The 230,686-nt window shown below is 44.2% G+C and carries 197 protein-coding genes and 2 pseudogenes (2 of these 199 running past the window's edge); 91 read left to right on the top strand and 108 right to left on the bottom strand.

The genetic code is table 11. From position 1 onward, the window contains the following. Both rny and RCO84_RS08885 read left to right on the top strand, forming a co-directional pair. Positions 1-534 carry the final stretch of a ribonuclease Y gene (gene rny / locus RCO84_RS08890; protein ID WP_144153998.1) on the top strand. The gene continues 1,002 nt to the left of window position 1, outside the view, so only the last 534 of its 1,536 coding nucleotides appear in the window; the start codon falls outside the window, past its left edge; its stop codon occupies positions 532-534. A gap of 117 nt (positions 535-651) precedes the next feature. Then, positions 652-1,350: a tRNA 2-thiocytidine biosynthesis TtcA family protein gene (locus RCO84_RS08885; protein ID WP_317584785.1), complete on the top strand. Its 699-nt coding sequence runs from the start codon at positions 652-654 to the stop codon at positions 1,348-1,350. Positions 1,351-1,474: 124 nt separating this feature from the next. Here RCO84_RS08885 and RCO84_RS08880 read toward each other — a convergent pair whose 3' ends face one another. The 6 genes and pseudogenes from RCO84_RS08880 to RCO84_RS08855 form a co-directional block, all read right to left on the bottom strand. Beyond that, a complete protein-coding gene (locus RCO84_RS08880) occupies positions 1,475-2,125 on the bottom strand; it encodes a transglutaminase domain-containing protein (RefSeq protein WP_317584784.1) in 651 nt (216 codons plus the stop codon). 167 nt (positions 2,126-2,292) lie between these two features. Continuing rightward, a complete protein-coding gene (locus RCO84_RS08875; protein ID WP_287854567.1) occupies positions 2,293-3,498 on the bottom strand; it encodes an IS256 family transposase in 1,206 nt (401 codons plus the stop codon). Positions 3,499-3,557: 59 nt separating this feature from the next. Continuing rightward, entirely contained in the window at positions 3,558-3,770 is a 213-nt protein-coding gene (locus RCO84_RS08870; protein WP_317584783.1) for a hypothetical protein, read from the bottom strand. A 15-nt stretch (positions 3,771-3,785) separates the two neighbouring features. Beyond that, a complete protein-coding gene (locus RCO84_RS08865) occupies positions 3,786-3,950 on the bottom strand; it encodes a hypothetical protein (RefSeq protein WP_153073933.1) in 165 nt (54 codons plus the stop codon). 10 nt (positions 3,951-3,960) lie between these two features. Continuing rightward, positions 3,961-4,128: pseudogene (locus tag RCO84_RS08860) on the bottom strand (PD-(D/E)XK nuclease family transposase); the annotation flags it as partial. Positions 4,129-4,236: 108 nt separating this feature from the next. Then, positions 4,237-4,905 carry a Crp/Fnr family transcriptional regulator gene (locus RCO84_RS08855; RefSeq protein ID WP_118313503.1) on the bottom strand — a complete coding sequence of 223 codons (669 nt, stop codon included), beginning with the start codon at positions 4,903-4,905 and terminating at the stop codon, positions 4,237-4,239. Between the two features lie 211 nt (positions 4,906-5,116). Between RCO84_RS08855 and RCO84_RS08850 the strand changes: the two genes are divergently transcribed. Further along, positions 5,117-6,133: a PD-(D/E)XK nuclease family transposase gene (locus RCO84_RS08850; protein ID WP_317584781.1), complete on the top strand. Its 1,017-nt coding sequence runs from the start codon at positions 5,117-5,119 to the stop codon at positions 6,131-6,133. A 98-nt stretch (positions 6,134-6,231) separates the two neighbouring features. Here the strand turns inward: RCO84_RS08850 and RCO84_RS08845 are convergent, their stop codons facing one another. The 6 genes from RCO84_RS08845 to RCO84_RS08820 all read right to left on the bottom strand — a co-directional run bounded on the left by RCO84_RS08845 (position 6,232) and on the right by RCO84_RS08820 (position 15,639). Next, a complete protein-coding gene (locus tag RCO84_RS08845; RefSeq protein WP_089542967.1) occupies positions 6,232-6,759 on the bottom strand; it encodes a hemerythrin domain-containing protein in 528 nt (175 codons plus the stop codon). Between the two features lie 33 nt (positions 6,760-6,792). Next, the gene (gene hcp / locus RCO84_RS08840; RefSeq protein WP_317584780.1) at positions 6,793-8,436 is read right to left on the bottom strand and encodes a hydroxylamine reductase; all 1,644 of its coding nucleotides are present in this window, start codon (positions 8,434-8,436) and stop codon (positions 6,793-6,795) included. 274 nt (positions 8,437-8,710) lie between these two features. After that, on the bottom strand, positions 8,711-10,975 hold the full coding sequence (gene ccsA / locus RCO84_RS08835; RefSeq protein ID WP_317584779.1) for a cytochrome c biogenesis protein CcsA: 2,265 nt from the start codon (positions 10,973-10,975) through the stop codon (positions 8,711-8,713). Between the two features lie 161 nt (positions 10,976-11,136). Continuing rightward, positions 11,137-12,906: a di-heme oxidoredictase family protein gene (locus RCO84_RS08830; protein ID WP_317584778.1), complete on the bottom strand. Its 1,770-nt coding sequence runs from the start codon at positions 12,904-12,906 to the stop codon at positions 11,137-11,139. 105 nt (positions 12,907-13,011) lie between these two features. Next, positions 13,012-14,265, bottom strand: a complete 1,254-nt coding sequence (locus tag RCO84_RS08825) for an imelysin family protein (protein ID WP_317584776.1) — start codon at positions 14,263-14,265, stop codon at positions 13,012-13,014. 72 nt (positions 14,266-14,337) lie between these two features. Beyond that, positions 14,338-15,639 carry a hypothetical protein gene (locus tag RCO84_RS08820; RefSeq protein ID WP_293492051.1) on the bottom strand — a complete coding sequence of 434 codons (1,302 nt, stop codon included), beginning with the start codon at positions 15,637-15,639 and terminating at the stop codon, positions 14,338-14,340. A 361-nt stretch (positions 15,640-16,000) separates the two neighbouring features. Between RCO84_RS08820 and RCO84_RS08815 the strand changes: the two genes are divergently transcribed. Further along, positions 16,001-16,957: a LuxR C-terminal-related transcriptional regulator gene (locus tag RCO84_RS08815; RefSeq protein WP_144153980.1), complete on the top strand. Its 957-nt coding sequence runs from the start codon at positions 16,001-16,003 to the stop codon at positions 16,955-16,957. Positions 16,958-17,089: 132 nt separating this feature from the next. Here RCO84_RS08815 and RCO84_RS08810 read toward each other — a convergent pair whose 3' ends face one another. From RCO84_RS08810 to RCO84_RS08790, 5 genes are all read right to left on the bottom strand, one after another. After that, on the bottom strand, positions 17,090-17,719 hold the full coding sequence (locus RCO84_RS08810; RefSeq protein WP_287870137.1) for a response regulator transcription factor: 630 nt from the start codon (positions 17,717-17,719) through the stop codon (positions 17,090-17,092). 53 nt (positions 17,720-17,772) lie between these two features. After that, positions 17,773-19,038: a cardiolipin synthase gene (gene cls, locus RCO84_RS08805; protein WP_317584775.1), complete on the bottom strand. Its 1,266-nt coding sequence runs from the start codon at positions 19,036-19,038 to the stop codon at positions 17,773-17,775. A gap of 51 nt (positions 19,039-19,089) precedes the next feature. After that, positions 19,090-20,070: a KpsF/GutQ family sugar-phosphate isomerase gene (locus RCO84_RS08800; RefSeq protein WP_144153974.1), complete on the bottom strand. Its 981-nt coding sequence runs from the start codon at positions 20,068-20,070 to the stop codon at positions 19,090-19,092. 61 nt (positions 20,071-20,131) lie between these two features. Next, on the bottom strand, positions 20,132-20,881 hold the full coding sequence (kdsA, locus tag RCO84_RS08795) for a 3-deoxy-8-phosphooctulonate synthase (RefSeq protein WP_287587535.1): 750 nt from the start codon (positions 20,879-20,881) through the stop codon (positions 20,132-20,134). A gap of 74 nt (positions 20,882-20,955) precedes the next feature. Beyond that, complete coding sequence (locus RCO84_RS08790; protein WP_144153970.1) at positions 20,956-23,316, bottom strand: mechanosensitive ion channel family protein; 2,361 nt, start codon at positions 23,314-23,316, stop codon at positions 20,956-20,958. A gap of 176 nt (positions 23,317-23,492) precedes the next feature. Here RCO84_RS08790 and RCO84_RS08785 point away from each other — a divergent pair, with 176 nt between their 5' ends. Further along, positions 23,493-24,443 carry an ATPase gene (locus RCO84_RS08785; protein ID WP_317584772.1) on the top strand — a complete coding sequence of 317 codons (951 nt, stop codon included), beginning with the start codon at positions 23,493-23,495 and terminating at the stop codon, positions 24,441-24,443. A gap of 61 nt (positions 24,444-24,504) precedes the next feature. Then, complete coding sequence (locus RCO84_RS08780) at positions 24,505-24,627, top strand: hypothetical protein (RefSeq protein WP_317576452.1); 123 nt, start codon at positions 24,505-24,507, stop codon at positions 24,625-24,627. A 327-nt stretch (positions 24,628-24,954) separates the two neighbouring features. Here the strand turns inward: RCO84_RS08780 and RCO84_RS08775 are convergent, their stop codons facing one another. Then, positions 24,955-26,106: an IS110 family transposase gene (locus RCO84_RS08775; protein WP_144155788.1), complete on the bottom strand. Its 1,152-nt coding sequence runs from the start codon at positions 26,104-26,106 to the stop codon at positions 24,955-24,957. Between the two features lie 250 nt (positions 26,107-26,356). Here RCO84_RS08775 and RCO84_RS08770 point away from each other — a divergent pair, with 250 nt between their 5' ends. The 28 genes from RCO84_RS08770 (at position 26,357) to RCO84_RS08635 (ending at position 63,243) form a co-directional block, all read left to right on the top strand. After that, positions 26,357-27,643: a glycoside hydrolase 5 family protein gene (locus RCO84_RS08770; protein WP_317584770.1), complete on the top strand. Its 1,287-nt coding sequence runs from the start codon at positions 26,357-26,359 to the stop codon at positions 27,641-27,643. Positions 27,644-28,069: 426 nt separating this feature from the next. Then, positions 28,070-29,437, top strand: a complete 1,368-nt coding sequence (locus RCO84_RS08765; RefSeq protein WP_117586118.1) for an ATP-binding protein — start codon at positions 28,070-28,072, stop codon at positions 29,435-29,437. Positions 29,438-30,659: 1,222 nt separating this feature from the next. Further along, entirely contained in the window at positions 30,660-31,634 is a 975-nt protein-coding gene (locus RCO84_RS08760; RefSeq protein ID WP_317584769.1) for a hypothetical protein, read from the top strand. Between the two features lie 303 nt (positions 31,635-31,937). Next, positions 31,938-35,138, top strand: coding sequence for a SusC/RagA family TonB-linked outer membrane protein (locus RCO84_RS08755; RefSeq protein ID WP_317584767.1), 3,201 nt, complete (start codon positions 31,938-31,940; stop codon positions 35,136-35,138). A 27-nt stretch (positions 35,139-35,165) separates the two neighbouring features. Further along, positions 35,166-36,926, top strand: coding sequence for a RagB/SusD family nutrient uptake outer membrane protein (locus RCO84_RS08750; protein WP_260849695.1), 1,761 nt, complete (start codon positions 35,166-35,168; stop codon positions 36,924-36,926). Between the two features lie 28 nt (positions 36,927-36,954). Continuing rightward, positions 36,955-38,196, top strand: a complete 1,242-nt coding sequence (locus RCO84_RS08745; RefSeq protein WP_144153949.1) for a glycan-binding surface protein — start codon at positions 36,955-36,957, stop codon at positions 38,194-38,196. Between the two features lie 13 nt (positions 38,197-38,209). Then, positions 38,210-39,703 carry a glycosyl hydrolase gene (locus RCO84_RS08740; protein ID WP_144153947.1) on the top strand — a complete coding sequence of 498 codons (1,494 nt, stop codon included), beginning with the start codon at positions 38,210-38,212 and terminating at the stop codon, positions 39,701-39,703. A 292-nt stretch (positions 39,704-39,995) separates the two neighbouring features. Further along, positions 39,996-41,285 carry an acetylxylan esterase gene (locus tag RCO84_RS08735; protein ID WP_317585510.1) on the top strand — a complete coding sequence of 430 codons (1,290 nt, stop codon included), beginning with the start codon at positions 39,996-39,998 and terminating at the stop codon, positions 41,283-41,285. Positions 41,286-41,289: 4 nt separating this feature from the next. After that, the gene (locus tag RCO84_RS08730; protein WP_317584764.1) at positions 41,290-42,450 is read left to right on the top strand and encodes a glycoside hydrolase family 26 protein; all 1,161 of its coding nucleotides are present in this window, start codon (positions 41,290-41,292) and stop codon (positions 42,448-42,450) included. A gap of 109 nt (positions 42,451-42,559) precedes the next feature. Beyond that, positions 42,560-43,732, top strand: coding sequence for a glycoside hydrolase family 130 protein (locus RCO84_RS08725; RefSeq protein WP_317584763.1), 1,173 nt, complete (start codon positions 42,560-42,562; stop codon positions 43,730-43,732). Positions 43,733-43,897: 165 nt separating this feature from the next. Then, the gene (locus tag RCO84_RS08720; protein ID WP_287853854.1) at positions 43,898-45,241 is read left to right on the top strand and encodes an MFS transporter; all 1,344 of its coding nucleotides are present in this window, start codon (positions 43,898-43,900) and stop codon (positions 45,239-45,241) included. 41 nt (positions 45,242-45,282) lie between these two features. After that, entirely contained in the window at positions 45,283-46,464 is a 1,182-nt protein-coding gene (locus tag RCO84_RS08715) for an AGE family epimerase/isomerase (protein WP_317584761.1), read from the top strand. Positions 46,465-46,642: 178 nt separating this feature from the next. Next, positions 46,643-47,260, top strand: a complete 618-nt coding sequence (locus tag RCO84_RS08710) for a deoxynucleoside kinase (protein ID WP_264899036.1) — start codon at positions 46,643-46,645, stop codon at positions 47,258-47,260. 26 nt (positions 47,261-47,286) lie between these two features. Next, positions 47,287-47,913, top strand: coding sequence for a deoxynucleoside kinase (locus tag RCO84_RS08705; protein ID WP_144153937.1), 627 nt, complete (start codon positions 47,287-47,289; stop codon positions 47,911-47,913). A 937-nt stretch (positions 47,914-48,850) separates the two neighbouring features. Beyond that, on the top strand, positions 48,851-49,201 hold the full coding sequence (locus RCO84_RS08700) for an NADH-quinone oxidoreductase subunit A (protein WP_022120133.1): 351 nt from the start codon (positions 48,851-48,853) through the stop codon (positions 49,199-49,201). After that, on the top strand, positions 49,192-49,917 hold the full coding sequence (locus tag RCO84_RS08695; RefSeq protein WP_006846361.1) for an NADH-quinone oxidoreductase subunit B: 726 nt from the start codon (positions 49,192-49,194) through the stop codon (positions 49,915-49,917). Before RCO84_RS08700 ends, RCO84_RS08695 begins: the two co-directional genes overlap by 10 nt. Positions 49,918-49,936: 19 nt before the next feature. After that, positions 49,937-51,508 carry an NADH-quinone oxidoreductase subunit C gene (locus RCO84_RS08690; RefSeq protein ID WP_287867944.1) on the top strand — a complete coding sequence of 524 codons (1,572 nt, stop codon included), beginning with the start codon at positions 49,937-49,939 and terminating at the stop codon, positions 51,506-51,508. 2 nt (positions 51,509-51,510) lie between these two features. Continuing rightward, entirely contained in the window at positions 51,511-52,596 is a 1,086-nt protein-coding gene (nuoH, locus tag RCO84_RS08685) for an NADH-quinone oxidoreductase subunit NuoH (RefSeq protein WP_006846359.1), read from the top strand. A gap of 34 nt (positions 52,597-52,630) precedes the next feature. Further along, positions 52,631-53,161: a NuoI/complex I 23 kDa subunit family protein gene (locus RCO84_RS08680; protein ID WP_317584758.1), complete on the top strand. Its 531-nt coding sequence runs from the start codon at positions 52,631-52,633 to the stop codon at positions 53,159-53,161. A gap of 15 nt (positions 53,162-53,176) precedes the next feature. Continuing rightward, complete coding sequence (locus RCO84_RS08675; RefSeq protein ID WP_118085634.1) at positions 53,177-53,704, top strand: NADH-quinone oxidoreductase subunit J family protein; 528 nt, start codon at positions 53,177-53,179, stop codon at positions 53,702-53,704. Further along, positions 53,701-54,009, top strand: coding sequence for an NADH-quinone oxidoreductase subunit NuoK (nuoK, locus tag RCO84_RS08670; protein WP_006846356.1), 309 nt, complete (start codon positions 53,701-53,703; stop codon positions 54,007-54,009). Before RCO84_RS08675 ends, nuoK begins: the two co-directional genes overlap by 4 nt. A 6-nt stretch (positions 54,010-54,015) precedes the next feature. Further along, positions 54,016-55,971: an NADH-quinone oxidoreductase subunit L gene (nuoL, locus tag RCO84_RS08665; RefSeq protein WP_118081956.1), complete on the top strand. Its 1,956-nt coding sequence runs from the start codon at positions 54,016-54,018 to the stop codon at positions 55,969-55,971. Positions 55,972-56,004: 33 nt separating this feature from the next. Next, positions 56,005-57,504, top strand: coding sequence for a complex I subunit 4 family protein (locus tag RCO84_RS08660; protein ID WP_264899052.1), 1,500 nt, complete (start codon positions 56,005-56,007; stop codon positions 57,502-57,504). Positions 57,505-57,519: 15 nt separating this feature from the next. After that, positions 57,520-58,971, top strand: a complete 1,452-nt coding sequence (locus RCO84_RS08655) for an NADH-quinone oxidoreductase subunit N (RefSeq protein WP_317584755.1) — start codon at positions 57,520-57,522, stop codon at positions 58,969-58,971. 152 nt (positions 58,972-59,123) lie between these two features. Further along, entirely contained in the window at positions 59,124-59,309 is a 186-nt protein-coding gene (locus RCO84_RS08650) for a DUF4250 domain-containing protein (RefSeq protein ID WP_144153929.1), read from the top strand. A gap of 98 nt (positions 59,310-59,407) precedes the next feature. Continuing rightward, positions 59,408-60,301, top strand: a complete 894-nt coding sequence (locus RCO84_RS08645; RefSeq protein WP_264899056.1) for a YitT family protein — start codon at positions 59,408-59,410, stop codon at positions 60,299-60,301. 210 nt (positions 60,302-60,511) lie between these two features. Continuing rightward, on the top strand, positions 60,512-62,269 hold the full coding sequence (locus tag RCO84_RS08640) for an ATP-binding protein (RefSeq protein WP_317584753.1): 1,758 nt from the start codon (positions 60,512-60,514) through the stop codon (positions 62,267-62,269). Positions 62,270-63,093: 824 nt separating this feature from the next. Beyond that, positions 63,094-63,243, top strand: coding sequence for a hypothetical protein (locus RCO84_RS08635; RefSeq protein ID WP_006847038.1), 150 nt, complete (start codon positions 63,094-63,096; stop codon positions 63,241-63,243). A 43-nt stretch (positions 63,244-63,286) separates the two neighbouring features. On the opposite strand, the gene RCO84_RS08630 is transcribed toward RCO84_RS08635, so the two are convergent. Continuing rightward, positions 63,287-63,430: a hypothetical protein gene (locus tag RCO84_RS08630; protein WP_287859600.1), complete on the bottom strand. Its 144-nt coding sequence runs from the start codon at positions 63,428-63,430 to the stop codon at positions 63,287-63,289. Between the two features lie 81 nt (positions 63,431-63,511). On the opposite strand from RCO84_RS08630, the gene RCO84_RS08625 reads away from it, so the two are divergent. From RCO84_RS08625 to RCO84_RS08615, 3 genes are all read left to right on the top strand, one after another. Then, entirely contained in the window at positions 63,512-63,676 is a 165-nt protein-coding gene (locus tag RCO84_RS08625; protein WP_317584751.1) for a hypothetical protein, read from the top strand. A 578-nt stretch (positions 63,677-64,254) separates the two neighbouring features. Then, positions 64,255-65,439: an adenine-specific methyltransferase EcoRI family protein gene (locus RCO84_RS08620; protein WP_317584750.1), complete on the top strand. Its 1,185-nt coding sequence runs from the start codon at positions 64,255-64,257 to the stop codon at positions 65,437-65,439. A gap of 1 nt (position 65,440) precedes the next feature. Then, positions 65,441-66,604, top strand: a complete 1,164-nt coding sequence (locus RCO84_RS08615; protein WP_287796952.1) for an HNH endonuclease family protein — start codon at positions 65,441-65,443, stop codon at positions 66,602-66,604. A 313-nt stretch (positions 66,605-66,917) separates the two neighbouring features. Here RCO84_RS08615 and RCO84_RS08610 read toward each other — a convergent pair whose 3' ends face one another. Next, the gene (locus RCO84_RS08610; RefSeq protein ID WP_317584557.1) at positions 66,918-68,123 is read right to left on the bottom strand and encodes an IS256 family transposase; all 1,206 of its coding nucleotides are present in this window, start codon (positions 68,121-68,123) and stop codon (positions 66,918-66,920) included. A gap of 299 nt (positions 68,124-68,422) precedes the next feature. On the opposite strand from RCO84_RS08610, the gene RCO84_RS08605 reads away from it, so the two are divergent. After that, positions 68,423-69,517, top strand: a complete 1,095-nt coding sequence (locus tag RCO84_RS08605; RefSeq protein WP_317584746.1) for an SHOCT domain-containing protein — start codon at positions 68,423-68,425, stop codon at positions 69,515-69,517. Between the two features lie 395 nt (positions 69,518-69,912). On the opposite strand, the gene uvrA is transcribed toward RCO84_RS08605, so the two are convergent. Together uvrA and RCO84_RS08595 are read right to left on the bottom strand one after the other, a co-directional pair. Continuing rightward, the gene (gene uvrA / locus RCO84_RS08600; protein ID WP_317584745.1) at positions 69,913-72,753 is read right to left on the bottom strand and encodes an excinuclease ABC subunit UvrA; all 2,841 of its coding nucleotides are present in this window, start codon (positions 72,751-72,753) and stop codon (positions 69,913-69,915) included. 27 nt (positions 72,754-72,780) lie between these two features. Then, a pseudogene (locus RCO84_RS08595) lies at positions 72,781-73,089 on the bottom strand (T9SS C-terminal target domain-containing protein); the annotation flags it as partial. Positions 73,090-73,328: 239 nt separating this feature from the next. Between RCO84_RS08595 and RCO84_RS08590 the strand changes: the two are divergent. The 4 genes from RCO84_RS08590 (at position 73,329) to RCO84_RS08575 (ending at position 77,747) form a co-directional block, all read left to right on the top strand. Continuing rightward, complete coding sequence (locus RCO84_RS08590) at positions 73,329-74,723, top strand: LysM peptidoglycan-binding domain-containing protein (RefSeq protein ID WP_317584744.1); 1,395 nt, start codon at positions 73,329-73,331, stop codon at positions 74,721-74,723. A gap of 27 nt (positions 74,724-74,750) precedes the next feature. After that, a complete protein-coding gene (locus RCO84_RS08585) occupies positions 74,751-75,512 on the top strand; it encodes a porin family protein (RefSeq protein WP_144153919.1) in 762 nt (253 codons plus the stop codon). A 62-nt stretch (positions 75,513-75,574) separates the two neighbouring features. Then, positions 75,575-76,951, top strand: a complete 1,377-nt coding sequence (locus tag RCO84_RS08580; RefSeq protein WP_287586581.1) for an MFS transporter — start codon at positions 75,575-75,577, stop codon at positions 76,949-76,951. A gap of 121 nt (positions 76,952-77,072) precedes the next feature. Continuing rightward, complete coding sequence (locus RCO84_RS08575) at positions 77,073-77,747, top strand: hypothetical protein (RefSeq protein ID WP_144153915.1); 675 nt, start codon at positions 77,073-77,075, stop codon at positions 77,745-77,747. A 208-nt stretch (positions 77,748-77,955) separates the two neighbouring features. Here the strand turns inward: RCO84_RS08575 and RCO84_RS08570 are convergent, their stop codons facing one another. Next, positions 77,956-78,831 (bottom strand): sigma-70 family RNA polymerase sigma factor, encoded by an 876-nt coding sequence (locus RCO84_RS08570; protein ID WP_006847025.1) that lies wholly within the window; start codon positions 78,829-78,831, stop codon positions 77,956-77,958. 303 nt (positions 78,832-79,134) lie between these two features. Between RCO84_RS08570 and RCO84_RS08565 the strand changes: the two genes are divergently transcribed. Beyond that, positions 79,135-80,661 carry a peptide MFS transporter gene (locus tag RCO84_RS08565; protein WP_264899085.1) on the top strand — a complete coding sequence of 509 codons (1,527 nt, stop codon included), beginning with the start codon at positions 79,135-79,137 and terminating at the stop codon, positions 80,659-80,661. Positions 80,662-80,825: 164 nt separating this feature from the next. Here the strand turns inward: RCO84_RS08565 and RCO84_RS08560 are convergent, their stop codons facing one another. Together RCO84_RS08560 and RCO84_RS08555 are read right to left on the bottom strand one after the other, a co-directional pair. Beyond that, positions 80,826-82,988: a S9 family peptidase gene (locus RCO84_RS08560; protein ID WP_117727057.1), complete on the bottom strand. Its 2,163-nt coding sequence runs from the start codon at positions 82,986-82,988 to the stop codon at positions 80,826-80,828. A 53-nt stretch (positions 82,989-83,041) separates the two neighbouring features. Beyond that, positions 83,042-84,325, bottom strand: coding sequence for an O-acetylhomoserine aminocarboxypropyltransferase/cysteine synthase family protein (locus tag RCO84_RS08555; protein ID WP_022120665.1), 1,284 nt, complete (start codon positions 84,323-84,325; stop codon positions 83,042-83,044). 198 nt (positions 84,326-84,523) lie between these two features. Between RCO84_RS08555 and RCO84_RS08550 the strand changes: the two genes are divergently transcribed. Then, positions 84,524-85,987, top strand: a complete 1,464-nt coding sequence (locus RCO84_RS08550; protein WP_287839306.1) for a DUF1846 domain-containing protein — start codon at positions 84,524-84,526, stop codon at positions 85,985-85,987. 130 nt (positions 85,988-86,117) lie between these two features. Here RCO84_RS08550 and RCO84_RS08545 read toward each other — a convergent pair whose 3' ends face one another. The 5 genes from RCO84_RS08545 to RCO84_RS08525 form a co-directional block, all read right to left on the bottom strand. Next, complete coding sequence (locus tag RCO84_RS08545) at positions 86,118-87,059, bottom strand: HipA domain-containing protein (protein ID WP_317584740.1); 942 nt, start codon at positions 87,057-87,059, stop codon at positions 86,118-86,120. Between the two features lie 15 nt (positions 87,060-87,074). After that, positions 87,075-87,431: a HipA N-terminal domain-containing protein gene (locus tag RCO84_RS08540; RefSeq protein ID WP_144154044.1), complete on the bottom strand. Its 357-nt coding sequence runs from the start codon at positions 87,429-87,431 to the stop codon at positions 87,075-87,077. A gap of 12 nt (positions 87,432-87,443) precedes the next feature. After that, positions 87,444-87,650 carry a helix-turn-helix transcriptional regulator gene (locus RCO84_RS08535; RefSeq protein WP_022111675.1) on the bottom strand — a complete coding sequence of 69 codons (207 nt, stop codon included), beginning with the start codon at positions 87,648-87,650 and terminating at the stop codon, positions 87,444-87,446. A 218-nt stretch (positions 87,651-87,868) separates the two neighbouring features. Continuing rightward, a complete protein-coding gene (gene yidC / locus RCO84_RS08530) occupies positions 87,869-89,806 on the bottom strand; it encodes a membrane protein insertase YidC (protein WP_317584738.1) in 1,938 nt (645 codons plus the stop codon). Between the two features lie 55 nt (positions 89,807-89,861). Continuing rightward, positions 89,862-91,466: a CTP synthase gene (locus RCO84_RS08525; protein WP_317584736.1), complete on the bottom strand. Its 1,605-nt coding sequence runs from the start codon at positions 91,464-91,466 to the stop codon at positions 89,862-89,864. A gap of 138 nt (positions 91,467-91,604) precedes the next feature. Between RCO84_RS08525 and RCO84_RS08520 the strand changes: the two genes are divergently transcribed. Then, positions 91,605-92,888 (top strand): DUF3078 domain-containing protein, encoded by a 1,284-nt coding sequence (locus RCO84_RS08520; RefSeq protein ID WP_317584735.1) that lies wholly within the window; start codon positions 91,605-91,607, stop codon positions 92,886-92,888. Positions 92,889-93,036: 148 nt separating this feature from the next. Here RCO84_RS08520 and RCO84_RS08515 read toward each other — a convergent pair whose 3' ends face one another. Next, the gene (locus tag RCO84_RS08515; RefSeq protein WP_317572425.1) at positions 93,037-94,254 is read right to left on the bottom strand and encodes a porin; all 1,218 of its coding nucleotides are present in this window, start codon (positions 94,252-94,254) and stop codon (positions 93,037-93,039) included. A gap of 25 nt (positions 94,255-94,279) precedes the next feature. Continuing rightward, positions 94,280-95,731 (bottom strand): 23S rRNA (uracil(1939)-C(5))-methyltransferase RlmD, encoded by a 1,452-nt coding sequence (gene rlmD / locus RCO84_RS08510; RefSeq protein WP_317584734.1) that lies wholly within the window; start codon positions 95,729-95,731, stop codon positions 94,280-94,282. A 797-nt stretch (positions 95,732-96,528) separates the two neighbouring features. On the opposite strand from rlmD, the gene ppdK reads away from it, so the two are divergent. From ppdK to RCO84_RS08440, 14 genes are all read left to right on the top strand, one after another. Continuing rightward, complete coding sequence (gene ppdK / locus RCO84_RS08505; RefSeq protein WP_287819030.1) at positions 96,529-99,249, top strand: pyruvate, phosphate dikinase; 2,721 nt, start codon at positions 96,529-96,531, stop codon at positions 99,247-99,249. A 169-nt stretch (positions 99,250-99,418) separates the two neighbouring features. Continuing rightward, entirely contained in the window at positions 99,419-100,900 is a 1,482-nt protein-coding gene (locus RCO84_RS08500; protein WP_144153893.1) for a phage integrase SAM-like domain-containing protein, read from the top strand. Between the two features lie 60 nt (positions 100,901-100,960). Continuing rightward, complete coding sequence (locus RCO84_RS08495) at positions 100,961-101,182, top strand: hypothetical protein (protein ID WP_317584732.1); 222 nt, start codon at positions 100,961-100,963, stop codon at positions 101,180-101,182. 1,190 nt (positions 101,183-102,372) lie between these two features. After that, complete coding sequence (locus RCO84_RS08490; RefSeq protein WP_217756656.1) at positions 102,373-102,954, top strand: phosphoribosyltransferase; 582 nt, start codon at positions 102,373-102,375, stop codon at positions 102,952-102,954. Further along, a complete protein-coding gene (locus RCO84_RS08485) occupies positions 102,951-103,436 on the top strand; it encodes an SLOG family protein (RefSeq protein WP_317584730.1) in 486 nt (161 codons plus the stop codon). Before RCO84_RS08490 ends, RCO84_RS08485 begins: the two co-directional genes overlap by 4 nt. A 311-nt stretch (positions 103,437-103,747) precedes the next feature. Continuing rightward, positions 103,748-104,764 (top strand): hypothetical protein, encoded by a 1,017-nt coding sequence (locus RCO84_RS08480; RefSeq protein WP_317584728.1) that lies wholly within the window; start codon positions 103,748-103,750, stop codon positions 104,762-104,764. 10 nt (positions 104,765-104,774) lie between these two features. Then, the gene (locus RCO84_RS08475; protein ID WP_153085759.1) at positions 104,775-105,254 is read left to right on the top strand and encodes a hypothetical protein; all 480 of its coding nucleotides are present in this window, start codon (positions 104,775-104,777) and stop codon (positions 105,252-105,254) included. Positions 105,255-105,269: 15 nt separating this feature from the next. Then, complete coding sequence (locus RCO84_RS08470) at positions 105,270-105,962, top strand: hypothetical protein (protein ID WP_317584727.1); 693 nt, start codon at positions 105,270-105,272, stop codon at positions 105,960-105,962. A gap of 78 nt (positions 105,963-106,040) precedes the next feature. After that, the gene (locus tag RCO84_RS08465) at positions 106,041-106,508 is read left to right on the top strand and encodes a hypothetical protein (protein ID WP_153085755.1); all 468 of its coding nucleotides are present in this window, start codon (positions 106,041-106,043) and stop codon (positions 106,506-106,508) included. 213 nt (positions 106,509-106,721) lie between these two features. Next, complete coding sequence (gene mobV, locus RCO84_RS08460; protein WP_153083329.1) at positions 106,722-108,323, top strand: MobV family relaxase; 1,602 nt, start codon at positions 106,722-106,724, stop codon at positions 108,321-108,323. A gap of 573 nt (positions 108,324-108,896) precedes the next feature. Then, entirely contained in the window at positions 108,897-109,091 is a 195-nt protein-coding gene (locus tag RCO84_RS08455) for a hypothetical protein (protein ID WP_144150410.1), read from the top strand. Between the two features lie 87 nt (positions 109,092-109,178). Beyond that, on the top strand, positions 109,179-109,547 hold the full coding sequence (locus RCO84_RS08450) for a hypothetical protein (RefSeq protein ID WP_117586797.1): 369 nt from the start codon (positions 109,179-109,181) through the stop codon (positions 109,545-109,547). Positions 109,548-109,640: 93 nt separating this feature from the next. Next, positions 109,641-109,958: a helix-turn-helix domain-containing protein gene (locus RCO84_RS08445; RefSeq protein WP_117586804.1), complete on the top strand. Its 318-nt coding sequence runs from the start codon at positions 109,641-109,643 to the stop codon at positions 109,956-109,958. A 2-nt stretch (positions 109,959-109,960) separates the two neighbouring features. After that, the gene (locus RCO84_RS08440) at positions 109,961-111,244 is read left to right on the top strand and encodes a type II toxin-antitoxin system HipA family toxin (protein WP_317584725.1); all 1,284 of its coding nucleotides are present in this window, start codon (positions 109,961-109,963) and stop codon (positions 111,242-111,244) included. 101 nt (positions 111,245-111,345) lie between these two features. Here RCO84_RS08440 and RCO84_RS08435 read toward each other — a convergent pair whose 3' ends face one another. The 13 genes from RCO84_RS08435 to RCO84_RS08375 all read right to left on the bottom strand — a co-directional run bounded on the left by RCO84_RS08435 (position 111,346) and on the right by RCO84_RS08375 (position 124,240). Further along, a complete protein-coding gene (locus RCO84_RS08435; RefSeq protein ID WP_144150415.1) occupies positions 111,346-111,621 on the bottom strand; it encodes a hypothetical protein in 276 nt (91 codons plus the stop codon). An 89-nt stretch (positions 111,622-111,710) separates the two neighbouring features. Then, positions 111,711-112,208: a hypothetical protein gene (locus tag RCO84_RS08430; RefSeq protein WP_118085899.1), complete on the bottom strand. Its 498-nt coding sequence runs from the start codon at positions 112,206-112,208 to the stop codon at positions 111,711-111,713. Continuing rightward, complete coding sequence (locus RCO84_RS08425; RefSeq protein ID WP_317584724.1) at positions 112,202-112,765, bottom strand: Panacea domain-containing protein; 564 nt, start codon at positions 112,763-112,765, stop codon at positions 112,202-112,204. The genes RCO84_RS08430 and RCO84_RS08425 overlap by 7 nt, the downstream gene beginning before the upstream one ends. Positions 112,766-112,894: 129 nt before the next feature. Beyond that, the gene (locus RCO84_RS08420) at positions 112,895-113,173 is read right to left on the bottom strand and encodes a hypothetical protein (protein ID WP_117586809.1); all 279 of its coding nucleotides are present in this window, start codon (positions 113,171-113,173) and stop codon (positions 112,895-112,897) included. 21 nt (positions 113,174-113,194) lie between these two features. Further along, on the bottom strand, positions 113,195-113,575 hold the full coding sequence (locus RCO84_RS08415; protein WP_118085898.1) for a hypothetical protein: 381 nt from the start codon (positions 113,573-113,575) through the stop codon (positions 113,195-113,197). 7 nt (positions 113,576-113,582) lie between these two features. Then, a complete protein-coding gene (locus tag RCO84_RS08410; RefSeq protein ID WP_317584722.1) occupies positions 113,583-115,790 on the bottom strand; it encodes a type IV secretory system conjugative DNA transfer family protein in 2,208 nt (735 codons plus the stop codon). A 16-nt stretch (positions 115,791-115,806) separates the two neighbouring features. Next, positions 115,807-116,520: a hypothetical protein gene (locus RCO84_RS08405; protein ID WP_317584720.1), complete on the bottom strand. Its 714-nt coding sequence runs from the start codon at positions 116,518-116,520 to the stop codon at positions 115,807-115,809. A gap of 19 nt (positions 116,521-116,539) precedes the next feature. Continuing rightward, entirely contained in the window at positions 116,540-117,283 is a 744-nt protein-coding gene (locus tag RCO84_RS08400) for a hypothetical protein (protein WP_294828309.1), read from the bottom strand. Then, positions 117,261-117,548: a PH domain-containing protein gene (locus RCO84_RS08395; protein ID WP_228113328.1), complete on the bottom strand. Its 288-nt coding sequence runs from the start codon at positions 117,546-117,548 to the stop codon at positions 117,261-117,263. The genes RCO84_RS08400 and RCO84_RS08395 overlap by 23 nt, the downstream gene beginning before the upstream one ends. 248 nt (positions 117,549-117,796) lie before the next feature. Next, on the bottom strand, positions 117,797-120,418 hold the full coding sequence (locus tag RCO84_RS08390) for a hypothetical protein (RefSeq protein WP_317584718.1): 2,622 nt from the start codon (positions 120,416-120,418) through the stop codon (positions 117,797-117,799). Positions 120,419-120,603: 185 nt separating this feature from the next. Further along, positions 120,604-121,890, bottom strand: a complete 1,287-nt coding sequence (locus RCO84_RS08385) for an IS1380 family transposase (protein ID WP_200756500.1) — start codon at positions 121,888-121,890, stop codon at positions 120,604-120,606. Positions 121,891-122,081: 191 nt separating this feature from the next. After that, positions 122,082-123,266, bottom strand: coding sequence for an OmpA family protein (locus RCO84_RS08380; protein ID WP_117586817.1), 1,185 nt, complete (start codon positions 123,264-123,266; stop codon positions 122,082-122,084). A gap of 29 nt (positions 123,267-123,295) precedes the next feature. Continuing rightward, on the bottom strand, positions 123,296-124,240 hold the full coding sequence (locus RCO84_RS08375; RefSeq protein WP_317584717.1) for a glucosaminidase domain-containing protein: 945 nt from the start codon (positions 124,238-124,240) through the stop codon (positions 123,296-123,298). A 386-nt stretch (positions 124,241-124,626) separates the two neighbouring features. On the opposite strand from RCO84_RS08375, the gene RCO84_RS08370 reads away from it, so the two are divergent. After that, the gene (locus RCO84_RS08370; protein ID WP_317584716.1) at positions 124,627-125,382 is read left to right on the top strand and encodes a DUF4099 domain-containing protein; all 756 of its coding nucleotides are present in this window, start codon (positions 124,627-124,629) and stop codon (positions 125,380-125,382) included. Between the two features lie 15 nt (positions 125,383-125,397). Then, complete coding sequence (locus RCO84_RS08365) at positions 125,398-125,943, top strand: hypothetical protein (protein WP_119229282.1); 546 nt, start codon at positions 125,398-125,400, stop codon at positions 125,941-125,943. A gap of 88 nt (positions 125,944-126,031) precedes the next feature. Here RCO84_RS08365 and RCO84_RS08360 read toward each other — a convergent pair whose 3' ends face one another. The 25 genes from RCO84_RS08360 to RCO84_RS08240 all read right to left on the bottom strand — a co-directional run bounded on the left by RCO84_RS08360 (position 126,032) and on the right by RCO84_RS08240 (position 158,237). Next, complete coding sequence (locus RCO84_RS08360) at positions 126,032-130,036, bottom strand: ArdC-like ssDNA-binding domain-containing protein (RefSeq protein ID WP_317584715.1); 4,005 nt, start codon at positions 130,034-130,036, stop codon at positions 126,032-126,034. A gap of 158 nt (positions 130,037-130,194) precedes the next feature. Then, positions 130,195-130,827, bottom strand: a complete 633-nt coding sequence (locus tag RCO84_RS08355) for a hypothetical protein (RefSeq protein ID WP_317584714.1) — start codon at positions 130,825-130,827, stop codon at positions 130,195-130,197. Positions 130,828-130,874: 47 nt separating this feature from the next. Continuing rightward, on the bottom strand, positions 130,875-132,302 hold the full coding sequence (locus RCO84_RS08350) for a glucosaminidase domain-containing protein (RefSeq protein WP_317584712.1): 1,428 nt from the start codon (positions 132,300-132,302) through the stop codon (positions 130,875-130,877). Positions 132,303-132,348: 46 nt separating this feature from the next. Beyond that, positions 132,349-137,388 carry an ArdC family protein gene (locus RCO84_RS08345; protein ID WP_317584710.1) on the bottom strand — a complete coding sequence of 1,680 codons (5,040 nt, stop codon included), beginning with the start codon at positions 137,386-137,388 and terminating at the stop codon, positions 132,349-132,351. A 323-nt stretch (positions 137,389-137,711) separates the two neighbouring features. Next, positions 137,712-139,769 (bottom strand): hypothetical protein, encoded by a 2,058-nt coding sequence (locus RCO84_RS08340; RefSeq protein WP_317584708.1) that lies wholly within the window; start codon positions 139,767-139,769, stop codon positions 137,712-137,714. A gap of 12 nt (positions 139,770-139,781) precedes the next feature. Next, entirely contained in the window at positions 139,782-140,069 is a 288-nt protein-coding gene (locus RCO84_RS08335) for a hypothetical protein (protein WP_373690120.1), read from the bottom strand. After that, complete coding sequence (locus tag RCO84_RS08330) at positions 140,066-140,893, bottom strand: M23 family metallopeptidase (RefSeq protein WP_317584707.1); 828 nt, start codon at positions 140,891-140,893, stop codon at positions 140,066-140,068. The genes RCO84_RS08335 and RCO84_RS08330 overlap by 4 nt, the downstream gene beginning before the upstream one ends. 64 nt (positions 140,894-140,957) lie before the next feature. Next, positions 140,958-141,911, bottom strand: a complete 954-nt coding sequence (locus tag RCO84_RS08325) for a hypothetical protein (RefSeq protein ID WP_317584705.1) — start codon at positions 141,909-141,911, stop codon at positions 140,958-140,960. 17 nt (positions 141,912-141,928) lie between these two features. Further along, the gene (locus tag RCO84_RS08320; protein ID WP_147487236.1) at positions 141,929-142,597 is read right to left on the bottom strand and encodes a DUF1566 domain-containing protein; all 669 of its coding nucleotides are present in this window, start codon (positions 142,595-142,597) and stop codon (positions 141,929-141,931) included. A gap of 16 nt (positions 142,598-142,613) precedes the next feature. Continuing rightward, the gene (locus RCO84_RS08315) at positions 142,614-143,114 is read right to left on the bottom strand and encodes a hypothetical protein (protein ID WP_118312258.1); all 501 of its coding nucleotides are present in this window, start codon (positions 143,112-143,114) and stop codon (positions 142,614-142,616) included. A 10-nt stretch (positions 143,115-143,124) separates the two neighbouring features. Beyond that, positions 143,125-143,976, bottom strand: coding sequence for a conjugative transposon protein TraN (traN, locus tag RCO84_RS08310; RefSeq protein WP_117586835.1), 852 nt, complete (start codon positions 143,974-143,976; stop codon positions 143,125-143,127). A 10-nt stretch (positions 143,977-143,986) separates the two neighbouring features. Then, on the bottom strand, positions 143,987-145,285 hold the full coding sequence (traM, locus tag RCO84_RS08305; RefSeq protein WP_317584703.1) for a conjugative transposon protein TraM: 1,299 nt from the start codon (positions 145,283-145,285) through the stop codon (positions 143,987-143,989). 2 nt (positions 145,286-145,287) lie between these two features. Then, complete coding sequence (locus RCO84_RS08300; protein WP_117586836.1) at positions 145,288-145,620, bottom strand: hypothetical protein; 333 nt, start codon at positions 145,618-145,620, stop codon at positions 145,288-145,290. Positions 145,621-145,631: 11 nt separating this feature from the next. Next, positions 145,632-146,249, bottom strand: a complete 618-nt coding sequence (gene traK / locus RCO84_RS08295) for a conjugative transposon protein TraK (protein WP_153118396.1) — start codon at positions 146,247-146,249, stop codon at positions 145,632-145,634. A 23-nt stretch (positions 146,250-146,272) separates the two neighbouring features. Beyond that, the gene (locus RCO84_RS08290; RefSeq protein WP_373690149.1) at positions 146,273-147,391 is read right to left on the bottom strand and encodes a hypothetical protein; all 1,119 of its coding nucleotides are present in this window, start codon (positions 147,389-147,391) and stop codon (positions 146,273-146,275) included. A 295-nt stretch (positions 147,392-147,686) separates the two neighbouring features. After that, complete coding sequence (locus RCO84_RS08285; protein WP_151202036.1) at positions 147,687-148,451, bottom strand: hypothetical protein; 765 nt, start codon at positions 148,449-148,451, stop codon at positions 147,687-147,689. A gap of 278 nt (positions 148,452-148,729) precedes the next feature. Beyond that, positions 148,730-149,434 (bottom strand): DUF5045 domain-containing protein, encoded by a 705-nt coding sequence (locus RCO84_RS08280; RefSeq protein ID WP_153085719.1) that lies wholly within the window; start codon positions 149,432-149,434, stop codon positions 148,730-148,732. Positions 149,435-149,571: 137 nt separating this feature from the next. Next, positions 149,572-150,402, bottom strand: coding sequence for a hypothetical protein (locus RCO84_RS08275; protein ID WP_317584700.1), 831 nt, complete (start codon positions 150,400-150,402; stop codon positions 149,572-149,574). An 11-nt stretch (positions 150,403-150,413) separates the two neighbouring features. Then, on the bottom strand, positions 150,414-150,998 hold the full coding sequence (locus RCO84_RS08270; RefSeq protein WP_153083294.1) for an ORF6N domain-containing protein: 585 nt from the start codon (positions 150,996-150,998) through the stop codon (positions 150,414-150,416). A gap of 35 nt (positions 150,999-151,033) precedes the next feature. Then, complete coding sequence (locus RCO84_RS08265; RefSeq protein WP_317584698.1) at positions 151,034-153,700, bottom strand: PspA/IM30 family protein; 2,667 nt, start codon at positions 153,698-153,700, stop codon at positions 151,034-151,036. A gap of 5 nt (positions 153,701-153,705) precedes the next feature. Then, positions 153,706-156,630 carry a TraG/VirB4 family ATPase gene (locus RCO84_RS08260; RefSeq protein WP_317584696.1) on the bottom strand — a complete coding sequence of 975 codons (2,925 nt, stop codon included), beginning with the start codon at positions 156,628-156,630 and terminating at the stop codon, positions 153,706-153,708. A gap of 30 nt (positions 156,631-156,660) precedes the next feature. Further along, positions 156,661-156,969: a DUF4133 domain-containing protein gene (locus RCO84_RS08255; protein ID WP_117588088.1), complete on the bottom strand. Its 309-nt coding sequence runs from the start codon at positions 156,967-156,969 to the stop codon at positions 156,661-156,663. 16 nt (positions 156,970-156,985) lie between these two features. Continuing rightward, entirely contained in the window at positions 156,986-157,294 is a 309-nt protein-coding gene (locus RCO84_RS08250; protein ID WP_117588093.1) for a DUF4134 domain-containing protein, read from the bottom strand. 140 nt (positions 157,295-157,434) lie between these two features. Continuing rightward, positions 157,435-157,761, bottom strand: coding sequence for a DUF4134 family protein (locus RCO84_RS08245; RefSeq protein ID WP_144150458.1), 327 nt, complete (start codon positions 157,759-157,761; stop codon positions 157,435-157,437). A gap of 8 nt (positions 157,762-157,769) precedes the next feature. Continuing rightward, positions 157,770-158,237, bottom strand: coding sequence for a hypothetical protein (locus RCO84_RS08240; protein ID WP_144150460.1), 468 nt, complete (start codon positions 158,235-158,237; stop codon positions 157,770-157,772). A gap of 573 nt (positions 158,238-158,810) precedes the next feature. Here RCO84_RS08240 and RCO84_RS08235 point away from each other — a divergent pair. From RCO84_RS08235 to RCO84_RS08220, 4 genes are all read left to right on the top strand, one after another. Beyond that, the gene (locus RCO84_RS08235; RefSeq protein ID WP_119230058.1) at positions 158,811-159,380 is read left to right on the top strand and encodes a hypothetical protein; all 570 of its coding nucleotides are present in this window, start codon (positions 158,811-158,813) and stop codon (positions 159,378-159,380) included. A gap of 49 nt (positions 159,381-159,429) precedes the next feature. Beyond that, a complete protein-coding gene (locus RCO84_RS08230; RefSeq protein ID WP_147487277.1) occupies positions 159,430-159,774 on the top strand; it encodes a hypothetical protein in 345 nt (114 codons plus the stop codon). 129 nt (positions 159,775-159,903) lie between these two features. Next, positions 159,904-160,242, top strand: a complete 339-nt coding sequence (locus RCO84_RS08225; RefSeq protein WP_118255884.1) for a type II toxin-antitoxin system RelE/ParE family toxin — start codon at positions 159,904-159,906, stop codon at positions 160,240-160,242. A gap of 2 nt (positions 160,243-160,244) precedes the next feature. Continuing rightward, complete coding sequence (locus tag RCO84_RS08220) at positions 160,245-160,559, top strand: helix-turn-helix domain-containing protein (protein ID WP_118255885.1); 315 nt, start codon at positions 160,245-160,247, stop codon at positions 160,557-160,559. A 46-nt stretch (positions 160,560-160,605) separates the two neighbouring features. Here RCO84_RS08220 and RCO84_RS08215 read toward each other — a convergent pair whose 3' ends face one another. The 8 genes from RCO84_RS08215 to RCO84_RS08180 all read right to left on the bottom strand — a co-directional run bounded on the left by RCO84_RS08215 (position 160,606) and on the right by RCO84_RS08180 (position 168,016). Next, on the bottom strand, positions 160,606-160,815 hold the full coding sequence (locus tag RCO84_RS08215) for a hypothetical protein (protein WP_118255845.1): 210 nt from the start codon (positions 160,813-160,815) through the stop codon (positions 160,606-160,608). Positions 160,816-160,981: 166 nt separating this feature from the next. Continuing rightward, positions 160,982-161,836 carry a DUF5106 domain-containing protein gene (locus tag RCO84_RS08210; RefSeq protein ID WP_119230051.1) on the bottom strand — a complete coding sequence of 285 codons (855 nt, stop codon included), beginning with the start codon at positions 161,834-161,836 and terminating at the stop codon, positions 160,982-160,984. Positions 161,837-161,850: 14 nt separating this feature from the next. Beyond that, positions 161,851-163,014 carry an RNA-directed DNA polymerase gene (locus RCO84_RS08205; RefSeq protein ID WP_293480717.1) on the bottom strand — a complete coding sequence of 388 codons (1,164 nt, stop codon included), beginning with the start codon at positions 163,012-163,014 and terminating at the stop codon, positions 161,851-161,853. 230 nt (positions 163,015-163,244) lie between these two features. After that, the gene (locus tag RCO84_RS08200; RefSeq protein ID WP_119230053.1) at positions 163,245-163,640 is read right to left on the bottom strand and encodes a four helix bundle protein; all 396 of its coding nucleotides are present in this window, start codon (positions 163,638-163,640) and stop codon (positions 163,245-163,247) included. After that, positions 163,627-164,112: a hypothetical protein gene (locus RCO84_RS08195; protein ID WP_119230054.1), complete on the bottom strand. Its 486-nt coding sequence runs from the start codon at positions 164,110-164,112 to the stop codon at positions 163,627-163,629. Before RCO84_RS08195 ends, RCO84_RS08200 begins: the two co-directional genes overlap by 14 nt. Positions 164,113-164,242: 130 nt before the next feature. Then, positions 164,243-166,306 (bottom strand): fimbrillin family protein, encoded by a 2,064-nt coding sequence (locus RCO84_RS08190; protein ID WP_317584689.1) that lies wholly within the window; start codon positions 166,304-166,306, stop codon positions 164,243-164,245. A 46-nt stretch (positions 166,307-166,352) separates the two neighbouring features. Next, positions 166,353-167,357 carry a DUF5119 domain-containing protein gene (locus RCO84_RS08185; RefSeq protein ID WP_317584687.1) on the bottom strand — a complete coding sequence of 335 codons (1,005 nt, stop codon included), beginning with the start codon at positions 167,355-167,357 and terminating at the stop codon, positions 166,353-166,355. Further along, positions 167,354-168,016, bottom strand: a complete 663-nt coding sequence (locus tag RCO84_RS08180) for a DUF3575 domain-containing protein (protein WP_144150472.1) — start codon at positions 168,014-168,016, stop codon at positions 167,354-167,356. The genes RCO84_RS08185 and RCO84_RS08180 overlap by 4 nt, the downstream gene beginning before the upstream one ends. 610 nt (positions 168,017-168,626) lie before the next feature. On the opposite strand from RCO84_RS08180, the gene RCO84_RS08175 reads away from it, so the two are divergent. From RCO84_RS08175 to RCO84_RS08145, 7 genes are all read left to right on the top strand, one after another. Continuing rightward, on the top strand, positions 168,627-168,968 hold the full coding sequence (locus RCO84_RS08175) for a hypothetical protein (RefSeq protein WP_118313567.1): 342 nt from the start codon (positions 168,627-168,629) through the stop codon (positions 168,966-168,968). Between the two features lie 47 nt (positions 168,969-169,015). Then, positions 169,016-169,261: a hypothetical protein gene (locus RCO84_RS08170; protein ID WP_147382000.1), complete on the top strand. Its 246-nt coding sequence runs from the start codon at positions 169,016-169,018 to the stop codon at positions 169,259-169,261. Between the two features lie 142 nt (positions 169,262-169,403). Further along, positions 169,404-169,634, top strand: a complete 231-nt coding sequence (locus tag RCO84_RS08165) for a hypothetical protein (RefSeq protein ID WP_117588092.1) — start codon at positions 169,404-169,406, stop codon at positions 169,632-169,634. A 1,297-nt stretch (positions 169,635-170,931) separates the two neighbouring features. After that, positions 170,932-171,168, top strand: a complete 237-nt coding sequence (locus RCO84_RS08160; protein ID WP_118313377.1) for a hypothetical protein — start codon at positions 170,932-170,934, stop codon at positions 171,166-171,168. A 157-nt stretch (positions 171,169-171,325) separates the two neighbouring features. Beyond that, the gene (locus RCO84_RS08155; RefSeq protein ID WP_147337063.1) at positions 171,326-171,637 is read left to right on the top strand and encodes a hypothetical protein; all 312 of its coding nucleotides are present in this window, start codon (positions 171,326-171,328) and stop codon (positions 171,635-171,637) included. A gap of 11 nt (positions 171,638-171,648) precedes the next feature. Beyond that, positions 171,649-172,191, top strand: a complete 543-nt coding sequence (locus RCO84_RS08150) for a hypothetical protein (protein ID WP_118313379.1) — start codon at positions 171,649-171,651, stop codon at positions 172,189-172,191. Positions 172,192-172,341: 150 nt separating this feature from the next. Next, complete coding sequence (locus tag RCO84_RS08145; RefSeq protein WP_317584557.1) at positions 172,342-173,547, top strand: IS256 family transposase; 1,206 nt, start codon at positions 172,342-172,344, stop codon at positions 173,545-173,547. A 205-nt stretch (positions 173,548-173,752) separates the two neighbouring features. Here the strand turns inward: RCO84_RS08145 and RCO84_RS08140 are convergent, their stop codons facing one another. From RCO84_RS08140 to RCO84_RS08115, 6 genes are all read right to left on the bottom strand, one after another. Beyond that, complete coding sequence (locus RCO84_RS08140) at positions 173,753-174,196, bottom strand: hypothetical protein (RefSeq protein WP_217746231.1); 444 nt, start codon at positions 174,194-174,196, stop codon at positions 173,753-173,755. Positions 174,197-174,214: 18 nt separating this feature from the next. Beyond that, positions 174,215-174,490, bottom strand: coding sequence for a hypothetical protein (locus RCO84_RS08135; protein ID WP_287824786.1), 276 nt, complete (start codon positions 174,488-174,490; stop codon positions 174,215-174,217). Positions 174,491-174,498: 8 nt separating this feature from the next. Beyond that, positions 174,499-174,744: a hypothetical protein gene (locus RCO84_RS08130; protein WP_118313382.1), complete on the bottom strand. Its 246-nt coding sequence runs from the start codon at positions 174,742-174,744 to the stop codon at positions 174,499-174,501. Between the two features lie 12 nt (positions 174,745-174,756). Continuing rightward, complete coding sequence (locus RCO84_RS08125; RefSeq protein ID WP_233547169.1) at positions 174,757-175,650, bottom strand: DNA cytosine methyltransferase; 894 nt, start codon at positions 175,648-175,650, stop codon at positions 174,757-174,759. Between the two features lie 175 nt (positions 175,651-175,825). Further along, on the bottom strand, positions 175,826-176,137 hold the full coding sequence (locus RCO84_RS08120; RefSeq protein ID WP_144150486.1) for a hypothetical protein: 312 nt from the start codon (positions 176,135-176,137) through the stop codon (positions 175,826-175,828). A gap of 45 nt (positions 176,138-176,182) precedes the next feature. Beyond that, the gene (locus tag RCO84_RS08115) at positions 176,183-176,974 is read right to left on the bottom strand and encodes a ParA family protein (RefSeq protein ID WP_119229919.1); all 792 of its coding nucleotides are present in this window, start codon (positions 176,972-176,974) and stop codon (positions 176,183-176,185) included. Between the two features lie 161 nt (positions 176,975-177,135). Here RCO84_RS08115 and RCO84_RS08110 point away from each other — a divergent pair, with 161 nt between their 5' ends. Both RCO84_RS08110 and RCO84_RS08105 read left to right on the top strand, forming a co-directional pair. Continuing rightward, the gene (locus RCO84_RS08110) at positions 177,136-177,855 is read left to right on the top strand and encodes a hypothetical protein (protein WP_293487597.1); all 720 of its coding nucleotides are present in this window, start codon (positions 177,136-177,138) and stop codon (positions 177,853-177,855) included. A gap of 12 nt (positions 177,856-177,867) precedes the next feature. Beyond that, on the top strand, positions 177,868-178,029 hold the full coding sequence (locus RCO84_RS08105; protein ID WP_153082140.1) for a hypothetical protein: 162 nt from the start codon (positions 177,868-177,870) through the stop codon (positions 178,027-178,029). A gap of 560 nt (positions 178,030-178,589) precedes the next feature. Here the strand turns inward: RCO84_RS08105 and RCO84_RS08100 are convergent. From RCO84_RS08100 to RCO84_RS08065, 8 genes are all read right to left on the bottom strand, one after another. Next, the gene (locus RCO84_RS08100; protein WP_294815638.1) at positions 178,590-179,171 is read right to left on the bottom strand and encodes a hypothetical protein; all 582 of its coding nucleotides are present in this window, start codon (positions 179,169-179,171) and stop codon (positions 178,590-178,592) included. A gap of 125 nt (positions 179,172-179,296) precedes the next feature. Beyond that, positions 179,297-179,728 carry a hypothetical protein gene (locus tag RCO84_RS08095; protein WP_144150493.1) on the bottom strand — a complete coding sequence of 144 codons (432 nt, stop codon included), beginning with the start codon at positions 179,726-179,728 and terminating at the stop codon, positions 179,297-179,299. 239 nt (positions 179,729-179,967) lie between these two features. After that, complete coding sequence (locus tag RCO84_RS08090) at positions 179,968-181,008, bottom strand: toprim domain-containing protein (RefSeq protein WP_317584678.1); 1,041 nt, start codon at positions 181,006-181,008, stop codon at positions 179,968-179,970. A gap of 113 nt (positions 181,009-181,121) precedes the next feature. Beyond that, positions 181,122-181,745 (bottom strand): hypothetical protein, encoded by a 624-nt coding sequence (locus RCO84_RS08085; RefSeq protein WP_118253402.1) that lies wholly within the window; start codon positions 181,743-181,745, stop codon positions 181,122-181,124. Continuing rightward, positions 181,729-183,066, bottom strand: coding sequence for a DUF7833 domain-containing protein (locus RCO84_RS08080; RefSeq protein WP_317584676.1), 1,338 nt, complete (start codon positions 183,064-183,066; stop codon positions 181,729-181,731). Before RCO84_RS08080 ends, RCO84_RS08085 begins: the two co-directional genes overlap by 17 nt. 5 nt (positions 183,067-183,071) lie before the next feature. After that, positions 183,072-183,362 carry a hypothetical protein gene (locus RCO84_RS08075; RefSeq protein ID WP_153085694.1) on the bottom strand — a complete coding sequence of 97 codons (291 nt, stop codon included), beginning with the start codon at positions 183,360-183,362 and terminating at the stop codon, positions 183,072-183,074. An 11-nt stretch (positions 183,363-183,373) separates the two neighbouring features. Beyond that, entirely contained in the window at positions 183,374-183,652 is a 279-nt protein-coding gene (locus RCO84_RS08070) for a hypothetical protein (protein ID WP_117586506.1), read from the bottom strand. Further along, a complete protein-coding gene (locus RCO84_RS08065; protein ID WP_117586505.1) occupies positions 183,630-183,935 on the bottom strand; it encodes a hypothetical protein in 306 nt (101 codons plus the stop codon). Before RCO84_RS08065 ends, RCO84_RS08070 begins: the two co-directional genes overlap by 23 nt. 148 nt (positions 183,936-184,083) lie before the next feature. Between RCO84_RS08065 and RCO84_RS08060 the strand changes: the two genes are divergently transcribed. Further along, positions 184,084-184,512, top strand: coding sequence for a helix-turn-helix domain-containing protein (locus RCO84_RS08060; RefSeq protein WP_153085692.1), 429 nt, complete (start codon positions 184,084-184,086; stop codon positions 184,510-184,512). An 872-nt stretch (positions 184,513-185,384) separates the two neighbouring features. Next, positions 185,385-186,032, top strand: coding sequence for a DUF3256 family protein (locus tag RCO84_RS08055; protein WP_317584674.1), 648 nt, complete (start codon positions 185,385-185,387; stop codon positions 186,030-186,032). 206 nt (positions 186,033-186,238) lie between these two features. On the opposite strand, the gene RCO84_RS08050 is transcribed toward RCO84_RS08055, so the two are convergent. After that, positions 186,239-186,811: a chromate transporter gene (locus RCO84_RS08050; protein WP_235304128.1), complete on the bottom strand. Its 573-nt coding sequence runs from the start codon at positions 186,809-186,811 to the stop codon at positions 186,239-186,241. 22 nt (positions 186,812-186,833) lie between these two features. Then, positions 186,834-187,361, bottom strand: a complete 528-nt coding sequence (locus RCO84_RS08045; protein ID WP_287796976.1) for a chromate transporter — start codon at positions 187,359-187,361, stop codon at positions 186,834-186,836. Between the two features lie 173 nt (positions 187,362-187,534). On the opposite strand from RCO84_RS08045, the gene RCO84_RS08040 reads away from it, so the two are divergent. The 9 genes from RCO84_RS08040 (at position 187,535) to RCO84_RS08000 (ending at position 201,791) form a co-directional block, all read left to right on the top strand. Continuing rightward, on the top strand, positions 187,535-188,836 hold the full coding sequence (locus RCO84_RS08040; RefSeq protein WP_317584672.1) for an MFS transporter: 1,302 nt from the start codon (positions 187,535-187,537) through the stop codon (positions 188,834-188,836). A gap of 88 nt (positions 188,837-188,924) precedes the next feature. After that, the gene (locus RCO84_RS08035; RefSeq protein WP_317584671.1) at positions 188,925-189,488 is read left to right on the top strand and encodes a UvrB/UvrC motif-containing protein; all 564 of its coding nucleotides are present in this window, start codon (positions 188,925-188,927) and stop codon (positions 189,486-189,488) included. Positions 189,489-189,548: 60 nt separating this feature from the next. Continuing rightward, positions 189,549-190,304: a 16S rRNA (uracil(1498)-N(3))-methyltransferase gene (locus tag RCO84_RS08030; protein WP_317584669.1), complete on the top strand. Its 756-nt coding sequence runs from the start codon at positions 189,549-189,551 to the stop codon at positions 190,302-190,304. 14 nt (positions 190,305-190,318) lie between these two features. Continuing rightward, entirely contained in the window at positions 190,319-191,716 is a 1,398-nt protein-coding gene (locus RCO84_RS08025; protein WP_317584667.1) for a DUF4836 family protein, read from the top strand. Between the two features lie 18 nt (positions 191,717-191,734). Beyond that, entirely contained in the window at positions 191,735-192,379 is a 645-nt protein-coding gene (locus RCO84_RS08020) for an ATP-binding cassette domain-containing protein (RefSeq protein WP_117692599.1), read from the top strand. After that, positions 192,376-193,575 (top strand): ABC transporter permease, encoded by a 1,200-nt coding sequence (locus tag RCO84_RS08015; RefSeq protein WP_317584665.1) that lies wholly within the window; start codon positions 192,376-192,378, stop codon positions 193,573-193,575. The genes RCO84_RS08020 and RCO84_RS08015 overlap by 4 nt, the downstream gene beginning before the upstream one ends. Before the next feature lie 217 nt (positions 193,576-193,792). Then, a complete protein-coding gene (locus RCO84_RS08010; protein WP_317584663.1) occupies positions 193,793-197,056 on the top strand; it encodes a TonB-dependent receptor in 3,264 nt (1,087 codons plus the stop codon). A gap of 89 nt (positions 197,057-197,145) precedes the next feature. After that, complete coding sequence (locus RCO84_RS08005; protein ID WP_287819020.1) at positions 197,146-198,336, top strand: alkaline phosphatase family protein; 1,191 nt, start codon at positions 197,146-197,148, stop codon at positions 198,334-198,336. Positions 198,337-198,584: 248 nt separating this feature from the next. Next, on the top strand, positions 198,585-201,791 hold the full coding sequence (locus RCO84_RS08000) for a TonB-dependent receptor (protein ID WP_317584662.1): 3,207 nt from the start codon (positions 198,585-198,587) through the stop codon (positions 201,789-201,791). A 243-nt stretch (positions 201,792-202,034) separates the two neighbouring features. Here RCO84_RS08000 and RCO84_RS07995 read toward each other — a convergent pair whose 3' ends face one another. Both RCO84_RS07995 and RCO84_RS07990 read right to left on the bottom strand, forming a co-directional pair. Further along, positions 202,035-203,591 carry an IS1182 family transposase gene (locus tag RCO84_RS07995; protein WP_317584660.1) on the bottom strand — a complete coding sequence of 519 codons (1,557 nt, stop codon included), beginning with the start codon at positions 203,589-203,591 and terminating at the stop codon, positions 202,035-202,037. A gap of 173 nt (positions 203,592-203,764) precedes the next feature. Continuing rightward, positions 203,765-205,078 carry a serine hydrolase domain-containing protein gene (locus RCO84_RS07990; RefSeq protein WP_317584659.1) on the bottom strand — a complete coding sequence of 438 codons (1,314 nt, stop codon included), beginning with the start codon at positions 205,076-205,078 and terminating at the stop codon, positions 203,765-203,767. A gap of 195 nt (positions 205,079-205,273) precedes the next feature. Here RCO84_RS07990 and RCO84_RS07985 point away from each other — a divergent pair, with 195 nt between their 5' ends. Both RCO84_RS07985 and RCO84_RS07980 read left to right on the top strand, forming a co-directional pair. After that, on the top strand, positions 205,274-206,407 hold the full coding sequence (locus RCO84_RS07985; protein WP_287870610.1) for a metallophosphoesterase: 1,134 nt from the start codon (positions 205,274-205,276) through the stop codon (positions 206,405-206,407). Between the two features lie 261 nt (positions 206,408-206,668). Next, complete coding sequence (locus tag RCO84_RS07980; RefSeq protein ID WP_144150528.1) at positions 206,669-207,274, top strand: epoxyqueuosine reductase QueH; 606 nt, start codon at positions 206,669-206,671, stop codon at positions 207,272-207,274. A 64-nt stretch (positions 207,275-207,338) separates the two neighbouring features. Here the strand turns inward: RCO84_RS07980 and RCO84_RS07975 are convergent, their stop codons facing one another. Both RCO84_RS07975 and RCO84_RS07970 read right to left on the bottom strand, forming a co-directional pair. Beyond that, a complete protein-coding gene (locus RCO84_RS07975) occupies positions 207,339-209,003 on the bottom strand; it encodes a formate--tetrahydrofolate ligase (RefSeq protein WP_317584656.1) in 1,665 nt (554 codons plus the stop codon). Positions 209,004-209,115: 112 nt separating this feature from the next. After that, a complete protein-coding gene (locus tag RCO84_RS07970) occupies positions 209,116-211,482 on the bottom strand; it encodes a beta-galactosidase (RefSeq protein WP_317584654.1) in 2,367 nt (788 codons plus the stop codon). 235 nt (positions 211,483-211,717) lie between these two features. Between RCO84_RS07970 and RCO84_RS07965 the strand changes: the two genes are divergently transcribed. From RCO84_RS07965 to pflA, 4 genes are all read left to right on the top strand, one after another. Further along, positions 211,718-212,407 carry a thiamine phosphate synthase gene (locus RCO84_RS07965; protein WP_317584652.1) on the top strand — a complete coding sequence of 230 codons (690 nt, stop codon included), beginning with the start codon at positions 211,718-211,720 and terminating at the stop codon, positions 212,405-212,407. 374 nt (positions 212,408-212,781) lie between these two features. Next, on the top strand, positions 212,782-215,028 hold the full coding sequence (gene pflB / locus RCO84_RS07960; protein WP_317585508.1) for a formate C-acetyltransferase: 2,247 nt from the start codon (positions 212,782-212,784) through the stop codon (positions 215,026-215,028). 160 nt (positions 215,029-215,188) lie between these two features. After that, complete coding sequence (locus RCO84_RS07955; protein ID WP_118062908.1) at positions 215,189-215,407, top strand: DUF6722 family protein; 219 nt, start codon at positions 215,189-215,191, stop codon at positions 215,405-215,407. A gap of 103 nt (positions 215,408-215,510) precedes the next feature. Further along, positions 215,511-216,239, top strand: a complete 729-nt coding sequence (gene pflA / locus RCO84_RS07950) for a pyruvate formate-lyase-activating protein (protein WP_317584650.1) — start codon at positions 215,511-215,513, stop codon at positions 216,237-216,239. On the opposite strand, the gene RCO84_RS07945 is transcribed toward pflA, so the two are convergent. The 10 genes from RCO84_RS07945 to RCO84_RS07900 all read right to left on the bottom strand — a co-directional run. Continuing rightward, positions 216,236-216,619 carry a response regulator gene (locus RCO84_RS07945; protein WP_264899142.1) on the bottom strand — a complete coding sequence of 128 codons (384 nt, stop codon included), beginning with the start codon at positions 216,617-216,619 and terminating at the stop codon, positions 216,236-216,238. The genes pflA and RCO84_RS07945 overlap by 4 nt on opposite strands. Positions 216,620-216,662: 43 nt before the next feature. Further along, on the bottom strand, positions 216,663-217,919 hold the full coding sequence (locus RCO84_RS07940; protein WP_317584649.1) for a nucleotide sugar dehydrogenase: 1,257 nt from the start codon (positions 217,917-217,919) through the stop codon (positions 216,663-216,665). A gap of 91 nt (positions 217,920-218,010) precedes the next feature. Beyond that, on the bottom strand, positions 218,011-219,327 hold the full coding sequence (locus RCO84_RS07935; RefSeq protein WP_144150542.1) for a glycosyltransferase family 2 protein: 1,317 nt from the start codon (positions 219,325-219,327) through the stop codon (positions 218,011-218,013). A 26-nt stretch (positions 219,328-219,353) separates the two neighbouring features. Further along, the gene (locus RCO84_RS07930) at positions 219,354-220,973 is read right to left on the bottom strand and encodes a TackOD1 domain-containing metal-binding protein (RefSeq protein WP_317584648.1); all 1,620 of its coding nucleotides are present in this window, start codon (positions 220,971-220,973) and stop codon (positions 219,354-219,356) included. Positions 220,974-220,976: 3 nt separating this feature from the next. After that, the gene (locus tag RCO84_RS07925; protein WP_144150547.1) at positions 220,977-222,158 is read right to left on the bottom strand and encodes a multidrug transporter; all 1,182 of its coding nucleotides are present in this window, start codon (positions 222,156-222,158) and stop codon (positions 220,977-220,979) included. Positions 222,159-222,176: 18 nt separating this feature from the next. Next, positions 222,177-223,514, bottom strand: a complete 1,338-nt coding sequence (locus RCO84_RS07920; RefSeq protein WP_317584646.1) for a hypothetical protein — start codon at positions 223,512-223,514, stop codon at positions 222,177-222,179. A gap of 171 nt (positions 223,515-223,685) precedes the next feature. After that, complete coding sequence (locus RCO84_RS07915) at positions 223,686-226,181, bottom strand: DUF5074 domain-containing protein (protein WP_317584645.1); 2,496 nt, start codon at positions 226,179-226,181, stop codon at positions 223,686-223,688. A 153-nt stretch (positions 226,182-226,334) separates the two neighbouring features. Beyond that, on the bottom strand, positions 226,335-228,734 hold the full coding sequence (locus tag RCO84_RS07910; RefSeq protein WP_287894305.1) for a hypothetical protein: 2,400 nt from the start codon (positions 228,732-228,734) through the stop codon (positions 226,335-226,337). Positions 228,735-230,017: 1,283 nt separating this feature from the next. Then, complete coding sequence (locus RCO84_RS07905; RefSeq protein ID WP_118201272.1) at positions 230,018-230,626, bottom strand: zeta toxin family protein; 609 nt, start codon at positions 230,624-230,626, stop codon at positions 230,018-230,020. Further along, positions 230,626-230,686 carry the 3' portion of a hypothetical protein gene (locus RCO84_RS07900; RefSeq protein ID WP_022121808.1) on the bottom strand. The gene runs 131 nt beyond the window's last position, so only the last 61 of its 192 coding nucleotides appear in the window; the start codon falls outside the window, past its right edge; its stop codon occupies positions 230,626-230,628. Before RCO84_RS07900 ends, RCO84_RS07905 begins: the two co-directional genes overlap by 1 nt.

Raw genomic sequence — 230,686 nt, 5'->3', positions numbered from 1 at the left:
GCTAACCTCTGTGCGGTTATGGCTTCTGAATTGGGATTGAATCCTAAGAAGGCTAAGCGTGCCGGTCTTTTGCACGATATTGGTAAGGTGCCTGATGAGGAGAGTGAATTGCCACACGCATTGTATGGTGCCAAGATTGCAGAGAAGTATAAGGAAAAACCTGATATCTGCAATGCCATCGGTGCTCACCATGATGAGATGGAGATGAACACATTATTGGCTCCTATCGTACAGGTTTGTGATGCTATCTCTGGTGCTCGTCCTGGTGCCCGTCGTGAGATTGTAGAGGCTTATATCAAGCGTTTGAACGATCTTGAAGCTATCGCCATGAGTTATCCTGGCGTTACCAAGACCTATGCCATCCAGGCAGGTCGTGAGCTTCGTGTCATTGTGGGTGCTGACAAGATGAGCGATGAGCAGAGTATCAAGCTCTCTGACGAGATTGCAACCAAGATTCAGAACGAGATGACCTATCCGGGTCAGGTAAAGATTACCGTGATTCGTGAGACTCGCAGTGTAGCTTACGCTAAGTAAAATAGAATTATATTTGAAGTTTAAATTGTCGTTTCTCTTCTGCAAGGTAGAGAGATGTATCTTGATAAAGCCGTACTCTGTTTATAGGGTGCGGCTTTTCTTTTCCCTTTTCAGAATATGATGAAAGCAGAACAGAAAGTATTAAAGCGATTCAATAAAGGATGTGTTGACTATCATCTTTTGGAGGATGGGGACCGTATTCTTATTGCCTTGAGTGGAGGCAAGGATTCATTGGAACTTGTCCGTTTGCTGGCTCAGCGTGCCCGTATCTATAAACCGCATATCGAAGTGGAGGCGGCTCATATCATCATGGATAACATTCCTTACGAGACCGACCGTTCTTATCTGCAGGATTTCTGTGCAGAGAATGGCATCAAGCTCCATATCCTTCATAGTTCGTTTGATGAATCCACCGATCCCCATAAGACCCGTTGCTTCCTCTGTGCCTGGAACCGACGTAAGACGCTCTTCGAGTTTGCGGTAAATAATGGTTTTAACAAGATAGCCTTGGGCCATCATATGGATGATATCCTCGTTACCCTGCTGATGAATATCACCTTCGAGGGTTCTCATTCCACCATGCAGCCCAGTCTTCCTTTAAAACATTATCCGCTCACCATTATCCGCCCCCTTTGTCTGGTGCATGAGGCGGATATCCGTAAGGTGGCAGAAGAGTCGCATTTCACTAAGCAGAAGGCGTTGTGTCCTTACGAAGAGACTACCCGCCGTTCGGATATGCAAGCCGTCTTCCAGCATTTGGAGCAGTTGAACCCCGAAGCGCGCTACAGTCTTTGGCGCTCCGTTTTTATGGTATAAAATATAGTAGAAAAAGCAATAAAAAACGAAAGTAGTTTCATGGGCGCATGAAACTACTTTCGTTAGCCAATGAAATAGGCTTCATTTGCCATCGAAGCCTATTGTATTTGTTCCTTGGGTAGATCTAGTAAATGGCAGTTACTAATTTTGGGGAGCTGCCCAGAAACGTGAAGCATCTGTTGTCAGTACTGAATGGTCGGGAAGTTTCAAAACCTTTGAATCCTGAAGGAACAAGCACGATATGGCGATTATTGTTTCGATAAGCAGGATTATTATCTTCGCGACCATAGCCTGTTGTCTCCCAAGTATCAAACCAATATAAGTTTTTTGCCCAATATGCCCTGTAATAAACAAAATCATTATCTGAATTCAAGAGAGGACGGTAAACGATTTCTCTGCCGTCAATATATCGCTCACGCATTTCTGTAAGAGAAAGTGGAGTGCCTTTTTCATCTTCTGCCCATGCTTTCATATCCGAGTCTAGCATAGCCCATTTCTGTAATTCTGGTAGCCACACCAGGTTAACAACATGGCAGTCGGAATCCTCGGAATCTGCGGGATGACAAGTTACAAAGCGGTTTACAATACCCTCAGACAGCAATAGTTCGTGTAAGAGGATGGAGTGTAATCGACAGTTGAATGCAGGCTCTATCGTTCGAGTGTATTTCCAGAGATCTATAGCATTACGTCTCTTAGGATTAATCTTTTGATTGGCATGAGGAATGTTTTCCGCTACAAAACGTGCCAGTGAAATGGCCTTGTCCCATGTTGGCATTGTGGAAGATACAACTGTATCGAGTTTGAAATATTCACGGATTTTTTGTGATTGGACAGAATCTTTCGGGGGTGTAATTTAAACTGTGTCAAGGCTTGTTCTTAACTTTCATTCCCACTCCCTGCTGGGGGCATGCCCCCAGCAGGGAAGCCTTTTCGGCTGCAAAGTTACATAATTTTAAATCTATCTCCAAATTTTATTGCCAATTGTTGAGAAATTTGTCCCCAATTTGCCAGTGACATAGTCCATTTCTTACGGATGTTGCGATAAGCTAAGTACACAAGCTTCTCCAAAGAATTATCCGTAGGAAAGACCCCTTTAGTCTTTGTGACCTTTCTTACCTGTCTGTGATACCCCTCAACCGTATTGGTCGTATAAATGAGTTTACGGATGGCTGGAGTATATTGGAAATATTCTGTCAGACGTTCCCAATTGTCACGCCATGACTTGATGACAATTGGGTACATCTCTCCCCACTTAGACTCTAACAGGTCTAAATTAGCAGCAGCGGAGTCTTTGTTTACTGCACCATATACTGTTCTTAAATCCTTGATAAACTCCTTTTGATGCTTACTGCCAACATACTTGATAGAATTGCGTATCTGATGGACAATACAGAGCTGCACAGAACTCTCAGGAAATACGCTTTGGATGGCATCCGGGAAGCCTTTGAGACCATCAATACAACAAATCAAGATGTCTCGAACACCACGGTTCTGAAGATCCGTAAGAACTTCTAGCCAGAAGTTAGCTCCTTCACTCTTAGACACATACATACCTAACAGTTCTTTTTGGCCTTCCTTGTTGATGCCAAGAATGTTGTAAATGGCTCGTGTGACAGCTCTGCCATTCTCATCCTTTACCTTATAATGGATAGCATCAAGCCAGCAAATGGCATATACAGGATCGAGCATGCGAGACTTCCAGGCGGTGATTTCGGGTAATACACGGTCTGTTATAGAGCTGATAGTATCGGCTGATAGAGTTGTGTTGAACTCACGCTCAAAGTAGCTGCTGATGTCACGTGTGCTGGTGCCCATGGCGTACATCTCAATAATCTGGTCTGCCATGCCATTGGCAAGAATAGTCTCACGCTTCTTTACGGTCTCAGGTTGGAAAGTTCCGTCTCGGTCACGAGGAGTCTCTATAGTGACCTCACCATATTTTGTTTGAACCTTCTTACTCATCTTACCATTACGACGATTGCCGGAAGAGCGTTCCTCGTCACTTAAATGAGCGTCCATCTCACCTTCGAGAGCTGAGTTGAGAATACGCTCTAACAATGGAGCTAATGCTCCGTCCTTGCCAAATAAGGCTTCACCACTACGCAACTGCTGAGCTGCTTTCTTGTAATCAATTTCTAAGTTGTCCATAATATAAAAACTGTGTTAAACTACTTTTATTGTAGCTTGACACAGTTTAGTTTACACTCTCAATCTTTCTGATATGCAAAATGATAGGACGTAGTATCTGGTACATATTTGCCAGCGTCTTTTAATTTTTCTACCATTTCATTCTTCAGCGAATTGCAAAGATAAGCTTCCACTTGTTTATTGAAAACAAAGCGTGCCAACAGTAATGTTGCTACCGCTATGAGCAGGATTCCCAAGATGCTCCAGCCTACCAACTTGATTTTTTTCTTCATTTTTTATTCTATTAGTTATTTCATTTTTTCTATCTGTTCCTGGGTTAGTCCGGAATACTTCTTGATTAGATTGATGTCAACACCATCGGCAAGCATGTTCTTGGCAATTTCCAAGGCTTTCTCATTCTTACCTTCTTGCTTTGCCGTATCAATAGAGTTTTTGATATCACGATATGCCATCTTACTTGCCTCCTACGTGCTCTGGATTCAGATACGACACGTCCTTCACAACCTGTCTGCCATTAAACAAGCTGTTGAGGAAGCAGATGAGCAAATCCTTGTTCATTGCCGTTCCGAATATTCGCTTGAAGCCGAAGTCGGTCAGCAAGCTGATGTATCTTTCTTCTACCTGTTTCATACGCCATTCGTTTAGTTCAACATCTAGTTTCACTGCAAAATTACGCTTTTTTTTCCAAAAAACTCTTAATAAACTGTTAAAAAATGATTGAATATTCATTCCTGCTTCTTATTTCATTTCATCCGAGTTGAGTATGGTGATGGTCTTGCCCTCAATCCTGATGGCACCCTTCTCCTCGAATTCGGAGAGGCAGCGGAGGAGCGAGAACTTCTGGATACCGAAGATATCCGCCATTTCCTGTCGGCTGACATCCAGTCGGATGGTTCTGCTCTGCTGTTCGGTGGCCATCTTGATGAGGTATTGCGCCACCTTCTCCTTGACGGAGAAAAGGGAGAGCATGCGCATTTTCTGCGAAAGGAAGATATCTATCCTTGACAGGTGCTGGATGAAGTTCCAGCGTATGCGCTCATCAGTATCTATCAGCAGTTTCAGTTCAGAAGGCCTCATGCGCAGGAGGGTAGTCTTCCTACTTGTCTCCACGCTTACGGGCATCTCGTTATTATGTGCGAATATATAGGCAGGGGCAATCAGCATCGATTCTCCCAGCCTATCTATCTGAGCCTGCTTGCCCGACAATCCCGACATGCGGGCTATCATCTCCCCCTCGACAATGATGTCGGCATATCTGCAGGGCATTCCTGCCAGCACATAGGTTTCCCTGGCAGCAAGCTCCACCATCCGGTAGCTTACCATCGACAGTGCCTCTCTGATTTCCTCTGGAGTAAACCCCTCAAACACCGTGCATTTCTGCAAGGTAACGAATATTGATTCTTTCATACATTTAAGTTTTATATTCAATAACGCATTTTCCCCCGATTTATTGTTTGCTCCATTTAGAATCTTGAAGGCAGAATCTCCACACGCCCTATAAGAGTGGAATCTTACTAGCTAAAGTTCTGGTAATAAGCAAGAAAAATACGAAAAAACTTTGGTGTCTTAAAATAAAGTCGTAACTTTGCAGCTGAATATTAATAAATGGAGGAAGAATATGGCAAATTATATCAGATTTGACTGGGCGATGAAGCGCCTGCTTCGCAACAAGGCAAACTATGCCGTGCTGGAAGGCTTTATGTGTTCGCTGCTGAACGAGAAATTCAAGATCAACCGATTCCTGGATAGTGAGAGCAATCAGCAGACCGAGAATGATAAATTCAACAGAGTGGATATCCTGGCAGAAAATGAGAAGGGAGAATTCATCATCTTCGAAATACAGAATACCCGTGAACATACCTATTTCCACCGTATGCTCTATGGAGTTTCCAAGGTCATCACAGACAATATCAGTCTGGGCGATGATTACGACAAAGTGCGCAAGGTATATTCTATCAATATCGTGTATTTCACATTGGGACAGGCTAAGGATTATGTATATCATGGCAAGACGATGTTCCAGGGACTGCATCAGCCGAATGATATCCTGAAACTCTCCAACCGACAGAGTGAACTCTTCTTCGGTGATGAAATCCCTCAGGGGCGCAAGACTAATCGCGAAGCCGGAGACATATTCCCGGAGTATTATCTGCTCTGCGTGAACAACTTTGACAAGCTGGCGGTGAACAATCTGGATGAATGGATCGAGTTTCTCAAGACCGGCGAGATCAGCGAGGCAGCCCAGGCCCCAGGTTTGGCAGATGCCCGCAAATGCCTGGATATAGATAAGTTGACCGTAGCGGAAAAGAATGATTATGTCCGTCACATGGAGAATCTGCGCTATCAGCGCAGCGTTATCAAGACGGGGTATGATGATGGCTGGCAGAAAGGTCTTGCCGATGGTCGAGAAGAAGGACGAGAAGAAGGTCGTGCTGAAGGACGAGCTGAAGGACGTGCTGAAGGACGAGCTGAAGGACGAGCTGAAGGACGAGAAGAAGGACGAGAAGAAGGTCGTGCCGAAGGAGCCCAAGATGAGAAGAAGGCCACAGCCCGTCGTCTTCTTGCAATGGGCTTGTCTGCCGAGCAAGTGGCAGCAGCAACCCAGTTGTCATTAGATGAAATCAAGAAATTATAGCTGCTTTTTGCAATAGATAAAGGGAGATTTCGCCAAGAAATCTCCCTTTATTGTTGTATGCTCGGCATGGACGTTGTCTAACGGCTGCAAATTCTCCCTTAACTTAGTAGCTGCTGTTCCAGCAGCTGACTGCGAGGGAAGATGATCTCATTCTCTATATAGACATGCTCGTTCAGATCTTCTGCGAAATTCTTCAGCAGACTCAGTAGCAACTTATAATCTCCGCTGGCATCAGCTGCCGGGGTGTAGTTGTTTGTGAGCTTTCTGAGGCGCTGCTGGCGCTTGGTCTCATTATCATGTTCCAGTATCATCACGTGAATAGGCATGGCTACAGAGCCGCAATGTATCGGCGCTGCAGGTTGACCCGTAAGCTGCGATTCCATCAGTTGATAGGTGAACGGAAAGAGAACCTGCTCTTCCTTCTGCAGATGGTTCTCCAGGTCAAGCATGCACTCGCTGAAGAGACTCTCTATTTCTGCCATTAACTGATTCTCACCCATCATCGAGTGGATGAGACTGAGGATTTCCGGACCCTTCTCACGGATTCCACGGTGATGAATCTTGAGGGCATAATCGATCAGCAGATCGGTTGGCCACTCCTCGAATTGATATTTTGATGCTCTCATATCCTATTGTAATATAAAATTATTAAATTCCTTTTATCCTATATATTTTTTGATGTCCTCTTCTACCGTTCCGTTTCCGGCAATGCCAAAGGTATCTACCAGAACCTTCAGTACGGCTGGTGAACAGAAGGCTGGGAGCGTAGGACCCAGATGGATGTTCTTTACGCCCAGATGCAGCAGGGCAAGAAGTACGATGACTGCCTTCTGCTCGTACCAGGCAATATTGAAGAAGATAGGAAGGTCATTGATGTCGCTGGCTCCAAAGATCTCCTTCAGCTTCAATGCCACAACCGCCCAGGAATAGGAGTCGTTGCACTGACCGGCATCCAGCACACGGGGAATGCCGTTAATGTCACCCAGATTGAGCTTGTTGTACTTGAACTTGGCACAGCCGCTGGTGAGTATCACTACATCCTGAGGCAGCGCCTTGGCAAACTCCTCGTAGTAGTTGCGGCTCTTCATTCTGCCATCGCAGCCACTCATCACCACAAACTTGCGGATGGCTCCGCTCTTCACAGCCTCTACTATCTTGTCTGCCAGGGCAAAGACCTGGGCATGCGCAAAACCGCCGATGATCTCGCCTGTCTCTATCTCCCTAGGTGGCTGGCAGGTCTTGGCAAGCGCAATCACCTCGGAGAAGTCCTTGTGGCCGTCGGCACCCGCCTGGATATGCTTCCAGCCAGGGAAACCGGTAGAGTTGGTGGTGAAGACGCGGTTCCTGTAGCCTGCCGATGGCGATGGCGGCACGATGCAGTTGGTGGTGAAGACTACAGGACCGTTGAAGCTCTCGAATTCCTCCTTCTGTTTCCACCACGCATTGCCGTAGTTGCCCACCAGATGCTTGTACTTCTTGAGCTGCGGATAGTAGTGGGCAGGAAGCATCTCGCCATGGGTATAGACGTCGATGCCCGTGCCTTCGGTCTGGATGAGGAGATCTTCGATATCCTTCAGGTCGTGACCGGAGATGAGGATGCCCGGATTGCTGCCTGTGCCGATGTTCACCCGGGTGAGTTCCGGATTACCGTATGCCTGGGTGTTGGCCTTGTCGAGGAGTGCCATCACATCCACGCCGTACTTTCCAGTTTCGAGCACCACGCCCAGCAGCGTGTTCATATCAGCATCAGGGTTGCTGATGGTGGCGAGAGCACGGCAGATGAAGCTGATAATCTCGCTGTTCTCTTCTCCCAGATGGGCTGCGTGCTCGTAGTATGCTGCCATACCCTTCAGACCGAGCATGGTGAGTTCCTTGAGCGAGCGGATATCTGCATTCTCGTGGCGGAGCACGGATTCACGGGCGCCCTCTGCCTCATAGTCTGTCTTCTCGCCACCCCAGGTTACCTCCTGATAGGCAGGGAGGTGGATATTCATGCTTGCTGCCTTTTGCAGCAGCTGTTTCTTCAGTACGATGCCCTTATCTACCTTTTGCAGGATATCCTGGTCGTTGAAGTTGGCGTTGGTAATGGTGGTGAAGAGTGCATCCGTGAGGAAACGAGTTACCTCTGGTGTCGGCTCTTCGCCTATGCTATGCTGTATGGTTCCTATGCCACGAACCACGCTGAGCAGCAGATCCTGCCACTTGGAAGTTGTAGCCTCCTTACCGCAAACACCCTTGATGGTACAGCCTGTACCCTTAGCTGTTTCCTGACACTGGAAACAGAACATCTTGTTTTCTGCCATATTGCTATCAATTAATGAGTTATTTTAATGTTTTCTTCCAGGCGGCAATCTGCCATTCCTGGTTTCCGGCTGCAAAATTACGGCTTTAAAAATAATCCTACGGTAACAATTGTGACCGTAGGATATTAAAAAAACATAAAAAGAGTGTGGGGGAATGGATTTCTCCCTTCTTGAAGAGCATGATGATTAGATTGATGTCAACACCATCATATATTTATCCTTAAGGGAAAATAAATTTTGCCTTAAGACTAAATATATTCTGTCTTCTGATGGGTTATGCATACGAGTGCATGCCCGTGAGGAAATAGTTCACACCGAAGTAGGTCATGGCGATACTCAGGAAGGCAAGGGTGATGTAGATGTGATACACCAGCGGCTTGCGGAAGACCGGCAGACTCTGCGTATGCACTACTACTGCATAAATCATAAAGGTGATGAGCGCCCACGTCTCCTTGCTATCCCAACTCCAGTAATTACCCCAGCTCACGTTAGCCCAGATGGCTCCGATGAAGATGCCGAACCCCATCGTGGTGAGGGCAGGGTAGAGGAAGAGACGGCTTAAATCCCGCAGTTCGTCGCCATGAGAGCGCATGCAGATGCCCATGATGCCGCAGATGAAAGTCAAGGATAGCAGTGCATAGCTCATCATAATGATGCTGACATGGATGCTGAGTAACGGACTGTTCAATACCGGCATCATCTGTCCGATAGCTGGATCCATCTGGTTGATATGGCTTACCAGAAGGAAGAATCCTGAAATCAGGAAGCCGAATACCATGACGATGCGGATGCGCAACTGCATCAGAATACTGATAAGCATCACGAACCAGGCTACAGTCAGCATACTTTCATATCCGTTAGACATAGGTATGTTGCCGCTGATAATCCATCTCAATGCCAATCCGAAGGTTAAGGCAAGGAAGGATACGCCAAGCAGGATAGGCAAAGCGATGTTCAATGCCTTGATTTCTCTCTTCTTCGTCATGCGATAGATGGTGTAGAAGAGGGCAATGAAGCCCAGTGTGAGGTTTGCCATGAAGAGAATGGTTGCAAAAGGAAAGGCATTATTGATGCGTTCTGCCTTATACTGTGTAGCTGTTGGCAGCGAATTACCGCTACTAACCTCCTGATATTTCTTCATCTTGACGAAGAACTCGTTTACACGGCTTGTATTGCCTGCCTTTACATCACCATTCAGCAGAGAGAATACATTCCTGATATAGAGCGCATGCTGGTGCTCCACGGCCTGTGGCAACTTATCTACAGGTGAAAACCACGTGGTAGTGCCAGCCTTGATGAATGAATGATCCTTGGTAGCCTTCACATTCCTGGTGAAGGTGTAAGGAAGAACTTTCAATGAGATACCTTCTCGCAACTCCATGATGATTTGTATCTTGCCATCGATATCAGCGGCTTGCTGATGGAACTTGTCCTGCTGACCATTGTAGTATTCCTGAACATACTGTCCGATGGTATAGCCACCCATCTCACGATTGAAGAAAGTATTGAGCGAAGCATAGTCAGGCAGATTCATCGCAGTTTTCATTTCTCCGCTCTTGATCTTGATGAAAGGCTCGTTTGCCCAAGTATTTCCATAGAATACCCAACCAGAGAGCACCTGTTCTGCAGTCAATCCCTGATAGCTCCTGGCTCCATATATCTTCTTGCAGAAATCGAGGGCAAAGGTCTGTACCGGACAGATGCGGTCGTTGTAGAGAATATGAAGCTCGCCAAACTTCTCTGCAGTTTCCTTTGTCAATACAGCATTTTGGAGATTGCCTGTTGCAGGTTCTGCATGCAGTGTCTGTATATTGCCCATGCTGAGGATGAGGGCTGTTATCAAGGCTCCCTTCTTGAGCAAAGGACTCTTCAGTAGTTTGCGATAACCACCCTTAGGGTCGAAGAGCATCCATACGAGGGAGATGAAGAGCAGTGCATAGCCAGTATAGGTGACTGGTATGCCGTATGGATCGGCATTGATAGCGAGCACGCTTCCCTTGCCGTCTTCATCGTAAGATGACTGATAAAGACGGTAAGACCGGTGGGAATAGATGTTGTTCATCGAAACTTCGCCTTCGCTCTTATCATCTCCGTCTATTACGGTGAATTTTGAAGAATAGTCAGCCACGGCGTTGGTACCATCGTGCATTTTCGCTTCAAACTTCTTCAGGCAGAGCGAGAAAGGCAGTTTCTCTTCCTTCATGCCCTGCTCTTCATCTTGAGCCATATAAGTATCTGTAGGCTGACCGATGCGCAGATGAATCATGCCCCGTTTAGCCGATATATGTGTGAGCAATGCCCCGGCAAGGATGATGATGAAGGAGAGATGGAGTGCCAATGTAGAAGCGCACTTCACTTTTCTTTTGATGATGTAGAAAGCACCGAGGGCAGCAAGTACTGCCCAGATAAGAATGAACCACCATGCCCCATAGTAGTGGGCATGGGCATAATCCGTGCCCTGGCTTTTCTCCACGATGGTGGCGGCTGCCATGCATACGAGCACAAGGATGTAAAGAATGAATATAATCTTTTTAACCATACTTAGTTGGAATCTTGATAGAATTTCCGTTGCAAAAATACGATATTATTCGGAAACGAGCAAGAGATAATCCGTATATTTGTAGATTCTTATAAAAAAAGCTGCCAAATGCTTTTGATAGCCTGGCAGCTTTTCTTATTTTTGTTTCTTCATATAAAGACTTAGATAGCATTGATGAATGCTACTACAGCATCACGCTCTTCCTTGGTTGCATTGTAGAAGTTGAGTGCTGGTTTGTATGCATCGCTGCGCTTATCATAGCAGTGCCACATGATAGCCTCTACTACGTTGCGGGCACGGCAGTCGTGCAAACGGTCGCTTCGACCAGTCAGCATGCTTGACAAACCACGTCCCCAGAGTGGAGTAGTGCGGCACCATCCTGTGCGGATGTCGTTAGCCATGTACAGACGGTGCTGTACCAAGTCGGTGTATGGATAAATAGTCTGGTTTGGATACTTTGGCAACATGGTGTTAGGATCCTGACCTATGCTCTTGGCGTAAGCCTTGATAGCATTATCTACCCAATAGTTGTCAGCACCTGTTTTCCATGATGGCTTGTGGCAATGAGTGCATCCCCACTGAGTGAAGAGCTTCTTACCTTCCTGAACCTGTGCGTTGTCGAGGTTACGGGCAGCAGGAACAGCTAGACCACGGTGCCATACCATGAAGTCATAGTAATCCTTGTTGTTCATCTCTTCCTCGCCATTGTAAGGAGCTCCCTTGAGGAGGTACTTCTCAAAGGCATTTTCTTTGCCATCTTTAGGTCCTTTGTTACAGCTCAGAATCTCGTTTACTCTCTCCTTGATACCTTCGTCAGTTCCATCTGCATAGTATGGGTGGAGTACAGAAGACTCGTCAGCACCATGCTTCTTGATATAACTGATTACTTCTGGGTCTTCGCTCTGATACTTTGCCCAGGCTGGAGTGGTATAGAGGTAATGACGATCGGAACGTGTTACGTTGGTAATGTTCCAGATGGCGTTAGCACCTGGACCATCCTGCAGGGAGGCACGGGTCATGGCATAGGTAAACTTCTTCACCTTCTTGGTTCCATCTGCCAACGTGTACCAGGCACTTGAAGCCCAATCGTTAGCAGTCTTGTCCCACATGGCAGGGTTCAGCTTTACCCCGTATTTCGCCTCATCCTGATAAACCTTCTTCATATCATCCTGGTCGATGGCATCAAGCAAGCCTGTACCATAGATACCGATGGTTGATTCCAAACGTACTTCATAGTTGTTTGGCTTAGGATTGGTATTGAATGCAGACTGAGGGATGGTAACCTCTGGATACTGCAAAGCAAAAGCCTCGCCATCCTTAGGGAACTTCATAGCCAAACCGCTAGGCATGGTTGTAACCTCATTCCACTGGATGTTAATCTGCTTCTCGTCGATAGGAGCAGAGAATGGAGTCATTGCCTTGGTCTGTGGCATACCTGTAACCTCAGATATGTAGCTGTTTGCTGCGTAAGGCTTTCCGTCAGCGGTAGTACCTGCTGTAGGGTGATAAACTACGAGCAGATAGCCGTTACCAAACTGGTCTGCCTGATACTGGTTCTGGAATTTACCATGACCATAGTTAGGATGGCAGTGGATACAACTGCTGCGAACCCATGCTGGGCCAAGACCCTTACGTGGAGCCTCTGTGATAGTGTAAAGGTGCTCGAAGAAATCCTCACCTTTGTTGAAACTGTTTGACAATCCCTGGTTGGTGGTAGCTGGAGTTTCTGCCGAATAGCTCATGCCTTCGTCTGTACCAAGTTCACCACCTGGATACCATTCTGAGGCCTCAAAAACATCGTTTGCCTTACCAAACTGAGAGTCACCATTTAACTTGTCATTGTTTACAACACTGTTATCGTCAGAGCAGGATGCCAATGGCAATACGAGCAAGCCGAGCAATAACATTTTGCTAATTCTTTGATAAACCATAATGTTATTCTGTTTTATAATGTTTTATATTCTTGTTTTACGCAGAATAGCATCTCACCAAAAAGCGTATGGTGAGATGCTTCCTGTATGTTTGTTTACCCAAGATTATTTTGGGTTTACTTCGTCAAATTTCTTGCCCCAAACGGTACTTACATACTTAACGAATGGGTAAGGCATACCACCAATCTTGCTGATAGCATTAGCGATAGCTGTCTCTACACGCTGACCTTCTGCAGATGCATTATCCTTGAAGAACTGATGGAAGCTATACTTAGCATTAGAGCTTGTACCATTAGTTCCACCATACCACAAGTTCTCGATAGAACGGATGTTGTTCTGGAAGTCGGTGATAGAGTTGTAGCTATATGGAGACTCTACGTAGCTGATATCACCATTCTGGAATGGGTTGGCAATCTTGGTTGTACCTACCTCGTTAGAGATAGCAAAGCAAGAACCTTCCTCCATAGAGAGAAGCTGCTGGACGGCTGCCTTCAAAGAAGTGTACTTACTGATAGATTTGTTGCCTGCATACTTCATGTTGGCAGCGTATGACTGACCTTTGTCTGTCTGGTACTCAAGACCTGCTGCCTTCACTGCTGCGAGGCGGGTAGCGTTAGGATTCTCAGACCATGCAACCTCCAACTCATATACGCGGTTTACTAAGTCCTCGATCACTGCCTCGGCATACTTCAATTCCTCAGAACCCTTTACGTCTGTGAAGCCTTTGTAGGTATCGTTACCCTTGAACTCAGCAACCTTACGTGGCTGTCCATCACGGAAGAGGATGAACTCAAGTGCGTGGAAACCAAGGATAGAAGCATCCTCAATCGCAGCATCACTAAACTTACCTGTAGCAAAGTAGCTGTGGAGGAGTGTACGGTTCAATGGCCATGAGTCGATGTGTGGGTCAATATCAAAGTCTGATGCTGCACCACCGAGGAAAGCCTCGCTCTTCTCCCACAATGCACGTGCGTCCTTGAAAGCTGCGCAGGCATTGTTGATGTTCTCCTGAGTCAGGTTGTTGGTATCTACACTCTTAGGAAGAGCTGTGTGCAACTTCTCTACTGCATCAGCCAATGACTTGTAGGTTGGCTGGATGGTATTGTCTACAGCGTTAGCACATACATTCTTCAGGTATGTTTCCTGATCTGCGCTCAAATGTGCGTCGTTTACTTTGCTGTAAGCTGCACGGAGCGCATTGCAAAGTTCATCGCAGGCATCCATAGCATCCTGGCCATATGCCTTGTTTGTAAAGTCGTTGTTCGCTACAGGATCATCATCGCTGCTGCATGATGTGAAACCTAATGGCAACATGAAGGCTGCCATGAGCATTACTGCACTTTTAAAAACCTTTTTCATTTTTAATATAAGTATTTTGTTATTTATATGTTTGTTTCAATCACTTTATATTAAGTTCTTCTGTGAGAATCTTTAGAGAAACCATCCTTCATAAGCCACACCGATGTTGATGGCTGGCTCATTGTTGTACTGGCTCTTCAGGAAGCGATGTGAATATTCTGCCTTTACTACAATCTGTTTCACAGGATAGTAATTGATACCAAATGCCATGCGCTGTACGTTGGTGTAATCGTATGAAGTATTCTTGGTCTTGGAAGCGTATGGATTATAGTGCTCATAACGGCCAAAGAGATACAATTTCTGGTTGTCCTGACGGAGTTTCTCAATTTGTGAGAAGATATTATATCCTGCCTCGATTCCGTATGCAAAAGCATTCTTGCTGACAAATGCAGAGTGATGGAATGGAGAGAGACCATTCAGACGGTTGGTGAAGTACTTCAGCTGTTTTGCATCACTCAGGTAACCATAGTCTGCCTGACCGCGTACAATCCAGTTATAATTATTGTATGTGAAGTCGATGGCTCCGATAGCTACCACACCTTTGTACTTAGATTCTGCTCCATCCTTGTTGTTTGGATAAGAGTTGCCGATGGCATGACCATAGTATCCGCTTAGACCGATGCGTAAGCCCTTTATGCAGTAGTTGTCGATACGGAGGGCTGTACCATATTTTGTTGCAATTTCACCTTCGGTAGGAGTGCCTGGTCCCTTTTTGATCCAACCTGTATTGGTAAAGTTGTCTGAGTTCAGGCCTGCCAGGAATTGCAATTCATATCTCCAACCCTTGGTACGTCCCCAAAAACTGACACCTGTCTGATGCCAGGTGCTTGGAAGAATCGTATTCTCACCTTCAGGACGATAAACAGTGAAGAAATTCAATGGCTCATGGTAAGCGTTGTTCAAACCTACAGGCACTACAATGTGACCAGCCTTGATGTTTGCCCAATGACCGAATGACTTCTGAATCCAGAACTGTTCGAGTTCGACTTCACCGCCTTTTTCAACTTCCTGTTCCCATTCGCCACCTTCTTCGTCTTCTTTCTCATAGGCCATTCCTACGCCACCATGCTCAAACTCAATCTCGGTACCCATAGTCCAACCCTTTCCGAAGTCGTAACCCAGGTAAATTACTGCATGAGGAATGTCGAAACGACCATGGCTAGGGTCATTCTTGTGCTCGTCAGCCAAACTGTAACGGCTTACGTGGTCGCTATAGAAGTTGCGACTCATGGCAACCTCGCCATAACCACCCACGCTGAGGCGCTTGCCATTCACGTGCTGCATCACGCTGTCAGCAGCCACAGTTTGTGCACTTGCCGTTGCCAAACCGGCAACGAGGGCAGCTGACATCAATCCAATTCTTAAACTGTTCATCTTTAATATTTTGAAATTATTGTTATCGTACTATCCTTAGTATAATAAAGAAAAGAGCGCAGATGTCTGTTTGCGGTCTCGACACTTTAGAGGCCTAGTATCTCCTTAAAGCCATGAGGCATGATAAGGAATTACGCAGCTCTGCCGCTCGGGAATGGCAATCATCACCGCGCTCTTTCTCGATTTCGGGTGCAAAGGTACGGAGTTTTAAAATATCTTGCAATACCTAAAAATCGGTAAACTACGGCATCCCCATTTTTAGGTATTGTGAGTTTCGAAACTTTTTTGTATATTTGCAGCCGAAATAGAAACATTATGAATGTTCTTGATACAAGGATGTTTTCATTTAAGATAAAGAAAGATGAAAAATCAGAAGATGTATGAAGCTGATGACAAGATGATCAGCATCATTAGAGACAATTATAACATTTTACAGAGCCTCGGCAGCTTCGGCATAAACCTGGGCTTTGGCGACAAGACTGTGTGTGAGGTTTGCGACGAGCAGAAGGTGGATACTTATACTTTCCTGTCCGTGGTAAACTTGACGATTAATGGTTACAAGGAGTATGACAATGCTGACCGCCTGTCGCTGCCGACCCTATTGCACTATCTCAAGGCTTCGCATGCCTATTACATAGATTTCCAGTTGCCGTTTATCCGTAAGGAACTGGTTGAAGCGCTGGATGAAAAGGATAATCTGGCTCGTCTTATCCTCAAACTTTATGATGATTATGCCCATAGTATAACCAATCATATGCGGTATGAAGAAAAGATGGTATTCCCTTATGTTCAGGCACTTATAGATGGTAATGCCAATGCTAGCTTTGATATAGAAACCTTCTCGAAGCACCATGCTCAGGTAGATCTGAAGTTAAAGGAACTCAAGAGTATCATTATCAAGTATTTACCTTCTGATGGCTTGCATAACAATCAGCTCAGCGCCACTCTTTATGATATATATAATAATGAGGAATGGCTGAAACATCATTCTGAGGTTGAGGAAGAAATCTTTATTCCTGCAGTAAGAAATGCAGAGCGTAAACTGAAACAGAACGATGTGAGTGCCAAGATTTCGAGCATGATTAATCAGACTCCTATGAGCGATGAACAGTTGAGCGACCGTGAGAAAGATGTGATTGTTGCTTTGGTTCAGGGAATGACCAATAAGGAGATTGCTGACCACCTGTTTATCTCTATCAATACGGTCATTACGCATCGCAGAAACATAGCCCGAAAGCTTCAGATTCACTCTCCTGCAGGTCTTACAATTTATGCCATCGTGAACAATTTGGTTGATATTTCTTCTGTAAAGCTGTAGTTTATCTGTGGAATATCAGTTTAAATAATGTTATTTTTTCTAAAATGATAGCGCCTTCCTCTCACATGAGGGGAAGGCGCTATCATTATATTTAGGTATGTGATGATTCTGCATCACTATTTATGGTGAAGGCTAGATCATATTGATGTCAACAAAACCATGCATCACAGCATAAATGGTGAGTGAAGACACACTTTTTAATCCCAGTTTTTCCTGTATATTCTTGCGATGGGTAATTACGGTAGTAAGTCCGATACAGAGTTGGTCGGCTATCTCTTTGTTGATTTTCCCTTGTGCTACCATAGATAATACCTCTATTTCTCTATCCGACAGAACTTTTTCCTGAGTGACAGGAGGCATGGCAGGGATATGTTCGCCATGAGGATGACCGGAATGCTGCAGGTTGAGAAGCTCTTTTATCAGGTATCCTTCTGGTACATTGACGCAGAGACAATGAAATTCGGCAAGTTGCGAATTGGGATCGTTGCTGGGTGTCAGAACGATGACGTGGCGGTTCCTGTTGCCCTGTGTGAAGAAGTAACGGTGTTCCAATACAATGTGCATAGATACAAAGCTATGAACAAAGTGGTCTGGATTGTTTGCCTCGTACTGACGGAACGAACCGAAGGTCGAGATTTTCATCATGGGCATCACCGACTCAAGCAGTTGTCTGAGTCCCATTGCGGCGAGTGTATTGCTCTCTACTATTGCCATTTCCGGCATCTGTTTGCCAGTCATGGCTTTCATCATTTCTTCATTCATCTCTGTTTATTTTACTTCTGCTAGTGAAAGTTGGGTTATACTTATATCTTGTTTTATAAGAATGGAGTGAGTACCTTTGCCGCAAACCATCCTTTGAATCTTTGCCAGCCCGTACGCCACTCTCTCCAGTTCTTCTCATTGAGTAAGAAACTGTCTTTCTTTTCCCTATCAAAGAGCTGTACCAGTTGTTGTGTAGTACAGGAATCCACAATCACTGCATTCTCTTCATAGTCCCAGCGCAGGCTTCGGGCATTGAGATTGGCACTGCCAACGGTACAGAACTTGCCGTCTATCATGATAATCTTGGTATGGTGGAAACCCGGCGTATACATCCAAACATTGCATCCTGCCTTCATCAGTTTGTGCGCATTATAGAAACCGCAGTCAGGAGTCAGAGGAATGTCGCTCTTGGTTGAGAGCATGATTTCTACCTTTACTCCTCTTTTCACAGCATTCTTCAATGCCTTTTTGAGTTTATGACTCAAGGTAAAGTAGGGGCTGATAATCTTGATGCTGTCCTGTGCATCATTGATGGCATTCACATAAAAATATCGGATGATATCCTTTGTAATATGCGGTTCGCGGTTGATGATGCCGACCATCTTTCTGTAGGCAGTTGCTGTTGTGTCTGGCTTGAGATTCTCTACCAGATAGTCTTCTTTTTCCTTGCGGTAGTACTCTTCGCCAGCAACATGCTGTCCGCTCACCTTGTTCCACATCTTGAGGAATATCTTCTGCAGGGTATTTACCTCACTGCCATCGATGCGGCAGTGCATATCGTGCCATTCTCCAACAACCTTCGTACCTTTTATATAGTAATCGGCTACGTTCATACCGCCCGTATAGGCTATCTGCCCGTCGATGACAACGATTTTACGGTGATCACGGTTGAAGATTGCATGTACCCATGGAAACTTCAGGGGCTTATATTCATAAATCTCTATGCCGTTGGCACGGATTTTCTTGAGATGTTTCTTTCGCAGAGGCTTATTGTTGGAAGAGTTTCCGAAACCATCATATAAGGCTCTCACCTTTACACCCTCCTTTGCCTTCTGTGCAAGAATATCAAAGAGAAGGGAGGCAATGCTGTCGTTGCGAAAGTTGAAGTATTCCAGGTGTACACTATGTTTAGCCTGTCGGATTGCCTGGAACATATCATCAAACTTTTCCTGACCGTTCATCAGTAGGGTTACTGAATTATCGTGAGAAAAACTCACCCCTTTCCCACGAAGCTGATTTACGATCAGTGAATCGCTGGTCTGTGCGCTACACAGCGAACAAGACAGCCATAATGTCGCTATTAATAAAAAAAATCTCATCTTATCTATAACCGTGTTATCTATAAATCCGTGTAATCCGTGCCTAAAAAATTATACCATGCAGGCATAGTGATCTACGATGCCCTTCAGATGGTTATCCTTGTCTACAACCAGTACCGTATGCACCTTATACTTGTGCATGATGCGCTGAATCTCCGAAATCTTCGTCTTCGGAGTCACCGTTTTCGGAGTGGTGGTCATGATGTCGCTTACAGTCTTGTTGAAGAATTCTGCCTGCCATTTCTCCATGGCGCGTCGGATATCACCATCAGTAATAAGTCCGATAACGTGGTTGTCTTCATCTAATGAGATACCCAATCCCAGTTTGCCCTTGCTTACGTGGATGATAGCCTCGCCCAGATGCATTTCCTTAGGAATGATAGGCATATCATCGGTGCGCATCACATCTTCTGCTGTGGTCAGCAGTCGTTTGCCTAATTCTCCACCAGGATGGAACTGTGCAAAGTCACGAGGCTTGAAGTGGCGTACCTGCATCAGGGCGATAGCCAGTGCATCACCCATAGCCAATGCTGCAGTAGTACTGCTGGTAGGGGCGAGGTTCAGCGGGCAAGCCTCCTTCTTAACCTTTACGGTGATATGATGGTTGGAGTATTTTGCCAGCAGGGAATCTGGATTTCCGGTGATGGAAATGATAGGAACATTCATGTGGAGTACCATCGGGATGAAACGAAGCAGTTCATCGGTCTGACCGCTGTTACTCAGTGCCAGAACCACATCCTTGTCGGTCATTACACCTAAGTCGCCGTGATAGACATCCAGTGGATTGATATAGAAGGCTGGTGTGCCTGTAGAGGCAAGTGTAGCGGCAATCTTGGCACCTACGTGTCCACTCTTGCCCACACCTGTAACGATAATCTTGCCTTGGCAATGATACATCATGTCTACAGCTTTCTCAAAGTTGTCGTCCAGATAAGGTATCTGGTCGAGGATGGCTTGCGCCTCGTCTCTAAGAGCCTGTTCGCCATAACCGCGAACAATCTTATCATCTATATTGTTATTTTTATCGGTCATTTCTAAATCATTTGAATTGGCTTTCCCTTCGGACGCCGAACGTTGTTTCTTCGTTCTTCACTTACAGGAGTTCTTCTATAAGTGATTCCAACTTGTTTAATTCCAGCATATTGGCAGCATCGCTCTTGCCCTGGTCTGGGTCTGGATGTACTTCAAAGAAGTAGCCGGTAGCTCCGAAAGCTTTAGCCGCCTTTGCCATTGCTGGAACGAACTTACGGTCGCCTACCGTCTTGCCGTCACCTGCACTCGGTCGCTGAACGCTATGGGTACAGTCCATAATGACATTTTGCACAATCTCCTTCATGTCAGGGATGTTTCTGAAATCTACTACGAGATTGTTATAGCCGAAACAGTTGCCGCGTTCTGTGAGCCAAACTTCCTTGGCACCGCTCTCCAAAGCTTTTTCTACAGGATATTTCATATCTCTACCGCTCAGGAACTGTGCCTTCTTGATGTTGACAGTTTTACCAGTCTTGGCTGCAGAAACCAGAAGGTCGGTCTGTCGGCAGAGGAAGGCTGGAATCTGGAGAATATCACAAACTTCGCCTGCTGCTGAAGCCTGATAACTCTCATGAATATCTGTTGTAACCTGAAGGTTGTACTTCTCCCTGATATCTCCCAGCATCTGGAGTCCTTTCTCCAGTCCTGGACCACGGAAAGAGTGGATGCTGGTGCGGTTGGCTTTGTCGAATGAAGCCTTGAATATGATTTGGGTTCCTAACTTTTCGTTGATGCGGACGAGTTCCTGAGCTACTGTTTCCAATAGTTCCATTGACTCGATGACGCAAGGACCTGCTATGAATGTTGCCATATTTTTATAGTTTATAGTTTATAGTTTACAGTTAATAGGGAGTAAACCTGCTATTAACTGTAAACTATAAATTGTTAATTATTAACTTGTTTAATTGTAATTTCACGCTGTGGGAATGGAATCTCGATGTTGTGATCGTTGAGCGTATCGTAGATGCACTCCATGATGGTGGCATCGTCGATGGCTTGGGTAAGCACGTTGACCCATACAACAATCTTGAGGGTGATGCAGCTGTCATCGAAACTCTTCAGTAACACCTTCACCCCTTTGTCCTGATAGATACAGTCCAGTTTCATGAGGGCATCAATCAGAATCTGTTTCACTTCCTTCACATTACTGCCATAAGCAATACCTACCTCCAGAATATCCAGCTCATAACCATGATTCTTGGTCATGTTCTTGTAGTTCTTCGAGAAGAGTTGCGAGTTCTGGAAGGCTATGACCGAACCGTCGGTAGCCTCCAGCATCGTAGAGGTATAACTGATACTGCTCACCTTACCACGGGTGCCGTCACAGATGATATAATCACCCACCTTCACACGGCCCATCATCAGAGAGATGCCGTAGTAGATGTTCTCGAGAATATCCTTTGATGCAAAACCCAGACCGGTTGATAAGCCGGCAAAGATAGCAAGCAGCCATGATTTTCCTACCTGGAACACGTTCAGGGCTATCATCAGCCAGATACCCCAGATAATCACCTGCATCACGTTCTTGAACATCACAATCTTTGAAGCAGCCGACCTCGGGTCTGCCTTCTCAAAGTGATGACGCATGAAATCTACAGAAGTAATGTTGATGTAGTTGAACAGGAAGTACAGACAAGCTACCACTGAAATACTGAAAAGCGATGCAGTGAAGTTGCTGGTCTTGATGTAATCCTTGTTGAATATCTCCCATGTCGTATCACTCATGTTGAATACATCTGCAGCCCAATAGATAGAGATGATGAACGAGAGCACGCCTGAAATAGGGAGCAATACCTTATAGATAAAGCGATACAGCCATTTGTCGGTAATCGCCTTGTCTGCCAACTTCTTACGCTTGGCATATACGCTGAGCCATCCCTCGCAGCAGGTAATGGTAAGCACGCAGGTAAGCTGCATGGTCCACCAGATGATAAGCTGGACGGCAAGCAGTGTGAAACCTGTCCAGGCAAAAATGGTACTTACTCCGAATACGGCAAGCGATATGAATGCGTATGTCTTGTCGGTACGCAATACCTGATTGTGCTTTCTGCCAATCACATTCCACTGCCAGAGAGCGCAGAGCAGGAGGACTGGTGGAAAGATAAGGTTTACCAGGTCGTTTGGTATCAGGATGATACGGAACACGATAACGATGAAACCTACCAGCATCAATGGCGAATAGATACGGAAGGTATTCTTGATCTTATCGTTGTCTACACGTAGCAGGATAGATACCAGGATGACGCCAACCAGCCAGGAATATTCTACCAGCAGCTGGCTTGCCATAATCACGAAGTTCTGGGTAACCGCCATTCTTACGATACCCAGGATGAATGCGAAGGTTACTACCGTCATCGCCATGATAAGGCATGGTCGTTTTGCCATAAAACTTTCCTTTCTGTTCTCGAACATACCATGCTTCATGAGTTGGGTAATCACGATGCGGATGGTAAAGAGATTGAGGAAGATGGAGATGAGTCCCCAGAAGATGATGATACCGAAGAGGATGAAGATGATACGAACATCCCATTGCGACATCATGCCTGGTACGGGCTTGTATTTCTCGGTTACAGACGTCTTCGCCTCCTTATAGTTCATGCTGATATTGCGGAGTATACGCAGATAGTTGTCGCCTCCATTATTGAAGATGCTGTTCTGGATATCTTCATATCTGCGGTTGGCATAGTCGTTGAGTGCCTGTAGCTTACGGTCGGTTCTGTCGTAAGCCTGTACATAGGCTTGCAACTGTTTCTGTTTCTCTACCAGCTGGCGGCGGATATTGACAGCCAGAGTCAGGTCTACGTTTCGGTTCACCTGTGCTTCTTCGCTGAGAAACATGGTGTTCATGCCGTAGAGATAGTTGATGAGTGAATCGAAACGCGCCACCTCAACATTGTTCTTCTTGATCATCTGGCGGAAAGGAACAGCCTTCGACTTAAACTTCTTAAACTGCTCTGTAGCTTCATGACAGGCATACGTCATGTCGAAAATATACCCATTGCGCTGCGAATAGAGCATGATGGAGTTCTGGTCAGCCTGTTTCACAATACTGATGAGTTCCTGAATCACAGCCAACTGTTGAGCCTTGGCAGCTTGGTTCTGTTTCTCCAAGTCTATGTGATAGTTGGTCAATTCTGTACGCAGCATATAGAGTGTTGTGTCCAGGTTGGCTTCCTTGAGCACTGCGTTGCTTGGCAGTACGAATGCCACCATCAGCAGAATTATGATGTATAGTCTCTTCTTCATATTTGGTAAATTTGACTGCAAAGTTATTAATAATTCGTGAAAAAGCAAAGAGAAAATCGCCTTTTTTGATATATTAGCACCTTTACGTTCGATTTTTAGGGTTATCTTTTGCATTTTTCATATAAATTGATTACATTTGCAACGTCAAAGGATACGTTAATTAATCAGATAAGAATATGAAGATACTCATAGCAGATAGTGGCAGTACCAAGACCGATTGGGCTCTGGTTGATGAACAGGGTAACGTGATGGTTACCTGTAAGACGCAGGGCATCAGTCCGATTCATCAGAGTGATGCCGAGATATTGGATGTATTGTGTAAGGAACTTGTTCTGTCAGAGCAGCCTCAGGAGGTTTTCTTTTATGGCAGTGGAGTAACCGAGGCGATGAAGTCTCGCATGAAATCACTCTTGCAGCAGTCTTTTCCCGAAGCCAAGGTTGAGGCAGAAGGTGATATGCTGGGAGCAGCCCGTGCCCTCTTTGGCAAGAAACCGGGTATTGCCTGTATTTTGGGTACCGGTGCCAACAGTTGTCTTTACGATGGAGAGAAGATTGTGATGAACACGCCTCCGTTGGGATATATCCTGGGCGATGAGGGTAGTGGGGCAGTAATCGGAAAACTTTTCCTCAATGGTATCTTCAAGGGCACATTGCCTGTATCGCTAAAGAATAAATATCTTGCCTGGTCGGGTTTGGATTATCCTACTATTATTAATAAGGTGTACAGACAGCCGCTTGCCAATCGCTTTCTGGCTTCCATCTGTCCTTTTATCTCAGAACAGATAGCAGAAGGTGAGAAACATGAGAACGGGACTGATGAACTGAATGAAGCGATGGCTCTCTATCGTATGATATTGGAGAGTTTCAATCAGTTCTACGCAAAGAATCTCACACCTTATATTAAATATGTCAAGGCGAGCACCGAGGATATAAGCCAGTTGGAGCCAGGCATGAAGGCATGGCATTCATCCTTGGAAGAAGAAATCCCGATGCTTGGTTTTGTTGGAAGCATAGCTCATTACTTTGAATCACCTTTGAGAAATGTGATGGAGGATGAGTTTCATCTCAAGATTTCCCAGATATTGAAAGCTCCGATGCCGGGGTTGATAAAATATCATGTTAATTAAACTATTTTTGCAAGTCTGCTAGGCGTTATGGAGATACGCAAGTCCGCAGGTTCAAGGCGACATGCTGGCTCCTGATAGCAAGGAGTTTGCCGACCGGCTCCTGGCATACGAACAGGTGTTTATCGATGCCGTCCGTGCTACCGGTGGTAATCGAAACCTTAGAAAAAAGCAGAAAAAGCAATAATAAATAAGCATAGTTTAGATTTATATGTAGAAAGGGCAAAAAAGTATCATGCTTTTTTGCCCTTATTTAGTATCTTTCCTCTATAAAACGAAAATGATTTCCCTCGCACAAGGTAACTAAAACAAGAGAGTTTGCCTTTTCTTCGTAAATAAAGGCGCATGTCTCCCTTGCACTTGCTTATATAGCAAATGCGATTATCAGTATACTTTCCTCTTCGAGTTTTACTCATACTGACTTCCATAGCCTCCCATGACATTAAGTTAATTTGCAAACGAGGTCTAAACCCATCACAAAGATAATAGCTTTATCATGGAAGGTATATCATGGTCATCCGTTGTTGGCGGATTCTTCACGATCTGGTTTGAAGTCGACATAGTCTGTCTTGTCATGTAAGACATGCCATACGGCGACAAGTAACTTTCTCGCCACAGCAACAATCACCTTCATTTTGTTCTTTCTTCTCACAATTGTTTGGTGATACGAGAATCTACTGAAGAAACAGTCTTTCTGACGACTGGCAGCCCAGGCACATTGAATGATGGTGTTGCGGAGGTAGACATTGCCATGGGTAATTTTACGAGACTTGATTTTCTTGTTGGACTCGTCATTTCTTGGTCTCAGTCCACTCCAGGAAGCAAGGTGGTTTGCCGTTTCGAACTTACTCATATCCGTTCCGATCTCTGCGATCAATGATGTTGCGGCACGTTCCTTGATTCCGGGAATTTTCTGCAAGCGTTCGAGTTCCTCTGGAAAATGCTTCTCGCATATCTCCAACATTCTCTGCTGACATTCGTTTCTGTGGCTCTCGGCGATGCCAATCTCCTCATGGAGTTGGCGCAGTACATCTATTTCTGCCTGGGAGACAACGCCTGTCAATGAGGCTAATATCGTCTCCGCACCATGACGATTGATAATGCGACCATGAACAAGCTTCATCAGCTCGTTTGGATTTGTGACACCTTCCGAGAGCCTGCGCACGACATCGCGGTAACTCTTACACTCGATGTTGGATACATAATTGCTCAAGCGGATATTGCAACGTTGGAGTACGCCGTCCACCTTGGAAACCTTACGGACAATCTCCGCATTGAGGTCAAAGATTCGGCGATCGTACTGGCGAAGCTGTTGAATAATCTCTGGAGGAACGAAACTTCCCCTAACCAATTCCTTCAATGTACATTCTGCTATCCACTGGGCATCCTTGATATCACTCTTATGACCTGGAAGTTGCTTGATGAAATAAGGATTTACCAGACGCAGAGTAAAATGAGGAGAAAGCACACGCCATATTGGTATCCAATAGATACTGGTACTCTCCATACAAACCTCAAAAACATGATGCTTTTGGAGCAATTTCCGCATTTCTTCCAGCTGAAATGTTAAAACACCGAAAACTTGCTCAAATAATTCACCATCACTGTGCAAAATACAAAGAAAAATACTATCTTTGTGCACGTCAAGACCACATACTGCTTTCATAAGCCTACATTTTTGAAGTTAAAAAATCAGTTAACGAACACTGCTTCAAAGATAATAAATATTTTTGTGACTCAGAGCACGTTAGTAGGATTTTTTGCAGTTGTGGTCTTGATTTCTCGAAAAACAAGGCTAATTTCGCACAATTCGAGGGAAATCATTGAAGTTTTTTATTATACTGGCTTATAATTCAGAAATTTTATCTAAATTTGCAACCGAAAATGAATCTTTAAACTGTAAACTTAAATAATAAATGAAGAAGATATTTGTTTTTTTGATGATGGCATTGGCTACATGCAATATCTCAGCGAAGTCGAACTTTGTGCAGGTGAAGGACGGACATTTTGTTCGTGATGGTAAACCTTATTATTATGTAGGTACCAATTTCTGGTATGGAGCAATCCTCGGTTCAGAAGGACAGGGCGGCAACCGTGAGCGTCTCTGTAGGGAACTCGATAAGATGAAGGAGATGGGCATTGATAATCTCCGCATCCTGGTGGGCTCTGATGGAAAGCGAGGAGTGAAGACCAAGGTTGAGCCGACGCTGCAGGAAGCTCCGGGCATTTATAACGATACAATTCTTGCCGGTCTCGACTATCTGCTGATGGAGATGGGCAAACGCAAGATGCTGGCCGTGCTTTATCTGAACAATTCCTGGGAATGGAGTGGTGGTTATGGCTATTACCTGGAGCAGGCTGGTTTGGGCCAGGCTCCCCGTCCTAACGAAGATGGATATCCTGCCTTCATGAACTTCGTCGCCAAATATGCATCCTGCGAAAAGGCGCATCAGATATTCTATGATTATGTGAAATTCATACTTACGAGAACCAACAGATATACAAAGAAGAAGTATAAGGACGACCCGGCCATCATGTCATGGCAGATAGGTAACGAGCCTCGTGCTTTCAGCAAAGAGCAGTTGCCTGCTTTCGAAAAATGGCTGGGTGAAGCGAGCAAGCTGATTCGTTCGCTCGATAAGAATCATCTGATTTCTATCGGTAGCGAAGGTAAATGGGGATGTGAAGGTGAACTGAACTGTTGGGAACGGATCTGTGCCGACAAGAATGTGGATTATTGCAACATTCATCTTTGGCCATACAACTGGAATTGGGCGAGAAAAGACCATTTGCAGGAAGATTTGGGAATCTCCTGCAAGAACACAAAGGAGTATATTGATGAACATCTTGAGGTATGCGGACGTATCAGGAAGCCATTGGTGATGGAGGAGTTCGGCTATCCTCGTGATGGTTTCTCTTTTTCAACTTCTTCTACAACAGAAGCACGTGATGGATATTATAAGTATGTGTTCAGTCTTGTTGGCGACAATGCTGCATCTGGCGGTTACTTTGCCGGTTGCAACTTCTGGGGATGGGGCGGCTTTGCCAATCCTAAGCATGAGCAGTGGCAGGTAGGTGATGACTACACCGGTGATCCTGCTCAGGAAGCGCAAGGTCTGAACTCCGTTTTCTCTACCGATAAATCTACATTGGATGTAGTAAAGACGCAGGTAGACAGAATGAAGAAGATTGGTAAGTTATAAGTTTAGTGAAATTGTTAGTTGTTTTAGGAGGGTGTACCATCAGTTCATGGTGCACCCTCTTTTTTCTGGCTTTTTCGTGTCCACTTTGGGGAACTGCTACAGCTAAAGGTGACAACTTTTTCACGTATAAGACAAAAACCTCTGACTTTTTTATAATTTAACATCAAAAAACCTCTGACTTTTTTGTAATTTAGCTTCAAATAACCTCTGACTTTTTTATAAAAAAGCTTAATTGATTGGCTTTTATTCAGATAAAAGTGCTATCTTTGCATAAAATAAGCTGCACTCGGCAATCAGAAAGCAAGCTTTCATTGCGCTCGTTTGCATTATCTTTGCATAAGATAAGCTGCACTCGGCAATCAGAAAGCAAGCTTTCATTGCACTCGTTTGCATTATCTTTGCATTGAAAATCAATAATATAGAGATATGAAGTATCTGAAAAGACAAATAGATAAAGAGTTTGAAGCGTGGAAAAGTTCTGTAGAGCATAAACCATTGCTTGTGAGAGGAGCAAGGCAGGTAGGTAAGTCAAGTGCCATTAGACACTTGGGAGAGTCCTTTCCTTATTTCTTGGAAGTGAACTTTGAGCGTGATAAGACTGTCAAGGAATTCTTTGATGGCGATTTAAACGTGAAGTTTATTTCGGAGCAATTGTCGGCATATTTCAAAGTTCCCGTTATTCCTGGCAAAACCTTGTTGTTCTTAGATGAGATACAGGCATGCCCTAATGCCATCCATAGCTTGTGGTTTTTCAAGGAAGATTATCCTGAACTTCATGTAGTGGCGGCTGGATCGCTATTGGAATTTGCATTGAAGGATTTAGGTGCTTATGGAGTAGGGCGTATCCGTTCGATGTTTGTATATCCGATGTCTTTTGATGAATTCCTTTATGCTTTAGGTGATGATGGATTGGTAAGTATGAAACGGAATGCAACCTCTCAAAAGCCATTGATGAATGTCTTCTATGAGCGATTAGTGGAGAGGTTTCGTTCATTCTTGCTTATAGGTGGTATGCCTGCTGCTGTGGCTAAGTACGTTGATACGAATAGTTATTTGGAAGTAGACTCTGTGCTTAGTGAGTTGAAGCAAACTTATATAGATGATTTCGTGAAATATAAAGCCAAGGTCAATCCTGTTTTGCTGCGTCAAACATTGTTTAGTGTGGCTCATCAAGTGGGGAGTAAATTCGTGTTTAGCCAAGTGGAAGGGGGATATACGACTGCGCAAGTCAAGAATGCTTTGGAGATGCTTAGAGATGCTGGTATCATTATACCTGTATGGCATACTGCGGCAAATGGCATTCCGCTTGGTGCAGAGATTAATCCGAAGTTTGTGAAGTATAATCTGATAGATCATGGCTTTCTCCTCAATCTGTTAGGAATAGGAGACTCTACTAATTCTATAGTGAAAGAACTATTGGTTGACAATGCTGCAGACTTAGTTGATAAGGGTAGTTTGACGGAGATGGTGGCAGGATTGGAATTACTAAAGTATATGTCGCCTAATGAGCGCCATGACTTATACTATTGGCAAAACTTGACTCGTGGAACCGTTTCGGAGGTCGATTATGTCTTGTCTCGTGGCATTGACATTGTTCCGATGGAAGTGAAGTCTGGTTTACGAGGTTCGATGGCGAGTCTTTATGTTTTTATGGAAAAAGAGCATATTAAGTATGCCATTCGCTGTTCTTTGGAGAACTTTGGGGAGTTTGTCAGCCCAAAAGGGAAGAAGATATTAGTCAATCCTCTTTATGCTATTTCTAACTTGTTTTCTTGTGGTGAAAGACTTCTGTAGGATTTTTTTTCGTAAAAGAATTGCCATATTGCCATATAAGCTGGTAACAGCCTGATTGTTAGTTGATACCGATATTGCAATAGCTTTTTAATTGCCATAATCTGCCATATATTGCCATAAAAATAGCGATACTTAGGTGTTTTTGGTGATTTTTAGCGGTGTTTTTGAGGCAAAAGGCAGGAGGCATTGAGCAAAAAGGCGTTTTTTCGGTTCAATGCCTATTGTTTTTGATGCTGTTTTTCCCGTATAATCTCCAATGCTGTTCCCGAAATTGCGTCCCGACGTAGCATCTGGTACGTCCCGACGTGATAACAGACGCGTCACGACGCAGCGCCAGATACGTCGCGATGTAATTTCGGATACATCCTGTCCAGATTCAAGTGAGCCTCATTTGAACTATCGCAAGTGTTTCAACAATGATATGCAGTATCTGGTAATGTGTAGTGAGAATATTGTGAGGGATAACCCCAAATCGTGATGGATAGCGTGATGGATATTTCCGTTTTTGAAGTATCCATCACGCTATTTAAACGTCTGTATATTAGTATGTTAAGAAACTTAGGAGCACAAATCGTGATGGATGATAGATGATTACATAAAACTTATTCACGAATACGGCTGCATCGGGTTATAAATACGGCTGCGTAGGGTTACGAATATGGCTGCGTAGGGTTACGAATATGGCAGCGTCGGGTTACGGATATGGCAGCATTGGGTTACGAATATGGCAGCATCGGGTTACGAATATGGCTGCGTAGGCTAACGGAGACGTATCTGTAAGCTTATCGAGACGTCTGCATCAGCTAACAGAGACGTCTGAACTCGCTAACTGAACTACTTGAGTTGCTTGATTGAACCACTTGAGTTAGCTGACTGAACCACTTGAGTATTCTTCTTCATGTGCTTGCATGCAACCATAAAACTTTTTCAGCAACTTTTCCCGGAAGTATGGAAGAAGGCAGAGTTGAAGGCAAACATGAGGCCAACACAGAAACGGCCTTCAGCCCGTACTTAAATCACATGCGAAAGTTTAGTTTAGATAAATTGCATCAAATTCTAAAAAAAATGGCATGTAGAAAGAATAGTATTGATAATGAGCAAGATAATATCATGTATTCTCGGCGTTTTGTTGTAACTTTGCGACTGTGAATATGAGAGATCAATTCATGCAATAGTATAAACAATAATATTATAAATTTTAAACCTATTAAAAATGAAGCTTATGAAAAAGTTTTTTACTTTAGTATGTGGCTTGGCAATGGCGCTCTGCGCTAACGCTTCTGAGCAGATTTCAACAGCCTTTGGCTCTTGGGGTGATGGATGTACTGTAGAGGGTAATACTCTTACCTTTACTGAAGCATGGAAGGGTGCTGGAGTAAATTTCACTACAGGCGATGGTAAGACAGAACCAAAGAAGTGTACAGACTTCTCTGACTATGATTATCTTTGGGTAACATTCAGCGAGACTACATGTGATTTTGTATTGTGTACTCAATATACTACAAATTATAATCAGCCTGTTCAAATTGACGCTGTTGCAGGAACTTTGGTTTTGGGTGTTAAGTTGAATGAAGATTATAGCGATCAGTTTGCACAGTATTACCTTCAGAGTAAGACTACAGGTAAACTTGTTGTAACTGGTGCGTATGTGGGTACAGAAGAGGAGTACAAGGCTATGCTGGCTGCCAACAAGCCTCAGAAGTCAGATTTGAATCTTGGTGATTTACCAACAGGTTGGGGTAACTCTACCTATGATGCAGCCACAAAGACAGTGACAATTGGTGATGACTGGTCTGGTAAGGGTTGGTGGCTTGAAAAGGCTGATTATAGTGATTTCGATAAGGTAGTTATCAATTTTGCTACACCTACCGCTACCAATGGTAAGGTTGTTGTTGAGTATAATGAAGCTTCTAACGGTGAGGCAGAATTCGCTGAGGGTGCTACATCTGTAGAGGTACCTCTTGATGCTGCAGCAAAGAATTCAGTAAAGCAGATTTATATTCAGGGTCCTGCTGATGCTCAGTATGTATTGGAAAGCGCTTACGTTTGTGTGAAGGATTATGTTGCAACAGGTATCTCTCAGGCTATTGCTGTTCCTGTAGTTAAGTCTTCAAAGGTCTTCAACCTCGCGGGTCAGCAGGTAGGCAAGTCATTCAAGGGTGTTGTTATCAAGAACGGTAAGAAGTACGTTCAGTAATCTGCGTGAAAAGAAAACAAAAAATGCATTGCGTTTAAAGCGCAATGATAAACAATTAATAAATATACATATATATATAGGGTGATAAGTTCATTTAAGGTGGATTTATCACCTTTTTTTTATTAAAAGCAAATAAATGTTAGTAATCGGCAAAATAATATCATATAGTATTGAATATTAGTATTAACTTTGCAACCGAAAATGATAAATAAAGACAATCGGCTAAATGATAAAACTTCTGTATGATTTTGATGAATAAACAATATGATAATGACAACGATTACAATTAACAACAATTATAATATGAAAAGAATAGTTTTTGCTTTCTTGGCGCTCGTTATGAGCTGCCAGCTTTTCGCCCAGAGTAAATTGACTGGTACCATCCTTGATGGTAGCATGAACAATGAGCCTCTGATTGGCGCAAGCGTTATCGTGGAAGGCACTGGTACTGGAGGCGTTTCCGACATGGATGGTAACTTCAGTATTACTTTGCCTAAGGGTAAGACACGTATCAAGGTGTCGAGTGTGGGTATGAAAACTCAGGTTATCAATGTGGCCGATAAGTCGAATATAATCATTACGATGCAGGAAGATTCCAAGGTGATGGATGAAGTCGTTGTCGTAGGTTATGGTACGATGAAAAAGAGCGACTTGAGTGGTGCCTTGAGTTCTCTGAAGGGTGAAGACCTGATGAAGGGTGGTGCTCTTGACCTGGCTCATGGTATGCAGGGTAAGGTTGCCGGTGTACAGATTAACCAGAGCGATGGTGCCCCTGGTGGTGGTATGAGTATCGTGGTACGTGGTGCTAACTCATTCTCAACTTCTTCTCAGCCTCTTTATATCGTAGATGGTATTCCTTTTGAAACCGGTTCTACTCCTAGTAATGGTGCTACTCAGAATGAGCAGGGTAGTAACCCTCTGAGCATGATTAACCCTCATGATATCGAGAACATCGAAATCCTGAAGGATGCTTCTGCTACGGCTATTTATGGATCACGTGGTGCCAATGGTGTCGTTATCATCACTACCAAGCGTGGTAAGGCGGGTAAGCCTAAGGTTGAGTTCTCAGGCAACTGGGGCTTCTCTCATATCTCTAAGAAGATTGATATGCTGGATCCTGTAACCTATGCCCGTTATCAGAATGAGCAGGTTACTAACGACCAGTATTATTTGGGCTCTCGTACTACTAATATGCCATATCCTGGTACATGGGGCTATCAGTATTATAATGATAATCACATTAATTATAATACAGGTAAGTATACTGGTAAGCCTGAGGACTATGCTCACCCAGGCTGGTACTATGATGAGTATGGAAACGCTACCCAGATTGACGTGGCTGACTGGCAGGATGAAATCTTCCAGACAGCTTTCCAGCATGATTATAACCTCAGCGTGAGCGGTGGTGATGACAAGGGTTACTACTCATTCTCTGGCAACTATGCCAAGCAGGATGGTACCATCAAGAATTCCGGATATGAGCGTTATGCACTTCGTGCCAATATCGCACGCCATATCTACAGTTGGTTGGAAATAGGTACAAACCAGAGCTTTACCAACAGTACTACCAATTTTGCCAACACGTTGAGCTACAACACCGGTGTTGTACGTTCTGCGTTGCTCTTCCCTCCAACCTATGGTCCTAACACGGATACAACCCAGATGGACGATCTCAACTGGTTGGCAGCCAATCCTACAGCTTATGTAAACAGTGCAAAGGATGAGTTGCATAGCATCAACTATTTCAGCAGTTCCTTTGTTGAAATCAAGCTGTTCCCATTCCTGAAGTTCCGCCAGAACCTGGGTCTTTCTTATAATGACTCACATCGTGGAAGCTATTACGACCGTCATACCCAGGAGGGTAAGGCTCCTACAAATGGTAAGGCTAGCCGTGCTACCAATATCTGGAAGAGTCTGACTGCCGAGTCGCTCCTCACATTCGACTATACATTGGCTAAGGTCCACAAGTTTAACGCTGTAGCAGGTTTCACTGTAGAGAATGCGTCTTGGGACAATACTTCTATCCTGGCATCCAACTTCCCGGATGACTTGACAAAGGATAATGACTTGAGCCGTGCGCTCGACAAGGCAACTCTCAGCAGTGACAAGGGTAATCAGCGTCTGGCATCTTTCCTGGGTCGTATCAATTACACCCTGATGGACAAGTATCTGTTCACAGCCAGTGTTCGTACTGATGGTTCTTCTAAGTTTACTGACAAGAACAAGTGGGCTACCTTCCTTTCTGGTGCCTTCGCTTGGCGTGCTTCTGAGGAGAAGTTTATCAAGGACTTGAATATCTTCTCTAACTTGAAGTTCCGTCTCTCTTATGGTGAGACCGGTAACCAAGGTATTGGTTCTTATCGCACCTTGCCTCAGCTCGGTGTTGCCAACTATCCATTCAGCGGCAGCATTCAGAGCGGTTCTGCTATGGTTTCATGGCGCGGTCCGGTAGATGCTGATATCAAGTGGGAGACCACTGCTCAGTATAACCTCGGTGTTGACTTCGGATGGTTTAACAACCGACTGACCTTTACTGCCGACTATTATTACAAGAAGACCCGCGACTTGCTGCAGGAGGTGAAGATACCACCTTCTACAGGTTTCTCTAATAAGTTGACCAACTCGGGTAATGTAACCAACAAGGGTCTTGAGTTGACCTTGGGTATTACTCCTATTGACAGTCACGACTGGCATTGGAACATCAATGCGAACCTGGCATTCAACAAGAATGAGATTGGCGGTTTGAATGGTGACCAGTATGCCAATACCTTGTGGTATGGTGCTGATAATGTCTTTATCCAGCGCAATGGTTGTCCTATCGGTGTCATTTTTGGCTATGTGGAGGATGGTTTCTATAACAATGAGGCTGCCGTACGTGCCGATCCGCAATATACATTTGCAAGCGATGCTACCGTGAAGTCGAAGATTGGTGAAATCCGCTATCTTGACCTTAATCATGATGGCAAGATAACAGAGGCCGACCGTACCATCATTGGTGATACCAACCCAGACTATACATGGGGTTTGACCAACAACCTGACCTGGAAGGACTTGTCTCTCAGCTTCATGCTTCAGGGTTCTCATGGTAACGACATCTTTAATGGCAACTTGCAGGATGTGAAGTTGGGTAACATTGGTAACATCCCTGTAGATGCATACAATTCTCGCTGGCAGGCAGATAGCTACGAGAACGCAAAGTGGCCTAAGGCTTCTTCTGGTTACGAGCGTAACTTCCTGGTAAGCAACCGCTATGTAGAGGATGGCAGCTATATCAAGTTGAAGAACATCAGCTTGACCTACAACTGGAATCATCCTTTCAAGAGTGTAGGCCTGGAGCGCCTGCAGTTTAGCTTTACTGCCACCAACGTATTCACTATCACAGACTACAGTTGGTATGACCCAGATGTAAATGCATTCGGTAGCGACTCATCCCGTCGTGGTGTGGATATCTACTCATATCCATCAGCCCGTACATTCACATTTGGTATCAATGCAACATTCTAAAGATACACATATTAAAAAAATAGAATTATGAAAAGAATTAATAAATATATACTGTCGGCTATGTTGCTGGGATGCGGAACCATGGTAACCACTTCCTGCAATGATTTTCTGACAGAAAAGCCTGAAAGTATGATAGGTCCTGATAATATCGGTGACTCAAAGGTGGCTGTTGATACTTGGGTGACAGGTGTTTATAGCAACTGGCTTAACGATATGTTCTGTTGGGGTGAGTTCCCTAAAGTATTGGAACTCGACGCCGACTATATTTCCGGTCCGGACTGGCTGTTTGGTACTCTAGGTGCCGGTAACTTCCAGGCAGAGCCTGCTTTGGACAAGATGTGGAAGGGTCCTTACAATCTGATTAATGATGCTAACATTGCTGTGCGCTATATCTCTGTCATGAGCAACGTGGATGAGAATTACAAGAACAATGCCCTCGGCGAGTGCTACTTCCAGGAAGCTTTTGCTTATTTCCTCTTGGTAAGAGCATACGGACCTATTCCGTATATGGCCACCGATGTGAGTGCCAGTGGTGAGTTCATGAATAGTCGCCGTCCGGTGAAGGAGATTTACGGTCACATCATCGATTTGCTGACCAAGGCTTCTGAACTGATGTACCATCGTGATAACAACAATTATCAGGAGGGTCATGTCAATGCAGGTTCAGCTGCCGGTTTGTTGGCTAAGGTATATGCAACGATGGCTTCTGCTGCTATGCCAGAAGGCACCGAGGTGAATGTACGTACCGGTGAGCCTTTCCGCACGGAAACCGTGAACGGCAAGGAATACAAACTCTACCGTACCCCTGCCACCGAGACTTTCAGAAAGACTCAGGTAGATGGATATCAGGATATGGATCCGCATGAGCTTTACACCGAGGCTGCTAAGTGGGCAAAGAAGGTGATTGATGGCGAGTTCGGACCATATGAGTTGAGTGCATACAACAATCTGTGGTCTCGTAACCATCGCACTGATTCTGAGATGATGTGGGGCGTGCGTTCTGCCATTTCTTCTGCTTCTGATAACTATCGTACCAATATCCACACTACCTATTCAGGTTATAAGGAGAGTTCTGGTAGCGAGTTTCTTACTTCTGGTGGATGGATTGGATGTACCAATACATGGTATCAGCTTTTCGACGACCAGGACTTGCGTATTGTGAAGGGAGTACGTCACACATGGAGATATTATTATCAGGAAGAGTATAACGGATGTTTCTATTATCCACAGTCCTGGTGTGAGAAGATTACCGGTTATGATGTTTACGGCAACTATGTACGTGAACCGGATGCTGAGTACAAGAATACGGGTATGGCATACCAGTACAATCAGGGAAGCGAGTGTCTGGCATTCACTACCAAGTATGATGATTGTGAGAATGATGCTTTGGAGTATCCAGACAGCTACTGGCCATTCCTGCGCTATGCCGATGTTCTCCTGATTTATGCTGAGGCAGAAACCGAGTTGGGTAACCTGGAAGAGGCGATGAAGTATCTCAATGTAGTTCGCAAGCGCTCGAATGCTACATTGATGAGTGCCGTATCTACCCAGACCGGTATGCGAAGCAGCATTCTGGAAGAGCGTGCTAAGGAGTTTGCCTGCGAGGGTGACCGCCGTTGGGATCTTATCCGTTGGGGTATCTATCTCCAGGCTATGAATGCCATCGGAGGTCGTGATGAGGCAAATATCAACAAGGCTCGTTCTGAACGCAACCTGCTTTATCCAATCCCAGCAGATGAAATCAATGTAAATGATAGTATCTCTGCCAACAACCCAGGTTGGAATTAATGTGTAATTCTTTTAAAAGAAGATAATTATGAAGATTAATATCAAAAATATCAGTCTATCAGCGATGGCAATTATCGCTTTGGCATCTTGCAGTGATGTGGTAGATTACTCTGTGCCAGATAGAACCTCCAACAGCGGAGCTCCTGCTATCAGCCAGATTTATGATGTGCAGGATACTGGTTTTGTGGCACCGCTCAATGGCGGTGTGCTCAACCAGATGATTCACATCAAGGGACAGAACCTGGCTAATGCCAAGAAGATTCGCTTCAACGACGTGGATGTGGATGTTCGTCAGGTTTATGCAACAACCGATGAGGCGTGGGTCAAGATTCCACGTGCCATTCCTGGTGTGCAGAACGACAGCCTTGTCTATGAGACAGATAAGGGAAAAACAAAATTGTATTTTCCGGTTTCAATTCCTACTGTGGAGATTGAGGGATTGAAGAACGAGTTTGCTCTGCAGGGCAACCAGGTTCAGATCACTTCAGAGTATATGGACCTCTATGGTTTCAATGATACCACAGAGACAAGCCCTGCAAAGGTATACATCGAGAATGTGGATGCTGGTTACAGAAAGGAAATCCATTGTGATTCCTGCTCAGAGCAATTCACCAGCATCGTGATTCCTGAGGATTGCCCAGACAATTCGTTGATTCATTTCTCATGGCATGAGATCAGCGGTGATAAGACTGCAACGATTCCTTATCGTATGACAGACCGGCTGATGTTCGGTGATTTCAAAGGTGACCTTGGTTGGTGGAACGATTGGGGCAAGGGCCTTGTTACTGATGGTACCAAGAGTGGTGACCCTGAGTCACTCGGCTTCGGCTTTCTCCGTGTCAAGGGTACTTATGATGCCTGGTCATGGAACAGTACTGGTTTCGGTTGCAACTGGAAATGGTTTGATGCTTCTGCTCATCCAGAAAACTATGTGCTGAAGTTTGAGGTTTGCACCAACTCATCTAATCCATTTAACAATTATGGTGACAATGGTGCCAGCGGCAGTAAGAATGGTGGATACAACTTCACCTTACAGGTTGGTGGCGAAGGAAGATGCCAGTTTGACCCTGTATCTATGGGTATCAGCAATACCTATGGCAAATGGGTAACTGTATCTATTCCTCTAACTGATGTCTTGAAGGGGGGCAGTTTGCCTACAGAGGCAGATCAGTTTATAGCATTGGAATTCGTAATGCAGCCTAATACGGCTGATGCCTGGAATGTAGACCATTGTTTCGGTCAGTTCCGTATTGAACCAAAGAAATATTAAAGACTTTTAGATTATGAAGAAGATATTATTTTTGTGTGCAGCGATGCTGGCTATGACCTTTGCTGCATGTTCTGACAACGACACCGATTACTTGCCTCCTCGTCATTTCGACGATGCAACGGCACCATCGGTGGTGTCTGTGTCGCCAGAAGATGGAACTTCAGAACTCGATACCTTCGTCAATGTGGTTGTCACATATGATGAGCCTGTATATGCAGCTCCTAACACGACAATTAAAGTATATACCGATGACTCCACCTTTTATTATGTGGATGATACCCTTTCTTATACCGAGGGTAATAAGTTGATTATTCCTTTGCATGCAAAGGGTGCCACAAACTATAAGATCCAGATAATGAAGCCTTCGGTGCGTGACAGTTCGTATAATTTCGCTTCTGAGTATACGTTCAACTTCTCTACCCGTGCTTACAACAACTGGGATGCTGAACAGTTTGATATCACTCCGAGCCTGGTGAACCCTGATGCTACTGATCCTGCCAAGAAACTCTATGCTTATCTGGTAGAGAATTTTGGAAAGAAAACCATTACAGGTGCAATGGCTAATGTAAACTGGAATATGGAGAATGCGGAGAAGATGTATGAACTCACAGGCAAGTATCCTGCGCTCAACTGCTTCGACTTCATTCATTTCAACAACAGTAAGCCTCTTGGCAATGCCAACTGGATTGACTACACCAACACAAGTGTCGTTGAGGATTGGTACAACAATGGTGGTATCGTAGAGTGTATGTGGCACTGGAATGTTCCTGCATCAAAGGACCAGCTAGATGACATCAGCTCATATACATGTTCAGCTGACAAGACCACTTTCTCAGCTAAGAATGCAACACGTAATGGCACTTGGGAGAATGAGAGAGTAAAGCGCGACTTGAATGTCATTGCCGATTATCTCCTGGCTCTGCAGGAGAAGGGTATTCCTGTTATCTGGCGTCCTCTCCACGAGGCTCGTGGTAACTATGGCAAGTGGGGCGATACAGGTAAAGCTTGGTTCTGGTGGGGATCCAATGGTCCTGTTCAGTTCAAGAAACTTTGGAAACTGATGTACGAAACCTTTAAGCAGAAGGGTGTGAACAACCTGATTTGGGTGTGGACTTCTGAAGGTTACTACCAGGATGAGAGTGACAATACTATCACCAATGATATGGACTGGTATCCTGGAGATGAGTATGTTGATATCATTGCACGAGATTACTACTGCAAGAATCAGAATTCTTTATATCATTCATCTCTGGTTCAGGAGTATGAGGAACTTCGCAAGATTACCAATGGCAAGAAGCTGATTACCATGGGCGAGTGTGATGCCATTCCTTCTATCGAGAATATGTTCACCGATGGAGCGATGTGGAGTTGGATTATGCCTTGGTGTGGTAAGGATGCCGATGGTATTGATTACTTCAACAGTGCATACAATACATCAACTTTCATGAAGAATTTCTTCAACAACAAGAATGTGATTACACGTGATCAAGTTCCAAGTTTCAAATAATAGTTTGAACGAATCAATCAGGTATTATATAATTAAGGTGGCAAATCCCATAAAAAAGGGGCTTGCCACCTTTTTTAGTGATTACTTTTTGGTAATTTAAAGATAGAATAATGCATTTTTTTTGTGCTTTGCAAAGAAAGTGTAATCATTTAGCAAAATAGTACAAGGGTTATAGAAAGATTTGTGTTAACTTTGCAACCGTAAAACAGAATGTTTAACTAACAAGATTATCAACGACAATATGAATCATCGTATAGCAAATGTTTTTAGGTTAATAATTATAGGTGTTCTGATGAGTGTGCTGGGGACTTCTAGCCTCAGCGCACAAATCAGAGGAAACAACATTGTGGTAATGGTAACTCCTGACCATCAGAACTGGAATTACCGGGTAGACGAGAAGGCTAACTTCACGGTGAATGTGAGAAAGAGCGGTACACTACTCAATCAGGTGAAGGTAGATTACGAAGCCGGACCGGCAATGTTTCCGGAGGTGAAGAAAAGTACCACTCTCAAGGATGGAACCATGAAATGGTGCGGCAGTCTGAACAGACCGGGCTTCTACCGCCTCAAGGTTATCGCTCATGTTGACGGCAAGAAATATGAAGGACTTTGCACGGCAGGGTTCTCTCCAGAGAAGATCCAGCCTTTCGCACAGGAACCTAAGGATTTCGATGCTTTTTGGAAGAAGGCACTGGATGAGGCAAGACAGAATGACCTCAATCCTACCAAGGTGCTTCTGCCTGAGCGTTGTACCAAGGATAAGAATGTATATGAAATCAGTTATAACAACAACCGATGGGGTTCTAAGATGTATGGCATCCTGAGTGTACCGGTAAAAGAAGGTAAGTATCCGGCTTTGCTCCGTGTGCCTGGTGCGGGTGTACGCCCTTATGCCGGCGATACTTATACGGCTCCTGCTGAGTGCATCGTACTGGAAATCGGTATTCACGGTGTTCCTGTTACCATGCAGCAGAAAATTTATGATGATCTTGCCAATGGCGAGCTGAAAGGTTACTGGGATACCAATCTCGAGAATCCTTATCGCAATGCTTACAGACGGGTAGTAACCGGTGCTGTTCGTGGTGTGGATTATATCGCTTCTCTTCCTGAGTGGAACGGAAAGACTATCGGTGTAACGGGTTCATCACAGGGTGGATTCCTTTCCATCGCTGTGGCAGCTCTCGATAAGCGAATCACATTCCTGGCTCCTGTTCATGATGCCATGTGTGATTATGAAGCTGAGATTCACGGAGTTGCAGGCGGCTGGCCTCACTACTTCTATAAGGAAGACAAGGCGCAGGGGGCTGCATGGAAAGAGCAGAAACTTACGGATTTGGAAAAAGCAAGACTCGAAGGTGCACGCTATTATGATGGCGTCAACTTCGCCCGTCGCATCACCGTTCCTGGCTGGTACAGTTTCGGTTATAATGATGAGGTGGTTCCCCCAACATCATCTTACGGCCTTTATAATTCGGTAAAAGCGCCAAAGACATTGAGTCTGTACCAGATGACCGGTCATTACTGGTATCAGGAGCAGTGGGATGAATGGCAGGCTTGGATAATTCAGCAATTAAAGAAATAGATATATGATAGGAAAAAGAATTTTGATTGGTGCAGCTTGCCTCATGGCGATGCAAGGAGCAATGGCACAGGTTGATGGCGTTACGGGCGCATCAGTCCAGACTGCCAATACTTCCTGCTGCAAGGGTAAAAAGCAATGTTGCAATACCCCGGCAGAGCAACTGAAGGTCAGACTGCAGAAATTACTGAACAAGGGAATCATGCTCGGACATCAGGATGATCCGGTGTATGGTACTACTTGGAAATGGGATGAAGGAAAGAGCGATGTATTCCTCACTACAGGTGATTATCCTGCTGTGATGGGTTTCGATCTTGGAAAAATAGAGTTGGACAGCAAGGAAAACCTTGACGGCGTGTCTTTCGATCGTATGCGAAAAGAAATCATTGCCCAAAATGAGAGAGGAGGCATCGTCACATTGAGCTGGCATCCTTGGAATCCGGTTACAGGCGAGAATGCCTGGGATTCGAAAGGTGATGCTGTAGCTGCTGTCCTGGATGGAGGCGCCCAGCAACAGAAGTTCGACGGATGGCTCAAGAAGGTTTCCGATTTCATCCTTTCTTTGAAGACAAACGATGGTAAACTGGTTCCTGTCATCTTCCGACCATGGCATGAAATGAATGGCGGATGGTTCTGGTGGGGAGCTAGCAGTTGCACACCTGCACAATATAACCAATTATACGTAAAAACCCTAAATATACTTACTAAAGCAGGGTGCAATAACATCGTTTGGGCTTGGTCACCAAATCTCAGCGACGAGAAGACGCTAGAAAAATTTCTGGAGCGATTCCCGGGAGAAAAGTATGTGGATATGCTGGGTGTTGACGTCTACGAGTTCGACAACAGCGATGCCAACTATCAGCAGAACCTTGCTGCTACGCTCGATGTGCTGATGGAGGCAGCCAAGAAGGTTGGCAAGATTCCAGCCCTCACCGAAACGGGTTGCAGGGGTATCGCCAGCAAGAAGGATTGGTTTACCCAAACCCTTTGGCCTGTACTTCAGAAGTATCAGTTGAGTTATGTACTCTTCTGGCGTAATGCCTGGGATAAACCTCAGGAGGAAGCCTATCTCCCTGGAGTAGGCGATGGAGCCATCATTGACGACTTCAAGGCATTCAAGAAGGAAAAGAAAGTCCTCTTTGCCAAAGATATTGTAAAGGTTAAATAAATGTTGAATGTTGAATGTTGAATGTTAAATTGGCTTTAGTCCAATGTGCATTTTATACTCAACATTCAACATTCAACATTCAACATTCAACATTAATATAAAACAAAATATGACTACATTTCAAGACAAAGTGAAAGCACTTCGCGCTCATCATGAGGAATTGCTGAGCCGTAAGAATGAACCCGTAGAGTGGGGAAATGGTATCTACGAAAAGTATAAGAACCCAATCCTCACCGCAGAACATACACCCTTGGAGTGGCGTTACGACTTCGATGAGAAGAGCAATCCGTATCTCATGCAGCGCATCATGATGAATGCTACGCTCAATTCGGGTGCCATCAAGTGGAATGGTAAGTATCTCCTCGTTGTTCGTGTTGAGGGTGCTGACCGCAAGAGCTTCTTTGCCGTAGCAGAAAGTCCTAATGGTGTTGACAACTTCCGTTTCTGGGATGAGCCTATTACCATGCCGGAGGATGTTGTTCCTGCTACCAACATCTATGATATGCGACTCACAGCTCATGAGGATGGTTACATCTATGGCGTGTTCTGTGCTGAGCGTCATGATGATGATCAGCCTGGCGACCTCAGTGCTGCTACTGCTACTGCAGCCATCGCCCGTACCAAGGACCTGATAAACTGGGAGCGTCTTCCTGATCTGAAGACCAAGAGTCAGCAGCGCAATGTGGTTCTCCATCCGGAGTTTGTTGATGGCAAGTATGCTTTCTATACCCGTCCACAGGATGGTTTCATCGATACAGGTTCTGGTGGTGGTATCGGTTGGGCTCTTGTTGATGATATCACTCATGCCGAAATCAAGGAAGAGAAGATTATCAATGCCCGTCACTATCATACCATCCAGGAGGTGAAGAACGGTGAGGGTCCTCATCCTATCAAGACTGATAAGGGCTGGTTGCATCTGGCTCACGGTGTTCGTGGCTGTGCCAGCGGTCTCCGCTATGTACTCTATATGTACATGACTTCTCTTGAGGATCCTACTAAGGTGATTGCTGAACCAGGTGGATATCTCCTCGTACCGGAAGGTCCTGAGTATATCGGTGATGTAATGAACGTAGTCTTTGCCAATGGTTGGATTGCAGATGAGGATGGCAAGGTATTCATCTACTATGCTTCTTCTGATACTCGCATGCATGTGGCAACTTCTACCATCGACCGATTGGTAGATTACTGCATGAACACACCAAAGGATGATTATCGTACTCAGTTCTCTGTAGAGAAAATCAAGGCTTTGGTAGCAAAAAATAAACAGACTTTAAGTAAATAGTTTCAGGTATTAAGATTGTAGGGATTCGTACTCCTCATCCGTATTATCAGATATAGATGGGGAGCGAATCCCTTTTTAAATATTAATAAGTGAAGAGTGAAGAACGAAGAATTCAATAGTTTTTGCTAATCATAAAGTTCAAAGTTCAAAATTCAAAGTAAAACAATGGCTCGTTTAAAAGAAAAAATAGCTTATGCATTGGGTGATGCCGCTGCGGGTGGTATTGTATGGAAGGTGATGTCTATCGCTTTTCCTCTGTTTTTTACAAATGTCTTCGGACTCTCTTTTGCGGATGCGGCAGTACTGATGCTCGTAGCCCGCATGTTCGATGTGGTTACTGACCCGCTGATGGGTACTCTTGCCGACCGTACCCAGAGCCGTTTCGGTACCTACCGTCCTTGGCTCATCTATGGTGCCATTCCTTTCGGATTGATATTCGCCTTCTTGCTCTATACTCCAGACTTCGGTCCTGTGGGCAAGCGAATCTATGCTTACGCCCTCTATCTGCTGATGATGGCGGTATATACCATGGTGAATGTGCCTTACGGCTCATTGCTCGGTGTGATGACCGAGGATGATGATGAGAAGAACCAGTTCTCTTCTTTCCGTATGGTGGGTGCTTATGCCATGGGATTCGTCACCCTGCTCTCTTTCCCTTATCTACAGAAGATGGTAGGTGGAACAGCCGCACATCAGTATGCTGTCATTGGTGCCGTGCTCGGTATTATTGCAGCTGTGATGACATTGGCTTGCGGACTCCTTACCAAGGAACGTCTGAAGCCGAAGCGCGCTGAGAAGTTCTCTTTCCAGCAGTTTGCCGACCTCGTTCACAACAAGGCTTGGCTCTATATGACAGCTATCGCCGTGTGTACCAACTTCTTCAACGGATTCCGTTATGCCGTAGCTGGCTATATGTTTGATTACTGTCTGCATGGCAATGTAACCATCGAGGGACTGATTATCAACTATACCGTTTTCATGGCGTTCGGTGAAGTAACCTGTATGATTTTCGGTGGTGTATCTCCTTGGTTCACCCGTCTGGTAGGCAGCAAGCGCATGGCATTCTTCTGGGCTGCAGCACTCTGTCTGGTTCTCTCGGTTGTCTTCTTCTTCATCCCGATGAATCCGTCGTATATCTGGGTGATGATAGCCATCGTTATCCTTACCTCTATGGGTATCGGTATCTATTCGCCATTGATGTGGTCTATGTATGCCGATGTAGCCGACTATCATACCGAGCATTTCGGAACATCCGCTACAGGTCTTATCTTCTCTTCCGGTACGATGAGCCAGAAGTTTGGTACCGCCATTTCCGGTTCTCTCATCGCCCTCTTCCTGGGCTGGGCAGGTGCCAACATGATAACAGATAAGATGGGTAATACGATGATCGACCCAGCCAGTGTTACCGACTCTGTGCTTACGATGGTATGGTCATTGTTCTCACTCTTCCCAGCCGTCATCGCCTTCCTGCTGATGGTGCTTGCCTGGAAGTTCCCTATCCGCAAATAATTGTTTTAACATAACTAATAATCACTATAAAGAAAGGAAAAATGGAAAATCTTAAAGAAACGATGCGGGATGTTCTGGAGAACAACATCCTCAGCTATTGGCTAACGAAAGTGAAAGATGAAGAAAACGGTGGCTTTTACGGACGTGTAGACGGTAACGACCAGGTACATCCTGAAGCCGAGAAGGGTGCGGTGATGAATGCCCGTATCCTCTGGGCGTTTTCTGCAGCCTATCGTGTCTTGAAGAAGCCGGAGTATCTTGAGGCTGCCACCCGTGCCAAGGAGTATGTGCGCGATTATTTCCTCGACAGGGAATATGGCGGCATCTACTGGAGTGTTGACTATCAGGGTAATCCGCTCGATACCAAGAAGCAGACTTACGCCATCGGCTTTGCCATCTATGGTTTCTCGGAGTATGCCCGTGCAACAGGTGACAAGGAGGCGTTGGATATCGCTATCTCCCTGTATCATGACATAGAGAAGCATGCCTTTGATGCCGAGAGCAACGGATATATCGAGGCATTGACCCGTGAGTGGAATCCGATTGCAGACATGCGTCTCTCTGATAAGGATGAGAATGGTTCCCGTACGATGAATACCCATCTGCATATCATCGAGCCATATACCAATCTTTATCGTGTATGGAAGACTCCGGAACTGGAGAAGAGCATCCGCAATTTGCTCGATATCTTCACCGATAAGCTTATGAACAAGGAGACTTATCATCTCGACCTCTTCTTTAATGACGAGTGGGAGGGCAAGCGCAACATCGAGAGCTATGGTCATGATATTGAGGCGTCCTGGCTGCTCCACGAAACCGCGCTGGTTTTGGACGATAAGATATTGCTGCATAAGATAGAGCGCATCATCCGTCGTATAGCCGATGCTGCAGATGAAGGCTTACGTCCGGATGGCAGTATGGTTTATGAGCATTGGAAAGATGGAGATAAGTATGATCTCCAGCGCCAGTGGTGGGTGCAGTGCGAGAACATCATCGGACATATCGATCTCTATCAGTATTTCTGTACCGAAGAGAATCTTCTGGTTGCCATCTCCTGCTGGAACTATGTAGCCAAGCATCTGCTGGATGCCAAGAACGGTGAGTGGCACTGGGCCATCCTGGAAGATGGTACGGTGAACAAGGAAGATGATAAGGCGGGTTTCTGGAAATGTCCTTACCACAACTCCCGTATGTGTCTCGAACTCATCGAACGTGACTATTAACATACAGATTCCCTGCAAGGCAGGAATAGACAACAAAAATCCAAGCAAATCATATATTTGCTTGGATTTTTTTGTTTATCCCGATTTTTTATTGTACTTTTGCAGCCAATGTGGAATTGAGGGTGGTATCGCATCAAAAATTCAACATTCAACATTAAACATTAAACATTAAAAATAAATGTATATAGCAATAGCAGGAAATATCGGTAGTGGCAAGACAACACTCACCAAGATGCTGTCTAAACATTATGGATGGAAACAGTACTTGGAGCCCGTGGCTGAAAATCCCTATATCGATGACTATTACAAGGATATCTCGCGATGGGCACTCAATATGGAGGTGTTCTATCTGAAGCAGCGATTCAAGAATCTGCTGGAAATCCAACACAGTAAAGAGACGGTCATCCAGGACCGCACCATCTTTGAGGGTGTTTATGTCTTTGCGGCCAACAACCGGAAAATGGGCAACATGGACCAGCGCGACTACGAGACTTATATGGAGCTCTTTGAGTCGATGATGGAAGTGGTGGAGATGCCTGAACTGATGATATATCTCCGTTCTTCTGTTCCTCACCTCGTGAAGAATATCCAGAAGCGTGGTCGTGATTATGAGCAGAAGATGCCTCTGGATTATCTGGAAGGTATCAACTATCTTTACGAAGATTTCATCATGAACAAGTATAAGGGCAAGGTGCTTATCGTAGAAGTTGATAATCTCGATTTCGAGCACAATCCCAAGCAGTTTGGTGAAATCGTAGATAAGATAGATGCCAAGCTCTTCGGGCTGTTCTCTTAAAGGTAAAAAAGTAAAAAGTTAAAAAAATGCATATAGCAATAGCAGGAAATATAGGTAGCGGCAAGACAACATTAACCAAGATGCTTGCCAAGAGATATGGCTGGAAAGCTAATTTCGAGCCGGTAGATAATAATCCATATCTGGCTGATTATTACAAGGATATGGAACGTTGGTCGTTTAATCTTCAGATTTACTTCCTGAACAAGCGATTCCATGATGTTGTGGAGATTTCACGTTCTGAGCAGACCATCGTACAGGATAGAACCATCTTCGAGGATGCGCGTATCTTTGCGCCTAATCTTCATGATATAGGTATGATGAGCGACAGGGATTTCAAAAACTATACCGATCTCTTCGATCTGATGATCAGTCTGGTGAAACTCCCAGACCTGATGATATATATCAAGAGCAGCATTCCTACGCTCGTAAAGCATATCGAGAAGCGTGGCCGCGATTTCGAGAAGAGCATCCGTATCGATTACCTCCAGGGTTTGAACAAGCGTTATGAGGATTGGATCAAGGATTATAAAGGTCGCCTCATCATCATCGATGGTGATAATCTGGAGTTTGGAGAGAGTCCGGAAGACTTCCGAAAGGTTACAGACCTGATAGATGCTGAGCTCTTCGGCCTGTTTGCTGAAAAAGGAGTTTAAAGGGCTTTTAAAGGTAAAAAAGTAAAAAGCGCAACCCCGCTAGGCGTCAAAGGAGGAACGCCTGGCGGGGTTGCGTTTTATGGTTGTACAGCTAAAAGGTATATGGTTGTACAACTAAAAGGTTTATGGTTGTACAACTAAAGGGTTTATAGTTGTACAACTAAAGGGTTTATAGTTGTACGACTATAGGGTGTATGGTTGTACGACTATAAGGGTTGTAGTTGTACGATTAAAAGGTGTTGTCACTAGGCTCGGCAGACCTGCTGACTGCAGTCGGCAGAGCTGCTGACTAGGCTCAGCAGGTCTGCTGAGCCTAGTGGCAACCTTCGAGAAGCAGTCTCCTTCAACTCGAGAAGCAGTCTCCTAAAACTAAAAGAGACGTCTCTTTTAACCCAAAGAAACGTCTTCTTTCGCTTATTCAATCATATCCTTTCGCTTATTCAAACATCTGAATACGCTTATTCAATCATAATCTTCTGCTTATTCAAACATCTGAATTCTCCAGCGAACTATCTTCTTCCCCCGGAAGAGCCGGATGCTTTGTAGAACTAACCTTTCTGGCGGGAGATGAAGATGCCGCCTTGGGCTGAAGTCTTATCTACTTGCTGGCCATTGAGATTATAGATAATCTCTTTCTCATCCTTTTTATGAAGGGTAGGAGAGACGATGAAAGTTGTGCCGGAAACAATGTCGAAGCGGATGATTTTTTGGGTAAAAAATCCTACTGTTCTGTTCCTTTTTGCTACAAAATACGCTCGTTTTAGCTGTTTCCGAACCTTCGTTAATACTGTCTGTTAACTGATGAAATCAAGCAGTTTTTTGTATTTTTTCACTTTGGATGCAAATTAAACCATAAAAAAATGTGCTCTTTCAGAAAAAAGTGTTACCTTTGCAACCGCTTAGAAGCATTTATATAAAATAACGTTATAACAAATTTATGAACTTTACACTATTTATCACCGTTTTGCTGACGGCTGTAACCTTGGTGGTGGCTGCTTATGTCATCGCGAAGTTGATCGGTCCTCGTTCATACAATCCGGTAAAGGGTGAACCTTTTGAGTGCGGTATTCCGACTCGTGGCAGCTCATGGTTGCCATCACACATCGGCTACTACCTCTTCGCCATCCTTTTCCTGATGTTTGACATCGAGACAGTATTGCTTTACCCATGGGCAGTCGTAGTTAAGCAGTTTGGATCTATGGCTCTCGTGAGCATCGGGTTCTTCCTGTTGGTATTGGTATTTGGCCTTGCATACGCTTGGCGGAAAGGAGCATTGGAATGGAAGTAAACAAAAGAGCCTCTATCAAGAGTATTCCTTACGACGAGTTTAAGGACAATGATACCCTCGAAAAGATTGCGCAGGAGCTCAATGAGGGTGGTGCGAATGTGGTAGTCGGTTCCCTTGATGCTGCCATCAACTGGGGACGCAGTAACTCACTCTGGTCTTTGACCTTCGGTACCTCTTGCTGTGGTATCGAGTTCATGGCTGTAGGTTGTGCGCGTTACGACTTCTCCCGTTTCGGTTTCGAGGTAACCCGTAACTCTCCACGTCAGGCAGACTTGATCATGTGTGCCGGTACTATTACCAATAAGATGGCACCTGTTTTCAAACGTTTGTACGATGAAATGGCTGAGCCTAAGTATGTGGTAGCTGTAGGTGGATGCACCATCTCTGGCGGTCCGTTCAAGAAGAGCTACAACGTGGTTCGTGGTATCAGCGAGTTGGTTCCTGTGGATGTTTACATTCCTGGATGTCCTCCACGCCCTGAGGCTATCCTTTACGGTATGATGCAGTTGCAGCGTAAGGTAAAGGTTGAGAAATTCTTCGGTGGTGCCAACCACAAGATGACCCAGGATGAGAAGGAACTCTCTATGAGCAAGGGTGGCCTTCGCGGCTTGAGCAACGAGAACCTCTCTGACAGCGAGAAGCTCGGACACAAGGAGCCTATCATCGTAACTGAAGTACCTGAGGATTTCGACCCTCAGAAAGGTCTAACTGATTAATATAATAAGGTATAAGAACATGAAACTGAATAATATTGAATTGAGTTTTGATAATTTCGCCTCAGAAATGGCGAAGTTGAAGAACGAGAAGCATTTCGACTACCTTGTTACCATCATCGGTGAAGACTTCGGTGAGGAAGGTCTCGGATGTATCTATATTCTCGAGAATACTCAGACCAACGAGTGCTGCTCAGTAAAGACCATCGCCAAGAAGGTGGATGGCAGTGATGTGATTCCTACAGTCATTAACCTTTGGAAGGTGGCTGACCTCCTGGAGCGTGAGGTATTCGATTTTGTCGGCATCAAGTTCCTGGGTCACCCAGACATGCGTCGTCTCTTCCTCCGTACCGATTTCCAGGGCTATCCATTGCGCAAGGACTTCGATATGAGTCCTGAGGCAAACAAGTTCCCTTGTACTGATGAGCCAGAGGATGACTTCACCATGGAGTATTCCTTGAGCGAGGATGGACATCTCGTAGCTACAGAGAAGCGTCGCTTTGATGAGAACGACTATGTTGTCAACATTGGTCCTAACCACCCATCTACCCACGGTGTGCTCCGTCTGCAGACCGTTATCGATGGTGAGACCGTGAAGCGCATCTATCCACACCTCGGTTATATTCACCGTGGTATCGAGAAGATGTGGGAGAATATGACCTATCCACAGACATTGGCATTGACCGACCGTCTGAACTATCTTTCTGCGATGATGCACCGCCACGCTCTGGTTGGCGTTATCGAGGAGGCTATGGGTATCGAACTCTCAGACCGTATCCACTACATCCGTACCATCATGGATGAGTTGCAGCGTATCGACTCTCACTTGTTGTACCTCGGCTGTACCGCACAGGATTTGGGTGCCTTGACCGCATTCCTTTACTGTATGCGCGACCGTGAGCACGTATTGAACGTGATGGAGGAGACAACCGGTGGCCGTCTGATCCAGAACTACTACCGTATCGGTGGTCTGCAGGCAGATATCGACCCTAACTTCGTTCAGAACGTGAAGACCCTTTGCAAGTATCTCCGTCCGATGATTCAGGAGTACCTCGACGTATTCGGTGACAACGTGATTACTCACAACCGTCTCGAAGGTGTAGGTCCAATGAACTATGAGGATTGTATCAACTATGCCGTAACCGGTCCTGCTGGTCGTGCATCAGGTTGGAAGAACGATACCCGCAAGCGTCATCCATACGATATGTACGACAAGGTAGAGTGGAAGGAAATCACCCTTACCGGTTGCGATTCAATGGATCGTTACTATGTACACATCCAGGAGTTGTATCAGAGCTTGGACATCATCGAGCAGTTGATCGACAACATTCCAGAGGGTGAGTACTACATCAAGCAGAAGCCAATCATCAAGGTTCCAGAGGGACAGTGGTACTTCTCTGTAGAGGGTGCCAGCGGCGAGTTTGGTGTATATCTCGACTCAAAGGGTGACAAGAGTCCATACCGTATGAAGATGCGTCCGATGGGTCTCTCACTCACAGGAGCTTTGGATTCAATGCTCCGTGGTCAGAAGATCGCCGACCTCATCACTACAGGTGCAGCAATCGATTTCGTAATCCCTGATATTGATAGATAATTATGTTTGATTTTAGTATAGTAACAACATTCATCGACAATCTGCTTCGCCAGACCTTGGGTTTGGGCGACTTCCTGTCGATTCTGATTGAGTGCGTGCTCGTGGGTATCTGTATTTTGACAGCATACGCCCTCATCGCTATCGTACTTATCTTCATGGAGCGTAAGGTGTGTGCCTACTTCCAGTGCCGTCTCGGCCCTATGCGTGTAGGTCCTTGGGGTATCTTCCAGGTATTCGCCGACGTGCTCAAGATGTTGATCAAGGAGATCTTCGCTGTAGATAGAGCCGACAAGCTGCTCTACTACATGGCACCATTCCTCGTGATCATTGCCTCTGTGGGTACTTTCTCATTCCTTCCATGGAACAAGGGAGCTCATATTCTTGACTTCAACGTAGGTGTATTCCTCATCACAGCCGTAAGTTCTATCGGCGTGCTGGGTGTATTCCTCGCAGGTTGGGCATCTAACAACAAATACTCTGTGGTATCTGCCATGCGTGGTGCCGTACAGATGATTTCTTATGAGATGTCTCTCGGTCTCTGCCTGATTTCTGCAGTAGTTCTTACCGGCACCATGCAGGTAAGCGGTATCGTAGAGGCACAGACTGGTGCTTGGAACTGGTTGATTATCAAGGGTCATGTGCCAGCTATCCTGGCTTTCTTGGTATTCCTCGTAGCAGGTAATGCTGAGGCTAACCGTGGTCCTTTCGACTTGGCTGAGGCTGAGAGTGAGTTGACCGCAGGTTACCACACTGAGTATTCAGGTATGGGCTTCGGTTTCTACTACCTGGCAGAGTACCTTAACCTCTTCGTGATTTCCGGTATTGCTTCTACCGTATTCCTCGGTGGTTGGGCGCCATTGAACATCGGTATCGAGGGCTTCGACAATCTGATGAACCTTATTCCTGGTTTCATCTGGTTCTTCGGTAAGACCTTCGCGGTGGTATGGCTCCTGATGTGGGTACGTTGGACATTCCCACGTCTGCGTATCGACCAGATTCTGAAGTTGGAGTGGAAGTATCTGATGCCATTGTCACTGGTCATCCTGATCTTGATGACAGTATGCGTAGCATTTGGATTCCACGGATAATCTTTAATACACATTATTATAATAATAAGAAAGTATGTCTAACAATTCATATTTCGGCGGTATTGCAGCGGGTTTGAAGACCCTCGCTATCGGTATGAAGACTACCATGAAGGAGTACTTCACACCAAAGAGCACAGAGCAGTATCCTGAGAACCGCAAGACTACACTCCACGTATCTCCACGTTTCCGTGGACGCCTGGTCTTCGTTCGTGATGAGAACGAGGCTTACAAGTGTGTGGGTTGTACATTGTGTGAGAAGTCATGCCCTAACGATACCATCAAGATCGTAACCGAGATGGTGGAGGACCCAGAGACAGGCAAGAAGAAGCGCAAGCTGGTAGATTACCAGTACGACTTGGGCGACTGCATGTTCTGCGAGCTCTGTGTGAACGCATGTAACTTCGGTGCAATCAAGTTTGTCAACGATTTCGAGAATGCAGTCTTCGACCGCAACAAGTTGGTGATGCACCTTGACAAGGAGGTTTATAGGGGCGGCAGCCTTCCTGACCTCATCGATGGTGGTGCTCCATTGGAAATCGGTAAGTTTAACACCAAGACTAAGTAAGGAGGACTTTAGACAATGATAACAGCAAATTTATTTATGTTCGTCATCTTGGCAGTAGTCATTCTTGGCTCAGCCATCATGTGCGTGTTCACCAAGCGCATCATGCGTGCGGCAACCTTCCTGTTGTTCGTACTCTTCGGTGTAGCAGGCATGTTCTTCCTGCTCGACTATACTTATCTGGGTGCAGCTCAGATTTCTGTATATGCCGGTGGTATCACCATGCTTTATGTCTTCGCTATCCAGTTGGTATCAAAGCGTACCCTCCAGGGTCTTTTGGAGCATGTCAAGGGTAGCAAGATTGTAGGTCGCGCACTCGTCTGCCTCGTTGGTTTCGTAACCCTGGCAGTCATCGTGTTGAAGAATCACTTTATTGATATGGCTGCAACCGTAGCCGACACCGAGGTGCCAATGGATCAGGTAGGTTCTGCACTGGTAGGTGCTGACAAGTATGGCTATGTATTGCCATTCGAGTTTATCTCTGTATTCCTGTTGGCATGTATCATCGGTGGTATCTTAATCGCAAGAAAGGAGGATAAGAAATGATTCCAGTACAATATTTCTTCGTGCTCTCAGCACTCTTGTTCTTCATCGGAGTCTATGGCTTCTGTACACGCCGTAACCTCGTTGCCATGCTTATCTCCATCGAGCTTGTATTGAATGCAGCCGACCTGAACTTCGCTGTGTTCAACCGCATCCTCTTCCCAGGACAGTTGGAAGGTTTCTTCTTCACATTGTTCTCTATCGGAGTAGCAGCAGCCGAGACAGCCGTAGCGCTCGCTATTATTATCAACGTTTACCGCAACTATCACAGTGACCAGGTGAACAGTATTGAAAACATGAAATTCTAAAAGACAATGGAATACAATTATGCATTTTTGATACTTCTTCTGCCATTCCTGAGCTTCCTGGTTCTGGGACTTGTGGGTATGAAGATGAAAAGACCGGTAGCAGCACTCATCGGTACCGTATTGATGGGCTGTGTATTCGCGATGTCTGTCTATACAGCATACGAGTACTTCTTTGCAGTGGGTCGCGATGCCTCAACAGGTATGTACCCAACTGTTACCGTATTTAATTTCACATGGTTGAAGTTTACTGAGTTGCTCACCTTCAACATCGGTTTCCGCCTGAGCCCAATCTCTGTATTGATGCTCATCGTGATTACCACCGTCAGCTTCATGGTTCACATCTACAGCTTCGGCTATATGGCAGAGCGTGATGAGAACTACAAGGTTGAGGAATATGAGAAGGGTATGCAGCGTTTCTACGCTTACCTGAGCCTCTTCACCATGTCTATGTTGGGCCTGGTAGTAGCTACCAACATCTTCCAGATGTATCTGTTCTGGGAGTTGGTGGGTGTCTGCTCATACCTGCTCATCGGTTTCTACTATCCAAAGCATGCTGCAGTACATGCCAGCAAGAAGGCGTTCATCGTAACCCGTTTCGCTGACCTCTTCTTCCTCATCGGTATCCTGTTCTACAGCTTCTATGTAGGAACCTTCAACTACGACTTGAATGCTCAGCCAGAGCTCAACTCTGCTTTGGCAGGTGCTGCTTGGGTAATGCCAACAGCGTTGTTCCTCATGTTCATCGGTGGTGCCGGTAAGAGTGCGATGTTCCCATTGCACATCTGGTTGCCAGATGCGATGGAGGGTCCAACTCCTGTTTCTGCGTTGATCCACGCCGCTACCATGGTTGTAGCCGGTGTATATCAGGTAGCCAGCCTCTTCCCAATCTGGGTACAGTATGCTCCTGAGACTCTTCACTATGTAGCTTACATTGCAGCCTTCACCGCATTCTATGCTGCAGCCGTAGCTTGCTGCCAGCGTGATATCAAGCGTGGTCTGGCTTTCTCTACTATCTCTCAGATTGCCTACATGCTCGTAGCGCTCGGTGTCTGCTTCGCAGTAGATAACCACCATGGTGGTTTGGGTTACATGGCTGGTATCTTCCACCTGTTTACCCACGCTATGTTCAAGGCGTTGCTCTTCCTCTGCTCTGGTGCCATCATCGTCATCATCGGCAGCAACTTCAAGGATTACATGGGCGGTTTGCACAAGTACATGCCTATTACCAACATCTGCTTCCTCATCGGTTGCTTGGCGATTGCAGGTATTCCTCCATTCGCAGGTTTCTGGTCAAAGGATGAGATTATCTCGGCTTGCTTCCAGTTCTCTCCATTCATGGGCTGGTTCATGACAGTGGTTGCCGGTATGACAGCATTCTACATGTTCCGTCTCTACTACGTCATTTTCTGGGGACAGAGCTACTATGAGCTGGATCCTGAGAACCGTCGCAAGCCACAGGAGGTTCCTTTCGTGATGTGGGGTCCATTGGTATTCCTCGCCATCATCTCTTGCCTCTGTGGTTTGATTCCATTCGGTCACTTCGTATCTGCTACAGGTCAGAGCTACGATATCCATATCGACATGAGTGTGGCAACAACCTCTGTTATCGTTGCTATCATCGGTATCGGTCTGGCTACTTACATGTATGCTCCTAAGAAGACTCCATTGGCAGACGCTTTGGCTAAGAAGATGCCTAAGTTGCACAAGGCAGCCTTGAACCGTTTCTATATCGACGATGCTTGGCAGTTCTTCACCCACAAGATTGTCTTCGGTTGCTTCTCAAAGCCAATCGCATGGTTCGACCGTCGCGTTATCGATGGTACCTTCAACTTCATGGCTTGGGGTACACAGGAGGCAGGTGAAACCATCCGCCCATGGCAGAGTGGTGATGTTCGCAGCTATGCTATCTGGTTCCTCACCGGTACCGTAGCATTGACATTGTGCCTGCTCGCACTTCTTTAATGAAAGTCTCACAATTAAGTAAATAGAAAAGAAATGAATTTAAGTATATTCGTCATAGTACCACTCCTGATGTTGCTCGGCCTCTGGTTGGCACGCAACGACAAGCAGGTTCGTGGTGTGATGGTAGCAGGTGCCAGCGTATTGCTCGGTCTCTCCATCTATTTGGTGTTTGCATTTCTCGAAGCTCGTGAGACAATGCCAGCCGACCAAGCTCCGATGCTCTTCACCTACTGTGTGCCTTGGTTTGAACCATTGCACATCAACTATTCACTCGGTGTGGATGGTATCTCAGTGGTGATGCTTCTCCTGACTTCTATCATCGTGTTCACCGGTACATTTGCTTCCTGGCAGATGGAGCCAATGAAGAAGGAATACTTCCTCTGGTTCACACTCCTGAGCATCGGTGTATATGGCTTCTTCATCTCTATCGACATGTTCACCATGTTCATGTTCTATGAGGTAGCGCTTATCCCAATGTACCTTCTGATTGGTGTATGGGGTAGTGGTGCAAAGGAGTATTCAGCCATGAAGTTGACTTTGATGTTGATGGGTGGTTCAGCCCTTTTGGTTATCGGTATCCTGGGTATCTACTTCTACAGTGGTGCTCAGACCTTCGAAATCCTCGATATCGCTCACCATACCAATGGTGCTCATGCGATTCCAGAGAGCGTGCAGAACGTGTTCTTCCCATTGCTCTTCATCGGTTTCGGTATCCTCGGTGCGCTGTTCCCATTCCATACATGGTCTCCTGATGGTCACGCCAGTGCGCCAACAGCCGTATCTATGTTGCACGCCGGTGTATTGATGAAGCTTGGTGGTTACGGTTGCTTCCGTATCGCCATGTTCCTCTTGCCAGCTGCTACTCACGGATTCTGGATTAAGGTGTTCCTCGTACTGACTACTATCTCTATCGTATATGGTGCTTTGTCAGCTTGTGTACAGACCGACTTGAAGTACATCAACGCTTACTCATCAGTATCTCACTGTGGTATGGTGCTCTTCGCTCTCTGTATGATGACCGAGACAGCCGCTACTGGTGCAATCCTCCAGATGTTGTCTCATGGTTTGATGACCGCCCTCTTCTTCGCCGTTATCGGTATGATTTACCATCAGGCTGGTACACGTGACGTACGTTACCTGGGTGGTTTGATGAAGATCATTCCATTCCTCTCTGTAGGTTATGCAGTAGCAGGTTTGGCTAACCTCGGTTTGCCTGGTTTCTCTGGTTTTGTAGCCGAGATGACCATCTTCGTAGGTTCTTTCCAGAATGCAGATACCTTCCATCGCGTATGTACCATCATCGCATGTACCTCAATCGTAATAACTGCGGTTTACATTCTGCGTTGTGTTGGTAAGATTCTTTATCAGAAGGTTCCTAATCCTAAGTTGGAGAAGCTTCACGATGCTACCTGGGACGAGCGTATCGCTGTAGCAGGTCTTATCGCCTGCGTTGCAGGTCTCGGTATGTTCCCACTCTGGGCAGAGAAGATTATCATGGACGCTGTCGGTCCTATCTTTAGTGTAATCATGTAATAAATATCAGAAGAAATGAATTACAGTCAATTTTTAAATATGATTCCAGAAGCTACCCTGATGGTAGTTCTGTTGATCACTTTCATTGCTGACTTCTGCAGTTCCAAGAGCGCAGACCGTAAGTGGTTCAATCCTCTGGTATGTCTCTTGATGGTGGCTCACATTGCCATCAATATCTTCCCAACAGAAGCCACAGAGGCATTTGGCGGCATGTACACAACAGGTCCTGCTGCCGGTGTCTTGAAGACTATCCTGGCGCTGGGTACCCTCATCGTGATAGTACAGGCTAAGGAGTGGTTGAGCCGCAAGGACACAGCCTTCAAGGAGGGTGAGTTCTATATGCTGATTATCTCTACCTTGCTCGGTATGAACATGATGGTTAGTGCCAACCACTTCCTCCTGTTCTTCCTCGGTCTCGAAATGGCATCTGTGCCAATGGCTTGCTTGGTAGCATTCGATAAGTACCGTCACAATTCTGCTGAGGCAGGAGCTAAGTTCATCCTTACTGCTACTTTCTCAAGTGGCGTGATGATCTATGGTATCTCTCTGCTCTATGCTGCTTGTGGTACTTTGTACTTCGATGATGTAGCAAAGGTTATTTCAGCATCTCCATTGACCATCGCCGGTATGGTATTCTTCTTCAGTGGTCTCGGTTTCAAGATTTCCTTGGTTCCTTTCCACTTCTGGACAGCCGATTCATACCAGGGTGCACCAACTACTGTTACAGGTTACTTGTCAGTAGTATCTAAGGGTGCTGCAGCATTCACTCTCTGCGCTATCCTCATGAAGGTGTTCCAGCCAATGGTAGAGTACTGGACCGTGTTGCTTTACATCGTGATTGTACTTTCTATCACTATCGCTAACCTGTTTGCCATCCGTCAGAGCGACCTGAAGCGTTTCATGGCATTCTCTTCTATCTCTCAGGCAGGTTACATCATGTTGGCAGTGGTAGGTAACTCAGCGATGAGCGTGAGCGCCCTGACTTACTATGTATTGATTTACGTAGTAGCCAACCTGAGCGTCTTCACTATCATCTCATCTATTGAGGAGCACAACAACGGTACTGTTCAGATGGACAGCTACAATGGTTTGTACAAGACCAATCCTCGTCTGGCATTCCTGATGACCTTGGCATTGTTCTCATTGGGTGGTATTCCTCCATTCGCCGGTATGTTCTCGAAGTTCTTCGTGTTCATGGCAGCCGTTGGAACTCACGACATCCACACCACATTGGGAGCCTGGGCATACGGCGTAGTATTCATCGCGTTGGTAAACACAGTTATCAGCTTGTACTACTATCTGCTCATCGTGAAGGCTATGTTCATCAAGCACAGCGATAATCCACTTCCTACTTTCCAGAGCGCATGCTCAACCAAGTTGGCGCTTGCAATCTGCACCGTAGGTATCGTAGCATTCGGTATTTGCTCATTCGTCTTCGACTGGATTTCAGTGGCAGTGAATGCGTAAATCATCAATAATTTATAAAAATCCCAGCAATCGGTAAAAGATTGCTGGGATTTTTTTGGTATTGTCTGATTTTTGCAGTAATTTTGCACCCCGAAAGAGGCATGGTGCCTCAAGTAATCAATAATAAATATTAATTAATCAATATAAAAAGGATGGATAAGTTACCAATGAATGATGTTCCGATGCTCGTAAGCGCCATCAACTTCCTGCTTCGTGACCACGAGTTTGAAACACTCGATGAGATTTGTAATCACTTCAATGTGAACCGTGCGGCATTAGAAGCCAAATTGGCTACCCAAGGATTTGAGTGGTCAGAGCAACAGAAGAAATTCTGGTAAAGAGCATGCTTTCAACTATAAAGAGTGCCCTATAAACTATAAATGATAAACTATCAACTATTAGTTGTAAATTATAAATTGTAAATTATAAATTAATTATGACTCCTCCTCGACCCTTGTGGAAGTCTGTACAAGACTATGTTTTGATTGCGATAGGTATGATATCCTACGCTATTGGATGGAACGTGTTCCTCTTGCCAACCAATGTAACAGCAAGCGGACTTCCTGGTATCTCCAGTATTATCTATTGGGCAACCGGTTGCCCTGTGCAAATTCCGTATTTTATCGTCAACGCCACCTTATTAATATGTGCGTTCAAGATTTTGGGAGCAAAGTTCTGTGTCAAGACTGTTTATGCCGTTATAGTGGTAACCATCCTGACCTCTTTCTTCTCCAGCCGTTTAGGTGATGTTCATCTTTTGGAAAACCAACCTTTATGGGCTGCTTTCCTGGGTGCAGTTTTCTGTGGCTGCGGAATCGGACTCGGTTTCTCGGTTGGTGGAAGTACGGGTGGTACGGATATCATCGCAGCCATCGTCAACAAGTATCGCGACATTTCTCTAGGTAGAGTGATTATGATATGCGACATCTTCATCATCAGTTCCAGCTATCTGGTGGTACACGATTGGGAGAAGGTGTTATATGGTTATGTAGTTCTTTGCGTTCAGGCATTCTGCATCGACCAGGTGGTAAACAGCAGAAGACGAAGCGTACAGTTCTTTATCATTTCACAGAAGTATGAGGAGATAGGCAAGCGCATCAATGTAGATGCTGATAGGGGAGTAACGGTGGTGAATGCCAGCGGTTTTTATTCCGGTCAGGATGTGAAGATGCTTTTCGTGTTAGCCAAGCAGCGTCAGGCTCCTGCTATCTTCCGTCTTATCGGCGAGATTGATCCCCATGCCTTTGTCAGTCAGAGTGCCGTTATCGGTGTGTATGGTGAAGGTTTTGACAAGATTAAATATAAAAGCAAAAAAGAGCACGGAGTTTAATATTCCGTGCTTTTTTGTGTTATAACAAATGAGTCTCGGAAAAAATCACCATAGCCATCAAATCTATTCAACTATTAGAAGGTTATATAGGGTTCATATTGCAAAAATACCAATAATTTTTAGCAATACAAAGAAAAGACAGACAGATTCTTTGGCATATTCAGATAATTTTCTTATTTTTGCAAAGGTAAATTATAAAAAGGAGCAATCATGGATCAGAATATGAAACGTTTGCCTTACGGCATCAATGACTTTGAGGCGGTAATAGAACAAAATCAATATTATGTGGATAAGACGATGTATTTGCCTTTGTTGGAAAACCAACCAAGCAACATCTTCTTCATTCGTCCACGTCGGTTCGGTAAGAGCATATTCCTGAGTATGCTCCATGCTTACTATGATTGTAGCAAGAAAGAAAAATTCCAAACTCTTTTCGGTGATTTATGGGTTGGTAAGCATCCTACTCCTTTGCAGGGAAAGTATCAGATTCTTCACCTTGATTTCTCGTATGTGGGTGGTGGAATCGAAAAGTTGGAGGAAAACTTCAATATGTATCTGCGTGTCAAATTGGACGGTTTCATGCGAGTTTACCAAGAGTTTTATCTGGCAGATTTTAAGGAGAGATTCTTTAAGTCAGATTCTGGTACGGAGAAACTGGCTTTGCTTCAGGATGAGACTGCAGCCAAGGGCATTCCTCTCTATCTGATCATCGATGAATATGACAATTTCACCAATACCGTGCTCAATGAGCAGGGCGAGAATGTATATTGGGCAATCACCCATGCCGACGGCTTCTACCGTGATGTCTTCAAGAAGTTCAAGGGTATGTTTGAACGTATTTTCATCACAGGTGTCAGTCCTGTTACCTTGGACGATGTGACGAGTGGATTCAATATTGGCTGGCATATCTCCACCAAGCCAGAGTTCAATCAGATGTTGGGCTTCTCTTTGGAGGAAGTGCGCAAGATGTTTGCTTATTACAAGGAAATGGGGGGTATTCCTGCAACAAGTGACATCGAGGCAATGATAGACGAGATGAAGCCTTGGTATGATAACTATTGTTTCTCAGAGGATGCTCTGCATACTCAGAGTAAAGTGTTCAATAGTGATATGGTCATCTATTATCTCCGAAATTATATAGATAGGGGAGAAGCTCCAAAGCAGATGATAGATCCAAACACGAAGACAGACTACAACAAGATGAAGAAACTTCTTCAGTTGGATAAGTTGGATGGCGACCGCAAAGGTGTTATCCGCACGATAGCCGAGACGGGGCAGATTGTGGCTCCTTTGACAGAAACCTTTTCTGCCTATAGGTTGACCGACCCTCAGATATTTACGAGTCTGCTGTTTTATTATGGTATGTTGACCATCAAGGGAACTCGTGGCGATAAGATGATATTGGGTATTCCAAACAATAATGTCCGTAAGCAGTACTATGGCTATTTGATGGACTTGTATGAGGAAAGGTCATACGTAGATACCAACCAACTTACTGATTATTATTATGATATGGCGTACGAGGGTAAGTGGCGTGAAGGATTACAGTTTATGGCAGATGCCTATTCCAAGGTATCGTCAGTTCGTGACGGCATAGAGTCGGAGCGCAATCTTCAAGGTTTCTTCATGGCATATCTGAATTTGAACAATTACTATTATACCGCACCGGAGCTAGAGTTGAACCATGGCTATTGTGATTTTTTCCTTTTGCCAAATCTTACTCATTATGCTACGAAGCATAGTTATATCCTGGAGCTGAAGGTGTTGTCGAAGAAAGATTACGAGTCAAAGCCAGAGGATGGCAAACTTTCTAAGGCAGAAGCACAATGGCAAGAGGCTGAGGAACAAATCAAGCGATATGCCGCAGCTCCAAGGGTCGAGGCGCTGCGTCAGGGTACAATGCTCCATAAAATCATCATGCAGTTTGTAGCAGGTAAGTTGGTGAGGATGGAGGAAGTGGTATGTTGAGAGATGTAGAATAAATTTAGTGTTCAAAGAGCACGGAGTTTAATATTCCGTGCTTTTTTTATGCATCAGGAAAAGTCAAGAGGGTGAATCATAAACTTATGACACACCCTCACTTTACCAAAAGAGCAAGTCTGGGTTCGGTAAGTCCAGTGGAAGGGTAGCAACTCAAGTAGTTCAGTCGAGCAACTCAAGTAGTTCAGTAAGACAATTCAAGTATTTCAGTAAGCGAGTTCAGACGTCTCAGTTAGCTGATGCAGACGTCTCGATAAGCTTACAGATACGTCTCCGTTAGCTTACGCAGTAATATCTGTAACCCGATGCAGCCATATTCGTAACCCGATGCAGTCATATCCGTAACCCGATGCAGTCATATCCGTAACCCAGCGCAGCCATATTCGTAACCCAGCGCAGCCATATTCGTAACCCAGCGCAGCCTTCATATGAACAAATTTTATGTAATCATCTATCATCCATCACGATTTGCATGTATCATACATCTTTATATACTAATATACAGACACTTGAATAGCGTGATAGATACTTCAAAAACGGAAATATCCCTCACGCTATCCATCACGATTTGGGGTTATCCCTCACGATTTTCTCACTACACTCTACCAGATACTGTTTCTTTGCAGCCGTGTTGCTAAAATAAAATTAATCTGCATTTTATTAGGATAAAGATGCTTTAGTTTCAAAAATAATCCGTATCTTTGCAGTCGTATTCTTCCCGATAGTAGTTCTTAAATGCTTAATCTGGTAGAATGAAATTTAGAAAGAGCGGACATTTGGGATGCTCATAATTTAATAATGGAGGATTGGATATGAATAAATTAACAAGAGAAGAGGCGCTTAGACGTTGGAAATCTGCCAAGGCCACAAAGAAAGCCATGGTTGACAAGATGCAGAAGATGCTTTATGAAGACTACAAATTACGTACAGGCGAGGAGCCTGTGAGATTTAATGTCTTGTAATGAAAGAATTTGCGACATCTTTATAATCCATTTCATGTTGTTTTTATATTACCATCAACAATTGCAGCAAAGCCTTAAAGCCGCCCTTGTTCTTTTCTTCTTTGAAAACATTGAGAACTTTATCGATGAGTCCGCAATAGTATTTAAAGGCCTCATCATAATTGAAGAATCTGAGATATGTAGTCATAATCTATGGGTTTAACGTCTTTTCTACAATAATAATCTAAGATTAGCGCACGTATTTCAGAAATAATTATTATTTTTACAATTGCATTCTACCGCAGAATGCCAATGGCAAGAGGCTGAGGAACAAATCAATCAATATGCCACAGCTCCAAGGGTCGAGGTGCTACGTCAAGGTACAACGCTCCATAAAATCATCATGCAGTTTGTAGCAGGTAAGTTGGTGAGGATGGAGGAAGTGGTATTTTAGGAGAAGTAACCATCAAAAGTAACTATCAAGGCGATAGAGTAACCAACAAAAGTAACCATCAAGAAGATAAAGTAACTATCAAAAGTAACCATGAAGAAAATATGCTTTAAAATGTAGAATCCTGTCGGCATCATAGTCAGCAGGATTCTCTTATAAACTTCTTCTTTCTAATTGTGTCCCTCATATAACTTTTTGAAATATTTTTAGCTAAAAGTTTTGTTGTTAAAAATAAAACTTGTACCTTTGCATCGGGTATCGTTCTAGGATTAGTATGGTTCCCAAGACATTGTGGGTAAAAACAAAAGCATTCGCTATTATTTCGCGTTTAGCCAAGAGCGTAGGAAACTCAATTTGGAATAACAAGCACGGAAATAATATGTGATAGGTGGTTCGTATATATATGTAGCCTCCAGTCAATCCGATTAAGCAATGCAAACACGCTATAGGCGTGATGCATTCTTATGGATTGACTGGGGCTCCATTCCTACGCCGCCCCGTGCTAAACGCGATAAGAGGCATCACGCCCTTTTTGTGTTTTAGCGGATTGATAGTTGGGTGCGTAACAACTATCAATAATTATGGCAAATAGTACATTATCAAATGCTAAGGCTGCCAAGAAAGACGAGTTCTATACCATGTTTTATGATATAGAAACCGAAATGGAAGCCTATCTCGATTACAATCCAAATGTATTTCGTGGCAAGACGGTTCTTCTGCCTTGCGATGACCCGGAGTGGAGTAACTTCACTAAGTATTTTGCACAGAATTTTGAAGAACTAGGCTTGAAGAAACTCATCTCAACGAGCTATGCTATCAATAGCAAGCTTATCAAAGCAGGAATTCAAACATCCTTTTTGGAAACAACTTCTCCAAAGTTTGACAAGTCTAAGACTAACACCCATGGTAAAATTTTCGTTTTAGAAAAAAAATCGTCTGGTGATGGTAAAATCAATCTTGAAGACTTGGAGTGGGACTATCTTGAGGGTGATGGTGATTTCAGGAGTGAAGAGGTTAAAAAGTTAAGAGACGAAGCGGATATTATTGTAACGAATCCACCATTCTCACTTTTTAGAGAGTTTCTTGCGTGGATTATGGAAGCAGATAAGCAATTTGTTATTATAGGCAATATCAATGCAATCTCATATAAAGAGGTATTCCCGAGTTTAAAGGATAATAAGATGTGGATAGGAGCAACCAACTTCAATACAGGTATGTATTTTCGTGTACCCGAAGATTTCGAGTATGCATCCACATACAAGTTTGAAAGAGAGAAGAATGGAATGAAGGTAAATCGTGTTCCTGCAATCTGCTGGTTTACCAATTTGGAACATGGACGCCGCCACACTCAAACGCCTTTAATGTCTATGGCTGACAACATCAAATATAGCAAGCATAGCGAAATTAAAGGAAAAGGCTATCAGCATTATGATAATTTCGATGCGATAGAGGTTAATTACTATGATGCAATACCTTCTGATTATGATGGTATGATGGGAATGTCTCTTACTTATATGGATAAGTATTGTCCGGAGCAATTTGAAATCGTTGGTATTACTAAAACTTGGTTTGCTATGGCTAATAAGGTATATCCAAAGCAGATACAGGTTAGTAAAACTGGCATAAAGACTATAGTAACCAAACTAAATGACGGACCTGTAATAGAATTGGATGGTCCACTTGATGGTGAAGTCTATTATATTGTTGATGGTAAGTATTATACACAAGCTTATGCCCGAATATTAATCCGTAAAAAACAATGCTAAAATGAAAGCAACATTACATACATATACAGTAAAGGAACTATGTGAAGGATTCACATATAGTGAACTTGATGGAAAGGGGTTGTATGGTTTGGCTGGCAAGCTTACCATTCAGCCTGAATACCAGCGCAACTATCTCTATAGTGAGAATAAAAGCGAAAAAGAAATTGCCGTCATTGATTCTGTGTTGAAAGAATATCCATTGGGACTTCTTTATTTTAACAAACTTCTAGATGGACGTTTGGAGGTACTTGATGGGCAGCAGCGTATTACAAGTCTTGGTAGATATCTGATAGGTAAATTCTCTTATATGAAAGAAGATATTCCATATAAATTCAAAAGTTTAGATGACGAAGATAGGAAACTTATAGAGAATACACCAATTCTTGCCTACATTTGCGAAGGAACGGAGACAGAAATCAAGGAGTGGTTTAAAATCATAAATATTGGCGGTATCAAGCTTAATGAGCAGGAGAAGTTGAACGCTATTTATTCAGGACCTTTCGTTAGTGCAGCCCGAAAGGAGTTTAGTAATAAAGAAGATGCCCGTATACAGAAATGGGGATGCTACATCTCTGGCTCAGCCAACAGACAGGAAATTCTGCAAGAAGCCTTGCGATGGGTTAGTCATGGCAACATCAAGGATTATATGCAGGAGCATCGTCGTGATACCGATATCAATGAACTCAAACTATATTTCAACGATGTCATTTCATGGATAGAGCAGACTTTTGATGATGTCTATCCAAAGATGAAGGGATTGAATTGGGGAGAACTCTACGAAAAGTACCATACTACTCCATACGATCATATCAAGGTTTCACAAAAGGTGAAAGAGCTTTATAACGATCCATGCGTTCAAGATAAAAAGAACGTATTTGAATATGTGCTTGGCGGTTGTAAGGATACAAGATTTCTGAATGTCCGTGTCTTCGATGATAATACCAAGCGCAGGGTTTATGAACGGCAGACGGCAGATGCCAAAAAGAAGCATGAAAGCAATTGTCGTCTTTGTGCTTGTGGCGATGGACCCAATAAGGATAAAATTTGGGCATTAAAGGAAATGGATGCCGACCATGTACAAGCATGGAGCAAAGGTGGAGCCACAGATGAAAGCAACTGTCAGATGCTCTGCAAGACCCATAATCGGGCTAAAGGAAACAGATAGTTAGAGTATGGACAGAGTGCAAGAGAAGTTAGGAAAGTACCCTTGTTTGGTATGGGTGATAGCATTGATTCCTGTTCTCTTCGGAGGACTTGTATATTTGCTTTATCGTCCTAAAAATATTATTTTGTTTGAGGTATTGAACAAATTGGGTGGTTCCACGACTGTTGATATAGTAAGAAGTAAAGTGGAGCATGTTCATTTGCCGGATTTTGTGGGGGTGTAATTTAAACTGTGTCAAGGCTTGTTCTTAACTTTCATTCCCACTCCCTGCTGGGGGCATGCCCCCAGCAGGGAAGCCTTTTCGGCTGCAAAGTTACATAATTTTAAATCTATCTCCAAATTTTATTGCCATTTGTTGAGAAATTTGTCCCCAATTTGCCAGTGGCATAGTCCATTTCTTACGGATGTTGCGGTAAGCTAAGTACACAAGCTTCTCCAAAGAATTATCCGTAGGAAAGACCCCTTTAGTCTTTGTGACCTTTCTTACCTGTCTGTGATACCCCTCAACCGTATTGGTCGTATAAATGAGTTTACGGATGGTTGGAGTATATTGGAAATACTCTGTCAGACGTTCCCAATTGTCACGCCATGACTTGATGACAATTGGGTACATCTCTCCCCACTTAGACTCTAACAGGTCTAAATTAGCAGCAGCGGAGTCTTTGTTTACTGCACCATATACTGTTCTTAAATCCTTGATAAACTCCTTTTGATGCTTACTGCCAACATACTTGATAGAATTGCGTATCTGATGGACAATACAGAGCTGCACAGAACTCTCAGGAAATACGCTTTGGATGGCATCCGGGAAGCCTTTGAGACCATCAATACAACAAATCAAGATGTCTCGAACACCACGGTTCTGAAGATCCGTAAGAACTTCTAGCCAGAAGTTAGCTCCTTCACTCTTAGACACATACATACCTAACAGTTCTTTTTGGCCTTCCTTGTTGATACCAAGAATGTTGTAAATGGCTCGTGTGACAGCTCTGCCATTCTCATCCTTTACCTTATAATGGATAGCATCAAGCCAGCAAATGGCATATACAGGATCGAGCATGCGAGACTTCCAGGCGGTGATTTCGGGTAATACACGGTCTGTTATAGAGCTGATTGTATCGGCTGATAGAGTTGTGTTGAACTCACGCTCAAAGTAGCTGCTGATGTCACGTGTGCTGGTGCCCATGGCGTACATCTCAATAATCTGGTCTGCCATGCCATTGGCAAGAATAGTCTCACGCTTCTTTACGGTCTCAGGTTGGAAAGTTCCGTCTCGGTCACGAGGAGTCTCTATAGTGACCTCACCATATTTTGTTTGAACCTTCTTACTCATCTTACCATTACGACGGTTGCCGGAAGAGCGTTCCTCTTCACTTAAATGAGCGTCCATCTCACCTTCGAGAGCTGAGTTGAGAATACGCTCTAACAATGGAGCTAATGCTCCGTCCTTGCCAAATAAGGCTTCACCACTACGCAACTGCTGAGCTGCTTTCTTGTAATCAATTTCTAAGTTGTCCATAATATAAAAACTGTGTTAAACTACTTTTATTGTAGCTTGACACAGTTTAGTTTACACTCTCGATTTTGTGGTTTATAGTTTACCTGCAGGATTATGGACAGCATCATATCTTATGGCTATGTGTTTATGTACTAAGCAACTAAATAAGAAAATGAGGCTATCTTTGGCTCTACCTCTTCCTATATCTGCAGTTGTATTGGAGTTCATGCAACTGTTTGGCCTTTGTCCTGGTACATTTGATATCTATGATGTGGTGTGCTATGTAATTCCAATTATAATATTTGTAAAATTAGTTTAGTATGAAAAGACAAGATGATTTTGGTGTTGGAGGGGCTTTATTCCTTTCCGTAATTTTTGCTATTATGGCTATATTATCTTACAATTCTGATAAGTCAGGAAATCCCATAGCCATAATACCCGCTATTGGCGTAGTTGTTGGTTTAGTCATGGCTCTTAATGCCAAAAGTAAGGCTTCTGATCGAAAAGCAAGAAAAGAACAGCAGGATATTTTTGCCCAGACGCTGGATTACGATGATTGTTTTGGAAATGGTGACTTAAAATTATATTTTAATTCTCAAAGACAGGACGTGACCATATGCGCAACAACGAATGAAGGAAAAAATATCCAAGTAGTTAGAGATTTTTCTGTTACGGAAACTGTGAAAACAGATAATTATATTGTGTCTTATGATGCAGCCCATAACAAGATATTGCGTATAAAGACTAACAATGGCAATATATTGCTTAAAGAATTCAATCTCAATTATACGTTTAAAAATTGGAATATAGTAATGAAGAAATCTATTCCGGCAGTTAAGGCATATAATGATTATGCTTTCATTACTGATGATGTCAATGAATTTGTTGCCATAGTTACTCCAACAAATATGCATCTGCATCAATATTCTGATATTGTAAGCATTACGTATGAAGAAAATGGTAATGATATGTACAATAAGTCTCTCGGTGGAGCAGTTGTTGGTGGTTTGCTTTTCGGTGGTGTTGGTGCTATCGTAGGTAGTAATACAGCGAAGACTGTTAAAAACAAGAAAATCGAAAGGATGTCTATAAAGATATTGCTCAAGAGTACATCTGATTCTACTATTTTGCTTGATATTTACAAAACAGGAAAAGATAGAGCTGTTCTAGAGACAAAGAATACTGCTGATAAAATTTTCTATGAGGGGCTGATGAAAGAGGTTACGGGCATAAAGGACATTTTTTCCATCATTATAGACATAGTTGATAAGAGTTGTGCAAGCCAAAATCAAAAGGTAAGTGTTTCCTCATCAAATAGCATTGCAGATGAACTGACCAAATTGGTTCAACTCAGAGATGCAGGTATTCTTACGGAAGAAGAATTCCAAGCACAGAAAGCAAAATTATTGCAATAAATGTAAATAGCAGCCCCAACATTGCTTAAATTCCGTACCGCCAAAGTACTCCTGTTATCATGTACTTTGGCGGTATGTTATAATTCAAGTCAGTCGGTATCTATGTCGAATAATTCAAATAATCTTCTGCAGAATTTGATTGGCACGGATACTTCGGCTTGGCTGATGAAGTCATCTTCATGGCTTCTGATATAAGCATCCATATCTTCCTCCTTAACAAGGATTGGGCCTTTGGTGTTTGGGAAAATGAAAGGGTAGCAGTCCTTTTGGATGCCCATCTCATGTCAAGTATGGTTGTTACTGATATTTATATTGAAACAAATTTCCCCAACCCGCTTAAGAAAGTAGGTTGGGGGATTTTTTTCTTCTGCCACAGCCTTCGTTCCTATCTTGATTTATTCAGGTTTCCCTGATTTCTTCAGTAAAGGGGCGAGGAACTTATAGGTATATCCCTTCTGCTGCTTCACCATTTCTTCTGGTGTTCCGGCAAAGAGGAGCTGACCGCCGCCTCGTCCACCTTCCGGACCCATGTCGATGAGCCAGTCGGCGAGTTTGATGACATCGAGATTGTGCTCGATGATAATGACCGTGTTGCCACGATCTACCAGTTTCTGGAGTACATCCATCAGGATGCGGATGTCTTCGAAATGCAGACCGGTTGTCGGTTCATCGAGAATATAGAGCGTCTTGCCCGTATCACGCTTCGAGAGTTCGGTAGCCAGTTTTACGCGCTGACTTTCACCGCCAGAGAGGGTAGTGGAACTCTGTCCTAACCTGATGTATCCGAGACCTACATTCTGTAAAGCCTTGATCTTCTGCAGTATCTGAGGAACATTCTCGAAGAAATCTACCGCCTGGTTGATGGTCATGTCGAGAACATCGGCGATGCTCTTTCCCTTGTATCTTACCTCCAGCGTCTCGCGGTTGTAGCGTTTGCCGTGGCATACCTCACAAGGTACGTAGACATCTGGCAGGAAGTTCATTTCGATGGTCTTATATCCGTTACCCTTACATTCCTCGCATCTTCCACCTTTCACATTGAAGGAGAATCTGCCCGGCTTGTAACCGCGGATCTTTGCCTCGGGAAGTCCTACGAAGAGTGAGCGGATATCGCTGAACACGCCTGTGTAGGTAGCTGGATTGCTGCGAGGCGTTCTGCCAATAGGACTCTGGTCTACATTCACTACCTTGTCGATATTCTCGATACCATCGATGCTCTCGTATGGCATCGGTTTCTTGAGCGAACGGTAGAAATGCTGCGAGAGGATCGGCTGGAGGGTCTCGTTGATGAGAGTAGATTTGCCTGAGCCGCTGACACCCGTTACGACAATAAGTTTGCCGAGTGGAAAATCAACATCCACCCCCTTGAGGTTGTTGCCCGTAGCTCCGTGAATGGTAATATGCTTGCCGTTGCCTTCTCTGCGGAGGGCAGGCACCTCAATAGCCATCTTGCCGTTGAGATACTGGGCGGTGATGGTATTGGTCTTGAGCATCTCCTGAGGTGTGCCCTGGAAGACAACTTCACCTCCCTTGCGTCCCGCCTTCGGACCGATATCTACAATCCAGTCGGCAGCCCGCATCATATCTTCATCGTGCTCCACCACAATAACGGTATTGCCCAGGTCGCGAAGTTCCTTCAGACTGTTGAGCAGACGTTCGTTGTCGCGCTGGTGCAGACCGATGCTCGGCTCATCGAGGATATAGAGCACGTTGACCAGCTGGCTACCAATCTGAGTAGCCAGACGGATGCGCTGGCTCTCGCCACCCGATAGAGAAGCTGACTGGCGGTTGAGCGAGAGATAATTGAGTCCCACATCGAGGAGGAAGGTAACGCGTGAGCGCAACTCCTTGATGATTTCGTGAGCCACCTTCGCTTTCATCGAAGGCAGATGCTGTTCCACTTCTTCGAGCCAATTGCGCAGTTCATCGATGTCGAGACTGGCTACTTCGGATATATTCTTATCCCAGATCTTGAAAGAGAGCGATTCTTTTTTGAGTCGCAAACCGTGGCATTCAGGACATTCGATAGTAGAGATAAACTGGTCGGCCCATTTCTTGCCCGCCGCACTCTCGTCATCCTCCATCACCTTCTGCAGGTAGTCGATGATGCCATCGTAGGCGCAGAAGTAGTCGGTAGAGGTATGTACCTTTTCCTTCTCAATCTTCACGTTTTCGAGCGAACCATAGAGAATTTCCTGCATGGCATCGCCCGGAATCTCGCAGATAGGTGTCTTCAGGTTGAGGTCATACTTGCTGAGCAATGATTCTATCTGCCAGAAAATCATCTGGTTCTTGTATTTGCCGAGCGGAGCGATGCCGCCTTCATGGATGCTGAGTTTATCGTCGGGAATTACCTTCTTGATATCAATCTGGTTCACCTTTCCCAGACCCTTGCAATGCGGACAGGCACCTTCGGGAGAGTTGAAGGAGAACATGTTAGGAGCTGGATCCTGGTAGGCGATACCCGTTACAGGGTCCATGAGACGCTTGGAGTATGTCTTGGCCTCCTTGGCACCTTTCTCAAGAACCATTACCATGCCGTCGCCCTGTTTCATAGCCGTCGCCACACTCTTGCGGATGCGTTCCTCATCTTCTTCCTTCACCACCAGTTTATCGACCACAGCTTCTATATTGTGGTTCTTGTAGCGGTCGGTTTTCATATTGGGAACGATTTCGAGGATGTTGCCGTCGAGTCGCACGTAGAGATACCCCTTTCTGCGCATGCTTTCGAAGAGTTCGCGATAATGACCCTTGCGCTGGCGTACGAGGGGAGCGAGCAGGAAGATAGCCTTGCCCTTATAATCGCTGAGAATCATGTCGATGACCTGTTCCTCGGTATATTTCATCATCTCCTCGCCACTCTGATAGCTGTAGGCAGTACCGGCGCGGGCATAGAGTAGACGGAGATAGTCGTAAATCTCGGTGGTAGTGCCCACGGTAGAGCGGGGATTCTTGTTGGTGGTTTTCTGTTCGATGCTGATGACCGGACTCAATCCCGTAATCTTATCAACATCCGGGCGTTCCATATTACCCAGGAAGTTGCGGGCATAGGCAGAGAAAGTTTCGATATATCTGCGCTGACCTTCGGCAAAGATGGTGTCGAATGCCAGTGAACTCTTGCCCGAACCCGAGAGTCCGGTAATCACGGTGAGGGAATCACGCGGAATCTCCACATCTATGTTCTTGAGGTTGTGGACCCGTGCGCCCCATACATTTATCTTTTCTTCTGAATTCATATTCCAATTCTGCTAATTGCTGTTTACCTAATAGTTACTGTTCTGTTCTTCGGTATAACCTCTGAGCAGGTTGACATCACGTTTGATGTTATACACAACGCCATCTGCCCCCTTCGCCTTGACGAGACAGAAGTATACACCCTCCTTGACCGGTTTTCCGCGGTAGGTGCCATCCCATCCCGTGGCAGGGTCGGTCCATTCATAGAGTTTCTGTCCCCACCTATTATATATATAGGCGTGGAACTCCTCAATGTTCCGGTAACCATCCTTGGGCTTGTAGATGTCGTTGATGCCATCGCCATTTGGAGAGAAGGCATTCGGCATGAGAAGAGAACTGACTTTGGTCGTCTCTTCTGTGTTGTCCTCCTCGTCGTCGTTGACTTCCTGAGCGTGTATTTGACACGTTAAAAGTGGCAACATGATGCAAAGTAATGCTATTTTTCGTCTCATTTCTAAAATAATTTGTGCAAAGATAATAAAAAGATGAGAGATATTGCGTCAGATGCAAGATTTTTTGTATTTTTGCAGATGAAAACATGAAATATTTGAAGATATCGTTAAAAAAATCTTGAGATATGAGACAAAAAATGAGATATTTCCTGCTGTTCGTTGGGCTTATGCTCAGTGTCAGCATTGGCGCGCAGACTGTAAAATGGCGCGACATTTACACGGTTAAGAAGAAAGATACAATCTTTGGTATCGCCAATAAATATGGATTGAGCCTTCCTGAACTGATGGATGCCAATCCGGAGATGAAGCGTGAGGGATACATGCTGCAGAAGGGAACTACGCTCTTTATTCCATACACCAAAGACCAGAAGAATCCTAATCAGTTGAACGGTCAGAAGTCGTGGAATGGGGCGACGGTTCAGAAAACTGCTACAGCTACGGCAACCTCAAAGGCTGCTGTTGCCAGAAATGCGGTAAAGGTAGGCGTGATGTTACCTTTGCATAATGTTGATGGCGACGGCAAGCGAATGGTGGAGTATTACCGCGGTTTGCTGCTGGCTTGCGAAACCCTGAAGCAGCAGGGTGCCGATATAGATGTGCGTGCCTGGAACGTTCCTATTGATGCTGATATCCGGAATACACTCTTGCAGGAGGGCGCTAACCAATGCGACATCATCTTTGGTCCACTTTATACCAAGCAGGTGGCTCCGCTGACCAACTTCTGCAAGACCTACGGCATCAAAATGGTGATTCCGTTCTCTATCAGCGGAGATGATGTAGAAAGAAACAAAGAGATTTTCCAGGTTTATCAGAGCGATGATGCGCTGAATGATGCGACCATCAAGGCATTCCTGAGCCGTTTTACCAATGTGCATCCTATCTTTGTAGACTGCAATGATTCTACTTCGAGAAAGGGCAACTTTACGTTCGGTCTGCGCAAGGAACTGGAACGCAGGAAAATCAATTATAGCATCACCAATCTGAATTCGAGTATCGAGCAGTTTGCCAAGGCTTTCATGCCTTCCAAGCAGAATGTGATAATCCTGAATACGGGACGTTCACCACAGTTAACTCTGGTGTTGAACAAGCTCGACGAATTTGATGCGAAGTATCCAGGTGCAGCTATTTCGCTCTTTGGCTATACCGAATGGCTGATGTATGCCAAGTATAATCTGGAAAGATTCTATAAGTATGATACTTATATCCCTTCCACCTTCTATTATAACCCGAACTCAGCACAGACCAAGGCGCTTGAGAGCCGTTATGAGCGATGGTTCCATCAGCCTATGATGGTGGCACAGCCAAGATTCGCCATCACCGGTTTCGATCACGGAATGTATCTGATTCAGGGTGTCAAGAGATACGGAAAGAACTTCACAGGTGAGCGCCAGCAGATGACTTACCAGCCTGTGCAGACTCCACTCCGTTTCGAGAAGACCAGTAGAGGAGGATACAAAAACAAGAGTTTCCAGTTGATTCACTATACCTTTAATCATCAGATAGAGGCGGTGAAGTACTAGTTTATAGTTTACAATTTATAGTTGATAATGAATAGAAATATTGGGTTGCTGATTCTGATGCTCATCTTCGGAATTCCAGTTTCGGCACAGATAGGAGAGCATCGTAATGATTTCGCCATCGGTTTTAATGGGGGCTATATGATGAGTAGCGTAGGATTCACACCCGAGGTACAGCAGAAGCAGCACGGCGGACTGACGGGCGGTTTCTCGATGAGATATACCTGTGAGAAATATTTCAAGACCATCTGTTCTATCTATGCCGAGGTAAACTATGCGCAGGCAGGATGGGAAGAGGATATTCTGGATAAGGAGAATAATCCGGTGATTATAACCGAAACCAAAGAGGCGATGGCTTACAAGCGTACCATCAACTATATTCAGGTACCAATCTTTGCGCATCTGGCATGGGGTAGGGAGACAAGAGGACTGAACATCTTTGTGAATGCCGGTCCGCAGTTTGGTTTCTATCTGAGTGATTCGCAGAAGACCAACTTCTCGGTAGAGCACATGCCGGCAACCGACAATAACCGTGTAAGTCCGGTGGTGGCTCAGGATACGATGGCAGTCAAGAATAAGCTCGATTATGGTATCGCCCTGGGTCTGGGTGCTGAATACAGTATTCCGAAGGTGGGGCATTTCCTTGCCGAAGCCCGATACTACTATGGTCTGGGAAATATCTACGGTGCTTCTAAGCGTGATTATTTCGGAAAGAGTAACTATGGACAGATTGTTCTGAAACTCTCTTATCTCTTTGATATCACCAGAACGAAGAACGTGAAACGGAAATAGACGATAATTAATAATTGATAATTAATAATGATAACGGGTTTATCATTTATGTTTTAAAGAAAATGAGTACAACAGAAAAAATGCAGATGAAATTGAGCGACTCTAAGTCAGCTCGCTGGACCGCCCTCCTCATCGTGAGTATCACGATGATGTTCGGTTACTTTTTTACAGATGTGATGTCTCCACTGGAGCCTCTCTTGACAGCAGCCAAGGGAGCAGAGAATGGTCTCGGACTCGGCTGGAATTCGGATGAGTACGGCTTCTTCTCTGGAGCTTACGGATACTTCAATGTGTTCCTCCTGCTCCTCTTCTTCGGTGGTCTTATCCTCGATAAGTTTGGCATCCGTTTCACAGGTATCCTTTCTACCGTCCTGATGTTTGGTGGAGCCTTGTTGAAGTGGTATGCTTTAGGTCATGAGTTTGACGGAATGGTTGCTGTGCCATTCTTCGGTACTTATAGTACGCAGGTAGTGATAGCTGCTCTTGGCTTTGCCATCTATGGTGTAGGATGCGAGATATGCGGTATCACAGTGAGCAAGGTTATCGTGAAGTGGTTTACGGGCCATGAGTTAGCTCTGGCAATGGGTGTACAGGTTGCTACGGCTCGTTTGGGAACTGCTGCAGCTCTGAGTGCTTCTCTTCCTTTTGCCAAGGCAATGGGTGGAGTATCTGCTTCTGTTGCTTTGGGCGCTGTATTGCTTTGCGCAGGTGTACTGGTTTATCTGGTTTATTGCGTGATGGACAAGAAAGAGGATGCTTCTGCAGCAGCTGTAGCTACTGAACCGGAAGAAGGTTTCAAGTTTTCAGACTTGGGCGGTTTGTTCAAGACAACAGGTTTCTGGTATGTGGCATTCCTTTGCCTGATGTTCTATGCCGGTGTATTCCCATTCCTAAAGTTTGCCACCAAGCTGATGATTTTCAAGTATGGTGTGGATGCTAATTTGGCAGGTCTGATTCCTGCGATGTTGCCATTCGGTACCATCTTCCTCACACCGCTCTTCGGTAGTATATACGATAAGTATGGCAAGGGTGCTACGCTGATGATTATCGGCAGTTGCCTCCTGACCTTTGTACACGTTATGTTTGCCCTGCCAATCAACTCATGGGTGCTTGCCATCGTGCTGATGCTCATCCTGGGTATCGCTTTTGGACTGGTACCATCAGCCATGTGGCCATCTGTGCCAAAGATTATCCCAATGAAACTCTTAGGAACTGCATACGCCCTTATCTTCTATATCCAGAACATCGGACTGGCTCTCATTCCGGTATGGATTGGTAAGGTGAACCAGGCTAACACGAGTGCTGATGGTGTTATTGACTATACCCAGACGATGACCATCTTTGCAGCCTTCGGTGTGATTGCTATTATCATTTCTTTCCTCCTCTTGTTTGAAGATAAGAGAAAGGGATATGGATTGCAGAAGCCTAATGTGAAATAAGTGAAGAGCGAAGAACAAAGAGCAAATTGAGTGAAGAGTAAAAACGAAGAGTGTAGAATCCGTTTGCTCTTTGTTCTTCTAAATCTTTGAAAGTGTAATTTTTAAAAGAAAGGGAATAACCATGAATGCGACACCTGAATCATTGATTAAGGACTATGCTGACCCGATAGAGCAGCAGGAGATTGACAAGTTTGTATGTTCAGAGATGGGCAGACAGATACACCGGTATATTAAGGGTATGTCGGGTACCAAGCAAGCTATGTTGAAATTTGAAGAAAGGCTAGCCAGCCTCTCTGTACCAGAGAAGGAGAAGGCGATAGCCAAGTATATTGATCTGAACAGAAAAGCATTGGATGGTCTTGACTTGAAGATGATTCTGGTCCGTTCGGTAGCCAACTATTGTGATACCTTCCAGTATATGCTGGATTTTGTCAACGATAAGCGCAAGATGGTTTTCTATTACCTACGCATCAAGGCGAAATACATTCAGTATCATGAGGTATTTGAGCAGGATGGAAAGTTTGGTATGAAAGATCATCAAGGCAATATCATGCTCTCGCCAAGTTATGATTTCTTGCGCACATGCTACATTTATAATGATGACTTGAGTATCATGCCGGTAATAGCTGAGAAGAATGGAAAGATGGGACTGGTAATGCCGGATGGTAACGATACGGTAGTGGCGGATTTCCTTTACGACGAAATTTGCTTGCGTGATGAATATCCTTACTTCGAAGCATCAAAAGATGGCGAGAACGGATTTCTTGACAAGACTGGTAACTTTGTGAATAGTTAATGATGTGTACAATTAATATGTACAATTAGTTGAGGCGCAAGGCTTGAAAGAGAAAGGGCAATCAGGTTGGGATGAACCAACTGATTGCCCTTTTTTACTTTCGTTGCTATGAGCAACTTAGTTTTTATCTAATTTTCTCTCGTCTTCAAACCCTAGTGAAGAAAAGCAAAAGAATTCTTCACTCTTCGTTCTTCACTCTTCACTTAAATTATCCCAAGTATTTCATCAAGATTTTGATCTTACCGCTATCACGGAGCTTGATGATACTCTTTTCGCGAATCTGGCGAACACGCTCACGGGTAAGGTTGAACTCGCTACCGATTTCCTCCAAACCCTTCTCGTGGCAACCGATACCATAGCAGTAGCACAGAATCTTGCGTTCACGGTCTTTCAATACAGAATTGAGAACGCGGTCAAGCTCGCTCGCCATAGACTCGAAGTCAACACCCTTGTCGGTACGGCTGTCATCACCCGAAGCCATCACGTCGACCATAGCATTGTCATCATCATCGCTACCGAATGGAGCATCGATACTCATGTGGTGATTGTCAGCCTTGATAGTCTGGTCAATCTTGCTTTCTTCCATCTTTGTAATTTGAGCGAGCTCAGCAACAGAAGGTTTGCGCTGGTTCTCCTGCTCAAACTTACTGATTTCTGCACTGATTTTGCTCAATGCACCTACCTGGTTCAAAGGCAGGCGAACGATACGGCTCTGCTCAGCAATAGCCTGCAGGATGCTCTGACGAATCCACCATACAGCGTATGAGATAAACTTAAAACCGCGGGTCTCGTCAAACTTTTCAGCAGCCTTTACCAAACCGATGTTACCCTCGTCGATGAGGTCGGTAAGAGAAAGACCTTGGTGCTGATATTGCTTAGCAACAGATACAACGAAACGAAGGTTTGCTTTTACCAATTTCTCTTTGGCACGTTCTCCCTCACGACCGCCTTTGCGAATCTTCTGGGCAAGTTCGATTTCTTCATCGATAGAGACCATAGGCTCTCTACCAATCTCCACCAAGTACTTGTCGAGTGCTTCACTGGAACGGTTGGTTATACTCTTACTAATCTTAAGTTGTCTCATAAATATCCTTTTACCTTTCTATTTAGAATTTTTTGAAGTATTTTTGTGTATCCTGAAACCTCCTCATGGTTTCGGGGTGCAAAGGTACGAAAAAAAATGCAATTACGTTGTAATATAAACGGATTTTTTTTAATCTGATTTGTCTGTTTTTTAGAATTTTAGCCGGTTTCTAGTAGAAAAATGCTATGTGAAGTGCGGTTTTTGGTGCAATAAGTTTGAAATATGGAATAATTTATGTATCTTTGCACAAAAATTGCGAGAAAAGAATAACTAAATAATAAAATAACAATAATACAAAAAATTATGTTTGAGAATCAACCAAAAGGTCTGTGGGCCTTAGCTTTGGCAAACACGGGTGAGCGTTTCGGCTATTACACCATGCTTGCTGTGTTCTTGCTTTATTTGCAGGCCAACTTCGGTTTTGAAACCGGATTGGCAAGTACTATTTACTCTACATTCCTGATGATGGTTTATTTCCTTCCTATCATCGGTGGTATCGCAGCCGACAAGTTTGGCTTTGGACGTATGGTTACTACAGGTATCTTCATCATGTTCATTGGCTATCTTGTTCTCTCACTTCCTCTTGGCAAGGAAACCGTTGCCGTTGCTGCTATGGGTATTTCACTTATTCTCATCGCTTTGGGAACCGGTCTGTTCAAGGGTAATCTGCAGGTGATGGTAGGCCGTCTCTATGATGAGCCACAGTATGCCAGCAAACGTGATTCCGGTTTCTCACTCTTCTATATGGCTATCAACATCGGTGCTATGTTTGCTCCTACTGCTGCCATCAAGATTATGAAGTGGGCGCAGGAGAGCCTGAGCGTGTCGGTGGCAGATTCATACCACTTCGCTTTCGCTGTGGCTTGTGCTTCACTGATTTTCAGTATCGCTATCTACTATGCTTTCAGCTTTACATACAAGCATGTTCTTGCTTCAGAGACCAAGAGTAAGGATGATAAGACTTCTGCTAAGGAGACAAACGAACTTTCTAAGGCTGAGACCAAGGAGCGCATCATCTGCCTCTGTCTCGTATTCGCTGTGGTTATCTTCTTCTGGATGGCTTTCCACCAGAACGGTAATACATTGACACTCTTTGCCCGCGATTATACACAGAAGACTTCAGAGGGTCTGCAGTCTATGGCATTCGACGTTACCAACCTCGTAGCCTGCATCTTCGTGGTTTACGGTTGCTTCGGTCTGGCACAGAGCAAGACTGGCAAGGGTAAGGGCATCTCTCTTGGTGTCATTGTTGCTGCCATCGCTTTCCTCTTCTACAAGTACAGCAACCTTGAAGGTGCCGTAGATGTTGAGGCTCCTATTTTCCAGCAGTTCAACCCATGCTATGTTGTGGCATTAACACCAGTGAGCGTTGCTTTGTTCTCATGGCTTCACAAGATTGGCAAGGAGCCTACATCGCCAGAGAAGATTGGTTTGGGTATGCTCGTTGCAGCTCTCGGTTTTGTATGGATGGCTGTAGGTTCTATGGGGCTGGAGCTTCCTTTGACACAGGGCGATCCTGCTACAGAGGGTACACGTGTAAGTGCTAACCTCCTCATTTCTACATACCTCATCCTTACATTCGCAGAGCTTCTGCTTTCTCCAATCGGTATTTCATTTGTATCGAAGGTAGCTCCTCCAAAGTATGCTGGTTTGATGATGGGTCTCTGGTTTGGTGCAACAGCCATCGGTAACCAGTTGGTTATGATTCCTGGCATCATGTGGGGTCAGAACTTCAACCTCATTGCCATCTGGGGTGTTCTCGCCGGTATCTGTCTGGTTTCAGCTCTCTTCATCTTCTCTATCATCAAGAAGTTGAATCGCGTAAGCTAATGGAAGCATTAATTATAACATTGGCTGGTACTGGAGTAGTAGCTTTGGTATTAAATATTTGGTTAAGTACCAAATCTGGTAAAAAATGGCTTAAAAGTCTTTAATGAAAAAACGAGGTATCAGGCGTAACCTGTTACCTCGTTTTTTTTTCGTTTTTTAATATATTATTTCTTCAACCACTTGTCTAACCAGCCGAAGAAGGTGCGCTGCCAGAGCACGCCGTTCTGTGGCTTCAATACCCAGTGGTTCTCATCAGGATAGATGAGGAGCTCGGCTGGGATGCCACGCATGCGGGCTGCATTGAAGGCGCCCATACCCTGGTTGGCATTGATACGGTAATCCTTTTCGCCGTGGATGCAGAGGATTGGAGTATCCCACTTGTCTACAAACTTATGAGGACTGTTCTCGTAGGTCTTCTTGGCGTTGGCACTCTGGTCCTTGTTCCAGTAAGCATCCTCGTATTCCCAGTTAGAGAACCAAGCCTCCTCGGTATCGGTGTACATGCTCTCCAGGTTGAAAGCACCATCGTGAGAGAGGAATGCCTTGAAACGCTTGTTGTGATGACCGGCGAGATAGTATACTGAGAAACCACCGAAGCTGGCACCTACACAACCCAGACGATCCTTGTCTACGTAAGGAAGATTGTTGGCAGCATCATCAATAGCTGAAAGATAATCGTTCATGCACTGGCCTGTCCAGTCGCCAGAAATCTCTTCGTTCCATGCGCTTCCGAAACCAGGGAGACCGCGGCGGTTTGGCAATACTACAACATAGCCGTTGGCTGCCATGATCTGGATGTTCCATCGGTAGCTCCAGAACTGGCTTACCGGACTCTGAGGACCACCCTCGCAGAAGAGAAGGGTAGGGTACTTCTTGTTGGCATCGAAATTAGATGGCAACATAATCCATACCAGCATCTGCTTGCCGTCGGTAGTCTTTACCCAACGCTGCTCACACTTACCCATATTCAACTGGTTCAGAATATGGTCGTTCTCGCGGGTAATCTGCTCTACCTTGGTACTCTTGGCATCCTTGCCTGGAGTTACGATGTAGATATCAGTAGGATGACTCATGCTAGCCTTGGTAGCAAGAAGCTTGTTGCCGTTGTTGGCAAGCGAGATGCTTCCGTAGTCAGCCCACTCGTTGGTAATCTGCTTTACTTCGCCCTTGAAGTTAGCCTGATAGAGGTTCAGGGTTCCGTGCCATACACCGATGAAGCTGAGGCTCTTGTTGTCCTTGTTCCATACGAAACCCTCTACGCTAGAGTCGAACTTCTCTGATACATAGTTCTTCTTGCCGGTAGCAAGTTCGTAAACACAGAGGCGGTTGCGGTCGCTCTCGTAGCCATCGCGAGCCATGCTCTGCCAAGCGATGTACTTTCCGTCTGCAGAGAACTGAGGGTTCACGTCGTAACCCGGATTGTTCTTCAGATTCTCAGGAGCGTTGACAGCCTGGTTCTTCATACTCTTGGTAGCATCAATCTTAGGCTCTACATAGCCAGCCTCCTTGCAGAGGTTCTTTGTCTCGCGCGTACCTATATTATATAGGTAGATATCTGAGTCGGTAGAGATGGCATACTGAACGCCCTCCTTCTTACGGCAGGTATAGGCGATGGTCTTGGAATCCGGACTCCATGCCAGCTGCTCGATGCCACCGAATGGAGCCATAGGGCACTCGAATGGTTCATCCTTCAGGATGTCTTCGCCGGCATTGATGGTACCGTCTTCAGCCACATCAGCCACGAAAGGATGGAGAAGGCTCTCTACGTAGTGGTCCCAGTGGCGATAGTTCATATCAGTTACGAGACGGCCGGTAGCCAATGGAAGATCAGAAGGATTCTCCTTGATGGTTCCGTGGTAAGGGAGTTCCTTAATGAGGATTACCTTCTTGCCGTCAGGAGAGAAGCGGAAGCCCTGGATGCCCAACTTGTCGTTGGTGAGCTGCTTTCTGCCTGTACCGTCAGGGTTCATGCTCCAGAGCTGTCCGTCGCGGATGAAGGCAATCTTCTGTCCGCCCTGAATCCAGGCAGCATCTGTTTCGCTCTTTGCATCCGTGGTCAATGCCTTCTGGTTCTTGCCGTTGGCATCCATGATGAAGAGCATCTGATGACCCTTGTTTTCCTTTACACTGTAGTAACCTACCTGGTACACCACCTGCTTGCCGTTAGGCGAAGCTTCGGCGCCACCGATACGTCCCATTGCCCAGAGAGCCTCAGGAGTCATCAGGTGGTTTTCTACCTTGATGTCATTTTTCTGAATCATAGTCTGTGCATCAGCTGCTGTGCCCATAGTGAGAGCCGCAGCAGCTAAAATCATAGCTTTAATCATGTTTCTAATTTTACTGTTATAATGTTGCTTTGTTGTTATGTATCCTATTTGTCTTAAATCTGATCCAAAGCCTGCTTGATATCATCGAGGATGTCTTCTACATCTTCGATACCTACAGAGAGGCGAATCAGATCTGGAGCAACACCTGCTTCCTTCAGCTGTTCTTCGCTGAGCTGGCGATGGGTGTGACTGGCTGGATGGAGCACACAGGTGCGGGCATCGGCTACATGGGTTACGATGTTGATCATGTCGAGAGAATCCATAAACTTGATGGCTGTCTCGCGATCTCCCTTCAATCCGAAGGCAATAACACCGCAGGTGCCGTTTGGCATATACTTCTGGGCAAGCGCATGATACTCATCGCCCTCCAGACCGCTATAATGAACCCAAGCCACACGCTCGTCGTTCTGCAGGAACTCTGCCACCTTCTGTGCATTGGCACAATGCTGGCGCATACGGAGGTGGAGACTCTGAAGACCGAGGTTGAGGATGAACGAATTCATTGGGGCAGGGATGCTGCCAAGATCGCGCATCAGCTGAGCCACGAGTTTGGTGGTGTAACCCATCTTGCCGAAAGCCTTCACATAGGTCAGACCATGGTAGCTGTCATCCGGTGTGCAGAGACCTGGGAACTTATCAGCATGAGCCATCCAGTCGAAGTTGCCGCTGTCTACTACCACGCCACCTACCTGTGAAGCCGTACCATCCATATACTTGGTGGTACTGTGGGTAACAATGTCGGCACCCCATTCGAATGGGCGACAGTTGATAGGCGTAGCGAAGGTGTTGTCAACGATGAGAGGCACCCCATTCTTGTGAGCAATGCGTGCAAACTTCTCGATGTCGAGTACAGCGCAGCCCGGATTGCTGATGGTTTCGCCGAAAACAACCTTGGTGTTAGGGCGGAAAGCCTTCTGGATTTCTTCTTCGCTATCGTTCGGATTCACGAAAGTACACTCGATGCCGAGTTTCTTTAGGGTTACGCCGAAGAGATTGAAGGTACCACCATAAATCTCATTGGATGTAACGATATGGTCGCCCGCTTCGCAGATGTTGAACACAGCATAGAAGTTGGCAGCCTGACCGCTGCTGGTTAAAACGGCTCCCACGCCACCTTCGAGTTCGGCAATCTTCTTAGCCACAACATCGTTGGTAGGGTTCTGGAGACGGGTATAGAAGTAGCCTTCCTTCTTCAGGTCGAAGAGCATAGCCATCTCCTCAGAGTTGTCATACTTGAAAGTAGTGCTTTGATAAATTGGCACTTCAATCGGTTCGCCGTTCTTTGGCTCATAGCCTCCCTGCACGCAGATAGAGGCGGTACGTAAATTCTTTTTCATTTGTCGGTTATGTTTTCTTTTAAAATTCATGTTTTTGCGATATGACATATTATGCTGCCCATTGCTAGATGCAAAGATACGGCAAATCCCTGAGAATTAAGAATAATTTGCGTAAAACATTGTTCAATAGCCAGTTTTTTTTGTACTTTTGCAGTCAAATTTGCAAAATAATAGCGATATAGTTTTATTTAAAGTAGTATGAAGATAGGTTTCGATAACGAGAAGTATCTGAAGATTCAGTCAGAACACATCAAGGAGAGAATCTCACAGTTTGACGGAAAGCTTTACCTCGAATTGGGCGGTAAACTTTTTGACGATCATCATGCCAGCAGAGTTTTGCCTGGTTTCCAGCCTGACAGCAAACTGCGCATGTTCCAGAAAATCAGCGATAGCATCGAGATTGTTATCGTGATTAGTGCAGCCGATATAGAGAAGAACAAGAAGCGTGCCGACTTGGGCATTACATACGATGAGGACGTGTTGCGCCTTCGTGGTGAGTTCCAAAACCGTGGTTTCATGGTGGGTTCTGTTGTCATCACTCATTATAACGGTCAGCCTGCCGCCATTGCCTTCAAACAGCGTCTGGAGCGCGAGGGCATCAAGACTTACTGCCATTTTCTCATCGAGGGCTATCCTCATAACGTGAGTCTGATTGCCTCTGACGAGGGCTTCGGTCAGAACGATTATGTTGAAACAGAGCGTCCGCTGGTTATTGTTACTGCGCCGGGTCCTGGCAGCGGTAAGATGGCGGTTTGCCTGAGTCAGCTTTATAATGAGAACAAGCGTGGTGTGCGTGCCGGTTATGCCAAGTTTGAGACATTCCCAGTGTGGAATCTCCCATTGAAACATCCTGTGAACATCGCATACGAGGCTGCTACTGCCGATCTGAACGATGTGAATATGATTGACCCGTTCCATCTGGAGGCTTACAACAAGATAGCCATCAACTATAACCGTGATGTAGAGATTTATCCTGTGCTCAATGCGCTATTCGAGGGTATCTATGGTAGTAATCCATACAAGTCGCCTACGGATATGGGTGTAAACATGGTAGGTTTCTGTATCTCTGATGATGAGGCTTGCTGCGAGGCATCCAAAAATGAGATTGTCCGCCGTTACTATGCGGCTACCAACAAGATGGCGGCTGGTGCTTGCAATGATGATGAGATCACTAAGATTCAGATGCTCTTCAATCAGGCTAAGATTACTACTGATTACCGCAAGGTGACGGTAGCTGCCAAGAATCATAAGAAGGAGACGGGACATACCTCTTCTGCCATTGAGTTGGAGGATGGTACCATTATCTGCGGTCATAGCAGCGAGTTGCTGGGCTGTAGTGCCGCCTTGCTCCTGAATGTTACCAAGCAGTTGGCAGGCATCGACCATGAATTGAAGCTTATTCCTCAGTCGATGATTGAGCCTATCCAGCATACCAAGGTGAATTATCTCGGTGGTCACAATCCTCGTCTTCATACGGATGAGGTTCTCGTAGCCCTCTCTGTTCTTTCGGAGAATGATGAGAACTGCAAGAAGGCATTGGAGCAGTTGCCTAAGCTTCGTGGCTGTCAGGCTCATTGCACCGTGATGTTGAGTGATGTAGACCAGAAAATCTTTAAGAAGCTCGGTGTGGATATCACCTGCGAGCCGGTATTGAAGAAGTAAATTTGGGTTGGATACTATTGAAGAAGCAAATTTACTTTAAACAATACACCCCCGAAAAGTTATAGTTAATCTCGTAGATTGATTAATTATACCTTTTCGGGGGTGTTTGTTTTTATTTTATACAGAAACATTATCTTAATGCCATAACTCTGCTGAGGATCAGTTTCTTGTATTCCTTCTTCATGCTGTCCGGAAGGAAGGAGGCTTCTATCAGGTCGATCCATTTCACGATGGATCGGCGGAACTTTTTGGCGATGTTGTTGATTACCTTCTCGCTGAGGCCCGAGGCGGTCATTACCTTGACGAAATCAGATTTCTGAATCTTTTTCTTTCTTCCGTTGAGCGTTAGGGCGAGTTCCTCGGTATCTTCTGGCATCACAATCTTCGTGCAGAGGAGGTCGTAGGCTGGAGTTAAGCCATAACCCAACTTGCGGTTGTTGTAGAGCGAGAAGTTCTTGAGGTGCATGTCAGCGTTGCCCGTAATCCATGAGAAGATGACCACTTCCCAATAGTTCACGAGGTCGAGCTGCGAGAACGATGAATACTTCTTGATGAGTCTGGCTACCTGCTCGTAGGAACCTTTATATTTGTATTCGGTAAGGCGCTCTGACAGTTGGCACATATCTTCCATCGGTACCTTTTGACCATCATCCAGTCGGTCTATTCTCCGGGTGATATAACAGAGTTCACCATCGGCAAAGCGAATCAGTCCGTGGGGAACCACAGCTATCTTGGCAGCTTCGGCGAGATGCATCGTGAGGTCTTCTATTTCCGGTAGACAGCGGTAGCGATCGGTTTGTGGCTTGAGGATATATTTTCCCCAAAGACCTACGATTGTGAAGCGGGATGGTTCGTTCTTTCCGCCCGGATTTACATCGAGCGAGAGCTTCGCCTGCACACCGGTGAGGGTGGTCTGGGCACGCACTACCTGTTTTGCCAGGTTGCCAATTTCCTTTCTAACGTAGGGTAGGACAGGGGCTTCCTTGGTGCCGAAGAGCTTGCGTGCGCAGGCGGGATGGTAATCTACCTGACCAGGCTTGAGTGGTTTATAACAATATAGACATTTCTCCATAATTCTTTCTCCTTTCTAGTTTTGGGGTGAAGCATTTGTTGCTTCTGCAGGGGAGTCATCTGCTGGGATCACGCTTACTGCTCCGATGCAATCCTTGCAGCAGGCAAGGAGGAGCGACATTCTGTCGCGCTGGTTGATTTTCCAACTGCTTTCTGCGATGTTCAGCAGCCATCCTTCGGGGATTAATCCATCGAAGAATGGGAACAGTACGGTATCGTGGTAGGGCTCATCGGATAAGGGAAGCGTCAGACTTACGGCTTCCGCTCCATCCGATGCCAGATAATCTGAATCATAGGCGAAGGTAAAGCCTGTCTCGTCTTCCGTCAGCAGACCTACGTATTGGTCGTAGAGATATATTTTTCCTTGTTTCATCATATTTTATTTTTATTCTTTTTTGATAGGAACGGGGCCTATTTCCTGACCGAACAGGAGGAGGACCTGATTTACTTTATCGAGTCGCAATGTTTCCTTTCCCTGTTCCAGTTCTCTTACGAATCTGAGTCCTACGCCCGATTTCGCTGCCAGATCTACTTGCGTCAATCCGAATTGCTTGCGCATTTCCTTGACGTATGATGATAATGTATTGCTCATATTCTTGTTGTTTTATACCCTATCGGGTAATATTATATCTGGGATAATATTATATTATACCCTTTCGGTGGCAAATATACGAATAAAAAATAAAAATACCCCCGAAAAGGTATAATTTATAATATCATTTAACTAATTATACCTTTTCGGGGACAAAAAAGCGTAATGAACACCTTTCTCAGGTAATCCATTACGCTTTCATTTTTATCTGGTAATCTTTATTTTCCGAGATTGTTCTTTTTCTCGTTCAGTTCTGCCTGCTTGCGCATCATCTCTTCCTGCTGCTTGCGCTGCATCTCTTGGAGAGCCTGCATTCTTGCCATCAGGCCGCTTGCCTTCTTAGGGTTGTTCTTGTTCTCCTGATAGCGCTTCTCAAGGATGGCGAGGAGTTTCTCGTCGTCGGTAGTCTTGCGCAGGGTCCACATGATAGCGGCACTGAAGAACAATGAGATGAAGTAGTAGAAGTTCAGACCGGCTGAGTAGTCATTGAACATGAAGAAGAACATCAATGGCATGAGATACATCATCCACTGCATCATCTTCATCTGTTCTGCCTGCTGACCTACCATCTGGTCGCGCTGCTGACGCATGGTCATCCAAGAGTACAACAAGTTGGCTACACAGAACAGGATACAGGTCAAACTCAGGTGGTCGCCAATCAGCCAGATGTTGGTGTTCCATTCGAAGATTGGATCGAAGGTGCTCAAGTCGTTCATCCACAGGAACTTCTCACCACGAAGCTGGATGGCATTAGGCACGAAGTTGAACATCGCAACCCAAACCGGCATCTGAATCAGCATAGGCACGCAACCGGATAATGGGCTTACACCATACTTGGCATATTCCGCCATCATCGCCTGCTGCTTCTGCATCTGGTCCTCAGGCTTGTTATACTGAGCTGTAGCAGCTTCGAGTTTTGGTTTCAGCACGCGCATCTTGGCTGAACTCATGTAGCTCTTCTTCACCATAGGGTAGGTGATGAGCTTGAGGAGCAAGGTGATGAGAATCAATACGATACCCATTGGGAATATATTGCTCAACCAGTCGAATACGTAGAGTGTGAAGAAACGGTTGATCCAGCGGATGATAGGCCATCCCAGGTATACGAGCTTTTGGAATTCCAAGTCCTTGCCGAAGGTACTTTCCTTCTCGGTATTCTTCAGAATCTGGAAGTCGTTAGGACCGAAGTAAAATTCAAACTCAGATGCCTTCTTACCGGTTGGGTCGAAAGCTGTCTTCATCTTAGCCTGGAACTGCTTCAGATAGCCCGAACCCTTCTCCTGAGGGATAGATGTCATGAAAGCATCCTTCTCGAAGTTATCCTTTGCTACGATGATGGCAGAGAAGAATTGGTTCTTGAAAGATACCCAGTCGATGGCTTCTTCTATCTTCTCGTCAATCTTCTCGCTACCTTCGTTGAGGTGGTCGGTACCGCCTTCTGCATTATGGTAGGTGAGGGTAGTGTAACGGTTTTCGAACATGAAACCACGTTCCTGCTGGCGTGCCTTGTCGCTCCAGTCAACATCCATTTTATTATAATTAGGTGAGAACAGACCCGCCATGCCATTTGCCTGAAGGCTCATGTGCAGCATGTAGTCATTGCCCAATGTATAAGTCAGGGTGAGCGTCTTGCCTTCACCAGCCACAGCGGTCATGGTGACAGACTTGTCGGTCACGTTGGATGGAGTGAAGTAGAGATCGCTGGTGATGATGTTGGCCTCCTTAGCCTCGAGCATGAACTTGAGGCTCTGGTCGTTACCGTCGAAGAGGGTTACGTCCTTGGCATCAGCCGAACCGTCTTTCACCTGCAGGTTGTGTCCCACATAGCCCTTGATGACAGCCTTCTCTACAGTAGCACCCTTGGTGTTGAGTGTTAATTCTACCTTCTCGTTTTTCAATACAATCTTCTTAGCCTGGCCTTTGAGTGCCGAATAGAAGAGGGCGGTTGAGTCTGCCTCAACCTTTGCTTTGGCATTAGTCTGGCGCTTAGCAGCGGCAGCCTTGCTGGCCTTTTCCATCTCGGCATGTTTAGCCTTGGCGATGGAGTCCTGAACGAATGCCGCTTTCTGTTCTTCGGCAGATGGCTGGTTATACCAGCTAAAGCCAATCAGCACTACGGCAATCAGGAGGAAACCGATAATGTTGTTCTTGTTCATTTTTAAAATTTGAAATTAAAGGAGTAAAGGGGATTACTCCTTTAACTCCTAATATTTACTTTTTGTTTTCTATTGCTGTCTTTACGAAATCCATGAAAAGTGGATGTGGTTTCAGCACCGTACTCTGGTATTCAGGATGATACTGTGTACCTACGTACCACTTCAAGCCTGGGATTTCTACGATTTCTACCAGGTCGCTCTCAGGGTTTCTGCCTACGCACATCATACCGTTCTTCTCGAATTCATGCTGGAACTCGTTGTTGAACTCATAGCGGTGGCGGTGGCGTTCCTGAATATGCTCTTTCTTATAGATATTGAACACGCGTGAACCCTGTTTCAGCACACACTCGTAAGCGCCGAGACGCATGGTTCCACCCATGTTTGATATGTTCTTCTGCTCCTCCATGATGTCGATGACATTGTGTGGAGTCTTCTCGTCCATCTCGCGTGAGTTGGCATCCTTGTAGCCCAATACGTTGCGGGCAAACTCGATGACCATCATCTGCATACCCAGGCAGATGCCGAAGGTAGGGATGTCGTGGGTGCGGGTATAGTGGGCGGCGATAATCTTGCCCTCGATGCCTCGCTGGCCGAAGCCTGGGCAGATGACGATACCGTCCTGTCCCTTCAGCTGTTCTGCCACGTTCTCTTCTGTGAGATATTCTGAGTTGATGAAGGTAATCTTCACCTTGTGGTCGTTGTAGGTACCGGCATGCGAGAGACTCTCGCGGATACTCTTGTATGCATCCTGCAGGTCGTACTTGCCTACGAGACCGATGTTTACCACCTCTGTAGCCTTGTTTCTGCGGTCGAGGAATGTCTTCCAAGGACCCAGTGCAGGTGTCTCGCCGATAGGCTCGCCCATCTTGCGGAGGATGGCGGTGTCGAGGCCCTGGTTCTGCATGTTTACAGGCACCTCGTAGATGCTAGGAAGGTCTTCGCTCTGAATCACGCAGTCCAGGTCTACGTTACAGAAACTTGCTACCTTCTTCATGATTCCCTCTTCGAGATTCTTCTCGGCGCGGAGAATCAGGATATCTGGTTGAATACCTACGCTCTGCAGTTCCTTCACGGAGTGCTGGGTAGGCTTTGTCTTCAACTCGCCTGCTGCCTTCAGATAAGGCACATAGGTAAGGTGAACGTTGATGGCGTTCTTGCCCAGCTCCCATTTCAGCTGTCGGATAGCCTCCATGTAAGGGGCGCTCTCTATGTCGCCGATGGTTCCGCCAATCTCGGTAATCACGAAGTCATAGTGATACTTCTTGCCGAGCAACTTCACGTTGCGCTTGATCTCGTCGGTGATGTGAGGCACCACCTGGATGGTTTTGCCGAGATAATCGCCACGACGCTCCTTGTCGATGACTGCCTTGTAGATACGACCAGTGGTGAGAGAATTCGCTTTCGTAGTTTGAATGCCGGTGAATCGCTCGTAGTGTCCGAGGTCGAGGTCGGTCTCCATACCATCTACCGTTACGTAGCACTCACCATGCTCATACGGGTTCAGCGTACCCGGGTCGATGTTGATGTATGGGTCAAACTTTTGGATAGTAATGTTGTAACCTCTTGCTTGAAGAAGTTTACCGATGGATGAAGATATGATTCCTTTACCCAAAGAAGAAACCACACCACCAGTTACGAAGATGTACTTTGTTTCAGCCACGATATTTATAATTTAAATTAGAATTATTTGGGTGCAAAGTTACGATATTTTTGTGAAATGAGCAAAAATATTTCTAATAAAGGGCATAGATTTATGAATTATTTATTACCTTTGTGCCCAAATTTATAAAATTAAGGTATGAAAATAAAAATTGGATTACTCGTTCTTGCGTTCCTTTCGGCTCTGACGCCTGTTTCTGCCCAGCGCAAATTGAAGAAGGTGGCACCCGGAGAGGCATCGAAGAACAGACTGGCTGAAATCTATGCTGACTCGCTCTTGATGTGCCGTCAGCGCATCGATTCCATGAAGATGGATTCCGGGGACAGCAGATATGCCCAGCTCTTTACGCCGCTCACCTTCTATCATGGGCCGGCAGCCCGCATGTTGCGACTCAAGCCTCAGGACGGGGTGAAGGATTCGCTCGGAACGATGCTCGACCAGACGCTGATGGAGGTATATCTCAAGCGTCCCGACCTGGTGCGCAATACCGAGACTCATCTCAAGGAGGTAGGGGCACCGCTGGCTGCGCAGAGCAAACCGAAGAAGAATCATCCTGATATCGTAGAGCAGGTGGCTCCGAAGGCGATTGAGGTGGATGCGGCGCCGATGGATATCGTCATCACCCGTCCTAACTTCTGGACCATAGGTGGCGATTATTATCTGCAGTTCCTGCAAAACTATGTTTCTGACAACTGGTATAAGGGTGGTGAGAGCAATTATTCGGTGCTCGGAAGAGTGACGATGTTTGCCAACTACAATAACAAGCAGAAGGTAAAATGGGATAATAAGGTGGAGATGCGCCTGGGTTATCAGACTTCGAAGGGTGATACGGTTCATACGCTGAAAACGAGCGACGATATGATACGATACACCGGAAAACTCGGTCTGCAGGCTTCCAGGAAGTGGTATTATACCATCCAGCTGGTTGGCCAGACTCAGTTTACGCATGGTTACAAGAGTAATGACAAGACGGTTTATTCCGATTTCTTCTCGCCATTCAATCTGAACCTCTCTGTCGGTATGGATTATAATGTAGACTGGTTCAATCACCGCCTGAAGGGTAGTGCCCATCTGGCTCCTCTGGCTTTCAACTGGAAGTATGTGGGCAGAGCGTCGCTGGCTACGCGGTACGGACTGGATGAGGGGAAGCATGGCATGACCGATTACGGTTCTGAGTGTACCTTCGACCTGTCGTGGCAGATAGCGGATAATATCAAGTGGAAGACCCGTCTCTGGGGATACACCACTTACAAGCGTGCTGAAATAGAGTGGGAAAACACCATTACCTTCCAGTTTAACCGCTATATTTCTACCAACATCTTCCTCTATCCGCGTTTCGACGATGGTGTGAAGCGCAAGGATGATAAGAGCTATTGGCAGTTTAAGGAATTCATGTCAGTAGGTTTCTCTTATTCATTCTAGGATAATTTATAAGTGAAGAGTGAAGAACGAAGAGTGAAGAATTCAAGTGTATAGCTTGGACTATATGGATATAATGAAGGCTCGTTTCCTACATGGAAACGAGCCTTCATTGTATTGGATACCAAGAATTTTTCAGTTTTTTTCTATCTTAGAATCGAAAGCAAACCTCGGCATCTGCCATGGAGTAATTATGCTTCGCGAGTGTCTTGTCGTTGATGAGCGCATACTCGGTAAGGATAGAGATTCGCTTGCCGATGTGGAAGTTCAAACCTGCCTCATACTGGGTTCTCTGCATGTCGCTCTTGCCGTTAGGCTGATACATGTCGTAACGCGCCTTCACGTCGATACGGCTGTTCTTTGGCAGCTGAGCCAATGGGGCAATGACCAATCCATATACACCCTGTGCCTTGTCGCCGATTTTTGCATTCAGATTGCAGGCCTTGGCGTTGGCATCGTTGAAGTTGGTGATGCTCTTGGCAAAAGCCTTGCCGGTAGAGTGGATATACTCAGAACGTACAGTCCAGCCGTCTTTCTTGTATTCGAAAGAGAAGGCGTAGCGGTTCTGGTTCAGGCTGCGTGTACCGCTGAATGTCTTTTTTACAGGTTTTCCTTCCTTGTCAAGAACAGAATTTCCAGCAGCATCTTTCTCGTAGATAATGTTTCCCTGTTCATCGTCGTTCCAGGTTCCCTTTCTTGCATAAGAACCGGTCCATCCGAAGGCACCGATGCGCATGCCGCTTACAGGCATTACCCATACACCACCAATCACATTCTTCTGCTGGTCAACGTCCTTGGTATTGGTTCCCTGTCCGTTGAATACACCAATCTGATAGTGCAGCAGGTTTCTGCCGTTGGCATTCTTGAGAAAATCGCCCTGGAATTGAAGACCGATGTCACGGCCGTTGGATGCATGTTCTCCGGCACGGTCGCTGAAACCAGCCAGCTTGCTCACGTTCTGTGAATATCCCATGAAGCCCTGGTCGATAGGGTGCATCGGATTCTCAAAGGTGAATGGGTTCTTGAACTGACCAATCTTCACCTTGAAGTATTCATATTTCTGCCATTCAGCAAACAGATCCACCATTCTCGGACTGGAACCGAGGGTAGAGGTGTTGCCGTTGAACTGAATCTGAGTTTTCCAGTAGAAGTCGCCTGCTATGCGACCTTCGAGAGAGATACGCGCCATACGGATGTTGAATGAGTTGGATTCAGCATCTTTCTGTCCGTTGTACTGATACTGGGTCATTCCATACCCCGACAATTTCACGTTGCTCAACCATGATGGTATTTCGATGGTCTGCTTCTGCTGGGCGCTGGCTGAGACCGAAGCTGCAGCCATGAGTGCCATGATGATGGTTTTCTTCATCTTGTTTCTATTTTGATTTCTAGGTTTATCTCTTTTCGAGCAATACCACGTTCTCTACGTGAGGGGTATGAGGGAACATATCCACCGGCTGTACGGCAGCTACCTTATACTCCGCATCCATCAGCTGCAGGTCGCGAGCCTGGGTTGCCGGGTTGCAGCTTACGTATACGATGCGCTTTGGTGCTGCATTCAGGATGACGTTTATTACGTCTGGGTGCATTCCGGCACGTGGTGGGTCGGTGATGATGACGTCAGGTCGACCGTGCTGTGCGATGAAATCGTTGGTCAGGATATCCTTCATGTCGCCTGCATAGAAGAGGGTGTTCTCGATGTTGTTCACCTGAGAATTCACCTTGGCATCCTCTATGGCCTCTGGCACGTACTCGATACCGATTACCTTTTTTGCCTTGTGAGCCACGAAGTTGGCGATGGTTCCGGTGCCGGTATAGAGGTCGTAAACCAGCTCATCTCCGGTAAGGTTGGCAAACTCGCGTGCCACGCAGTAGAGGTGGTAAGCCTGCTCGGTATTGGTCTGGTAGAAACTCTTCGGACCCACCTTGAACTTCAGGTCTTCCATCAGTTCGTAGATATGGTCGTTGCCCTTGAAGAGGCTGAGTTCTAGGTCGTTGATGGTATCGTTTCCCTTCTGGTTGTCTACATACATGAGCGATGTAATCTGAGGGAACTTGTCAGCCACCTGCTGCATCAGTTCCAATGCTCTCTGTTCATCGCCCTCCTCATCGTAGTGGAACTGGAAGACGAGCATCCACTCTCCGGTGTTCGAATTACGGATCATCATGTTGCGGAGCAAACCGTGCTGCTCACGCAGGTCGTAGAAGGTATAGTCGTGAGAATCTGCATATTCGAATACGAAGTTGCGGATTTCGTTGCAGAGGTCATCCATCAGCCAGCACTTCCTGATAGGATAAATCTTGTCGAAGGCTCCGGTGATATGGAAACCGATGGCGTTCTGGGCGTGGCGCTCCTTGAGCGATGTTACGGTATCATTCTCTTTCTGAGGGAGCTGTGCCAGTTCCTCGGCGGTGAACCATCGCTTGTTGCTGCATCCGAACTCTATCTTGTTGCGGTACTCCTGAGTCTTCACGCTGCCCATGATAGGGCGGAACTCAGGTAGTTCAATCTTTCCGATGCGGGTGAGCTGGTCTTCCACCTGCTTCTGCTTAGCCTTGATCTGCTCCTCGTAAGGCAGGTTCTGCCATTTGCATCCGCCGCAGATGCCGAAGTGCTTGCACATAGGCTCCTGTCGCACCTCGCTCTTCTTGATGAAGCGAACCACCTTGGCTTCGCAATACTTATGTTTCTTCTTTACTACCTGCAAGTCGACAACATCTCCTGGCACGCAGAAAGGTACGAAGATGACCTGTTCATCTACGCGTGTGATGCACTTACCCTCGGCTGCTACTGCCTCGATGGTGATGTTCTCTAACAGAGGTAATGGTTTACGTTTTCTTGCCATAATAATGTTTTGTATTTTTTTTATGGGTGCAAAGATACTGCAATTTTATGAGAAATGCAAGAGTTGTCCCAAATTATTTGCGAGTAAAGGTAAAAAGGCTTTTAAAGGTAAAAAAGTAAAAAGGTAAAAAAGTAAAAAAGTAAAAAGATTATCGGGCGATAACAAAAGTAACAGAAGTAACAGGTAATATTCGGTGATTGTAAAGGGATGAAATGTGAATGTGAATGTGAATTTGAAATGTAAGTGAAGAAAACGGACTGTCATGTGTATCCTTTTGTCGAGGCTGTTTATTGATGATTTTTGATAGTATATATTTTAATTGTATGTACGCGCGTACCTTATTATATTGGAATTAAATGATATAATATCATTACATGCATTCTTTTTTCTTTGCTTACATTTCAAATTCACATTCACATTCACATTTTTACATCAGAGGTCACCTGTTACTTTTGTTACTTTTGTTATCGTCTCACAATCCTTTTACCTTTAAATTGCGTCCCGACGCAGCCGTTGCTACGTCGTGACGCAGTTTTGGGCGCATCGGCAGGGAGGTAAAAAACATCAGAATGCAGGCTGCAATCCCGAGAGACACACTTTCAGATTCGTCAAATATCTTTCTATCGTATACGGGATTGTTAATTTTCTGCCCGTGTGTGCGTCAACAGTATAAAATGTAATCTCGGGATAGCAAAAAAGCGTATAAAAGTTTGGTGGTATCAAATAAAAATCGTATCTTTGCATTACAATTAATAATTAGCAACGTAAAACGAAAAAAATATATACCTATAACAATTATGAACGAAAAAAGAGTTTATACATTCGGAAACGGAAAAGCAGAAGGCAATGCCCAAATGCGAGAAGTACTTGGTGGTAAAGGCGCGAACCTTGCCGAAATGAACCTGATTGGTGTACCTGTTCCTCCAGGTTTCACCATTACTACAGACACTTGTAATGAATATTATGAAGTGGGTGAGGAAAAAATCAAAGAACTTCTTCAGGACGAAGTGAAGGCTGCAGTGGCTCATACTGAGGCTTTGATGAACAGCAAGTTCGGTTCTGTAGAGAATCCACTCCTCGTATCAGTACGTTCGGGTGCTCGTGCATCTATGCCTGGTATGATGGATACCATCCTCAACCTCGGTTTGAATGACGAAGTAGCTGAGGGATTGGTCAAGAAGACCGGTAACCCTCATTTCGTATACGATTCATATCGCCGTTTCGTACAGATGTACGGTGACGTCGTTATGGGATTGAAGCCTGTAAACAAGGAAGATATCGACCCATTTGAGGCTATCATCGAAAAGGTGAAGAAAGAGCAGGGCGTTACACTTGACAAGGACCTCTCTGTAGAGTCGCTCAAGAAGCTCGTTGAACTCTTCAAGGCTGCCATCAAGGAGCAGACCGGTCAGGATTTCCCTACCAACCCAATCGATCAGCTCTGGGGCGCTATCTGCGCTGTGTTCCGTTCTTGGATGAACGAGCGTGCTATCCTATACCGCAAGATGGAAGGTATTCCTGATGAGTGGGGTACTGCCGTATCTGTCATGGCGATGGTATTCGGTAACATGGGCGATACATCTGCTACAGGTGTTTGCTTCTCACGTGACGCTGGTAATGGTGAGAATCTCTTCAATGGTGAGTATCTTATCAATGCACAGGGTGAGGACGTGGTAGCCGGTATCCGTACTCCACAGCAGATTACGAAAATCGGTTCTCAGCGCTGGGCTGAGCGTGCAGGTATCTCTGAAGAGGAGCGTGCTGCCAAGTATCCTTCTATGGAAGAGGCTATGCCTGAACTCTATAAGGAACTCGACGCGCTGCAGGATAAGCTGGAGCACCACTATCACGATATGCAGGATATGGAGTTCACCGTACAGGAAGGCAAACTCTGGTTCCTCCAGACTCGTAATGGTAAGCGTACAGGTACAGCTATGGTGAAGATTGCCATGGATCTCCTCCACGAGGGTATGATTGATGAGAAGACTGCTATCCTGCGCTGTGAGCCTCAGAAGCTCGATGAACTTTTGCATCCGGTATTCGATAAGCTGGCTCTCTCTAAGGCTAAGGTCATCACACAGGGTCTCCCTGCATCTCCAGGTGCTGCCTGCGGTCAGATTGTATTCCACGCTGACGATGCTCAGGAGTGGCATGAGGACGGCAAGAAGGTCATCATGGTTCGTATCGAAACATCTCCAGAAGACCTCGCTGGTATGTCTGCTGCCGAGGGTATCCTTACCGCTCGTGGTGGTATGACTTCTCACGCTGCCGTTGTAGCCCGTGGTATGGGTAAATGCTGTGTATCAGGCGCCGGCTCTATCAACGTAGATTACAAGACCAAGACTGTAGAGATTGAAGGCGTAGTTTACAAGGAGGGTGATTATATCTCTCTGAACGGTACTACAGGTCAGGTTTACGCAGGACAGATTGAGACAAAGGCTGCAGAACTTTCAGGCGACTTCAAGGAGCTGATGGACCTCTGCGACAAATATACAAAGATGGAAATCCGTACCAATGCAGATACTCCACATGATGCTGAGGTAGCCCGTGCATTCGGTGCCAAGGGTATCGGTCTGACACGTACAGAGCACATGTTCTTCGATGATCAGAAGATCGTTGCGATGCGTGAGATGATTCTGGCAGACTCTGTTGAGGGTCGCGAGAAGGCACTTGCCAAGCTCCTCCCATATCAGAAGGCTGACTTCTATGGAATCCTCAAGGCAATGGATGGCTGCCACGTGAACATCCGCTTGCTCGACCCACCTCTCCACGAGTTCGTACCTCACGATTTGGCTGGTCAGCAGACCATGGCTAAGGAGATGGGCGTAAGCGTAGAGGAAATCAAGAAGCGTGTAAACTCTCTGGCAGAGAACAACCCAATGCTCGGTCATCGCGGTTGCCGTCTCGGTATCACATTCCCAGAGATTACAGCCATGCAGACCCGTGCCATCCTCGGTGCAGCTTGCGAGTTGAAGAAGGAGGGTTATAACCCATGTCCTGAAATCATGGTTCCGCTCATCGGTACCGTTCAGGAGCTCAAGCAGCAGAAGGCTATCATCCTCGCTACTTCTAAGGAGGTATTCGCTGAGTACGGCGTAGAGGTAGAATTTGAGATTGGTACCATGATTGAGATTCCTCGTGCTGCCCTTACTGCAGGTCAGATTGCAGAGGAGGCTCAGTACTTCTCATTCGGTACTAACGACTTGACACAGATGACCTTCGGTTACTCTCGTGATGACATCGCTTCCTTCCTCCCTGCATACATGGAGAAGAAGATCTTGAAGGTTGACCCATTCCAGGTTCTCGACCAGGAGGGTGTTGGTCAGCTCATCAAGATGGCTGTAGAGAATGGTCGTGCTACCCGTCCTAACCTGCGCACTGGTATCTGCGGTGAGCACGGTGGTGAGCCTTCATCAGTTAAGTTCTGCGCTAAGGTCGGCATGAACTACGCTTCATGCTCACCATTCCGCGTGCCTATCGCCAGACTTGCTGCGGCGCAGGCTGCTGTTGAAGAATAAAGAATATTTGTTGATTATCAGTTAATTAAGAGGAAAGTCCTTTAAACAGGGGCTTTCCTCTTAATTCGTTTTTAGCAATAGTAGCACTAAAATGCTAAAAATGAAACGAAATGTTTAGAAAAGTTTTAGAGTAATTTTGTTTAACGTTTAGAGCGTGTTTAGAAGTTTTATGGCTACATTTAAGGTAATTGTTCAGAAACAGAGAAATGATGGCTTTTGGCCAGTTTACATCCGTATCACTCACAATCGTGGAGTGAAATATATAAGGACGGATAAGATTGTTGATTCTAAAGGTGTGGACAAGAAAAACAGAGAGGTTAAGGATCCTTTTGTCCTTCAGTCTTGTTCTGCAAGAATCGCAAAGTTTGCAGAGTTGTTGAATAAGGTGGAGATTAGAAAGTGGAGCGTCCATGATGTTGTGGCATATTTGGAGAAAGGTACTGGGGACATATGTTTTTCTGACTACGCTAGAAAATATCATGATGAAATGTATAATGATGGGCATGAGCGAAATGCAAGAAACTACGAATTGGCTTATCAGCATTTGGAAAGATATGCCGGAAGCAACAAGGTTATGTTCTCCCAGCTTACTACCCAGTTTATCAATGGTTGGATAAAAACTCTATCTAAGACAGCTAGAGCCAAGGAGATGTACCCTGTTTGTGTGAGACAGATTTTCAAGCAAGCATTGGCTGAGTTCAATGATTATGATAATGGTATGATTCGAATCACTACAAATCCTTGGCTAAAGGTGAAAATACCAAGTTCTGATGTTCCTGAGAAGAAGGCCATCACCATGGAAGAAGTTCGGGCGTTCTTTGCTGCCCCACTTCCAGAGAGTGACAGAGTCTTTCCTTTGCCAGAATTAGGCAGGGATGTTGCTATGATGGTCATGTGCTTGGCTGGTATCAATACCGTTGATATTTACAGGTTGAAGAAAGAGGACTATCATGATGGAATAATTGGCTATGAGCGAGCAAAGACAAGAAATGCCCGACGAGATAATGCTTATATCGAGATGCGAGTGCCTGGAATCATCCTGCCTTTATTTGAGAAGTATTTGGATAAGACCGAGTCGCCTTACTTGTTTAATTTCCACCAAAGAATGACTTCCAGTGACTCTTTCGGTGCCAATGTCAACATTGGCATAAGAAAAGTTTGCGAGAAATCACTTGGTATGAAGCATGATGAAACTTATTGCGTCTATACTTTTCGCCATACGTGGGCTACTGTGGCTCAAAATGAATGTGGGGCTACGTTGGCAGAGGTTGGCTTTGCAATGAACCACTCTGATCGCTATAGAGTTACGAGAACTTATGTGAAGCTAGATTTTACGCCAGCCTGGGAACTCAATGAAAAGGTGGTGGAGAAGATTTTCTTCACGGAAGATCGCTCTACTACTCATGTTTCAGATGAGAAAGGTGACCATTTCGAAAGATTCTCATATAAGCAGCTCATCAAAGGTACGCTGTATTATAGAGGCAAGGCTCTAGTGAAGGTGGAAGATGTCGGCTACAATAATGTAAATGATGTTATTGAATATCTTATGGCTAGAATGCCAGATACCATCCCTGCAAGAACGATGGTTCAAATCCGTATCGAAAACAAAGATAAGGGGCAAACTAAGGATTATAGTAGAATAGTGAAATAAATATTAGTAATAACTTGCAAGTTACGAGACTTTTTCGTAACTTTGCCAACAATTAAGAAAATGAAACAGAAAAATGAGAAAGAAAGGTTTATCAGAGAAACTGTAATCAAGTATTTCTTTGACATGAGCAAATCTACATACACTATCATGGTCTTGGGTGGATTGGCGGCACTTTTTAAAATAATAAAGACAGACCAAGATGGCACGGTATCGGCTAGATACTTGGGGATTGTCTTGACAATAGTCTTGGCTATAATTGGATTAATAATATCAAAAAGATAGAATTATGAATGCTTTAGGATTAACTTTTGCTATTTGCTTAGTGCCAGCATTGGCTTTTTTAGCATGGCTTTATACCCCATGGGGTAAGAAATGGTCTAAAGAACTTTGAGTATTAAGACAAAGAGAGGTGGCAAAGTTGATTTGTTACCTCTTTTTGGTTTCGGCTGCTCCCTGTTCAGTCGCAGCCAACAAACGAACCGTTCAGCTTCGCCTGTAAAGCGGTATCGCCGATGGGTGTCTTGGCAAATGTTCCAAATAGTAGCTGTTTGGAACATTTGCGCTTTTCTTATGTCTATGGCTTCGCTTTATTCCCTTTCTCCTGACTTTCATCCATCCTCGGCTTCACTGAGTTCTCCTGAAAGTCTGGAGAAACTGCACTATGATGCCATAGAGCAGCAAGGGAGATAGGTCGAACCTTCATGTGGGGCTTTGGCCACCACACCCCTTGGCGGATGGCATACATGCGAGGAGGACTTTTCTTTCAGGGTAGGCTTGCTTCCGTTTTTGGCGAAGATGGACTTCCTTCCCATCTCCACCTATTTTGAAAGCCAGGCTACCCCTCTCTCCAAGCCACATGGACATGCCATTCTCCTCACAAGTGTGCCATCCTCTACGCTCCTATATCTATAGCCGAAGTTTCGGAATCTTATTTTTCTGTTTCTATATTTCCTTATTTTCTGATTTCTTTATATATTTATATAAGTATATAGTTCTATAAGAATATAATTGTTTCTACCTATAGAACTACAGTGCTATATCTATATTTTTCTTTTCTACTTTTCTTATATCTATGTTTTCATATTTGTTTCTATTGTTCGACCTCACTTTTTTATTGAAGCGGTATCGTGCCATCTGCCTCCCTTGCTTTTTCCCGTGCAAAGTTATGGCGGCCCTGTCAGATGCCAAGTACCAGGAGAGGACTCCTTATTTGGCTAAAACTTTCCTGGAAGCCTTCCGCAAATAATTCTTATTTGGGTATTCCTGAAAAGTTTCTACCAAATTCCTTGGCGTTCTGACTCCTCTGGGCTGCCATCCTTTCTGCACGTAAAAAGGCTACAGGAGGCGAAGGACACGCCGAGGTATGATAAAAAAAATATCGGATCGAACGAAACAAATAACTGTAAAAGGCTAGAAGGTTCCGGAAATCCAAAGTATAATTTTTAAAGTTGAACCAATAAAACATAGTGATTATGACAAAAGTAATAGACGAAAACATTCAGCGTCAGCTGGATAAGAAGATTAGTTTCTTCGTGAAATACTTTCCTGCTCGCATTCAGAACGTAGGTGAGGATGCCAAGGCTGCAAGGCAGTTGGTATGGGCTTTCAAAGATTCTCGTGATTCTGCTTATGAGGAAGTAGCTCAGATGACTGCCAAGCACTTGAAAGAGGAATATGGCGAGAAAGTAAAAAGTATGGTTTTGGTTTGTGTTCCGACGAGTAAGAAGGAGAATTACCAAAGCAGATACATGATGTTCTGTAATAGAGTCAGTGAACTTACCGGCATAGGCAATGGCTTTTCTCATGTGTGCGTGCTTCAAGACCGATTGGATGTTCATAACCATCGAAGAGGTAAGAAAAAGACGGAACGCCAAGCGCAACTTATTGACTTGGACACTTACTATTTCAAGGACAAGGAGATATGTGTGTTTGATGATGTTGTCACCACAGGCAAAAGCTATGCGGATTTTGCTAACAAATTGGAGGATAGCGGAGCACACGTTTTGGGTGGTATGTTCTTAGGTAAAACTTATTATAGATATAATAGACAATGATTGAAAAGTATGAAAAATGGTGTTCCGTAGCATTTACGGGACACCGATTCATCTCTTCTGATAGAGTGGAAGAGGTGAGGGAAAGTGTTAACAATGAGATTCGCTTGCTTTATTCCAAGGGATTTCGTAATTTCTTTTGTGGAATGGCTCTAGGCTTTGATATGCTTGCTGCTGAAGAGGTGCTGAAACTGAAGGAGGAACTTCCAGCCATCCTTCTTGTTGCCACTGTTCCATATCGGGAGCAAAATGAAAGATGGGGCGCCAATCAGAAGAAACGTTATCTGAAGATTTTGGAGAAAGTGGATGATGTTGTTGTGTTGAGTGAATATTATTACAATGGTTGTTTCCTCAAACGCAATGATTTCATGTTAGATCATGTTGCAGCTTTGCTTGCATACTTTGATGGAAAGCCTAAGGGTGGAACTTTTTATACTGTAAGAAATGCAAGGAGGTTAGGCTTGCAAATTTCTAATCTGTTTTGATGGTTATCTTTTGGATAGGTATTGCTAAAAAGGTAATGCCTATCCTTTATATCTAACTTGTTGATGTAATTGGATAATTCTTTTATATTCTCATTTGCCTGTTATGTGAGATGGCGTATCTGTGTCTTTTTGTGGGGGTGAATATGCCATATAGTTGTTATTTGGAATATTATTGTTTTCTTTTTGTTCCTATAGTCTATAGGTGGGTAGAAAAAGAATATGTTAAATAAAAAGGTATATCGTGTTTATGCAGCCGTTTCTATCTAATTTATATACTTTTGCGATGAAATTTTCAATTAAAACAATGATTTATGAAATTTAAAAAGGTATTATTATTAGCGTTGCTTTGTTCCTCTGTCCTGGTGGGGTGCGAGGAACATCCTTCTTTCAAGACTTCCGTAGATGCTGTGGAAGGTTGCAAGAAGGAGCTAGCAGAGTTGAAGGAAATGGATGATGTATCTGTGGAGAATCTAGCAAAAGCTACCTCTGCATGGCTGGAAATACAAGATTCGGCTTATAGTGTATTCTCTCGTGACACTACCATCAATCTAAGAAGCCCTGTTGCCATGGCTTACTTTGTTGTGTCGGATTCTATACGTGGAGAACTCAAAAGACTGGCGTTTGCCAATCCTCGTTCTCTTCGTGATGTCATGTATCTTAAATTGAATACGGCAACGGCAAGAAAGAAGATAGAAAAGTCTGATGTGTATAAGGAGGCATTGGATTTCTATGACAAGCTCGATAAGCAAGATACTTATCCAAACTTGACAAAGACACTTATTGTGTATTCGGCTTTGCTGCATAATGCCAAGCCTTTCAAGCATGAAAGTGAACTTCTTGGATTCATCTCTGAAGAAGATAGATGCTTTCGTTCTTTGATGAAGTTTTTGAGTCAGGTTTCTAATGAGCAACTGCAGCAGCTTACTGATGCTACTGCTAGCATCTTCGATGGATTGTATTCTTCAGTCGGCAGAAAAGTTGATGATGTCAATGATCGTACAATGCTTTATCTTACCATGCGTTTCAATCGCCGCATCGTTCAAAATGCCTTGGCTTGCAAGCAAGATGTGGAGAATGGAAAGAAGCTTAGGCGTCTCCAGAGGGCTAACTACAGATGGATGCTCATTCAGCCGTTCATGGCTATTGATGACTATTCTACTGCTGCGCTAACAAGTAAGCAAAAGGAGGAACTTCTTGACATGTCAAATGAACTTCCTATGTTGCTGAACAAATTGGAGTTGGAAAAGCAGACTAAGGAGGAAGAAGATAAATTTACAAAAGTCCTTTCCGAATATTTCTTGAAATCGTATTTGTCAACATCTTTATAATAATAAAAACATGAACGAACTTATAGACTATACTCTCATCGAGAATGAGATTTTGAAAGATTCAATCTCTGATTTCCTCTCGGAAATTAGAGAAAAATCACCTGAATACTTCAATTCCCTTGGTGTGAAAACAGTATTGCACCATGGCTATGCAGAAGTGTTTGTACTATTGAACAAGCAAGTGATGATGGAACATTTGGTGGATGAGCTGGCTAATGTGTTGGGCATCCATGTTCTGTATGCCGTCCGAGATAATAAAGGGCAGACATATAAGGCTGTGGCTTATTCCGTTCCTGTGGAAAATAAAATGTATGTCATTCATCTGGCTTCACAACAACATGGTGTCATAGAAAACATGACGGTCAACTTCTATGATAGCTTGGAGATCATGTACAAGCAGGTTTGTAAGGAATTTACCAACATGCCGAAGTTTGATATGTTTATCCTTGAAAAGGAAAAGTACTCGGATGTCATAAACAGTTTCTATTAAAAAAATAATGGTTGTATGTTTGCAATAACATTGAAGGTGATACTGGCTTTTGTGCTCACGGCCATTCCTTTTGCTTTTCATCTCTGGGTAAAGCCGAGGAAAGCGTCCTCTAACAAGTGGGGGAGCTTGTACTCCGTGCTTTCTGCTATTTATGAAAGGATGAAACATAGTGACAATGCAAGAAAATTCTTTATACATGTTTTCTTGATAGTCCTCCTGTTTGTTCAGTACGTGGATTTTGAAGCAGCGAACGCTGCCAATCTTCTTAGTAATGAATTAGCTCAGGGAAGAGTAACGATGACAGGTCAGATTGTAAATGTAGCTGACCTGTCGTTGCTAGACAATATGTTTGATAGTGGGGAAGAGATAGCTGATTATTTCTATCCATTCCAAACACCAATTTTCCTTTCTGTGGGGTGCTTGATGGTAGTTAGTCTGATGTTCTATTATCGGATTTCGGATAAGGTTCTATCCTTTCTGCATGGCAACAATATGGCATTTTCTCTAGTAGCACAAACTGTCATTTTTGTCATGGCTGGCCATTGTGGACAATACTTGTGCGCAGCGGAAACTGTGTTCATCATATTGATGGCTGCTGCCGTTTATCCAGATAAAACAGGCGAGGGAGTGCCAGGAGGAAGAAAAGGAATAGAGTATTCAAAAAAGGAAGAATTGTTTTGGAAAAACGCAGAGAGAAAAGCTGCTTAGTTTTCTAACAATGGAAAAGGTTGTGAAGGTATTGCACTTCACAGATTTTCCATATAAAATATGATGTAAAAAATAGTTATGAATGACAATAAAAAAGTACAAGGTATAGATAGCAAGATATGGGAATTGTCTGATGAGATAGTTCTTCCGATTAATGTCTTCATCTATCTGGCCAATGACAGGGCTTACAACAACCCACAGCGTCTTTCAAAGATTCAAGCCTTTGTGGATTTGGTGGATCATTATCTGGATTCTCTTCAGAATGAGCAGGACGCTGCACTTAATATAGCAAAACTGTCAAGGCGTTGGAATTGGACACGCCCAACGGTTATAGCTTATGTCAATAACCTCAAAGCAATGAATGCTTTTGAAGTGAAGGACTCGAAGGAAGGAAAGAACGTTTCGATTAATCCGAATATTCTTTCTTCTCCAAGGTGGGGCAAAGCATCCGGTGGCAGAGAAAGCGGAGACTCCCTACAGTCTCGACCAACCCAGCCACATCTCTCTTCCGATGAAACGGAAGAAAACTCTGTGACAGAAAAATAAAAATATTCACATAGAAAGGATTCTTTACAAATGCGCTTGCGCATGGGCGGATTTTTTTCTCTGCTCTAGTAGCCTAATACGGAGTTTCTGCAAAACTCACTGTAACCCCCAAAAATGAAAAGTAATTCATTTTGACATTCGTGCGGCAAGCCGTGGGGATTATTAGGCTCAGGGACTTCTTCCCTAAGAACCCTTCTTTAAAGCAAATAACATATGGCAGGAGCAAAAAATGTAATAGACATGAGACCGGGAAAGGGCTTTACCACTTCCCAAAGTAATGAACACCTCAGAGTTTTCTCTGATAAGGATAGAGCTAAAAAGGCTCAGTGGAATTATGACCCTTCTCGTGAACACCTTAACTTTGAGATTGGGAAAGGTGGGGTTGTTATGAAAGTCAACAAGATGAAATCAATACCCCAGAGGATTGCAGAGAACTTGGAGGCTCGTGGAATAAAAGACCCAAACTTGTCTTTGATAAATCAAGGCAAAAGGCCTTACTTTAAGACTGTTGCTAATTTTATTCTGGGAGGAAACCGAGAGGTCATGCGCAACTTGGCGTTTGGAAACCAAAATGTAAATTGGGAGCAAGGAGCTGACAATACCCAGTTGAAACGTATGCCTGAGATTGAGAATTGGGCGAAAGATGCTTATCGGTTTATGTGTAAAAAATATGGTGAAAAAAACATAGCAGCTTTTGTTGTGCATCTTGACGAGGCTAACCCACATATTCATTGTACAGTTTTGCCTATTACTCCAAAGGAAAAGTTTTCTTTCTTGGGCGTATTCCTAGATGGTCATGATGACAAGGAAGCTTTGTCTAGACATATGACTAATCTTCATACAGAGTTTGCCAACGAGGTTGGTATAAAGTATGGATTGGAACGTGGTGACAGCATCAAAGAAACTGGTGCCGAACATCGTACGACCGAAGAGTACCGTGAGCGACTTTGGAAGGAAGCGCAGCAAAAAGAAGCTGAGGTGGAGGAAAACAACAAGACCATCGAGGGCAATAAAAAGACTATCGATACTCAGAACAACATCATGGATTCTCAGAGTCGGGAAATCAAACATGCGGCTGCTCGTTTGAAGGCTTTGCAGACTATGATTAAGAATCTTCAAACCCATAAGATGGATTTGGAAGGTGAGGTGAAAAAGTTGGAGCGTGACTTGGAAAGCGGTAAGATTACCAAAGAAGAAGCAGACCGTAAACTTGCGCAAATCAATGCTGATATTGAAAAGACAAAAGAAAAAATTGCTGACAAAATAGAAAAGTTGAAAATCGCCCAACGTCAACTAGACATTATCGAAGAAAAGAAGAATAACTTTGAGGCGAAGGCTGCTATGGCAGAAGAGAAAGCGACGGAAGCTGAAAAGAAATATAATGAAGTGAAGGCAAAAATAGACAAGGAAACTCCTGCTCTCAACAAACAGGTGATGCGTGAGATGCAAGCTCTGGGTTACCACCTAGGTGCCATCGATACTCAAAATAGATTGGAAAAGTATAATGAGTTCAAGGCTCAATTACCTGATGAACAGCGTGAGTTCTTGGACAGTACTGTTGGCAAAATATGGGATGGTTCCTTTATGGAACAAATTGCCGAGAATACATCTGCTGTTTGCTCTGTCGCTACTGCTCTCTTCATGGGGTACCTCGATAGTGCAACGACCATTGCTGCTAGTCATGGTGGAGGCGGAAGTCCTGGCAGTGGTTGGGGTAAAAAGGATGACGAGGATGACCTCGCTTTCCGTCGCAGATGCTTTGGAATGGCTATGCACATGATGAGGTCTGGAAACAAGCAGCAGCGAAAACGTTGATGCGGTTCTTATGGAAGAATATAGAGATATACTTATATAAAGGTATGGTTATAGGAATCTTTCTTTATTTTGTTATTACCTTATATTCTTCTATAATACTATATGCATATAATGCAATAATTATAGATTTGTTTGTTTATATGCTTATATCTTTATTGTTTTATATAAAGTATTGTAATAAAGTAGAATAGGAAAGTAAAACTTATATACATTAACGGATAAGATGGCGTGATGGAAATATGAGATATTTTACATCCAAATTAAAAAGATTGCATGGTGTCAAATTATATAGTTAGAATAATGAAGGAACATAAGTAGGCGAAAAGTTCAAGTTCCAAGGTATGACCTTGGTGGCGGTTGAGACAAAGAAGCCAACCTGTACCGGCTGTTTCTTTGAGGGTAAAATCTTGGAAACTTTAAGATGTGCATCTTGTGAGCGTTCAGACCACAAGAATGTAATCTTCAAGAAAATTGAGGGGTAGAAACTGCAAATAGTAAGTCTTTCTTTCTCTAGTTTAGAAAAAATGTTGTACCTTTGCGGTGCATCAAAAAGAAGATAGTATGGATAAAAATATGTTTTTTAATACAATACAGGAATATAAAGAACTGGGCATGTCTAATCTCATAGATTATGACAAGTTCTATTTATATTCCATCGTAACTCATTCCACCGCTATAGAAGGATCTACTATGACAGAGGTGGAGAACCAAGTGTTGTTGAAGAGGGCTTGGCAGCCAGGGGAAAGAGCATGGAAGAACTTAATATGAATCTCAAAGAGGAAATCAAAAACTATAATTTGTCTCTAGGGGATGATTCTATGGAAGAGACTGTTTCACAACATATGCATAGATAAAATGAAAGCATTGTTTCCTATAAAAAAGGAGTATGTCAAGAAAATCTTTGATGGCTCCAAGGCGTATGAATATAGAAAGTCCTTTTGCTCTTTGGAAGTAGATACTATTGTTATCTACGAATCAAGGGGAAAGGGACTTGTTGTTGGTGAGTTTGAGATAGCGGATAGGTTATGTGATACTCCAAGAAATATATGGGAAAGAACAAAGGGGTATGCTGGTATATCGGAAAGTGACTTCTTTTCATATTTCGAAGGGAGAGACAAGGCTTGTGCTTATGTTGTCGGGAATGTCAATGTGTTCTTGAAGCCCAAAACTCTCCAAGACTATGGAATTAATGTCGTGCCTCAGAATTTTTGTTATATCAGATAAACTTAAATTAAAAAAAGTTATAGAATGAGCGGAATGTTATATTCATATAACTTTATTTTGTATCTTTGTTGCGTATATATAACATTATAAGCAATGACAAAGTTTACAAAAGCAAATTGGATGACCAGACAACTGGCGGAGAATCTTTGTGTAATGGGTGAGCAACTTAAAATGGCGAGAATGAGGAGAAACTTGACCATGGAAATTGTAGCAGCAAGAGCACAATGTAGTCGCCAAACTTTGGCAAGATTGGAAAGTGGCTCACCTGAAGTTTCAGTAGGGGTATTGGCACGTGTTTTGAATGCACTGCAGATGCCTGATGAGTTGTTGCTCATTGCTAAGAACGATGAGATGGGAAAGGTCATACAAGACATAGATCTAAAGAATAAAAAACGTGTAACAGGAAAATGACAATGGAAAAAATTAAGGTTGTTGCCGACTTTGATTGGCTTGAAAATGAGGAAACTATAGGACTTCTTGGGCATGAATCCCAGAGGGGGACAGATGTATATACCTTTGAGTATGATAAGGACTGGTTGAAAAGACATCCTTCTTTAAATCTAGGAAAGGAGCTGCAATCTTTTCCTGGGGTTCAATATAATCCTACAAGAAACAGGATATTTGGAACATTCTCTGATGCACAGCCTGACAGATGGGGACGAAGACTTATTGATTTGAGAATCCACCAGGAAATGAAAGACTCTGGAGAACGCAGGGTAAATATTTCTGATTGGGACTACTTAAAAGGAGTGGAGGATTCCTTAAGAATGGGTGCTTTTCGTTTCAAGGACATAGCTACAGATGCTTACATAAGTTATAATAAGTCATATTCAATTCCACCAATTTTGTTCTTGGATGAATTATTGGAGGCTGCAGGTCAGATAGAGAAGAGTGAGTTGAACAGAATGGAACCTGAATCAAGATGGATTCAGCGAATATTCCAACCAGGTTCTTCTATGGGAGGAGCTAGACCTAAGGCTTGTGTGAAGGAAGGTGAAGATTTATATGTTGCGAAATTTCCTTCTGTAGGGGATGAGATAAACATTTCACGTTGGGAATATTTTGCTCATTCTATGGCTAAGGATTGTGGTATAAACGCTGCGGAGTGCAGAGTGGTTTCAAGCAAGGATAGTCGTGATGTCCTTTTGTCTAAAAGGTTTGACAGAACAGAGAATGGAAAGAGAATACACATGGCATCTTCTCTTACATTGTTGGGATTGAACGATGGTGATGGGGAAAGTACAGGAAAGGGGTATCTTGATATTGTGGATTTTATTGTGGCCAATGGAAGTGTTGATATGGAAAAAGAATTGGAGGAACTGTATCGCCGTGTGGCGTTCAATATTTGCATAGGCAATACTGATGACCATTTCAGAAATCATGCTTTCCTTTTGAAAAAGGATGGATGGCACCTGTCACCAGCTTATGATATGAACCCTACCAACAAATATTACCATTCCTTGCTAATCGATGGTTATACCAATGAATCTAGCTTGGATGTACTTTATGAAGCCCATGAAAGCTATATGTTGGATGAGACAACTGCTAGAGGAATTATTAAGGATGTTACTCGCAATATGAGATATTGGGAGAGCATGGCTTTGAGATGCGGTTTGTCAAGAAGTGACCTAAAAGTTTTTCAAGAACGTATAGAAGAAGGGATGGAATGGAAATGTGGTTCTACACTACATAGATAGAATAAGTGAGTGTGTCATAAGTCCATGACACACAAAAAGCCGTATTGAGGTGCTACCCTAACACGGCTTAATCTTTGTGATTTCTCACCAAAATGCTTTTTTTACATTTCCGATTCTTCGATAATTCGTTTGGTGTCGTGCTTGTAAGCGAGGCGTGAATAGCTCTCGCCCTGGCACAATGGGCAGCTGCACGGTGTGCCAGTGGTCTTGTACACTTGCGCCCAGTGGCTCTTTATTAACTGTGTCCAATGTGGATGTTGCACATATGTGCCATCGTCCAACATAAAACCGCGGAAGCCATCGGCACGCTTAACGATTCTCGACTTAAGCAAACGATACTGTTGCTTTCTTCTCCATAACTTGTTTCTTTCTTCCATCGTCTCTTTCGATTAAAATTATCTTCTGCGATGATAAAAGAATAAAGTTATAGTTTGTGTCCATATCTAAATGTATTTTAGTTCGTTATTTATTTTTGTCCTATTCTGTAAACCTTTCTCATGTGTGCGTCAATAAATCCGCATGACGCAACAAGCGGCAAAACCTTTGCTTCGTCCTCTGCCGTGAGATGTCCAACACGCTCGGCTCTCACCGCCACGCTCTTTTTCGCCTTCATTGGAAACAACTGTGCACAATCCAAGCGGCTGTCTTTTGTCAACACGCCTTTGTAGTCTTCGGCTTTTAAAATGTACTGAAAGCGTTGCATGGCTGGAACGTTACGGTAAAAATCCAAGTCGGAGTTTATTAGGCAAAGCCCTATGGCATCGCCCTTAGAGTTTTTGCCAACGATTACAAAGTATTTCAGTCTGTCATCGTAACCTTTGTTAAGTACCAAACCATCGCTTCTGTCCATGTTCTGATAGACAATATCGCCCACGTTGAGGTCAGCACCCGACTTTATTCGCCTGTCTTCCTGCATCTCGGTTTTAAGTGCCGCCAATGCCCCTTTGACATCATCTATCAACATTCCATCGATTCCTTAATAATCTGCACTTGGCGAATGTGGTTTACCATCGCATCCGTCGCACCGCCGGCACGTGCTATGTCAATAAGCGTAAGCACATCTTTCTGTGGATCGTCTTTCATTCGCTCGCACACTGCTTTGTAGGCATCGTCGTGCGACATCTCCGAAAGTCGTTTTGAGCCAACGTTGCCGTACTTGGCTATCGTCTTGTCCAATTCCTCTTTTTCCATATCGGCTATATAGTCCATATCTGGTGCCGCCGTGGCATAAACATTTTGGTTCTCGTCCACTCGAATAGAAGAAGTGAAGCCTTTGAGGTCTGCCGATTCGTCACCGTTCTCCGCCATCTTCACCACCTTGTAGGTGAGCGACGGAACAGGCCCTAACTGACGTGCCTTAAAAGTGTCCTCGGCAATCGTCAAACCGTAGGTCGCCAAATACTCACGTTGTGCAAAATACATGATTTTAAACAGCTTGATATAGTCCAAACCTTCCTTGAAGTGCTGCAATATATACAACACAACCGCTTCTATCTTGTTTATCTGCTCCTGTGATTTCATATTGTTATAACGTTATATTCCGCTGCAAAAGTACGACAAATATTTCTAATCTCCAAACTTTTATGAGTTTTTATGGCTTACAAACAAAAAACTCCTGATTCTTTCGAACCAGGAGCGTTGAACCTTATATTATAGCCAACAGATTATATCATCGGAAAAAATAATCTGAGCCTCTTTGCACATAGAAGGATTACCATTCTTTTGGCACGCTTTCAATAGGGCACTTCCATACAAATGTCCTTCTTGCAAGATGATATTTGCCACACTTTCTTTGGATAACATAAGATATTTCTTACGATAAGTAACGATTGCATTCGTCTTTTTTTCTTGTGCAACGTCACGATAATCAGTAGAACGCATTTCTTTAATACCACCAGAATATTCATTTTCTCTAAATCTTGTTTCCATAAAGCTGCTAGTCTGTAAATATTATTTTTTAATTTCTATGAAAGGAACAGCCTTTTCTAAATCATCACGAGTTTCATAGCGATATATTCCTATCTGTTGAACACTAAAATGACTCAAATCAATTTTTTGGTCGTCGTATAAGTTCTCATTGCCTTTTATTAGGAAAACTGTTCCATAATGACCGCTACCAAAGTCATTGCATTTAGCCAAAGCTATACTGTCATCCAAAACTTGAAAAACCTCTATTTCTTTCATGGGGATAAAATCTTTTGGTTTTTCAAAGAAGGTGATGTCTGAACTTTCTTGATTGTAATAATTGTTATAACAAATAGCAATTATAACTGTTAGGAATATACCAGTGATGAGACCTAAGAAAAAAATATATAAATCATACTTCTTCATACTCTTTCTATTTTTTATTTGTTTTACTTTCTTTTTTGCATTCTGTTTGAATATGCTTTATCATATCGTCAACTTCTTGATTGATTCTACTGAAGTTTTGTGAGAGCATTCGCTCCTTGGCATCAGGAGATTCAAAGACATAGAACTTCGGAAGAGGATAGTTTGCATAGTCTGCTTCCTCTTTCTTTATCTCGTCCATATCGAAGTTGGTCTTGCAGAAGAACTTGGAAGTTTTGAACTCCTCAGCCTTCTGAATATCCATAGCCCCTTTTCTTCCTGTCTTTGTAACAGTGAAGTCTCTAGCTGTCTGACCGCAAATCCATCCTGAAGCCATATCCGATATTTTGGAAGCAGGAACAAGGCTGTCCATATTCTCATTGAGGTTGATGGATGTTCTATCTCGGTCAATGGTGATACCTTTCTTCAACTGTACCACCTTGCCAAAAATATCTCCGGAAAGCCAGTCCAAGGTATCTTTACTTCTCGCAGAACCACTGATTACATTACCAACGGTAGTGATAATCTTATCTTTTCCTACCTTACTGTAGTCTGCTTCAAGCTGTGGGAGTTCCTGGAAACCTAATGTCACTGCTACCTTGTTGCTTCGGGCAGTTCCTATCAGACGGTCTATCTTATGGAAATAAAGCGTAGGAAGCTCATCCACAATGATACTTACAGGCACATTCTTTCCCTGTCCACTGTTCACTCGTGTTACAAGACGGTTCAGAATCAAAGCGTTCAATGCTCCCACGATGGATTCCATTTCTGGGTCATTGGCTATGAGAAGGTAGCTTGGACTCTTAGGGTCTGATACCTTTAGGTCAAAGTCATCGCCACTGAATACCCAATAGCTTTCTTTTGTGGCCAATCGAGAGATTTGAACTCTAAGTGTACCAATCATACCTTCCAACTGTTCCATGGCCTTGTTCTCAAAGGCTGTTTGGAACGGACCAAGAAGTGGTGCCACCTCTGTATCTGTATTCAACACCTCAAAGATTTCCTTGTAGTCGTGGTTGAGGAAGGATAGGACATGAGGCATGTCGGAGTATTGCCCTTTCCAATAGGCTGGCTCCACAAGTTTGTCTGCTTGTCCCAGACATCCTTTTGCATAGACCCTACCTGTGAGTCGTTGGTGGAATGTTCCTTCAACTTGCTCGTATTGGGCATCAAGGATATTTCCGTCTTTGTCATAAGGCACTTTGTTGTAGTTCACAAAGAAGTAAATGCAAGCGGCGAGGAAGTTGGTTGCAGACTTCTGGAAGAAGTCATCACTACCGCCGCCTCCCTTTTGTCCTTTTTGCAAGGATTCTACCAAAGTCTCGGCTGTTTCCATTGCAGCAGCCAAGTTGCTGATGTACTTTTGCTGAATAGGATTTACTCTTCTGGAATACTCTACATTGACGAAGTTTATGATGTTGAACTTACAGTTCGCAGGAGTGTTTCCGGCAGCTTGGTTCTTCCTGTAATGGTAATAGAGCTTGGTTGCTAGGGTAGGGAACTTGTAGTCATATACTACCATGGCAAAGCCTTTCTTGGAGTGTTGTCTTATATATGGTTCTATCACAGAGAATGTCTTACCACTACCTGGTGTACCTACTACCCATGTTCCTCTGAAGGGATTGATGATGTTTATCCATCCATGGCGAAACTTGCCTCGGTAGTAGTAGCGCATAGGTATGTTTACGGAATACTTGTTTTCCACCAATTCTTCTGCTTGCTCGAAACTCTCGTTCTCGAAGTTGAAGCGGTCTTTCAACATACCATCCCTGAAGTATTTGGAAACATTGTCAAGTGCAACATGGATGAGCACTGTTCCTATGATGGATGCTGCCATGTAGAACCAAATGTTTGTTTTGAGAATCCAAACTCTACTATGCCAATCCCAGTTATATAAGAATACAGATAGAGTAACAAGTAACAATCCTATAGATATTGGCCAAAAGACCATCTTTCTGGCATCAAACTCTAACTGCTTCTTGTTCTTTGTTCCTATACAGGTGATGATGACCAACATTACAGTCACCAGTTTACTGAAAGGCAAATACTGATATACAGACATTCTGTGAAGACGAGAATGAATGTCTGTGATGAGACCTCCCAAGAAATCCAAAGCGGATGGATCGAGGGCATACATGAAAAACTCTAGCACCAACGATACGTAGATGGCTACTCGAAATAGGGTGTAGAGACCTTGAAGTTCTTTCGATTCTTCCATTATTTTATTCTTATTTCTAATTCATTACGCCACGAGCCTTTCTTGCCCATCTCTTTTGGCATTCTGTGCTGATGGTGTACATGCTCTTTGGTTTATAATATTTTCCTCTCAGTTCATACCATGAATCCATAAGGGTTGTATAGCGCAAGAGGCGATTCAGCTTTCTTATCTTATAATTCATGCTCTGAAGGCTTTTTCTGACTCTGCTAATGCAGTCAATTCTTTCTTTTTCCGTCATCTTGCTGTTCTTGTCCTCGTCCTTGCTGATAGGAAGAAGCTTTTCTACATCTGCAGCTATCTGGATGCCGTTGTCTATGATGTCGCTGTAGATATGGCTTCTTGATTTTGACAAGGCAACGGCAAGGGTGTTAGCTGGACAAGAGAACGTAAAGGATTTCAATTCCTTGATGTTCTTTACAGCGTGGTCAACCTCAAAATAGATGGCGTATATCTCTGCTGCAATAGTAAGAATATTATCGAAGCTTGTCAGATATTTGTTGAACTGGTTTTGAAAATTATTAATCTTGTCCACTTCTTCCTTGGACATGATATGTTCACCTCCGTTCAAAGTCAAAACAGCATCTTGTGCAACTAAGGCTTTTGTTGCAGTCTTGGCATACAGTTTGAACATTCCTGCTCTCACTGGATCCGGACCATTTTGTGAATGGGTAGGATTGGGGAACATAAAGATTGCTGTGACTGCTAATATTAGAATATTACTTTTCTTCATAATGATGCTTTTTTTTGTTTTACCATCCCCAAGGTTTGCTGTTTTGTCGTTCTTTATAGAACTTGGCTACTATTTTCATGGCGCGAGACTGCCTTTTTCTGGCTTCCTCGGCAAGTGTCTTATTGCTTTTTTGTATCTTTCCTGCAATGGCACGATTCCAAACATCCTCGAAGGAATAGAGACTGATGCTTAGTGCCAAGGCTCGGAATCTTTTGTTGAGCTGTTCAATCTCGCTATTCAGTTGCCATAATATTTTTGTTCTTTCCGCTCCATTGAGCATATGGCCTTCGCCTTCTCCTGCCACTACTTTCTTTAGCAACCTATAGGTTTTCACCAATTCCACGGCTGTTTCAGCATATAGGTTGTTCATGGAAATCGATGAAGCTATTCCTTGTGGATTGAGCTTGCAAGCTGTTTTTATCTCCCATAAGGCGGAGAGGGTTTGCATCCCTTCTGCATATAAGGTTGTTGCAGCCTTGATGGAAGAAGCAAATCCTTGTGCTGTCTTTAAGTAAGAATTATACTTTTGCTCCCAATTCTTCATCTTCGTTTGTGAGTAAACTATGCCTCCCTGGAGAACAAACAATGTATCAAGACAATGTTGTTGTTGCTTTATTTGTTTGCTTAACAATGCCTCTCCTTCACCTATGGCTGTATATTCAATTGGATTGGAGGAGGATGCTCCTTGTCCGAACACCTGTACGTTGTACAAAATGACCAGCAAGATGAGGAACAAAATTTTACGAACGATTTGTGATTTCATATATTCCTTTGTTTTTCTTGTTAAACTCAACTCTACATCTTATCTCCGAAACAATGTCATTGCTAGCCTTGATGCCTATCATGTCAAGTTTGGCATTATTGCGGTCACCTGAGTATATGGTGACGGTTTTCAAACCGAAAAGTTGTTGGGGCAAGCTTCTACTTTGCTGGTAGTCAACAACTCTGTATAGCTCCACGTAATCAGTGGAGTGGGAGAACACCCCATGAAGGATAATGATTTGTTCTCCTGTGATGATATATTCCATTCTTGCAAGATAAACTAACTTGAAAAGAAGGTGGAACAATAGCAGGATGCAAGCATAGATAGCCCACTCATGATAGGCGAAACTACAAAACTTGTATATCCATATACTAGCAACAAGGAGGCACAAAGAACCTGTCTCATTGATTATGTATTGAAACCAATGAGGACGCAACGTAACCGTGCGAAACATAAATATGGTTTTGTTCATATCTCTTGTATATTTATATTTTATTAAAGGGATGGGAAGCGTTATCTTCCCATTCCCATACCTTCGTTCTGACCTCTACCTGGTTGCTCTGCCAAGCTTTCATATACGGCCGCAGACACTGCTTGTGGAGATACGACACCTGGTTTATGGAAAACTGGTGCTGACTCGTATATCTCTGGGCGAGGACGAGGTGGTGCGGACAAACCTGCCACTACATCCGCTCCAACAGTGACTGCTGCAAGGATGGCTGCGCCAAGATTGAAGCGGCTCTCAGGCTTGGTCTTCATCTCTACCTCTGGAAAAATCTTGTCGAAGAGCTTCATTCTTTGATAGTCGTTGATGGCAAGGAACTTGTCATACTGCTTTTGGGTAATCTCATGGGAAAAGACATTCCCATCTATTACTGCAGTCATCTTGTATTTCCCTTCAACGGCATTGCCATTGGCATCTTTGATTCTCTCTACTGCAATATCTCCGACTTCTGTAGCCCTGCCATGCTCTCCGCTTCGCTTCCATTCTTTGCTCGCCTTGATGTTATTGAGTGATTCACCGTTTATACTGGCATCGCCAAGAAGGTTGATTTTCGTTTGTTCTCGAAGGTCGTTGAGGTTGATTACTTCCTTTCCATAGAGAACAGTTTCCTTGGTTCTGGTTTCTACGGAAGGTAGTTTGCGAGGATCGGGATTCTCTTTGAGCATTTGCCATATCTCGCTGTCAGACGGCATCTTTACATCCTTTCCCTTTGCCTGTCCATAGTCTTGAAGCTTTTGAAGACCTTTCTTTATGGTATCGAAACGCTCTTGTTCTGATGTGTTCGAAGAAGTGATGATTTCATAGCCAAGTCCTGCTGCCTTTAAGTCTTTCAACACTTTTGCAAGTGAAGGAGGAATATTGGCATTTTGACCTCTAGTGTAACCACCCTGATAGAGGGTATTGCTTGCCACCACCTTCATCTTTTCCTTGTTCTCGTCTGTAAGTGGAATCATGTTGGTAAGCAACTTCGCACGTTCCTCGTCTGTGGAATATTTGAAGTTGTTGTACTGAGCTTCAGTAATCTTGAAAGACCACATGCCAACATCCTTGTTGGTTCTTACGTTCATCAGATAGTTGCCAGAAATCTCGTCTTTCCACGCCGTGGCACTCGTGATTACTGCTGAGGACTTTTCACTGACAAGGCTGTAGTCACCATTTAAGGTAACAACTCCATTGGCTGTGGTGAGGTTCCCTGACTTCACGTTGTCTTGCAACTCTCCGTTGGACGCATTCTTTATCTTTACCTCGTCAAACACTTTGTCAAAGAGTTGAAGACGGTATTTGTCTTCGTAATTGATGAACTTCAAGTAGTCTTCCTTGCTAATCTCATGGCTCATGACCTGCCCATTGATGACTGCTGTCATTCTGAAAGATGGTTTCACTCCATCATGGGTAGGATAGGCTTGGATTTCACCAACTGCAACTCTTCTGCCATCCTTCACTGGTAAATAGAACCCTTCGTTTGGGTTGAGTGTTCTACCATCCACAACCCCGATTGAGTTCCATTTGTCAATATATCCCGAATGGTAGTCCTCTCTCATGTTCTGTAGGTCGATGATGTCAGACGTTGTTGTCGTATAGTGTTGGGATGCAACTTCCTTTGCAAAGATTTCCTTTTCTTTCTCTGGTGTCAGATGAATGGAAACATAGTCCTTGGTGTTAAGCTGTTCACGAGTTATTTTGTCGCTAAAGTCAGCTTTTATAACATTGTTCAAGATGGCAAGACGCTCATCGATGCTTACTGCGTTCTTTGTGCTACTTTTCTTACCTGTGTTCTTGAACTTTTCTGCCATCAATTTCTTTACTTCTTCATCGGTAAGACTGTATTGGCAATCCTTGTTTACAGAAGATGACTTGATAGTGAGGAGCTTGTTCTTTTCGTCTATCACTACACCATGGGATGCCAGCAAATGCTGAAAGGTCTCTGGGGTGAGCGTTAAGTCTGGGCTATAGATATCTGATAATCTTTCTGCCTGTCCTTTAGGACGCACCAACTCCTTAGGCTTGCTTTCTACCTTCATGTTGGCAAGGGCATCCTGCTGCTGGTTACCTTTGTCATAGAAGCCATAGCTTCCTGTCTTCAATTCTCCAGGCTTTAATCTACCATCTGGACGGTCTATGACAACTGGCGCACTATTGGCAAAGAAAGGTCGATCATTGATTCTGCGAACGTGATATCTGTCTCTTCCAAACAACATTCCAAAGATTGAGTTGTCGAATCTGCCAAAACCTGGCCCTGAAAATGGACGAAAACGTGGGTCGCCCATATAGCCGTATTCTCCTACGTTGAGTCGATGACCATTCAATCCCATGTTAACAGGAGAATTGGCATTTCTTGCTGCTACAAAGGAACCTGGAATGTAATAATCGTTCTTCACAATAGAAACAAAAGTGTTGTAGGCATTCTTGTCCCATACGGTTGTTCCTCCGTTCATCAAGGCTTCCAACTGCTTTTGGTTGATATTGTAATATCTTGGCTGCGAAGAGTTGTGTGACATGGTGACAAGCTGATAGATGCCTGTCTCTGTCATCGAAATATGGGCTTGCATACCATTGGCATTCAATACGCTTTGCAGCTGTGGGGCTACATCCGTGGCTCGTGGATTTGTGTTTGTTCTTATGGTTCTCATACCTTATTATATTTATACCTCAAATCCGCAACCTATAGGGTTTAGTGGGATTTTGCTTGCAAAGCGACAAAATTCATTTTATTGTACATATTTCTTGCACAACAGAAATGTCGCAGACACAAAATCCCCTTACCCCATAAAGCGACTTGAGGTAATACGCTGGTTTAACCAGAAAAGCATGGTCTTTAACCAAAGTCTGTCTTGAACAGGTTGGCATAAGCATTGTTGTCTGAGTAAATGTTCAATACATGCCTACGTGATGTCTTAATCCATTTCGCAGGAACAGAGATGAACTTGAAAACAAAGGTCTTGATTCTGCTGGTGGCACGCAATCCAAATTCATGGGTTTTCAATCTCTGCATAATAGCTTTGTAGAAGTTTCTGATGAGAGCTGTCATAAGCAGGAATACAGTATTCTGTGCCATGAACGATTTTGGCAATCGATTCCAGCCAAAGCCATTGTTCATGTCATCGAAGATGCGTTCCTTGCCACCACGAAGATTGTAGAATTCCACGATGTCTCTTGCACTCGACTTGTAATCGTTAGTCAGTATACATCTGTAGGTATATTCGCCTTCCCAAATGTCAAGGTCTCCATCTATTCGCCTTTGTCTCTGTATGACAAGACGATACGGTTTTCCTTTCCATTTCTCAACAAGGATAGAATTCAACTCAAACTCAATACCGTTGATTTCAACAGTTTTCCATCCAGTTAAGGCAAACATGGAATCGTAGAAAGAAGAGCATCTGTTGGCACGAATATAAAAATGCCTGCAATGAGCCTCTACCATATCTACGATTTCCTCCGAACATGAGCCGCAATCCATGCGGGCACGAGAAATATATATTTCCGAAGCCTCCAATCGCTTGAAGATTCTTTCCAAAGTTTCTTTTTGGTTGAAGCGTACGTTTGTGTTGCCGTCTCTATTTTCAATACCAACAATCATGTCGTTAATGACAGCTACGCCTGGACTATAGCCCAAGAACTTCTTGTAGGTTGGTTTTGCATCATACTTCTCTGTTTCAATGAACTGATGGTCAAAGTCAAAATCATACTCTTGACCGGATTTCAATTGACCAGTAGCAAGCAGGGCATTGACCAGTAAGCAGTTCATCTTGTCTGCAGTATTGAAATCATAGGATTTGCCAGAAGCAGACTTATAGGTGATGCTCTTAAAAGTCAGTTCTTCGATAGCACGTAATATGGTGTCTGCGCTGCAAGTGCGAAGAGTTGGATGAAGAGACAAATGTTTCATCAGGTGAGTTGTAACATCCTCAATACATGAGCCACCACAAAGATATACGCACATCAGAGAGCGTAGAATCTCGCTATATTGATAACCAAACATAGTGCATCTCAATCCCAAGGTGGAATCTATGGTTTGAGCTAAAAGAGCATCAAATTGCTCCATAATCGAAAAAATTCCCCCAAAAGGAGTGAGTTTCTCAGATTTTATTTGTATCTTTGCCATGTCATATTAGAGTTTTGCTTGTCTTCTTTTCGCAACACTAAGGTAAGTGAAAATTCTGACATGGCAAAATCCTGGGTAACTTTTTGTTGCACAGGCACTTATAAATAATGTTAAATATAGTGTTGCGGAATTAAGGTTATATAGGAAATTTTCCTCTTCCATAATTGCTTATGGAAAAGGAATGATGTATGTTATTTTGTTTCTTCTTTGTACACAATAACACAGGTGTGTCGATTGGCGGTGTATGGCTTGTAAAGGTTGATGCCGCCTCTGCTGATGCCTTGCATCTTGCTTTTATCTACTCCTGCCTTCATAAGTAGCTTGGCAATATACTTTGCACGCTTCACGCTGAGTGCTCTGTTGTGCTTCGGTGTGCCAGTCTTGCTGTCTGCAGCTCCTATAATCTTGACACTTAGATTGTTCTCCTTCACAGCTCCTGCTATTTCTCCTATGTTTACCAGTTGTTGCTTGTCAACAAGGTTGGTGGAGTTTATCTTGAAGAAGAATAGAATAGGTGCGTCCAGTTGAATGCCACTGTTCTCGACGGCTTGCTCTTCACTTGCCATTCTGTCTCTTAGCTTTCGAAGTCCATCAAAACTGTTCTTGGGATAGTTGGTCAAGTCTGTTACGCCTTGGTTGTCTGTGTCTAAGACCTCCAAAACAGGCTTACGTTCATATCCTTGTTTGCCGATACCGATGGTGAGTCCAACGGTTGCTTGGAAAAGGTTGTCACCGAAATGCTTGTTTTTTCCTAAACCATCAAACTTTTGGTAGGTACTGGTTCCTCCCAACTCGGCGGTAACGTGCAAGCGATTGGTTGCCCTGTAACTGCAGAGTAGGCCGTATGAGAGGGCAAACGGAATATGGTGTAGCTCTGAGTTGTGAATTACACCAGCTCCAATATATGGAACCAAGTCCCATCTTGGAAGTGGATCGTAGGTGGTTCTGTAGAAACTCGATACGTTGAGCATCAAGTCTCCATGGTAATTTTGGAACTTCATGGCTTCATCGATTGCATTTGTGAACTTGAACCCTTGGTACACCAGGCGTGTTCCAAAGAAACGTGAATGCCATTTACCCAAACTGAATACCATGGTAGGACGTGTATGGCCAAAGAAGTCTGTGCATCCTACTGGTGCTCCAGAGAAGGTGGACATACCAGCCTTGATGCTGCCAAACCAATTGCTACCTATGCTGGATAACTTATATTTCTCTTGTCCGGAAAGGAATGGCTTGCTGTCTTTCTTTTCAGTTCTGCCATTGGAGAAAGAGGATGCCTTGATATATTCCTTCTCATTCTCTCCATAAACTACCTGTGCCTTGGCTGTGCTGCCTATTACCAATAAGGCTGCCAGCAAAATCTTTAATTTCTTCATTTTATTTATTATTATAGTTTTGTCTTATGTTACATTTTCTCAGCTTCTATATCGTATAGATAAAGCTTATGTTGAAGAATGATGCTCTCGCATTTCTTCACATAGTCTTTTCTAGTCGCATAGCCTCCTGCCTTGATTGCGACAAGCCAGTTGTGATAGTCGGTTGGCTTGTATCGCCAACAGCGAGCGTATCTGTCACTCATCAACAACCTGGAATGATACTCGATGCTTTCCTCTGCCGAGGAGAAATTGCAGAATTTCTCGTTTTTGCGGTCATCATCATGAATGCTGTAGGGTAGGCCTCTTCTGAGCCAGTTGCTATTGGCCTTTATTCCAAAGAAATTATAGCCTATTTGTGCCAGGCTGCTGTTTCCCCATCTGCTTTCAAACGCCATCTGTGCCAGTATAACAGAGGCTGGTATGCCGTATTTTCTTTGTTGGCGCATGGCCGCTTGGGCATAATGCTTGATGAAATCATCGGGCGTAAGCACTTTGTCTTCGTCTATCTTCAATGCCTTGATGGCTTTCTCTCTCGTCTCTTTTATGTAAAGAAGCAAGTCGTATGGGTCTTCCAAACTGCCCCGAAGCCTACAGGTGATATGCAGATGTGGCCCAGTGGAGCGTCCTGTAGTTCCGCTGATGCCTATTGGGTCTCCTGCATAGACCTTCTGGTTGGCGCTCACCCAAATTTCAGCTAAGTGGCAATAGCTTACCGTGTAATCACCATACTGCATGGTGATGTATTTTCCCGAACCTCTGTCGTAGCCTACGCCTTTCACGTAGCCATCGAACATGGATAGTACTTCCTCGTATCTTGCCCTAAGGTCAAGTCCCTTGTGTTGCTTGTGCTTCCCTGTGAAAGGATCAACCCTACTGCCAAAGGTGGAGTTTATCCTTATGCTTTCCAAAGGAAAACTCACACTTAGGTATTTGTCTATCCAGTAGTCCTTCATGTCTTTCTTTCCTTGCGCCATCCCCATCGGGGAATGGCAACATAGGAGAAATAGTAAAAATGAAAGAAATCTAATCATGCCTTATTCTTTATATAATAATACTTCTTTAGCTTGCAAAAGTAATATGAATGGAAGAATTTATGGGCGTAAATATAAAATAGCTTTTTATTTAACATATTCTTTTTCTAAAGACTTTTGTGTAAATTATTATAAATGAGGCTGCTCGCCCCCTTTAACCCCTCGGTGTTTTCAGGTATAGATTATTAAGGTTGAAGGCTATTTGTAGCAAGAGCTTTGATTTGGATAGGGATAAAATCTATGTTAAATAAAAAGGTATATCGTATTTGTGGAAAGCCTTGATAAGAAAATGTGTACTTTTGCCGAAAACTTTAAACAAGAATAAGATTATGAACGAATTGAAATTTTCTGAAAGCGAAATCCCATACGAGGAGTTGGCTAACTTCGGACTCTCACAGGAAATGATAGACGACTTTCCTGAAAGTATTATGAATAAGTTCCTTTCTGGGCAAAGAACTCCCTTGCTCCCTATTGAGAGAGCTGATTTTGATGGAGTTGTCCACAAGGATTTTGCTCGAATCCGCTTACAGCAAACAGAGGATGGGCTTCATCCAGTGTTCTTGCCTCTCATCGCAAAGAACAATCTTGAGTATTTTACGGAGGAACAGAAAACCGCTTTGCAAAACGGACAAGTTTTGAAGGTGTTGCTACCGTCGAACAATTCCTGGAACTATGTGCAGCTCGATGGGGCTACAAATGCTACCATTTCTGTAAAGGCAGACATCATTGACCAGAACTTATCTACATTGGCTAACAAGGTGGGGCTTTCTGAAAGTGAGGTTATGGAACTTGAAGAAGGAAAGGTTGTTACCAAGGGAGAGGAAGGCAAGATGTTTTCTGCCGGCATCGACTTGAACGAGGAAACTGGAATCCGTAGTGTCAACGGTGATGCTCAAAAGTGGCAGGAGGAAAAAGATGGCAACGTGATGCTAGACAAGTATAACTTTGGCATCTATGGCTGTTGGACAAAGGATAACAAAGGCATGCTTTCTTATGTCCCGGAGGATGAATATTCCGAGGAGATGTGTGTGGCACAGGATGCTGCTATAGAAAAGGCTAAACAAAGTCGTGGAATACATATGTAATTAAGGCTAGATTATATGGAAATTGTAGGTTTTGTGGACGAGGAACGCCTGAATGGTATGTTCCTGTCGAGAGATATAACGGAATTGGATTACGTGAAGCATCATTCCCAAGGAATGTTGGATGCTTACTTTTCCTTCATTGCCGACAACAACCTTCCTGATAACAACACTTCTGCAACAAAATTCCTGGAGGAAGAAAATGTCAGCTATGGAAATGAGGAGGATGAAGGGAATGATAATCAACAAGAGGAAGTGGATGTGCCTTCTTATGTTGACATCTACCGAAAGTGGGTAGATGAAAATGAAAAGGTGAACATTCTCCTTGCAGGGTGCGAAGAGGCTGCTATTGTTACGCTTTGGAGATACAATAATCCAACTGCGAGCAAAACGGACTGTGCCGTTCAAACGCATCTACTAGAAGACAAGGTCATCGAATGGTGGGACACCATTGATTTTGTCAAGGGTGCAATGGGAGATGGACACTTTTCTTTGATAAATCCAACTTTGGCAAATATCAAAGAATTGATTTTTGATGCGGCCAATCAGGCTTGCATGGAATAGGTTTTACGATAACAGTAAATAGAGTTTTTCATAAATATAAAGTTAAATGTCAGTCCCTCGCCGCTTGTGAAAGTAGCGAGGGATTTCTTTATCTGTGCATATGTCTCTTCTCTTGCCTAGAAACTTCGTCACTTTGCTCCTGGCTTTCGTTGGAGCTTTGCTTTTGGTCTGGGACAAGGTTTTCTTGGCTTTCAACAATGCCGTTACCGTCAATATCTACTTCTACTGGTGTGGAAGAACGGAGGTCAATGTCTTGGTTTCCTCCTTTTTTGAGAATGTCGATACGTTGCATGATAATCTGCGACGCAACATCTGCAGAAGATAATACTTGCTTGGTGTAGCTAGGGTCTTTTCTTAGACGCTCTTTCCACATGGATGTTTGCTGTGGCGTTGTTACATCAAAGTGGTTCTTTTGACCAAGGATGACACTGCCAACCAAGGAAACCAATTCTTCTCTGGATAGTGACTCGAAGCTGGTCTTTCTTGCCTCTGCCTTTCTGGTGCTTCTTGTCAGTCCCATTCCTAAGTCTCGATAGAAATCTTGCTCTTTCTCATAGTGTTGAACAGGTGCCACATGGATGGTGTCGTTCTTCGCACTGTAGGAGGCAAGGCTAGGCTTGCCATCGAAGGCAATAGCGGTCTGCCATGCTCCTTTGCGGAGTAGTTGGCCCAGTTCGTTACTTTGCTTGTAACGATTGGATGCGATGCTATCTACTTTTAACTCCTCGTAATCCTTCGGGTGCAAGATTGGAAAGTTGGTTTGCTCGATGTTATATAACTCTGTTACACCTACTTCTTCTATGATAGGGAAGGAGGTGGCATCTGACTTCACCAGCAAGTTGTTTGCCTGGATATCTTCCTTGCTTATATAAATAGGTAAGGTATAGGCGTTCTTTTCTGCGTCCAAGGCCAGCATGAAAGAATCCATTCCATGGTATGCCTTCTTGCTCAGGTCGCATGGAATCTGCTTGTCGCTCTTTATCCATGGCATATCGCCATAGGTGAGTTGAAGGGATAGCTTATCAGCCATCATCTCTCCATAACGCTGATAGGCCGCTCTTTGCTCTACTTCAGGACGATGCCATCGACCATTGTCTTTTTCCTCTACGGAAACATAATATGGCTTGGTCTTGCCCTTTTGTTGAGCGACTTCTTCATAATTGAGAGGGTAGAGACCTTTGGTGTATTCATACAAGACTCTATCTGCTACTTCTTCTGCGGATGTATAATGAATGTGCAAAAAGTCAGACATGACATTCCAGAACTTTGAAACGGCATTGTTCATTTGAGTGACGGCCTGGGTCTCTGCGGTCTTCTCGTCCATACTCTTGTTGCTAGCAACAATTTCCTTAAGCTTTGACTCCAAACGCTCTGCGCCTCTTCTTCCAGAATAGGTGGCAAGGACTTCCTCGGCAATGTCATCGGTGGCAATAAGCTCGGTGTGGAGGTCTCTTACTTCGTTCCAGAGGTTCGACTTTTTCATCATGCCTACGACATTCTTCCATTCTTTCCAGTTCCTGTCTTGCAGTGCTTCCGCCCACAAGTGGGTGTACTCATGTACTGGTGGCTCAAAGCCCTTTGCCTCAGGATAAAGGTAAATCTTTCCTTGATAGGTGAAGCCCAGTAGCTTGCCGTCAGGAGTGCGTAGTTCTTTATGCTGCCTTCCTCTAGGGGATATGTTTATCTCGTTGGCATTGGCCAAGTCGGTGTATTCTCCTCTGTCCAAGAGGTCGAAGATTCCTTTGCCAATGTTCAGAAGGCGTTGGCGGTCTGGATTGTCATAAACGTATTCCTTTACTTGGGAATGTTTGTTTGCCTTGAACTTTGTTTCGGGAGAATCTTCTACTTTTATAACGATAGAATATCCTTCGGCCGCTCTTCCTCCTTTTTTGATGATGCTGAGTGCGTTAGCTCGATGATCAGAAAGACGGACTGTTGTTTTTTCTCCTTTGTCGTTGGAAAAATTAATATATTCAGAAACTTGAACATCTTTACCGTGAGGGTGTAACCCTATGCCTTTATATAACTCTTTTGTAAAATTGCTGGCGTTAATGCCTATATTTGTATTAAAAGATGTTATAAAATGGGCTAAATTCCCAAGAAATAGATACTTAGATGGAAATTTTTTATTATCTTTGCCATCAGAAGGGGCAACGCTCTGTGCGCCATCAGGAGACGTTCCTGATGGGAGGTACCCACGACGGTGGGAGTCGGCTGAGTTTCCAATATTGGATTTGAGAGATTGCTCCTTTCCTAGACGGTGCAGTTCTGCGATTCGCTTGTCGATTCGTGAGATTGCATCGTCTTTTTCTTTTTCCGTCAATCTGTGTGGCGCAACCTGTCTAGAACTCTCTTCCTTCACTTTCTTAGGTGCATAGTTTACATTGCCAAAGAAGGACTTAATGGCTTTTTGGTCAACTTCTTCGGCATTTATGTTCTTTACCTCTTTGAGGTCATTCTGTTTGGAAGCGGCTTCTACATCCTGTAGTGATTCCTTTGGTGACTCTCTTTTTGCGGCTACAGGTACAGGTTTGACAGGAGTCTGACCTCTTGCCTCGATATTCAGAATTCTGTCAAGTTTTTCTAGCTTGCTCACTTTATTTGTGTCGATGACACCATCATGGTCTTTGTAAGCTTCAACCATATTTTGTAGTTCTTGCTTGAAGTTCATGAATGATGATTGAAGGTCTGCTATGAGTTCAGCTTTGTCTTCTGCAGCTAGTGGCAAGGTTCCTTGGGCGTAGCTTGAATATTCCTCCTCGGCACTATAATATGTACCGTAAAGGCTATCTACTTTGGAACCATGTGGAAGAAGCTCCTTGTTTCCGGACAGAATGTCCTCTTCGTCCTCCATAGATTCCACATAGTCCTTCATCTTGGGGATGCTCAACTCCTTTCGAAGGCGAGATTGCTCATCCAAACCCTCGAAAAGCAAGGCTTGCATTAATTCAACGCTTTCTTTTCCATGCAACGGAATTTCCTTGTGGGTGTTGAGATTGAAAGCTATAACTCTGCCGTCGTTGGTAGCAGTAACGGCATTGACTGTTCCCTCTCTAGCTTCAAGCAAAGGTGTGTTGTTCTCCTTGGCAAAGATTTTGTCTTCACCAAGTTTGTTGCCCAGAACATTCACTAGCGAACGAGTTAAACCATTAACCTTCTCGTTATTTATTGCATGTGCAATGCTGTTGAGCAAACTCTTTGCTTTGTATGCGTTGTCCTCGTTGATGGTAATGCTACTTAAAGCGTTGCTGTGGTTGGTGTAAACGCTAACTTTAATATCCTTTTCACTGGTGAGTGACCATGAAACTGGAATAACTTTTCCATCGAAGAAACCTACAGGGTGGGCTGTGCGTAATTCCATAGGAATACTGCCACCTATTGTTGGGGGATAGGTTTGGCGCAAAAGATTGTGCATTCCTTTGTAAAGCTCCTTGCCGTCTTCGAAGTTGGCAAGTTTCTCTTGAAATTCCTTTTGTCGCTCTTCTTCCATGATGGTATATTTTTCATTCAGCGACTTATGAAAATCAGCGTAGGCAACTTTTTCTTCGTTTGAGGAAAGACTACCATCTTCCCATTTCTTCAGAACAAGACTTGGGGCATCAAAGATCAGTTTTCCTCTGTCATAGGAGTCAATCTTAATGATGCTTTTGTCATTATTGGACACAAAGTATTTGCCTACAAGGCTTTGTGCCTCGTAGTCTTGCGCCATGTTCTCGTATCGTTCTGGAAGTTCATATCCTCGCTCCTTCAGAAGTAATAATCTTCCAATCTGTCTGTCTTTTGTGTCAGGTGTGAGCTTTCCGTCTATCCATGTAGCCATCAAGCCATTTTGCCATTTGACGGCGGCAAACTTTGTAGGGGATGATTTATCCTTTCCTTGTTCAAATGCCCATTTGCCAATGGAAACAGCCCATTGGTCAATAAGGGAACCCTCTTTGTTTTGTGAAAGATACTCTAGCTCTTCTGGGCTGTAGAAATGGTTCTTTGGGAAAGGCTTCACTTTTGGGGTGGTATGTTCTTTTGCTCCACCGAATAGCTTCTGCCATCCGCTCAGAAAATTGCTGATGATGTTTTGCTTTTCTTCTTTTGCCATTATTGCTTGTTTTGTCTTAAACAAACAGGAGGTAGAACCATCTTTTATGATGCCACTATTCCTGTTTGTGTTATTGTCATTTCTTTGGGAATATCATGTGTAGGATGCCAATGGCTCCTACTGCCAAAACTCCAAATATATAAATAAAGTGGAGAAGTCTATGACTGCGCTGTTCCATTTCCATCTGCAGTTTTGTTCAAGTCCCAAGCTGCGATGCTCTTTACCTTGCATTCTATCTGAAGCTCACCTTTGAAGATGCCTAGTTGCAAATCTCCATGAACTTCCACGTACTTCTCTGCAGCAAGGTAATCCTCACGGATAGGGGAGAAGTTTACAAAACTTACCCATGTAAACTCTCTGTTCTCTCCTTCTTTGTCAGAGGAGAACGCTGCGAACGACTGAAAGTCCTTGCCTTTCTTGTCTTTCAGCTCCTTGATGCCTTTCTTGCTTACCTTGCCTCGGAACTCCATGCTTCCCTCCAAACGGTCATTGGTGGTGGACTCGTTTACTTCGATGTTGGAGTCGGTGCGAAGGTTCAGATAAATGTTACCGTCATGCTTTCTGATATACATTACTCCGCTTACCGTTACCTTTCTACCTGCAGAGTAGGGGGCTACGGTATCTTTGTTGCCTGGGGCTGATACTGTTACCCACACTTCTTTTGCTGTTCCATCCTTGCCCAGCAAAGGAACTATCATGCTGAAGGAGATGAATTTCTCTCCATCCTTACTCTGCTTCTCTTCTGCGGAACTGCTGATGGTTCCACATGCTGTTACGTTACACTTAATCATATTTTATTGTTTTATATGTTTATATAAGTATATAATTATTTCTTTATTTATGCAAGGCGTTGGCCTTGTTGCTGCTGTTGTTCTGGTGATTCCGCATCAAACTGCATGGATGCCGTTGCCTGTGCCTTTTCTACATCCTGACGAGTCATCTTTACCAGATTGCTGTTTCCCTCGTCTGGCGATTGCTGTTTAAGCTGACTTTGTGCTTCGTCCTCAGCTTCTATCTCCTCGCTGCTTCTCAACTGCATGGCTACTGTAAGGGCGGCAGAGAACAGACTTCCTATAAGTGAAGAGATTGGGTCTCTTCCAGAAAGGTCTTCTCCGTTGTTGCTCATTAGCAATGACAGCCATTTTGTGGGGTCGTTACTGTTGGTGATGGATGCCAGAAGTGCTTGTGTCGGGTCTGACGCTTGTTGCTGATAGGATGGGGCTTCGCCTCCTGCAAACTGCATCTGGCTGCGGTAAGCGGCTAACGCATCGTTTCCATTCTTATCCAAAGCTGTCGCTTGATTACTTCTAACCTCCATTTCTGCAAGGTATAGCTTAGGGTCAAACTTCTCCCAATTTCCATTGGCATTGAGGTATTTTGTCTCAAAATGTAAGTGTGGCCCTGAAGAGCGGCCTGTGTTGCCTGAGACTCCTATTTGATGCCTTGCATTTACTATGTCGCCTGGTTTTACGCCAATTTGATTGAGATGCATATAGGTGGTCTGGATTTTTGTTCCATCTTGCCTGTCATACTCGATTACTACATAGTTTCCTGCTCCCTTGTCTTGTTTGCCAACGGTAACAACCTTTCCATTGTCTTCGGTTGCATATACAGGATAGTTTTTCCCTTGCGTGGAGAGGTCCAGCCCTCCATGCTTATGCCCTGGTCTCTGTACTCCAAACTCAGAACTGAGTTTTACGACAGATAAATCAATAGGCAAACCCCAATTGCCTTGCAAGGGTGTTAGGGTTATAACAGAGGTCGTTGACGACTGACCTCTAGCATATCCTGTTACCAATCCTTGGCTTTGGGCTTGCTGAATGCCTATCTGGTCATATTTTCCTAGCCCATACTTGTTAATCTCGGATATGAGCTTGGAAGCATAGTCTGGATCTGTGGCGTAGCCGCCAGCCTTGATGCCGTTTGCCCAAGAAACATAATCGGTGGGCGAATAGTTCTGGCAGTGGCTGTAGCGGAATTTCATCAAGACCTTGGAGTGGTCTTCGATGCTTTCCATCACATTGTTGTATCTGCGGAACTTCTCGTTTGGACGGTCATCGCTGTAATAGTCGTAGGCTCCAGTCCAACTGCTGCCAACCTTTACACCGAAGAAGTTGTTGCTCCTTCTTGCAGGGGTAGATGTGCCAAAGCCGCTTTCCAAACCCATCTGTGCCAAGGTGATGGAAGCTGGAATGCCATATCTCTTCTGTTGCTCGATGGCTACCTGGGCATACTGGTTGTAAAACGCTTGCTTGTCTAATGCCATTTATGATAGTTTTATGAGGGCGCACCTTTGGATGCACCCTCGTGTATTACATATGTAGGCCTGTTCTGTGAGTTTCCGTAACAGTTTCCTGTACCTTGTTCTCAGGGGCGGGCTTTTCCTTAATCTCTACTTTCTCTGATTCGCTAACAGCCTGTTGAGATTGCTCTCCTTCCATGCCTCTTTTCAGCATAGGCTCGAAGATGACAGCGGCCAAAGCCCTCTTGTAGGCTCCCATATCTTCGGCAAGCCACATCTTTTGCCATTGTTGCTTGTTGATAGGAGCTTGTACACGCTGCCCATTGATGGTGGCAAAGATGAGCTTCTGCTTGGCATCCTGTGCGCTCGATGTGATGGAAGGACGCTCTATGAGCTTCATATCCACATCAACCTTCTTAGGGGTGATAAGGTCTAGCTTGGTGTCAGGATGCTTGGTGGCCATCTCGTAATATCTTTGTGCCAGGGCATTGTGGACTATTGCCTGTTTGTCCGTCTTGATTACGTTGTAGAACGTGTTCAAGTGCTCCTTGGCAGGATATACAGAGAAAGAAGGCTCGTTCTCTGGCTTGATGAAGAAGGCATATCTGCCGTTGTCATCCTTGATGGCTTGGAAGTTCTTGATGATTACTTCTTTCTTTGGGGCGGCTTGTTTCTCTACATCAAGTGTATGATGGAGAACCAACTCATACTGCTTCAAGTTGTTGAGCGTGACTTCCTTCCCTTGGAAATAGGAGTTTGGCTTATTCAACCCAAGTGAACCACCGGCATTATAGAACCTCACATCGTCAATGCCTTCTTTCTTCAAGGCAATGGTGATTCTGTCCTTTCTCATGCCAGGAACCTCGTTGTTCACTTCCAAGGATGCTCCTGCAGGAAGAATGACATCTGCTTCTTTTCGCAAGATGTCTTTTACCACTACTATTTCCTTGGTCTCTATGTTTGGCAGCTTGGCCAAGTCTTGGGAGATGGAATATTTTGATGGATTCTCCATCGTCTTTCCTGGAAGCTGTCCACGGATGGCCTCGTAGTCAACCTTTCGCTTTGCCACAAGGTTGTCGATGGTCTCTACAGCATTGTTCACATCTCTTTCTACTATTCCCAAGAGTTTTGGATTTTCCTTTATCTCTCGTTCCCAATAAGGAATAAGTTTCTCATTCTCCTTTGAGAGAATGGCTGGAAGTCCCTGGCGAGCCATCATAACTCCTGCTGCAAGTTCTCTCACCAGCTGCTCATGCTTGGCATCGTCCTCTGGGAGGAGATTGTTTCTGCCCGAACGGTCAAGACGGTTCTCTGTACCTGTGGCTGCAACAACGGCTCTGTAGATGTCGTTTGCTTTGTAAAGGGCAGCCATCTTTTCGTTTCCAACTTCGCCTTTCATGCCGCTTACGACAATCTTGTCTTCCTTGGAATCGTATTTGGCATCTTGCAAAACCATCACTCGCTCATATTGCATACCGCTTTGCTTGGACACTTCCTTGGCAGTGGCGTATGCTTTGTTCAGTATTGCCTTTGCGTCGAAGCCTTGGCTGACGGTCTTCTTTGATTCCAACTGGTCGCAGATGGCTACTCGTTCTCCTGCTCGGATGAGTTTTGGAAGGTAGGTGTCAAGTGCTTGATGTGGAAATCCTGCAAGATGGAAGTCTTTACTTCCATTCATCTTGGTCAAGGTGATTCCCAACACTTCCGAACCTCGCTTGGCATCCTGCTTGTACATCTCATAGAAATCGCCAATGCGGAACAATAGAAGTGCATCGGGATGCTTGCCCTTCAACTCTTTCCATTGTTTCATAATAGAAGAGTATTTCCCTTTTTGCTCTTTCTCGTTTTGTGAAAGCTGCGATCCCTTGGTCTTCAGAAGTTCCACGTAAGCGTCATGGTTGTTGGCGTTCATGGTGGTTTGCTCCACATTGTAGATGTTCTGCACAACTCGTGTGGCATGTTTGGTATAGAAAGACTTCTCGTCATCAGGAAGTTTGTCAAACTGCTTGCTGGTGATGACTTCGTCCTTATCCATGGCGTTCTGATACCCCCAACTAGTCCAATGGAACTCCATGCCTTTCTCGTTCTGCTTCACTGGCATGTTATTCTCCTTGGCAGGATTATAATATGTATAGACATTCGTCTTATACTTGTTGGCATCCGAATTGAGGTTCATCATAATGTTGTTGTAGGCCGTGATAGGGGTGTGGGTGTTGATGAACTCTGCATTACCTTTCTGGGATTTGTTCATCCAAATTCCCTCATTCTGCTTGGCAGCAGATAATGCTCCAACGAGAAGGGCTGCATGGGTAAGGGCTTTGGCTGTCGCCTCGCTGGCCTCTTTTGATTCCTCTTTTTTCTCTTGTTGCTCTTTCTTCTCTTCTGCTGCGGCTTGATTTGCCTTGTCCTTTTCCTGCTTGTCTTTCTCGGCTTCTTGCTTATGGTGTTCCTTGTGAACCTCTTCTTTCACAATGGATGAAGCCTTTTTCTCTGCTTCTTCCATAGGAACACCTGTGGATGCTATCTGTTTGGCCTTACCTACGACATCTGTCTGGATATAGCTGTCTTCACGAGGAGTTTTCTTTTCCTCGCTCGCCTTTTTTGCTTGATATTCAGTTGACAACTCTTTGTATATGGCAGACATGTTTTCTGCCTTGCTGAGAGCAAAGTCGTAATCGTGGACATAAGTTTCTATGAAAGAACCATCATTTAACTTTTCTCCTACTATGACTTTGTTGTCGCTAGCGTCATAGTGGTAATCTAGAACCTTCCCATTCGGCATGGTGAATTGAGGTGTCAAGTCTTCTCGAAAGCTCTTGGCTACAGCCTTTGCCTCTGGGGATGGAATCTCTACTAAAGGCTTTACGCCTTTTTCCAAGCCCATCTGCTGGTCTATGAACTTCACTGCATAGCTCGGTGTATCTGGCATACCGTAACGCTCGATGGCCTCTCGGATGTCATTCTCACTGTACTTTCTCAACAAGTTGTAGGTTCCACCTACTGAATTGTTATATACAACAGCATAGTTCTCATCATCAATGAGAACATCATCACCATAGCCTGGTGTCATGCTGGTCTCTACATGCTCCAAGTCCATGCTGTCACCTTGATCATATTCTTTCGCCAGGGCAAGGATGCCTTCATAGTCCTCGGCATCCTTTAGTTTGTCAAACTCGGCGGTCTCGGATTCCATCTGAAAGTAGTTGTAGGACGAGAAATATTTCTTCTCATCCTTTGGGTCAAGCTGTATGGTCTGACCTTGCTCCTGGTAGTCATTTCGAGAAAGAACCTTGTTCATATTTTCTTTTTCCATGAGAAATTCTTTTCCAAATTTTTCCTCGATGTTGTTATGGTAGGAGGTTACCACCTCCTCGGCTTGTTTGATTCGATGAACAATTTGGCGTTTTGTGCCATTGTCCACAACATCGGGATATAATGCGTTGATGTTTGAATACGCTGCCTCTATGTTGTAGAGGCTTCTGCCTTCCTTGTGGCTATAGCGGAGGTTAGGCAAGAAGTCTGCTCCTGCTTCTATGATTTCCTTGTTGGATGCTTGATTTATCCAAGCTCCTACATTGGGATTCCCCTTGTAATAGTCTCGTAGCTCGGGAAGAGTCTTCACAGACAAAACTGTATGCTCACTGTTGGGAGTGGAAGTTATAGTTTCCATCAATGAAGTGAAGTAGTCCTTTCCTTGTGAAAGGATTTCAGTCTTTGTCTCTTTTTCCTGGAATTGCTTCATGTTTGAAAGCTCTTCCCACACATAGCCTAAGTTCTGGTTTATGCCCTGGCTGTGGTCATAGTTAGTGCAGTGAACTTTTTCCTCACCTTCTGATGTTTTATATGCAACTTCAAGAGTGTCTTTCTCTTTGTTGTAGTCAACGGTGAGAATGTCGCCAGAGGGCATTGTAATCTTGTTGTTGACGGAAGGCCATACCTTGGCTATGACCTCTTTCTTAGCATCTTCCTCCTTCAGGTCTTGAAGTTGTTGCTCATTCTTGTTTTTTTCTTCCACACCATCAAGAGAACCATCCAACAGGGCCTTTTCTCCTAATTTTCGGCGTTGCTCGTCGATGTGTTCTAAAACCATCTTGGATGATTTGTTCACATCTGACATCACCGACTTCAAGAACTTCGGGTCTTTCTTCAACGAACCTATCCAATTTTGGAGATAAGCTATGTTGTTCTCTCGTATTCTGCTATCAAAACCCATGGCATTGCCTATGAGGGCTGATGTAAGCTCCGCAACAAGTTCTTCCTTGGCGTATTGGTCTGAGCCAAATTGGTCTATCTTTACGATGCCATCACGGCCAAGGCGTGACTCGTGACCTGTGGAGTGAGCCATTTCATGAATGGTGGTGCCGTAAAACTCCATTCCGTCCTTGAAAACATCCTCTGGGGTATTGCTGATATTGAACTGCTTTTTGGAAGGAACTACTATCTGGTCTCTTTTGGGACTATAGAAAGCGGATTCATTGAACTTCTCGTATTCTATAGGACACACCCAAGACTGTTCTTTCAGGAGGTTGTCGAAGGCCTCGTTCTTGTACATTCCTACCTCGTCCTTGATAGGCTCTGACTTGAAACGCTTCAAGATGGCATCGTATTTTTCTTTGTTGACCTCTTCCAGGTTGGTTTGGTCTATGTTCCATTCGTTATATACCTTCAGATAAGGGCGAACGGTGCATTCGGCTTGCTCCTCCTTTGTCATGTTACGATAGTCGCTTTCTGACAGTTTCTTGCCGTCCTTGTCCTTGATTCGCAAGTCCCACTTGAAGATAGGAATACTGTGCTCGCCTTTCTTGATCATGGCTCCTGCATCCCTTATCTGTTTGATGGTAAGGTAAACTGGCATTCTGTAATGCTCCATCGTGGTGTGGATTTGGCACAGGAAAGCATTGCTGCCTGTATAAGGGCGACCCACGAGATTCTGAGGCAAGCCGAACTGGGCTGTGCGCCCATCCGTCCAACCTTTCTTCCATTTGCTTTCCTTCATTTGCTCCATTCTTGCGATGAGCATGTCGGAGAACTTCTGAAGGGCGTTGTCTATTCGGTCAACTTTTCCTTCCTGCTGCTCCGAGGCTTGTTGAGATGATTCTTTTTTTGCCATTGTATTTTTTATTTATTGGGTTGTTTTTTATTTCCAATGGCAAAGTAACTGATTAAATACAAGATAGGTGGTATAAAAACGATATACCTTTTTATTTAACATATTCTTTTTTAAGGACTATCGTGTAAATGATTATAAATGAGGCTGCTCGCCCCCTTTAACCCCTCGGTGTTAATGCAAGGGTATAGATTATTGAGGTAGATGTAAAACAAAAGCGATACTCCGACTTGGAAATACCGCTCTAACTTAATGACAAACTAAAACCTCCCGATTCTCTCGAACCAGAAGGTATTTCTAAAATTAATATAACTGGCACTTAACACCTATTTAATACCCATTGATTGGATTGTTGTTTCTTCTTGGCTCATATGCTGCTCATAATTCTGCGATGCCAATGCCTTGTTCTCATCATACTTGCGAAGGACAGCATTCGCCAATGTGTTGATAGGGATGGCTCCCTTGTTGTAAGCGTCTGCAGCATCTCTTGATATGTTGATGACGCTAGGCACGCCGTCGACAGTGGCTATCATACTGCTTCCCTTCATCGCTGGATTCACTATTCTTGAATTCAAAGGCTCGTCAGGATAAACCTTGTAGGTCTTTGACACATTGTTGCTCTTTGCTAAACCATCGCTGATGGCTGCATGACCTGCTTTATTCAAGATGTTTGCACCGCCAAATCCTATGAGCAGCAGCTTCAGGAGAGGACTCTTTACGAACATTCCTCCCACTATGGCAGCCAATGGCATCAGGTTGTCCTGAAGCTTTAGGTTTGGAGTCTTTCCTGTGAACATTCCTATAATCATATCAGGAAGCATGGCCAATACATAGCCTAGATTCTTGCCGATGTCCCCAAATCCATTAAGGCCTAAGCTTTCAAAGGCGTTGCCCCAGCCACCAATGTTCGGATTTTGCGCAGTATTCTGTGTTGTACCGTTTGCTTCTGTTCCCATTACGCCGTTTTGCGCATAAGGTCCCGAAGCGTAAGGGGATGCCGTTGGGGTTGCCTGGGGAGAGGAAGTTGGATGCTTACGAATTGATGACTTGCCAGGATTGTTTATCTGGTCATTGAGCGCAGACATGTTTTTGTCCCATGTCCCCTTTTGGGCATGAGCTGCATTCTTGGAGGATCGTTGCTCTACGGCAACTGCTGCCCTTGCATAGTCATAGGCTCGTTGACTCACTTCCTTCAAGGTCATCTTCTTGCCTCCAAACATCCTTACTTGTTTTTGCTCTCTAGACATTTCCATGGCACAGGCGTAGAAAGAGGATGCCAACGCCCTGTTTTGCTTGCTGCTGTTGCTCAACATCCAAGCTGGAACTTTGCTGTTTCCGTTGAATGGCACACACTGTTTGGAGAGATTGTTCTTGATGGTGGAGAGAAGCTTTTGGGAATTACCCTTGTGTTCCGCCAATAGGGCGTTGCTTTCTTTCTTTATGGTTAAAGATGTGTTTGGGGGTGGCAACTTTATCTTTTTTGCAAGTCCACTATTGATGTTCATCATCAATTCCGTGCCATTCTTTTTGTATCTCTTTGCTCCGGCCTGTATTTTTGCAGAAGCATTCTCGTCACCAAAGATGGTACGGTTATCCTTCTTCTCTTCATCCTCAGTTCCCCATAGCTTGCCATAAATATGGAGACCTCCTTGGCAAATCTTGTCGGTTAACCACCAACCTGCAGCTTTTTGACTTACCTTTACCACACCCTTGGCTACGGAAGAAGTTGCCTTTCCTACACCTCCTGGGGTGAGTGCTGCATCTATTCCGTAACCAGCAATCGTTCCTGCTGTTTTTGAAACAACGGATGGATTGTAATATTTTTCCGCTTGTTCATCAACCTTTTGCCCAATGGCTCCTTTCTTTAGGCTACCAAAGTCGCCCATGCCAAGAATGCTCTCCGAAAAGGCTTTCTTGGCTATGTAAGTTGCGGTGTTGGCAGGAACCTGCTCCCTAGCTAATTGTTCCACCATCAATTTTTGAAGGCGATTGGCGCAGTAGTTGTTGGCGTAGTTTTCCAACGCCTTGGAGTCTCTACCGCCATTTTTCGCAACAAGGCTTTCATAGAAAGATGTAACGAAAACGCTGTAGTCTTTCACTATCTTGGGGTCTTTGAACCAACGTTCAGAAGTCCTTGCAGCCAACTCGTCGAGCGACTTCTTGGTAAGTTGCTCTGCATCGTTCAACTTGGTGAACGAATTTGAAGCGGCACCAAAGTTAGGCAGTCTCTGAAGAGATTCATTAAGTTTTATGGCAGCGTTCTTCTGCTCTTGAAGGATTTTCTTTCGCTCCTGAAGAAGAGTGGCTGCCATATACTTGCTATAGTATTGCTGAAGACAATAGTCTATTTGGGATAAATCCTGTAAATTATTACCTTTTGCCATATTGTTTGTTGTTTACATTCCAAGAAGTTGACTGCGTGCCTGACTGATGGCCTTATGATATACCGCCATTTGCTTAGGGTAGAAACGTGACAGCCATTCATCCATGGACATCTCGTCATTGAAGAACTTCATGGCGAGTTGTCTGGTTATCTCGATGGCATTCTCGCCTTTTTCCCTTCCGTTAAACCAAGCTTTTGTCCAACAACGGATTCCTTGGTTGTCATAGTAAACGGAGGCGGTGCGTTCAACATCGTAGCTTTGTATGTCTATCTCAAGGTCTTTCAAAGGATCGGCGGTCAATCCGTCTTCTGAAGCTTGTGAAAGAAGTTTTTTTTTTCATTTTCGTCCCATGTCTCAGGATATATGTTGTGGTTCAGTGCCAGATAGCTGAGAAAATCATGGATAAGGATATCCTGAATTTTCTCGGCTAGGGGAACACTTCTTTCTGATAATCCGAGAGGGTTGGCTACGGATGGTATGCTCTCAAAGAAATAATTCTTGGAGGCTGCCTGGGCAAAGATGTTGCGCAGGGATGATTCTGCCCTTGGAGGAGGATTGTAAGCCCTGTTCCTTAAGTCGTTCATGTAGCTTGGAAGCCATCTGAGCATGAGCATCAAGATGGAAACATAGTCCTTGTCGAAACTGTTTTTTATGTTTTTTGTTCCCAAGGATTCTTCAGTAGGCTGTTTTTGGATTCCCATGGCGGCGAGTTGCTGGATGTTAGCCCATATCATGGAAAGAAAAACCATCGGGTCAATGTCTTGTCCATTGAATCGTATGCCGACATGAAGGAAATCGCCACTTTTGGCAATTTTATCACCTGCGGAAACGCTTTCACCATATCCTGTATATGCTTCTGCTAGATGCCCATAAGTAACTTCGTACTTCCCATATTTGGCTACGATGTAATTGTCATGAAGCGCATCGTTTCCTGCGCCAACAATCATACCAGAGGCTACTGCGTACAAATCTCTGTTCTTAATGGCGAAGTCAACACCTAGATGGTTAAATTCCTCGCCTGTCATGGGGTGACGCTGTTTGCCATATCCTAGTGTGGTTGGAAGCTCTTCTTTCTCCTCCAAGGCGAATGGCATCATGTAACCACTTCCGGATTCGAGGAGCATATCTTTAAAATTTTCTTTCATCTTATCTGTGATTTTTAATAGGAGATAGCTCTCCTGTATCTAATTATAGTCTTCTCATGCGAACAACAGTGTTCTCTTCTTCAACAGGCATCTCTGCTGTCTGAAGAGGTATTTGTTCGGTAACGTTCGCACGTGATTGCTGTTGTTGCTGATTTTGGTGTTGAGAAGCTGCCTGTTTTCCGTTTATGTTGTGTAAGGTCATTCCTCCCAGCAACAAACTGGCGGCTTTTCCCATCCAACCAAATCTACCGAACATCATATAGGCAGAAAGCAACAAACTGGCAATGTTCATCTTGCTCACGTTTCCACCGGACACTTGGCTTACTGCATTGTTGATGCCGTTCATCAAGGCATTCATTGAACCACCGCCTTGTTGATTGGTCATCTGCATCTGTGCCATGGATGGATAGGATTGCGCTGTTGGATCGTAATAGCCACCGTTGCCATTGGAAACCATGCCGTTGCCGGAAAAGAAATTTCCAGCAAACTGCTTTCCGTCTTGGTACAGGCCGATTGCTTCATTGCCTATTCCTGCCACCCCGTTTTTAAGATTATGGTAGAGCTCCTGCCCCTCGTCAATGGTGGCTCCTCCTGCTCTTTTGATTGAATCATAGGAACCTTCGCCAAAAAGAACGTTGACTGCTTTCTCCGAGATTGACTTTTCGTTTCCGTAAGCATCCTTTTGGTCGCCGAATGCTAATCTTGATGCTGTGTCAACAAGTCCTTTTTCCTTGGAGTCATCCCCCAGTAACTTTTCTTTCGCAAAAGTTAATGCGCCTTTGTTGTAACCGAAATAGGGGAGGGACACAGCACCTGCTACAAGGGAGGTCTTAGGATGCTTGGCGATGAACTCTGCTGTTCCTTTTACTGCGTGCGCTCCTGTTTTTACCGCACTCTTCACATAAGGGGCTGCTACCTTTGCTCCTGTAAGAATATGTGGGGCAGCGGTCTTGGCTCCTTTTAAGGCTGTTTCCAACAATGTTTTCCAATTTGCCATAATTTTGTGTTTGAAGATTAATATTCTGGATAATTCATCTCAATGATGGCTCTGACCTTATGGCTCTCTGCCTTTGGTGTTGGCATGATGCCACCATTCACTGCGCTGCATAGCCAGGCTTGTGTGCCTGGGTTCTCCTGTACTTCCGTAGAAGTCCAATACCAACAGTCTGCATCCAAGCTGATAGGTTGTCCTCCGCATCTCTTTATGATGGGATTGATGGTCTTGGCTGCACTTTGCAGCAATCGTTGTTCTGCCACGCTTGGGATGTGGTCGCTTTGCCCATACTCGTGGAAGTTCATCATCCTCATGGCTATCGGAGAGCCATGGCCAGTTTCATTGTCATAGCTTTGATACATGGCAACGGTATTGGAGAAGCCGTCGAACTTGGTGATGTCACCGCTCGTTCCGTTCTCCATTCCTATGGAGTCACAGAACATGCCGCTTGTTTCCTCCAGGTTTACCGCCAACACAGGATGATCTTTCGTCTTTTCGGCAAAGACTACTCCCACGGCTTTGCGCTTGCTTTGGTTGAAATAGGTTGCCGTGTCCATGCAGGTATGGTCATCGCAAAGGACATATCCTATATGCAAGTCCGGGTCGTATGGCTCATGATTGTCGCAGGAGGTCATGAAGGATGCCATCATAAGCATCCCCATGACAAAAGTTGTTATCTTTGTTTTCATTTTACACCTTATTATATTATAGGGGAACTTTCACGCCAAAGGATGCTCCTGTTCTGAACGTGTCCTTTCCTCTGATTACTACATCTTCCTTCACCTGGAAGAACAGGCTCCAACCGTTGTAGAGGTTATAGGTATGCTCGTAACCTACATGTCCTGCGGTTATCACTTTGTCCAGGTCGCTGCCACAGCTAACACCTATTCTTACACTTCCGTGGTGGTTTCTGCCTCTTGTAACACATGGCTTGTAGGCTGCACCCACAGTCCATGTGTTATAGTTGTGCCAGAAGGAGTCGCTTGTGACATGTCCTGCCTCCTCGTCTTTCTTGTATTTCAAGTAGGCTGTGGCGAAATATTCCCAGGCGTTGTGATACTCGGTTTCGTGCTCGTAGGCGAGGGTGGCCTCTACTCCTTGCGGATAGCTGCCGCCAACGCCTACCATGATATGGTTGCCGTGACTCTGGGCGAATGCGCTTGCTGTCAGTAGTATGGCGAATATCGTTGAAAGTATTCTTCTCATATCTGTCTTTTTATTGTTCACGTAAAAGAAGGGTGTCGAAGGCATCGGCGGCCAACACATCCTCGTAATCGAGGTTCATGGAGATTGTTCTTCCGGAAATCTGCTTTTCGCTGAGTTCGATGGATAGTACCTTGTCGTTAGGAAAAGTCATTTTCTTCAGAACAATGATGTTTCTGTAGCCTTTCTTGAATCTTACGGAACGATCCAATACCAGGGCAGGCTTCAGCTCGATGGTCTGCACATTGGTGGCTTTCTGCTGCTTCTTGTCCTGCAGCTTTACCCTTAGCTCGTCGATATCAAACGGAAGGTTGGTCTTGTTGTCCACGGAGAAGTCTATGAAGAAGTATTCTCCTACCACATAGATGTTGTTCAGACGCATGGTCATCTTGTTCTGGGTGGTGAATGTGCTTCTATATCGGGCAGGGGAGTTCCACACCTTCATGGCGTAACTCACCATGTCCACCGTTGACATGCTTACATCTGGGTTATGGAAGGCATTGCGCTCCACTAGCTCAACTTCCTTGTCAGTCACAGCCTCTTCCAGCTTGCTTGTGTATATCAAGGCATATTGCACTCGATAGCGTTCTGTGATGATGGTGACAACTCCCATCACCTCGCCGTCTTTGTGGTTGCCTGTCTTTGGCTTCAAGCGGATTACATTCTCCAATGGCTTGTCGCCAGCGATGCTGTCTGTGGATATATCTACCAAGCGAATAGGCTCTGATGCCGTGATGATGGATGAAACATTCTCGTTGATAGTGAGCTGCTCCATGTCGTTATATCCTTTCTGAGCGAATGCTCCAAGTGTGGCTCCTAAGCACACCGCAAGGAGTGATAGGAACTTCTTTCTTATTTCTTTCATTTCTATCTGATTAATAATTGTTTCTATTTCTGTTGCTTCTTTCCTTCTGACTGCCGTCAACAAGGTAAACTCGTGTGCCGTACTTCAGGCGGACACGGTTCTTCTTGGCTGCTGTTCCCAAGGCGTTCATCACTCGTTGTGAGGCATTTTGCGCTGCTTGGGTCGCCCATCCCTTGATGCCGCTGCTGCTGGTCGTGGTGTTGTCCATGATGTTGCCGCCTTGCATGGCACTGCTTGCGACTTCCTTGGTGGTTTCCCTGAAACTGCTCAGAGGTACATACAGGCCTTGCATGCCGTCCGTGTCATAGATGGATAGGCTTACCTTGATGATGTCATCGTCATAGAAGATGCTTTCTACCTTTCCTTGGACTCTTTGCTTGCCGAAGCCACTCATGGTGGCATATAGGTAGGTGCCTTTCTTGATGGTCTCGTCGCCTATCTCTATGTCATCCAACAGGCGGAGACGGACCCTGCTGCCGTCAACGGCCTTTACGTTCTCGTCGATGATGGCCATGATGAGCTTGTCTTTTTCCTTGTCCTTGCCTACGGTGTTGAAGTAGTCGGAGACTTCCTTGGTCTTCTTTGTCACCTTTTCTGGTTGCTCTCCATCTTGCTGTACGCCTCCTTGGTACTGATGGTTGCCGTTAGCGGTATTTGGAGCGTTGTAAGAATTGTCGGTGTCATTGTTCATGGTTCCAGGAATACCGCTGTTCGTGGTGTTTCCTGTTGTGGTTGAAGAGGAAAGGGAAGAGGACGAGTTTTCTTCATTGTCTGCCAGATAGTTGTCGCCACCTCCCAGGTTGCGGTTCATTTCTTCCCAGTTGCGTTGGCGACGGCGACGTTGCGCCTTGGCTATCTCGGAGCTGCTTATCGGGTCAACGAAGTCGTCATTGTTGGATTGGCTGCGATTTTGTCTCACTCGCTCTTGCATCTCTTGGAGCTTGCGCTTCTCCTCGGCTTGCTGTTGCTTGACCTTCTTGGCTTCCTCTTCGTTATACTTTGACTCGTAATCCTGTTTCTTGTTTACGGAGTCGTTGTCGTTCTCTACGTTTTGGACTCCCGAAAGGTCGGAAATCTTTCCGTATTCCCTTTGGGTGTTGTCCATTTTGTCGCCTAGGACGCTGTCGGTGTAGGCTTCCGGTAACTCGCTCGACAAATAGTCGGTGGTCTTCAGCTTGCTGTTGCCTGGCCCTGATGTTTCGACGTTGAATGTGTCTATCAAGAAGTAGCCTGTGAACAACAGCGGTATGTATATGATGGCTGGTATCATATACTTGGGCTGCTTGAAGTTGATTTTCTTTATATCCATCTTTATTGTGCTTTGTGTGAATTACGTTGCTCCTGAAGGGCTTTCTCTACTCGCTCCACTGCCGTGTGGCGTTTTTGCTCCTTGCTCGCATTGTAATATCTTATCATGTTGATGACATTCCAGGCGAACAGGGAGATTACCAAGCCGAACACGATGCCCAGAAAGGCCTTTCTGTGGTCGTTTGCCCATTCTTGGATTTTCAAAAACAGTATGTTGAGCTTGGTCTTCTCAGCGAACTTTTGCCCTGCTCTCACCTCTCGCTCGTATTGCTCTCGATACTGGGGATCGTTCTTGTCGGGCATCTTCTCGCCCATGAGTACTTTCTTTATGTCCATTGTTGCTTGATTTAATAGTCTGACTTCTTGGTTTCCTCCAAGTCTTGGTTCTTCAGTGTTCGCCAGTTGGTGATGAGGATTCCGTGAGGGTTGTTCTCTGTTCTCGGCACTCTTCTGAGCTTGCCGGCGGTTACTAACTGACGCATCAGGATGCTTGTCCTTCGCTCGATGCGCTGTCTGCCGTAGTAGGTGAAGGTGAGGGAATCGGTGTTGAGCTTGATGCTGTCACAATAGATACTGCAGATGGTGCTCGTACCTATTATATTATTATAGAAGCCTTTTTCCTTCAGGGCGTTGTACTGGGCTAGTCCTGTCTCGTCCACCAGATACATGGCTTTCTTCATGGTGTATTGGATATACTTGTCATCAGGTGCCAACGTGAAGAAGAACTGATGGAACATCTCGATGTCGCTCTTGGCTTCCACATCGAAGGTTTCTTCTTGGGTGGTCTGCTTCACCAGGATAGGAACGGTTCCGTCCAATACGTAAACTTTCTTGTGGGCTTCGTCCACCATGCCCTTGGCGATGATGATGCTGCCTAGGCTCACAATGACGCAGCCTACCAGAAATAGGCTGCTCACTATCATTACGAGCTTGATTTTATTCTCTAAATTCTTTAATACTGCCATATTGTTGTTTTTTTATCTATTCTTTATATTTTCATCACTGAAGCCGCACTTGCCTTCACTGAGGATGCTACTCCCTCGCCGAAGTTTCGGGTGGAGAATGCTGTGTCGCCCTCTGGTATCATCCACGCTGCCAAGTCTGGAACTAGGTTCAAGCACTTCAAGGCTACTACGGATGCTGCCAATAGGTAGCCGCAGGTCATGAAGGCGTTCTGGATGTAGGCAGCCATGGCTCCCTCGCCTTGGGTGATAGCAGTAAGGTTCTCTACTTGAACACTTAGTACGATGTCGAAAAGTAACAATACATAGAAACCAACGAAGTATAACATCGCTCCGTAGAAGTGTACCGTGAGATACCTCGTTATCCACTTAGCCCAGGCTCCTTCCCATTTTGGTAGGACGCTGAATGCCCATTGAATCGGTCCGAATATCGTGAGCATTCCTAACAGTATCTGCTGACAGAAAATCGTGCTCCACCAACCAATTCGGTAGATGACCAAGGCAAAGAACATGACAACTTTGTCCAGACCTATCATTAAACCTGCAAAGGTGGACTTTTGTGCAGCTTTCGAAACTTGTTTTTGCCCTTCGGTTGTAGCTTTGGTTCCTGTAGCGTCAGCACTAGCGGAAGCAGCAGCTTCCGTTTTCGTTCCATTTGCTGCCACATCAATATCTGCCTGCAAACTACCAGCAATAGAATCTCGTGCTTGGATAAGAGGCATAAGTTCATTGTATTTATCACTTACTTGTGTAGCTTCGGCTTCATATAAGTCATGTGTGTAGCTGCCTATGCAATTAGGAATGTAAGCCAAAGCGTCAAGGATGCAAGCGTTGCTGGCACCTTTGAATCCACTCATACTTGGTGGGTACCAAAAGCACATCACGATGGCAATGCCTAACACCTTCATTATCTTGAAGACATCTATAGGCTCATTCTTCACCATCATCTTGTAGGCCATGCCTCCAGCCACGATGATAGAGAACAATGCTCCCAAAGCCATGCTCATCTGCAAAATCCACCAAAAAGGACCTTGCGAACCGATAAAATCGCTGTTGCATAAAAACTCGTTTGTTTGAAAAACGACATTGTCTATGTCTTCCTCAAACAAATCAACACCTATGGTTTGCGAGAGGTCGCTAACCATGTCTTTTATTCCATCCATCGTACCACTACCGGATGAAGCATCTAAGAATAATGTACTAAATGCCATTTTTATATCAATTTTAAAATTTTCGCACAAAAGTAGTGGAAAATTACAAAAAAGGCTATCTAAACACGATATACCTTTTTATTTAACATATTCTTTTTCTAAGGATTATCGTGTAAATGATTATAAATGAGGCTGCTCACCCCCTTTAACCCCTCGGTGTTAATGCAAGGGTATAGATTATTGAGGTAGATATACAACAAAGCCCCTTGCAAATGCAAGAGGCTGTTGATTATTTGAATAAAGAATCTATTTCTTCGCTGCTTTTTGTTTTATTGAGGAGTTCTTGTCTTGCTGTTTCTAAATTTAGAGCATCTTTGAGGCTTTGTAACTCTTTCGATGAATAAAACTGAAATATTACGAGATTTTCAGTGACTTGTTCTTTTATAGGATATGAAGTTAATGCTCCTTGGTTATAACCTTTCACTCTTTCAAATGCCATTCCGTTCCATCCGAAAAATACACTACATTGTCCATCTTTGCTAACTTCGAAGTAGGGAGTGCATTTCCTTATATATGGAACCTCTGTTGGTTGATAATACTTTATGTTGTTTCGGTAAAGGGTTAAAAACAAAATAGGAACGTAGCTAAAGGTTGCAATTTCTTTTTTATAGTTAACAACCTTGTTGTTTTTTGCTATGGCACTCCATTCATCATATTTTGTTTGAAGTGTATCTATTAGATTTTTGAAATCATTTATTCTTTGTTCTGGAGTTTTATATTTATGATACATGTTTGGGGCACCTGAAATGCTTGCCAAAATAAATGAACCTTTTCCTTTATTATTGAAAGCCATGTTTAAACCTGTAACCTTTCCTTGTTCGAAAAATAAGGAAAGATTGCATGTGTCAAGTTTTTCGCCGAAACCAGTCATGATAAAAGTTCTATTAACCGTCCCAGTCTGTGCCATCACATTTAGCATTCCTATCAAACTAAGGAATACTACTGCTATTGTTTTCTTTGCTATGCTATAATTGTTGTAATTTCTGTTACTCATATCATTTACTCTTTGGTTTGACATTATTGCCGTTTTACCTATTTTTGGCTGTAAAGATACAGCTTTTTCTTGAATTGAGCAACATTATTAACTAAAAGTTTAGTTTTCACATATATTTTATTGTACTTTTGAGTAAAACGACTGATTTATATCCTTATTTTTCTGTTTCTTTATTGTATTATTGCCTTATTTCTTTGTTGCTATATTTCTTTATTTTCTTATATAATTATATTTTTATATGGTTATATAATTATGCGAATATAGGTGTATTTGTTTGCTTATTTGGAGAAACCATCCACGGCCATGGCGTTCTGCCATCTTCGCATGGCATTGTTTGCTATCACCGTATTGCTTGATTGCCTGTCTATTTTCGTTGCTTTCTGCTGGGCTTGTTTGACAGTCTTTAGACTTTTCCAATATCTTAGTTGCCCTGTGAGGGTGAGGTTGCGTTTCACTATGTCTTGGTAGATTGCCAAATATTCCTTCTTTCGACTGCCTAGGTCTAGATAGGACTTTCTGATGAGCTTGATGGCACAGTCGAGACTATTGTAGATGTCTTTCCAGTTCTTGAAGTCATCGCTGCTGCCTCCATAGCTTACTATCTTGTTGATGTTGCTTTCGAAGGTGTTCATCTTACTCTCTATCTTTCCCTTTTCCATCATCCAGGCGACATCGCCTGCGCCTGGTGTTCTTGTAGCGATGTTGGTGGCTTCTACCTTCTCTCTCTTTACCAAGTCGGAATCCACTTTCTCCGCCAAAGGAACTTCCTTGTTGGTCAATACTTGATTTTCCAAGCGAAAACTCAACTTGTTGGTGGCTGCTGCTGTTTTTTGGTAACTCTTGTGCATAAGTTGATAGTATTCTCTTGGTTTAAGACTGCCAGCACCAGTTTCCATTACTGTAAACTGATTCATGATGTCATCTTCATGAATATAGGTAACCTCGGCTCCTTGCGCTCTTGATGTCGTGGAGATGAATAACATTGCCACTAATGAAAATAAAATTCTTATATGTTTCATTGATTATTGCTTAATATAATTATATTTTTATATACTTATATGTCTGTTTCTTTATTGTTTTATATAAGCCTATACTTATATATACCTTTTATCCATTGGAACTAAATGTCTCCTCTTGACCTGCCGCCGAGAATGCCCCCTCCTCCCAAAGCCTTATGTTTCTCGGTGGAAGGGCTTTGAAGGTTGTTGTAGGCAATGTACTGCGATTTCTTCCATGTGTCGTATGCCTCCAACGCCATCTCCCTGATGGTCTTGGCTCTGAATATCTCTTTCTTCCAGAACCCCAGGCGAATGGTCATATAGCTCCAAAGGGTTAGGTAGGCGTTCCTGACAGATGCGTCAATGGCATCCATGTTCTCATTGATACATTGCAAGCAGAGCATCATGGATTCTGTCTTGCACTCTGCCGTTCCTGTGAGGTAGGCTGACAAATCTATATAGGATTTATAGATGCTGGAAGCGGAACTTTTTATATCCTCTATGGTTTGCTTGCTTGTTGTATAGATGATGGTGTCCGATGACCATACCTTGCCCTTCAAGAGTATCTTTTCCTCATACTCGTTCAGAAGCTGTAGGTAGCTATTGATGTTGCTACTGCAGCTTTGGTAGGTTCTTACTCCATGAAAAGCCGTGGCTGTTCCATTAAGAATGAGGTCGATGATGTCAAAGCAGCGTTTGTATTTATCGAGCCTCTTGCTGGATTCCTGATATTCCTCGATGCTTTTCTGCGAGCCTTCATGTACCTGTTCTACTCCTAGCTCAGCTATCATTCTTATATCCAAGGCTGTTCTTACAGTCTTGTGGTTGGAAATCATCGCTTCCATGGATGGCATGTCGTTGATGCCAAACTGGGCGTGGCTTTTTGTTGGAAGCCATGCCAGTAATGCCACTATTATATAATAGGTATAGTACCTATGGTTCTTTTTTCTCATACCGTTCGTTTTTAATTGTTACTTTTTATTTTTTCAATGAGCATATCTGGGGATAGTATGTCTAACTTGGAAAAGGCAAACCACTTTTTACCTAAGTCTTTGATGGAGGCTCCAATGTGATATACATCATCGTCTATACAAAGGAAGCGGTCATGCGACAAACGGAATGTCTCAACATCAATCGGTGCATATTGAGCATTATGGCGGTCTATGTCGAGTTGGAACCGACGGATTATCTGCTGAGTATAGATGACCGCAGACACACTACTAAGCATGGAAACTCCATTTTCTGTAAAAACATAAGGAAAATACCTTGCGCCACCACGTCCCTCGTTTGAGGTTCCAATTTGGCACCTCAAACATTCTTCCTTAGTTAATTGGAACATAAAGTCTTCAGGAAAACGTTCTATGTTGCGTTTCACCTGCTTGTTCAGATACTTAGTTTCTACTCCATAAAGTTTTGCTAAGTCTTTGTCGAATATAACTTGTTGACCTCTTATGACTTTTATTAGAGACTCTATGTTATCCACGACAACCAACTGATCACGATTTGTGACCAGTTCGCTGTTCTCTATCTTTTCTGTTGTATCTACCATATTTATATTCATTTTCAAAATCACAAATTGTGACCTTAAACGTTTTTGTCAGACTTTTGTGTGGATGGGGTATTCTCTTTCTTGTCCTCTACTCCTGCCTGTTTCTTCATTGCCGCCATACTTGCATCTTCCCATCTTGTAAGTGCATACTCGGCGATGGCTCCTCTGGATGCCCTGCTCACTACATCGAATATCTTGTGCTTCAGGAAGTCGAGGATGGTTTCTCTGTCTTGCATCACTTTCTCCAAGATGACAAGCTGTGAGTAGATGGAAGTGAGCTGGTAGTCAACTTCTCTTGCTACATCCAGGCGGTCGCTAGCCCATAGCAGATGGATGCCGTCTTCGTCTTCGTCATCATCAGCTTTTGAGGCATAGTTGTACTTGATGTTGATGCTGCAGTTGGGCATGTCTGCCATCAATTCCTTCAGCTTGGCATTCACCTCGTCGGCTCTTTCTTTCTCGCTCTTGCTCATGTCTAGCTTGATGACTGCCACGACATTGTCGCTGGAATACTCGCTTGTGAGCTTGAAATCCACGGACAATATGGCTCGATGGATTCTGATTCCAAGGAAATACTTTGGCTTCTGTTGCAAGGTGAGGGTGGCTGTATAGGTCACCGTTGACTTCACCGACGGACAATAACCATGTCTTACAAAGATATATTGGCTGCTGCCTTCCACCCAGTTGCCATCGTCTGTCCATTGTAGCTGGTACATGCCTTCCAATTCCTTCATGTTGGATGGTATTCTGTAGGGACCGTCCAAGTTGTCGGCAAGGTCTTCGTAATACTCGTTTACATTGTTGTTCAACTCGTTGAGGAATTTCTGTGTATTGTTGAGCTGTTGCTTCAAGCTTGCCGTCTCATTGGTGATGGAATCATATTGGCTGCGCAAGCTCTTCACCTTGTCCTGGTTGCCCAACGACTGGGCTTGCTGAATTTGCTTTATTAGCTCTTGCTGCTTCTTGTCGTTGCTGGAAATCTGTTGCTTCAAGGTGGAAATCTGTGCCTCATACTCCTTTTGCTTGGTGAGAAGGTCATCCACATTGTTATTTTCTGAGTCTGGAGTGCTGCGCATGGCAAACTCCTTTGACTTCTCATTGAGGGAACTGCCTTGCTTGCCATTCTCCTTCCAGTTGAAGCTGCCTTCTCCTAGGGATGCTCCTCCGTCACAGGTGGCTGTGAAACTTACGGAGTTGCAGCCTTCCATCTTCTTCTCATCGGCCATGGCATAGTATCTTGGTGGGTCGGAGCACAGCTTATAGGAGAGGGTGCTGCCTTCCTTGTCGGCCTCTTGGTCTTGGTAGTATTTCAAGCGAGATTCCATCTTCTTCTTGAAGATTTCCAGGTTCATGGTCTGGGAATCAAAGATTTCCTCATACACCTCATCCTTGATGTTCCAAGTGTCCGTAACTGTCATATATACGCAGAAATGCTTACCTCTTTCGTGCTTGGAATGCGAAAAGGTTCCTCCGCTCTTGTCCCAGATGTAATTATAGGAAACGGTCTGATAGCTGAGGGTTATGGTATGTCCTGGATTCTTTTTCTCATACTCGGCCTTCTTGCTTGTATTCCATCCAGTGGAACTTTCCGCAGTACTTTTTAGCTGATTGTATTCGGCGGTTGTAAGAGTTGGATAGGGTGGAGCTGTCTTCTTTTGGGAATTGCACTTGAATGTCCATCCTGGCCAGTTGTAGTTGTTGTTGGTGTTGGTAGGTGGGGACGGCTTGTAGGTGGCGAGGACTTGCGAGCCACTGTTCACCTGGGCTATGTACCATCTTTGGGTGTAATATTGTCCCTGCATCTCCTTGATGTAGTTGCTGATATAGCCTGTGATGTTGTAGTCGTCAACCTTGAAAAGTCTGGCCACGCCGTCGGCATCGGCGGTCTGGATTACTTGCATCAGGATGTTCTCCACGTTTCCTGCTTCCTTGTATTTGTCGTATTGCTCCTTGAAGTTCTTGTAGAGGTCTGCAATCTCCTTGGGCTTCATGTGGAAAATCTTGCCTATCTTGCTTCCTTCTTGCAAGTTGCTGTCGATGGTGTTTCCACCAATGGAGGCCAAGAGGCTACCAAGGTTCTTGAAGTCTTCCTGTATGTCCTCTTTCGTGAGTCCGTCGCCAAAGTCTCCAAGTTTGTCCAACAGGTCGCCCCAGTTGGTATTTGCACCCATCTGCGCTAGGTCGAATATCTTTCGCAGGTCATCGTTGATGAGGAGGAACGTCACATCCTTGAAACTAAGCTTGCCATTGGTGCAAACTAGCTCGAACTGCTTGCAAAGCTGTTCCACGTTCTCGGTGGTCTTGAACAGGTAAGGCCCCCAGTAGATGGCATTTTGGGGTTGCTTCACCATCTTGGAGGCTACGGTTATCAACTTTGGCATGATACCGTTCTTCACAAGGTTGAGGATGCGCTTGTAATAGTAGTTTTCCTCAGACGCAAAAAGGCCAGGGTTACGCATGGCATCCCTGTCCTTCTTCTTGGATAGTAAAATTCCCGCAGTGGCTACGGTGGCACTCTTGTAATGGTCAACGATCTTTTGCAGGTTGCTGGTGTTCATCGCCTCCATCTCTGCCTCCGAAGCGTAAGCTGCGGTCATGGCTGCAGCCGTCACCTTGTCAACGTTCACCGCATGATAGGACAGGGCGAACATCGGCAAGGTGGCTAGCAACAGCATAGTTATTATGGCACTTAATCTACGCATGGTTTTCATTGCTTGTTCTTGTAGTAAAACACTTTCTTTTCCTTCAGTACTTTCTGGGAGAACTCCAGGCTCTTCTTGATGCCGCTGTTGTGCCAGTCGCTCACGAACTGCTCAATGGCATGTTGGTAGTCGGTGGCCATGAGCTTCTTGTAGAGTTTCAAGGCTTCCTTCTCGGCTTTCTCTGTGGTATAGGCCATGTAGCACTCCGGTGGCTCCTCCACTCCAAGAACCTCGCCGCTCTGCCCTCTCTTCAGGAATACTTCCTTGAATGGGCTTCTGCCTTCCTTGTTGTCCAGACGGTTGATGGTGAAGATTTTCTTGCAGTCGTTGTCGGTGAGGGCGAGGGTGGCCTTGATGTCATCGAACTTGTCCTTGAACTTGCTTTGGTCTAGCAACATGAACACGTCGGAGTTGTTGATGATGGCTTCCTTCACGATAGGGGAGGAGGTGATATCTTGTATCTCCTGTGTCACAACACCAACCATCGCCCAGTGCTTTCTGGCGGTCTTGTAGAGGTATTTTATATAGTTGGCCATCACTGGGGTGGCGATGGCTTTCCATGCTTCCTCGATGACCAGGCATTTTCTGCCTTTCTTGATTCTCATCTTCTGGGTGAACACATCCATGATGATGAGCACGATAATAGGGAAGAGAACTGGATCGTCCTTCACCTTGTCTATCTCGAAAACGATGAACTTTTCATCAAACAGGCTGCTGTCCAAGTCATTGTTCAGGATATACTCTTGCTCTCCTCCCTTGTAGAAAGGTTTGAGGATGGCGGCGAAGTCATTGATGTTGAACTCGATATGTTGTTGGTGCAGTATCTGAGGAATGCGCTCCAAGGCAAACTCATAGTAGGTGTTGAAGGAGAGTTCCTTTACTTTCAGCTTTTTCTTCTGTCTCTCTATCTTTTCCAGCTTGCGCTCGATGCGCATGAGATAGTTGTTTTCTATCACCTCCGGGGTGAGAAGCATCAGTTTCTTCTTGGCATTCTCTTTTTCACCTTCGGTGGATGCAGCGTCATCGATGACTGCTTGCAACTTCCCCTTCAGGCGTTGCTGTCTGGTGAGGTCTTTGCCATCTTTTGCCTCTGCCGTGGCTGATTCAAAGTCGAAGTCCTCTCCATATTTCTCTTCCAATTCTTGCTCATACTCCTCATACTTGCCGTTGGTCTTGTCTTGGAGAAGGAGGGTGTCCTTCATCTTCTGCCGCTCTTCGTCGGTAAAGCCTTCGAACGGATTGAAGTAGGCTTCGAAATACTCCACGATGGTTTGGTTGATGATGGTGTCCTCTATCTTGGACGGCATCTCCGCACCCTTGAATATCTGGAAGATGAGACTCTTCAGGAAGTTCTTCTTCTCGCCAAAGTTCTGGTCATACTCCAGCTTGGTAATCTTGAAAGGGTTCATGGAGATTGGCTTTTCCTTGCTATAGGAAATATAGGTGCCCTCGAAGTAACTGCACAAGCCTTCGTAACTATCTCCTGTATCTACTATCACGATGTCCGTGTCTTGCTCGTAATACTGGCGCATCACGGTGTTCATGAAGAAGCTCTTGCCACTTCCCGAAGGACCTAGGACGAAGAAGTTACTGTTGTTGGTGTATTTCACCTTTCCTTCCTTACCTGTCGTGTCTATTGGCATTGGCACTCCTTGGCGGTCGGTATAGTAACACTTCAAGGGGGAGTTGTCGCCCTTCGCCTGGTGTTCCTTGTACATCAGGCACAAGGCGGCCTCCGAGATAGTGAGGAACTGGTCGTAGTCTTGGTTGAGACGGAAACAGTTGCCAGGGAAGCTCGCCACAAACAGCTCCAGCTGGTTGTAGGCTCTCTTGGAGATATGGATGCTATACTTGGCAAAGATGTTCTCTAGGTTGTTGGTGACTTTCTGGAAGTCCTTGTCTGCCTCTATCTTTATCACCAGGTTGTAGTGTGCATATACGAGTTGCTTGCCATTTCTTGCCACCTCGTCTTGAACTGCCTTTATGTCCTCTACGGCTATCAGGTTGGATGGGTTTGGAATGGAAGCGTGACGGTTCTTCTTTTTGTCTAGCTTTGCCATCTCCCTCTTTTGGTTCGGGAAGAAGATGACTTGGTTGTAAATGACAGTATCTACACCTGGGATATGGTCTAGCTCCGACAGCAAGTCCTCTGGCATCACCGAGTTGTTCACCACGGTGTCGCTGTAGGGGCGTATCATGCCTGGCAAACCTACGTTGTCAACATCCAGCAGGCTATATACTTTTACATGTTGGTCGCCCATGCCGATTTCTTCACTGTCAACCTTGAAGTCGGTCATGCCTGTGGTAGGATTCTTGAAGTCAACGGCAAAGAAGCGGTCGGCAAACTCCTGACACCCCCTTGCACCAAGGAAGCGGCATGTGATTCCACCACTCTTCAATCGGTCGGCTACTTTCTGTATCTTTACGTTGAAATCTCTCCACTTGTTGTTGTCGTAGGCTTTCAGTCCGCCACTCTTGCCCTTCTGGGTAATGGTGAGATAGGTGGTTGCCTCTGTGTAGCTTCTTCCGTTGAAAAAGCGGAAGTAGGCATCTGAGAGGAAACGCTTCTTGGCATCCTTGTTCTTGCCCTTGATGCTGCTCATGTCGAACTGCTTGCGTACAAAGATGTCTTGCTTGTGGATGGCATAGCCATCTCCAAGCACTTGCATCACTGATGCCATGAGTGATGTGAACTCGTAATAGCTATCGGTGTCGGCGGAATATTTCCTTACTGGATTCTCCATCTTCAGAACGGCGGAGTAGTCGCCTTTCTTGGTATATACCACGCCGATGCCATCCACTTCCTCTATGCTGAAATAAATATCCTCGAAGATCTTGGCTCTCTTTCCTCCAGTGCCGAACGCACCTACGGAAATAGCCATACCTACGAGGATGGAAATGAAAACGACCGAAACGAAAAGTAAAATCATATCTATGAATTTATTAAATGATAAACTTGCTCATCTTTTCTGATGTTCCACAAGATGGGCAAGGATGAAAACACCCACAGGTGAGTGCTTGGAATGCAAGCCCTTGTGCTGCTTGATGAATATCATCGCTCCTCCAAAGCCTACGATGGATGTAATCAAGACAAGGCCTACTAGAAAACCGAAGGCAACGTAACCGATGAGAAAACTTAAAATGCCTCCTCCAACGGTTCCTGCAGCCCAATATATGTACCTACCCCTTAAACCCATAAATTCAAGGGGCTTTTGGAGTCCCTTGAATACTGGATAGTCAGGATATTGCTCTTGACTCTCATTTGCCATAATTTATTGATGACGATTAGTTGGTTACACCAAAGAACAATGGCAATGCCTGGGCAGCTGCCACAAGGAAGATACATGCGCCCACGGTCATCATAATCTTCTTCTTGATGTCGTTCTCCTCATTGTTCATGGCAATGTAGATGGAGATGGCTCCAACCACGGCAACGACACCTGCAATGGCATAGCAGAGCTTCACCACTACTGGAACATACTTGGCAATCTCGGTGGTCACCGTTCCCAAGGCTGTTGTTCCTGCCGAATAGTCACCTGCGGTGTTCTGGGCAAACATTCCCAGGGTAAAGACAAAGAGGAGAGTGAACACCATGGCTACTCTTGGGTTGCCAACTAGAGCCTTTGTGCCCTTGGTTGCAGAGCACACAAAGTCCTTGGCGCTTACTGCGTTTTTCAAAATGCTAATTTTCATAAATACTTTTTTATTTTAATTGTTATTATTGATAATTCTATTTAACCAAAGTTGAATCCGAAGAATGCTGGCATCACGATGGTTGCACCTATCATGAAGAGGCAACTGCCTACAAGCACCATCACACTCTTGGTGAAGCCTTCCTCTCCTGCTTGCAACTTGATGTAGATGCTGGTAGCACTGTAGATGGACAGGACGGCTGCAATGGCATATAGTAGCTGAACAGTCAAACTGCACATGGCAACGACATATACTACCATGTCATAGAGCTTTCCTGAGCTTCCGCTGTAATCGGTTGTACCACAGGAGGCGGAGGCCGTAAGGCATATTGCTATGAATAGAAAGGCTAGAAAATACCTTTTCTTCATTATCTTTCTCATATGCTCATCCTTTCTGCCATATCATCGCCTTCGGCAACCAACAAGGCTAGTCGTTTGTCGTCATAGTCTGCGGCTGCTATCTCATCCTCGCTCTCGGCAACTACCTTCACCATCTCAGCCTTGGCTGCCACAGCCTTGGCATATAGCTCGGAGTCTTCCGTTGCCATAATCTTGGAGGCTATGTCCTCGCCGCTTTCCTCTGGCGAGATGGAAGGCTCTTGGACGGTGGCTTCCGATGGGATGGTTTCTTGTTTTGCCGAAGAGGTGTCTGGCAAGGCTTCCTTTTCCTTGATGAAGGTTGGTTCCTCGACAAACGCTTCTTGTGAGGAATTGCCAACGGCAAACACCTCTACGTCTTTCTTTTTCTTACCTTTGTCGCCTACAGTGTCCATGGCCATTATAACGGCATAATAGACGATATAGACAAATGTCAATATTGCTGCGAATATCCAAAATGCTCCCATTGTCTTGATTTTGTTTTGTTAAAAATTCGGGTGCAAAGGAACTACTTTTTTGCAATATAGGGGCGAAAATCACGATATAACTTTTTATTTAACATATTCTTTTTCTAATAACTCTCTTTCTCTTTGCTGATAATCAATAAGTTATAGCTAGCTTGTATTTTTCTTGTATCTAATTTTTCATTTTCGTCCCTTTTGTTCGACCTCATCTTTTTTATTGAAGCGGTAGCGTGCCATCTGCCTCCCTTGCTTTTTCCTGTGCAAAGTTATGGCGGCCCTGTCAGATGCCAAGTACCAGGAGAGGACTCCTTATTTGGCTAAAACTTTTCTGGAAGCCTTCCGCAAATAATTCTTATTTGGGCATTCCTGAAAAGTTTCTACCAAATTCCTTGGCGTTCTGACTTCGCTGGGCTGCCATCCTTTCTGCACGTAAAAAGGCTACAGGGGACGACGGACACGCCGGGGTATGATAAAAAAAATATCGGATCGAACGGAACGAAAAGCTGTAAAGGCTAGAGGATTCCAGAAATCCGAAGTATAAATTCATTTATGTTGAACCAATAAAATAGAATGATTATGGCAAATTGGGCTAGTACAAGCTACCGAATTGAGGGTAAGCAAGAGGACTTGAAAACTCTGAATGAGTTGATTAACGAGTTTATGGACGGCAAGCGTCCTGTAATGGAAGACAACGCTTCCAAGGATTGGGAGGGTAATGTTGCCCTGGAACTGGGAGAGAACACCAAAGGGTATTATCTCCGTGGATTCATCCAGACTTGTGAACTGGAGGATGATGTCCTAAGCATCGAGGCTGAGGAGGCTTGGGGTGCTACAGACTTCCGACACATCCTTGAAAAACATTTCGAGGGAATGAAGGTTTACTTCATCGTGGAAGAGGAAGGTGGGGAGGTTTATGCCACCAACGACAAGGAAGGACGATTCTTCGACTATCGTTTCTTGGTTGACTCTTGCGTGGATGGGGCTGACGAGTGGGAATACTTCGACACGAAGGAACAAGCACTTTCCTATGTAGCCCGAAGAATGGGGGTGGAAACCGTCACTTTGGAGGAAATAGACAAGTGGAACGATGACCACTACGAGGGGGATGATTACATCTACTTCCACGAATATGAGCTTGTGGCATAATAATTAAGGTAACGGAGAGGCTAACCACCTCTCCATAACGTAACAAAATATGGAATACATAGATTTTACAGCACAGAGACTTCATTTGCATAATAACTGCAAAAGGGCTATCGTTGATTTGATGAAAGAGGCGGAGGTGGAGGAAATAGACCTCCTTCACAAGGAAAATGTCTTTGGAGCGGCTTGGCTCATAAGATATTTCTATGGTGACACTACGATGGAAGAGGTTCAGGTCACCAAGATAAAACTCGATGGGGAGGCTCTTCTATACAAAGGGAGAAACACCGTGGGAGAGGTGGATGAGGATTGGCAAAAACTCGAAATCTCCGATAACGTGATTTCTGCCACTATTGATTCTGTCTATGAGGCTGTTTGGCTGAGATTGAAAAAGTAACCTAAAATTTGAGAAGAGCTATTTTTACTGTTACTAAGTGTTAAATTTTCGTGTGTATAACAAGAAAGTTAGGAAAAAGTTTACAGATATTAGAACTTTTTCCTAACTTTGCAAAAAAAATAATGTCACATGAAAGAAAAGCCAAAATTTACAATTCTCTATACAGAGGAAGCTATGAGCTTTTTGCAATCTCTTGATTCTAAGGTTCAAGATAAAATAGCTTTTAATATCAATAAATGTAGGTTTTATACAGATAAAGAGCTATTCAAGAAACTTGAAAATTCAGAAATCTGGGAGTTTCGAACTCTGTATAATAAGAAGGCATATCGTCTTTTTGCATTTTGGGATAAGGATAAAGAGGCGTTCGTGGTAGCCACTCACGGCATCGTTAAAAAGACACAGAAAACTCCTCTCAAAGAGATATTAAAGGCAGAAGAAATTAGAAAGGAATATTTTAATAATAAATAAGTATGGAACAGATGAAACTTTATACTCATGATGAAATGATGGATAGCGTCATTGGTAAGAAAGGTACACCAAGAAGAGACAAATTGGATGCTGATTTGAAAACATTCTTGATGGGGGAAGCTATCAAGAAAGCAAGGGAAGAGAGACACTTGACCCAAGAACAACTTGGTAATTTGATTGGAGTGAAAAAATCTCAAGTCTCACGGATGGAAAGGGGGGCAAATCTTTCATTCTCTACAATGGCTAGAGTTTTTAAGGCAATGAATATTTCTGCGTATTTTAGTATGCCTGGCATTGGAAAGGTTGCCTTGTGGTAAGGTAAAAACGGATGGCTTCTACCTTTGTGTGTGGAAGCCATCCGTTTTATCTATGTAGCACAGACCTTATTATCAAGACCTGGGCGTTGATGTAATGATTGCCTTCCTCCGTGAGCTGATGACGAAGATAGGCTTCCGTGCAGCCTATTTCCTTGGATGTGAACATCTTGAAGATGGCGGTCACACTCCCAAAATAGTAGTTCTTGTGTCCACTGAAGAAGTGGACATGGATTATTTTTGTTTTCTTTTTATTCATGTCATTTAATTTTTAATGTTCCATATGCCTGTTATATGGTAGGTTTCTGATAATTCACTTATCGTATAATTAAAGACTCATTCCGCTCTTCACAGAGAAGAATGAGCCAATTCAAGTTTAATTTTTTACTATTGTTTTGTTCTTTTCTTGATATGAATGTAATTTCTTATAGCTTGTATTTATGTCTTAGATAGCTCTCTACAGCCTCGATAATGGCATCCTTATATATAACTTTCTTGTTTTTGTCCAAGAGATAGGTACTAGGAATGGCTGGAATGTTATACCTTTCTCGGTCGATGTCCCTTGCATATCTTGCCACTATCCAGTTATAAGGGTATATTCCCTTGTTCTTGTTCCAAGAGGTTAGAGACTCATCTGGATAAAGGGCAAGGATTGCTAGTTCTCCTCTAGCTACCAGGTGGGCGAGGGTGGGGCTATCTCCTGCTAGGATGTTATACACTCGTTTACAATCGTGACAATCGGGATTGTTGAAATAAATGAGCGTGTAGTTGGCTTTTATGCTCTTTAATGTGCCTGTTGTTCCTTCTCTTGTTATATATTTGAAATCGTTGGCTATTGTGCCAACTCTGTTCTTCAGGGCGTTACGTAGTTGGAAACTGTAACGTTCCTTGTAGGCTTCGTCAATTTTCCCTTCTTTTATCGCATACTCCAAGAAGGGAATGTAACATTCTTCGTTCCTCAGCGGTGAATTTGGGTCGGCAAGATGTTTCTCTGCCAATTCCATGAAACCGAGAAACATTTCCTTGCTCCCTTGCTTGGAACGTGACAGCAATGTGTCTATCTGCTGTTTTCTCTCTGTCTTGCTGGAAAATATGAGGTCGCCACAGAAATCCTTGAACTTGGCTTCTGTTACTCCAGGATTGTTTGTCATTGCCTTGTTGGAAAAGTCGAAGCCCTCCCAAAAGGAAACGAAACTTGCCGCAGGATTTGGCTTGGTGACAGGTTTCGAGCTGCATCCAAGCATCAAAATGCTGATGATGAGAAATGCTATTTGTTTCATATATGTCTTTATATTTATGCTGTTAATATTCTATTCAAGTCATGGGCTATCTCGCACCTTTCTCTTCTCTTGTTGGTGTATCGCTTATATGGGATGGACTTTTTGTAACCACTTGCGAAATAGAGGTGCTTGAATACTGCGGAACCTGTGAGGCTCTTGTGTATTATCTTATAGCTCTTGTAATGTCCAAGATAGCCGAGATAAGAGTTGAGTGAGGCTTGGATTGCCTCCAACTGTCCTATGGTCAACTCGTCTCTTGTTGAGAACGAGATGATTTTCTTGGCTTTGCTCCTGAAGTTGTTTACGCTTCTTGGTATGGCATATTTTCTGTATGGCTTGACGAAAGCACCCAGAAATGCAACGCCATGGGTATAGGGTTGCAAGTATATCTTCTTGGGATGAAGTGTCAATCCTAACCTTTCCTTCAGAAATGTTCTTATCTCTGGTATCAGGCTCTTTAGGTATGCCTTGGATGGATGTACTACATAGAAGTCATCCACATACCTTCCGTAGTGCCTTATCTTGAATCTTCTTTTTATCATGTTGTCAAACTCGTTCAGATAGATATTGCTGAAGAGTTGACTGGTGAGGTCGCCGATAGGCAATCCGATGCCCTTTGGCTGGCAAAACAAGCTCTTGGACGCTGGCAACAGCATCCATTCCTTCTTGTTGCCCATCACCTCGCAGTCCAGTGTGTGGTCTTTGAAGATGATGCTTTCTACAAGGAAGAGAATAAACTCCGGATTCTTTCCAGGGATGTTACAGTTCTTGCCTTTCTCTTCCCATTGCTTCATGAGTTTGTTGTAAATAATACCGTAGAGGATTTTCTTGTTGATGCTCATGAAATAGCCTTGAATGTCCAGTTTGAGGATATAGGCTGTATGTGTATAGTTGTTGGTGCATGAACGAATATGATGTTCTAGTCGCTCTACACCAAACAGTGTTCCTTTCTCTTTTCTACAGGAATAACTGTCATATATAAATGTTTTCTCGAAGATTGGAGCGATATAGTTGAACAACAGATGGTGAACTACCCTGTCACGGAACTGTGAGGCGAAGACTTCTCTCAGTACAGGGAAATGGGTGAGGAAACAGATGGATTTTCCTGGCACATAGCTACCGTCGTCGCTGTTGCGATAACCAGCAGCAGGGTTGATGTAACCACTCGTTAAATTCACGATGGAATGCTACGGTAGCAAGCCAACATGAAGATTGGACTTCTCATCCGTCATACCCTATGACTACGCCCTTTGGCTTTTCTCTTTCGCTAGTGGCGCATCATTTACGCCATAGGAGGGTTACTGAATTTACATAACACGCTCTCGATGGCACTGTGAGGTTGCCATCCGAGACTCTGGTTGATGCTTGGAGCTTTCTCCATGTCCTTCATTTACAGTTTTTGTTATGACTATTGTTTATTGTTACTGTTGTTGTTGTCTTCCTTCTTACTCTCTTTTTCCTTTCTACGTTCTGACTTTTCCCAACCTGAGAGCTGCTTGGATATGTTCTCCTGCATTTCTGCAAGAAGTCCATATTGATTGAGGTGGAGCTGTTTCAAGTCTTTGGCGACTCGAATCTGCAGTCTTACTTTTATCAGCTTCACTCTACAGGAGGAGAGAAAGGCTACTTTCTTCTTCGAGGCATTGGCTTGATAGATAAGCTGAAGGATTTCTATCACTTCTTTCTTCAATTCCTCGCCTAGCGTATATCTAATGTCTCTGCTCCAATGTTGGCTGACCATGTAGATACGCAAGAGAAGGTCGTAAGTGGCCTTGAACACAGGAAGCTCGTCATACTTCGCCATTGATTTTCTTCTTTAAGTCAACCAGGAACATCATGCAGTCCATGGGTGTCTTGCTCTCAATATTGAAGCTGCGAACTTTGTTGATGATATACTCATCAGTTGGACTTGTTCCCTTGGGTAGCATCAGGTTTGCACCTTTGTTGTTGCTAATAGTTGTCTCGATGGAATTTTTCCACTCCTCAAAAGTCATTTGAGGCAGAAAGTCCACTGGCTCAATGGTGCAAGTGTTCTCGTCCTTTGAGATGAGACGGAACGAATCTTGATGGGTGTCGAGAGAAGTCAAAGGGAATCCTATGTGTATCATCTCGGTAGATGTTTCCTTGAAACGCTGTTTCTTGGGCTTGCATTTCAGGATGCCGAAGACGAACCTATAGGCGGAATATTCATACGCCTTCCAAAAGATGCCTTCCTTATATAGATGGATGGTAGTGGATTGCGCATCCTCACGTTCTAATATTTCCTGTTTTGTCATAATTTGAACTGTAATTTTATATTTTTGAAAATCGGCCGCCACAGGCGGCATTGAAAGGATGGGCTTTTAATGCCCATCCTAAATGAATCAAATAAATCAAATCAATCAAAGGTCGGAAACAAGTTCCTCCTTATTCTTGGACACAGCGCACGGAGAAACCGCTTGCTCGACTGCTGTAGTTCGCAGGACTCACGCCGCCACTGCGGAAGTACAAGTAGTAACCGAGACTCTCGCTGTACGGCGACGCACTCCAACAGTAGCCGCTGCTGCCCACGTAGCTCATGCTACCGTCGCCGCTGTAGCGATAACCAGCAGCAGGGAACCAATTGCCGTTATAGGTACGACCAGAATTTGTTGCATCCCAAGTGAATGTCGTGGTTGAGAAGTTGCTATATTCAGCCTTGGTTGGCAATCTCCATCCCTCTGGGCATGGGTCAAAGAAAGTCTTGCCGTCACTCTCTGAAATGTCGTTCCAGTTCTTTGATGTGTAGTTGTTAGGCGAAGCCCAATCGTTGTTACCACTACCATAGGTATAGAATGTTGCAGGAGTTTGTACAGCTTTGGCAAATGTCACCTTACCTGTAGCAATGGTAGCTCCAGTACTTTTTGATGTACCATTGATGTCATAAATCTCTGTTGAGCCGACGAATGGGTCTTTTCTTCCGAACTGATAGTACAAACCACGTGTTTTCGCACCATCGGTTGCAGTCGCAGACTCTGCACCAAGGTTTCTGTCCATGAAACCTGCTACAAGCTGTGGCTCGTCGGTAAGCCACAAGTGCCAACTCCAGAGGTAATCGCTCTCGCCCTTCTTCTTGATACCTACAACAACGTTGCCTTTTACGTTGGCAGCAGCCTTTACGTAAAGTGGAGTAGTTCCTTTTCCTTCGAAAGTGTCACCACTCTTAACAACACCTGATTTGCTGCAAAAATTGATGGCACGTGAAGGGATGTCCTGCCAGATAACCTCGGCAGTCCATTCTGTTCCTGCCACGATAGGGGTAGTCTGGTCACCTACTGCTGAAGACCAGAAAGCATTAATCTTGTCGGCAATGTTAATGCCATAGGCCTTTGTTGACGTTGGGTCGATAATTAGTGAGTTGGCTACACTGGGACGAGTAGGGACAACACCTGAAGGATCGAGGTCTTCTGCAACCTCATGCCATGGGGTGACATCGACATTGAGGTTGATGGCTGTTCCGGAAATTACTTGTTTTCCGTCCTTGTCCTGACCTGCACCAGAAGTGAAGTCGAGGGTGTAGGCGTAACGCTTGCCCATCTCCCAGTTGGTATCAATACCTACATACACCCAGTCATCCTTCTGAATATAACCGCCCTGCAAGGTAATCTTTACCTTTACGGCAATATATGCCTTCTCGGAGGCCTTTGTCGCCTTTGACAACTGCTGTGGAAGAATCATAAATGGTACATTGGTCGCATCCAATGTTGAGACATCGCTTCCAAGTGTCACCGGGGTTGTCCAAGTTGTTGTGTAGTCTGTGACGTCGGAAACATCACTCGAAAGTGTCCAAGAGGCTGCTGCGTCTGAGGTGGAAGGGAATGTGAAAGTACCCTTCTTGATGACATTGCCAATCTTCACACCTGTTACATCTACGGTGTAGGTAGTGTTCTCGTTCTTTGCTGCAATGGTCACCTCGGATAATGCGTGCTGGAAATCAATATCTATACCTGTCGTTCCATTGGCTTTGTTGTTGCCTGTTGATTTTGCATACACAAAATCTTTCTGGTCGGCAGCTGCGGTGTTTGGAACAAAGTCGGTGAGAGTCTGGGCATCTTTGTCCAACTTGAAGGTTCCTGCCTGTCCTGGCTGCTCTGGTGCATAGGCATAGAAGTGTAAGTTGCCCTCCACAGGCCAGTAGAATGTACCAGCGTCGGTGTTCCACACGCTGCCATCGGTAGATGTGTACTTCATATCCTTCATGTAGTTGGCCTCACCATCCTGGAAGGCATTCATGGTGAATGAACCAAGGTTGGTGATGGTGGTCTCTACTGCACGAGATTTTACTGCTTTACCTTTTGCTGCCGCAAAAGTAGAAATAGGCTGACCGCCTAATTCAACGTTAGGATTAATCGTGTTTTGGGAGAACTTGGCTGTCTGCAAGTCATCCTGTGAGCACGATGTAGCCAATACCAAAGAGGCTAAGGCTACGCAAAACATACTTTTTTTGAACATAATTTAAATTTTTGAATGAATAATACTTATATCTTGTTTATGAATATTACATAACGATTGGTATCTCTATGATGTTCCAGTCGCTAACGCCTGGGGTAAAACCGCTATTGCCGCCTATCTTGGTTGGCACAGGGAGTTTGTCCAGAACGATTTCTACCTCATAAGGGTTGGGGGCTTCCTTGATTTGCTTGGTAACATCATAGATGTAGCACCACTTTGTGCCATCCTTCAACATGGTATATATAACCAAATAGTTGGCGGCATCCTCTGATGGGCTGTTCCCATAGCATCGAAGCTGTCCTTCCAAAGTGCTTTCGTTTGTTGTGCCTACCGCAAAGGGAACGGTGACCTTTGCCTCTGTCTTTTCTCCAGTGGAAAGGTTGATGCCGCCTGCAAGGCCTGAGATGGAACCTGCTATGGAGGATGAGAGGTTTTGCTGATTAGCGATGTTAATTATCTTCAACCTATATGTGCAAAATCTTCGCTTTGGACTAAGCGTTATCTTGCATGTGTCGCCTCGGTCGTTCTCTTCCAGTGATATGAGAATGTCTTTCTCCGAAGCCCCAGAATAGATGCTGTCTGCTTCCATCGACATCCTTTCGCCTTCTGTCCCCTTGGCTCTTGGTAAAAGACTGGCCGATATTCCGATTCTATCTATAGTTCCTGCATCCTTGGAACTTGCCTCAATGCTGTTTGTTCTGATATTGTTGCGAAAACTGGTGTTCCTAGCATCGGAATTGAATCCCAATGCCGTGTAGCTTACGCCAACTAGGGCTTGGGCTATACCGTCGTTCTTTCCGATGAACTCCCTTTTGAGAGTCCTTTCGCCTTTTTCCCTTGGGAAAAGGTAAAAGCACATGGATGCAGGATTGGCATTTGGGTGTTGCTCCCAATCGAAAGTGACTTTTACATTGGAGGCATGGTTGTGGTCATAGCATAGCTCTTTCTGCTCGCAACTGCTGAGTAGCCAGACTCCTATGGTCAGGAAGAATAGGTACCACATCGCCGTTCTTACTTTCATGATGATTTTAAAAGGATTGATATTCGTCATTTCATGCCTCCTTTCTCCGTTCTATAGTTCTTGCCTATCTGGAATGCTAGGGTGATGTCTGCTTTCACAGGACCGAAATATCTCCTGTTCCTGGTCTCTTGCCATACATAGTGGGTATCTATCGGGTCATACACCTTGTATGTTCCTCCAAAATAACCTAAGGCCATGCCCAAGTCCAAACTAACCCTTGGACTGATGGGAAATGTGTAGCCGTATTCAGCTCCTATCGTATAGGAGAAATCTGACATGTTGCCTCGTTTTCCGAACTCCACATCATACATTCCCATCTGACTCACAGCTCCAAGATGATGGCCTGTGAGATGGCTTTTTAATGCTTGGCTTCCAAAATACTTTCTTATATCTATTTCTCCTCCATAACTGCGCCAGTATCTATGGCATGGATTGGTCTTCCACCAGGTGTACCAATAGCCTAGCCCTGCCGACCAGTTCCTTCCCAAGTGCATTTCTGCTGAAATGTTGGGAACGACAAATGCGTCATACAATAGATTGGTCTTCAATTTCCAAAGGATGGGATTCTTGCAATTTGCTTTTGCATGGCATGTGCCCACACTTCGCTTTCCTATGAAATGGATGTCTTGCGCCGCAATCCTGCTTGTGTATGGAAATGCCAACAAGAGGAGGAATAGTATTTTTCTCATTTTACGTTACTTTATTTTAAGGAGACTCCTTCTTTAATGGGATTCTACCTATGATTTCAAAATTCGGGTGCAAAGGAACTGCTTTTTTGCAATATAGGGGCGAAAATCACGATATACCTTTTTATTTAACATATTCTTTTTCTAATAACTCTCTTTCTCTTTGCGATAATCAATAAGTTATAGCTAGCTTGTATTTTTCTTGTATCTAATTTTTCATTTTCGTCCCTTTTGTTCGACCTCATCTTTTATTTGCAAGTAGCGGCGTTGCTCGATGTCCCCCTTGCTTTTTCTTGTGCAAAGTTATGGCAGCCCTGTCAGATGCCAAGTACCAGGAGAGGACTCCTTATTTGGCTAAAACTTTTCTGGAAGCCTTCCGCAAATATTGCATATTTGGGTATTCCTGAAAAGTTTCTACCAAATTCCTTGGCGTTCTGACTTCGCTGGGCTGCCATCCTTTCTGCACGTAAAAAGGCTACAGGGGACGACGGACACGCCGGGGTATGATAAAAAAAATATCGGATCGAACGGAACGAAAAGCTGTAAAGGCTAGAGGATTCCAGAAATCCGAAGTATAAATTCATTTATGTTGAACCAATAAAATAGAATGATTATGACAGGACTTGCATTAAGAGTGAGTGTTCCTAAGTGGAACGTTGAGAGTGAGCTTGGTTACAAACCAATCACTACTTTTTGGGAGGATTTCTCCATCGCTGATAAGTTCGGCAATGAGGCTGTAAATGATACGTTCAAGCGTGCTTTCACTGAGTGGAAAGGCAACTATGCCTATCTTACGGAAATGGTGATGGTGTTGAACCATAAGATTTGGCAATGGTATAAGAAGAACATTCTTCTTGCCAAACTCTACAACCAGTTGTATGATATGGCTGCTGAGTATGCCGAGAACAACTTGAAAGGGGAGGAACTTGATTATTATTATCGTATCACTGACTAACAAAGGTAACGGAGAGGCTAACCACCTCTCCATAACTAAGCTACAGAATGGAAACAAGATTTAAAATGGCTGCTACGCAAAGACAGATGAACTACCTCCTCAGTCATTATGGTGTCAAACTTTGCGAGAGAATGGATAAGGAAGAACCTAAGTTTCCGATTCCTGGGGAAGCAAACGTTTATCTTTGGAAGGTGCTGCTTCGTCATCCAGAAGGATTGTCAATTCCTTCCTTGATAGGTTACTCTAAGTTGTTGCCAATGTTGAGAAACTCATATAAAAAGCAGAAAGTATGATAACGCTGATTCCTATCACATCAGAGTTGTTGCACCTGAATATGTGAAATTCAAGAGAAAGGTACACGAATAGGAGAAATTTAAGAAAAATAACTTGCAAGTTACGAAATTTTTTCGTAACTTTGCCATCAAATTAAACAAAATGGGACAGAAAGAAGAAAAAGAAAAGATTAAAACGGCAAGAGAAACATTAGGAAGGTATTTTTATGACTTAAGTAAGACTTCATTTGGTACAGGCCTATTAGGAACGTTCTTGCCGTATTTTACAAAAGATGAGTCTGCAATGACAGAAAAAACAATATGGTTATTTGCAGGGTGTCTTATAGCAACAGTTGGTTTTGCATATGTTGGTAATAAAATTTTAAAAAGATAAAGTATGGATTCATTGTTGATTTTTATGACAGGCGTTGCAATAATAGCAGCAGGGCTTGCTTTTTGGGTAAACACCAAAATGGGAAAAAAATGGATTGATAGTTTGTAAGGTAAATCCAGAAATCATTAGCGTTTACAATGACAGAATTGGCTATTATTGCTGTTGGCATATTGCTGTGGAGCAATACAAGAGCTGGTAAGAAATGGTTGAAAGAACTTTAAGTGTTTATAGAGGTGGCAAGTTGCATTGCTGCCTCTTAATTTTTCGGCTGCTCCCTCTTCAGTCGCAGCCAACAGGCGAACCGTTCAGCTTCGCCTGTAAAGCGGTATCGCCGATGGGTGTCTTGGCAAATGTTCCAAATAGTAGCTGTTTGGAACATTTGCGCTTTTCTTATGTCTATGGCTTCGCTTTATTCCCTTTCTCCTGACTTTCATCCATCCTCGGCTTCACTGAGTTCTCCTGAAAGTCTGGAGAAACTGCACTATGATGCCATAGAGCAGCAAGGGAGATAGGTCGAACCTTCATGTGGGGCTTTGGCCACCACACCCCTTGGCGGATGGCATACATGCGAGGAGGACTTTTCTTTCAGGGTAGGCTTGCTTCCGTTTTTGGCGAAGATGGACTTCCTTCCCATCTCCACCTATTTTGAAAGCCAGGCTACCCCTCTCTCCAAGCCACATGGACATGCCATTCTCCTCACAAGTGTGCCATCCTCTACGCTCCTATATCTATAGCCGAAGTTTCGGAATCTTATTTTTCTGTTTCTATATTTCCTTATTTTCTTATTTCTTTATATATTTATATAAGTATATAGTTCTATAAGAATATAATTGTTTCTACCTATAGAACTACAGTGCTATATCTATATTTTTCTTTTCTACTTTTCTTATATCTATGTTTTCATATTTGTTTCTGTTGTTCGACCTCACTTTTTTATTGAAGCGGTAGCGTGCCGTCTGCCCTCCCTTGCTTTTTCCTGTGCAAAGTTATGACGGCCCTGTCAGATGCCAAGTACCAGGAGAGACCTCCTTATTTGGCTAAAACTTTCCTGGAAGCCTTCCGCAAATAATTCTTATTTGGGTATTCCTGAAAAGTTTCTGCCAAATTCCTTGGCGTTCTGACTCCTCTGGGCTGCCATCCTTTCTGCACGTAAAAAGGCTACAGGAGGCGAAGGACACGCCGAGGTATGATAAAAAAAAATATCGGATCGAACGAAACAAATAACTGTAAAAGGCTAGAAGGTTCCGGAAATCCAAAGTATAATTTTTAAAGTTGAACCGTTAAAATGAGATTGACAATGAAACAGATTATTAAGTTTCTCAAGAAGATGAGTGTGGAAAACGCTTTGTTTTTCTTCTCAATGTTTGGAGTGGCAATGATGGCTTTTGCTTTCATGGGTGGTAACATGCGCTTCCTTGATGAGGGATTGGCCATCTGGCTGATAATAGCTGGAGCAGTGGTAGCTGGTGTGGGAATGATTGGAGTCTTCGCTAAGAACGACTTCTTCATCTACGACATCAACGAGGCTTCATAGATTCTTTCGGGAGAGGTGAATAACCTCTCCTGTGCTTCTTTTTATGTTAGGCAAAGGTGGTGGTATATGTTAAAAATGAAAGATATATCATTTTATAGCAGTCATTTTAAGTTCCATCACTTATCTTTGTAACTTCAAAAATATAGATGATATGAGAATGAATGAGATTTCTTGGCAACGAATGGTGTATATGAACCATAGTGCCAACGTTGTTCCTGCAGGAAAACCCTATAAGAAGCAAATGCTTCAGGGAAAAGTCTTTCCTGTCACTAAAGCACAGGCTAGGAACTTTGTTCTGATGGGGTGTCTGCTCAATGAACTTAACAACGAGGATGTTCGGGTAGTGGAATTGATACTGAACAAGCATGGAATTGTTGGCAACTACAGCTATGCCAAGAAAAAGGGGATGGTGAGACTCGTCAACTCATGTGATCTCGACAAGGCTCTGAGAATGGAATATAATTTTTAAAATTTGATGATATGGAAGAAAAGTATGAGAGTTTTAAACAGAAAATTCTGAAACTGAACGAACTCGCTTTGAGAGGGGAAGAGGGAGAAGCCATTAATGCTCGAAAGGCAATGGTTAGGCTTTGCTCTACCCTGGGTGTTAATTTGGAGGACATCTTGAATGAGAGCGAACAAAAGAAAGAATATGTCTTCAATGTTGGATGTGACCACTTGCTGAAGGAGCTGTTCTTTATGTGCAGTGAGAAAATCTTGGGCGACGGTGAGATTTGGTATAAGGAGAAGAATAGCCATATATCCTTGGAACTTACTCCTTCACAATATGCCGAGTTGTTTACTTACTTCGATTTTCACAAGGAAAACTTCAAGAAGGAACTGAAAGCTACAAGGAAAAGATTGCTTCTGGCATATTTGTTGAAACATAATATCTATGTTGGTAATGATGACGGAACAGACAAAGAGCTTTCATCGGAGGAACGCCGCAATGCTTGGAAGACTTTGCAGATGGTTGATGGCTTGGAAAATGTGTCTTATTTAAAATCTTTGGAAGACAAGTAAATGGAAAAGAATGATATTTAATACAATGAAATGGTGATTGCCAGAATGAGAAAAATGAGGGAAGAGGCAGAAAAGCGAAATACTACTGTGAGAGTGTAAACTAAACTGTGTCAAGCTACAATAAAAGTAGTTTAACACAGTTTTTATATTATGGACAACTTAGAAATTGATTACAAGAAAGCAGCTCAGCAGTTGCGTAGTGGTGAAGCCTTATTTGGCAAGGACGGAGCATTAGCTCCATTGTTAGAGCGTATTCTCAACTCAGCTCTCGAAGGTGAGATGGACGCTCATTTAAGTGAAGAGGAACGCTCTTCCGGCAACCGTCGTAATGGTAAGATGAGTAAGAAGGTTCAAACAAAATATGGTGAGGTCACTATAGAGACTCCTCGTGACCGAGACGGAACTTTCCAACCTGAGACCGTAAAGAAGCGTGAGACTATTCTTGCCAATGGCATGGCAGACCAGATTATTGAGATGTACGCCATGGGCACCAGCACACGTGACATCAGCAGCTACTTTGAGCGTGAGTTCAACACAACTCTATCAGCCGATACAATCAGCTCTATAACAGACCGTGTATTACCCGAAATCACCGCCTGGAAGTCTCGCATGCTCGATCCTGTATATGCCATTTGCTGGCTTGATGCTATCCATTATAAGGTAAAGGATGAGAATGGCAGAGCTGTCACACGAGCCATTTACAACATTCTTGGTATCAACAAGGAAGGCCAAAAAGAACTGTTAGGTATGTATGTGTCTAAGAGTGAAGGAGCTAACTTCTGGCTAGAAGTTCTTACGGATCTTCAGAACCGTGGTGTTCGAGACATCTTGATTTGTTGTATTGATGGTCTCAAAGGCTTCCCGGATGCCATCCAAAGCGTATTTCCTGAGAGTTCTGTGCAGCTCTGTATTGTCCATCAGATACGCAATTCTATCAAGTATGTTGGCAGTAAGCATCAAAAGGAGTTTATCAAGGATTTAAGAACAGTATATGGTGCAGTAAACAAAGACTCCGCTGCTGCTAATTTAGACCTGTTAGAGTCTAAGTGGGGAGAGATGTACCCAATTGTCATCAAGTCATGGCGTGACAATTGGGAACGTCTGACAGAGTATTTCCAATATACTCCAACCATCCGTAAACTCATTTATACGACCAATACGGTTGAGGGGTATCACAGACAGGTAAGAAAGGTCACAAAGACTAAAGGGGTCTTTCCTACGGATAATTCTTTGGAGAAGCTTGTGTACTTAGCTTACCGCAACATCCGTAAGAAATGGACTATGCCACTGGCAAATTGGGGACAAATTTCTCAACAAATGGCAATAAAATTTGGAGATAGATTTAAAATTATGTAACTTTGCAGCCGAAAAGGCTTCCCTGCTGGGGGCATGCCCCCAGCAGGGAGTGGGAATGAAAGTTAAGAACAAGCCTTGACACAGTTTAAATTACACCCCCACTACTGTTGATTTCTGTAAAATACAATAGGGACTCTCTATTTTCTGTAGCGAAATAGTCTCTGCTTTTGGAGTGTTTACACTAAAAACAGAGACTATTTTGTTATTAATATGTGTGAGATATGGTAACAAACACTGTCTCACCAGAATATCCTATCTTATAGGTTACTTCTTCCACAAGCCAGCGATAATCCGTCAATCCTTCGTTGAAAATTTCTTCATGCTCGTCGCCATACACCACCATATGCAGGAGAGACTTGTCTTCTAGCTCCTTTACGTTCCTTAGGTAGGATGGTGTCCTGACGTCTTCTTTTCGAATCTCTTCCAATAGTAAGTGCAGGTCACTGTCGGAATTGGATAGTTGGCAGTAAAGCTGCTTGAATATCATGTCTTCGTAGTCGGAGAGCATGATGAATTCTCCTTTTCGAGGAATTATGGACATTTCGCATTCTATGAAGAATGCTCTGTGGGGATAGCACTCTGGGATATTGTTATAACAATCTATTCCTGTGCATCCCCAAACATTTTTTGGTAATAATATGACTTTCATCTTGATTTCTGGTATTGCTTAATATTCCGACAATGCTTCACTGCGAGAAACGCTTCTAGCCACAAAACTGAAGGAATTGCCTGTGCTCTTGTACTTGCAAGGTTCGCCTACTTTCGAGACTGCCACGCAAAACACAGAGAGTGGAAGAGGTGCTTCGGGATGCTCTTTTACAAAACTCTCGATTTGTTCCTTGAACCAAAATGCTTTCTTGCCATTGAAAACCACTACAAGGTTGCCGTTGCATTCTATGGCTGCCCTGCCAATTTCTTGGTCAAATATGTCAACTTTTTCCATTGTGCAACTTATTTTAGTTCTCTTACTTCCATGTTTACACCTCTCTCATAGATGACAAAGGTGTAGGTCTTTCCCTTATACTTGAACTCATCTATGGTACGTGATATGTCACGGCCTTTTACGTTCTCTTTCCCGGAAAGTCTGTTCATTTCGGCAACTTGGTTCTTCCTGTAATAGCCCAATATACCTTGTATGACCAAGATTGCGGCGACAATGGCAAATAGCCAAATGTTGTCTTTGAAAAATTTTCTCATCTGTCTTGTTCTTTAATTGTTATTATACTCTTCTATGGCCTTGAATATCTCCAAAGCCACTTGCGGAACCCAGGCATTGCCGTATGCCTTTATGGATTCCTTTCTCCATTTTCCTTCAGAAATGGCAAGGTCGTCCACATCGAAGGGAAGCCCATCATCTCCTCTGCATATAGTGGGTTGAACTGACGGGAACCCTGTGAACCCCCGGTTTCCTCTGCTACTTTCTTCGGTGATGGCAGCTTGCCGTTCATGGCAAGGGCTGTCAGTCCCATTCCCATCTGGCTCTTGGAATTGAGCTTGGTGGTGTACTTGGTCGCCTCCGCAGCTGTAGGCGTAGGGAGGAGGTGCAGGGGCAGAAACTCCGTCTTGCCCTTCTTGTTGCAACGTTTCAAGCCCTGTGTCTGTACGGTGGGCAACAATCCATATCCTGTTTCTTCTATGGGGCGCTCCTGTGGCACAAGCTGGAATAACAAGCGGTTGGACTTCATATCCTTCTCGCTCAATGTCTTCACAGATGGCATCGAGGATGTACCTGTATTCTTCTCTACATACAACACTTTCTTCGAAGAGAAAGTCTGAACGTCCCATTTCAGTGACACTGCTGGGTTGTACCATCGTCGTGATGCCAACAACGTTTTCAGCAACGACCCAAGTGGGCTGTATCTCCCGAATCGCTCGTAGCATTTCAGGCCAGAGGTAGCGGTCATCTTCCGCTCCTTTTCTGCTTCCTGCATAGCTGAAGGGCTGACAGGGAAATCCGCCTGTGAGAACATCGACTTTTCCCTTCCACTTCGTGAAGGTTGTCTTGGTGATGTCTTCATAACTTTCTGAATTTGGAAACCAATAGTCAAGAACTTGCCTTGGAAACTGCTGTATCTCGCAATGGAAGAGATTCTTCCATCCCATCCAGGAGGCTGCAAGCTCCGCTCCGCCTATCCCCGAGAATACGCTTGCGTGGGTCAAGGTGTTCTTGATGGTGGTATCGTTTGTTAATGGGGCTTCTCGCCCCCTTTCACCCCTCGGTGTTTTCAGGTATAGATTATTAAACCTGCTGCCGCACTGGGAGGAAGGGGAACGATGCCTACGAGTTGAAGATTTGGGAAATATCCCCTTTTCTGGGCTTTTTCACACGCACCTTTCCATGAAGCTCCTCATACTTGCGGATAAACATATCGAGGCCAACTCCGATGATTTCCTTGATGGCCACTCCCTCGATGTCGGCGATGGTTCGTACCTTACTCATCACATCTGGATCAACCATGGTGCTGATTACCTCATAGCGTGGTTTCTCCTTTCGCCTGGTAGGTGAAGGAGCCTCGCTAGGACATTCTTGTGTAGGAACAGCTTCTTGTTCCTCGGTCTTCCCTGTCAACCCTTGTAACAGGGAATCCATTGCGTTTGAATTGATGCTCTTTGACATAACTGCTAATTTTACGTTCTACTTGCTGATGGTTACATTGTTTAATACCATTCTCTCCAAAAACTCCTCGGTCAGGGCGATGTAGTCCTGTGCGCCATTGCTTTTCTTGTCGTAGTCAACGATGTTCGTTGCCTCCAATGGTGCCTGGGCGATGGTGACATTCTTGCGAATCTTTGTCGTGAACACTAAATCGTCCAGCTGCTTTCTCAAACCTTCCTCGATGTTCTTGCTGAGCTTCGTTCCTTCCCATCGAGTAATGGCGATACCGAAGATGTTTACCTTTGGATTGAGGAACTTCTTGATTTGGTTGATGAAGTCGAAGATCATCTTCAATCCGTTAAATGGCAAGACTTCTGCTACCAAAGGGATAATCACATAGTCGGATGCCGTGAGGGCATTCAGGGTGAGCAACCCAAGGGAAGGTGGGCAATCGATGAGGATGTAGTCGTACTCGCTCTTGTAGTTCTCCAACAACTCCGAGAGGATTCTCTCTCTCGCCATCTTTCCTGCCAACTCCAAGTCTGCCTGGGCTAGGTTCAAATCGGCTGGTATCATGTCCAAACGGATGTCCTCACGTACCTTATATATATAAAGGGAGGTGGAGGACTGGGATTTCAAGCCATCATAGATGGTGGTGGAGACCTCTTTCTTCAAGAGTGAACTGGTGAGGTTTGCCTGGGCATCCAAATCTACCAAGAGAACCTTGTAACCCTTGGAGGCGAGGATTGAACCCATACTTGCTGTTGTCGTTGTCTTACCAACGCCACCTTTGTGGTTGGCGAAGGAAATAATCTTTGCGTAATGTTTCATAATTGCGTTATATTTTTATATAAAGATATTATTAAATAATGATATTTGACTGCAAAGATATAATTATTTATTAATATAGCAAAATATTTATTTAATTATTTGCTTATATAAATGTTTTTTTGTACCTTTGCATCAGAAAAAGTTCTTAAAACATAAGTAATATGAAGAAAATTTTTGCATCAATGATGATGTTGGCTGCAACTTCCACAGGATTTGCACAACAGGTAACGGCTCCAGAGCCTGAGTTTATTAACAGCTATTGCGTGCTCACAAGTGATTCTACTTTTGATGCGCTCCCAAAAGAGGACGGAATGATTTCCAAGCATCAGAATAAATTCGGCAAATTTGCCAAGATAGCAGGAGCTGTCGGAGACTTGGGGTTTGCAGGAGGTATGATAGGTGCCAGTACTTCTGGAAGTGCTTCTGGTATAATTAATGGTGTTCGTGTGATGGGAACAGCAGCTGGAGTAGGACAAGCTGCCGATGCTGTGAACACCCTCGCTGGAGCAGAAGGAATGGACATTGCTTTCGCAGGTGGCAAGTCTGCCTACACCGTAAAGAATGCAAGCAATGGCATCCGTTTACTCATCAAGGGAGAGAAGAACGAGTACGATCCAATGGAGATTTACCGCATTGTACGTTTCAAAGCATCAAAGAAGGACAGAAGAATTCAATGGATGGAGTTCAAGCCTGCCTTGATAGGCAGCGCAGAAACCAAGAAGAGAGGATATGTAGCTTTCACAGGTCATAAATATGGAAACCAAAGCTATCTCTTGGAAATTCCAGCATCTGAGGCAGAGCCAGGAGAGTATGGCATCTTCTACATGTCAATCATCACGGCTACAGCCATCCCTGTAGGAACATTTAGTATTAACAAATAAAACGTTACGATTATGGAGGCTTTATTAACTTTGGCATTTGCCGGTTGGCTCGGCAAGAAAACCGTGGAAGCGGTAGTTGGTGGTGGAAATAAAAAGAAAAGAAGACGCTCTAAGACCAACTGGGATAGACTAAGCTATTCCCAGAAGGCTTGGCTCCATGACCATTCACTATAGTTTAATGGCAAATCCTGTAGTTTAAATTGCAAAATCATTATATATAAGGTTCAACGCTCCTGGTTCGAGAGAATCAGGAGTTTTTTGTTTGTAAGCCATTAAAACTCATAAAAGTTTGGAGATTAGAATTATTTATCGTACTTTTGCAGCGGAATAAATTTAATAAAGTCCCTTTGTGGCAAAAAATATGTGTAAGGTATCAGAAGAGACAATCCTCAAGGCTAACGAGAGGATGAGAAAATATAAGATAGGGCAGAACAACAAGAATGTCTCACCTATGGGGTTTACCGTGGACACTCATGTCCAAGGTAAAACCTATAGTCAAACATTTACAGAGAATAGCATTAATGCTATCTTTGAACGTGTACTAAGCAATAGGCAGCATGGCAAAGCACTATAACTTCATTTATGAGGAATTGGTAAGGTATGAGGGTGACTTGGTAGGACGTGTTGCCTACTCACTGTATAAAAGGGAAAAGATTGCTTTTATAGAACAATAGAGTAGGATGTAGGGGAGTAATCCCCTACATCTACTCTATTTGAAATATTTCGGTGCTATTTTACTTTGCTTGCCCTTTGCACATAAGTTCGGCATAGGCAAGGGCATCTCTGATAATGCAATTGCTTTCAGTCTCTTTGTCTTCCTTGCAAATGGCTCTGTATTGTTGCTTGAAGACATCTGGACATTCCTCATAGGCATCGATAAGGACATATCTTATCCATTTGTCATAGTCCTTGGGATGAGGAAGCTTAAGTCTTCTCAGAAAAATACCTGTGGCACGCTTCAAGGTGTTGGCATCGAGCTTGACGGCCTTGCCTGTTTCCATGTCTATCCAGGCAAACAACAGGTGGGCTACCTGCACAGAGCGATCTATGCTGATTTGAAAACATGATACCTTGAATCTTTTTTCAAATGCCAGACTTACTTCCTTTATTTGCTCCAGTGTGGTGGATGCTGGAACCTCAAAGGAAATTTCCCTGATGACCTTTGTGTTGCGATATGGCAGAAAAGAGGTCTTCTTTTCTATCACTCTAAGAAGTTTCTCGTATCTTGATACGTAAGTCTCTTCTATCCAATATTCTGGTTGCATGGGCAAATCTGCCCTAGCAACGTCAATGTTAAGGATTCCGTTATTTCTCATAAGGTTTGCGTTTAATATCATTTACTTTTTCCATAAGTCCCCATCTCTGTAAGTGAACTTGATCTCGTAGATGAAGGCGATGATGATGCCAATGACGGCAACACCGAATGCTATTCCCACTATTTTCATAGGCTCTCTTTGTTTTTTATGAACTTGTAATAGGCGTATGAGCGAAGGCTCTGAAAGTGTATGTAGCTTCCCGACCAGTCCACTGCGGCCGGATTTCTGTCCATGATGGTTCTCGTTAGCACCTTTCCTGCTGAACTGTTGGGCAAGAACAGGTTCACTTCCTCGTACTCCTCGCTTTCTACGAGAAAGTGAGAGAGGTTGAAATGGTGGTTGAGGATGATGCAATCGCATTCCTTGGGGAGTGCAATCTTGCCGTCCTTCGACAAAGAGAGATAGGCCAGATAGTCCATGAAATTACTAAAAAGGCAGCAACTAGCGACTGAGCCTTTTTTAGAAGGTTGCAATGTGATGCCCTTGCGATGAATTGTCGTTGGTCTTTTCATCTCCGTCAGGCTGATGAACTCCACGCCTCCGTGTACGTTTCTCATTCCTATTCCGTGCCACACTCTGTTCAGGCTGCTACAGTCGATGGAATATACTTCTTCTGGTATCGAGGAAGGATTTATGCCAAATTCTTGCAGTTTTTCTTGATCTTTCACTGTCAAGGACTCAAAGCAGATTTCTTCTGCTGCGTGTTCCAAATGCAGTGCTTTTCCGTTCTTTTGCTTGTTCATGATTGTTAAATATTTATTCGTTTTACTCATTTACTTTTATCATCATGATGTTCCTACATCTTGTTTATTAACTTTTGTAGGTCTTGTGTCGTTCTTCCTAAGGCGAAATAGTCGCTAATGTCCTTTTCTTGCTTGGTTCCGCTGAGAGGTAACTCCAATCTGAAAACGTTGTAATTGCCATTGTGCTCTTCCACTCTGCTCTTGGATTCCTTGATGCCTGTAGTATCAGAATCGTAAAGAAATATAATTTTTCTGAACCTCTGGGAAAGCAGCTTTATTTTGTCTGCAGGTATCTTTGCCGTCTCGCTGTTGAATGCTATGGCATTGTAGCCATGGGAAGCAAGGGACAGGACATCCTTTTCTCCACCAGTGATGAACACCATGTCGCCGTTTTCTTGCAACTGTTCCCATCCAAACACATATGGCGTTGGCAGGTCGCCGCCATACAGAAATCTGTTTTCTGCCTTAGGACGATATACTTTGATGCCCTTCATGTCGTTGAAGAAATAGCCGTAGGCTGGGATGGCCTTGGAACCAAATATGTTGAAACTCTTGCCGTCGGCTTTATAGAAAGTCACGCTTCTTAGGCTGTGAACATGATAGCGACGTAGGGTGTTGACATCGATTCCATACTTGTTCCAATACTCTAGTTCCCAAGACATAAATTCTTGTATGACAGGCATGAAAGTCTTGATACTTGATGTCTTGTTCTTGCTGATTTCTTGCTTGATGGCAGCTCTGTTGAACTGGGGCTTTGAGGAATACTTTCCCTTGTTCTCCTCAAAGACTCCCAGGCACAGATCCTGGTCGATTCTCTCCAATACGGCCTTGAAATCATTGCGGATGCTCATGTTCAGCACCCTTGCAGCGATTGCAAAGGCGTTGCCGCTACATCTGCTGTCGCCAAAGTCCTGGAGATAGTAGTAGGCTTGCTCTCCTGGAGGCTCGTTGAGATACAGATGGCAGGACGGACGGTTGTCGCCACTTCTGAAGGGGCTCTTGAACTTTTTCTTCAAGCACTCCTTACCCAGATAATAGCTGAAAATATCCAGTCCTCCATCTGTTTTCTCCAAAATTGTTTTGTATTCTTCCATGTAAAACCTAATTTTTGCCGCTTTATTTGCGATTTGAGACGTTTTGTTTGTTTCTGTGAGGAATTTATTGCTTGCCTCGGAAAAGTCGTCCTGAGCGTTGTTTTTTACGTTTTTTAGTGAATCTTGCGGAAGTTGATGTCTGGCATGTGTACCACTTCCATCAGCTCGTTGAGCCTTTCCGCAAGCCTGTCACCATATTTCGGGCGTATGTCTGCCATCGGCAAGTTGGTGGTGATGATGGTCGGGAGCATCTTGTCGTAGCGATACGACAACAGCTGCTCGATGGGCTTGTATCTGTTCCCGTACTCGCAGAAGTCCGTTTCTTCCGTTCCTAGCTCGTCGATGGCGAGGATGTAGGTGTTGGCGCATCGCTCAAACTTGGGCTTGTTACTTACGAACATCTGGTAGAGTTCTCTAGCCGTGACTAGCCAGATTCCTGCCTTGGAGCTGAACACGCTGCCTTCGCCATTGCTAGGATCGGGAATCTTACAGCAGTTGATGAAGCTTCGCATCCCCTTCACGCAGGTGGTCTTTCCGTTGCCTGTGATGCCGTTGAGGACAAGCCAGCAGTGCTCCTTTCCGGTTGTTAACCACGAGGCGACTTTTTTCATGCTTTCCATCTGGGATGGTTCGGCAACGAAAGACTTCTCTCTCTTTTTCACCTCTTGGGCGAAATGATAGCGCAGATGCTCAAAGCACAGCTCTGGGGTGAACCCCATGTTAGAAATTTCCTTCATAGATGCCTCCTTCCGAACTTTTTGGTACAAACTTCTCGCCGCTCCAACGCTCTGAGGTTGGTGATGGGGAACGGTTGGAAGCCTGAGGTTGGTTGATAGTTCTCAAATTCTTTTCAAGCCAGTCGCAGAAATGACACTTGAAGTCTTTCATATCCTCATGCTTATCCTTGCCACGGCAGACTAGTTCAATCTCGAACTCGTCAACTTTGTTCTTCACTGCCTCTGATGTGAGGAGCTTGAATTTCTTCTGAATGGCAGTCAACCATGTGGTTTCTGACTTCACGAGGTCGGCAAAATTTTCTTTGTTTGATTTCTTTTGCTCGTTTTCTTTCTCCACCTCGGTCACTTCTAAAACTTCGACGAAATCCCCCTCACGCACGTGCGCGATGTCGTCGTCGATATTCTTTATTTCTTTTATTCTTTTATTCTTATATTCTTTTAGTGTTGTTAAAGCCGTGTTAGAACTATGTTGCTCCTGTGTTAGTACCGTGTTAGAACTATGTTGCTCCTGTGTTAGTACCGTGTTAGTTAAATTTTTTGTAGCTTGGTAACTATCATAATTACAGCGAGTTATGCCTCGTTCTTTTTGTGCCGATATTTGTGAGTTGTTATGTTCTGACACGGATTCTATATTATTGTGCCTCTCTTGTGTTAACACTGTGTTAGTTGAAATTTTTGCAGCTTGGTAACTATCATAATTACAGAGAGTTATGACGCTTTGCTTATGTGCCACCCCTGGTAAATACGAGATTTCGCCAGTTCGTTGTAATCTGGCTAGACAAGTTCTGATGCTCTTCTCGGAAATGCCGGTTGCTTTTGTCAATAAACGCAAGGTGGAATTGAGCTGCCATGCTTCACTTCTGCTGTCGTTGTTTATGACTAATTTTGCTTTCAACATGAAGTACACATACAAATGCACCATGTTTGGCTCATGATACCAACCCCAATCGCAAATCTTACGATATAACTTTATCCAATCTGGAGCAGCCTCGTCTATTCCGATAGGCTGAAACTTGTTGAAATCGACAAGAACGATGATTCTTCCATTCTGCAACTTCTTATATTCGATTTCTTTGGTGCGCTGGAGTCTTGTGAGCCCTGTTCGAAGCTTCTGCAATGAAATCCCAGTTTCCTTAGATAAATGGTTGAGGGAAACAAGGCATTCGCCACGTTTGATGGTGATGTCGTTGTACTTTACATCATAAACGTTTGCGTTGAGAAGGAGGTACAGGTATAGTTGCACCATGTTTGCGTCATGGTACCAACTCCAATTCACAAAGTTGCGGGGCAACTTGATCCAACTGTTGTCTACTATGTTCATGATTCTTAAGCTTTTGATTCCTCTATTTTGAAAGACACGCAGGGCTTGCCGCCTTTGTAGCTGATGATGATTTCATCGTCTTTCTCTGTTATGTCTCGTATGTAGGAAAGGAGAAATTTTCCTCTTTTCCAACTTAGCTCTTGCTTTTTTATGTCCTCGCCTAGGTTGTGGAGTGCAAGCTTGCACTCTTCTATGCCTTGGCAAGGGGCAAAGTACGAAGGCTTCAACTTCACGAGGAGGTCTATAAGCCAAGGTTGCTTCTCTGCTACTTGATAATATCTTTTGATTCTGTACATTGCTCTTTGCTTTAAAAGTAGTCTTGCTCTCTTCGGTGTAACTCCTGAAGGTCGCTGACTTTGTATTCTGTCTTTCCCTTTCTCTTGGAAAAAGGTTTGAGCTTGCCTTCCTTAATCCAACGGCGCACATTCCCTGAACCGAACACTCTCATACTTTCTCGCTCACTATAATACTTTTTTGGAGGATTCTTTATCAAGAGCGCAATCTTTGGTGCCAGGAAAGTAGCTAAGTCTTCAAGAAATGTCTTGTAACTGACATTCTTGTCCTCAAACACGATTCGCTGTTCCATAAATTTCTGTTTTATTGTTCAACTCACTTGGATATACCACAGGATTTGAACGCCCATGATATATTCCTGCTTCCTTCAGTATCTTCAAGACACCACAGCGAGAAAAGTTGTATTTCTTGGCAAGGTGTTCCATCACAGGGGTTGGTTTCAGCACCTTGTTCAGGATGAGTTGCCCATACACGTTGAGGTAGTCGCTGATGACTTGCTCCCTCTTTTTTATTCTTTCGCCTATTGAGGTTCCTGAATAAACTTCGGTTAAAATTTCAAAGTTATTCTTGCTCATATTGTATTTTTTATGTATATTTGCAAACGTATTTCGTTTTAAGAACGTTACTATTTCGTTATTTCGAGTGCAAAGATAATAAAAAGCTGATAATATTATTAATAAAGGCTGATAAATTTATGATTAATTAACTATAATATAAATAAATATGAATGGATTGGAGTTGCGTAAGGCTTTATCAAAAAGTAAAGTGAGCATCGTTGATTTGGCAGAAAAACTAAATATGACTCAGCCAAACTTGAGCAATGCCTTCAAGGTGCAGGATGTTAAATCTGGCATGTTGGAGAAAATTTGTGATGCTCTCGGTGTAACTATTGATTTCTTCTATGGCGGAACAAAATACATGAAGAATGGCGGCGAAGGCTACGTTGCTAAAGAAGAAACTGTAGGCGTGGCGCAGGAAGAGGATGCAGCAATCCTATATAAGAAACGACAACAGAGCCTTGCTGATGCAAAAGACCAGGAGATTATATTTCTAAAGGGACAGGTGCAAGCATTGAAGGAAACTATCCAAATGCTTGGTGGCAAGAACTCAAATGTGGATGTGCCTATGCCGTTGCAGAAAAAGAATGCGTAATCATCCATCACGATTTCATGAAAAATAGATAATGAATTAACTATATATATAAATATGTATATAAATATAATAAGGTGTAAAGCCTTTACATAGACAGAAGGAAATATTATCCTATGTTTAGAGTAACCTACGGAAAGGGCTTCCCATACTGATAATATTGCTGCGGCGCAGGCTGCTGTAGAGGAATAAATCTCTTCTGAAAGAAGATTGTACGATTAATGATTAGATAATTAGAGGAAAGTGTTTCGTAATGAAGCGCTTTCCTCTTTTTCGTCTTTTTTAGGTTAAATTTCGAAAGAAAATGAGCAAATCATTTGCAAGTTACATTTATTTTCCGTAATTTTGTCGGAAAATAGAGAAATATGGAAGGATTAGTCATGATTTATGCGACGATTACGGTCGTTGCTGGTGCCATGGCACTTTGGCTTCATACAAAATGGGGTAAGAAATTCTTGGAGGATCTCTAATGGTTGGTATTGCTGCAGAATCCTTTGTGTTCTGAACTAATGTTCCCGGCACGCCCTGAAAGGGCAGAAGCTTCTAACCCAGGGCAACGCCCTGGGTAATAGTTGTATTAGCCCTACGCCCTGTAAGGGCAAAAGCTTTAAAATATAGCTGCTGTATAGAAGCTTTTGCCCTTACAGGGCGTTAGTACCATCTCTATATCGCATACCCAGGGTGTTGCCCTGGGCTAGGAGCTTCTGCCCTTTCAGGGCGTGTGGAGCATACTTGTGAAATTTAGTAAATAATTTAAAGGCTTCAAAAATGAATACATTAGCTTTAACTTTTGCCGTGTGTTCAATAGTAGCATTGGCCTTTCTTGCATGGCTCTTTACTCCTTGGGGAAAGAAGTGGTCTAAGGAATTGTAGTGATGAAGAAGATAAAATATATATTATGCGCTTGCCTGATGATGGCAAGCTTGGGCATGGAAGCCAAGTCGATGAAGGACTTGCTGGTTTCGATGCCCGATTCTGTTGTGCCTTATCTCAACCACAACCTGCGGTTGGAATTTACTGAGCTGCAGGAGATGGGAGTGAAGGCGGAAGTGAAGAATCTGTTAGGCGAAACGAGTGTGATGGATACGCTGACTGCTGATTTCGCCCAGTTGAGAACGAGTAAGAACGCTACTTTGCAGATGAAGAAACTGCCATCGGCTAACGGCGATTCGCTGCTTTGCGTGGTGAAGACTTTTGACGGAGTAGAGAAGGAGAGCGAACTCTATCTCTTTAATCAGGATTGGCAAGAGCAGGATGCCAGCAGAATTTTCGATGGAAAATCTTTGCAGCAACTGGCTTCCGGACTTATTGCCAAACCCGATACGATGAGCGAGGCTAAGTTTGAGGAACTCAAGGGGAAAATTGAACTCAAAATCGTGAGTGCTCTGCTCCTGCAACATGAAAACAGCCTCGTAGTGCGCTTGGCTTTACCTTTCGTGTCTGCTGACGATAAGAAGGCTGTAAATGCAATAAAAGTGCAAAGAAAATTTAACTGGAATGGTAAAACTTTTAAGGAGAGTTAAATTCTTGAAGTTTTTTGCTATAAACTATTGCAGGTTACAAGATTATTTGTACCTTTGCATCGTGTTTTTCATGGTATTAGATTATTAAGGTTAATAAAAGATTGGTTGTCGTGAGACAATCAATTTTTTTTGTCCCTATCTGAAGGCATCAGCCCCTTGTCTTTCCCATCGGCTGGAGGCCGTTGGTTCAGACCGCAGGGCGATGTTTAGAAGATAACCATTCCGATGATACCGCAGATGAAAAGCAGCAGGATAGGGTTGGTCTTTCTGAATTTTGTGAAGTAGAAAGCAGCCAGAAACAGCACGATGCTTGCTCCGAAGACAAACGGATTGTCGGTTGGTGATCCGAAGTTCTCTTTATTCATCAGGAGAACGGCGGCAGCAGCTATCAGTCCGATGATGGCTGGGCGGAGTCCCGCAAAGATATCCTTTACGATTTTAGAATCCTTGTGCGTAATCAGATAGTGGCTGATGAGAATCATGATGATGAAAGGCAGCCACATGATGGAGAGCGAAGCCAATACCGAACCCAGACAGGCTGCCCAGGTAGGATAGCCGTCGTGAAGGCAGGCGGTATAACCTACGTAGGTGGCACAGTTGATGCCGATAGGTCCCGGTGTAGACTGGCTGATAGCCACAATATCCGTAAACTCAGCATTGGTAAGCCAATGGTTCTTCACTACCGTCTCGTTATGGATGAGCGAAAGCATCGCATATCCGCCACCAAAATTAAATGTACCAATCTTGGTAAATATCAGAAATAACTTTAGAAATAGCATAATCTCTATATTTTTTACCTTTTTACTTTTTTACCTTTCCATAGAGCCAGCCCAGCACACCGGCTGCGATGATGATGTAGATAGGGGAGATACCGAAAGCTGCAATCAGCAGACAGCAGACAACGGGAATCCAGATGTTGTAGCGGTTGATGTTTGCCGTCTTTGCCATCTTGAAGCAAGGCGCAGCAATGAGCGCTACCACGGCAGGGCGCACACCCATGAAGAACTTGCCCACCCAATAATTGTCCTTGAAATGCTGGAAGAACATGGCGATGATGAGAATGGCGATGATAGAAGGCAGGGCTATGCCAATGGCACCCACAATGCCTCCCCAGACTCCCTTCAGCTTATAGCCGATATGACTCGCCATATCGATGGAGAAGATGCCCGGAGTGGTCTGAGCCACTACCATGATATCCATGAACTCCTGCTTGTCCATCCACTTGTTCTTGTCTACAAATTCCTGTTCCATGATCGGTATCATGGCGTAGCCTCCGCCTAGCGTGAAAGCCCCGATTTTATTGCACGTGAGGAAAAATTTTACTAACATATCTGTTGCTTCTATATTATTTTTCTCTTATATCTGTTGAAATCGGCTGCAAAAATACACATAATTTGTTAAATATGCTAGCTTTCATGCGGATAATCTTCAAAATCGTGTGCTTTTTACCCGAAAATTTGTATCTTTGCAGCTAATATTATATAATAAAAAGACATTAAACTATGAATCTGAAAGTACGCCTAGCAGTGATGAACTTCCTGGAGTTTGCAGTTTGGGGAGCTTATCTTACGTCTATGGGCAACTATCTCGGCAAGGCTGGGATGGGTGCCGAGATTTCCTGGTTCTATACCATTCAGGGAATCGTATCTATTTTTATGCCTACATTGATGGGTATTGTGGCAGATAAGTATATCCAGCCGCAACGTCTTTTGGGCTATTGTCACCTTTTGGCAGGAGCAGCCATGATAGGTCTGTTCGGTATGGGACAGGCTAGTCAGACTCCTAATGAGGCAATGTTTATTGCCGTTTATACCTTCAGCGTGGCTTTCTATATGCCTACATTGGCATTGTCAAATACTTCGGCATTCAGTATATTGAAGAGCAACGGGCTCGACACCGTGAAGGCTTTTCCGCCAATCCGTGTGTTTGGAACCGTGGGTTTCATCCTCACGATGTGGATTGTGAACTGTGCTACCTGGGACAACGGTTCATTCTCATTCCTGTTGAGCGAGAACGCCCATAAGTTCCAGTATACCCATTATCAGTTCCTGGTATCGGGTGTGCTCAGCATTCTTCTCTTCCTCTATTGCTTCTCATTGCCAGCCTGTCCTATTGTGAAGAAAGAGACAAAGAGCTGGGTAGAGACATGGGGGGTTGATGCCTTCAAACTCTTCAAGAGCCGTGAGATGGCGATGTTCTTCATCTTCTCTTGCATGCTCGGTATGAGTCTGCAGGTAACCAATGGCTATGCCACTCCGTTCATTACCAGTTTCAAGGGCGATCCTGCGATGCTCGATACTTTTGCAGCTAACAATGCTACGCTCCTGGTATCCATCTCTCAGGTGGCCGAGGCGCTCTGCATCCTTCTCATTCCGTTCTTCCTGAAGCGTTATGGCATCAAGGTTGTGATGCTCATCGCCATGATGGCATGGGTTTTGCGATTCGGTTTCTTCGGATTGGGCAATCCTGCATTTCCGGGTGTTACCTTCTTCATCCTCTCATGCATCGTTTACGGTGTAGCCTTCGACTTCTTCAATGTGTCGGGCGGTCTGTTTGTAGACCAGAAATGTGATGTGAAGGTAAGAGCATCGGCTCAAGGTCTGTTCATGCTGATGACCAACGGTCTGGGAGCATCTATCGGAACCATTCTCGCAGGTATGGTCATCAACCATTACTGCCACTGGACAGATGATGGCTACCTGATGGGTGACTGGAAAACCTGCTGGTTCATCTTTGCCGGTTATGCGCTCGTGGTAGCTGTAGCCTTTGCTGTCCTCTTCCGTCCGAAGAAAGAACAGAAATAAGGAAGAAAAAGTGTCATACTCAACGCGAGAGTAAAAACAGAATGTTACGTAAGAATATAAATAAATTTAAATAAAGAAAGGGTACATAATGATGTTGTACAAACTTAAACTCGCTGCCTGCTTTGGCATTCCGGAAGCTTCCGGGACATGTATTATTAGTTTGGTAGACGAATCCGAAAAAAGAGCTTTGTCTATTATGACTAATGATTATGTAGCAGAGCAGCTGAAGGCATGTAATTCGAAAACTTCTGATTTTAAAAATGATGTGATCTCTGTACTTTGGACACTATTTGACAGGCAAAATGTAGACGATTTCTATCTCGAATTCGATGCTACGCCAGAGAGGGGAGTATATGCTACTCTTGTGAATAAAATCACAAATGAACGTATGAGCATCAAGACTGACCAGGCTGTGTTGTTGTCTGTGGCTGCGGATATAGAAATGTATACAACAGAGCTGGTTATAAAGGAAATTTCTACTCCTTTTAATAAAAATGATATGAGTTCGACTTCTTGTGCGGTACCTATTTTTGCTTTGCCAGACCAGATGCTCGAAAAAGCATTGGATTGTGCCATTAATGAAGAAGATTACGAAACAGCCTCAGCCATTCGTGATGAGATAGAGCGCCGCAAAGGCAAAAAAAGTGAATAATTAAAGGATATTCTTACGGAATAATAGAAAATTAAGAAGAAAAAGTAACAATAAGAGGAAATGAAAGAAGTTAGATTTTTCTATGTGCCAGATGCGGCTACACAGACAGAACTGCCTCAGGAAGAGGCTACTCATGCACTCAGGGTTTTGCGTATCCAGGCGGGGGACGAATTGTTCCTGATGAATGGCAAGGGGGTGTTCTACCGTGCAGAAGTTTCGCTGGCTACCAACAAACGGTGCATCTATGAGGTGAAGGAGGTTATGCCGCAGCAGCCTGCCTGGCGCGGACACATTCACCTGGCCATCGCCCCAACAAAGATGATGGACCGCATTGAATGGATGGCAGAGAAGGCTACGGAAATCGGCTTCGATGAAATCTCTTTCCTCAACTGCAAGTTCTCTGAACGCAAGGTCATCCGCATAGACCGCATAGACAAGATTGTGGTTTCTGCCGTCAAGCAGAGCCACAAGGCTTGGAAACCTGTGGTCAACGAACTGCAGAACTTTAAAGATTTTATTACGGCTCCCCGCAATGGCAGAAAGTTTATCTGCCATTGTTATGAGGAGATAGAAAAGAAAGACTTTTTTGCCGAGATTTCCAAGTCATGTCCAGCTGATGATTCTGCCGGAGCAGCCCAGGAGGGTACTGATGACATCACCGTGCTGGTAGGACCTGAGGGCGATTTCTCTATCGATGAGGTGAGACTGGCTCTGGAAAACGGATATGAGAGTGTTTCGCTTGGCACCAGTCGCCTCCGTACGGAAACAGCAGGATTGGTGGCTGTCAATATGTGCCATCTGGCAAGAGCTTTATAATATTTACTAGTGTGATGAAAAGATTGTATAAGAGTTTGATGTTCATGTGCTTGGCTGTCGTATTGGGATTGCTGAGCTCATGCTCGGGCACTGACTATCTCAATGCCATTCCAAAGAAAAGTACTGCGCTCATCTCTGTTGACATGCAGCAGATGGCATCCGGCAAAAGCGATGAAGACAAGGCGGGAATGCTCAAGTCTCTGTTGCACGTTGAGGATGCATCGAAATGTGGCATCGACATCTCAGAGAAGATATTCCTCTTTGAGAGTGCTGATGGCAACCTCGGACTTTGTGCCAAGGTGAGCGATGAGGGCGATGTAGAAGACTGGCTTGCTTCGCTTGCCAAACAGCATATCGCTACAGAGGTGAAGGAGCGCAAAGGCTTTCATTTCTCTGTATTGAAAAATTCGTGGCTGGTCGGCTTTTCTGATCAGGCACTCCTCGTTATGGGACCGGTTGTAGCCGATGCGCAGGCCCAGCTCCAGCAGCAGATGGTGAAATATCTGAAGGCTGATGAGGACGAAGGTATTACCGCATCGCCTATGTTCGAGCGACTGGAAACCATCACTTCGCCTATGGCTATGGTGGCTCAGGCTCAGGCGCTGCCGGAGAAGTTCGTTGCTCCATTTACCCTTGGTGCTCCTAAAGATACCGACCCTTCGCAGGTAGTGATTGCTGCTGTGATGGACGTAAAAGATGGTATCCTGCAGGTGAAGGGAGAAACCTTCTCCTTTAATAAAGAAATAGATGAGGCTCTGAAGAAGGCGGCTCAAACCTATCGTCCGATTAAAGGCAACTACGTTAAGTCGATGCCTGCTGATGCCCTGGCGGGTATCTTCATGAACGTAAAGGGCGAGCAGTTCCTGCCGATGATGCAGAGCAACCGCAGCCTTCAGACCCTTCTGATGGGTATCAACCAGGCCATTGACATGGATAATATCATCCGTAGTGTGGATGGGGATATGGCTATCGTGATGCCTTCGCTTACGGATAACAACATGCAGATGACGATGGCTGCTAAACTGTCGCATGCCAAGTGGCTGGGCGATGTTGATTATTGGAAAACTTCATGTCCGGCTGGTGCGAAGATAGCCAATTGGGGTAAGAATGCTTACTTCTATACCGACGGCAAAACCTCGTTCTATTTCGGTGTGACGGATGACAAGCAGTTCTTTAGCGGAAGCGACCAGCTGATGGCGCAATATGCCGTGAAACCAAGTAATCATCCGATAGATGCAAAGATTCAGAAGCTCATCGTCGGTCAGAAACTGGCAATGATCATTAATCTCGCCAAAAGTTCTGATAGTGACGGCTCGGGCAAGAATGATGCCATCTCTACCGTAACCGGCCTGCTCACCCCTGTCTTCGGAAATCTTACTTCGGTGGTCTATACTTTAAAGGTAAAAGATTAAACATTAAACATAAAAAAAGTGGAAAAGATTCAGCTTCATTCCGTTCTCCCACAGGTTTTTGCCCAGCGCAACGACCTGGATTCGGAGATATGGAAGCAGGATGTTACCTTCGAGAAAGGTCATCTTTATCTTATCGAGGCAGAGAGTGGCAGCGGAAAGAGTACTTTCTGCAGCTATGTGCTCGGCTATCGTCACGACTACAGCGGAAGCGTGATGTTCGACAATGATGTTACCGCCAACTACAAGGTGAAAGACTGGGTAGAGATGCGCAAGCGTCATATCAGCCATCTCTTTCAGGAACTCCGTCTCTTCCCTGAGCTTACTGCCCTGGAGAATGTAGAAATTAAGAACAAGATAACCGGATTCAAGACGCGTGAGCAGATTCTTAAATGGTTTGATATGCTCGGTATTGCTGATAAGGTAGATGCCAAAATCGGCAGAATGTCGTTCGGACAGCAGCAGCGTGTGGCAATGATGCGTGCGCTCTGTCAGCCTTTCGACTTCATTCTGGCTGATGAGCCTATCAGTCACCTCGACGACAACAATTCGCGCATCATGGCAGATATCATGATGACCGAAGCGAAGGAGCAGGGGGCTGGCGTCATCGTAACCAGTATCGGTAAGCACATGGACTTAAACTATGAACATATATTTAGATTATGAATTTGGTTTGGAAATTATTGCGTCAGCATATCAGCATACCTCAGTTTGCGGGCTTTGCCTTCGCCAGTCTCTTCGGTATGCTCATCGTTCTTTTCGGCTTTCAGTTTTATAAAGACGTGCTGCCTGTCTTCACTCAGCAAGACAGTTTCATGAAAGCCGACTACCTCATCATGAGCAAGAAGATAGGTATGGGAAATACCATCAGCGGCCGTTCCAATACCTTCTCCGGTTCTGAAATCGATGAAATCGGAGGCCAGAAGTTTGTAAAGAAGATAGGAAAATTCACCTCTACAGAATATAAAGTAGATGCCCAGATGGGTGTAAACGGCGTGAACGTTCTGAACAGCGAACTCTTCTTCGAGAGTGTGCCTGACGGTTTTGTTGATGTGCCGCTCAAGGACTGGAAATATACGCCGGGAACTCAGGAGGTGCCAATCATCCTCCCGCGTACCTATATTAATATGTATAACTTCGGTTTCGCCCAGAGTCATTCGCTCCCTAAAATCAGCGATGGACTGATGGGCATGATTGATTTCAATATCCAGATTCAGGCTGGTGGCAAGAAAGAGCAGTTCAAGGGAAAGGTTATCGGTTTCTCTTCGCGACTCAACACCATCCTCGTTCCACAGGCATTCATGGACTGGAGCAACCAGGAATTCGCTCCAAACCAGAAGAGCGACCCTAACCGTCTCATTGTAGAGGTAGGAAACCCGGGAGACGAGAACATCACCAAATACCTGGATGATAATGGTTATGAGGTAGAGACAGACAAGCTGGATGCTGAGAAAACTACCTATTTCCTCCGCATGATGGTATCGATGGTGATGATTATCGGTTTGGTTATCTCCGTTTTGAGCTTCTACATTCTGATGCTCAGCATCTATCTGTTGGTTCAGAAGAATTCTTCTAAGTTAGAGAATCTTCTTCTGATAGGCTACAGTCCGAACAATGTAGCAAAACCATATCAGGTGCTCACCATTGCGCTGAACATCGTGGTACTCATCATCGCATGGATCATCCTCTTCTTCCTCCGCGATTATTACATGGGCTTCATCGAAACCCTCTTCCCTGATATCGACGAGGGCACCATGCTTCCAGCCGTCGCCCTAGGTCTGCTCCTGTTCCTGATCGTTTCAATTCTGAACATCGTAGCCATCCGTCGCAAGGTGATGAGCATCTGGCAGAGAAAGGAGTAGGGGAGCCAACCCCGAAAAAACTATAAGCAAACCCCTGTTATAAATAACAAATTAAAGGAAATCTGCGTTATTTGCTTAACGCAGATTTTTTTATATTATAAAATACTATTTTTCATGCTTTTGTAACAATTAAAAGAGATTTTTTTATTAATTTTGCAAACGATAACAATATAAGAGGGGATTATATCCCGTATTATTTAATTATTTATTTTAAGGTATGCAGAAAAGATTTTTTTTATTTGTGGCTTTGTTGTCCTTTATGGTTTCCACAGCCATTGCGCAGATTACTACATCTGGCGTCAAAGGTTTGATTAAAGCTAATGGTGAAGATGTAATAGGTGCAACTGTTACAGTGACCCATGTGCCAACAGGTGCTGTTTATCGTTCTGTGACTAACAGCGTAGGCCGCTTTACTATTCAGGGTATGCGCGCTGGTGGTCCTTACACGGTAGAGATTTCCTACATTGGTTACAAAACCAAGGAAATCAAGAATGTAACACTCAAACTTGGTGAAATGTCAGACCTTTCAACTCAGTTGGAAGAGGATGCACATGCTTTAGGTGAAGTGGTTGTTAAGGGTAAGTTAGGCTTGGATGCCAGCAAGACTGGTGCTGCTGCCAGCTATAGTGCCAAGGATATAGCCAATATGCCTTCTATCAGTCATAGTATCGGTGATATCACCCGCATGAATCCTATGGTAAGTGTCTCTCAGTCTGGAGCAATGTCTTTTGCTGGTGTTAATAACCGTTATAACAGCTTCCAGGTTGATGGTGCCGTAAACAACGATGTTTTCGGTCTCACTTCTAATGGTCAGAATGGTGGTCAGGCTGGTACTCAGCCTATTTCTACAGAGACTATTGATCAGGTACAGGTGAGCGTGGCTCCTTTTGATGTCCGTCAGTCTGGTTTTACTGGTGGTGCCATCAATGCCATCACTAAGTCGGGTACCAATACCTTCCATGGATCTGTTTATGGCAACTGGTTGAACAAAGACCTGATAGGTTCTAAGTATACTTTGATGAATGGCAAGGATAGCCAGAAATATGATGATGAAACAGACTATCGTTATGGTGTAACTCTTGGTGGTCCTATCATCAAGAACAAGTTGTTCTTCTTTGCAAACTACGAGAAGTCAAACAAGGAATATCCAAATAACTATGGTTATGGTTCTGAGGCTTCAAAGTTAGGAACAGAAGGCTTTAATATTGCCGATGAAGTGCTTTCTATCCTGAAGGAAAAGGGTTACAATGCTTCATATAATAATCCTAAGAATTATACTAAGAGTGACAAGGCTGGTGTAAAGCTCGACTGGAATATCAACGACAAGCATAAGGCTACTTTTGGCTGGCGCATGGTTAATGCTAAGCAGTTGAACAGCAATAGTTCTGCCAGTTATCTGAATGCTTCTGATTATCAGTTTGATTTCATCTCAAAGACTAATACTTTTACTGCAGAATTGAACAGCTCTTTCAGCGACAAGATAAATAATCAGTTCCAGGCTTCTTATGTATCTGTAAGAGATCATCGTGATCCAAAGGGTATTGCACCAATGATTCAGATTAAGAATGTGGGTGGTGGTACTCTCTGTCTCGGTACAGAGCGTTCTTCTACAGCAAACTCTCTGAATCAGGACATCATCACCTTTACAGATAATCTGAACTGGTATGTGAACAATCATACTCTGACTTTCGGTACTCATGGAGAGTACTACAAGTTTAAGAACCTCTTTATCCAGGATAATTATGGTACTTATTATTTCAACAATTTTGATGATTTCAAAATGTTTGCTAATGGACAGACAGTTGCTCAGTCTGTTAATTCAAAAACAGGTGAAATTACATATTACAACACATTGAACCAGTATCGTTTCGGTTCTGCCAATGTAGCAGTAACCGGTGATCCTCGCTGGGCTCCAGAGTTTGCTGCTGGTCAGATTGGTTTCTATGCACAGGATAAGTTTAATGTTACTCCTAATTTTGAGTTGACTTATGGCTTGCGTATGGATATCCCATTGTTCTTTGATACTCCTACTGAGAATGCTGAGTTTAATGCTTCTGCTGCCAAGCAGGGATGGAATGTTGTTACAAACCATAAGTTGAGCAGCACTCCGATGTGGTCTCCACGTGTAGGCTTCCGTTGGAATATCGAGAAGGAGCATAATATGATTCTCCGTGGTGGTGCTGGTATTTTTACCGGTCGTATCCCATTCGTATGGTTGAGCAACAACTTTACAAATACTGGTATCCAGACTTCTGTATATAATGTTTATGGTTCTTCTGGCCTTAAAGAGGGTAAGCAGAATACGGGTAAACTCAATGACGTAAGTCTTATCGTTGATCCTTACAAGCAGAGTGAGAATACTGCTAAGTTGGCTGCATCAGGTAACCAGACAGTAAATGTATTTGCTAAGGACTTCAAGTTTACTCAGAACTTGCGTCTTGACCTTGCTCTTGATTTTACATTAGCAGGTATTGACTTTACTTTGGAGGGTGTTCTCTCAAAGAATCTGAATGATATCTATTATAAGGATTTGACCCGTACTGAGGCTGGTAAGACATTGGGCGAGACTTATGCGTCTTTGGCTTTTGACAATCGTCCAATGTTCCAAAAGGTTACCAGCACAGAAGATGCTAACTTGAAGAAGTTTGCTAATGTATATATGTTGGATAACACCAGCAAGGGATACAGTTACAATCTGTCTTTGTCTGCTGTTAAGCACTTTGACTTCGGTTTGGATCTGGCTGCATCTTACAGCTATTCACGCTCAAAGTCTGTTAACTGCGGTACATCTTCAGTAGCTCAGTCAAACTATAACTACAATTATACATATCAGAATCCTAACTCACCTGAGCTCGGTTTCACTGCATTCAATGTGCCTCACCAGATCAAGGCTTCTGCCTTCTATCATAAGGATTACGCCCAGCACTGGAATACTACAGTAGGTCTTATCTATACAGGTACTTCTGGTTCACCTTATAGTTTGTACTATTATGGTGATTTGAACCAGGATGGTTCTAATGGTAACGATTTGATGTTTATCCCAACAGATGAGCAGATTGATAAGATGCAGTTTAAGGCTAATAAGAACTATACTGCTGAAGAGCAGAAGAAAAACTTCAGAGAGTGGATTGCCAATGATGGCTATATGAGCAAGCATCGTGGTGAATACTTCAAGCGTTATGCTGATAACTTGCCATTCGAGAGTCACTTCGACTTCCATCTTGCTCAGACCTATAAGTTCAAGGTTGGTGCTCAGGTTCATTCTGTAGAATTGTCATTTGATGTATTGAATGTGGGTAACATGTTCAATAAGAAGTGGGGTCGCTATACATCAACAGGTGCAGCTAAATACTATTCTCCTGTTACTTACAGTGGTAACGGACAGTTCCAGTTCCTGCACCCAGGTAATTACGAAATGCGTTCTTATGACGACTATTATAGCCGCTGGCGCGGTCAGCTTGGTTTGAAGTATACATTCTAAGTATTAGTCCATAAGTACAGTTATATTTGGGGGATGTTCTTCTGTTTGGCAGTACATCCCCTTTTTGGTTTCAAATAAAATAGATCATAATGAAAAAAATATTATTATTATTGATTTCTTTCCTGGCTCCCTTTTCTGTAAGTCTGGCACAGGAACATCGAACCGTGATAATTTCCTTAGACGGATGCCGTTGGGATTATCCCGAGATGTATGATACGCCTTTTCTTGACAATTTGGCACAGGATGGAGTAAAAGCTATTATGCAGCCTTCGTTTCCATCTGTTACGTTCCCTAACCATTATACTCTGGCAACGGGCTTGGTTCCTGATCATCATGGAATTATAGCCAATAAATTTCTTGATAAAAAGAGTGGACTGGTGTTTAGTTTAGGTGATAAAACAACAAAAATGGATCCCCGCTTCTGGGGAGGTGAACCTGTTTGGATTACCGCCAAACGACAGGGAAAGCGGGTAGGCGTGGTTTATTGGCCTGGCTCAGATGTTGCCATACAGGGCACTTATCCTGATATCTATTATAATTATGAGCAGAAACCGTTGCTGACTTATGTTGAGCGAATAGCAGAAATAGAGCGGATGCTCAAAATGCCGGAAGATAAGCGCCCACAGCTTATCATGGCTTATTTTGATGAGCCTGACCATTCAGGTCATACTTATGGTCCTGAGAGTAGGCAAACCCGTATGCAAGTAGAGACCTTAGATTGCCTTCTCGGACAGTTATGGAAAGATATCCAGAAGATGCCCGATGGTAAAAATGTGAACCTGATTGTGACAGCAGACCATGGTATGGACCGTAACTCGAATGAACGTATCATAAATCTGACCCATTATTTGGATAAGTCATGGTACAAAAACATAGCAATGGGATTTCCTACGATGATATATACCAATAAGGGATGTGAAAATAAAATACTGAAAGCTCTTTCTAAGGTACCTCATATTAGAGCATGGCGTAAATCAGAAATGCCTGCCTATTTAAATTATGGTACAAATGAGAACATTGCCGACATTGTTGTTACTACAGACATAGGTTGGGTACCCAGTGATAAGAATGAGGTCTTAGCCGGAAATCATGGCTTTGATCCAACTTATAGCGATATGCATGTCCTATTCCGTGCAGCTGGCCCTGATTTTAAAAAAGGATATGTTAAGGATAAAGTCTTTAAAAACGTAGATGTTTATCCTTTGCTTAATTATCTCCTTTCAATCAAACCTGCTGCCAATGATGGTAATTTGTCAGAGGTCAAAGATTTGTTGAAATAAGTTTGATGCATGGGAAGAGTTCCCATTAGAATAATTCTATCGCGATGCACTTCTCTTTTTCGAGGGAAGTGCATTTTTTTTCGTTTATTTGCATATTTTTTGGTGTATTCTGTCATTTTTCTCTGTTTTTTGCTTGTTGTCTCAAAAAAAATGTTTATATTTGCAACATATTTGTTTATAAGAGTGAATGCACACGGTACGAGGTGCGCGGTTCTCTCTTTATTTATTCACAAAAGAATCAAAACAACATGCAGAAAAGATTGCAACTACTTCTGGCTTTGCTCGCCTTCATGGTGACTTCGGCAATGGCTCAGATTACCACTTCAGGCATTAGTGGTAAAATTTCTTCCAATGGCGAAACCGTTATTGGGGCTACTGTTACTGCTACACACCAGCCATCTGGTACTGTGTATCGTGCTGTAACAAATGTAGATGGTCGCTATACTATTCAGGGTATGCGTCCAGGTGGTCCTTACAAGGTAAGTATCTCTTATATCGGATATAAGGACAAGGTTTTCAACAATGTCAGTCTGAACTTGGGTGAAAGCCAAAATCTCTCTTGCTCTCTTCAGGAAGATGCCAAGCAGCTTCAGGAGGTTGTTGTTTCGGGTAAGGCTGGTCTGAATGGTACGAAGACCGGTGCGGCCATGAGTATCAATGCTCAGCAGATAGCTGATATGCCTTCTATCTCGCACAGTATTGCGGATGTGGCTCGCCTGAATCCACAGCTTACTACAAACGGACAGTCTGGCTCTATGTCATTCGCCGGTATGAACAACCGTTATAATTCATTCCAGATTGATGGTGTGATGAATAACGACGTGTTCGGTCTTACTGCTAATGGCAGTAATGGTGGTCAGGCAGGATCTCAGCCTGTTTCTATGGAGACTATTGACCAGATTCAGGTAAATATCGCTCCTTTCGATGTTCGCCAGGGTGGTTTTACCGGTGGTGCCATCAACGCGGTAACCAAGAGCGGTACCAATGACTTCCATGGAAGTGGCTATTTCTATGGGAACAACCAGGATTTGGTAGGTCGTCATTATAAGAATATGGATGGTACCTATGCTCAGCCTTATGATGATGAGAAGGAAACTTTGTTCGGATTTACGCTCGGTGGTCCAATTATCAAGAACAAACTCTTCTTCTTCGCAAACTATGAGAATTCAGAAAAGTCGTACCCAACTCAGTATACCATCGATTCTCCAGATGTTAAGTTTAATCCGGATTTGGCTAGGGACTTGATGTCTAAGATTTATGACTTGGCTAACCGTCAGGGTTATGATTATGCAACTTCATGGGCAGATAAAGATAAGAACGTGAAGAGCCAGAAAGCTGGTTTGAAGTTGGATTGGAATATCAACGAGTTCAACAAGTTCTCTGTACGTTGGAGTTATGTTGATGCTAAGCAGACGCTTGGTCTGGGTGGTATTGCTACATTGAATACTACCGATCACTTGTATGATTTCAAATCTAAAACTCATTCTTTCGCCGCAGAGTTGCAGAGCCGCATCTCACCAAACCTGAGCAATGAGGCACGCGTATCTTACGTTCGTGTTCGTGATGAGCGTACTTCTGGTAAGCCAGCGCCCTCTATCACTATCTATAAGGTAGGAAATGGTACCATGAATATCGGTAATGAATATTCCTCAATGGCTAATGGATTGAATCAGGACATTTATACCCTCGAAGATAACTTTACATGGTTCAAGGGGAATCATACACTGACATTCGGTACACATAATGAGCTTTACAAGTTCTCTAACCTCTTCCTTCAGAATCTCTATGGATGCTATTATTTTGATACTCCAGACGACTTCCTAAATTATTATAAGGGTTGTGGAGCTGATGGTTTTGGAGGTGATGGTAAGTATATCAAGAACTTCTACTTCACACAGGCTAATGTTGAGGTGACTGGTAATCCTCGTTGGGCACCAGAGTTTAGTGCAGCTCAGCTGGGCTTTTATGTACAGGACAAGTGGGATGTGACAGACAGCTTCCAGCTCACCTATGGTCTCCGTATGGATATGCCTCTGTTCTTTGATACGCCTACCGAGAATGCTAAATTCAATGAGTGGGCAGCAGGTAAGGGATATGGTTTCAAAACCAATCAGAAACTTGCCAGTACACCAATGTGGAGCCCTCGTGTAGGTTTCCGTTGGGATATTGAGAAGAACCGCAAATATATCCTTCGTGGAGGTATCGGTGTATTCACTGGTCGTATTCCTTTCGTCTGGTTGAGCAACAACTTTACGAATACTGGTGTGCAGACATCTTCTTACTCTGCAAAAAATAATTCTGATGTGCAGCTCATCATGGATCCTAACAAGCAGACTCAGAATGCAGATAAACTGAAGGCTCTCGGTAGCCAGCTGATCAATGTGTTTGACAAGGATTTCAAGTTCACTCAGTCTATGCGTGTTAATCTTGGTTTCGATTTCAATCTCCTGGGTATCGACTGGACTGCTGAGGGTATCTTCAGCAAGAGTCTGAATGATGTTTATTACAAGAACTTGGCTTATGAGGAGACTGGTAAGACCTTGTCTCAGACCTCTTACATGAACTGGGATAACCGTCCTCTTTATACAAAGGTGGCAGATGCTAAGTCGTTTAACAACATCTATGCAATGTATAATACCAGCAAGGGCTACAGCTACAGCCTGTCTTTGTCTGCAGCTAAGCACTTTGCGTTCGGTCTTGATCTGAATGCATCTTATACATTCACTCACTCAGAGTCTGTAAGCAGTATGACCTCATCTGTTGCTCAGAGCAACTGGCGTAATACGCATACTTATCGCTTCTCAAACAACCCAGAGTTGGCTAATAGTGCTTATAATGTGCCTCATACAGTGAAGGCTTCTGCTTTCTATCACTTCAACTGGGGAACCAACAAGTTGTTTACCACTACAGTAGGTCTTATCTATCAGGGTCAGAGCGGTTCTCCTTACTCTCTCGTTTATAGTGGAGATATTAACGGAGATAATGGTACAAGTAATGACTTGATTTTCATCCCTACAGATGCGCAGGTAGACCAAATGCAGTTCTTGGGTACTGATGCTTATACTGCTGAGCAGCAGCGTGCTAATTTGAAGCAGTGGCTTGCTACTACAGACTATGTGAAGGATCATCGTGGTGAGTACTTCGAGCGTTATGGTGCTAACTTGCCGTTCGAAAGTCATTTCGATTTCCACTTCGGTCAGAAGTTTGGCATCCGTACAGGTAAGTATGTACATGCTTTGGAACTTACTTTGGATATCATGAACGTGGCTAACCTCCTGAACAAGGATTGGGGCCGTACCTTCAGTAGTGGTTATAACAGCGAGATTATTTCTCCTATCACGTACAAGGGTGATGGCGTGTTCCAGTTTGCTAACTCATCTGATATGCCTCTCAAGTATCCTAGCTCATACTACAGCCGCTGGCGTGGCCAGGTTGGTTTGAAGTATACATTCTAAGGTATAATTATCTTTTCAGACAACATATCATTAATATAAAGAGGGTGTGTCATAAGTCTGTGACGCACCCTTTTTTTTGTGTGTTTCTGTATATTCTAGTTGAATCGTAGTCTTTCTTCACAAAGGGAATCTTATTATATTGTATAGAAACTTTACTTTTCTTGTTTTATCGATAACAAAACAGCCCCAAAGTTCACAAAAGGGCATAGTTATCCCTGACGATAAAAAAAACAAAATTGAGTTTTATCGTTTTATACCCAAATATTTCTTCAAATTGAATCCCATTCCGAACAATCCTAGATCCATGTAAACCTTGTCCATTCCAAAATGCCTGAATCGCTTATAATGCATATCTGCCTTCATCTGCCCAAATACAGCTTCCGGCTCTATCGGTCGCTGGCTTCTGTGTTTCAAGCCCTCTTCAGACGTTAGTAGCAGGAAGGCTTCCTTTTTATATGCATTCAGTTTATGGTTGACATATATGGTTCTGTTGCCTTTGGATTTCTTGCAGAGACTTCCAAGCGGACATCCATCACATCGTTGTGCTCTATATAATGTAATGACAGACACATAGCCGGAGGCACTTTTCGTTTGCCGTTGTCCACAAGGTTCCATGTGTTGTCCCATGGGGCAGACATAATAGTCATCATCCCTGTTGTAGTAGAAGTTCGCTTGGTTGAAGGCATCCTCCTTGAAAGGCTTATGCTGTTCCTTGTGAAACCAGTTGTACTTTACATAACCCACCATTTCTTCCATCTCTAGGTACTCGTAGTTCTCCTCCGAGCCATACCCTGAGTCTGCGGTGACGCTCTTGGATTGCTTTCCATATCTTTTCTTGTACTTATCCAAAAAAGGCTTGAAGGTCAGGGTGTCTGTTGGATTGGGATAAAGGGCGAAATTCGTCCAATATTGATTCTCTGTCGCAATTTGAAGGTTATAGGCAGGCTTTGTCTGCCCATTGTTCATGGCATCTTCCTTGAGGCGCATGAAGGTCGCATCAGGATCAGTCTTGGAGTAACAGTTTCTCTCGCCCAGTATATCCAGTGATTTTTCATACTCGCGCAGTTTGTCCGAGGCTTTGAACAAGTGATCTATCTGAGTATTTAGCTTTTGCTTCTCTCTTCCTGTAAGCTTTGCCTTAGGAAGGTTCTTCACTTGCCTCTCACACAAACGTGCACTTCTCTCTACATCCTTGGCGAAAGTGGCTGGCTCGCTGTCTTCTTCCTTAATGTCACTCCCGCCATTCAGGCGAATTTGTTCTTTTATCTGAGCCAATGCAGCAGAGGTCTTTTCCAAGAGCTTAGCCCTGTTCTTTTCCACAGTCTTCTTCCATACAAACGTGTACTTGTTTGCTTTCGACTCTATCTTAGTACCATCAACATATTGTTCCTCCAGACTAATCACGCCCTTTTCAACCAATATGGAGACGACTGCATCAAAATAAAAGTCGATGCATTTAATCATATGATGGGATCTAAAGCGGTTGATTGTTGCGAAAGATAATTGCTTACCTCCACAAATCCACATATAGCGAACATCGTATTTAAGTGCGTCCGCTATGCCACGACAGGAATAAATGCCATTGATATAGGCAAAAACAACTAAACTTAGAAGCATCTTCGGACTATAAGGAGGAGCACCAATCCCATCATAGGTATCCATGAGAGGGTTGATGTCCATACTGCGAACAATACGATCCACCATACGAACTTTGCTGTCTTTTGGCACATAATCATCGAAAGAGTTAGGAAAAAAGCTCAATTCGTGCCGAGTTTCAGATTTTATTTGTATCTTTGCCATACTTAAAGAAGTTTTCTGCAAAGATACAAATCTTTTGCGGAAAGGCAAAGCCCGAGCTTGTGAAAGTTTGGGCTTTGTTGTAAATAAAAATGTTTTTTAAAGATTTCGTATCTGTGAAAAGGCAAAAAATAAAAAGAGGTGCGTCACAGACTTATGACACACCCTCTCTGGTTTTATAAGAACAAGTCTTTCTTTGGCATGTTTGTCATATATTTCTTTCTCAGTTTCTCGAAGAAAGCTATAGTATCGTTAGAGAAGCCGTGGCCTTTCCATGTAGATGTGTTCGTGATGAGAATCCAGCATTGGTTATCCGGATATTTCAGGACGATGGCTGATGTGCCTGCCAGCGAACCGGTACGAATCCATGGTTTGTCGCTCTTTGGTGTATAGTTCCAACCGATAGAGTATTGGTGGTCAGCCTGCTCGCGCGTCATAAACTCGATACTCTTCTTGCTGAGGATATCCTTGACATGTGGCAAACCATCGATGCTGGCTATGAAACGGCTCAACTCGGCTGCCGAACCACACCAGGCTCCTGCACCCGACAGGCGGGGAAGGTCGGTGTCACCATAGCATTTCTCCACCAGTCGTCCACTGTTGTTGTATTCATATACAGGGATGCTGCCCTGGTGCATGTAGTACTTCGTCTCGTTAGGTCGGCGGTCCTTTAAGTAAGTTCCCGCAATATGCATGTCGTAGCAGCCGGCAGGGTGGAGCACATACTTCTGTATGAAGTTTTCATATTTCATTCCGCTCTTCTTCTCTATGATCATGGAGAGAATCATGTAGCCCAGATTACTGTAGCATTTGCCTTCGCCAGGAGTATAACCCAAGTGGCGCTTCAAGAGAATCTTGAGCAGGGTAGGGTGATCAGGTGGCGTTTTGAGATGGTTCTGCATCATGATGTAGCGGGTGGAAGATACAGGATCACCGGCATAATTGTTGAAACCAGCCTGATGGCGCAGCAGTTGTTCTACGGTGATATCGTAATATCGCTTGTCCTTGATACTGTTGTTGTAAACGGTATCGCGCAGGATTCCCTTTTCGCCAAACACCTTCTCGTTCAGCTTGAGTTTCTTCATCTCCTGCAATTTCATGATACCTACGGCTGTAATCAGTTTCGATACGGAGGCGAAGCGCATCAGCATGTTAGGCTCCATTCTGATGCCTCGCTCCTTATCCGCCATTCCGAATCCGCGGGCATAGAGTAGCGAGTCGTTGCGGGTGATGACGAGTTGGGCTCCATTGATTTCCCATCTCTTGAGATACCTTTCTATTACCGAGTCCATCTCATGATATTCCTTCCCCTCTGTCAGGGCATTTGAGATGGAATCGTTGATATGAACCTTAGGGAGCGAATCTGCCGCCTTGTTCTTGTCTGATGCTGATGTACAGCGAGATACACAGCTGTGTGTAGTCCATCCTACGATTGCTGTAAAGGTAAGCAATATGATTGCTATGCGTTTTTTTCTTAGTCGTCGTGCCATTTTATTTAATTTTTCTTATGCAAAGATTTTGCAATCGAGTGCAATGAAAGTTTACTTTCATATTGCCGAGTGCAGCAAATCTTATGCAAAGATAATGCAATCTTCTCAAATAGCAAAACATTGAAAATATATTTAAATTTATTTTGTATTGTCTATGAATTATCGTACCTTTGTACCCGGTTATAAAGAAAAACAATGAAGAAGGTATTAAAAAAGATATTAAGATCCATATTCTATATAGTAGTCATGTCGGTTCTGGCATTCCTGCCCGACTTTTGGCTTTGGCACATCGGGGTGAGTGAGTGGCCTTTGCCGCTAGCCATCTTATGGTGGGTTCCCTCGTTGTTACTTGTTCTTGCCGAAGTGGGGTTGCAGATGGGGTTCTTCCATAAGTTGTCAGTCCGTGTACTCTTTACTACCATACTTTTCTCGGCATTCCCTAAGGTTGTCTTCATCCTGTTCGATGCATTTCTTCCTTGGTTCTTTGCTCTGATTCCTGCTTTGGGTGTAATGGGGTGGTTTGCCTTCGGCTTTATAGAGGGTTGGAAGCGGTTAGAACTGAAACATATCACCTTTACCTCGCCCGACTTGCCACCTTATTTTGATGGTTACCGTCTGGTACAGATTACCGACTTTCATCTCGGTTCGTTTCCTCCGGGCAATGATTTCGTGCAGAAGGTGGTGGATGCGACCAACAATGAAGAACCCGATATGATTCTCTTTACGGGCGATCTGGTCAATAACCAAGCCAGCGAAGTGGAGCCTTATCTGGATACGCTGGGGCAGCTTCATGCGCCAGATGGCATCTATTCTATCTGGGGAAATCATGATTATTGTGAATATGGCAACAATCATTCTATTGGCGCTTTGAAGAGAAACCGCCGTATGCTCTATGGTTATCAGGAAAGTCTGGGGTGGCATCAGCTGATGAACGAACATCATGTGGTGAGTCATGGTATGGCATCTATCGCTGTAATAGGCGTAGAGAATCCCGGTCAGCCTCCTTTCACCAATCGCAGTAATCTGAAGAAAGCGATGAAGGGGTTGAATCCAGATATGTTTAAAATCCTCTTGAGTCATGATCCTCACCATTGGCGCAGAGAAGTAGTTGGTAAGAAGATACAACTTACTCTGGCGGGACATACGCATGCCGGACAATTGAAAATAGGTAAATGGACGCCTGCCCGCATGGCTTTCAAAGAGTGGGGCGGAGCTTACCGCATTGGTGAGCAGATGCTCTATGTATCATCGGGTATTGGTGGTTCTTTCCCTTTCCGCCTAGGCGCATGGCCTGAACTGACAGTTATTACGCTGAAACGTGATTTATAGTTCTTAAAGATAACGAAACTGGTGCTTAAGTGTTAAAATACAGTTAAATGTTTGCCGCTTGAACCATTGTGATGAAAAAAACGCGTTAAAAATTTGGCGGTTCGAATAAATGTTGTACCTTTGCACTAGTTTTCGCATATATTTGGGCAAATGGGGGGTGTCGTGAGATTGTACTCCATTTGTTTTTTGAAGCAAAGCGAAAATACTTCGTAACAGAAGTAGCTGTTCACATTTTATATTTTATATTTAATATTGATAATAATGAAGATTCCTGTAGAAGAACAATATAAATACGTAAAACTTACTCTCCCGGATGGAAGCAAGGCTGAAGGTCAAGCTGTCTTGTTGCATGCTTGTTGTGCACCTTGTTCGGCGGCTATCGTAGAATGTATGCTTCGTAATGGTATGAAGCCTACTGTATATTTCAGTAATAGCAATATCTATCCTCAGCAGGAGTATGATGTCCGTAAACATGAACTGAAACGATTTCTGGAAGCCCAGAATGTACCTTATGTAGAGGATGAGTATGATCATCAGGAGTGGCTTTCTGTTATTAAGGGTTTAGAGGATGAGCCCGAGCGTGGCGGCCGTTGTTCTGTCTGCTTTCAGTTCCGCCTCTCTCATGCAGCCAAGTATGCGCAGGAGCATGGATTTCATCTTCTCACTACCACGTTGGCATCTTCGCGCTGGAAGAATATCAGGCAGATAGATACTGCCGGTCATCTTGCCGTTGAGGCTTATCCTGATGTAGAATGGTGGGATATGAATTGGCGGAAGGGCGGTTTACAGAATCGCCGAGGTGAACTCTTGAGAATCAATGAATTCTATAATCAGTTATATTGTGGTTGCGAATTCAGTATGAGATAAATGAAAAAGCCCAAGACATTACGCCCTGGGCTTTTTTTATATGAATCTGTGAAATCTGTAGTGCTTAAGAAAGACCAATAATCTCACCGTTTACTACATCAATGCGCTCAGCCTGTGGACTCTTTGGTAAGCCCGGCATACGCATGATAGGACCAGCGATGACTACAATCATCTCGGCACCCATATTTACGGTGATGTCGCGAACGTGGAGTTCGAAACCTTCTGTAGGACCGTATGCCTTGGCATCGGTAGAGAAACTGTACTGAGTCTTGGCAATACAGATAGGGAACTTTTCAGCACCCAGCTTCTTGATCTCTTCAATCATCGCCTTGGCAGAATCGCTCAATGTCACGCTGCCTGCTCCGTAAAGATTGAATGCAACCTTTTCTATCTTCTCCTCAACGCTATCGTTATCATCGTAAGCAAAATAGAGAGGGGCTGATGGACGCTCATCAATGGTCTTCACTACGAGGTTGGCAAGTTCAATAGCTCCGTTTCCGCCTTCGGCAAAGGCGCTGTTTACGGCGAAACCGCAACCCATCTCCTCGCAATGCTTGCGCAATACTTCAATTTCTTCATCTGTATCGGTTGCAAACTTGTTGAATGCAATCACTACAGTCTGACCAAAGCTCTGCAGGTTCTTTACGTGCTTGTCGAGGTTCCAATAACCGGCTTCCATTCCTGCTATGTTTGGCTTCTTGATATCTTCCAGAGCTACTCCACCATGCATCTTCAACGCCTGGAGGGTAACAACGAGAACAGTGAGGTCTGGTTGAAAACCTGTTTTGCGGCATTTGATGTCATAGAACTTCTCTGCACCGAGATCTGCACCGAATCCTGCCTCTGTAATGGCATAGTCGCCATACTCAAGAGCAGCAGCAGTAGCCATGACGGAATTGCAGCCATGAGCAATGTTGGCAAAAGGACCGCAATGAACAAATGCCGGTGTACCCTCTGTTGTCTGAACCAGATTTGGCTTCAAAGCATCGAGGAGGAGAGCAACGATACTGCCACCTACACCCATATCCTTTACGGTAAATGGCTTGTCATCTTCGGTGATGCCCAAGAGGATGTTATCTATACGGCGATGAAGATCATCGATGCTTGTTGCAAAACACATGATAGCCATGATTTCAGAAGCAGGAGTGATATCGAAACCAGTCTCTGTCTCGATGCCGTTCTTATCGCCGATACCGGTGATGATGCGGCGGAGACCACGGTCGTTTACGTCCATCACGCGACGCCAGAGAATCTTCTTCAACTTGAAACCCTCTGCCTCGTGCTGGAAACGGTAGTTATCCAGGAGGGCAGCAATCATGTTGTTGGCCTCTGTAATGGCATGGAAATCGCCAGTGAAATGGAGATTAATCTTATCCATAGGCAAAACCTGGGCGTAACCGCCACCTGCAGCACCACCCTTCATGCCGAAGCAAGGACCCAGAGATGGTTCGCGAAGAGCCACTACGGCCTTCTTGCCAATCTTCTGCATACCCAGGGCGAGACCTACGGATACGGTGGTCTTGCCATTACCAGCCTTGGTAGGACTGATAGCGGTAACGAGGATGAGATGATGGTTCTTAAACTTGTTTCTGTCAATTCTGTCCGTAGTAATCTTAGCGATGTAACGGCCGTAGTTTTCCACTTGGTCTTCGTGAATTCCAAGTTCTGCTGCCACTTCATTGATAGGGCGCAATTTTACTGATTTAGCTATTTCAATATCTGTTAACATAAAATAAATAGTTTTATGGTGCAAAGGTACAGAAAAGTATTCATATATTAAAATAAGAAAGTATAAAAAAACAAAATAAAAAAAGGAAGACTTTCGGTCTCCCTCTTTTCATTTATTTCTTTACATAGAGCTTGAATGCCTTCACGCTGCCTGGAGCGCCCTGCTCGGCACATGGCAAGTACTCGAAGGCTGAGATGGTAACTTCCTTGCCCATATCCACGATGCCGAGATGTGGGAAGTTGGCTCCCTTCTCTGTCTGCCAGTAGGTGCTCTCCTGAAGGTCGAACATCTTGTCGAGGGTAGAGTTGCCCTTTTCGCTATCTGCGTAGAAAGCTACCCAGTTATTCCTGTCTATTCTGTAGCCCTGTGCGTCCTGAAGATGTACCTCAGCAAGGGCAATCTGACTGTCGCCGCTCTGGCTGCTTTCTGCCTGGATGGCGAAGTAGCGACCTGTTACAGGCTTGTCGAGCTTGATGGTCTGCCAGCCGTTGCCAGCCTTGAACTCACCCTTCAATACAGGGGTCTCAGAATTCAGATCCATGCGATGGCCAGGCTCGTTGTGCTTGTTGCTCTTTTCGAGATTCAGCTTGTCGAGTTCTGGATGATCCTGGCAGAAAGCGGTAGGAGCCACGTTGGAACCTGGCTTACCAGCCTCGCCCTTAGGACCAACTACATCGAGCACGATAACCTCGTTCTTTCCCTTCTTCAACCAGCAACCTGGAAGATACAGGGTCTGCTGAGGACCAATCTGCCAGAAGCGACCGAGGGCATGACCATTCACGTAAACCTGACCCTTGCCGAAAGCCTCCATATTAATAAAAGTATCGCCCACCTTCTTGATGTTGAAGTAGCCACGATAGTAGCCTGCTTTGGTCTGAAGACCGCGCATCTTGTTGGTTGGCATGGCGAGTGCCTTTACCGCTGTCTGATAATCATCAGCAATGGTACTGTTGTTCCATCGGGTAGGGGTGAGAGTCAACTCGCAATCCTCTTTCTGTGTAGTGAGGGTTACGTTGCCGATGATACCCTTGTAATCCTTGATGGCACGACCGAAGTTGATTCTTCCCATACCTTCTACCACAATGGTGAGTTGGGCTCCCTGTGGCATCGCTGGCAATTCGAGTGATTTCTCATTCTTTACACGGTCAATCTTGCCAACATATTTTCCGTTCACATATACCTGGGCAAAATCATGGAATTCACCAGTCAAAGTAGATATGTTTTCGATGGCAGGAACTGTGGTCTCGTAAACTAAGGTTCCCCATCCCATATCCATATCTTCGAAGCTCTGTGGAGCATTGCTTTCCTTTTCCTTTCCGATACCGTAGCTCAAAGGCTTGTATTCGGTAAACTTGAACTCCGGTACCTTGATGATAGACATTGGAGCCTTAGGTACGGCTGGCAACTTCTTGCCATCGTTGTATTTCGCCATCATCTTCTGGAGCTCATAGAATTTAGGTGTAGCCAATCCCCATTCGTTGATAGGGGCATCGTAATCGTATGAGGTTACGTCTGGCTGGAAACCTGGAGAGTTAGCTCCTGCCCAATGACCGAAACTGGTTCCGCCGTGGGTCATATATAGAGAAAAGCTGATACCTTTGCTCAGCATCTCGTCCATTCCTTCAACCATATCTTTGGCAGGACGGGTCTCGTGGCGGGCTCCCCACTTGTCGAACCAGCCGCTCCAGAACTCAGAACACATCTTTGGAGCGTTAGGACGAACCTCGCCGAGACGCTTAAACTGCTGGTCGATGTTGGCACCTGTACCGAAGTTCATGGTCCAGGTAAGGTCGTCGAGACCATTGTTCAGGAAGTTGGATGACCAGTCGCACTGAAAGAGACTTACCTTGTCGAAGCCTGATTTGCGAACGATGTCACGGATAGCACTTACGTATGGTTTGTCCTTACCGTAAGAACCATATTCATTCTCCACCTGAACCATGATGATAGGGCCACCATTCTGGATAGTGAGCGGAGCCAGCTGCTTGCCTACTTCCTTTTCGAATATTTCTACACGCTGCATGAAGTATGGATCTTGCTCACGCAGACGGATATCCTTTTTCTTCAAGAGCCACCAAGGCAGACCGCCCATTTCCCATTCTGCACAAACGTATGGACCCGGACGTACAATCACGTACATGCCGTTCTTCTGAGCCAGTCGACAGAATGCAGCCACATCGTTATTACCCGTAAAATCGAACTTTCCTTCTTGCTGCTCATGGATGTTCCAGAACACATAGAGGCAGATGGTATTCATGCCAAGCGCCTTGCACATCTTGATGCGATGCTCCCAATAAGCGCGAGGAATACGAGGGTAATGCAACTCGGCAGCCTTTACTACGAATGGTTTGTCATTAAGGAGGAATGTCTTGTCTCCAGTAGTGAAAGTACCGCCTTTCTGTGCTGCCATCATCTGCGATGGAGCCAACGCCAGGATAGAGGCAAAGGCGAGTGTCTTGATTGTAGTTGATAATGTCATATTATATATATTGTTTTTTGTTTCAACTAATAATTCGGCTGCAAAATTAATAAAAAATCCTCTTAATGATGTTTACAAATCGTTTAATAATGAGGATTTTTCGTTATTTTTGCAAATTTGTAGCCTATTTTGGATTATTTTTGCCGAAAATGACGAAGTTTAAAAAAGGTAAATTGTAGGATTTTGTCGGGTGAATGTAGTATCTTTGCAAGCGAATTGATATTTTATAGTACGTATGAACAAGTCTTTAGCATTAGCTCATTTTCAGACGAGCTTTCAGTTTATCACGCATCAGAACGAGCGCTTCTCTTATCTCGAAGGAGCCTATCTGGCACTTATCGGAGGATGTGATTGGGTTCAGCTTCGCATGAAAGGTGCTACCGATGAAGAGGTTGAGCCTATAGCCCGTAAGTTAAAGTTGGCTTGCGAGGGTGCCGGTGCAACTTTTATCCTCGACGACCGTGTAGAACTGGTGAAGAAGTTACAGATAGATGGTGTACATCTTGGAAAGAATGATATGCCGGTTGATGAGGCCCGTAGGCTCCTGGGTGATGAATTCATTATCGGAGGCACAGCCAATACATTTGATGATATTCGTCGTTTGCATGAACAGGGGGCTGACTATATCGGTTGTGGTCCGTTCCGCTATACTACTACCAAGGAGAAACTCTCTCCCGTGTTGGGTATAGAAGGTTATCGCCAGATTATTGAGAAGATGAGGGAGAATAAAATCTCTCTGCCTATGGTAGCCATCGGAGGTTTGACTCCAGACGATATAGATCCGCTTGCAGAATTGGGCATCGGTGTGGCAATGAGCGGTACCATTCTGAATGCGGAGAACCCTGTTACCATGACACGTCAGATTCATGACAAGTGTTTCGGATTATTCATCGAAAATCTCAATCATTTTTTTGAGAATCAGTAGAATGATACTCATAAATGATGATTTTTCATAGAAAAGAGAAGAATGTTTCGGTTTTCTTCTCTTTTCTCATTTTATTGTCGTAACTTTGCACCTGCATTGCAAAACTGTTGCAAGCCAATTACAAATAATGAATTTAAAAGACATGAAATTAAAAGTGGGAATTAACTTAGGATATGTAGGAAAAACAGATGCTGTCGGAAAGAACGATAACATCATGATTTACGCACCTTCAAATGAAGGTGCTTAAAAACCCGGGCACAAACGTGTTCGGGCTTTTTTATTTTACTATATATAATAGGTATAAAACCAACTCAAAATAGATAGTGTGTGCAAAATATATAATTATTAACTTTATAAAAAAAAGTATCAAAATGATGAAAACAGAATGGAGAGGTTTCAAAGGAAACATGTGGCAGAGTGAAGTGAATCTTCGTGATTTCATTCAGAACAACTACACTTGTTATGACGGCGATGAGTCGTTCCTTGCAGAACCAACTCAGGCAACTAATACCCTTTGGGGTATGTTGAAGGAACTCCAGAAGGAGGAGCGCGCCAAGGGTGGTGTGCTTGATATGGAAACAGAAATCGTTTCAGGATTGACAGCTTATGGTGCTGCTTATATTGGTGAAGGTACAAAGGATTTGGAGAAAGTGGTAGGTCTTCAGACTGATAAGCCTCTGAAGCGTGCCTTCATGCCTTACGGTGGTATCAAGATGGCGGAGCAGGCTTGTACAACATATGGCTATCAGCCATCAGAGAAGCTCCACGAAATCTTCCACAAGTATTGCAAAACTCATAATGATGGCGTATTCGATGCTTATACTCCAGAGATGAAGCTCGTTCGCCATAACCACATTCTTACCGGTCTTCCTGATACATACGGTCGCGGCCGTATCGTAGGTGACTACCGTCGTGTAGCCCTCTATGGTATCGACTTCCTCATCGAGGAGAAGAAGAACGACCTCGCTAACATGGGCGACCGTGAGATGATTGACGAAGTAATCCGTCTTCGTGAAGAGGTTTCTATGCAGATCAAGGCTCTCAAGGGCTTGAAGGAGATGGCTCAGTTGTATGGTTACGACATCTCTCAGCCTGCTAAGAACGCTCGCGAGGCTGTTCAGTGGTTGTACTTCGGTTACCTCGGAGCTGTGAAGACTCAGAATGGTGCTGCGATGTCTGTAGGCCGTATCTCTACATTCCTCGACATCTATATCCAGCGCGATTTGAATGAGGGTACTCTTACCGAGGATGAGGCTCAGGAGCTCATCGACCACTTGGTCATGAAGTTCCGTATGGTTAAGTTCGCCCGTATCCCTTCTTATAACGAACTCTTCACCGGCGACCCAGTTTGGGCTACTCTCGAAGTAGGTGGTATGGGTCAGGATGGCCGCTCAATGGTTACCAAGAACGATTTCCGTTTCCTCCACACATTGGAGAACATGGGTCCTTCACCAGAGCCAAACTTGACAGTACTCTATAGCTCTCGCTTGCCAAAGGCATTCAAGCACTACGCTTCTTTGATTTCTGTAAAGACAAGTTCTATCCAGTATGAGAACGATGACGTAATGCGTCCAGTTTGGGGTGACGACTATAGCATCTGCTGCTGTGTATCTGCTACTCAGACAGGTAAGGAAATGCAGTTCTTCGGTGCACGTGCCAACTTGGCTAAGTGCTTGACCTACGCTGTATCTGGCGGTGTTGACTCAAAGACACGCGAGCAGTGCGGTCCTAAGTATCGCGCCGTTGAGGGTGATGTGTTGACATACGAGGAGTTCATGCCACGTTTCATGGATATGATGGACTGGTTGGCTGGCGTTTATGTGAAGACATTGAACCTCATCCACTACATGCACGATAAGTACTTCTACGAGGCAGCAGAGTTGGCGCTCATCGATACAGATGTTCGTCGTACTTTCGCTACAGGTATCGCTGGTTTCAGCCACGTGGTTGACTCTATCTCAGCTATCAAGTATGCCAAGGTAAACATCGTCCGTGATGAGACTGGTTTCCCTCTCAGCTTCAAGACCGAGGGTGACTTCCCACGTTACGGTAACGATGATGAGCGTGCTGATGAGATTGCAGTATGGTTGCTCAAGACCTTCATGAACATGATCAAGAAGCATCATACATACCGCAATTCAGAGCCTACTACATCTATCTTGACTATCACATCAAATGTAGTATACGGTAAGTTCACCAGCAACATGCCTGATGGTCGTCCAGCCGGTGCTCCTTTGGCTCCAGGTGCTAACCCATCTTACGGTGCAGAGAAGAACGGTCTTTTGGCTTCATTGAACTCAGTAGCTAAGTTGCCATACGAGTATGCTCTCGATGGTATCTCTAATACTCAGACCATCAGTCCAGGTGCTCTCGGTCATAACGATGAGGAGCGTGCCCAGACATTGGTAGGTGTATTGGATGGTTACTTCAACCAGGGTTCTCACCACCTGAACGTGAACGTATTCGGTATCGACAAGCTCAAGGATGCTATGGAGCATCCAGAGAAAGAAGAGTACCAGAACTTCACTATCCGTGTGAGTGGTTACGCTGTTAAGTTCATCGACTTGACACGCGAGCAGCAGCTCGACGTAATCGCTCGTCAGGCTCACGAGAGACTCTAAGGAAGTGAAGAATGAAGAGGGAAGAGTGAAGAATTCTCTTGTCTCTTTGTAACATATAGATTGCCCGCTAGATTTTCTTTCCGAGGATATTTAGCGGGCAATTTAGCTTATTTAACTGCAAATTTAAACTTGGTATTGAAAAAAGTGCTATCTTTGCGGTATGAAACTAAATAATGAACAAAAGAAAGCCCTTTATGAAGAGGGTTACAAATTCTGTTTTGATGTTGTCAAGCTCATTCTTGGTGGTGTCATTTTTGCAGGAATTATGCAAGATAATATAGATAGAACTAGGTTGTATGCTTGGGGCGTTTTCTTTATGGTCTTGATAGTTGCATTAGGAATGTATTTTATAATAAAGTCTAAAAATAAAAAGAAATAATTATGGATTTAGTTGATTTTTTGGGTGTCGTCACTGCTCTTATAGTCGTTCCTGGGCTTGCTTTTATTCTTTGGGATAATTACCAAGAAAAGAAAGTCGGCGCATGAAAGGATTTGTTCACAGCATAGAGAGCTTTGGTTCTGTAGATGGACCAGGCATCAGATTTTTGATTTTCCTGCAGGGGTGTCCGATGCGCTGCCAGTTCTGCCATAACCCGGATTCCTGGAAAACGGGGGTAGGAGAAGAGTGGAGTGCCGATGACCTGTTGGATAAAGCAGAGCGATTCAAGAGTTATTGGGGTGACAAGGGCGGTATTACTGTAAGTGGTGGAGAAGCCCTGATGCAGATAGACTTTCTCATCGAACTTTTCGAGAAAGCCCATCAGCGTGGCATCAATACCTGTCTTGATACATCAGCGCAACCATTTAGGAAAGAGGGTGCTTTCTTCGATAAATTCGAGCGTCTGATGGCCGTCACTGATACTGTTCTTCTTGATATCAAGCATATCAACGATGAAGAGCATCGTAAACTCACCCGCCATTCTAATGTAAACATACTGGATTGTGCACGTTATTTAAGCGAGATACACAAACCAGTATGGATTCGTCACATCCTGATTCCAGGTATTACCGACAAGGATGAATACCTCTATCAGTTGCGCGATTTTCTTTCTACACTCTCTAATATTGAGCGTATAGATGTCTTACCCTATCATACGATGGGTATCTACAAGTATGAGAAACTAGGTGTTGCCTACCCGCTGGAAGGCATAGATTCTCCTACTAGTGATCGCATAGCTCATGCAGATGCAATCTTGCAAGAGGCACTTTAACCTCTTGCAAGACTGCTTAGATGAGCGTCTAGCGAACTGGTGAGACGGGCTTTGATGATAGGCTTTGTGATGTAGTCGTTTACTCCAAGCTCGTAGCATTCATCCACATTATCCTTGTTGCTTAACAGGGAAACCACGATGATGACCATTTCACTTTTCGAGTATTTAGAGCGTACATGGTCTATTACATCCCACCCAGTTACATCTGGCATCATCAAGTCGAGCAGTATCACGTCCGGCTTGAATGAGTCAATCAGTTCAATGGCTTCTTTTCCGCCATTTGCAGTTTTCACGTCGATGTCAAAGTCCTTTATCATTTCAGAAATAGTTTCAATATTTTCTGAAATATCATCGACGATTAGCACTTTGTTCTTTTCCATTTTTCACTGGTTTATTATAAAGGTTCTATCTGGTCTTGAAGCTCTAGCTTCTTGGCTTGTGAATGCCATAAATGTCGCACATGAATCCTTTATCCGAGATAAGTTTGTTCATGTCAATACTGTCAAACACTTTGTGATGGGTACCGATTACCACAATCTGGTACTCCTTTTCCAGAACTTTAGGATCATCTGTCACCTTAATGTTATAATCTTTTTTTACTTCCTCTACATCTACCAATGGATCGTAGAGTGTGGTTTTGTAACCTGCTCCTACCAGGTTGATATAGAGATCGGCTACTTTTGTATTTCTGATATCATCGCTGTCTGGCTTGAACGAGAAGCCGAGAATCAGCACGTTAGTCTCCGGAGCCTTGAACTTTCTGCTTTCAGATGCATTCTTTATCTTTCCTGCTATCCATACCGCCATCTGCTCGTTAACCTCGCGGGCTGTAGAGAGCAGCGATGGTACCACGTCAACCTCCTGTGCCTTGTTAATCAGGTAGTATGGGTCTACCGCGATGCAGTGGCCGCCAACGAGTCCTGGAGTAGCTGGCACGAAGTTCCATTTTGTGCTAGCTGCCGCCGTTACGTCTTCGATGTTGATGTTCATCTTGTCGAAAATCTTTTCCATCTCATTGAAGAAGGCTATCTGCACGTCTCTCTGGCAGTTCTCCATCAGTTTACATGCCTCTGCTATTCTGATACTCTTCGCCCTGTAGGTGCCATGGGTAAGTACTGAAGCATAGAGACTGTCGATGATAGCTGCTGCTTCGGGTGTAGAACCGCTGGTAACCTTAACGATGTTCTCGATGGTATGAACAGTATCGCCCGGGTTGATGCGCTCTGGCGAGAAGCCTACAAAGAAACTCTGGTTCAACTTCAATCCTGATGTAGATGCCAGTAATGGAGCGCAGACCTCTTCTGTCAGACCTGGGTAAACGGTACTCTCGTAGACTACGATATCACCTTCTTTCAGAATCCTGCCAACCTCAGCTGTAGCATTGCGCACGCAACTGATGTCTGGCTTGTTCGATTTGTTCACCGGTGTCGGTACAGCGATAATATACACATTACACTTCTTCAGGTCATCAATATTGCTGGTCAGTTTCAGTCCCTGTTCCAAAGCTTTGGATACAGGTCTGTTGTCTTCCATCGCGCTTTTGGCTAACTTGGCTACCTTCTCAGCTTTGATGTCATAACCCCATGTATCGTATTTCTTTGAGAATAAGCATGCCAGTGGAGTACCAACATATCCCAATCCTATTACTCCAATCTTAAACTCAAAAGACTTGTTTATCATATACTATATTCTGTTTATGTTTTATATAATGTTATTTCTTTTATTGGGAGCTCCCTGCTGTAAGTATGTTACAGCAAGTAGCTCAGGTCTTTTAGATTCCTTCAAGCTGAGCATAGCGCGAAGTCTTCTCTGGATTCCAGGCGTCCTTGTAAGAACGTCGGAAGAAGATCTCTTGCAGATGAGCCGACAGGCGGGCGATACGCAGGAAATAACCTGTATAAGGCGACATCAGTGGCAGGTATCTGTAGAGGAACCACACGTCTTTCTTTCTTTCTGAAACCATCAGCACCAGGATGAAGGCAAGCTGCGAGAAGCATACTCTGATGAAGTAGCCCAGTGCCAGCACTTCAACGATGTGCGTGTTAAACGTGATGGCGAGCTTGATGATATACCACAACCACAGAAAATTGAGGAAGCAGTCGAAAACCACACTCTCCATATTAGATAACCAGTTAAGGATACTCCAGTTCTTTGTAGGCAACAGAATGTCGGCATGCTTGCGTAGACGGAATCTCACGAGCGAGCGCGACCATCTGATGCGCTGATGATACAGCTTGTACCATTTGGTAGGCACATTGGTCATGCAGATGGCATCTTCGGCAAATTTCACTTTATATCCGGCTTTGCGGAGCTTCTGTGTCAGGTCACCGTCCAGTCCCGGTCCGATATCCCAGTAGCCTATTTCTTTCAGCGTCTTTCTTTCGAAGGCTCCGAATGCTCCCGAGATGATGTGGTAGATACCCAGTTCGCTGGTTACGATACGTCCCACCTGTATTCGCTTCAGGTATTCGAAAGCCTGCAGCGATGAGCAGATGGTTTCCTTGTAGTTGCGTACCTTCACGCATCCGCCTACACCCTTTACCATTCCGTCGATGTAGAAGGGGAGTAGAATCTTCTCCAGTGCATCACGGTCGAGCGAAGAGTCGGCATCCAGACATACGATGTATTTGCCTCTTGCCATCTGGGCTCCATAGTTGCTGGCGGCAGCTTTACCGCCTCTTGTATCCAATCTCAGGTAGTGGGTAATATACCCGGCCCGGTAGAGGTCGTTGCAAATCAGTTTGGTGTCGTCGTCGCTACCATCGTCTACCACGATGATTTCGTAGTTGCGGTAGGTTTGCTCAGCCAGCGAGTTCACCATTTTGAATATATGTTTGCCTTCGTTCTTTCCCGGTACGAGGATACTTACGAGTGGATTCTCGCGGTACAGGAAGAATTTGGCATATTCTTTCTCTTTATCTATCTGGTTTCTCTTCATCAGTCGGTTTCCGATTACGAGATATTCCAGGATATAATATCTTGGCATCTCGATGAAGAAGAGGAACCAGTAGGTTTTCACGATACTGCTAAACGATAGCGTGCTGATCCAGTCGAAGAAATCGTTCAGATGTTCTGCTATGCTAAACATACGCTTTTCCCTTTCTTCTTGATGGCTTATCTCAGCACGGTAAGTGCTAAGAGTACCATAAGTATGAGTATACCTGCGATGGTGACAAGGATAGCAACGAGTTTCTTGTAGAGCACGATGCGCTTCTGTATCTTGTCGTTTTCATCTTCCTTCGGCTCCGTGTCGAGCAACTCTTCCTGCGGCTGCACCTTTTTCTCTTCTTCCTTCATCAGAGGTTCCTCTGAGTAGCGGCAGTAGTCGTCTGGAGTCATATCCACATATTGCAGTTTGTTGAAGAACTCGTCATAGTTGTTGGCGATGGTCTTCGTCTTGGTTTCCAGCATGCTGCAGATAATCTCGTCCGGTTCTATCGAGTTGGCCAGCTTTCTGATGGCTACCGACATCTCCTTGCTCAATTTCTGCTGAGCCTCTTCCACCGTTTCTCCCTGCTCATAGAGGGTAGAGGATACGTAGAAGATATTGTTGTTGTAAGACACCTTGTGATTGGAGAAGATTCTACAGAGCTTGCCCTGTATGCTTTCCTTTATCTTTACGGTATCCTTGTTATCATCTATAATCCATATCTTGCCTACCATGACCGAGAGTTCATCCTTGCGGTAGGTTTCCATCAGCTGGCGTCGCAGTCGGTTTATCAGCAGGTAATATTCCATGAAGTTATCATAGATGTTCGCCATGTTGTTGAACATGATGTTGCCGTTGGTCAGTGCTCTGATTCCTTCTTCCGTTATCTCGTAGTCCACAACGTCTCGTGGCACCAGGGCATTTACCGGATAGGTGCTCTGGCAGTAGCAGCAGGTTGACTTGGTGATAGGCGCGGTAAACGAGTTCTCGCAGTCGTTGCAGGTATATACCACGGCTGGTCTGTCATAGTCAACACCGATGTGGCGCAGTTTCTTGTGACACTTCGGACAGATGAGCATACCGCCCACATTATAGCTGCTTTCCGGCGATACGTTGGCGCAGCTGAAGTGGTGGATGATGTTCTGAATCTTCAGGTTCGAACTTCCGCACTTCGGACAGCACTCTGTATAGAGCAGGTGAGAGTGGTTACACTTAGGGCATAGGTGCTCCTTGAGCAGGAAGCGGTGAATGCGCAGTGAACCGTACTCCACCATAGAGTCGATGAACATGAACATCTCGTTGAGATGGAAGAGACCCATACTGTGGTAGTGCTCGAAGATAGGGTTGATATATCCCAAAGACGATTTTTCCAGCAGTCGGTGTCCCATGATTCGCTGGTCTCTTGAGAGCAGGAATCTCAGAATATTGGCAAAGAGCTGGTTAGGCTGTGTAGGACGGCTTGTTTCGCTTTTTACACCAAACTTCTGTCTTGCCATCTTGATTCTGTCAATAATCTCGTATACCTTCTCATTGCTCATGTCGCTCACATAGGCATCGATGATATAGTCGATAATCTGTTCCTTTCCCGATACCGCTGTATTGACGAATATCGGTTTGTAGCTACATTTCCACGATAAGATTGGACTGGCTCCATACAGTATAGCATGGAACGCACGCTCACTCTTCGTATTGATGTAAACACAATCGAAGTAGTCGGACTGGATGTCCGGTGTCGAGTCGATATCTATATAGCTATCGATGGTGAGCACCATGTCTCCACGTTTGTTTCTTCTAAGTCCAATCATTCTTTATTCCGTTTTATCTTGATGATTATTGTTGCCGCTCGAAATCATGTTGCTTCGCTTCACGTTTTCGTTCTTGCCCACTGGGATGGTGTACATCGGTAGTGGCTTCGGATCGAGCATGGCATCAATCTTGTTCACTCTTACTCTTACCGGCAGTCTGTTGCTCATTACCCATGCCGGTACTCTCTGGTTCGGGTTCAGGGTGAAGACGGCAACCACTGCGTTGGCATCATGCGAGAAGTTACTCTGCAGATGCTTTGGTATTTCCTCTACTCTCAGACCTACCATCTGCAACTTAGCCTGCAGTTTCAGGTCTTTGTTGATGATGATGTCTGCATCGTCAGGGCTTTCCATATACTTCACCATGTCGTTGGGTACGTATGCGATTACGCCCAGATGACAGTCTGCATAGTCGGTATGCTGGATAACCATCACCTCCTCGCTTTTGAACACCAGGGTTTTGTCGCTCACATTGATTTTTGTGATGTAAGCATCGGCTGGTGCACAGCAGTAGTGTACCAGACTTGGGTTGTAGATGCTAGTGTTGGAGTAAGGCATGGCAGCATTTGTGGTGCCGGCTCCTCTGTGGCTCATGAAGTTAAAGGTGGTGTTCTTAGCCTGTGCGTAGATTTCCACCTTGTTAGCCTGCTTTCTCAATTCCTCTTCTACCTCGGCAATCTCGGCATCCAGTGCATTTCGCTTGGTGTTGTCGGTAAGACCGTAGTAGATGTCCGAACTTTCAGAGGCTTTCTGTTTTCTCAGTTCGGCAAGTCGGGTACGCAGCACCGGAATCTCCTGCTGTGCGAGTTTAGCCTGTACCTCCATGTCGTGAGTCTCCTTTACGGCTGAAGGCAGGATGTTCGGGTCGTATTGGTTCACAATATTACCTAGCAGTACATAAGAGTAGAGCGTATCTCCCTTATGTACCACTTCACCCATTTCTTTGTTCACCTTAAGAATATAGATGTCGTCAACGGCACTGATACGGTTTTCATCGAGGGTTATATAACCGTCGAAGGTTGCCCATATCATACGAGTGACAATATAGTAGGCGGCAAGCACGATAACCAGCAGGAAGATCAGGGCAAAGACAATCTGCTGTCTGGCAAGGCGGTGACCCTGCGACTTCAGCAAGTCTGCCATCGCCTGTTCTTGTGGCGTGCCGTTATATTGGAATTCATTCATATTCTAGTTTCCTTACATTCAAAGTTCTATTTCTTTGAAGATGTTGTTGTTGTCATAGATGCTCACGGCTTTCTCTATATTGATGATAGCGAGGGCCCGGTTCTGCATCAGTTTGTACATACGCTCCATACTTTCCAGGAGTCCCGTATATTCGTCCATACGCATCAGATAGTTGTATCCCTGTTTCTGGTTCTGGTAGGCAAACCGCCGCATTTCGATATATTTGCCGGTCTGGTCTATATGGAAAGCCTCTGTGGCTATAGCCTTGTTCAGGTTGTCTATCTTCTTGAGCAGGATGCCTACCGACTGTTTTATTTCCTTCACATCGGTACCGCGGCTGCTGCGTATGATTTCCTTCTGGGTCTCCAGTGCCTGTCGTTTGCGTGGCGTTTCGTTCCATATAGGAATGGTGAATCTTACGCCCACGTCGGCATTGTTCGAAATCTTGTTGTTGCTCTGCCAGTAGCTCGACCATCTTGCGAATGGTGTGAGTCGGGTAGTGCTTAAATAGTTGGTCAGCTTGCTGTCGTTGTCAGCAATCTGTTCTTTCACCATCATGATGCGTGCATCCAGACTTTCCTGGTTCAGATGGTTCCAGAGGGCTGTTGTGTCTACCACGATCTTGGTTGGTTTGATGCGGTAGATAGGCTTGTTGGTGATATCTCTGTCTGTGCAGAGCACGGAGATGTCATATTCAGCCTCCAGCTTTTCGTTCATCACTTTCAGCATCTTGTCGTTGCTGATTCGGTCTTTTTCCAGCATAAACTGGTACGCTTCGTTCATGATGTCGAGGTTGTCCAGTCTGTGTGCTATGACAGTACCGATATAGAAATTATATTGTTCGGTCAGCTCATCGGCTGCCTTTTCATAGATGTCTGCAGTTTGGCGCTTTTTTATTTGCAAGCGGTCGAGTTCATTGGCAAGAGCTATTTTTGTTCTTTTCTCCTTGCCTTGGTAGAACTTCGAGTTGATGATGTTCCAACCCAGTTCGGCTTGAACCTTCATCTTATATTTTGATACCTCTTTTGCATCGTCTTCATCAGAATCGAAGTACGCGTCAGGTCGGGCATAAACCTGTCCGGTCACTTCCAGACCGTTTTGTCGGTTGAGGGCGAGTTGTTCGTGTGCCGTCTTCGCCCAGTACAGGGAATCAGTCTTTTTGATGTCCGCTGTATGTTGTTTGTTGAGTCCCAGTTCTATGACTGGTGCTTTCACCCAGATAGGGTTTTTGATGAGAGTGTCGAGTTGTGCGAAGCGCTGTTTGAAGTGTCTCAGTACATTATCGTTCTTCAGATTCTCATATACGAGCATCTTAGGGCTGAAACTTTTCGGCTTTTTGCCTTTCGTCTGAGCCATAGTGCTTTGTGCTGCCATGAGAAGTAGCAGAACTGTTGTTGAGTATCGTATTATTTTTCGCTTCATAATGAGTTATTAAACACGATGAATGCAGCTGCGAGCTGTTGCAGCTGCATTCATCTGGTGTTTCTTATTTTATTACTTATTGCCTTTTGAGCAATCATTCTTTGACTATTTGCCTAGGTTCAATTTGAATACCTGCATGCGGCTTCGTCCGTATGCAACATAGATGTATCCATTATGAACCGTGATATAGTTGGCTGATTTCTCAACGGCTCTATGTGCAATTACTTTATGTGTATTCTTGTCGATTACCACAATTCCGTAAGAGCCGTATGCCAGATATACATAGTTGTTGTCAACGAAACATCCATTGCAGAGAGCCTTCCATTTTCCTTCTTTATTCTTTGGAGACGGCATCTGGTAGTGCCATTGCTCGTTGCCATTCATATCATAAACATAGAGACCGGCAGAACTGAGGCAAGCATAAATCTTGTTGTCTTTAACAGCAATTACATTCTTGCCATCATTAGGCTCTATCTTGACGTTGGTGTCGAATGTCTTGGTGTCGTTGAAGTCCTCTGTCTTCTCGTTTATGATTTCAATCGTAGCGGGGATACCTATCTTGGTATCTTTGTTTCTCTCATTCAGATAGAGACCAACAATCTTACCGTTACCAATAGCCAAATGCTTTGCCTTTCCTGGTTTGCTATATGTCTCAACCTCGTTCATTGTGGTTGCGTCATATACAGTATACCCCTCGGTTGTTGCAACAATCAGGTGGTTGGTGTTGTCGTTATATACCACGCAGTTTTCATCGTAACCCTTATAGTCTCCTGTTGCAGGTTTCAATTGTATATAGTTCAATGGTTGCTTGATGGTCACTTCGTCGCCTTCCTTGCTGGTTATTTCCATCGATTCATCAGCCAGCATGTGATCTTTTCTGATATCCATGTATGCCAGCATAGCACCCTTCTTGTTTGAACTTCCTGGCAGGAAGATTTTATATTCGTCGCTGTTCAGCTTGGTTGCCAGGATATGGTTGAAGTCGAGATCTCTTGCCGAATCGTAAATATACTGTTTCAGCTCAGCCTGGTCATCTTTAACTGGTGACATCACCTCAATACATCCACCATGCGAATAATCTGCATTATCTTTCTGGTTTTGGTTGGTGTGGTATGACATGTAAAGATAACCGTTTAGCGGCATGATGCCTGTTGCTGAAATCTCATGTGTATGTTCCGGTTCCACAGTTGTAATCAGATCCAAACCTGGTTTAGGATTTGGTGTTGGCTCTGGTTTTGGTGTTGGAGTAGGATTTGGTTCTGGCTCCGGTTCTGGGGATGGTTTTGGATTTGGATTTGTCCATCCAGGATTACCGCAATCTGTTGTTGGGTTGATAACCACCTCGTTCTTGGTTACTCCGTTTGTAACAAACATATTGGCATCTGTGAATCTTACATTTGCTTTCTGCCCGTTGACATAGAATGTTCCATCTGCTACAATCTGTGGGTTGTTTTTTCCTGGGGTAGAGAACATCTTTACCAGGAAATATTCCTCACCGGCATCATCATTCTGTGGAGCACCGTTGTTGAAAAAGAACTTATCTGCCTTTATAACCGCCTTGGCATCATCGCCTTCCAGAATGCTATAACTGGTATCGTTGTTATATGATGCAAATTCACCAGAACAATTGATGTAACTCTGGTCAGACAGGATGAGTTTGGCTCCTGAATTCTGAATGAATTTTGAACACTTCAGGTATTTGGCATGTAAAGCTGTATTGTCGGTGATGTACACTTCCTCATTGATTACTGCACCACATCCTGAGTAGAGGATAGAACCGTTTGTCAATTCCAGTCTTTTTGCTGTAATCTTTCCATCCACATTCATCTTGGTTGGCACCTCATTTACAGCATCTAGTTTTAATCCTTCATTTTCTCCCAGTTGCAAATCTCCTTTGATATTGGTGGTTGAGCCTCCTGGATAGAGAGCCTTCGTAGTGACATTTCCGCCGAAATAGGCTTTGCCTGATATCGCAAGGTATTTGCCAGCTACATTCAAATTCTTTGATGTTCTAAATGTATGGTTTATATCTATTCTGTCCTGTGAGAACTCAATTGTACCATAGTTGTCTATGTCACAGAGCTTGGTAGCATTTCCGTATGAATCAACCAGCTTTCCGCCCTTCAATACGATGATTTTGTAGCCACCTTCCCAATAATTATAGGTAAGGGTTGCTCCGCTTTCTACGTAGATGGTTGCGGTATTGCTCATCTGGAATTGATTGGTAAGAGCTATGTTTCCAGATGAAATTTTAAAAACATTACCAGATAATGCTGTCCCTTGTGGAGCTGAGACCAAGTCAATTGCTTCTGCAGGAACAACTGGTTCTGCCGGCATATCAATTACGCCCTCAAAAATATCAGTATTGCTGGCATCAATTGTTCTTGTAGCCTTAGTTGTACTTGCAGCTTTCTTTTTGTAATTGGTTACCTGAGTAGCAAGTGTCTGTGCATCTGTAGTTGAAACAACGGTGCTACCAACGATTTTTGGATTCATGATTGATGATCCTTCTGTTCCATTATCGTTATTGCTATCACTACAAGAAGCGAGGAGCAATGCTGCAAAGCTGAATGTTGCAAGTTTGATATTAAATGCTTTCATTTTAGCTTTCTGTTTCGTTGTTATTTATTGATAATTAGCGGATAACCTTAAAGTTAGCTTTAGCTAGTTTGTTTCTGATATGCTAGTTAAGCTTGGAATAAGGTTTGTTCTCCCTCACTCAAATGTGAGAGTGAGGGAAGAACAAAAAAGTTATTATTCTTTCGTTGTTGTCAGCTTGAATACCTGGATACGGCTCTTACCGTATGCTACATAGATATTCTCACCATCAACAGCTACATAGTTGGCTGACTTTTCCTTAGGAGCCTTACGGTGGCAGATTTTTGTGCCAGTACTCTTGTCTAATACAACGAGACCATAGCTACCGCATGCCAAATATACGTAGCTGCCATCAACTGCAATGCCGTTGGCACAACCCTCTACCTCTCCTGGATGCTTTTTATCAGCAGAGTTAGAGATTGTTGGGCACTTAAAGAACTCCTGATTTACAGTACTACCAGAAATCTTAGCTACACCGTTCTTACCCTTGCAGACGTAGATGTCGCCATTATTGTCAACAGCTACAACTGCTTTGTTACCCTTTGGCTCAACAGCACCAACTTGGTAAGTCTTCTCAGCAGTTTCCATATTAGAACTGTTGTAAACGTTCAACGTGCCATCCTCTGTCAATGCATAGAGCTTGCTGTTTACTGTAACAACGTGTTTGCCTACAGAGGAACCGTAGAGGTCAGCGTTGCCATCTTTGTCGAATACGTAGAAACCTTTGGTTGTTGCTAATACATGGTCTGTGCCGAATGCTGCAACGCAGTTGGCATCTATCTTGCTGTTCTTCTTGTCAACAGCATTGAGTACCATATTGTCGCTAATGCCTGAACCAGTAAGTTCAATCTCACCCATGAAAGCACCGACAGCTGTTCCTTCTGCTGAGCCATTGCCCTGCTGGCTACCAGCGAGGTAAAGCTTGTTTCCATCAACAATCAGGTGGTTGTAGTCGATTCTGTCAGCCTTCTTGCTTTGCTCGATAGTCAACTTTTTGTTACCTTCAGTCATTCTGGCAACCTCGATGTTGCCACCTGCTACATCGTTACCATTAGTATGGTATGAAACGTAGAGCAAGCCGTTCGCTGGCTGAATACATGTTGCAGACTGACCGTCACTAGGATCTTCTGAAGATGCAATCAAATCGAGTTTCTTGCTAGCGACTAACAGTGAAGCATCACCCTTCCACTCATAACCATAGTGCGTGTTGTTTTCATCCTTATAGTCAACCATATCGTTCTGGGTAGTCTTGTCATAGTCGATATATGTAGCCTGGATAGCAAGATCCTCGAATGTATTCAACTCTGTAGAGCCATTGAAGCACTTTGTAAACTGGAACAGAAAACATGAGTTATTGCCACTGGTCTTGAATGAAAGGATTCTCTCATTGCCATTGTTTTCGAACTTATCAGCCTTGATTACTGCTACAGCGTTGTCTTCTGCCAACTCAATCTGACCCTGGTTGCTGTTGTCTGTTACCAAGTTGTTGACGTTTATTACGTTCTTGTTGCTTAAGCGAATCAAGCAATTCTTATTCAGGTTGAGGGTAGCGTTGCCTGCGACAATTTTTCCCTTTTCGTCCTTCGTGTTGTTTGTGACATTGATGTAGTTGGCAGAAATGTAAGCACCGTCATTTACGTTCATAGTACCAAATACTCTGATGGCAGAGTTTTTGCCAGCGGCCAAGTAGCCATCTACGTTGAGGTCCTGAGCCTTCAGGAAGCCCTCTATGCCTAACTGACTTTTAATGTTTACAGTACCGTTGCTGAAGATATTAGATGTGGTGTAAATATTTGCACCATTCTCGATGTTCAACACTGTGGCACGGATAGAACCCTTGATGTAAGCCTTTGCATTAGCACCGAAAGTAACCTTCTGAGTAGGAGTGATACTCTTTGCCTTTTCTGCAGCAGTAGTTTCTTTGATAGCTCCAAGACCTGTTGTCAAATCCTTGCCCTGGCTTGAAGTGCCTTTAAAATTAGCGTAAAGTTCACCATTGATGTTGATGTCACCAGTAGCAACAAACTTGTTCTTGGCATCTGTGCAGAATACGGTGTTGCCTTTAGCTATCATTTCGCCATTGCCGGTATATTTCAATGTAGCGCTACTCTGCAAAACGATGGTAGTGTTGGTCATCTTTGTTGTATTATCGTACTCGAAAGTAGAGCCTCCGTGTACAAAGATAGTAGCACCCTCGATAGTCTTACCAGCGAAGTTAAGGCTCTTATTGCTAGTAATTGCATAGTTCTTGTTTGTAAGGTCAGCTGCGTTGTTGAGCTGCTTTGCGTTTTCCTCTTCAGGAGCATCTTTGAAAACAGGAAAAATAGAGCTGTCTTCTACTCTTGTGTTAAGGAAGAACTTTCTTGCCTTAGCTGTTGTGTTCTTGTAGTTTACAACACGGCTGTTATCTACATTCTGTGATGCAAGCGTAATTGTAGTGCGGTCAACTACGTTGATCTTTGAACCATCTGTAGGATCGCTATTGCTGTCACTACATGATGCGAATACGAATGCCGCCAAACCGATGGCAGCAAGCTTAGAATTGAATACTTTCATATCTATTTAAGTTTAAATTGTACTTTCTGTTTCTGATTAATCTGATTAATACGATTTACTTATATTCTTGTCCTTCAGCTCGTTGTTTTTTTTGGTAGTTTGACTATCGTTTTGGTAGTTTGACTATCATCCATCATCTTGCGTACACTTACAAGTGGAGCTGTTAGACGATTGCAAATTTAATGTAATTTTTTCATAATCAGTTGTTTTTTTGTTAAATAAAGTTAATCCGCTGTTTTTCGCTCTGATGGTCACGAGGTTAGCTTGGGGTGGGCGGTAACGAATTGGCTCTTCCACTTGTCGAATGATAACTATCTCTGAAATCAATAACACGAAAATTACTCCGAAAGATAGCAAAATATCTCCGAAGAATATGAGAATATCTCCGAAAGATAGCAGAATATCTCCGAAGAATACGAGAATTTCTCCGAAAGATAGTGTGATATTTCCGAAGAATAAACCAGGAAAACAAATGTTGGGAATACGATGATGGATATGTGTTGTGGTGACGAGGTGAAGGGTGAAGGGTATATTTTAAATCTTATATATATATTCTTTTTTTAGGATTTTTGGAAAAACCGGAAAGTCAGAAAAATGAAAAAACGGATTTTTTCTCTTGCCGCGCGTATATATAAAAAAGAGTTTTCAAACCTTCACCCTTCACCTTTTTATTTAACGTTTTATGTGTCAAATAGTTACGGGTGAAGGGTGGTGAAGGGTGTTTTTCGCTTTTTATAAACATATTTTAAGAGTTTGGCCCGTTTTTACATATTTTAAGCGTTTATTTTTGGTTCCGAAAGAGGTGCCTTTTTTTTAGGGTCCCATTTTTTTCTCTTTTCTTACCGCTGAAATCTTTGAAAAGCGAGTGGGGTAGGGTATCCCGTCTTATGTTGTGTTAAACAATTATCAGATAAAAGAAGTTAACGATATCGAAAAAGGACTGATTTTTAAACAAATATTAACGCAGAAAACTTGAAGTTTCGCATATTTGATTGAACTTTCGTATCTGGGGAAGTTAAGGGGAGTTAAAGAAATTATCACTCTCTACGGTCGTTCAGTAAACCAGGAAAACAATACTGTTTCAGTGAGTAACGAATACTGTTTCAGTGACTAACGAAGGCTGTTTCTGTAAGAACAGGAGGCTGTTCCTGTGAGAACAGCTTCCTGCTTCACTTTTTTGTATTTTTTTCTCTTTCCCTGCAACCTTTATGTGTCTTCTGCCAGTGAAATGAAGGGAAATCTCAACTTTATGCAGGATGATTTGAGCGAGAAACCTTTCAAGGCTATTCTTCTTTGTTGGCAATGCCTATAGCCCATTCCGGAATCTCCTTCACGTATTCCTTAAATATTTTACCTTCTGTCATTCTGAAAAGAAGTTGAGCTTCTACACCGTCTTTTGAGTTGTCATATACGTATGTGCGGTCGGCGTATTGGGATGCTATTTCGCAATTGATGATGGATTTGGCATATCTTGAAATAATCTTTGTAATCGGTACATCGTGTCCACCTTTCATTACTCTAGTAGCAATTCTTGAAGCATTTATTGTTGGCGAGGAAGTTCCTACAAAAAAGAGACGAATAAAAAATCCAGCTTCTTTAGCTCTTTTGATAAAGTCAATTTTCTCGGCAGTGGACATTACTGTTTCGAAAATCATACTATGTTTATTGTTGAGGCATTCTTCTCTTTGAGCCTGGCAGTATTGGGCTGCTTTTAATACTGCATCTTGATTGTTCCAATCGCCAAACATATTTTGTGCAATATTGTCTGGGTTGATATAAATAGAATCTTCTAGCCATTCGTGGTGTAATACACGACTGGTTATTGTTGTCTTCCCAGAACCATTAGGTCCTGCAATGACAATTAAAACGGGTTTGTGTATTTTTGCCTCCATTAATTCAAATTGAATTTTTGTCGTTGTTCTTTAGCCTGTTTTTGCATATTGGCAAAATAA

The sequence above is a fragment of the Segatella copri genome, assembly GCF_949820605.1.
GTDB lineage: Bacteria > Bacteroidota > Bacteroidia > Bacteroidales > Bacteroidaceae > Prevotella.
This window is presented reverse-complemented; position numbering and strand designations above follow the sequence as displayed.

Bases quoted from the DNA above. Each gene is read 5' to 3' on its own strand.
- RCO84_RS08885 (WP_317584785.1), top strand. From the start codon at position 652: ATGATGAAAGCAGAACAGAAAGTATTAAAGCGATTCAATAAAGGATGT.
- RCO84_RS08880 (WP_317584784.1), bottom strand. From the start codon at position 2,125: ATGCCAACATGGGACAAGGCCATTTCACTGGCACGTTTTGTAGCGGAA.
- RCO84_RS08875 (WP_287854567.1), bottom strand. From the start codon at position 3,498: ATGGACAACTTAGAAATTGATTACAAGAAAGCAGCTCAGCAGTTGCGT.
- RCO84_RS08870 (WP_317584783.1), bottom strand. From the start codon at position 3,770: ATGAAGAAAAAAATCAAGTTGGTAGGCTGGAGCATCTTGGGAATCCTG.
- RCO84_RS08865 (WP_153073933.1), bottom strand. From the start codon at position 3,950: ATGGCATATCGTGATATCAAAAACTCTATTGATACGGCAAAGCAAGAA.
- RCO84_RS08855 (WP_118313503.1), bottom strand. From the start codon at position 4,905: ATGAAAGAATCAATATTCGTTACCTTGCAGAAATGCACGGTGTTTGAG.
- RCO84_RS08850 (WP_317584781.1), top strand. From the start codon at position 5,117: ATGGCAAATTATATCAGATTTGACTGGGCGATGAAGCGCCTGCTTCGC.
- RCO84_RS08845 (WP_089542967.1), bottom strand. From the start codon at position 6,759: ATGAGAGCATCAAAATATCAATTCGAGGAGTGGCCAACCGATCTGCTG.
- hcp (WP_317584780.1), bottom strand. From the start codon at position 8,436: ATGGCAGAAAACAAGATGTTCTGTTTCCAGTGTCAGGAAACAGCTAAG.
- ccsA (WP_317584779.1), bottom strand. From the start codon at position 10,975: ATGGTTAAAAAGATTATATTCATTCTTTACATCCTTGTGCTCGTATGC.
- RCO84_RS08830 (WP_317584778.1), bottom strand. From the start codon at position 12,906: ATGGTTTATCAAAGAATTAGCAAAATGTTATTGCTCGGCTTGCTCGTA.
- RCO84_RS08825 (WP_317584776.1), bottom strand. From the start codon at position 14,265: ATGAAAAAGGTTTTTAAAAGTGCAGTAATGCTCATGGCAGCCTTCATG.
- RCO84_RS08820 (WP_293492051.1), bottom strand. From the start codon at position 15,639: ATGAACAGTTTAAGAATTGGATTGATGTCAGCTGCCCTCGTTGCCGGT.
- RCO84_RS08815 (WP_144153980.1), top strand. From the start codon at position 16,001: ATGAAAAATCAGAAGATGTATGAAGCTGATGACAAGATGATCAGCATC.
- RCO84_RS08810 (WP_287870137.1), bottom strand. From the start codon at position 17,719: ATGAATGAAGAAATGATGAAAGCCATGACTGGCAAACAGATGCCGGAA.
- cls (WP_317584775.1), bottom strand. From the start codon at position 19,038: ATGAGATTTTTTTTATTAATAGCGACATTATGGCTGTCTTGTTCGCTG.
- RCO84_RS08800 (WP_144153974.1), bottom strand. From the start codon at position 20,070: ATGACCGATAAAAATAACAATATAGATGATAAGATTGTTCGCGGTTAT.
- kdsA (WP_287587535.1), bottom strand. From the start codon at position 20,881: ATGGCAACATTCATAGCAGGTCCTTGCGTCATCGAGTCAATGGAACTA.
- RCO84_RS08790 (WP_144153970.1), bottom strand. From the start codon at position 23,316: ATGAAGAAGAGACTATACATCATAATTCTGCTGATGGTGGCATTCGTA.
- RCO84_RS08785 (WP_317584772.1), top strand. From the start codon at position 23,493: ATGAAGATACTCATAGCAGATAGTGGCAGTACCAAGACCGATTGGGCT.
- RCO84_RS08780 (WP_317576452.1), top strand. From the start codon at position 24,505: ATGCTGGCTCCTGATAGCAAGGAGTTTGCCGACCGGCTCCTGGCATAC.
- RCO84_RS08775 (WP_144155788.1), bottom strand. From the start codon at position 26,106: ATGAAAGCAGTATGTGGTCTTGACGTGCACAAAGATAGTATTTTTCTT.
- RCO84_RS08770 (WP_317584770.1), top strand. From the start codon at position 26,357: ATGAAGAAGATATTTGTTTTTTTGATGATGGCATTGGCTACATGCAAT.
- RCO84_RS08765 (WP_117586118.1), top strand. From the start codon at position 28,070: ATGAAGTATCTGAAAAGACAAATAGATAAAGAGTTTGAAGCGTGGAAA.
- RCO84_RS08760 (WP_317584769.1), top strand. From the start codon at position 30,660: ATGAAAAAGTTTTTTACTTTAGTATGTGGCTTGGCAATGGCGCTCTGC.
- RCO84_RS08755 (WP_317584767.1), top strand. From the start codon at position 31,938: ATGAAAAGAATAGTTTTTGCTTTCTTGGCGCTCGTTATGAGCTGCCAG.
- RCO84_RS08750 (WP_260849695.1), top strand. From the start codon at position 35,166: ATGAAAAGAATTAATAAATATATACTGTCGGCTATGTTGCTGGGATGC.
- RCO84_RS08745 (WP_144153949.1), top strand. From the start codon at position 36,955: ATGAAGATTAATATCAAAAATATCAGTCTATCAGCGATGGCAATTATC.
- RCO84_RS08740 (WP_144153947.1), top strand. From the start codon at position 38,210: ATGAAGAAGATATTATTTTTGTGTGCAGCGATGCTGGCTATGACCTTT.
- RCO84_RS08735 (WP_317585510.1), top strand. From the start codon at position 39,996: ATGAGTGTGCTGGGGACTTCTAGCCTCAGCGCACAAATCAGAGGAAAC.
- RCO84_RS08730 (WP_317584764.1), top strand. From the start codon at position 41,290: ATGATAGGAAAAAGAATTTTGATTGGTGCAGCTTGCCTCATGGCGATG.
- RCO84_RS08725 (WP_317584763.1), top strand. From the start codon at position 42,560: ATGACTACATTTCAAGACAAAGTGAAAGCACTTCGCGCTCATCATGAG.
- RCO84_RS08720 (WP_287853854.1), top strand. From the start codon at position 43,898: ATGGCTCGTTTAAAAGAAAAAATAGCTTATGCATTGGGTGATGCCGCT.
- RCO84_RS08715 (WP_317584761.1), top strand. From the start codon at position 45,283: ATGGAAAATCTTAAAGAAACGATGCGGGATGTTCTGGAGAACAACATC.
- RCO84_RS08710 (WP_264899036.1), top strand. From the start codon at position 46,643: ATGTATATAGCAATAGCAGGAAATATCGGTAGTGGCAAGACAACACTC.
- RCO84_RS08705 (WP_144153937.1), top strand. From the start codon at position 47,287: ATGCATATAGCAATAGCAGGAAATATAGGTAGCGGCAAGACAACATTA.
- RCO84_RS08700 (WP_022120133.1), top strand. From the start codon at position 48,851: ATGAACTTTACACTATTTATCACCGTTTTGCTGACGGCTGTAACCTTG.
- RCO84_RS08695 (WP_006846361.1), top strand. From the start codon at position 49,192: ATGGAAGTAAACAAAAGAGCCTCTATCAAGAGTATTCCTTACGACGAG.
- RCO84_RS08690 (WP_287867944.1), top strand. From the start codon at position 49,937: ATGAAACTGAATAATATTGAATTGAGTTTTGATAATTTCGCCTCAGAA.
- nuoH (WP_006846359.1), top strand. From the start codon at position 51,511: ATGTTTGATTTTAGTATAGTAACAACATTCATCGACAATCTGCTTCGC.
- RCO84_RS08680 (WP_317584758.1), top strand. From the start codon at position 52,631: ATGTCTAACAATTCATATTTCGGCGGTATTGCAGCGGGTTTGAAGACC.
- RCO84_RS08675 (WP_118085634.1), top strand. From the start codon at position 53,177: ATGATAACAGCAAATTTATTTATGTTCGTCATCTTGGCAGTAGTCATT.
- nuoK (WP_006846356.1), top strand. From the start codon at position 53,701: ATGATTCCAGTACAATATTTCTTCGTGCTCTCAGCACTCTTGTTCTTC.
- nuoL (WP_118081956.1), top strand. From the start codon at position 54,016: ATGGAATACAATTATGCATTTTTGATACTTCTTCTGCCATTCCTGAGC.
- RCO84_RS08660 (WP_264899052.1), top strand. From the start codon at position 56,005: ATGAATTTAAGTATATTCGTCATAGTACCACTCCTGATGTTGCTCGGC.
- RCO84_RS08655 (WP_317584755.1), top strand. From the start codon at position 57,520: ATGAATTACAGTCAATTTTTAAATATGATTCCAGAAGCTACCCTGATG.
- RCO84_RS08650 (WP_144153929.1), top strand. From the start codon at position 59,124: ATGGATAAGTTACCAATGAATGATGTTCCGATGCTCGTAAGCGCCATC.
- RCO84_RS08645 (WP_264899056.1), top strand. From the start codon at position 59,408: ATGACTCCTCCTCGACCCTTGTGGAAGTCTGTACAAGACTATGTTTTG.
- RCO84_RS08640 (WP_317584753.1), top strand. From the start codon at position 60,512: ATGGATCAGAATATGAAACGTTTGCCTTACGGCATCAATGACTTTGAG.
- RCO84_RS08635 (WP_006847038.1), top strand. From the start codon at position 63,094: ATGAATAAATTAACAAGAGAAGAGGCGCTTAGACGTTGGAAATCTGCC.
- RCO84_RS08630 (WP_287859600.1), bottom strand. From the start codon at position 63,430: ATGACTACATATCTCAGATTCTTCAATTATGATGAGGCCTTTAAATAC.
- RCO84_RS08620 (WP_317584750.1), top strand. From the start codon at position 64,255: ATGGCAAATAGTACATTATCAAATGCTAAGGCTGCCAAGAAAGACGAG.
- RCO84_RS08615 (WP_287796952.1), top strand. From the start codon at position 65,441: ATGAAAGCAACATTACATACATATACAGTAAAGGAACTATGTGAAGGA.
- RCO84_RS08610 (WP_317584557.1), bottom strand. From the start codon at position 68,123: ATGGACAACTTAGAAATTGATTACAAGAAAGCAGCTCAGCAGTTGCGT.
- RCO84_RS08605 (WP_317584746.1), top strand. From the start codon at position 68,423: ATGAAAAGACAAGATGATTTTGGTGTTGGAGGGGCTTTATTCCTTTCC.
- uvrA (WP_317584745.1), bottom strand. From the start codon at position 72,753: ATGAATTCAGAAGAAAAGATAAATGTATGGGGCGCACGGGTCCACAAC.
- RCO84_RS08590 (WP_317584744.1), top strand. From the start codon at position 73,329: ATGAGACAAAAAATGAGATATTTCCTGCTGTTCGTTGGGCTTATGCTC.
- RCO84_RS08585 (WP_144153919.1), top strand. From the start codon at position 74,751: ATGAATAGAAATATTGGGTTGCTGATTCTGATGCTCATCTTCGGAATT.
- RCO84_RS08580 (WP_287586581.1), top strand. From the start codon at position 75,575: ATGAGTACAACAGAAAAAATGCAGATGAAATTGAGCGACTCTAAGTCA.
- RCO84_RS08575 (WP_144153915.1), top strand. From the start codon at position 77,073: ATGAATGCGACACCTGAATCATTGATTAAGGACTATGCTGACCCGATA.
- RCO84_RS08570 (WP_006847025.1), bottom strand. From the start codon at position 78,831: ATGAGACAACTTAAGATTAGTAAGAGTATAACCAACCGTTCCAGTGAA.
- RCO84_RS08565 (WP_264899085.1), top strand. From the start codon at position 79,135: ATGTTTGAGAATCAACCAAAAGGTCTGTGGGCCTTAGCTTTGGCAAAC.
- RCO84_RS08560 (WP_117727057.1), bottom strand. From the start codon at position 82,988: ATGATTAAAGCTATGATTTTAGCTGCTGCGGCTCTCACTATGGGCACA.
- RCO84_RS08555 (WP_022120665.1), bottom strand. From the start codon at position 84,325: ATGAAAAAGAATTTACGTACCGCCTCTATCTGCGTGCAGGGAGGCTAT.
- RCO84_RS08550 (WP_287839306.1), top strand. From the start codon at position 84,524: ATGAAGATAGGTTTCGATAACGAGAAGTATCTGAAGATTCAGTCAGAA.
- RCO84_RS08545 (WP_317584740.1), bottom strand. From the start codon at position 87,059: ATGGAGAAATGTCTATATTGTTATAAACCACTCAAGCCTGGTCAGGTA.
- RCO84_RS08540 (WP_144154044.1), bottom strand. From the start codon at position 87,431: ATGAAACAAGGAAAAATATATCTCTACGACCAATACGTAGGTCTGCTG.
- RCO84_RS08535 (WP_022111675.1), bottom strand. From the start codon at position 87,650: ATGAGCAATACATTATCATCATACGTCAAGGAAATGCGCAAGCAATTC.
- yidC (WP_317584738.1), bottom strand. From the start codon at position 89,806: ATGAACAAGAACAACATTATCGGTTTCCTCCTGATTGCCGTAGTGCTG.
- RCO84_RS08520 (WP_317584735.1), top strand. From the start codon at position 91,605: ATGAAAATAAAAATTGGATTACTCGTTCTTGCGTTCCTTTCGGCTCTG.
- RCO84_RS08515 (WP_317572425.1), bottom strand. From the start codon at position 94,254: ATGAAGAAAACCATCATCATGGCACTCATGGCTGCAGCTTCGGTCTCA.
- rlmD (WP_317584734.1), bottom strand. From the start codon at position 95,731: ATGGCAAGAAAACGTAAACCATTACCTCTGTTAGAGAACATCACCATC.
- ppdK (WP_287819030.1), top strand. From the start codon at position 96,529: ATGAACGAAAAAAGAGTTTATACATTCGGAAACGGAAAAGCAGAAGGC.
- RCO84_RS08500 (WP_144153893.1), top strand. From the start codon at position 99,419: ATGGCTACATTTAAGGTAATTGTTCAGAAACAGAGAAATGATGGCTTT.
- RCO84_RS08495 (WP_317584732.1), top strand. From the start codon at position 100,961: ATGAAACAGAAAAATGAGAAAGAAAGGTTTATCAGAGAAACTGTAATC.
- RCO84_RS08490 (WP_217756656.1), top strand. From the start codon at position 102,373: ATGACAAAAGTAATAGACGAAAACATTCAGCGTCAGCTGGATAAGAAG.
- RCO84_RS08485 (WP_317584730.1), top strand. From the start codon at position 102,951: ATGATTGAAAAGTATGAAAAATGGTGTTCCGTAGCATTTACGGGACAC.
- RCO84_RS08480 (WP_317584728.1), top strand. From the start codon at position 103,748: ATGAAATTTAAAAAGGTATTATTATTAGCGTTGCTTTGTTCCTCTGTC.
- RCO84_RS08475 (WP_153085759.1), top strand. From the start codon at position 104,775: ATGAACGAACTTATAGACTATACTCTCATCGAGAATGAGATTTTGAAA.
- RCO84_RS08470 (WP_317584727.1), top strand. From the start codon at position 105,270: ATGTTTGCAATAACATTGAAGGTGATACTGGCTTTTGTGCTCACGGCC.
- RCO84_RS08465 (WP_153085755.1), top strand. From the start codon at position 106,041: ATGAATGACAATAAAAAAGTACAAGGTATAGATAGCAAGATATGGGAA.
- mobV (WP_153083329.1), top strand. From the start codon at position 106,722: ATGGCAGGAGCAAAAAATGTAATAGACATGAGACCGGGAAAGGGCTTT.
- RCO84_RS08455 (WP_144150410.1), top strand. From the start codon at position 108,897: ATGTTTTTTAATACAATACAGGAATATAAAGAACTGGGCATGTCTAAT.
- RCO84_RS08450 (WP_117586797.1), top strand. From the start codon at position 109,179: ATGAAAGCATTGTTTCCTATAAAAAAGGAGTATGTCAAGAAAATCTTT.
- RCO84_RS08445 (WP_117586804.1), top strand. From the start codon at position 109,641: ATGACAAAGTTTACAAAAGCAAATTGGATGACCAGACAACTGGCGGAG.
- RCO84_RS08440 (WP_317584725.1), top strand. From the start codon at position 109,961: ATGGAAAAAATTAAGGTTGTTGCCGACTTTGATTGGCTTGAAAATGAG.
- RCO84_RS08435 (WP_144150415.1), bottom strand. From the start codon at position 111,621: ATGGAAGAAAGAAACAAGTTATGGAGAAGAAAGCAACAGTATCGTTTG.
- RCO84_RS08430 (WP_118085899.1), bottom strand. From the start codon at position 112,208: ATGTTGATAGATGATGTCAAAGGGGCATTGGCGGCACTTAAAACCGAG.
- RCO84_RS08425 (WP_317584724.1), bottom strand. From the start codon at position 112,765: ATGAAATCACAGGAGCAGATAAACAAGATAGAAGCGGTTGTGTTGTAT.
- RCO84_RS08420 (WP_117586809.1), bottom strand. From the start codon at position 113,173: ATGGAAACAAGATTTAGAGAAAATGAATATTCTGGTGGTATTAAAGAA.
- RCO84_RS08415 (WP_118085898.1), bottom strand. From the start codon at position 113,575: ATGAAGAAGTATGATTTATATATTTTTTTCTTAGGTCTCATCACTGGT.
- RCO84_RS08410 (WP_317584722.1), bottom strand. From the start codon at position 115,790: ATGGAAGAATCGAAAGAACTTCAAGGTCTCTACACCCTATTTCGAGTA.
- RCO84_RS08405 (WP_317584720.1), bottom strand. From the start codon at position 116,520: ATGAAGAAAAGTAATATTCTAATATTAGCAGTCACAGCAATCTTTATG.
- RCO84_RS08400 (WP_294828309.1), bottom strand. From the start codon at position 117,283: ATGAAATCACAAATCGTTCGTAAAATTTTGTTCCTCATCTTGCTGGTC.
- RCO84_RS08395 (WP_228113328.1), bottom strand. From the start codon at position 117,548: ATGGAATATATCATCACAGGAGAACAAATCATTATCCTTCATGGGGTG.
- RCO84_RS08390 (WP_317584718.1), bottom strand. From the start codon at position 120,418: ATGAGAACCATAAGAACAAACACAAATCCACGAGCCACGGATGTAGCC.
- RCO84_RS08385 (WP_200756500.1), bottom strand. From the start codon at position 121,890: ATGGCAAAGATACAAATAAAATCTGAGAAACTCACTCCTTTTGGGGGA.
- RCO84_RS08380 (WP_117586817.1), bottom strand. From the start codon at position 123,266: ATGAAGAAATTAAAGATTTTGCTGGCAGCCTTATTGGTAATAGGCAGC.
- RCO84_RS08375 (WP_317584717.1), bottom strand. From the start codon at position 124,240: ATGGCGCAAGGAAAGAAAGACATGAAGGACTACTGGATAGACAAATAC.
- RCO84_RS08370 (WP_317584716.1), top strand. From the start codon at position 124,627: ATGAACGAATTGAAATTTTCTGAAAGCGAAATCCCATACGAGGAGTTG.
- RCO84_RS08365 (WP_119229282.1), top strand. From the start codon at position 125,398: ATGGAAATTGTAGGTTTTGTGGACGAGGAACGCCTGAATGGTATGTTC.
- RCO84_RS08360 (WP_317584715.1), bottom strand. From the start codon at position 130,036: ATGGCAAAAGAAGAAAAGCAAAACATCATCAGCAATTTTCTGAGCGGA.
- RCO84_RS08355 (WP_317584714.1), bottom strand. From the start codon at position 130,827: ATGATTAAGTGTAACGTAACAGCATGTGGAACCATCAGCAGTTCCGCA.
- RCO84_RS08350 (WP_317584712.1), bottom strand. From the start codon at position 132,302: ATGGCATTAGACAAGCAAGCGTTTTACAACCAGTATGCCCAGGTAGCC.
- RCO84_RS08345 (WP_317584710.1), bottom strand. From the start codon at position 137,388: ATGGCAAAAAAAGAATCATCTCAACAAGCCTCGGAGCAGCAGGAAGGA.
- RCO84_RS08340 (WP_317584708.1), bottom strand. From the start codon at position 139,769: ATGGCAAAAGGTAATAATTTACAGGATTTATCCCAAATAGACTATTGT.
- RCO84_RS08330 (WP_317584707.1), bottom strand. From the start codon at position 140,893: ATGCTCCTCGAATCCGGAAGTGGTTACATGATGCCATTCGCCTTGGAG.
- RCO84_RS08325 (WP_317584705.1), bottom strand. From the start codon at position 141,911: ATGGCAAATTGGAAAACATTGTTGGAAACAGCCTTAAAAGGAGCCAAG.
- RCO84_RS08320 (WP_147487236.1), bottom strand. From the start codon at position 142,597: ATGAAAACAAAGATAACAACTTTTGTCATGGGGATGCTTATGATGGCA.
- RCO84_RS08315 (WP_118312258.1), bottom strand. From the start codon at position 143,114: ATGAGAAGAATACTTTCAACGATATTCGCCATACTACTGACAGCAAGC.
- traN (WP_117586835.1), bottom strand. From the start codon at position 143,976: ATGAAAGAAATAAGAAAGAAGTTCCTATCACTCCTTGCGGTGTGCTTA.
- traM (WP_317584703.1), bottom strand. From the start codon at position 145,285: ATGGATATAAAGAAAATCAACTTCAAGCAGCCCAAGTATATGATACCA.
- RCO84_RS08300 (WP_117586836.1), bottom strand. From the start codon at position 145,620: ATGGACATAAAGAAAGTACTCATGGGCGAGAAGATGCCCGACAAGAAC.
- traK (WP_153118396.1), bottom strand. From the start codon at position 146,249: ATGGCAGTATTAAAGAATTTAGAGAATAAAATCAAGCTCGTAATGATA.
- RCO84_RS08290 (WP_373690149.1), bottom strand. From the start codon at position 147,391: ATGGTTAGCGACCTCTCGCAAACCATAGGTGTTGATTTGTTTGAGGAA.
- RCO84_RS08285 (WP_151202036.1), bottom strand. From the start codon at position 148,451: ATGAGTAACAGAAATTACAACAATTATAGCATAGCAAAGAAAACAATA.
- RCO84_RS08280 (WP_153085719.1), bottom strand. From the start codon at position 149,434: ATGTTATTCATCTCCACGACATCAAGAGCGCAAGGAGCCGAGGTTACC.
- RCO84_RS08275 (WP_317584700.1), bottom strand. From the start codon at position 150,402: ATGAGAAAAAAGAACCATAGGTACTATACCTATTATATAATAGTGGCA.
- RCO84_RS08270 (WP_153083294.1), bottom strand. From the start codon at position 150,998: ATGGTAGATACAACAGAAAAGATAGAGAACAGCGAACTGGTCACAAAT.
- RCO84_RS08265 (WP_317584698.1), bottom strand. From the start codon at position 153,700: ATGCGTAGATTAAGTGCCATAATAACTATGCTGTTGCTAGCCACCTTG.
- RCO84_RS08260 (WP_317584696.1), bottom strand. From the start codon at position 156,630: ATGATTTTACTTTTCGTTTCGGTCGTTTTCATTTCCATCCTCGTAGGT.
- RCO84_RS08255 (WP_117588088.1), bottom strand. From the start codon at position 156,969: ATGGCAAATGAGAGTCAAGAGCAATATCCTGACTATCCAGTATTCAAG.
- RCO84_RS08250 (WP_117588093.1), bottom strand. From the start codon at position 157,294: ATGGTGTTCACTCTCCTCTTTGTCTTTACCCTGGGAATGTTTGCCCAG.
- RCO84_RS08245 (WP_144150458.1), bottom strand. From the start codon at position 157,761: ATGAAGAAAAGGTATTTTCTAGCCTTTCTATTCATAGCAATATGCCTT.
- RCO84_RS08240 (WP_144150460.1), bottom strand. From the start codon at position 158,237: ATGGGAGCATTTTGGATATTCGCAGCAATATTGACATTTGTCTATATC.
- RCO84_RS08235 (WP_119230058.1), top strand. From the start codon at position 158,811: ATGGCAAATTGGGCTAGTACAAGCTACCGAATTGAGGGTAAGCAAGAG.
- RCO84_RS08230 (WP_147487277.1), top strand. From the start codon at position 159,430: ATGGAATACATAGATTTTACAGCACAGAGACTTCATTTGCATAATAAC.
- RCO84_RS08225 (WP_118255884.1), top strand. From the start codon at position 159,904: ATGAAAGAAAAGCCAAAATTTACAATTCTCTATACAGAGGAAGCTATG.
- RCO84_RS08220 (WP_118255885.1), top strand. From the start codon at position 160,245: ATGGAACAGATGAAACTTTATACTCATGATGAAATGATGGATAGCGTC.
- RCO84_RS08215 (WP_118255845.1), bottom strand. From the start codon at position 160,815: ATGAATAAAAAGAAAACAAAAATAATCCATGTCCACTTCTTCAGTGGA.
- RCO84_RS08210 (WP_119230051.1), bottom strand. From the start codon at position 161,836: ATGAAACAAATAGCATTTCTCATCATCAGCATTTTGATGCTTGGATGC.
- RCO84_RS08200 (WP_119230053.1), bottom strand. From the start codon at position 163,640: ATGGCGAAGTATGACGAGCTTCCTGTGTTCAAGGCCACTTACGACCTT.
- RCO84_RS08195 (WP_119230054.1), bottom strand. From the start codon at position 164,112: ATGACAAAACAGGAAATATTAGAACGTGAGGATGCGCAATCCACTACC.
- RCO84_RS08190 (WP_317584689.1), bottom strand. From the start codon at position 166,306: ATGTTCAAAAAAAGTATGTTTTGCGTAGCCTTAGCCTCTTTGGTATTG.
- RCO84_RS08185 (WP_317584687.1), bottom strand. From the start codon at position 167,357: ATGACGAATATCAATCCTTTTAAAATCATCATGAAAGTAAGAACGGCG.
- RCO84_RS08180 (WP_144150472.1), bottom strand. From the start codon at position 168,016: ATGAGAAAAATACTATTCCTCCTCTTGTTGGCATTTCCATACACAAGC.
- RCO84_RS08175 (WP_118313567.1), top strand. From the start codon at position 168,627: ATGACAGGACTTGCATTAAGAGTGAGTGTTCCTAAGTGGAACGTTGAG.
- RCO84_RS08170 (WP_147382000.1), top strand. From the start codon at position 169,016: ATGGAAACAAGATTTAAAATGGCTGCTACGCAAAGACAGATGAACTAC.
- RCO84_RS08165 (WP_117588092.1), top strand. From the start codon at position 169,404: ATGGGACAGAAAGAAGAAAAAGAAAAGATTAAAACGGCAAGAGAAACA.
- RCO84_RS08160 (WP_118313377.1), top strand. From the start codon at position 170,932: ATGAAACAGATTATTAAGTTTCTCAAGAAGATGAGTGTGGAAAACGCT.
- RCO84_RS08155 (WP_147337063.1), top strand. From the start codon at position 171,326: ATGAATGAGATTTCTTGGCAACGAATGGTGTATATGAACCATAGTGCC.
- RCO84_RS08150 (WP_118313379.1), top strand. From the start codon at position 171,649: ATGGAAGAAAAGTATGAGAGTTTTAAACAGAAAATTCTGAAACTGAAC.
- RCO84_RS08145 (WP_317584557.1), top strand. From the start codon at position 172,342: ATGGACAACTTAGAAATTGATTACAAGAAAGCAGCTCAGCAGTTGCGT.
- RCO84_RS08140 (WP_217746231.1), bottom strand. From the start codon at position 174,196: ATGAAAGTCATATTATTACCAAAAAATGTTTGGGGATGCACAGGAATA.
- RCO84_RS08135 (WP_287824786.1), bottom strand. From the start codon at position 174,490: ATGGAAAAAGTTGACATATTTGACCAAGAAATTGGCAGGGCAGCCATA.
- RCO84_RS08130 (WP_118313382.1), bottom strand. From the start codon at position 174,744: ATGAGAAAATTTTTCAAAGACAACATTTGGCTATTTGCCATTGTCGCC.
- RCO84_RS08125 (WP_233547169.1), bottom strand. From the start codon at position 175,650: ATGGGATGGAAGAATCTCTTCCATTGCGAGATACAGCAGTTTCCAAGG.
- RCO84_RS08120 (WP_144150486.1), bottom strand. From the start codon at position 176,137: ATGGATTCCCTGTTACAAGGGTTGACAGGGAAGACCGAGGAACAAGAA.
- RCO84_RS08115 (WP_119229919.1), bottom strand. From the start codon at position 176,974: ATGAAACATTACGCAAAGATTATTTCCTTCGCCAACCACAAAGGTGGC.
- RCO84_RS08110 (WP_293487597.1), top strand. From the start codon at position 177,136: ATGAAGAAAATTTTTGCATCAATGATGATGTTGGCTGCAACTTCCACA.
- RCO84_RS08105 (WP_153082140.1), top strand. From the start codon at position 177,868: ATGGAGGCTTTATTAACTTTGGCATTTGCCGGTTGGCTCGGCAAGAAA.
- RCO84_RS08100 (WP_294815638.1), bottom strand. From the start codon at position 179,171: ATGAGAAATAACGGAATCCTTAACATTGACGTTGCTAGGGCAGATTTG.
- RCO84_RS08095 (WP_144150493.1), bottom strand. From the start codon at position 179,728: ATGAGAAACGTACACGGAGGCGTGGAGTTCATCAGCCTGACGGAGATG.
- RCO84_RS08090 (WP_317584678.1), bottom strand. From the start codon at position 181,008: ATGGAAGAATACAAAACAATTTTGGAGAAAACAGATGGAGGACTGGAT.
- RCO84_RS08085 (WP_118253402.1), bottom strand. From the start codon at position 181,745: ATGAAGGAAATTTCTAACATGGGGTTCACCCCAGAGCTGTGCTTTGAG.
- RCO84_RS08080 (WP_317584676.1), bottom strand. From the start codon at position 183,066: ATGAACATAGTAGACAACAGTTGGATCAAGTTGCCCCGCAACTTTGTG.
- RCO84_RS08075 (WP_153085694.1), bottom strand. From the start codon at position 183,362: ATGTACAGAATCAAAAGATATTATCAAGTAGCAGAGAAGCAACCTTGG.
- RCO84_RS08070 (WP_117586506.1), bottom strand. From the start codon at position 183,652: ATGGAACAGCGAATCGTGTTTGAGGACAAGAATGTCAGTTACAAGACA.
- RCO84_RS08065 (WP_117586505.1), bottom strand. From the start codon at position 183,935: ATGAGCAAGAATAACTTTGAAATTTTAACCGAAGTTTATTCAGGAACC.
- RCO84_RS08060 (WP_153085692.1), top strand. From the start codon at position 184,084: ATGAATGGATTGGAGTTGCGTAAGGCTTTATCAAAAAGTAAAGTGAGC.
- RCO84_RS08055 (WP_317584674.1), top strand. From the start codon at position 185,385: ATGAAGAAGATAAAATATATATTATGCGCTTGCCTGATGATGGCAAGC.
- RCO84_RS08050 (WP_235304128.1), bottom strand. From the start codon at position 186,811: ATGCTATTTCTAAAGTTATTTCTGATATTTACCAAGATTGGTACATTT.
- RCO84_RS08045 (WP_287796976.1), bottom strand. From the start codon at position 187,361: ATGTTAGTAAAATTTTTCCTCACGTGCAATAAAATCGGGGCTTTCACG.
- RCO84_RS08040 (WP_317584672.1), top strand. From the start codon at position 187,535: ATGAATCTGAAAGTACGCCTAGCAGTGATGAACTTCCTGGAGTTTGCA.
- RCO84_RS08035 (WP_317584671.1), top strand. From the start codon at position 188,925: ATGATGTTGTACAAACTTAAACTCGCTGCCTGCTTTGGCATTCCGGAA.
- RCO84_RS08030 (WP_317584669.1), top strand. From the start codon at position 189,549: ATGAAAGAAGTTAGATTTTTCTATGTGCCAGATGCGGCTACACAGACA.
- RCO84_RS08025 (WP_317584667.1), top strand. From the start codon at position 190,319: ATGAAAAGATTGTATAAGAGTTTGATGTTCATGTGCTTGGCTGTCGTA.
- RCO84_RS08015 (WP_317584665.1), top strand. From the start codon at position 192,376: ATGAATTTGGTTTGGAAATTATTGCGTCAGCATATCAGCATACCTCAG.
- RCO84_RS08010 (WP_317584663.1), top strand. From the start codon at position 193,793: ATGCAGAAAAGATTTTTTTTATTTGTGGCTTTGTTGTCCTTTATGGTT.
- RCO84_RS08005 (WP_287819020.1), top strand. From the start codon at position 197,146: ATGAAAAAAATATTATTATTATTGATTTCTTTCCTGGCTCCCTTTTCT.
- RCO84_RS08000 (WP_317584662.1), top strand. From the start codon at position 198,585: ATGCAGAAAAGATTGCAACTACTTCTGGCTTTGCTCGCCTTCATGGTG.
- RCO84_RS07995 (WP_317584660.1), bottom strand. From the start codon at position 203,591: ATGGCAAAGATACAAATAAAATCTGAAACTCGGCACGAATTGAGCTTT.
- RCO84_RS07990 (WP_317584659.1), bottom strand. From the start codon at position 205,078: ATGGCACGACGACTAAGAAAAAAACGCATAGCAATCATATTGCTTACC.
- RCO84_RS07985 (WP_287870610.1), top strand. From the start codon at position 205,274: ATGAAGAAGGTATTAAAAAAGATATTAAGATCCATATTCTATATAGTA.
- RCO84_RS07980 (WP_144150528.1), top strand. From the start codon at position 206,669: ATGAAGATTCCTGTAGAAGAACAATATAAATACGTAAAACTTACTCTC.
- RCO84_RS07975 (WP_317584656.1), bottom strand. From the start codon at position 209,003: ATGTTAACAGATATTGAAATAGCTAAATCAGTAAAATTGCGCCCTATC.
- RCO84_RS07970 (WP_317584654.1), bottom strand. From the start codon at position 211,482: ATGACATTATCAACTACAATCAAGACACTCGCCTTTGCCTCTATCCTG.
- RCO84_RS07965 (WP_317584652.1), top strand. From the start codon at position 211,718: ATGAACAAGTCTTTAGCATTAGCTCATTTTCAGACGAGCTTTCAGTTT.
- pflB (WP_317585508.1), top strand. From the start codon at position 212,782: ATGAAAACAGAATGGAGAGGTTTCAAAGGAAACATGTGGCAGAGTGAA.
- RCO84_RS07955 (WP_118062908.1), top strand. From the start codon at position 215,189: ATGAAACTAAATAATGAACAAAAGAAAGCCCTTTATGAAGAGGGTTAC.
- pflA (WP_317584650.1), top strand. From the start codon at position 215,511: ATGAAAGGATTTGTTCACAGCATAGAGAGCTTTGGTTCTGTAGATGGA.
- RCO84_RS07945 (WP_264899142.1), bottom strand. From the start codon at position 216,619: ATGGAAAAGAACAAAGTGCTAATCGTCGATGATATTTCAGAAAATATT.
- RCO84_RS07940 (WP_317584649.1), bottom strand. From the start codon at position 217,919: ATGATAAACAAGTCTTTTGAGTTTAAGATTGGAGTAATAGGATTGGGA.
- RCO84_RS07935 (WP_144150542.1), bottom strand. From the start codon at position 219,327: ATGTTTAGCATAGCAGAACATCTGAACGATTTCTTCGACTGGATCAGC.
- RCO84_RS07930 (WP_317584648.1), bottom strand. From the start codon at position 220,973: ATGATTGGACTTAGAAGAAACAAACGTGGAGACATGGTGCTCACCATC.
- RCO84_RS07925 (WP_144150547.1), bottom strand. From the start codon at position 222,158: ATGAATGAATTCCAATATAACGGCACGCCACAAGAACAGGCGATGGCA.
- RCO84_RS07920 (WP_317584646.1), bottom strand. From the start codon at position 223,514: ATGGCTCAGACGAAAGGCAAAAAGCCGAAAAGTTTCAGCCCTAAGATG.
- RCO84_RS07915 (WP_317584645.1), bottom strand. From the start codon at position 226,181: ATGAAAGCATTTAATATCAAACTTGCAACATTCAGCTTTGCAGCATTG.
- RCO84_RS07910 (WP_287894305.1), bottom strand. From the start codon at position 228,734: ATGAAAGTATTCAATTCTAAGCTTGCTGCCATCGGTTTGGCGGCATTC.
- RCO84_RS07905 (WP_118201272.1), bottom strand. From the start codon at position 230,626: ATGGAGGCAAAAATACACAAACCCGTTTTAATTGTCATTGCAGGACCT.